The following is a 230,686-nucleotide window of genomic DNA, read 5'->3' as shown; positions in this document are numbered from 1 at the left end:
CTGCCGTGTCGATCCTGCTGCTCAACGTCGCGCCCGACCTGGCCCCGTGGGGCATGGTCGCGGCGGTGCTCGTCGGGTTGGTCGGCACCTGGTTCGCCCTGCGGCCGCTGCTGCCGACCGGCACGTTCCGGGCCGCGGCCGGGCTGCCGTCGGTCGTGCTGCTGCGCGGGCTCGTCGCCGCGTCGTTCTTCGGGACCGAGGCGTACGTGCCGTTCCTGCTGCAGGCCGAACACGGGTTGTCACCGTCCGCTGCGGGGCTGGCCCTGACGGTGGCGGCACTCAGCTGGGCTGCTTCGAGCTGGGCGCACGGTCGTCTGGGGGAACAGCGGCTCACCGCCCGTCGCACCTTCGGGGTCGGGCTGACGCTGGTGCTCGTCAGCCTGGTGACCGCGCTCGCGGTCGCGACGTTCGACCTGTCGTGGTGGGTGCTGGTCGCCGGCTGGTTCGTCGGTGGCGCGGGCATGGGCGCGATCTACCCGCGCGCCTCGATGCTGACCCTGCGGTTCTCCGGCGAGGGCGACGACGGCTTCGCGAGTTCGGCCTTGACGATCGCGGACGCCGCGGGCAGCGTGATCGGTCTCGCGGTGACCGGCCTGCTCTTCACCGCGACCGGTGGTGCCGACGGCACGGTGTCGTTCCCCCTGGTCTTCGCGGCGATGATCGGTTTCGCTGCGCTGGCGATCTCGGCCGTCCGACGGCTCGGCCCCGTGCCGGCGCCGGCGACGACGGCCCCGGTCGGCCCGGGCGGATCCGTCCCGTCGCGGACTCCGTCGTCGCACGGCCCGGCCGCCGGGTAGCGTGGCAGACCGGACCGAAGAGGAGACCCCGTGCTGCGCATCGTCGCCGTGACCGTCGCCCTGGCGGCGGCCCTGACCCTGGCCGGGTGCCAGGGCACGACGTCGGCTGCCCCCACACCGGTGCAGAGCACCGACCTGACGAGCTCCGACGGCGGTTTCGACCAGCAGGCCGTGATCGGTGTCGTCCTGCTCCAGGACGACGCGGCCCTCGCCGACCGGCTCCGCACCGACCTGACCGACGCCGGGTTCCGGCCCGACGTCCGGGTCGCCCCGGCATCGGGCGCTGCGGCGTCACAGCAGACCGCGGTCGCCCAGCTCGTGCGCAAGGGCGCCAAGGCCCTGCTCGTGCACGCGGCCCGACCGTCCGCCCTGACCGGTGTGATCCAGACAGCCCACGACGCCGGGGTCGTGGTGGTGTCCCTCGGCGACCCGCTGCCCGCCGCCGGCACCGGTGGGGACGGGGTCTCCGCCGACTACCGCGTGCCGTCGGAGGGCGACGACGCGGACGTCGCTGCCACCGCGGTCGAGGTCGTGCAGTCCCTGCAGCGCGGCGAGAAGCCGGAGACCGACCCGTCGGACGGCGACACGACCGACGCCGAGTAGGCACGCGCAGCACGCGCAGCACGCACAGCACGAGCAGCACGAGCACGGCAGCAGGCCAGCACCCACGCGCTCACGCGATCACGCGATCACACGACCGAAACGAACGGCCCGCTCAGCTCCACCACGCCGGGAACGACAGCGTGATCGTCTCCACCAGCGCCTTCCGCGACCGACGGGGCCCGGCCAGCCAGGCCTCGATCGCCCCGACGAACCCCTGCGCCACGAACCCCGCGGCGACGTCGTCGAGCAGCTCGGGCCGGCGTGCGGGATCGAGCTCGCGGATGTGCAGGGCACTCGACACCGTGAAGTGCTCGACGAGCAGCCGGTGCAGCGACGCGTCGTTCGGGTCCGGCAGCGCCTTGCCGTAGATGTCGCGGTGCGTCGTCACGTGCTCGACGACGGCGTTGATGCCGCGCCGGGTGATGGCTGCGAGCTCGTCGGCTCCGGCGCCCCGGTCGGCGGCGGCTCGGCGCTCGTCGGCGTCGTCCTGCCGGATGCGGTCGAGTTCCGGCGTCAGGACGTCGGCGAGCAGCGACCCGGGGGAGACGGCGTGCGAGTAGAACGTGGCCCGGTTGATGCCGGCGGCACGCGTGACGTCGGCGACGGTGATCTCCGAGACCGGTCGGTCCGCGGCGAGTCGCAGGATCGCCTCGCGCAGCGCTGCAGTGGTGTGCAGGATCCGGGCATCCACCATGACGCCCACCCCCTTCTGATCCGCTTCACCCGGAAGGCCCCCGAGCAGTCCGACGCTACCGCATGGTCCGCGCGCGGCCGAGGGGCAGCACGAGCCGCTTCACGCGGGCGGCCGGCACCGGCGGCGCCGAGCACGCACCGGCGAGCGTAGGATGGTTCCGCGGACGAATCGATTCGATCGACCCGCGATCACCCCGCCCCCTCATCGTCGAAGGACTCCTGTCTCGTGACCGCGCCCGCCACCACCGGTTCGCTCCGGGTCGTCCTGCACCCGGGAGACTCGCTCTCCCGCGGGCAGCGACTCGTCTACGTCTTCGTCCTGGGCGCCCTCACGGCGCTCGGTCCGTTCACGATCGACCTGTACCTGCCGGCGTTCCCGGCGATCAAGGACCAGTTCAGCGTCACCGACGGTGCGGTCCAGCTGACGCTCACCGCGACGACGCTCGGCTTCGCCATCGGGCAGCTCCTGGTCGGCCCGTGGAGCGACAAGGTGGGTCGCCGACTGCCGCTGATCATCGCGACGACGGTGCACATCGCCGCGTCGATCGGCGCCGCGACCGCGCCGGACATCGAGCTGCTCGCCGTGTTCCGCGTGCTGCAGGGCATGGGCGCCGCAGCCGGTGGTGTCGTCGCGATGGCGACGGTGCGTGACCTGTTCGGCGGCAAGCCGCTGGTGCGGATGCTGTCCCGCCTGGCGATGGTGAACGGCCTCGCGCCGATCCTCGCGCCGCTCATCGGTTCGCAGATGCTGCAGTTCACCAGCTGGCGCGGCATCTTCGTCTTCCTCGCCTGCTACGGCCTGGCGGTGGTGATCGCGTCGATCCTGCTCATCGTCGAGACCCTGCCGCCGGCCCGCCGGCACGAGGCCGGGCACTCCACCATCGGCCAGCGCTACAAGGCGCTGTTCTCCGACCGGATCTTCGTCGGTGTCGCGCTCATCGGCGCCATGGTGTTCAGCGGGCTGTTCTCGTACCTCAGCGCGTCGCCGTTCCTGTTCCAGCAGGTCTACGGGCTCGACGCGCAGCAGTACGGACTGCTCTTCGCCGTCAACTCGGTCGGGGTGGTCCTCGGCGTGCAGATCTCGTCGCGGCTCGCCCAGCGCGTCGGTCCGCAGTGGATCCTGGCGTGCTCGACCGCGACCCTGCTGCTGGCGTCGGTCGCGATCATCGTCCTCGACCAGCTCGGGGCCGGTCTGGTCGGCGTGCTGGTGCCGCTGTGGTTCTTCATCGCCGCGTGCGGGTTCTCGTTCCCGCTCGTCCAGGTCATCGGTCTCGCCGCCCACGGAAAAGAGGCGGGGACCGCCGCCTCGGTGCTCGGTGCCCTGAACTTCGGTGTCGCCGGGCTCATCTCGCCGGTCGTCGGTTGGCTCGGCATCACGACGGCCACCCCGATGGCGATGGTGATGGCGTCGCCCGCCGCCGTCGCGATCCTGATGCTCTGGTTCGTGGTCCGCCCCCGGACGGTCCCCGCGCTCACGCACTGACGACCCGGACCGCCGCGCGCTCCGGTCCCTAGGCTGTGCCCATGAGCGACGCGACGGAGCGGGCACGGGCGGCTGCCGAGGCAGCGAGACAGGCTGCCGACGAGGCACGTCGGCTCGCCGACGAAGCGGCGCGGCGAGCCGAGGAGCTCGCCGCCGCACTGGCGGTGGAGGAGCAGACGGAGCGCACCGCCGACGCGGAACCCGCGGTCGTCGGGTCCCCACCACTCACCGGCCTGGAGGCGCGGCTCACGCCCGACGCGGAGCCCGCCCCTGCGGCCGCACCGGCTCCGACCACCCCTGCCGCGCCGGTCGAGACGACCGCCCCGGATCCGGTGGCGACCTCGGCGACCGGCGCCGCGCCTCCCGTCCGGGGTGGGACCGGACCGCTCGGACCGGACGCGGTCGCGGCGATCCGTGACGGCTACGCCGTCGACGGCGGTGCGATCGAACTCGGTGCCCTGGTCAACGGCGCAGCGGTGCCCGAGGTGCAGGTCCGCATACCGCTCGCGATGCTGAACCGGCACGGGCTGGTGGCCGGGGCGACCGGCACCGGCAAGACCCGCACGCTGCAGGTGCTCGCCGAGCAGATCGCGGCGAACGGGGTGCCGGTGTTCGCCGCCGACATCAAGGGCGACCTGTCGGGTCTGGCCGTCGCGGGGCAGGCGACCGACAAGCTGCTCGACCGCACCGCGGGCATCGGCCAGCAGTGGCAGGGCGTCGCGAGCCAGGCCGAGCTGTTCTCGCTGGGCGGGCAGGGTACGGGCGTGCCGATCCGTGCCACCGTCTCCGGGTTCGGGCCGCTGCTGCTGTCGAAGGTGCTCGGCCTGAACGACACGCAGGAGTCCTCGCTCGGCCTGGTGTTCCACTACGCCACGCAGCAGGGGCTCGCGCTGGTGGACCTCGACGACCTGCGGAGCGTGCTGACGTTCCTGGTGAGCGAGCAGGGCAAGGGGGAGCTCGCCGAGCTCGGGGGCCTGTCGAAGCAGACCGCCGGGGTGATCCTGCGCGAGCTCGTCACCTTCGCCGACCAGGGCGCCGACCGGTTCTTCGGGGCGCCCGAGATCGACACGCAGGTGTTCCTGCGGACGGCGGCGGACGGGCGGGGGATCGTCAACCTGCTCGAGGTGCCCGGTGTGCAGGATCGACCGGAGGTCTTCTCGACGTTCCTGATGTGGCTGCTGGCGGACCTGTTCAACGAGCTGCCCGAGGTCGGCGACCAGGACGAGCCGAAGCTCGTGTTCTTCCTGGACGAGGCGCACCTGCTGTTCAACGGGGCGTCGAAGGACTTCACCGAGCAGATCGTGCGGACCGTGCGGCTCATCCGGTCGAAGGGCGTCGGGGTCTTCTTCGTGACGCAGACCCCGAAGGACGTGCCGAACGACGTGCTGGCGCAGCTCGGGTCGCGCATCCAGCACCAGCTCCGCGCCCACACCCCGGACGACGCGAAGGCGCTCCGGGCGACGGTTTCGACCCACCCGACGAGCGACTACGACCTGGGCGAGGTCCTCACGTCACTCGCGACCGGCGAGGCGATCGTCACGGTGATGAACGAGCGGGGCGCACCGACCCCCGTCGCGTGGACCCGGCTGCGCGCACCCCAGGGGTCGATGGACCCGATGCCGGCCGACGACATGGCCGCGCAGGTGCAGGCCTCACCGCTCCTGTCGACCTACGGCACCCGCGTCGATCCGGACTCGGCGCGCGAGGTGCTCGCGCGCCGGATGGAGGCGGCGGCCGCTGCAGCCGACGCCGCTGCCGCAGCCGACGAGGCCGCCGCCGCCGCGGCGGACGCATCGGCGGATGCCCAGCAGGAGTCCGAGCGGCAGCAGCGGGAGTTCGAGCGGGCCGAGCGAGCGTCGGACGCCCGGCGGTCCGGTCGGTCCGGGGGCTCCGGTCGGTCGGGCGGGACGCAGCGGTCCGGGACGCGGCGGTCCGGGACGCGGCGATCCGCGGGGGACCCGCTTTCGGACCTGCTCGGCTCCGGGCTGGGCGGGACCATCGCGAAGGAAGTGGTGCGCGGGATCTTCTCGACGCTGCGTCGTCGGCGCTGACCGGTGCCGCGCTGACCGGTGCCGTGCTGACCGGTGCCGTGCTGACGGGTGCCGTGCGGTGGCCGCTGGCCGGTCCGCCGGTGGGTCAGGGGGCGTTGAGGCCGGCGAACTCGACGGCGAGCAACCCGCCGACGACCAGCACGACGAGGCCGCCGACGAGCAGGAACGCCGACCGCTGCTCGTACCAGGCGCGGCTCGTCGGGTAGCGCTTCGCGAAGGTGCGGGAGGAGACCGGCCGCGACTCTTCGACGACCTGCACGCCGAGCGCGTCGACCACCCGGTCGAGCCCGTCGTCGCCCCACACGTCGGCGCGGAGCCTGAAGAGGTGGGTGCCGGTCCGGTCGAACGCGACGAGTTCCCGCACGGTCCGGTCCACGGACGAGCCGAAGGTCGTGGCGAGCACCAGGCTGTGCACGCGGTCGCGGGGGATCCGACGGTGCGCCGTGAGGACGCCACGGATCGTCAGACCGTCGTCGTCGATCCCGATGAACGCGGTGTGCAGTCGGACGAACACGATGCCGACGGCCGCGGCCATCGCGACGACGATGCCGGCGAACACAGCCCACGTGCGGAACGGGAACGAGACCCAGACCAGGGCGACGGCGAGCGGCACGGCCGAGAAGGCGATGCTGAGCGCGGTGGAACGGACGAGGGACCGGCGCGGACGGAGGACCGTGTCGAAGACGGCGGGCCGCACGGGCACTGCGGGCACGGTGGTGTCCCCCATGGCGCGTCTCCTCGTCCCCTCGGGTGTTCCGGGCACGCTGACCAGCACGCCCTCCGAGCGACGCCCCTGCCGCTCGATGCACCGCGGTCGGCTCGTCCCGGAGCCGTTCGCTCGGCCAGCATAGGCGACCGACGGGTACCGGGGACAGCCCGTTCCACCCCTGGTCGGCGTTTCCCGGCCAACCGAGGGGGAACAGGGCACGCGCTCGTCCGCAGGGTGGGGGACCGATCGACCGTGGAACGACGAAGGACCCGCACCGATCGGTGCGGGTCCTTCGTCGGTGTTGCGGTCTTGCTCGCTGCGGAGAATGGGGGATTCGAACCCCCGAGGGCTTGCACCCAACACGCTTTCCAAGCGTGCGCCATAGGCCACTAGGCGAATTCTCCTGACACCGTCTCGCGACGGCGACACCCAATGGTACAGGTTCTCCGAGGTGCTCACGACCGCGTGTCGTCGGCGACGGTGCTCCCAGATGTCGTGACATGTGCGGCGACTACCCTGGGCCTCGTGTCGACCCGCATCTACATCACGTCAGCAGAAGGGCACACGGGCAAGAGCACCGTCGCCCTCGGTGTCCTCGAGACCCTCGCCCGGTCCGTCGGCCGCGTCGGCGTGTTCCGGCCCGTCGCCCGCTCGGTCGTCGAACCCGACTACGTGCTCGAACTGCTGCTGCAGCACACGGCCGTCGGCATCTCGTACGACGATGCGGTCGGGGTCACCTACGACGACGTGCACGCCGACCCCGAGGCGGCGCTCGGCACCATCGTCACCCGGTTCGCCCAGGTCGAGCGGCAGTGCGACGCCGTCGTGGTGCTCGGGTCCGACTACACCGACGTGGGCAGCCCCACCGAGCTGTCCTTCAACGCGAAGGTCGCCGCGAACCTCGGCGCTCCGGTGCTCCTCGTGCTCGGTGGCCGCGACGCCGCCGAACGAGCGGCCCGCACGCCCGAGGGCATGGCGCAGGTGGCGGACGTCACGACGAGCGAGCTGCGGGCGGCACACGCACAGCTGTTCGGCGTCGTGGTGAACCGTGCCGACCCGGACGCCCTCGCCGCCATCGTGACGAGCGTCGAGCAGGCCGTGCACGACGACCACCCCGACGTCCCGGTGTGGGCGATCCCCGAGGACCGTGTGCTCGTCGCCCCGACGGTCCGCGCCCTGCTGCAGGCCACCGGCGCCACCCTGGTCCGCGGTGACGACGCCCTGCTCGACCGTGAGGCCCTCGGTACCGTCGTCGCGGGCATGAGCATGGAGAACGTGCTGCCCCGGCTGATCGAGGGCGGCATCGTCGTCGTCCCCGGTGACCGGAGCGACGTCCTCATCGCCACGCTGCTCGCCAACCAGTCCGAGACGTTCCCGAGCCTGGCCGGCGTCATCCTGAACGGCGGGTTCGAGATCGCCCCGCAGGTGTCCCGGCTGCTCGAGGGCCTGTCGAGCTCGCTGCCGATCGCGCAGAACGACCTCGGCACGTACGACACCGCCCTCCGGATCACCCAGACCCGGGGCCGCCTGGCCGCCGACTCGCCCCGGAAGGCCGACCTCGCGCTCGCCCTGTTCGAGCAGCACGTCGACGCCGAGGCCCTGCGCGACCGCCTGCAGCTCGCTCCGTCCGGGGTCGTCACCCCGCTCATGTTCGAGCACGGCCTGCTCGACCGGGCGCGCAGCTACGGCAAGCGCATCGTCCTGCCCGAGGGCGAGGACGACCGCATCCTCCGCGCCGCCTCCACCCTGCTGCAGCGCCAGGTCTGCGAGCTGACGATCCTCGGCGACCCCGCGGCCATCCGCACGCGGGCGACCGAGCTCGGCCTCGACCTCGAGGCCGCGCAGCTCGTCTCGCCGTTCGACCCCGAGCTGCGTGAGCGCTTCGCCGAGGAGTACACCCGGCTCCGCGCCCACAAGGGGATGTCGATCGAGCTCGCCCGCGACACCGTCACCGACGTCTCGTACTTCGGCACGATGATGGTGCAGCTCGGGCTCGCCGACGGCATGGTGTCCGGCGCGAAGCACACCACGGCACACACCATCCGGCCGTCGTTCGAGATCATCAAGACCCGTCCGGACACCTCGATCGTGTCGAGCGTGTTCCTGATGGCGCTCGCCGACCGCGTGCTCGTCTACGGCGACTGCGCGGTGATCCCGGACCCGACGAGCGAGCAGCTCGCCGACATCGCGATCTCGTCCGCCGAGACCGCGACCCAGTTCGGTATCGACCCCCGCGTCGCGATGCTCAGCTACTCCACCGGCGACAGCGGCTCCGGCGCCGACGTCGACAAGGTGCGCGCCGGCACCGCGTTCGTGCGGGAACGCCGGCCCGACCTGCTCGTCGAGGGCCCGATCCAGTACGACGCCGCAGCCGACCCCACGGTCGCGTCGACGAAGATGCCGGACTCCCCGGTCGCCGGCCGCGCGACGGTGTTCATCTTCCCGGACCTCAACACCGGCAACAACACGTACAAGGCCGTGCAGCGCTCGGCCGGCGCCGTGGCGATCGGCCCGGTCCTGCAGGGCCTGCGCAAGCCGATCAACGACCTGTCGCGCGGCGCCCTGGTGGGCGACATCGTGAACACCGTCGCGATCACCGCTATCCAGGCCGGCACCGCGACCGACGCGGCCTGACCGCCCGACCCGCACCGCGCCTCCAGGCCCGACAGAAAGTGACCACCCCGTGACCGCAGCCCTCGTCGTCAACTCCGGCTCGAGTTCGTTCAAGTACCAGCTCATCGAACTCGAGGACGAGCGCACGCTCGCGTCCGGGCTCGTCGAGCGCATCGGCGAGTCCGCCGGGGCCTGGAAGCACACCAACGCGCTGACGGGGGAGTCGTCGTCGAACGACGCCGCGTCGGTGTCCGACCACGCAGCCGGGTTCCAGGCGATGATCGACGCGTTCGCGAAGGTGGGCCCGTCGTTCGACGAGCACCCGCCCGCCGTCGTCGGCCACCGCGTCGTGCACGGCGGCACCACCTTCGACCGCGCGACGGTCGTCACGGACCAGGTCGAGCAGCAGATCGAGGACCTCAACAGCCTCGCGCCGCTGCACAACCCCGCGAACCTCGAGGGGATCCGTGCCGCGAAGCAGGTCTTCTCGGACGTTCCGCACGTCGCCGTGTTCGACACCGCGTTCCACCAGACGATGCCGCCGCACGCGTACACGTACGCGATCCCCGCCGACCTGGCCGCCGAGTACGGGATCCGCCGCTACGGCATGCACGGCACCAGCCACAAGTACGTCTCCGAGCAGGCCGCGGAGTTCCTCGACCGGCCGCTCGCCGAGCTCAAGACGATCGTGCTGCACCTGGGCAACGGTGCCTCGGTCGCGGCGATCGACGGCGGGAAGTCCATCGAGACCTCGATGGGGCTGACCCCGCTCGAGGGGCTCGTCATGGGCACCCGCTCCGGCGACCTCGACCCCGCGGTGCTCATCCACCTGCACCGCGAGGCCGGGATGACCTTCGACGAGCTCGACACCATGCTCAACAAGCGGTCCGGTCTGCTCGGCCTGACCGGCAACGGCGACATGCGGGACGTGCAGGACGCCGCCACCAAGGGCGACGAGCAGGCGGAGGCGGCGCTCGCCGTGTACCGCCACCGCATCCGTCGGTACGTGGGCGCCTACACGGCACAGCTCGGCGGCCTCGACGCGGTCGTGTTCACGGCGGGGGTCGGCGAGAACAACGCGCTGCTGCGGCGGCGCGTGCTCGCGGGGCTCGAGCACCTGGGCATCGAGATCGACCCGGACCGCAACGAGCTGGCGTCGCGCGACGCCCGCCGCATCTCCACCGACGGCTCACGGGTCGCGGTGCTCGTGATCCCGACGAACGAGGAGCTCGAGATCGCCCGGCAGTCGGCTGCGGTCGCGCTCTGACGTGCGGGGCGCGTGTCGCCTCGCGTCGGCGCGCTGGCAGGCTGCGGACGGGAGGCGCGGTGCGGGCCGGCACCGCGCCTCCTGTCCGTCCGTCGGTCGCGTCCACCGCACGGTGCAGACCGCGCGGACCGGTCAGGTCAGGGCGCCCAGCGCCGCCGGGATCGGGGTGTCGCCGCTGGTGACCTCGAACTGCACGCCGACCGCGGCGTCGTCGAGCAGGGCGTGCAGGACGACGGTCGCGACGTCCGCGCGGGGGATCGAGCCGCGCGGCACCGTCCGGCCGACGTGGACCGTGCCCTGCGGCGGCGTGTCGAGCAGACCGCCGGGACGCACGATCGTCCAGCGGAGGCGTCGGGCCCGCAGGTTCGCGTCCGCCTCGGCCTTCGCCCGCAGGTAGACCTGGAACACCGCGGCGTCGTCCTGCGCGGGCACGACGGCGAGCTCGGGGTCGTAGGTGTCGGCCGCCATCGCGGAGATCATCACGTAGCGCTCGATGCCGGCACGCTCGGCGGCGTCGGCGAGCAGGATCGCACCGTCACGATCGACGGTGAGCTTCCGCTCGGCACCGCTGTTCGGCCCGGCACCGGCGGCGAACACCACGGCGTCCACACCGCGCAGGCGGAGCGCGAGGTCGTCGTCGCCGAGCTGCTCCAGGTCGGCGACGATCGCACGCGCCCCCTGTTGCTCGACGTCGGCCACGTGCGCGGGGTTGCGGACGATCGCGACGGCGTCGTGGCCGGCGTCGGTGATCTGGCGGGCGAGGAGCAGGGCGATCTGGCCGTGTCCTCCGGCGATGGCGATCTTCATGTGTTCGAGTCTGCCCGTCGCGTCCGGTAGACTTCTCGGCGGCTCCTCACGTGACGCCATCCAGGCCAACTCCCCCAGGGCGGAAACGCAGCAAGGGTAACCAGGCTCTGGCGGGTGCGTGAGGAGTCTTCTTCGTTCCGGGTCGAGTCAGCTCCCCGGTGTCGCCCCCCGTTCGGGAGGTCTCGCGTCCTTTTTCTTCGATGCTTGCGGACAGCTTCCTGATCATGTGTAAAGATCTGCCTCAGGAATCCCCAACCAGGATTCCGACCCTCCACCGCCTCACCAGCGGAGGAGCCTCCACCGCCTCACCAGCGGTGGATTCCGAGGATCAGGTGGCGGGCGCGCCCGCCAGGAAAAGAGACACGCATGCGCAGGCACGCGTCGCTGCCCGGTACCCCCGTACCCTCCGCAGCGGACGAACGGACACGACGGATCACCCGCGCCGACGGCCGAGCTCGAGGACGAGCGACGGACGGTCGGCGGCTCCTCCTGCGCGGCGGCGTCGTCGCCACGGTGACGGCGCTCATCGCCGCCACCGTGGCGATCCAACCCGCTGCGGCCGCCCAGACCGACGTCGCCGAGGCCGAGGGGCTGCTGCTCAGCGGCTCCGGCATCGTGAACGCCGATGCGGTCGCCCAGCTCGGCGGCGCGTACTCCGCGCGGGGCGCGAGCTCCGGCGGCGGCACCACGAACCAGCCGCTCAACCTGACGGCGCTCAACGCGGTCGGGGTGGACCTCGGCAACGACGTCGACCTGCTCGGCCCGAACGGCATCCTGACCCTCGGCGTCGACGGTCAGTACGCCACGACCTCGGCCACGGGCGCGACCGCGTCGTCGGGACTCCTGACGAACGACGGCGGCATCGGGGTCGGCACCGGGTCTGGCACCGGCGCTGCGACGGTCAACCTCAACCCGCTGTTCTCGCGCGTCGGCGCCGACACCACGGTGCTGTCGAACGCGCAGCTGCGGATCGGGGCCCTGGCGTCCCGGATCCAGGCGACGCGCGGCACCACGGTCGGGACGACGACGGACTACCGGATCGCCGGCGCGGACCTCAACCTGACGAGCCCGGCGGTCGCCGGACTCAGCACGGCGCTCCGGAACGACCTGCGCACCTTCTCGGGCACGGTGAACTCCGCGGTCGGTGCCGACGGGGCGCTGTCCGGCACGACCACGGCGCTGACGAGCGAGCTGCAGCGGCTCCTCCGCACGACGAGCCTCGGACTCGTGAACGTCAACGGCACGACGGTCACCGCGACCGTCGACCTGAACCTCGACGACACCCTGACCCGTGTGCTGCAGCAGCCGCTCACGGACGGTGCGGTGACGATCACCCCGTCGACCGGCGCGATCACGGTCGACCTCGACCGGCTCACCACGCTGAACGGTCAGCCGGCGAACACGTCGGTGCTGACCGAAGCGGCCGTGAGCTCGATCAACCGGAGCATCACGACGATCCTCGGCACGCAGCTGCCGACGGCGCTGCAGACCGCGGTCGTCAACACGATCAACTCGACCGCCGTGCGGGTGAACGTCACCGCGAACGTCAACCTCGCGGGCATCCCGCTCACCGCACTGGCCCTCCGCGCGGACACCACGCTCGGCGCACTCGCCGGCACGTCGCCGGCCGCCGCCACGGTGACGGCGACCGGTGGCCCCCTCGGGCTGAACGTGCTCGGCACCCTGCTCGCCCCGGCGGTCAACACCGTCGTCATCCCGGCACTGCAGACCATCGTGCGTCCCCTGGTCACGGGCACGGCCCTGACGAACCTCGGCACGACGCTCACGGCGACGACCTCGGCCGTCTCCACCCTGCTGAGCCCCGTCGTGCTGCTGCTCCGTCAGGTCGTCGACCTCACCGTGAACGCGCAGGACACCACCGGCTTCCGCGACCCCCGCGGGTACGACACCGGATCGCGGAGCGTGCACGCCCTGCGGCTCTCCGTGCTCCCCGGGGCGAACGTCGCCACCGTGGACCTCGCCACCTCGACCGTGCGCGCCACGGCGTTCGCGGCTCCGACCATCACGGCGCCCGCGGCCGGACAGCAGTTCACCGTGCCGTCGGCGACCTCGACCCGCAGCGTCGTCGTGAGCGGTGCCGGCGAGCCCGGCGGCACCGTCGCCGTCAGCCTCGGCGGGGACCGGACCGGCACCGCGGCCGTCGCTGCCGACGGTGCCTGGACGACGACCATCGCCGACGTCCCCACCGGTTCGTACACCGCGACCGCGACCCAGACGGTCGGCGGCACCGCGGCGGGCACCGCGACGCAGGACTTCTCCGTCGTGGCCCAGCGCGCCCTGACGATCACCACCCCCACGGCCGGTCAGACCTTCACGACGACGGGGGAGACCGCCCCGGTCACCCTGACGGGCACCGCGACGGCGAACGCGCGCATCAGCGTCGACCTGGGCGGCGGCGTGACCGCGACGGGCACGGCGGACGACGCCGGCGCCTGGAGCGTCACCGTCCCCGAGGTCCCGGTGGGCGAGCAGACGGCGAGCGTCACGCAGACCGTCGGCGACACGACCTCGGCACCCGTGACCCGGTCCTTCCGGGTCGTGGCGGCGGCCGGCCTGACCGTCGACACCCCCACGGCGGACCAGGACTTCCCGCTCGCCGGCGACACCCGGTCCGTCCCGTTCTCCGGCAGCGCCCAGGCCGGTGCCCGCGTGGACGTCGACCTCGGTGACGGCCTGACCGCCACCACCCGCGCGAACGCCGACGGCACCTGGTCGACGAGCGTCACGGACGTCCCGGCCGGGGAGTACTCGGCCGAGGTCACCCAGACCGTCGGCGGTACGACGAGTGCCCCGGTCACCCGGGACTTCACCGTGACGGCAGCACCCGCACTCACCATCGACGAGCCGGCCGACGGCAGCACCATCACCGTCGCCGACGAGAGCTCGACCACCCCGGTGACGGTGTCCGGCTCGGCGGCCCCGAACGCTCGGGTCACCGTCGGCATCGGTGGTTCGTTCGCCGCCGCGGTCACCGCCGACGAGGACGGTGCCTGGACGACGACCTTCGCCGACGTCCCGGTCGGGGAGCGCACCGTCACGGCGCGGCAGAGCGTCGACGGCACCACGTCCGGCCCGGTCGAGACCACCTTCACCGTCGAGGCGGGCGACCCGCTCGCGATCACCTCGCCGGAGGACGGCGACGTGGTCACGGTCCTCGACGCCGACACCACCACCGACCTCGACCTCGCCGGCACGGCCGAGGCCGGCGCCGAGGTGCGGGTCTCGCTCGGCGACGGACTGACCGCCACCACGACGGCCGACGACGACGGCACCTGGACGCTGACCGTCACCGACGTCCCGGTCGGTCGCTACACGATCTCGGCGACGCAGACCGTCGGCGGGACCACCTCGCCGGCCGTCCGCCAGGTCGTCACCGTGCAGGCGGGCGCCCCGCTCGCCGTCACCGCTCCGGCGCAGGACGCCACCGTCACGGTCGCGGCCGACGACTCCGTCGTCGACGTCACCGTGCGGGGCACCGCGCAGCCCGGCGCCCGCGTCGAGGTCGTCCTGGACGACGGCGACGCGGTGTCCACCACGGCGAACGCGCAGGGCGCCTGGTCGGTGGTCCTCACCGACGTCGGCACCGGCGACCACACCGCGACGGTCACCCAGACCGTCGACGGCGCGACCTCGGCACCGGTGGACCGTGACTTCGCGGTCGAGGCCGGCGACGAGCTCGTCATCGTGGCACCGGGTGACGCCCAGCAGGTGCCCGCCGGCACCGGCGGCCAGGCCAACGTGGTCGTCCGCGGCACGGCGGACCCCGGCGCGACCGTCGTCGTCACGATCGACGACGGCGACCCCGTCGAGGTCGTCACGGACACGGCCGGCAACTGGGAGCTCCCGACCACGCAGCTCGGCATCGGCGAGCACACCGTCGAGGCCGTGCAGACCGTGAACGGCACCGACGGCCCGGTGGTCACGCGTGACTTCACCGTGGTCCCCGGCAACGCCATCGTCATCGACACCCCGGCGAGCGGCGCACGCTTCGTCGTGGTCGACGCCGACGCCACCGCGACCGCCCGGATCACCGGCACGGCCGAGCCCGGCGCCGCGGTGACCGTCTCGGTCGGCCCCGGCACCCGGTTCACCACCACGGCTGACGACGACGGGCGGTGGGCGGTCGACGCGACCGGTCTCGCCCCGACCGGCGTCTACACGGCGTCGGCCAGCCAGGAGGTCGAGGACGTCGTGACGAGCGCCGTCCCGATCACCTTCGAGGTCGTCACGGCCAACGCGCTGACGATCACCGGTCCCGACACGGACCCGATCACGGTCGCCGGACCCGACGTCGAGCGCGACGTCACGGTCACCGGCACCGGCCAGCCCGGCGCCGCGGTCACGGCGACCCTCGCCGGCTCCGAGGACCAGGAGACGACGGTCGGTGCCGACGGCACGTGGTCGGTCACGTTCCCCGACCTCGGCGTCGACGTGCACCAGGTCTCGGTCACCCAGACCCTGGCCGGCAGCGTCTCCGACCCGCGCACCTCCGACCCGGTCGGGCGCACGATCACGATCGAGGCCGCCGAAGCCGTCACGATCACCGCACCGGGGACCGATGCGGTCCTGCTCGTGCCGGACGCCGACGCGACGCGCGACGTCGTGGTCACGGGTTCGGCGGAGCCGGGTGCGCCGGTGACGGTGCGTCTCGGCGACGACGAGGCGACCACCACCGCGGACGCGGACGGCGACTGGACGGTCACGTTCGGTGGGGTCGGTGTCGGCACCCCGACGCTCACCGCCAGCCAGACGGTCGGCGGGACCACCGCCTCCAGTCCGGACCAGACCGTCACGGTGCGGGCCGGGACCGCGCTCGCCATCGTGACCCCGGAGGACGGCGACGTCCTGACGGTCGCCGACACGTCCGGCACCGCCGACGTCGAGGTGACCGGTCGGGCGCAGCCCGACGCCGAGGTGACGGTCCGGATCTCGACCGGCGAGACCGAGGCGGTGACGGCGGACGAGGACGGCCGGTGGGAGACCACCTTCCAGGACGTCCCGGTGGGCGACCACCGCGTCACCGCGACGCAGGTCGTCGGCGGACAGACCTCGACGCCGGTGACGGCGGCGGTGTCGGTCCGTGCCGGAGCCCCGCTCGTCGTGTCCACGCCGCGGGGTGCCACCACCGTCACGGTGGCGGACGACGACGCCACCACCGGGGTCGACTTCGCCGGCACCGGTGAGCCGGGCGCGACCGTCACGGTCGACCTCGGCGACGGTGGGAGCGCCACGGCGACCGTGGACGAGGACGGCCGCTGGGCGACCACGGTCGAGGACGTGCCGACCGGCTCGTTCACGGCCTCGGTCACGCAGGCCCTGAACGGCACCACGAGTGCGGCGGTCGAACGACCTGTGTCGGTGGTCGCGGCTGCCGACCTGGTCATCCGTGAGCCCGGCGACGACCCGATCACGGTGGCCGACGGTGACGCGACGACGACCGTGACGGTCGCCGGTGACGCCCAGCCCGGCGCCACGGTGACGGTCACCGTCGACGACCGCGACCCCGTCGAGGTCACCGCCGGTGACGACGGCTCGTGGAGCGTCGACGTGCCGGACCTCGGTGTCGGCGAGCACACCGTCGAGGTGACGCAGACCGTGGACGGCTCGACCTCGACCACCCCGGTCGGGACGACGTTCGAGATCGAGGCGGGCGCACCCGTCGTCATCACCGAGCCGACGGCCGACCAGGAGTACACGGTCGCCGACGGGGACGGCACGACGACGGTCGACGTCGCCGGCACCGCCGAGCCGGGCGCGACCATCGTGGTCGACCTGGGCGACGGTCGCACCGAGTCGACCACCGCGGACGACGACGGCGCCTGGAGCGTCTCGGTCCCCGGTGTGCCGGCCGGCACCACGACCGTCAGCGTCACGCAGCGCATCGACGGCACCGAGTCCGCGCCGGTGACGGTGGACGTCCGCGTCCTCGTCGCCGACCCGATCACGATCGCCACCCCGGCGGACCGGTCCACGATCCGGGTCGCCCAGCGCGACTCGGTCGCGACCCTCACCGCCGCGGGGGCCGCCGAGCCCGGTGCCGAGGTCCGTGTCACGATCGACGGCGGCGACGCCCGGACCGTGACCGCGACCGACGCCGGCACCTGGAGCGTCGACCTGCCGGACACCGCCGTCGGCGAGCACACGATCCGTGCGACCCAGACGGTCGACGGCTCGACGTCCGCAGCGGTGCGCAGCACCTTCACCGTCGCACCCGGTGCGGCGCTGACGGTCACCGCCCCGGCTGACGACACCACGTTCACCGTGCCGAGCACCGACCCCACCGCGACCGTCCCGGTCGGCGGCGAGGGCCAGCCCGGCGCGACGGTCCGCGTCGTCCTCGACGATGCCGACCCGGTCGTGGTCCGTGTCGGCACCGACGGACGGTGGGAGACCACGCTGGTCGACGTGCCGGCCGGCGAGCACACGCTCGTCGTCACCCAGGTCGTGAACGGCACGACGTCCGATGCGATCGAGCGCGACGTGACCGTCGTGGTCGCCGCCGCGGACGCGATCGTCGTGACCAGCCCGGCCGACGGCGCCGACCACCGGGTGCTCGGCGGCTCGACCGACGTGCGCGTGACCGGTACCTCCGCACCGAACGCCACGGTCTCGGTCCGCATCGACGACGGCACCGCGGTCACCACGACCGCGGACGACGACGGCGCGTGGTCCGTGACGGTGCCGGACGTCGCCGAAGGGACCCACACGATCGCCGCCAACCAGACGGTCGACGGTGCCACCACCGACGCCCCGCGGGTCGGCTTCACCGTGACGGCCGCGACGCCGGTCGTCATCTCGAGCCCGACCGACGGCCAGGCGTTCCCGACGACGGGGTCGACGACGTCGATCCCGGTGAGCGGCACCGCCGAGCCCGGTGCGACCGTCACGGTCGCCGTCGACGGCCGGACCGCGACGACGACCGCCGGCGACGACGGTTCGTGGACGGTCACGATCGGTGGCGTCCCCCTCGGGGACCACACGGTGTCGGTGACGCAGACGGTCGGCGGTCGGACCTCCGACCCGGTGACCGCCGACGTCACGGTCGTGGCCGCGCAGGAGACGGGCATCGTCATCACGAGCCCCGAGCCCGGGCAGCTGATCCAGGCGGACGGCTTCGGTGACACCGGCTCGTTCACGGTGACCGGTCAGGCCACCCCCGGCGCCGCGGTGACGGTGACCCTGTCCACCGGGCAGGTCCGCACCACCACCGCCGACGACGAGGGCGCGTGGAGCGTCGCGTTCGAGCGCGTCCCCGAGGGGGAGTGGACGATCAGCGCCACGCAGTCGGTGAACGGCACGACCTCGGCGGCGCCGCAGGTGCCGATCGTGGTCGACACCCTGGAGCCGCTCGCGGTCACCTCGCCGACACCGGGTTCGCAGTACACGGCGGACGAGGACGGTGACCACGACCTGATGGTCACGGGTACCGCCGAGCCCGGCGCGACCGTCACCGTGCAGCCGATGGGCCGCGACGCGGTCGCCACGACGGCCGACGAGGACGGCACGTGGTGGGTCATGGTCGGGCTGCCGGTCGGCGGGCACATGCTGCGCGTCACCCAGTCGGTCGGCGGGTTCACCTCGCAGGCGCAGATGCTCCGCGTCATGGTGATGGACGACGCCGTCGACCCGGAGGAGCCGGGCACGCCCGGTACGCCGGGTACGCCCGGTACGCCCGGTACGCCGGGTACGCCCGGTACGCCCGGAACGCCCGGAACGCCCGGTACGCCCGGGCTGCCCGGCACGCCGGGGACCGGCGGGGGCTCCGGGAGCGGCATCGGGACCGGCAACGGCATCGGCGGTGGCTCCGGGAACGGCTCCGGCACCGGGATCGGTGGCTCCGGCAACGGCACCGGTGACCTCGCCTGGACCGGCGCGGACGTCGTCCCGATCGCCGGCACCGCGGCGGGCCTGGTGGCCCTCGGGTTCCTGCTGCTGGGGCTCTCCCGCCTCGCCCGCGGGTTCCGTCGCCGCACCCGCGGCTGAGTCCGCACCAGCGTCACACACCGCGCCTCCCGCCCGTCGACCAGACGGACGGGAGGCGCGGTGCCGTCCGGGCGCTCGGCCCACCGCCTGTGGGTGGTCCGGCCCGGCGGGACGACCTGTGGACGGGCACGCGGGTTGTCGGTCGTGACGGCTACCCTTGTCGCGTGGTCACCGCCCTGTATCGCCGTTACCGGCCCGAGAACTTCGCCGAGCTGATCGGGCAGTCGCAGGTCACCGACCCGCTCCGCACGGCGCTCCGCACGAACCGCGTCAACCACGCCTACCTGTTCAGCGGCCCGCGTGGCTGCGGCAAGACGACGTCGGCCCGCATCCTCGCGCGCTGCCTGAACTGCGCCGAGGGCCCGACCGACACACCCTGCGGTGTCTGCCCGAGCTGCGTGGAACTCGCCCGCGACGGCAGCGGCTCGCTCGACGTCATCGAGATCGACGCCGCGAGCCACAACGGTGTCGACGACGCGCGTGACCTGCGCGACCGTGCCGTCTTCGCCCCGGCCCGCGACCGCTACAAGATCTTCATCCTCGACGAAGCGCACATGGTGACGCCGCAGGGCTTCAACGCGCTGCTGAAGCTGGTCGAGGAACCCCCGGAGCACGTCAAGTTCATCTTCGCGACGACCGAGCCCGAGAAGGTCATCGGCACCATCCGGTCGCGCACCCACCACTACCCGTTCCGGCTCGTCCCGCCCGCGGTGATGCTCGAGTACATCGAGCAGCTCTGCACGCAGGAGTCCGTGTCGGTGGCCCCCGGCGTCCTGCCCCTGGTGGTGCGTGCCGGCGGCGGATCCGTCCGTGACACCCTGTCCCTGCTCGACCAGCTGATGGCCGGCAGCGAAGACGGGGCGATCGCCTACGAGCGTGCCGTGGCCCTGCTCGGCTACACCGACGCCGCCCTGCTCGACGACGTCGTCGACGCCCTGGCCGTCGCCGACCCGGCGTCCGCGTTCGCCGCGATCGACCGTGTCGTGCAGACCGGACAGGACCCCCGCCGCTTCGTCGAGGACCTGCTCGAGCGCCTGCGCGACCTGATCGTCGTCGCGGCGACGAACGAGAGCGCCGCCGCGGTCCTGCGAGGGGTCTCACCGGAAGAGCTCGACACCATGAGCCGCCAGGCCGGGGTCTTCGGCGCGACCGGGCTCTCCCGTTCCGCCGACATCGCGAACCGCGCGCTCACCGAGATGACCGGCGCGACCTCGCCCCGGCTGCACCTCGAACTCATGACAGCCCGGATGCTCGTGCCCGAGGCCGACGACACCCAGCGCGGAGCCCTCGCCCGGGTGGAGCGACTGGAACGTCGTGTCGGGGTGGGCGACGCTGGTGGGCACGACGCCGGTGGACACGACGCCGGGGCCGGCGACCAGTCCGCTCCCGCCGTCGCCGCTGCACCGCGTCGTGAGCAGCAGGCAGCCGCGGCTCCTGCTCCCTCCCTCGCCCCGTCGCCCGCTCCGGCAGCGCCTCGCACGACGCCCGAGCGTCCCGTCGAGCAGCCCGCCGCGCCGCAGGCCGACTCCGGAGCCGTGGCTCGTGACGCTGCAGCGTCGTGGGCAGCGGTCGCTCCGAGCACCCCTGGAGCACCCGCGCAGACCTCGACCGAGCCCGCGAAGTCCTCGGGCGAGCCCGCGAAGTCCGAGCCTTCGAAGCCCGCTGCCGAGCCGGTCAGTCCGTCGTCCACCGGTCAGGGCACGACGATCGGTGACGAGCCCGCCGTCCGGACCGTCGGTGCCGTCGGCTTCCAGCAGATGCGCGACTCCTGGCCGCAGATCGTCGAGCACGTGCAGCACGCCAAGCGTTCGGCGTGGTCGGTGGTCGTCACGGCGCAGGTCACCGCGCTCCGCGACGACGTGCTGACGCTGACGTTCCCGAGCCAGCAGGACGTCGCCTCGTTCAAGGAGATGTCCGACCCCTCGGCCAGCGTCAGCGAACTGCTGCGCGCCGCCATCGTGGACGTCCTCGGGCTCCGCGTGAAGTTCGTCGCCCGCGGGCCCGGACAGCAGCAGCGTCCCCAGCAGCAGCAGCAGCAGCCGGCTCCGGCGCAGCAGGCCGCACCGGCCCAGCGTCCGGCCCCCGCTGCGCAGGCACCCGCCGCCGCGGCCCCGGCTCCGGCTCCGGAGCCCACAGCACCGGAAGCCCCGGCGCCGGCGTCCGCTGCCGCCTCCACGACGACGGCCGCCCCTGCCACGGAGCCGAAGGCCGCGTCGGCAGCGCCCGAGTCGACGGCAGCCCCTGCGCCGACGGCAGCGCCGGCGCCGAAGTCCGCGCCAGCGCCGAAGTCCGCGCCGGAGCCGAAGGCAGCGCCGACCGCGTCCGCGCCGCAGCGCGACCAGGCACCGGCCGAGCCGACCCCCGCTCCCTCCGGTGCACCGGTGACGGACTGGGCGGTCGCGACCATCCCCGCCAGCGACCCCACCGCCGACGCCGTCCCGGAGTCCGTCGAGCCCAGCTGGGCGGCACCCTTCGGCACCGTGCCGGCGTCCGCGCCGGTCGCCCCCGCCGAGACGAGCACGCCCCAGCCGACCGAGCCGGCACCGTCGGCCGCACCCGCGCGACCGGCCGGTGCCACGGCCGGGAAGCCCGACCAGCCGACCACCCCGGGTCCGCAGGCGGCGTCCGGAGCGGGCGCCGTGCCTCCCGGCGGTCCTGTCGTGCCGGGCGTACCGGTCGACGACTACCCGCTCGACGACGAACCGTACGACGACGGCGCACCGTTCCCCGACCCGGGGATCGGACGCGGTGCAGCGCCAGCAGCACCCGCAGCCGCGGCGCCGGCAGCCCCGGCGCAGCAGGCCGCCCCGCAGCGCGCGGCCCAGCCCGCCGCCGCTCCCGCGCGCACCGCACCGCCCGCGCGCCGCGCCCCGGTCGCCGGCCGGTACGGCGAGGCCGTCGTGCGTGAGATCCTCAACGCCCAGTTCATCGAGGAGACCGCTCTCCACCAGGACGGTGCCTGATGTACGACGGGATCGTTCAGGACCTCATCGACGAGTTCGGCCGTCTGCCCGGCATCGGACCGAAGTCGGCGCAGCGCATCGCCTTCCACATCCTGCAGACCGAGTCGTTCGACCCGAGTCGTCTGTCCGAGCTGCTGGCCGACGTCAAGGAGCGGGTCCGCTTCTGCGAGATCTGCGGCAACGTCACCGAGAACGTCCAGTGCAGCATCTGCCGTGACCCGCGCCGCTCCCCGGCCACGATCTGCGTCGTGGAAGAAGCGAAGGACGTCGCGGCGATCGAGCGCACCCGGGAGTTCCGTGGGCTGTACCACGTGCTCGGCGGGGCGATCAGCCCGATCGACGGCATCGGACCGGACGACCTCCGCATCCAGCAGCTCATGACGCGCCTGGCCGACGGCACCGTGGCCGAGGTCATCATCGCGACCGACCCCAACCTCGAGGGCGAGGCGACGGCGACCTACCTCAGCCGGCTGCTCGTCCCGATGGGCATCCGCACCACGCGGCTCGCGTCGGGGCTGCCGGTCGGCGGCGACCTGGAGTACGCCGACGAGGTCACGCTCGGTCGTGCCTTCGAGGGGCGCCGCGTCGTCGGCGGCTGACCCCCCGCGCAGGATCCTTGCGTCGGGGCCCGCTCGCACGCAACATCCCCGAAACACCGACTACCATTGTGAGACCGCGTGACCTCGCGGTGTCGCCGTCTCCGGGAGTACCAGCCAGTGGCCTTGATCGTGCAGAAGTTCGGTGGTTCATCCGTCGCGGACGCCGAGAGCATCAAGCGCGTGGCGAAGCGGATCGTCGAGACGAAGAAGGCCGGCAACGACGTGGTCGTGGCCGTGTCGGCGATGGGCGACACCACCGACGAACTCGTCGACCTGGCGCACTCCGTCACGCCGATCCCCGCCGGCCGTGAGCTCGACATGCTCCTGACCGCGGGGGAGCGCATCTCGATGGCGCTGCTCGCGATGGCGATCAAGAGCCTCGGGGTCGAAGCATCCTCCTACACCGGCAGCCAGGCCGGCATGCTCACCGACGCCCAGCACGGCAAGGCCCGCATCGTCGACGTCACCCCGAAGCGCGTGCGCGAGGCGCTCGACTCCGGCCACGTCGCGATCGTCGCCGGGTTCCAGGGCTTCAACCGCACCACGGGCGAGATCACCACGCTCGGCCGCGGCGGCTCGGACACCACGGCCGTCGCCCTCGCCGCAGCACTCGACGCCGACGTCTGCGAGATCTACACCGACGTCGACGGCATCTTCACCGCTGACCCCCGCGTCGTGCCGAAGGCCCGCAAGGTCGACCGCGTCACCAGCGAGGAGATGCTCGAGCTCGCAGCCTCGGGTGCCAAGGTCCTGTACATCCGCGCCGTCGAGTACGCCCGGCGGCACGGCGTCACCCTGCACGTCCGGTCCTCGTTCAACAACAACGAGGGCACCATCGTCTACAACCCTGCCGAGGGGGAAACCGTGGAAGAACCGATCATCACCGGGATCGCCGGAGACCTCTCCGAGGGCAAGATCACCGTCGTGGGGGTCCCGGACCAGCCGGGGAAGGCCGCCGAGATCTTCACCAACGTCGCGCGCGCCGGGGCGAACATCGACATGATCGTCCAGAACGTGTCGGCGGCGTCGACCGGGCGGACGGACATCTCGTTCACCCTGCCGAAGGACCAGGGCCAGACCGTGCTGACGGCGCTCGAGGTCGCGAAGGCCGACATCGGCTACGAGAGCATCCAGTACGACGACCAGATCGGCAAGCTCGCCCTGGTGGGTGCCGGGATGCGCACGAACGCCGGTGTCTCGGCGCAGCTCTTCCGCGCCCTGCACGACGCGTCGATCAACATCGAGATGATCTCCACGTCCGAGATCCGCATCTCGGTCGTCACCCGCGCCGACACCCTGAACGAGGCGATGCGCGTCGTGCACAGCGCGTTCGGCCTCGACGCCGATGCCGAGGCCGTCGTCTACGCCGGCACCGGCCGCTGACGCCCGCTGACGCCCGCTGACGCCCGCTGACCCGTCGATCCGCTGAACCACCAGGAGCACCGCATGAGCACCCTCACCGTCGCCGTCGTCGGCGCCACCGGCCAGGTCGGCGCCGTGATGCGTCGCCTGCTCGAAGAGCGCGCGTTCCCGGCCGACCGGGTCCGCTTCTTCGCGAGCGCCCGTTCCGCCGGCACGACGCTGCCGTTCCGCGGCGAGCAGATCGTGGTCGAGGACTCCGAGCTCGCCGACCCGTCCGGCATCGACATCGCGCTGTTCTCCGCCGGGGCCACCGCCTCGCGGGCCCTCGCGCCGAAGTTCGCCGCCGCCGGGGCGCTCGTCGTCGACAACTCGAGCGCCTGGCGCATGGACCCCGACGTCCCGCTCGTCGTGAGCGAGGTGAACCCGCACGCCATCGACCAGGCGCCGAAGGGCATCATCGCGAACCCGAACTGCACGACCATGGCGATCATGCCGGTGCTCAAGGTGCTCGACACCGAGTCCGGGCTCCGCCGTCTGGTCGCGACGACCTACCAGGCGGTCTCGGGTTCCGGGCTCGCCGGGGTCGAGGAACTCCTGGGTCAGGCGAAGGCCGCGCTCGAGCAGGACACCGCTGCGCTGACGCACGACGGATCCGCCGTGACGTTCCCCGAGCCCGTCAAGTACGTCCGCCCGATCGCCTTCGACGTCGTGCCGCTCGCCGGCAGCATCGTCGAGGACGGCCTGGGCGAGACCGACGAGGAGAAGAAGCTCCGGAACGAGAGCCGGAAGATCCTCGAGCTGCCCGACCTGCTCGTCGCCGGCACGTGCGTGCGCGTCCCTGTGTTCACCGGGCACTCCATCTCGGTGCACGCCGAGTTCGAGCGTCCGCTGTCGCCCGAGCGTGCGACCGAGATCCTGTCGAGCGCACCCGGAGTCGAACTCTCCGACGTCCCGACCCCGCTGCAGGCCGCCGGCCAGGACCCGGCGTTCGTCGGCCGCATCCGCGCGGACCAGTCCGCGCCCGAGGGTCGCGGCCTCGTCCTGTTCGTCAGCAACGACAACCTGCGGAAGGGAGCCGCGCTCAACGCGGTGCAGATCGCGGAGACGATCGTCGCGCGCCGCTCCGTCGACGCGTAGCGCGCCGAGCGCGACCAGCAGACGGACAGGAGGCCCGTGGCGACACCGCCACGGGCCTCCTGTCCGTCTGTCGGATGCCGCCGGTAGGATCGACGGGTGGCAGAGCAGCAGGTGGAACCCATCGACGTCGTCCTGATCGGCGGAGGCATCATGAGTGCCACGCTCGGGGCCATCATCCACAAGCTCGAGCCCAGCTGGAAGATCCGCGTGTACGAGCGGCTCGGCACGGTTGCGCAGGAGTCCTCGAACCCGTGGAACAACGCCGGTACCGGGCACTCGGCACTGTGCGAGCTGAACTACACGCCGGAACTGCCGGACGGCCGTGTCGACATCGCGAAGGCCGTCACGGTCAACGAGCAGTTCCAGGTCTCGCGGCAGTTCTGGGCGCACCTGGTCGAGACCGGTGTGCTGCCGGAGCCGTCGAACTTCATCAACCCCACGCCGCACATCTCGTTCGTGTGGGGCGAGGCCAACGTCGCCTACATGCGTGCCCGGTACGAGGCCATGCGTGACCACCCGCTCTTCGCGGGCATCGAGTTCTCGGACGACCCGGCGCAGATCCGGAAGTGGGCGCCGGCGCTCATCCCCGGACGCAAGAAGGACCAGCCGATCGCGGCGACCTACTCGGCGGCCGGCTCGGACGTCGACTTCGGGTCGCTCACCCGCCAGCTCTTCGACCAGCTCGAGATCGACGGTGTCGAGTTCGAACCCTCGCACCAGGTCACCAACCTGACCCGCTCGAAGGTGTCCGAGGGCTGGGTGCTCAACGTCCGCAACGAGATCGGCCGGTCGACGCAGCGCATCGCCGCGAAGTTCGTCTTCGTCGGCGCCGGCGGCGGCGCCCTGCACCTGCTGCAGAAGTCCGGCATCCCGGAGATCCGGGGCTACGGAGGCTTCCCGGTGTCGGGCGAGTTCCTGCGCACCGACGACCCCGAGGTGGTGCAGAAGCACTCGGCCAAGGTCTACGGCAAGGCCAGTGTCGGCGCCCCGCCGATGTCGGTGCCGCACCTCGACACCCGCATCGTCGACGGTGGTTCGTCGCTGATGTTCGGGCCGTACGCCGGGTTCAGCCCGAAGTTCCTGAAGCAGGGCTCGGTCCTCGACCTGTTCCGCTCGATCCGGCCGCACAACCTCCGCCCGATGCTGAGCGTCGCGTTCTCGAACTTCGACCTGGTCCGCTACCTGGTCGGCCAGCTCCTCGCGTCGAAGCACACCAAGTTCGAGGCGCTCCGTGACTTCATGCCGAGCGCCGAGCCCGAGCACTGGCACCGCATCACCGCTGGGCAGCGCGTCCAGGTGATCAAGCCCGACAAGGACAAGGGCGGCGTGCTGCAGTTCGGCACCGAGGTCATCACCGCCGCCGACGGCTCGATCGCGGGGCTGCTCGGTGCGTCGCCGGGTGCCTCGACCGCCGTGCCGATCATGCTCACGATGCTGCGCCGGTGCTTCCCGGACCGGTGGGACGCCTGGCAGGACGACGTCCGAGCGATGGTGCCGACCTACGGGCAGGACCTCGGCGACGACCCGGAGCTGGCGGACGCCACGCTCGAGCGCACCGCGAAGGTGCTCGGCCTGCACCACTGAGGCCTGCACCAACCGGCTCCGGCTTGCAGTCTGTTCGAACGTGTGTTCGAATGACGGCATGCGGTGGAGTGGACAGGCGATCGATGCCGAGCAGAGTGACGCGCTGCCCGGGATGGAGTCGAACAGCGGGTTCGTCCGGAGCGTGACGACCCCCGAGTTCGCCGGGGTGACCTTCCACGAGGTCCTGGCGAAGAGCGCTCTGAACCGGGTGCCGAGCGCGGACGGCTCGGGCACGTACGGCTGGACGATCAACCCGTACCGCGGGTGCAGCCACGCCTGCGTGTACTGCTTCGCCCGCCCGACGCACACGTACCTGGAGTTCGACGGCGGCGCCGACTTCGACCAGCAGATCGTGGTGAAGACGAACGTCGCCGAGGTGCTGCGGCGTGAGCTCGGCAAGCCCTCGTGGGACCGCCACCCGGTGGCGCTCGGCACGAACACCGACCCGTACCAGCGGGCCGAGGGGCGGTACCGGCTGATGCCCGGTGTGATCGAGGCGCTGGCGGAGTCGCGCACCCCGTTCAGCATCCTGACGAAGGGCACCCTGCTGCGCCGTGACCTCCCGCTGCTGGCCGAGGCGGCGAGGGTGGTGCCGGTCGACCTTGCGATGTCGATCGCCGTGTACGACGACTCGCTGCAGCAGTCCGTCGAGTCCGGCACCCCGACGACGTCGGCCCGGCTGGCGACCGTGCGGGCCATCCGCGACGCTGGGCTCGACTGCGCGGTGTTCCTGATGCCGGTGCTCCCGTACATCACCGACACCCGCGCTCACCTCGACGACGCCATCGGTCGGGCGACCGCGGCCGGCGCGACGAGCATCATGTACTCGGCGCTGCACCTGCGACCCGGCGTCAAGCCGTGGTGGTTCGAGTGGCTCGGCCGCGAGCGACCCGACCTGGTGCAGCGGTACCGCGCGATGTACCTCGACAACACGTACGCGCCGAAGGACTACCGACGGTGGCTGTCGGAGCGCATCCGGCCGATCCTGGCGGCGCACGGGGTCGGACTGGGGCGGGTGGACCCGGCGACGGGGTCGATGGGCTTCTCCGAACCGCGAACGCTGCAGCCGCGCGTGCCACAGGAGCAGTCGGTGCCGACGGTGTCACCGCTGAAGCGCGCCGACCCCGGGTTCGACCAGCGGCTGCTCCGGCCGGCGGCGGCACAGACGCTGTTCTGAGGGGTGTCCGTCCGGGTCGTGTCCGGTCCACGTTCGGGGGACAGCAAGACCCCGGTCCGGGCCGCTATCATCGTGCGGGTCGCCGCACGGCCCCGGATTCGGGGTACACGGCCGCTGCTCCGGTGGTTGGATCGTGGACGGCGCCCTCGCCACCCGGAAGGATCCACCTCGTGCTCGGCATCCCCACGCACCTCGCACCGCGAGTGAACGCGTGGTCGACCGTGCGAGCATTCCACGCCGGCGCCATCGGGTCCCTGTTGGCCGCGGCCATCACGCTCGTGCTCTACGGCCTGTCCGAGCCCGGGGTGCAGGTCGTCGGCACCGCGCTGGCGGTCGTCCCGATGCTCGCCATGATCGGCGTGCACGTGCAGTTCGGCACCCGGGTCTCGGCGATCGCGTTCCTGGCCGTCGGCGGCGTCTGCGCCTGGTGGTTCGCCGTCGGGGTCCAGCAGCAGGTGCCGACCGGGTGGGTGACCTCGTACCTGATGTCCCTCGTCGTGATCCCGCTCATCCTGGTCGGGGGAGCGGGGGCCGTGCCGAGCCGCGTCGTGCTGTGGTCCTTCGTGGGCTTCCTGACCGGACGACTCGCCACCTGGATCGCCATCGTGCAGGCCGACCAGTCGCCCCGTCCGCTCATCCTGGCGTGGGTCACCCTGGGCTTCGTGGTCGCGCTCGTGCTCTTCACCACCCGCAGCACGGGCCGGAGCGAACGGGTGCAGCCCGAACTCCTGCGCTCGGCGCGCGAAGAACACGTGTCCGCCTACCGCGCCGGGGTCGAGGCCGAGGCGTCCGCGATCCTGCACGACACCGTGCTCAACCACCTGGGTGCCATCGCCCTCGCGCCGGACGGCCCGATGGACCCGCACCTCGCCGAGACGGTCGACGCCGACGTCACGGTGCTCACCGGCAAGGGGTGGCTCGCGCCGACCGCCCGCCCGCGTCCCGGGGCCGCGGCCGAGGCGTTCGGCGCCATGGTCGACGAGCACCGGACGCTCGGGCTCGACGTCACCGTCTCCGGTGACACCTCCGCGCTGGAACGCCTGGACCAGCGTGCACTGTCGGCGGTCGTCCGGGCCGTCGGCCAGTGCCTGGCCAACGTGCGGAAGCACGCTGGGACCGACGCCGCCGAGGTGAGCGTGTTCGACGACAGCGCGTCCTGCACCGTCATGGTCGTCGACGACGGTCGTGGGTTCGACGAGGACGCCACCGGAGCCGACCGGATGGGCCTCCGCGGTTCGGTGCGTGAGCGGATCGGCCGGGTCGGCGGCGACGTCCAGATCTGGTCGTCGCCTGGTTCCGGCACGAGCGTCATGATGACCGTGCCGTACGGACCGGTCACCGGCGCGGTCACCGTGCCGGTGGTCGGCGACGAGCGGGGGACCGAGCGATGACGACGGCACGGCAGCGCGGGTCCCGCCGCACCGCGCAGCAGTACGACCCGCTCGGCGCGATGGGGTCGCGGCCCCTGGCCCTCGTGCTCGGGGCCGGCAGCGTCGTCTGGGCCCTGCTCGTGTCGATCTTCGACCGCGACGTCGTGGGCAGCCCCACGCTCAGCGCCCTCACGGTGCTGCTCGTCGCGGCCTCGGCGGTGGTGGTGCTCGCTGCCTCGAGCCCGTTCCGTGCGCCGTTCCCGCGTTCGGCGTTCGTCGCGCACGTGGGGTTGCTCGGCCTGGCGTCGGTCACGAGCGTCGCGGCGCAGTGGGGGCCGGACCGCAGTGCCCTGAACGACTTCATGTCCCTGATCACCGCGACCGGCATCGTGATGGTCGCGCCGTACCGCCCGTGGACCGACCTGACGATCGGCGGAGTCGTCCTGGCCGCGGTGAACGCCGTGACCTGGGGCGCGGGTGCAGCCGAGTTCCCGCACGAGGTGCCGGTCGCCGTCGCGGCGTTCCTGGCCGCGGCCCCGACGCTCGTGCTGACCGCCGCGTCCGCGGTGTTCGCCTGGACCTTCGCGGGGCTCGCCGAACGGGTGCAGATCCGTGCCGGGTCGTACTCCGTCGCGCGCGCCGAGCGGGACGGCATCGCGGCGAGCGTGCAGCAGGACCGCTCGACGATCCTGTCCCGCGACGTCGCCCCGTTCTTCGCCGAGCTCCGCACGCGCGACGTCATCACCGACGCCGACCGTGCCCGTGCCCGCGCGATCGCCGACGGCATCCGGGCGTCCATGGTCGCCGACGCCGATCGCACCTGGTTCGAGCACGCCGTCCGGGTCGACGGCGGCCAGGCGCCGGTGGTCGACGACCCCGACGGCCTCATCGCGACGCTCGACACCGACCAGCGGGCGGTCGTCCGCACCTTCGTCCGTGCAGCGCTCCGCGCGTCGACCGTCGACCCGGCCGGGTTCCGCGCGACCGTGCGACGAGCCGACACCGTGGCGGGCCCGGCCGCCCAGGCAACCCCGGCACCCCTGGCAACTCCGGCACCCCTTGCAGCGCCGGCGCCCCTTGCAGCGCCGGCGCCCCTTGCCGCCCGGCCCGCGCAGACGCCCGCCCCCGCCCGGGTGTCCGTCGACCTGGAACTCGCCGTCGCGGACTCCGACATCGGCATCCACCGCACCTTCGACCCCTACTTCGCCGTCCTCCGCGTGACGTTCCCCGACCTCGACGTCGCGGTCCGTCCTTCCGCCCTCGCACTAAGGTTCTCCTATGACCAGCACTGACCCGAACAGGCTCTCGGAGGGGTCGCCGTCCCTCCCGAACCCGGGAGCACGACGTGTGCGGCTGGCCATCCTCGACGACCACGAGGTGCTGCTGGACAGCCTGTCGAGCTGGATCGCGGTGAACGCGTTCGACTTCGACCTGGCCCTCACCGCGCACACCTGGCTCGAGATGGTCCACAGCGACAGCTTCCCGACCGACCTGGTGTTCCTCGACTTCCAGCTCAAGGAACCGGTCTCGATCGAGGCCCGCGTCCGCACCTGCCGTGCCGCCGGCGCGAAGGTGATCGTGCTCTCGAGCGTCGACAGCCGTGAGTCCCGTGACCGTGCCCTGGCCGCCGGTGCCGCGGCGTTCCTGTCGAAGTCGCTCCCGATGCGCGAGGTCATGGACGTCGCCCGCGAGATCATGGGCGTCGCCCGCGAGACCCCGCAGCCCCGGGAATGGCGTCCGCTGCCGACGGGCGCCGCCGCCCACCAGCGGCCGAAGCTCAGCGCCGGTGAAGAAGAGGCGCTGCGGCTCTACGTGTCCGGCTACTCGACGAACGAGGTCGCCGCGCAGATGAACGTGCAGTACGAGACCGCCAAGACCTACCTGCGTCGCGTGCGCGAGAAGTACAGCAAGGTGGGCCGCCCCGCCTCGAAGAAGTCCGACCTCATCCGGCGGGCCGCCGAGGACGGGTTCCTCGCGTAGTGGCGAAGCTCTACTTCCGCTACGGCGCGATGAACAGCGGCAAGAGCACGGGCCTGCTGCAGGCCGCGTACAACTACGAGGAGCGCGGGCACCGGGTGCTGCTCGCCAAGCCCGCCGTGGACACCAAGGGCGACCGTGAGATCGTCTCGCGCCTGGGCGTCACCCGGACCGTCGACATCGTCTTCTCCCCGGACGCCGACGTGCGCCAGGCCGTCACCGCCGCCGGCGCCGTCGACCCCGAGTCGGACCGCCTGGACGGCATGGTGCGGCCCGTCAGCTGCGTGCTCGTCGACGAGGCGCAGTTCCTCACCCCGCGGCAGGTCGACGACCTGCTGCGCATCGCGGTGCTCGACGAGATCCCGGTCATCACGTACGGCATCCGCACGGACTTCCGCACCGAGGCGTTCCCCGGCAGCGCCCGCCTGCTCGAGGTCGCGCACTCCCTCGAAGAGCTGAAGACCATCTGCCGCTGCGGCCGCAAGGCGGTCTTCAACGCCCGCACGGTCGACGGTCGGTTCGTCTTCGACGGCTCCCAGGTCGCGATCGACGGCGTGGACGTCGCCTACGAGTCGCTCTGCGCCAACTGCTACCTGACGGAGTCCGGCGGCCGCCTCGACGGCGCCTGACGCTCGGCGCCCGAGACGCCACCGAAGGGCGGCCTGGAGGCGCGGTACGGGCCCCGCCACGGGCCTCCCGTCCGTCGCGTGCACCGGAATGCGCGCGCGCCCGCGCGCGTTGGTGACCACATGACCGACGACACCCTGCACCTGTCCGTCCTCGACCTGGCCACCCGCGAGTACGGCCAGTCCAACACCGAGGCCCTGCAGGGGTCCATCGACATGGCCGTGCACGCCGAGCAGCTCGGGTACGAGCGCTTCTGGGTCGCCGAGCACCACGGGATGCCGGGCATCACGTCCTCGGCCCCGGCGGTGCTGCTGAGCGCCGTGGGTGCGGCCACGTCGACCATCCGCATCGGTTCGGGTGGCGTCATGCTGCCGAACCACGCGCCCCTCGTCGTCGCCGAGCAGTTCGGCACGCTCCGTGCACTGTACGGCGACCGGGTCGACCTCGGGCTCGGGCGCGCTCCCGGCACCGACGGCGCGACGGCGATGGCCCTCCGCCGCACGGACCGACTCGACGTCGACGACTTCCCGGACCGCCTGGCCGACCTGATCGGGTTCTTCACCGGCATGGGCGCGGAGAACCCGCTGGCCGGCATCCGTGCCGTGCCTGGCTACGGCGACGTGCCGGAGTTCTGGCTGCTCGGGTCCTCGGGCTACAGCGCCCAGGTCGCCGGTGCGCTCGGCATCTCCTTCGCGTTCGCCCACCACTTCGCGTCGGACAACACCGAGGCCGCGCTCGCGCTGTACCGCGACTCGTTCCGTCCGTCGCGCTTCCGCCAGACGCCGAACGCGCTGATCGGCGTGCAGGTCATCACCGACGAGGACCCCGCCGTCATCGACGAGCAGAGCGCCCCGGGCATGATCTCGTTCATCCGGATGCGCTCGGGCCGGAAGCCCGAGCCGGTGTCGATGGACGAGGCGCGTGCGTACGAGTTCAACGACCTCGAGCGTCGGTTCATCGCGGCCCGTACGGAACGTCAGGCCTACGGGAACGCCGAGCAGGTCGCGGAGAAGATCAACGCACTCGTGGCGTCGACCGGGGCGAACGGCGTGATCGTGTCGCCCGGTGCTGCGCAGGCGCGGTACCGGCACCAGGCGCTCGACGTCGTGGCCGGGCTGCACGCCGCCGGCAAGCTCGAGCCCGCGGGTGCGGCTGCTGCGTCCGTCTAGTCCGGGTCGCTTCGTGAGCAGGAATGGTCGGGTGTCCACGGGGCACCCGACCATTGCTGCTCACGGAGCTCCGTGGAGCCTCAGGTGAGCAGGCCCAGGCGCGTGGCCGCGGCGACGGCACCGACGCGGGAGCCGACGTCGAGCTTGCGGAACACGTTGTAGACGTGCCGCTTGACGGTGCCGATCGCGAGCTGCAGGTCGGCGGCGATCTCGGCGTTGGTGCGTGCGGCGGCGATGAGTCGCAGGACCTCGAGCTCGCGGTCGCTCAGTGGTGAGCCGGCACGGGCCTCGGTGACCAGGTCGACGGGGAACGTGACCGGAGCCGCGTCGGCATGTGCCGCACGCGCGATCCGGTCGACGAGTTCGCGGCTCGGGGTGTCCTTCGTGACGAAGTCGACCGCGCCGGCGTCGAGCAGGGTGCGGCGGAGGACCGCGTCCCGGTGCATCGTGAGCACCACCACCCGGATGTCCGGGCGGGTGCGGCGGATCGTGGCGATCGTCGTCCGTGCCGGAGGACCGTCCAGCTCGACGTCGAGCAGCAGGACGTCGACCGCGGCGGCCTCGGGGGAGTCGAGCACCTCGGCCGGTCGCTCGCCGTGTGCGACGACGCGGATCGTGGGGACCGCGGCCAGGATGGTGGCGAGCCCTTCACGGAACAGCCGGTGGTCGTCGACGATGGCGACGTGGGTGACGGTCACAGGGTGCCCCTCGGGATCCACAGGCGGACGGTAGTGCCGTGCTGTCGGCTACCGCGGGTGCTCTCGACGTCGAGCCGAGCGCCGATCACCGCGGCACGCTCCCGCATCGTCTGCTGCCCGAGGCGACCGTCGACGTCGCTGTGCACGTCGAAGCCCGGGCCGTCGTCGGTCACCGTCACCATGACGGCAGCGGGGGACCATGCGAAGCGCACCGAGGCCGTCGAACCCGGGGCGTGCTTACCGCGGTTCGTGAGCGCCTCGAGCAGGATCGTCAGCGCTTCCTCCGCCTGCCAGTTCGGCAGTGGACCGGAGGTGCCCGTCGACTCGATGGACAGGCGGACGTCGTCGGGGAACAGGTCGTGCACGTGCCGGCGGAGCGCGTCGTCCAGCAGTGCGTCACCGACGCGGGCGTGCAGGCTCACCGCGAGGTCCTGCACGTCGCCGAGTGCGCTCCGGAGCAACCGTGCCGCGTCGTCGAGCTGTGCGGCGCGCTCGTCCGCGGGCGGGTCCGTCAGCAGGACGAGGTCGAGGCGCTGCAAGCCGGCGAGGATGCCGTGTGCCACGCGGTCGTGCAGGTCTCGCGCGATCTGCGTGCGGGAGTCCAGGTGTGCCGTGGTGACACGCTGACGCAGTGCCTCCGTGTACGCGACCGCCCCGGCCGGGAACCGGCTCCAGATGCCGGCGTGCAGGGCCCTGGTGGCCCACAGGACCTCGGCGGTGGACGCCGCGCCGACCTCGTCGACGAAGACCGGCAGGTAGGCGTCGAAGAGCATCTCCGCCGCGAGCATCGCGCCGGCCGGGTGCTGGGCGTGCTCGGCGTGCAGACTGCCGGTCGCCAGGTGCTCGGGGTCGAGGAACGTGTGGCTCACGACGCTTCCGTCGGTCCCCGCCGCGTAGCGCTCGTGGGCCTCGGCGATCATCGACGTGACGTTCTCCGTCAGGTTCTCCGCGAGCACCGGGTCGTCCGCGATGTCGGGGAACTCCGCAGCGATCGTGGTGAGCACGGCGGCGAGGGGATGGTCGTTCTGCATGGCGTTTGCGAGCGTAGCGGGAGGTGGTGCTCGCAGCGGGGGACGAACGGACCGAGTGGGTCGTGCGACCCATCGGCGGTCGAGCTGCGCCCGTGAAAAGCAGAAGGCCCTGGTTCCGGAGAACCAGGGCCTTCTTCGTACTGTCTCAACACAGTGTCGGGGTGACAGGATTTGAACCTGCGACCTCCTCGTCCCGAACGAGGCGCGCTACCAAGCTGCGCCACACCCCGCGGTGTGATCACTCCGTACCGGAGCAACCCGACAATACTATCCGATGATCCAGGGTGCTCACGACCATCCGGCGAACTCCCGGGCGAGTCGGGTCAGGACGCCCGTGCGGAGAGGGTGACCACGACGGCCTCGGGTCGGCAGGCGAACCGGACGGGCGCGTAGATCGAGGTGCCGAGGCCCGCGGAGACCTCGAGCCACGACCAGTGGTTGCGGTGCTCCCACTTGTGCAGCCCACTGGCGTACCGACGGGGGAGGTCGCTGTTCGTGACGAGCGCGCCGACCCCGGGGACCGCCACCTGACCGCCGTGGGTGTGCCCGGCGAAGATGATGTCGGCGCCCTGGGTCACGAAGGCATCGAGCACCCGACGGTAGGGGGCGTGCGTGACACCGATGGCGACCGGCGCGGGGCCGTCCTCGTCCTCGGACCACGGCACGTCACTGCGCATCTCGTCGACGTTGGTGGGGAGCAGGTCGAGCCGGTCCCAGTCGCGGTGCGCGTCCGAGGTGCCGAACAGCTCGAAGCGGGAGCCGCGGAGTTCGATCGCGTGCGCCTGGTCGTTCAGATCGAGCCAGCCGAGCGACTCGAAGAACGCCGTCTGCCGATCGATGTCGAGCCCGACGGGCTCCGCGGCCTTGTGCATCCGGCTCGGCCCGGAGAAGTACTTGAGCGGGTTGCGCGGGGAGGGCCCGAAGAAGTCGTTCGACCCGTAGGCGAAGACCCCGGGCACCCCGCGGAACGGCTCGAGCGCGTACTCCACGGCGGCGTTCGCGGTCGCGTGGCCGAGGTTGTCCCCGGTGTTCACGATGAAGTCCGGCTCGACCAGGCTCAGGTCGCGCAGCCACTGCTGCTTGTCGGCCTGCCACGGAGCCATGTGGATGTCTGACAGGTGCAGGACGGTGACGTCACGGGAGCCCGGCGGGAGCACCGGGACGGTCTCCCACCGGATCCCGAAGCGGCGACGCTCGACGAGCGAACCCCACGCTGCCGACGCGGCACCGACGGCCGCGCCGGCTGCGAGGACCCCGAGTGCGGTACGACCGCGGGTCACTTGCAGTCCTTGGGCGCCTTGCCGTTCTTGTCGCCGTACAGGGTCAGCGTGACCGTCGAGTCCTTGTTGGCGTCGGTGTGCACGCCGGGCTCGACCGAGGCGACACGGCACTCCTTGTCGCCGCCGCCCTTCGCGTACTGCTCGGCGATGGCGACGTTCGTCAGCCCGACCTGGTTCAGCTGGGCGCGTGCGTCGGAGAGGGGCTTGCCCGTCACCGACGGCACGGTGATCTGCGACCCGTCGGAGGTGTAGACGGTGACGCTCGACCCGGACGACAGCAGCGAACCGGCCGACGGTGAGGTCGAGGTCACGGTTCCGGCCTTGCCGGCGCCCGGCTGCGCGCCGCCGTCGACGTAGGTGAAGCCGGCACCCGAGATCGCGGCGCGGGCCTCGTCGGCCGTCTTGCCGCGGAGGTCCGGCAGCGCCTTGCTGTTGCCGCGGAGAGCGGAGGTGTTCGGGTCGGTGAACGCACCGGCGGGGTAGGCGGCGTTGATCGGGGTCATCGCCTGCTGCCACACGCTCGCTCGGACACCGGCGTACGTGCCGTTGACCCCGTTGCTGTAGTGCCGCAGGTTGTTGAGCTTGCCGTCGGTGTTGCCCTGCCAGTACGCCGTCGCGACCCGCGAGCTCGACCCGACGAGCCAGATCTGGTTCGCGGTGTCGGTGGTACCCGTCTTGGCGAAGAGCTGGGTACCGTCCGGGGTCTGCGCGCCGCGGGCGGTACCGCTGGCGATCGTGCCCTTCATGGCGTAGACAGCGGCGTGGGCGACCTCGGGGTCGAGGACCTGCTTGCAGTCCTTGGTCTGTCCGCCGAGCTGCTTGCCGCTGGGGGAGGTGACCTGCTCGATGGCGATCGGCTTGCAGTAGATGCCGTTGTTCGCGACGGCGGCGTAGGCGGCTGCCATCGTCATCGGTGCGATCTCGTTGACGCCGAGGACGGACGACGGGGTGTACTGCAGTTCGCCGCCGTCGGCGCGGTGCACGCCGAGGGACTCCGCCGTGTCGCGGATGTCGCAGAGGTCGAGCTTCTGCGCCATGTTCAGGAACGCCAGGTTGATGGAGCCGGCGGTCGCGGCGGCCACCGTGTAGTTGCCGCTCTCGCCGGGGCTGTCGTTCTTCGGGTTGTAGTTGCCCGCGGTGATCGGTGACCCGCAGGCGGTCCAGCCGGACGACATGTTCCGTGGTGCGCCGCTGACGACCTCGTTGAGACCGTGACCAGCCTTGAGCCAGGCGAGGAGCGTGAACAGCTTGTACGTCGAGCCGGTCTGGAAGCCGCCGGAGTTGCCGTACTTGTAGTCGACGCTGTAGTTGATCGAGGTCGACGTCGGCGCGGACTTCAGGGACTGGTCGTAGTCCTTGTTCTGCGCCATCGTCAGGATGCGACCGGTGCCCGCCTCGATCGAGTTGAGCGTGGCCCCCAGCGCCAGGCCGGTCTCGGCCTTGTTGTCGTAGGTGTTGACGAGCCGCTTCTGCTCGGCGTTCAGGTCGATGTTCAGCGTCGTCTGGATCTTGTAGCCGCCGTTGCGCCACGCGGTGTCACGGGCCTTCTGCGACGATCCGAGCTGCGACATCTCCTTGACGACCTTGACGGCGTAGTCGCAGAAGAACTGCGATCCGTCGCCGACCGACGCCCGGCACCCCTGCGAGGGCTGGGTCAGGCGGACGTAGTCCTTCGGGTTCGAGGCGACGGCCTGGTCGTACTCGGCCTTCGTCAGGTTCTTCTGGGCGTACATCGACTTCAGGATGACGTCGCGCCGGGCGACGTTCGCCTCGTACTTCTTCGGGTTCGACAGGTTGCGCGCCTCGGGGTACTGCACGATGGCGAGCAGCGACGCCGCCTCGGCCGGGGTCAGGTCGGTCGCGCTCTTGTTGTAGTAGTGCTGCGCGGCGGCCTGCACGCCGTACGTCTGGTCGCCGAAGTAGGCGATGTTCAGGTAGGCGGTGAGGATCTCCTTCTTGGAGTACTTCTTCGCCAGCCCGATCGCGAGCTTCATCTCCTCGAGCTTGCGGGGGATGGTCTGCTCGACTGCCTCGTTGTAGGCCTTGACCTGCTCCTTCTTCGTGGGGAGCTCGAGGGCCTGCTGCATCTTGATGTTGCGGACGAGCTGCATCGTCAGCGTGGAGCCACCGCCGGAGTCGCCGAGACCGCCCGCGAGGCTGCCGACACCGGCGCGGACGAGGGACGTCATGTCGACGCCGCCGTGGTCGTAGAAGCGCTTGTCCTCGCCGTCGATCGCGGCGTTCTTGAGCTGTTCGCTGATCTGGTCGAACTTCAGCTCTTCGCGGTTCTGGTCGTACACGGTCGCGAAGTGCACGGACTTGCCGCCCGAGTACGCGTAGACCTCGTTGCGCTGCGGGAGGTCACCGATCTCGATGTACTCCGGCAGGGACTCGAACACGCCGATGGTGGACGTCGTCGTGACACCGGCGACCGCGATGGCCGGGGTGACACCGATCGTGACGAGCAGGCCGGCGAGGGCACTGAACCCGACGAATCCGATGAAGGCGCCGACTGCTGAGACGGGCTTGGTCCGCGATGCAGACGTCTTCTGGGCAGACATAGGATGCAGCCTAAACGACACCCCCGACTGAAAGGCTGGCAAGGAACCGCATGACTCGCTGGGAGTACTTCACCACGCCGCTGATGATCCACAACACCACCGCGATCCTCAACAACTACGGGGACGAGGGCTGGGAACTGGTCCAGATCGTCACCGGGCCAGAAGGCGGTCTCGTCGCCTACCTGAAGCGCCCCAAGGCCGACGCATGAGCGTCTCCGACCGGCTCGCCGCCCTCGGCCTGACGATCCCGGCGGTCGCCGCGCCCGTCGCCGCGTACGTCCCCGCCGTCGTGACGGGGCAGTACGTCTACACGGCCGGTCAGCTGCCGTTCGTCGACGGTGCCCTGCCCGTGACCGGCAAGGTCGGCACCGACGTCGACGCCGAGACCGCCGCCGCCCAGGCTCGTGTGGCCGCGCTGAACGCCCTGGCCGCCGTGCAGTCGGTCGCCGGCTCGCTCGACCGCGTGGCGCGGGTCGTCAAGGTCACGGTCTTCGTCGCCTCGGACCCGTCGTTCACCGGTCAGCCCGGGGTCGCGAACGGCGCGTCGACCCTGGTCGGCGAGGTCTTCGGGGACGCCGGCGTCCACGCGCGGAGCGCGGTGGGCGTCGCGGTGCTCCCGCTGGACGCACCGGTCGAGGTCGAGCTGGTGGTGGAGCTCACCGCCTGACGGACCGTCAGCCGAACGCAGGACGCGAGCAGGGCCTCCAGTCTGGATCTGACTGGAGGCCCTGCTCGTCGTCACCGGGGCTCCATGAGTTCCGAGATGGTCGCCATGATCGTCGGGTCGGCGAGCGTCGTCGTGTCGCCGATGCGGCGGCCCTCGGCCGCGTCGCGGAGCAGTCGCCGCATGATCTTGCCGGAGCGTGTCTTCGGCAGCTCCGGCACGATGACGACCTGGCGCGGCTTCGCGATGGCGCCGATCCGCTTGCCGACCCAGTTGCGGAGTTCCGCGGAGGCGGCATCACGGTCGACGTCGGCGGCGGCCTCGGCCGTCAGGATGACGAACGCGACGACGGCCTGCCCGGTGGTCTCGTCGGCGGCACCGACCACGGCGGCCTCGGCGACGCCCTCGTGGCCGACCAGCGCGGACTCGATCTCGGCCGTCGACAGACGGTGGCCCGAGACGTTCATGACGTCGTCCACGCGCCCCTGCACCCAGATGTCGCCCTGTCCGTCGAGCCGCGCACCGTCGCCGGCGAAGTAGCGGCCGGGGAACCGCGACCAGTACGTCTCGACGAACCGGTCCGGGTCGTTCCAGATCCCGCGGGCCATCGACGGCCACGGCTCGGTGATCGTCAGGTAGCCGCTCTCACCCGGGTCGGCGCGGTTGCCGTCGTCGTCGACGATCTCGGCGACGATGCCCGGCAGGGGCGTCTGCGCGGCGCCGGGCTTGAGCTTCGTGACGCCGGGCAGCGCGGAGATCATGATCGCGCCGGTCTCGGTCTGCCACCACGTGTCGACGATCGGCGTGCGGTCGTGGCCGATGACCTGCCGGTACCACTGCCACGCCTCGGGGTTGATCGGTTCGCCGACGCTGCCGAGCAGGCGGAGGGTCTCGAGGCTGCGCGCCTCGGGGATCTCGCGGCCGGCCTTCATCGCCGCGCGGACCGCCGTGGGTGCGGTGTAGAGGACTGTGACGCCGTAGGCGTCGACGAGGTCCCACCAGCGCCCGGGCTTCGGTTCGTCGGGGGTGCCCTCGTAGAGCACCTGGGTGACGCCGTTGGCGAGCGGGCCGTAGACGACGTAGGAGTGGCCGGTGATCCAGCCGATGTCGGCGGTGCACCAGTAGACGTCCTTCTCCGGGTGCATGTCGAAGACGTTCTTGTGCGTGTAGGCCGCCTGGGTCAGGTAGCCGCCGGAGGTGTGCACGATGCCCTTCGGCTTCCCGGTCGTGCCCGAGGTGTACAGGATGAACAGCGGCGTCTCGGCGGGGAACGCCGGGGCCTCGTGGGTCGGTGCCGCCTTGGCGAGCTCGTCGTGCCACCAGAGGTCGCGGTCGTTCCACGCGATGTCGTTGCCGCCGCGCTTGACGACCAGGACGTGCTCGACCGTGTCGGTGCCCTCGCCGGTCAGTGCCTCGTCGACGGCGGGCTTGAGCGGTGAGACGGCGCCGCGCCGCCATCCGCCGTCCGCGGTCACGACGAGCTTCGCGCCGGCGTCCTCGATGCGGGCGCGGAGGCTCTCCGCGCTGAACCCGCCGAAGACGACCGAGTGCACGGCACCGATGCGGGCGACGGCGAGCATCGTCACGACGGCCTCGGGGATGAGCGGCAGGTACACGATGACCCGGTCGCCGTGGCCCACGCCCAGGTCGGTGAGCATGTTCGCGGCGCGCTGCACCTCGGCGGTCAGCTCGGCGTAGGTGATGCGGCGCGTGTCGCCGGGAGCGCCCTCGAAGTGGATCGCGACCCGGTCGCCGTTGCCGGCGCGGACGTGTCGGTCGAGGCAGTTCTCGGCGACGTTGAGCGTGCCGTCGGCGAACCACTTCGCGAACGGGGCGCCCGACCAGTCCAGGGTCTGGGTGAACGGGGTGCGCCAGTCGAGCAGGGAGCGGGACTGCTCGGCCCAGAACGCCTCGCGGTCGGCTGCTGCCGCGTGGTGGAGGTCCTCGCCGGCGACCGCGTCGGCCACGAACTCGGGCGGCGGTGCGAAGGTCGTTCCGTCGTCGCCTCGGGGGTCGGTCTGGGTCGGAGTGGACATCGATGTCCTTTCGCGTCGTTGCGGCCTCTGGTGGCATCCGTCGTGGATGCGTGCGCGCATCCGGGGCGGTTGCGTGCGTGCATCCGTCGCCGGTGCCTGCGTGCATCCGTCGCCGGTGCCTGCGTGCATCCGGAGACTACCCCTCGGCCGGGTCGGGGCGCGGCACGCCCGGACGTCGTGTCCGGGGTTGCCCTCGAGGGCCGATCGTGGGGTACAGTAGTTCCCGCTGGACTCGTTTCCGGCGGCATCGAATCGGATTCCCCCCAATCCCTCGATGTCAAGGCGGCACCTGTTCCCCCCAACCGGTGCCGCCTCTTCTGTTTCCCGGGGTCCGACTCGAGCGAGGGTTGCTCGTCGGGCGCCGTCGTGTGCCCCGATCCGCGCAGGGACGCCGGTCGCGTGGACAGACCGGTCCATGCTCGTGCATGCATTCTGCATGTTCTTGCGTAGCAGGTGCTACGCGCAGTCCGGCCGGGGGAAGCGGGGGTGGTGGGTCACCCCGAGCGCGTCGGTGTCGCATCATCGACCGGGGTACGGCTTTCCGTTTCGGGGGACAAACCGGTCCGTTGGTGGGGCATCCCGACGTTGTCCACAGAAGTGGGGACCGTCTCTCCAGGGCGGTGGCGCGCTCCCTACCTTCGGCGGCATGCCCCTGCACCGTGCTCCTCTTCTTCCCCGCGCGTCGGCGCCTGCTGCGTCGACACCGCCTGTGTCCTCGGCACCGGCGCGGCCGTTTGCTCCGTCCGCCCCCTTCCTGCCCGGAACCGCGCAGCCGACTCGTCGCCGGGCCGCCGTGGTCGTCGAGTTCGAGGAACTCGCAGCCCTGGTGACGGATGCCACCGTGACGGACGTCCTGGTGCTCGGTGGCGTCGGGACGTGGGTCGACCGCGGGACCGGCCTCGAAGCCGTCCAGCCGCGACTGACCGAAGCGCGAGCCCGCGAACTCGCGACCCGGCTCGTCGCGCTCGGCGGTCGCCACGTCGACGAGACCACCCCGTGCGCGGACGTCCGGCACGGCGACGGCGTCCGGGTGCACGTCGTCCTTGCTCCGGTGTCCGTCGGGGGCACCGCCGTGTCGATCCGGCTGCCACAGGTCCAGCGACCCTCCCTCGCCGCCCTCGAGCGCGGCGGGACCTTCGCGTTCGTCCCGAGGTCGGTCGTCGAGGACGCCGTCGCCGCGCGCCGGAACGTCCTGGTCACCGGCGCGACCGGCAGCGGCAAGACCACCCTGCTCGCGGCGATGCTCGGGAACGTCCCCGTCGACGAGCGCATCGTGACGGTGGAGGACGTCGCCGAGCTCCGGATCGCCCACCCGCACGTCGTCGCGCTCGAGGCGCGGCAGGCGAACGCCGAGGGGGTCGGCGCGCTCGGCCTCGACCGGCTCGTGCGCGAGGCGCTGCGGATGCGCCCCGACCGGATCGTCGTGGGGGAGTGCCGCGGCGCCGAGGTCCGCGAACTCCTCTCCGCGCTGAACACCGGGCACGACGGAGGAGCCGGCACCGTGCACGCCAACGGCATCGCCGACGTCGCCGCTCGCCTCGAAGCACTCGGCGCACTCGCCGGCCTCGGTGCCGAGGCGCTCGCCCGGCAGGCCGTCAGCGCCTTCGACCTGGTCCTGCACGTGGAACGACGAGCAGGACAGCGGCGGCTCGGCGGCGTGGGCACGTTGTGCGTCGGCCCGGACGGGAGGCTCGAGGTGCGCCCGGTGGACGGGCTGCGGTGAGCCGACCCACACCCGACGGCCCGGCGCGGGTTGCCGGGGTGCTCGACCGGGTGGCGACGCTGGTCGCGGCGGGAGTCCCGCCGCCGCGGGCCTGGCGGCTCGTCGGCGGCCTGCCCGGGGCCGGGGGACCCGCGCAGCAGGACATCGTCGTCGTCCTCCGCGTGGCGGACCGGACGGGAGCGCCCGTCGCGGAGACCCTCCGTGGGCTCGCCGGCGCGCTCCGACGCGCCGCCGCCTCGGACCGCGCGATCCGGGTTGCCCTGGCCGGTCCGCGGACGAGCGCCCGGGTCGTGCTCGCGCTGCCGCTCTTCGGGCTGGGCCTCGGTGCGGCCTGGGGCGCCGGTGCCGTCGAGGTCCTGGTCGGTTCGCCGGCCGGTTGGGCGTGCTCGTGCACCGCGGCGGCCCTCGTCCTGGCCGGTCGGAGGTGGACCGCCCGGCTGGTCCGTTCCGCGACGCCCGACGGCCGCGTCCCCGGGGTGCTCCTCGACGCCTGGGCCGTGGCGGTCGCCGGAGGCGGGTCGTGGACCACCGCCGGGCAGGCCGTCGCCGAGGCGTCCACGGGAGCCGCCGCGCCCGCCGGCGACCTGGACCAGCTTCGGGAGGTCCTCGACCTCGCCCGGCGTGCAGGGGTCCCCGCCGCAGGGTTGCTCCGCCGCGCCGCCGAGGACGTGCGCGACGAGGCCGCTGCCGACGGGCTCGTGGCGGCGGAACGACTTGCCGTCCGACTGGTGCTGCCACTCGGCGTCTGCGTCCTGCCGGCGTTCGTGCTCGTGGGGGTGGTGCCCGTGGTGGTGGGGGTCCTCTCCTCCACGGTGGGCGGTACTGAATGACTTCTCCACAGATGCCACCGTGACCGCCTCGTCGACACCCCGGCCCGGACACGCTGGTCCCACCGAACAGAAAGGACGGACACCATGAGCACCACGTCATCCCCCGGCAACCGCACCCGTCGGACCATCCGCCACCGTCACCCGCGCCCCCTCGTCGCCCGCTGGGGGTCACGACTGCGGGACGACCGGGGATCGGCGACCGCCGAGTACGCGGTCGTCATCCTCGCCGCCGTGGCCTTCGCCGGTGTGCTCGTCGCCGTCATGCGGTCCGGCGAGGTCCAGACCATCCTCACCGACCTCGTCCGTGGCGCGCTCTCGCTGTGAGCGCGGCTCCGTGACCGTCGAGTTCGCGGTGGCGCTCCCCGTGGTGGCGATCGTGCTGACCGCCCTCGTCGCGGCGGTCCTCGTCGTCGACGCGCAGGGCCGTCTGCAACTCGCCGCAGCCACCGCCGCCCGGGCGATCGGGCGCGACGACGAGAGCCAGGGGCGGTCAGCGGCCGACCGGATCGTCCCGGGGGTCTCGGTCGTCGTCCGGTCGGACGGCGACCTGGTCTGCGTCGACGCCACGCGCGGCGCGACCGGTCCCGCCGCGGCGCTCCCACTGACCGCGACGGGGTGCGCCGCGGCCCGAGGGGGTTGACGTGACGAGTCCCGACGGCCAACGCGGCTCGGCGACCGTGCTGCTCGTGGCGGTCCTCGGCGTGGGTGTCCTCGTCGGGTCGTCGGCGCTCGCCGCAGCCGGTCACCGCACGCAGGCCATCCGGGCCCAGGGCGCCGCCGACGCCGCCGCCGTGGGCACCGCGGCGGCCGCCACCGGGCTGGTGCCGGGGGAGCCCTGCGCGGTCGCCACCCGGATCGCCACGGCGAACGGGGCCGCCCTCGACGCCTGCGAACTCGTCGCCACCACGGCCCGGGTCCGCGTGGTCGTGGGCACGGGTCCGTTCGTCGTCGGCGCACTCGCGGTGGCCGGTCCGGCAGGCGACCCGCCCGAACACTATGTGTATGGTGTGCCTGTCGGCCCGCGGTCACCGATGTCCCGGTCGACCCGGACACGCTCGTGGACAGGGCCGATCAGCACCATCGATCAAGGAGACACGTGCCAGGCACGAAGAAGCTCGTGATCGTCGAGAGCCCTGCGAAGGCGAAGACGATCGCGCAATACCTCGGTGACGGATACGAAGTCCAGGCCTCGGTCGGACACATCCGCGACCTCGTCGAGCCGAAGAACCTGCCGGCCGAGCTCAAGAAGGGCTCCCTCGGCAAGTTCTCGGTGGACGTCGACAACGGCTTCGAGCCGTACTACGTCGTGTCCGATGCCAAGAAGAAGACCGTCTCCGAGCTGAAGCGCGCCCTCAAGGACGCCGACGAGCTCTACCTCGCAACAGATGAAGACCGCGAGGGTGAAGCGATCGCGTGGCACCTGCTGCAGGTCCTGAAGCCGAAGGTCCCCGTCAAGCGGATGGTCTTCCACGAGATCACGAAGGAGGCGATCCAGCGCGCGCAGGGAGCCACCCGTGAGCTCGACACCGCCCTCGTCGACGCGCAGGAGACCCGCCGGATCCTCGATCGTCTCTACGGGTACGAGGTCTCCCCGGTCCTGTGGCGCAAGGTCGCCCCCGGTCTGTCCGCCGGCCGCGTGCAGTCCGCCGCCACCCGACTCGTCGTCGACCGTGAGCGCGAGCGCCTGGCCTTCGTCTCCGCCAACTACTGGGACCTCTCCGCCCGGTTCGAGAAGGCCGGCGAGTCCTCCTTCTCCGCGCGTCTCGCCCGGATCCACGGCACCCGTGTCGCCTCCGGTCGTGACTTCGACGACCGCGGCACGCTCAGCGGTGACGTCGTCCGGCTCGACCAGGCCGCTGCCGCGTCGCTGACGACGGTCCTCGAGCGCGCCGGTGACGCCACCGTCCGCAGTGTCGACTCGAAGCCGTACACGCGACGCCCGGCCGCCCCGTTCACCACGTCGACGCTCCAGCAGGAAGCCGCTCGCAAGCTCCGTCTGTCCCCGCGACAGACCGCCCGTGCTGCGCAGACCCTGTACGAGAACGGCTACATCACCTACATCCGTACCGACTCGGTCTCGCTCTCGAAGCAGGCCATCGACGCCGCTCGCAAGCAGGCAGCGGACCTGTACGGTTCGGCCACCGTGCCCGACAAGCCCCGTCTCTACGCGAGCAAGAGCAAGAACGCGCAAGAGGCGCACGAGGCGATCCGTCCCGCCGGGGACTCCTTCCGCACTCCGCAGGACCTGCAGGGCACCCTGACCGGTGTGGAGTGGCGCCTCTACGACCTCATCTGGAAGCGCACCATCGCGTCCCAGATGGCGGACGCCAAGGGTTCGACCGCGTCGATCGTGCTCGGCATCTCCTCCACCGAGTCGGTCGAGGGCATCGCGTCGACCGCGAACGGCACCGACGCCGAGTTCACCGCCTCGGGAACCGTCATCACGTTCCGCGGCTTCCTCAGCGCCTACGAAGAAGGCCGTGACGAGGACCGCCACGAGTCCTCCGAGCGTGCCGGCCAGGACGTCGCCCTGCCGAACGTGGCCCAGGGCGAGCACCTCTCGGTCACCGACGTCGAGGCGAAGGGGCACGACACCACCCCGCCGCCGCGCTTCACCGAGGCGAGCCTCATCAAGACGCTGGAAGAGCTGGGGATCGGGCGTCCGTCGACCTACCCCACGATCAGCCCGACGATCATCGACCGTGGCTACGTCTCGCTCCGCGGCACGCAGCTGGTGCCGAACTGGATCGCGTTCAGCGTGGTGCGGTTGCTCGAGGAGTACTTCGGCGAGCTCGTGGAGTACGACTTCACCGCCGAGATGGAAGAAGACCTCGACCGCATCGCCCGCGGCGACGCCGACCGCGTGGACTGGCTCAAGGGCTTCTACTTCGGTGGCGGCGACGACGACCAGCGCGGCCTGCGGACCGTCATCGACAACCTCGGTGAGATCGACGCCCGCGAGATCAACTCGGTCGAGCTCGCTCCGGGCCTCACGCTCCGGATCGGTCGGTACGGCCCCTACATCGAGGTGCCGAGCGACGACCCCGAGAAGCCGCGGCGTGTCAACGTCCCCGAGGACCTCGCTCCCGACGAACTGACCGTCGAGAAGGCGAAGGAACTCGTCGACGCCCCGGTGATCGGGGACCGCGTCGTCGGGATCAACCCGGAGACCGGGAAAGAGGTCCTGGCGAAGGACGGCCGCTTCGGCCCCTACGTCACGGAGCGCACCCCCGAGCCCGAACCCACCGTGGACCCGAAGACCGGCGAGGTCGTCGAGGCGCCCGCAGCGGCGGAGGCCCCGGCGGCCGAGGCAGCTGCTGCGACCGCGACGAGCGAGACGGCGACGGCGAAGAAGGCCCCCGCCAAGAAGGCGCCCGCGAAGAAGACGACGAAGAAGGCCGCGGCGCCGAAGGAACGCACCGCCTCGCTCTTCAAGTCGATGGACCCGCAGACCGTCGACCTCGAGACCGCGCTGAAGCTCCTCGACCTTCCCCGCGTCGTGGGCCAGGACCCGGAGACGGGCAACGACATCACGGCGCAGAACGGCCGGTACGGGCCGTACCTGAAGAAGGGGACCGACACCCGGACCCTGCCCGGCGAGGACGCGATCTTCGACATCGACCTGCCCGGTGCACTCGAGCTGTTCGCGCAGCCGAAGTACGGCGGCAACCGCACCGCGAGCGCCGCCCTCAAGGAGTTCGACGCCGACCCGGTGTCCGGCAAGCCGATCAAGATGAAGGACGGCCGGTTCGGCCCGTACGTCACCGACGGCGAGACGAACGCGACCATCCCGAAGGGTGAGGACGTCGAGGCCGTCGACCACGCCCGCGCGGTGCAGCTCATCGCCGACAAGCGTGCCAAGGGGCCGGTCAAGAAGAAGACCCCGGCTCGTCGGACGGCGGCCAAGAAGAAGTGACCGGTCGCTTCATCACGCTCGAGGGCGGCGACGGCGCGGGCAAGACGACCCAGGCGGAGCTGCTCTCGGCGTGGCTCGGTGCGCACGGCCGGACCGTGGTGCGCACCCGCGAACCCGGCGGCACGGACCTCGGCGTCCAGATCCGGCAGATGGTCCTGCACGAGCGGGGCCACGTCGCTCCACGGGCCGAGGCGCTGCTGTACGCGGCCGACCGTGCCCAGCACGTCGAGACGGTCGTCCGTCCGGCGATCGCTCGTGGCGAGGTCGTCCTGCAGGACCGCTACATCGACTCGTCCGTCGCCTACCAGGGCGTCGCGCGCGGGCTCGGCGCCGAGCAGGTCCGCTCCGTCTCGGAGTGGGCAGCGGACGGTCTGGCACCGGACCTCACGATCCTGCTCGACCTCGACGTCACCGTCGGACGCGCCCGGGTGGCCGCGGCACGGGGGGACACCTTCGACCGCCTCGAGTCCGAAGCCGCGGCGTTCCACGAGTCCGTCCGTCAGGCCTTTCTCGAGATGGCCGAGACCGAGCCAAAGCGCTTCCTGGTGGTCGACGCCTCGGACCCGACCGACGCCGTGCAGGACGCGGTCCGTCGAGCGGTCGCCCCGCTCGTCGGGATCGACCCGGCATGACGGTGGTCACTGACAGGATGGTCCCGTGAGCGTGTGGGACGGCCTGACCGGGCAGGAAGAAGCGGTCGCGTCGCTGCGCAACGCGGCCGAGTCGACCGACGGCACCGGTGGCATGACGCACTCGTGGCTCATCACCGGCCCGCCCGGGTCGGGTCGGTCGAACGTGGCGACCGCCTTCGCTGCGGCGCTCGTGGGCAACGGCCCCGACGACGACCACACCCTGCGGCAGATCACCGCGAAGACCCACCCGGACGTCTCGGTGCTCACCACCCAACGCGTGATCATCACGATCGACGAGATCCGGCAGCTCGTCACCTCGTCGTACTACTCGCCGTCGGTCGGGCGGTACCGCGTCGTCATCATCGAGGACGCCGACCGCATGACCGAGCGCACTTCGAACCTGCTGCTCAAGGCGCTCGAGGAACCCCCGGAGCGCACGGTCTGGATCCTCTGCGCCCCGAGTGAGGCCGACCTGCTGCCGACGATCCGGTCGCGCGTCCGCTCGGTCCGTCTGCGTGTGCCCGGCATCGAGTCCGTCGCCGACCTGCTCGTCGCCCGGACCGGTGTCGACCGCGCCCTCGCGATGGATGCTGCTCGTCAGGCGCAGAGCCACATCGGCATGGCGCAGCGCCTGGCCACGAGCGAGCCCGCACGTGACCGCCGACGCCGGACCCTGACGACCGTGCTCGGTGTGCGGAGCGTGGGTGACGCCGTCATGGCGGCCGCCGAGCTCCTCGCCGTCGCCGACGAAGACGCCAAGTCCATCACCGAGCAGCGCGACTCCGAAGAGCGCGACGCGGCCCTGCGCTCGCTCGGGGTCGAACCCGGCGGGACGATCCCGCCGGCGCTCCGGTCGCAGCTCCGCGCCCTCGAGGACGATCAGAAACGCCGTGCGACCCGCAGCCTGCGCGACGGCCTCGACCGGATCCTGGTGGACGTCTCCTCGCTGTACCGCGACCTGCTCCTGCTGGGGCTCGGAGCCCCGGCGGAACCGGTCAACCTGGCCATGCGAGACCAGCTCGAGCACGCGCTGCCGACGACACCGCCCGCTGCCGCGCTCGAGGTCCTCGACGCCGTCGCCCTGGCGCGCCAGCGCATCGCGGCCAACGTGGCGGCACTCCTGGCGCTCGAAGCACTGCTCGTCACCATCGCCCGCGCCCGCCGCTGAGGCACGGCGTGCGACAATCACGGCATGCCCGACGCTGAACCCGGCCTGCGCGAACGGAAGCGCCGCGCCACTCGGCGCGCCATCCAGCAGGCTGCGCTCCGGATCGCCCTCGAGGACGGCCTCGGCGCGGTCACGGTGGACGAGATCTCCCGGCGAGCCGACGTCTCACCGCGGACGTTCTTCAACTACTTCCCGAGCAAGGAGCAGGCGATCCTCGGGGACGACCCGCAGCTGCCCGACGACGCGGCGTTGCAGGCGTTCGTCGACGGTGGTCCGAGCGGTGACCTGCTCGCGGACGTCGGCACGCTGCTGGTGCACTCGACACGCGAACTGATCGAGGAGCGCGGGCTCATCGAGGAGCGCCAGCAGGTCCTGCGCGCGAACCCGGAGCTGTTCAGCCGTCGGATGGCGTCCATGAAGGAGTTCCAGGCGGAGCTGCAGGCGGCCGTCGCACGGCGGCTCGAAGACGCCGACGCGGAGCTCGCCGCCGACCCCGACGCGCTCCGTCGCCGCGCCGGTCTCGCGGCCATCGTCGCCCTCGCCGCCCTGCGCCACGCATGGTGGGAGTGGTCGGGTTCCGAAGCCGGGACACACCTGGTCGACGAGCTCGAACGGTCCTTCGCCGAGCTCGGCGTGCTGGTTTCGCGTTCACTCGTCTGAACCTGTATAGTCATTGCTCGTGCCACTCCGGACATGGAGTGTGCGCCGCCTTAGCTCAGTCGGTAGAGCGATTCACTCGTAATGAATAGGTCGTCGGTTCGATTCCGACAGGCGGCTCCGTGAACACCCCGGTCAGGTCCACTCGAAGTGGCTCTGACCGGGGTTTTCGTATTCCGGACGAATCCGTGTCCCTCGCCCGAGGGGCAGACGTCGGGCGTGATCGCGGGCTAACCTTGTCCGCGATACGGGGGACACGATGACCGACCACCAGCCCAGCGCTCCACCGGCGATGACGCAGTGCTGAAGCGTGTCCTGGTCATCGTCGTGGTCGCCGCCACCGCCGGAGCACTCGCGGTGACCGCGGCAGCCGTGCCCGAGTCCGTCGCGACGTCCGCGTCGACCTCGTCGCCGAGCACCGGTTCGTCCGCGACCCCGACGGCGTCCGCGACCGGCCCCGCGTACCTGGCGGACCGCGAGCCGACCTTCTCCGAGGACTTCGACACCCCCGCCGCAGCCGGCGGCCCCTTCGCCGAGACGTACCGGAACTCGTGGCAGCCGTACCCCGACGGCACCGGCGGCAAGTACTACTCGAACGAGGTCGTGAGCGCCCACGACGGCTACCTGGACGTCGCGATGGACGGTGAGCACGGTGCTGCCGGAACATTCGGCACACCCACCGGCGCGTGGTCACACGTCGGCGGCACCTTCAGCATCCGAGCGCGGGCGACCGGCGGAGACGGCAACGGGATCGCGGTCATGCTGTGGCCGACGTCGAACGCCTGGGCCGACGGTGAGTTGAGCTACCCGGAGGGACAGTTCGACGGGTCGCCCCGCGTCTTCCACCACTCGATGCTGCCCGGGCTGGAGCGCCGCTTCGAGCACTACAACACCCGGGTGTCCTGGAACGAGTGGCACACCTACACGACCGAGTGGGTGCCGGGCAAGAGCGTCCGGTACTACCTCGACGGCAAGCTCGTGTTCACGGTGCCGCGCAACGTCCCCACCACTCCGCACCGCTACATGTTCCAGACCGGCAACTGGGGCGACCCGGGGCACGTCCAGATCGACTGGGTCCGCACCTACGACAGGTGAGTGACCAATCCCCCCGGACGGGGGCTCCGAATCAGTCCGGTCGTACGACCCGACACCCGTGTGCTCGCGTCGATGACCCGAACCTCGACGCGGGCGCGCGGACGGGAACGATCCCCGTTCTGGGGCTGCCCGACGGGCTCGGCGCGGTCCACGATGAGTGGGAACCCGTTCCGTCGTCACCGAGAGGTCGTCATGCTGCTGTCCCTGGTCTACATGAGCGCAGCGAACGAGGTGTTCGACCAGGAGCGGCTCGACGCACTGCTCGAGCACGCACGGGTCCGCAACACCGCGTCCGGCCTGTCCGGTCTGCTCGTCTACAAGGACGGCCGGTTCATGCAGCTGCTCGAAGGTCCCGAGGCGGCGGTGCTCGAGACGTACCAGCGCATCATCGACGACCCGCGGCACACCGACGTCGGCCTGCTGGTCGAGGAGCGCATCCACACTCGGCGCTTCGGCGAGTGGAAGATGGCGTTCCACCGCGAACCGGACGCCGACCTGCCCGACGGCTTCGACTCGTTCCTCGCCGAGGGCGACGCGAGCGCCGACACGAGCCGTGCCCGTGAGCTCCTGCGCTGGTTCCGGAACCACCCGATGGCCGCCCCGGACGCGGCGCTCGGCAAACACCGCCGCTGACGCCCCGAGGCGGCCACCGCCGCTGACAGCGCCGCCGCGGCCCACCTCGCGCTGGTAGACAGGACCCATGACGGTTCGCTGGGGAGTCATCGGCACAGGCGGCATCGCACGGTCCTTCGTGGGTGACTGCACCGCGGCCGGCATCGTGTTCACCGCCGTGGGCAGCCGCACCCGCGAACACGCCGAGGCCTTCGCCGCGGAGTTCGGTATCGAGCGGGCCCACGGTTCCTACGATGACCTGGTGGCGGACGAGCGCATCGACGCGGTCTACGTCGCGACCCCGCACGTCCGGCACGCCGAGGACGCCCTGCTCGCGATCCGGGCGGGCAAGCACGTCCTGGTCGAGAAGGCCTTCACGATGACCGCGGAGGAGGCCCGTACGGTCGTCGACGCAGCTCGGCACGCGGGCGTCGCGGTGATGGAGGCGATGTGGACCCGCTTCCTGCCGCAGATGGCGATGATCCGCGAGATCGTCGCCGAGGGTCGGATCGGTCGCCCGGTGGTGGTCGAGGCGACCCACCACCAGGCCCTCCCGACGGACCCGGGTCACCGGCTGCGCGACCCTGCACTCGGTGGGGGAGCGATGCTCGACCTCGGGATCTACCCGGTGTCCTTCGCGGTGGACGTGCTCGGCGTGCCGACCGCGCTCGTCGCAGCGGGCACGCTGAGCGAGCAGGGCGTCGACGAGCAGATGGGCCTGGTGATGACGCACCCGGGCGGCGCGCAGTCGATGATCCACTTCGGGATGGACCTGCGGAGCCCGAACACGGCGTCGATCATCGGCGAGACCGGCCGCATCGACCTCGACTCCACCTGGTACACGCCGACCACCTGGCGGATCCGCGACCGCGACGGCGCCGTGGTCGAGGATTTCGACGGTCGCGAGGAGCTCGCCGGCTACGAGCACGAGGCACGCGCCTTCGAGACGATGATCACGTCGGGCCGCCACGACGGCGGCCCGATGGACCCGGACGAGACCGTCGCGATCATGGCGGTGCTGGACGAGGCACGTCGCCAGGTCGGGGTCCGGTACCCCGCCGACGGTCCCGGCACGGCTCCCTGATCCGGCACCCGTCCTCGACGGATCCCGCCCCCGGCCTGGAGGCTCCTGCCGCAGTTCCGTAGGATCGGTCACGATGTCCGAGCAGCAGCCCACCCCGCGTTCCGTCCCGGAGCGGTTCCGCGCCGCCGTCACCGCAGCGCGCGCCTCCGCCGCACGACGCCCGGTCCCCTGGATCGCGGGTGGTCTCGCGGCGCTGCTCGTGGTCGGCTCCGGTGGGGCCGTCGCCGTCGCAGCGGCCACGACCCCCGACTCCCGCTCTGCCGCGCCGAGCTCGACCCGGACCGCGTCCTCGGCTCCGGACCGGACGACCACCACGAAGCGCCCGACGGCGAAGCCGTCCCCGACGCCGACCGCCGACACCCGCGCGGTGCCGGACGACCTCGCCGGCCCCTCCGCCCTCCGGACCTGCTCGATCGCGACGGCTGCGTCGGCGAGCGGCCTCGGCGACTTCGAGGGGTACGTGATGGACGCCGAGACGGGCAAGGTGCTGTTCTCGAAGCACGGCGAGCGGGCCGCCCAGACGGGCAGCGTCATGAAGACCCTGACGTCGGCGACCGCGCTCTCCGTGCTCGGGGGTGACCACCGCATCCCGACGACCGTCACACGGGAGTCCGCGAACACCGTGGCCCTGGTCGGGCACGGTGACGCGACGCTGTCCGCGGGCGGCGGCACCGTGTACCCGGGCGCCCCGACCCTCGCCCAGCTCGCACAGCAGGTGAAGGCGAAGGTGGGTGCCGCCCCGGTCACCACGATCGTCACCGACGACTCCTACTGGAGCGATGCCGACGCCTGGGACCCCACGTGGCCGGTCTCCGAGCGCACCATCGGGTACCAGCCGGAGGTCACCGCGCTGATGGTCGACGGCGACCGAGCGAACCCCGCAGCGGCGACGTCACCGCGGTCGGAGGACCCGGTCGGGCGGGCGGGTGTCGCCTTCCGCACGGCACTGGCGAACGCAGGAGTCGCGGGCGCCGGTTCCGCGCAGATCGTCAAGCGGGCGACCACGGGCACCGAGACGATCGCCACGGTCTCCTCGCAGCCGGTGTCGACGCTCATCGGGCAGATGATCCCGAACTCGGACAACACCCTGGCCGAGATGCTCGCCCGGGTGTCCTCGAAGGAGTCCGGGTCGAACGGCTCGGCGGCGTCCCTGTCGTCCGTGTACCAGTCGGCGCTGCGCTCCTACGGCCTCGACCCGGCCGGCATCGTGATCAAGGACGGCTCGGGCGAGAGCGCCTCGAACGCCGTGTCGCCGGAGTTCGTCGCCCACCTGATGGTGCAGGTCGCCTCCGGAGCGAAGGGCCTCGGGACGCTCGCGAACGCCCTGCCGGTGTCCGGGCAGTCCGGTACCCTCGCCAGCCGGTTCACCGGCGCGAACGCGGTCGCCCGTGGCAAGGTGCACGCGAAGACGGGCTGGATCGACAGCGCGAACACCCTCGGCGGCTACATCGACGCCGCCGACGGGTCCCGGTTGACCTTCGCCTTCTACGCCATCGGTTCGTCGCGCGCGGCGGCACTGCCGGCACTCGACGCGGTGACCGCCGCGACCTACTCGTGCGGGAGCAAGCTCACCGGCTCCTGAGCCGACGGGTGTTGGATGGACCCATGGCAAGAGCACTGCTCGTCGTGGACGTCCAGAACGACTTCACCGAGGGCGGTGCGCTCGCGGTCACCGGGGGAGCGGCGCTCGCGAAGCGCATCACCGCGTTCCTCGGTCGGCACGGGGACGAGTACGACCTCATCGTGGCGTCCCGCGACTGGCACCACGGGGACGACGACAACGGCGGACACTTCGCCGGACCCGAAGGACCCGACTTCGTCGACACGTGGCCGGTGCACTGCGTCGCCGGGACGCCCGGCGCCGACTACCACCCCGACCTCGACACCGCCCTGATCGACGTCGACGTCCTCAAGGGCCAGGGCACGCCGGACTACTCGGCGTTCCAGGCCGTGACCGAAGCGGGCGTCCCGCTGGCCGACGTGCTCGCCGAGCGCCGCGTGCACACGATCGACGTCGTCGGCATCGCAACCGACCACTGCGTCCGGGCCTCGGCACTCGACGCCCGTGCCGCGGGCCTCGACGTCGCCGTGTACGAGGACCTGGTGGCCGGCGTCGACGCCGAGCGCAGCGCCCGGGCGCTCGACGAGATCCGGGCGGCCGGCGGACACGTCGACCGCAGCGACATGGACGAGGGCCTCGCAAACCCAGGAGGAGCACGACTGTGACCGACACCACCACGAACGAAACCACCACCACCACCGTCGCCGACGAGCACGTCCGCGTCGAGGGCGTCCCCACCGGACTCTTCATCGGCGGCACCTGGCGTGCCTCGTCGAGCGGGTCCACGTTCGCCGTGCACGACCCGTCGACCGGAGCCGTCCTGGCCGATGTCGCGGACGCCACCCCCGAGGATGGCATCGCCGCCCTCGACGCCGCGGCCGCCGCGCAGGAGTCCTGGGCAGCCACGGCCCCGCGCACACGGTCGGACATCCTGCGCCGGGCCTTCGACCTGGTGCACGAGCACGCCGACGACCTCGCGGCCCTGATGTCGCTCGAGATGGGCAAGCCGCTGGCCGAGGCCCGCGGCGAGGTCGTCTACGGCGGCGAGTTCCTGCGGTGGTTCTCGGAGGAAGCGGTCCGCATCACCGGCGATTACCGCACGAACCCCGAGGGCACCGGCCGCGCGATCGTGCTGAAGCGTCCGGTCGGCCCCGTCTACGCGATCACCCCGTGGAACTTCCCGCTCGCGATGGCGACCCGGAAGATCGGACCGGCCCTGGCCGCTGGTTGCACGGTGGTCGCGAAGCCGGCCGACCTCACCCCGCTGACGACCCTGTTCCTGGTCGAGCTGTTCCGCCGTGCCGGGCTGCCGGACGGTGTGCTCAACGTGATCCCGTCGAGTGACGCCAAGGGGCTGTCGGAGCCGATCATCGCCGACCCGCGCCTGCGCAAGCTGACCTTCACCGGTTCGACCCCGGTCGGTTCGGCGCTCCTCAAGCAGGCGGCGGACAACGTGCTCAAGACGAGCATGGAGCTCGGCGGCAACGCTCCGCTGCTCGTGTTCGACGACGCCGACCTCGACGAGGCGGTGGACGCGGCCATGCTCGCGAAGTTCCGCAACACGGGCGAGGCCTGCACCGCTGCGAACCGGTTCTTCGTGCAGGACGGCATCGCCGACGCGTTCGTCGCGGCCCTCACCGCGAAGGTGGACGCCCTGCGCGTCGGCCGGGGGACCGAGGACGGCACGACGCTCGGACCGCTCATCGACGACCGGGCCGTGGACAAGGCCGCCTCGCTCGTCGACGACGCCCTCGGCCGCGGTGCCCGGCTCGTCACCGGCGGCCACCGGATCGACCGCCCCGGCACCTTCTACGAGGCGACGGTGATCGACGACGTGCAGCCCGGCTCGGAGATCATGACGACGGAGATCTTCGGACCGGTCGCCTCGGTCACGCGCTTCAGCACCGAGGACGAGGGGATCCGGCTCGCGAACGACACCGAGTACGGACTCATCGCCTACGCCTTCACGACCGACTTCCGGCGCGGCCAGCGGCTCGCCGAACGCCTGGAGACGGGCATGCTCGGGCTGAACACGGGCGTCGTGTCCAATGCGGCGTTCCCGTTCGGCGGCGTGAAGTCCTCGGGCCTGGGCCGCGAGGGCTCGCACGAGGGCATCGAGGAGTACCTCGAGACCGTCTACGTGCTGACGCCGGACCCGTTCGCCGCCTGAGTCCGAGTCGACGGTACGGCCGCGGTGCTCACGGCCGTCCCCGGACTCACACGAGCAGCTGGTGCTTCGCCAGGTCGCGGTAGAGCGGCGTCGACTCCACGAGCTCGGAGTGCGTGCCGCTGCCGACGACGCGGCCGTGCTCGAGCACGACGATCACGTCGGAGTCGACCACCGTCGACAACCGGTGGGCGATCACGAGCAGGGTGCGGTCCTCGGCGACGGCGTCGATCGCGAGCCGCATCTTCTGCTCGTTGACCCCGTCGAGTGACGACGTCGACTCGTCGAGCAGCAGGATCGGGGGAGCGGCGAGCAGCGCGCGGGCGATGGCCAGGCGCTGCCGTTCCCCACCGGAGAGCATCACGCCGTCCTCGCCGACCTGCGCGTCGAGACCGCGGGGATCGCGGTGCAGGACCTCGCCGAGGTTGACCGCCTCGAGCACCCGGACGCAGTCGTCCTCGGTGGCGTTCGGCGACCCGAGCAGCAGGTTGGCGCGGATCGTGCCGGCGAGCACGGGGGCGTCCTGCTCGACGTAGCCGATCTGGGCACGGAGCTCGTCGCGATCCATGCCGCGCACGTCGATGCCACCCAGGCGGATGACCCCGTCGGTGGGGTCGTAGAACCGCTCGATGAGCGCCAGGGTCGTCGACTTGCCGGCACCGGACGGGCCCACGAGTGCGACGCGCGAGCCGCGGGGCACCCGGAACGACACGTCGTGGAGCACCACGTCGTCGGCCGGGCGCTCGTCGTCGACGTGATCCGGGCCTCCTGGACGGTCCGCGGGGTCGGACGCGACCGCGCCGTCGGCACCCGAGGCGTCCGCCTGGGCGCGGTACCGGAACGAGACGTGCTCGAACGCGATGGCGTCGTCGGTGGCGACCGCTGCGGCCGGTCGGACCGACTCGTCGTCCTGGGACTCGGTCGGCAGGTGCAGGATCTCCTCGATCCGGCCGAGCGCGCCGAGCGCCTGAGCGACGGCCACGGCCGCGCCCATCGCCTGGCCGAGCGGCATGATCATCATGAAGAGCAGCAGGATGAACGTGATGAGCGTCGCGATGGTGATGGTGCCGGCGGCGACCTGTGCCCCGCCGACGCCCAGGACGGCGATGAACGCGACCTGCATGACGATGCTGGCGACGGGCACGACGAAGGCGGACATCTTGGCGATGTCGAGGCCCCGCTTGTAGGCCTCGGTCGCGTGGCCGTCGACCTCGCGCACCTCGCGCTCGGTGGCGCCGGCCGCTCGGATGGTGCGGACCGCGCCGATCCCGCGTTCGACGGCCGCGGTGAGGTCGCCGACCTTCTCCTGCGCACGCTTCGAGGCGACCCGGATGCGACGGCTCAGCCCGCCGACGACGACGATGGCGATCAGGACGATCACGATCACGATACCGAGCAGCAGCGGGTCGATGATCGCCATCGCGACGATGGCGCCGAAGAACGTGAGCGCGCCGCCGATCGACTCGATCAGTCCCTGGGTCAGGACGGCCCGCAGGAGCGTGGTGTCGCTGCCGACGCGGGACACCAGGTCGCCGGTCCGACGGGTGTCGAACTCCGAGATCGGCAGGTTGAGGATGCGGGCGATGAGCTTGCGGCGGGTGGAGAGCACGACGCCCTCGCCCGCGCGCTGCAGCAGGAAGTGCTGCACACCGTTCAGCACCCCCGCGACGATGACGAGCCCGACCAGCAGCCACACGAGCGTGCTGAGGGTGTTGCCCTGCTGCACCGCGGTGATGACCTGGTTGACCAGGAGCGGCTGCGCGAGCGAGGCCCCCGCACCGAGGACGCTCAGCACGATGATCACGACCATCGCGGGCTTGTTCTCGAACAGGTAGGACAGCAGGCGACCGAACGTGGCGCGGGGGCCGTCGGAGGTCTTCGGGCGTGCGAAGGGGAAGCTCATCGTGTTCCTAGTTTCTGCCGTACTTCTTGTGCACTGCCTGTCGGCTGACACCGAGCAGCGTCGCGATCTCCTGCCACGAGGCGCCGGCGGTGCGGGCACGTCGCGCGGCGAGCTCTTCGGTCCGGTCGAGCTCACGGCGCAGTTCCCGCACGTTGGCGAGGGCGGAGAACGGGTCGTCCCCCGATGCTCCGGCCGCGAGGCTCGTGATGGTCGGTCGGTCCATGCCTGTCAACCTACATTGACGCACCGACATCCGTCAACCTGCGTTGACGGCGTCTCGCCGCGCTGCATCGGGTGCGCAAACGCTTGCGTCTTCGTTCGACGCCGCCACGCGCGCGAGACGCCGCCGAATCCGGCGGCGTCTCGGCGGGCAGGCGGCGTCCCGCTGACACGACGGCGTGTTGCGCGGGGGGGGGGGGGCACACGAGGGACGGGAGGCCCGGTGCCAGCGGGCCCCGGGCCGCCCGGCCAACGGATGCCGCGCCGAGCAGGCGGCGGCGAAGGCCTGCGACTTCGTCTCGCGCACGAAGAGCAGCGCGACCAGGGTCACGACCGCGGCGATCGTCAGGTACAGGCCCACCAGGAAGATGTCGCCGTCCGGCTTCCAGAGTGCCAATGCGATGGTCGGGGCGAGTGACGCACCGAGGATCGACGCGACGTTGTACGCGATGGCCGAGCCGGTGTACCGGACGTTCGTCGGGAACAGCTCGGGCAACAGCGCACCCATCGGACCGAAGGTCAGCCCCATCAGCGAGAGCCCGACGATGAGGAACGTCACCACGGTGATCGGCCCACTCGACGCCGCGAACCAGAACTGGAACGTCAGGCCGAACAGCGCGATGCCGATGGTGGTCGGGATGAGGGTCTTGCGGCGGCCGAATTTGTCGGCGAGCAGCCCGGCGATCGGGGTGAAGATGCCGAAGAACACGACGCCGATCATGAGCAGCGTCAGGAACTCGCCACGGGTGTAGCCGAGGCCGACCTTTGGGACGAGCGGGCTGTTCTCGGTGCCGGTGGTGCCGTACTGCAGAGTGAACGTCGTCAGGAAGTAGAAGAGCACGTAGGTGGCGACCATGCCGAACGTGCCGATGATGACGGCCCGCCACGAGGTGCGGAACACCCGGCCGAGCGGGACCTTCGCGACCGTGCCGGACTCCTGCACACCGCGGAACACCGGCGACTCGACGAGCTTGAAGCGCACGTAGAGGCCGATGATGACGAGCACGGCGGAGAGCAGGAACGGGATGCGCCAGCCCCACGCCTGGAAGTCGGCGTTCGGGGTGCCGTCGGCACCGGCGGGCATCGCCGCGTTGATCGCGATGAACAGGCCGTTCGCGAGCAGGAAGCCGATCGGGGCGCCGAGCTGCGGCATCGAGCCGAACACGCCGCGCTTGCCCTTCGGCGCGTTCTCGGTCGCGAGCAGGGCCGCGCCGGACCACTCGCCGCCGAGGCCGACGCCCTGGGCGAAGCGCATCACGGCGAGCAGGACCGGGGCCCAGACCCCGATGGTGTCGAACGTCGGCAGGCAGCCGATCAGGAACGTGGCGGTTCCCATCACGAGCAGCGATGCGACGAGGGTGGTCTTGCGGCCGATCCGGTCGCCGAAGTGCCCGAAGACGATCGACCCGACCGGCCGGGCGAAGAACGCCAGGGCGAACGTGACGAAGGAGGACAGCTGCGAGGCCGTCGGGTCCTCGTTCGGGAAGAACAGCGTCGGGAAGACGAGCACCGCGGCGGTCGCGTAGACGTAGAAGTCGTAGAACTCGATCGACGTGCCGACGAGGCTCGCGATGACGACGCGGGAGCGCGGGTTGCCGGCGGGTGCCGGAGCGGAGGTGGGCGTTGCGGGTGCCGGGGCGGCGGTCATGACAGTGCGGGGTCTTCCGTGCTGCGTGCTCCCGATGGGGAACACGAGGATCCGAAACGGCGGACACCGATCGGTTCGCGCGGGGTGGCGCGGGCACCGATCGGGTGCGTTCGGCTGAGGGGGACCGCTTGTGACGGAAGCCCGATCATACGACAGATGTCGTCTGCCTGCGAATCAGCCCAGAGTCAGCTGGCCGCAGCGTCCGTCACCGGCGCGCGCTCAGGCGCCCGCGCCGGCCCCGGCTTCGAGGTGCTCCGGCAACTGGTGGCCCATCCGGTCGCGCTTGGTGTCCAGGTACCCGGCGTTCTGTGCCGAGATGCCGACGACGAGCGGCACGAGCGAGTCGACGGTGATGCCGTGCTCCTCGAGCTGGCGGCGCTTCTCCGGGTTGTTGGACAGCAGCCGGACGCGGGTGATCCCGAGGTCGGCGAGGATGCCCGCGGCGCCGCCGTAGGCGCGGGAGTCGGCGGGCAGGCCGAGCGCGAGGTTGGCGTCGAGGGTGTCGAGACCGTCCTCTTGCAGGCGGTAGGCCTTGAGCTTGTTGATGAGACCGATGCCGCGGCCCTCCTGCCCGCGCAGGTAGATGACCACACCGCCCTCGGCGGCGATCGTGTCGAGCGCGGCGTCGAGCTGGGGGCCGCACTCGCACTTCAACGACCCGAAGGCTTCACCGGTCAGGCACTCGGAGTGCACCCGGACGAGTGCCCCGTCGGTTGGCATCGAGCCGTCCGGCAGGGTGCCGATGATCGCGACGTGCTCCGCGCTCGTCACGAGGTCGCGGTAAGCGCGCATCTGGAAGGTGCCGTGGGTGGTCGGCACGTTCGTCGACACCTCGAACTTGACCGGGCTCCCCGGCGTGGGGGAGGTCAGCGCATCGGTCATGGGGTGCTCCGGTCGTTCGTGGGCCCGTCGTTCCCGAGCCCGGGTGTCGCGTGCTGCTGTTGCTGGCGGTGCTGGTTCTGGTGCTGCGGACGGTGCGGTCGGGCTCGGACCAGCAGGTCGGGGCCGAGGCTGGTGGTCGATAGTACGTCCAACCGCCGACGCTCGGAGATGCTTCCCGCCCCCAGGTCGTCGAGGGCGACACGGGGTCCGCCGAGCAGCACCGGGGCGAGGTACACCAGGTACTCGTCGACGAGTCCGGCGGCGATGAGCGCCGAGGCGACCGTGGGACCACCCTCGACGAACACCGAGTGCACGCCGTGCCCGCGCAGGGCACCGAGCGAGGTGGCCAGGTCGTGTCCAGGCAGGGTGACGAGCCCGCGCGGGTGCCGACGGACGGCGGCGTCGGCCGGCACCGGGCGGTCACCGAGCACCACGGCGAGCGGCTGGTCGGCGAGGAGTTCGCCGGCGTCCCCGCGGGCGGTCAGGCTCGGGTCGTCGGCCAGGACGGTGCCGGTGCCGACGAGGATCGCATCGTGGGCGGCGCGCTGTTCGTGGACGTGCTGCCGTGCGGCGGCGCCGGTGATCCACTTGCTCGTGCCGTCGGCAGCGGCGGCGCGCCCGTCGAGGCTGGAAGCCCACTTCACGGTGACCCACGGTCGGCCGAGCCGGACCGAGAGCAGCCACCGTTCGAGGAACGCCTCGGCCTGGTCGGCCAGGACGCCGGAGACGACCTGGACCCCGGCGGCGCGGAGTCGGTCGGCGCCGCCGTGCACGTCGGCTCCGGGGTCGTCGATCGCGTAGACGACCCGGGCGATCCCGGCGTCGAGCAGTGCCACGGCGCACGGCCCGGTGCGCCCGACGTGGTTGCAGGGTTCGAGGGTGACGACCGCCGTCGCGCCACGCAGCAGTGCCGGATCGACCTTGGCCATCGCGTCGACCTCGGCGTGCGGGGTGCCGGCGCCCTTGTGCCACCCCTCGGCGAGGACCTCGCCGGCGGGGGAGAGGATCACGGCGCCGACGCGGGCGTGGTCGCCGACGACGGGCCCGAGGGCCGCGAGTTCGAGCCCGCGGCGCATCGCCCGGACCTCGGTGGGTCGTGCCGTGTCGCTCACGGGCCGAGCCTACCGGCGGCGGTTGGGTGACACGTCACCACGGTTGTGAGCGCGTTCAGGCGCTGGGCCACGGGAGCTCGGATGCGGGTGTGCCGTCGGCGCGTCGCAGTGCGGTCCACGCTGTGGTCGGGCCGCCGTCCCGGTCCGGAACCCGGGCTGCGCCGAGGCCGGTGTACGAGAACCCGGCCGCACGTGCGACCGCCGCCGAGGCCGTGTTGTCCTCGTAGCACTCCCAGTAGACGTCCGGCGCGCCCTGCTCGAACGCCCAGTCGACGACGAGCTGGACGGCGTCGTGCATGAGCCCGGCGCCGCGCGCGGACGGTGCGAGCCAGAACCCGAGGTCACGACCGGCGGTGCGGTAGCTGATGATGCCCGCGAGCCAGGTCGAACCGGCCGGTCGGATCGCCCACGTGTACTCGCGGTCCGAGGCCCAACCCGGTCCGACCAGGGCGTCGACGAAGGTCCGGGCATCCTGCTCGCGGTACGGCGTCGGCACCGTCGTCCACCGGACGATCTCCGGGTCCTGGCAGGCCTCGGTGATCGCCGCGGTGTCGGCGCGGGTGGGCAGGTCGAGCCGGACCCGCGCCGACTCGAGCGTGACGGGCAGCACGGTCAGCCGCGCGACCGCGGGACGAACCCGATGCGGTCGTAGACGCGGGCCAGGGTCTCCTGCGCGATCGACTCGGCGCGATCGGCGCCGACGGCGAGCAGCCGGTCGAGCTCCGCCGGGTCGTCGAGGAGTTCGAGCGTGCGGGCGCGGACCGGTTCGAGCTCGGCCACGACGGCGTCGGCGACCTCGCCCTTCAGGTCGCCGTAGCCCTTGCCGGCGAACGATTCCTCGAGCGCGGCGATCGAGGTGCCGGTGAACGCCGACAGGATCGACAGCAGGTTCGTCACACCGGGCTTTGCCTGGCGGTCGGCCCGGATCTCGCGCTCGGCGTCGGTGACGGCCGACTTGATCTTCTTCGCCGTGCGCTTCGGGTCGTCGAGCAGGCGGATGAGGCCGTTGTCCGACGCTGCGGACTTGCTCATCTTGCTGGTCGGGTCCTGCAGGTCGTAGATGCGCGCGGTCTCGGTCAGGATGCGTGCCTCGGGCGTGACGAAGGTGTCACCGAACCGCGAGTTGAAGCGTCCGGCCAGGTCGCGGGTGAGCTCGACGTGCTGGCGCTGGTCGTCGCCGACCGGCACGACCCTGGTGTCGTAGAGCAGGATGTCCGCGGCCATCAGGATCGGGTAGGTGAACAGCCCGACCGACGCGGCCTCGGCGCCCTGGCGTGCCGACTTGTCCTTGAACTGGGTCATCCGGCTCGCCTCGCCGAAGCCGGTCAGGGTGTTCAGCACCCAGGCGAGTTCGGCGTGCGCGGGCACGTGCGACTGCACGAACAGCGTCGCCTTGGACGGGTCGATGCCCGACGCGATGTACTGCGCAGCGGTGGCCCGGGTGTTCGCGCGGAGCTCGGTCGGGTCCTGGGGCGAGGTGATCGCGTGCATGTCGACGACGCAGTAGATGGCGTCGTAGTCGTCGAGCAGGGTCCTCCACTGCATGAGCGCCCCGACGTAGTTGCCGAGGTGCAGTGAGCCGGCGGACGGCTGGATGCCCGAGAAGATGCGGGTCTTGGTCATGGTGGTGCTCCGGTGCGTCAGGTGAAGCGAGAGAAGAGGGGTCAGAGTTCGTAGTCGACGACCACGGGGGCGTGGTCGGACCATCGCTGGTCGTACGCCGCGGCGCGGTCGACCGTGTACTCCGTGACCTTGGCGGCCAGGTCGGGCGTCGCCATCTGGTAGTCGATGCGCCAACCGGTGTCGTTGTCGAACGCCTGCCCGCGCCAGGACCACCACGTGAACGGACCGTCGACGTCGCCGGCCTGGGCGCGGCCCACGTCGACCCATCCGAGCCCGGGACCCGTGGAGCCGTCGGCACCCTCGACCGGTTCGCCGTCGGCGCCGAAGAACCGCGAGAAGTAGGCTCGCTCCCGCGGCAGGAAGCCGGCCCGCTTGACGTTGCCCTTCCAGTTCTTGATGTCGCGCTCGTCGTGCCCCACGTTCAGGTCACCGACGACGACCGCGAGCGGGTTGTGCTCGCGGAGCGCCGGCAGCCGCTCGGTCATCGCGTCGAGGAACTTCCACTTCTCGTCCTGCTTGGGGGTGTCGACCTCGCCCGAGTGCACGTACGTCGAGACCACCGTGACGGTCGTCCCGCCGATCTCGTAGTCGGCCTCGAGCCAGCGGCCGGCGGAGTCGAAGTCGTCGGCGCCCAGTGCGACGCGGTGGATCTGCGCGGAGTGCCGCGAGGCGATCGCCACCCCGGCCCGGCCCTTCGCGGTCGCCGGGTCGTGCACGATGTCCCACTCGTCCCCGAGCAGCGCCGCCAGGTCGTCGCTCGACGCGCGCACCTCCTGCAGGGCCAGCACGTCGACGTCGCGGGTGGCGAGCCAGTCGCCCATGCCCTTGCGGAAGGCGGCGCGGACGCCGTTCACGTTGACGGATGCGAGGCGCAGGCGTGTCATGCAGAACACCTTATCGGCGGGTGCCGACAGCCCTCGGTCGTACGATCTGCCCATGACCGTCGTGATGACCGTCGGCGAGCTGCTCGCCGCGTTCCGACCCGTGGCAGCGCAGATGCTCCGTCCGGACGAGTTCCGCTCCGCCCGCTTCTGGGTGAGCCCGCACGGGGACTGGGAACTCGACCACGAGGAGGACGAATTCATCGACAGCTCGATGAGCGTCGTCTGGGAGATCGGGGGCGAGACCCAGGGTACGAGGGGCCTCGTCGAGGACGTCGACGACCTGCCCGGACTCCTCCACGACCTCGCCGACGACCTGCAGGACTTCATCGCCGAGAGCTCCTTCGCCTGGGGCGAGCTGCGCGCGATCCCGCCCATCGCGCCGTAGCGGCGATCGGACGACGGACGGGAGGCCCGTGGCTGCGTAGCCACGGGCCTCCCGTCCGTCTGGTGGTCGCGTGCAGGACGCGACCTGCGCGATCAGGCCGCGTCGTGGTCCGTCTTGAGGAACTCGACCAGGCTGTCCGCCGTGGTCTCGGCGTCGTCGCCCGACACGGTGAGGATGACCTCGTCGCCGTTCTCGATGCCGAGCCCGAGCAGGGCGAGGATGCTGCCGGCGTTCCCGGACTTGTCGCCCTTGGCGATCGTGACCTGGTGCCCCGACGCCGTCACGGTCTGGACGAAGAGGGATGCGGGGCGAGCGTGCAGGCCGGATGCGCTGGCGACGGTCACGGTGCGGGTGGCTTCGGACATCGATGTACTCCTGTCGATGGGTGGTTGGCTCATGCTAGCGAGCGCTGGGTGGGCGGGAACGGGGCACGGTCAGGGTCGGCCGGGCCAGAAGACCTCGGTGCCGGCGGCCTCGACCTCGCGGACCAGGTCGAGGTTGACGGCGGGGTCGGTGATGATCGTGTCGATCGCGGCGAGCGGGGCGACGCGACCGAACTCCTCGCGGCCGAACTTGGTGTGGTCGGCGAGCAGGATGCTCCGTCGTGCGGACTTGATCATCGCGCTCTTCACGGCGGCCTCGGCCATGTTGTGGGTGGTCAGGCCGCGCTCCGGCGTGATGCCGTTGATGCTGATGAAGGCGACGTCGACGCTGACCATGCCGATGAGCTGGTGCGTCCAGGTGCCGACGCCGGCCAGGGAGTCGCTGCGGATGTTGCCGCCGAGCAGGTGCAGGTCGATGCCCGGGCGGTTCGCGACGGCGGTGGCGACGGGGAGCGAGTGCGTGACGACGGTCAGCCCGCGGTCGGTCGGCAGCAGCTCGGCGAGGCAGATGGTCGAGGTGCCGGCGTCGATCATGATCGAGCCGTTCTCCGGCAGTTCCGCCAGGGCGGCCTCGGCGATGACCATCTTCTCGGTCTGGTTGATCCCGCCGCGGTCACCGACGCCGGGGTGCAGGGTGATCCGCTCGACGGGGATCGCGCCGCCGTGCGCACGACGGACGAGGCCGCGGCGCTCGAGGCTCGTCAGGTCGCGGCGGATGGTCTCGGGCGTGACGGCGAGCAACTCGGCCAGGTCCTTGACGTCCACCCGGCCCTGCGCGCGCGCCTGCTCGACGATGCGCTGGTGGCGTTCTGGTGCGTACATCGGACCTCGTCGTCTCGGGTCGGAACGGAACGGACATGCTCGGGCACGACATCCGCGATGTCGCCCCGTGCGTTCGATCCGCCAGACGCAAACGGGCATCTGTTTCTGTATTTTTATCCCCGGATGTGTTTGTTTGTCAACGCGAAGCGGGGTAGTGTGCTGCTCAGCCGCACGGGCGTGGTCCGTTCCCGTGTCGTGTGCACCGAACGATCCACCCCACCGCAAGCGCGTGTGAGATGAAGGAGTCTCGAATGTCCGAACTGCTCGGCACCGGCGTCGGCCGTGGCGTTGCCCACGGCCCCGTGCTCCGGATGGCTGACCCGCTCGGCGAACCGTCGAAGGACGCCCTGGTGGGCTCGGCCGACGACGCGAAGCAGGCCGTGCACGACGCACTGGCCGCCGTGGCGGACGACCTCAACAAGCGCGGACAGCTCGCCGGCGGCGACGCACAGGCCGTGCTCGAGGCCCAGGCGCTCATGGCGCAGGACCCGACGCTCCTCGACGACGTGCACACCCGCATCGACGGCGGCACCAACGCCGAGCGTGCCGTGTACGAGGCGTTCGCCCAGTTCCGCGACCTGCTCGTCGGCATGGGCGGCTACATGGGGGAGCGCGCGGCCGACCTCGACGACGTCGCCCAGCGCATCATCGCCAAGCTCCGCGGCGTGCACGCCCCCGGCGTCCCCGAGTCGGACACCCCCTTCGTCCTCGTCGCCCGCGACCTCGCCCCGGCAGACACCGCGCTGCTCGACCTCGAGAAGGTCCTGGCGCTCGTCACCCGTGACGGCGGCCCGACCTCGCACACCGCGATCCTCGCCCGTGCCAAGGGCATCACCGCCATCGTCGGTGTGACCGGTGCCGACGACCTGGCCGACGGCGTCCACGTCGTCGTCGACGCCGTGGCCGGCACCGTCTCGACCGACCCGTCCGACGCGCTCGTGGCCGAGGTCGACCAGCGCATCGCCGACCGCCTCGCCGCCGCAGCAGCACCGCTCACCGCGGGTGCGCTCGCCGACGGCCACGTCGTGCCCCTGCTCGCGAACCTCGGCAGCCCCGCCGACGCCGCCGGCGCCGTTGCTCTCGGTGCGGAGGGCGTGGGGCTCTTCCGCACCGAGTTCCTCTTCCTCGACTCGCCCAAGGCCCCCACGGTCGACGAGCAGACCGAGTCGTACCGTCAGCTCCTCGCGGCGTTCCCCGGCAAGAAGGTCGTCGTGCGCGCGCTCGACGCCGGCGCCGACAAGCCCCTGCCGTTCCTCACGGACAAGGACGAGGAGAACCCGGCCCTCGGGCGCCGCGGCCTGCGTGCCCTGCGGAACCACCCCGAGGTCCTGCGTGACCAGCTCACCGCCCTCGCGCAGGCCGACGCCGCGACCGAGGCAGACCTGTGGGTCATGGCCCCGATGGTCGCCGACGCCGAGGAGACCGAGTACTTCGTCACCCTGGCCCGCGAACTCGGCATCCGAACCGCGGGTGTCATGGCCGAGGTGCCGTCGCTCGCGCTGATGGCCGAGCAGGTGTTCCAGAACGCCGACTTCGTGTCAATCGGCACGAACGACCTGACCCAGTACACGATGGCCGCCGACCGCATGCTCGGCACCGTCGCGTCCTACCAGGACCCGTGGCACCCCGCCGTCCTGCGCCTCGTCGCGCAGCTCGGCACCGCGGGCGCCACCGCCGGCAAGGCCGTCGGGATCTGCGGCGAGGCAGCAGCCGACCCGCTGCTCGCCGTCGTCCTGGTCGGTCTCGGCGCCACCACCCTCTCGATGACCCCCGCGGCTCTGGCCGACGTGCGCGCCGAACTCGGTCGCTACACGCTCGAACAGGCCCGCGAGATGGCGACGGCGGCACTCGCCGCGAGCACGGCGGCGGCCGCGAAGTCCGCTGCCGCGGCCGCGACGCACGCCGCCTGAGCCACCACCCCCAGCACCACCCCTCCCATCACCACGCAGCAGCTCCACCACACAGAAAGTCACCGCACATGACAACGTCGTCCGTTGCAGCGCCCGACGCACCCGCGAAGTCGCGGGGCGGCGCACGCGTCGCCGTTCAGAAGTTCGGCACGTTCCTCTCCGGCATGGTCATGCCCAACATCGCGATCTTCATCGCGTGGGGCATCATCACGGCCTTCTTCATCCCGGACGGCTGGACGCCGGTCGCGGCGCTCGGCGGTTCCCGCGACGGGAGCGTCGTCGGCGTCGTCGGCCCGATCCTGACGTACCTCATCCCGCTCGCGATCGCGATCCAGGGTGGCCGGATGGTCTACGAGACCCGCGGTGCCGTCGTCGGGTCGATCTTCTCGATGGGCGTCATCCTCGGGTCCAACTCGACGATGATCCTCGGTGCGATGATCTGCGGGCCGCTCGGTGCGTACATCATCAAGCAGCTGGACCGTCTGTGGGACGGGAAGATCAAGCCGGGCTTCGAGATGCTGGTCAACAACTACGCCGCCGGCATCCTCGGGTTCGGGTTGTTCCTGGCCGGGTTCTTCTGGCTGTCGAAGGTCTTCACCGGGATCGCGACCGCACTCGGTGCAGCTGTCGAGTTCTTGATCAACCACTCCCTGCTCCCGCTCGCGAGCGTGTTCATCGAGCCGGCGAAGGTGTTCTTCCTCAACAACGCGATCAACCACGGCGTGCTCGACCAGCTCGGCGTGGACCAGGTCAAGGAGTCGGGCAAGTCGATCCTGTTCCTGCTCGAGGCGAACCCCGGCCCCGGCCTCGGCCTGCTGCTGGCGTTCACCATCTTCGGTGTCGGCATCGCCCGTTCGACCGCCCCCGGCGCGATCATCATCCAGTTCTTCGGCGGCATCCACGAGATCTACTTCCCGTACGTGCTGCAGAAGCCGGTCATGTTCATCGCGGTCATCCTCGGTGGCGGCACGGGCGTGCTGACGAACGTCATCTTCAACTCCGGCCTGACGGCACCTGCGTCCCCCGGATCGATCTTCGCGGTGTTCCTGAACACGCCGCGGGACAGTTTCCTCGGCGTCACCCTGTCGGTCGTCCTGTCCGCGGCAGTCACGTTCGCGGTCGCGTCGTTCTTCCTCCTCGCCACCCGCAAGCGTGACCGCGAGATGGGCAACGACGGAGACATGAGCGCCGCCATGGCGAAGCTCCAGGCCAACAAGGGCCGCGACGTCAACGCGGCGACCGCCGGCCTGCTCGGCAACAACTCCCCGGCCAACGAGGAAGAGGCCGAGGCCTCCCTCGGCGGCGTCGGCTCGGCGAGCACGGCGACGGCGACGAAGGTCCAGAACCTGGTCTTCGCCTGCGACGCCGGCATGGGCTCGAGCGCGATGGGCGCCAGTGTCCTGCGCAACAAGATCAAGAAGGCGGGCATCGAAGGGGTCACGGTCTCCAACAAGGCGATCGCGAACCTGTCCGGTGACGAGGACCTGATCATCACGCAGGAAGAACTGACGGACCGCGCGAAGCAGAAGAACCCGAACGCGCAGCACGTGTCGGTCGGCAACTTCATGAACGCTCCGCAGTACGACCAGGTCGTCGAGCAGCTGAAGAACCAGTAACGCCACAACCAGTAACGAAGTGCAGTATCGGAGGGGACGGGGCTGACCCGTCCCCTCCATCTCGTCCTCAACACAAGGAGAACCCCCGATGCCCGTCCTGCAGGAGAGCCAGATCCGCATCCACACCGAGGACACCGCGCCGACCAAGTCGGAAGCGATGAAGGAGGCGGCCGAGATCCTCGAGGCTGCGGGCGCGGTCACGGCCGACTACTACCCGGCCATGCTCGAGCGTGAGAAGAGCGTGTCCACCTACATGGGCAACTTCCTCGCCATCCCGCACGGCACCAACGACGCGAAGGACGCCATCAAGTCGTCCGCCCTGTCGTTCATCCGCTACGCCAGCCCGATCGACTGGGACGGCAACCCCGTGCGCTTCGTCGTCGGCATCGCCGGCGTGAACAACGAGCACCTCGACATCCTGTCGAAGATCGCGATCGTGTTCTCCGACGAGGACGAGGTCCAGAAGCTCACCGACGCCGCCGACACCGCCGCGATCCTGTCGATCCTCGGCGAGGTCAACGAGTGAGCACCAGCACCGCCGTCCACTTCGGCGCCGGCAACATCGGCCGCGGCTTCGTCGGGCTCCTGCTCCACGAGGCCGGGTACGAGGTCATCTTCGCCGACGTCGCTGCCCCGCTCATCGACGCCCTGGCCGCGGCCGACTCGTACACCGTGCACGAGGTCGGGGCCGGCGCCCAGGACCACGAGGTCACGAACTTCCGCGCACTGAACAGCGCGCAGGACGAGGACGGCGTGGTCGCCGAGATCGCCACCGCAGCGATCGTCACGTGCGCCGTCGGCCCGAACGTCCTGAGGTTCATCGCCCCGGTCATCGCGCGCGCGCTCGTCGCCCGTGACGCGGACGCCGCACCGATCGCCGTCATGGCGTGCGAGAACGCGCTGAACGCCACGGACCGGCTGCGCGAGTTCATCGTCGCCGCCCTGCCCGAGGACGGCCGCGACGCCGCCCTGGCCAAGGCCGTCTTCGCGAACACCGCCGTCGACCGCATCGTTCCCGCACAGCCCGAGGGTGGCGGACTCGACGTCACCGTCGAGACCTACTTCGAGTGGGCCATCGACCGCACGCCGTTCGGTGGGAACGAGCCGGAGATCCCCGGCGCGCACTACGTCGACGGCCTCGCGGCGTCGATCGAGCGCAAGCTCTTCACGGTGAACACCGGGCACGCCACCGTCGCGTACCACGGCTTCGTCGCCGGGGCCGACAAGATCTCGGACGCCATCGCGATCCCCGCCGTGCGCTCCGAGCTCGAGTCCGTGCTCGCCGAGACGAGCGACCTGCTCATCCGCCGGCACGAGCTCGACCCCGAGGTGCACCGCGCGTACGTGCAGGCGATCATCGGCCGGTTCGAGAATCCGCACCTGCCCGACACGGTGACCCGCGTCGGCCGCCAGCCGCTCCGCAAGCTGTCGCGTGACGAGCGGTTCGTCTCGCCCGCCGCCGCGCTGGCCGAGGACGGCACGGAGCCGACGGCGCTGCTGGACGCGATGGGTGCGGCACTCCGCTTCGACGTCGCGGACGACGAGCAGAGCGTCGAACTGCAGGCGCTGCTGGCGTCGGACGCGTCCGACGCGGACGTCGCCACGCAGATCACCGGTCTCGCTGCGGAGCACCCGCTGCACGCTGCGTTCACCGAGCGGATCCGGTCCGCGCGCGCCTGACGACGTCAGCACCGACGAACGGGAGGCCCGTCACCAGCTGGTGACGGGCCTCCCGTTCGTCCACCGGTCGCGGCTACCAGCCCAGGGCCGTGAGCAGACCGGACACCGTCGTGATCGTGGTGTCGCTGATCGCTCCCACCTGGACCCGACCGGGACGGCCGAGCGCGCGGTCGGCGCGCAGCACGAGGACCGCCGAGACCCCGGTGTCGCTCAGCCGACGGGTGTCCACCGGATTTTGCGCCGCGCCGCGGTCCACGAGCACCACGACCGATCGCCCGATGAGGGTCGGGTCCGGAGCAGCGGCGATGGATTCGAGCGCTGCCCGGACGTCCGCCGCACCGTCGGCGGTGGCCCGCCCGACCACGACGAGGGAGTTCTCCGGCGTCGCCGCGAGGACGGCGGCAGGGCCGACGTGCGCCCCCATGTCGTGCACCGTCACGCGTGAGGTGGCCGGTTGCAGGGTGGGGAGTCGTGCGGCGAGCTCGCCACCGGAGTGGTCCGTCGCCTGGACCACCACGCCGAGACGTCCGCCGACCGCATCGGCGAGGAGTGCCGCGACGGTCGTCGTGCCGGTGCCGCCGGCGACCCCGGCGACGAGCACGGTCCGGGCGCGCTGCGCGGATGCCCGCCGCGAGCCGGGCATGGGCGGCAGCGGAGCCGAGGTCGGGGGTGTGGTGCTCACGCGCCGTCCTCCACGAGGAGCTGGGCGTCGATCGACGCTGCGAAGGCCTGGACGATCGCCACACCGACCTCGCCCGTCGGCCCCCACGGAACCCAGGCCTCGGTCCACCAGACGGGCGCGGCGCGCGTCGCCCACGGGGCGAGTCGTGCGATCTCGGCGGGGTTCTCGACACGCTCGGGCATCTGGACACTCAGGACGGCCCGCCCGCGGTCGTCGACGATCTCGGTGACCACGCGGTCGAGCGTTCGCACCCGCAGATCCGGCGCGATCTGCGCTCCGGCCTCGACCAGTGCGAGCGACGAGGGAGCCGCAGCGGACAGGATGTTCACCTCACGGGGCATCGACGGCTCCCTTCGGGTCGAGCACGGTCGTCTGACCGGCGGGGTCGGCCTGCGCCGGGGCGACGGTCGTCGCCGTGGGGAAGTGGGCGACCTGCACGATGCGCGGGGGCGTCCCGCGTCGGACGAGACGCCCACGGCCGGGCGGGAACTGCTCCGCGTAGACCTTCGGGAACACCTGCCCCTCCGACCGTTCGCCGCTCAGCACGAGCCCGGTCGCACCCGAGTCGCGGATCGACTGGATCACGGTGTCGTACATCGCGCGTGCGGCACCGGCGACGGGCCGCGTGAGCACGACGTGGAGTCCGAGGTCACGCGCCGACGGCAGGTACGGCATGAGGGGCGCGAGCGGGTCGGTGCCGGCCGAGGCGACGATGTCGTAGTCGTCGACGAGCACCACGATGCGGGGCCGTGGTCCGGTGGACGTGCCGGCGGCGCGCTGCTCGAGCTCCGCGGCGATGGCCGCGGCGAGCCCCCGGGCGTCCCGGCCGTTCGCTGCGTGCCCGCCGAGGAAGTCGTCAGGCGTCCCGGCCGCAGCGCTGCCGCGGACGTCCATGAAGGCGAGGACGAGCTCGTCCGGCGTCGAACGTTCCATGAACCCGGCCGCCAGCCCCCGGAGGAGCGCGGTCTTGCCACTGGCCGTGTCACCGAACACCAGCAGGTGCTGGTCGACGGCAGGGGCGAAGGCCACGAAGTCCATCGTGTCCTGGCGGAGCGCGAACGGGACCGTCGTCGGGGTGTCGAGCGGGTCCGGGAGCTCGGCGGGGTCGAACGACTCCGGCAGCAGGCGGATCGGCGCGGCAGCCGGACCGCCCCAGCTGTCGGCGACCCGCTGCGCGAGGGCGCCGAGCTCGTCGCCGACCACACCGTCCTCCACGTCGTCGAGCACCGGCAGGGCCACCTGGCCGAACAACTCGCCGTCGGTGAGGACTCGACCGGGCTCGCCGGACTTCAGGGTCGCCGCGGCGGCGCGGGCGATCGTGGAGTCTGCCGGGTCGTTGAGGCGCAGTTCGAACCGCTGGCCGATCAGTGGCTGGCTCGCGAGCCGGAGTTCGTTCCACCGGGTGAGCCCGAGGACGACGTGGATGCCGAAGCTGCCGCCGCGCTGGAGCAGGTCGGCGAAGGCGTCCTCGAGCTCCTCGAACTCGGTGCGCATCACGCCGAACCCGTCGACGAGGAGCACCACGTCCGCCGATCCCAGTTCGGGGACACGGCCGGCGGCGTGCCGGGTGCGGAGCATCGCGAGTGAGTCGATGCCGTGGTCGCGGAACACCCGTTCGCGCAGGCGGATCATCGCCTGCAGCTCCTCGATCAGCCGGAGCAGGCGGTTCCGGTCGGCACGCGTGGCGACACCGCCGACGTGCGGGAAGCCCTCGATGCGACCGAGGCCGCCGCCGGCGAGGTCCATCCCGTAGACGCTGACCTGGCGGGGCGTCGTCGTCAGCGCGATCGATGCGGCCAGCGTGCGGAGGAACGTGGTCCGGCCGGATCCGGGTGCTCCGATGACGGCGACGTGTCCGCCGCCCCGCGTGAGGTCCAGCATCCACGGCCGCTGTCGCTGCCGCGCGGGGTCGTCGAGCAGGCCGATCGGCACCGTGACCCCGGTCGGGTCGGAGACGGCGTTGGGGTCGAGGACGGCGCCGAGTGCGAGACGCGTCGGCAGCGGCGGCAGCCACACCGGCGTGGTGTCGCGGTCGCCGCGGTCGAGGCGTTCGACGGCCTCGTCGACGACGCTCCGCCCGACGTCGGGTGCCTCGAGCGTGACCTCACCGGGTGCGTCGTCCTCGGCCGCCAGCGTGTTGTAGACGGGCAGCTCGAACGGCTCGGGGGCGGTGTCCGCGGACGACGTGGTGACGGCCGACGCGGGAGCGGCGTCCTCGACCGGGCCGGACACGTAGCCGGATCGGAACCGCGTGTACACGCTCGTGTCCACCTTGAGGTAGCCGTAGCCGGGCACGGCGGGCAGGTGGAACGCGTCGCCCGTGTCGAGCACGACCTGGCTCTCGGCTTCGGAGAACGTGCGCAGGCCGAGCCGGTAGGACAGGTACGTATCGAGGCCGCGGAGCTTGCCGGCCTCGATCCGTTGGCTGGAGAGCAGCAGGTGCACGCCGATCGATCGCCCTATGCGGCCGATCATGAGGAGCAGGTCGACGAACTCGGGTTCCGCGGTGAGCAGCTCGCCGAACTCGTCGATGACGAGCACGAGGTGCGGCATCGGCGGCAGGTCCGGTCGCTGGGTGCGGAGTTCCCGGTAGTGCGTGATGGAGGGCGCCGATCCGGCGTCGCGCAGCATCTCCTGGCGCCGTCGGACCTCGCCGGCGATCGACGCCCGAGCACGCCGGGTGAGCTGCGGGTCGTCGGCGAGGTTGTCGATGAGACCCGCGACGTGCGGGAGGCGGGCGAACGGGGCGAACGCGGCACCGCCCTTGTAGTCGACGAGGATCATCGCGAGGTCCTCCGGCGGGTGCGACACCGCGAGGCCGAGCACGAGGGTGCGGAGCATCTCGCTCTTGCCGGATCCGGTCGCACCGATGCAGATACCGTGCGGCCCCATGCCGAGCTGCGCCGACTCCTTGAGGTCGAGCAGCAGCGGAGCGCCGAAGTCGTCGACACCGATCGGCACGCGCAGGAAGTCCCGCGGGGCTCGGGGGCGCCAGGTGCGGTCCGGGTCGATCGTGGCGACGTCGTCGACCCCGAGCAGGTCCGAGACGCCGATGGCGGCCGACGACTCGGCACGCTGCTCGGTGTCGGCGGACAGTCGGAGGGGTGCGAGCGCTCGCGCGACGGCGGTGACGAGGGGCGGGGCGACGGGGTCGCAGACGGCGAGCTGGACCGGAGCGGGCTCACCTTCCTCGACGTCGCGGGCGTCGATGATCTCGAGGAGCGTCGTGCGTGCACCGGATCCGGCGCCCGTGCCACGGTCGGCACCCGGGGCGTCCGACCTCGCAGTCACCCGTACCCGGACGTCCGACGGTTCATGCAGCCGGTCGGCGACGAGGTGCACGACCGTGATCCGGAGGTCCTCCGGCCGGGTCTCGCCCTCGGGGAGTGCGAGCGGAACGGCGACGGCGCCGTGCTCGTCCGCGAACACCACCAGGCGCGGCAGGTCGCTGCGCTTGGCCGAGTCACCGGATCGCCGGTACATCGCGGCGGTCCGGGCGCGTTCGCCCAGCTCGCCGGCGAGGGTGCGTGCGAGCGCCGGGACGTCCTCGGCGACCCGGCGCGCGCGCAGCGGCCCGTCGAAGGTGCGGTCCATCCGTGCGTGCGGGAGCAGGTCGAACCAGTCCCAGTCATCGGCGCGCGCCGCCGGGAACGCCGCGGCGAGGTGCAGGTCGTCCGGGGCGTGCAACGCTGCGAGCTGCACGACGAGTGCCCGTGCGACCTCGAGCACGGCGTCGCGGTCGCCGACGACCGAGACGTCCCCGGCGCCGTCGAGTCGGACTGCGATGGGCATGGCGTGCACGGTGCCGTAGTGTTCGGCGACCTGCTCGAGCTCGGCGAGCATGAGCGGGTCGAGCGGCTGCACCGGGTTCTGGTCCGGCGGCACGGTGAGGTCGAGCCACCCCACGTCACCTGATCCGACGCGGACCCGCAGGAAGTCGCCGTGCGTGCGCCGCCGTTCCCAGAGGCGTGCCGGGTCACCGACGAGACGGGGGAGGGTGTCGGGCGAGGGGTCGACGTGCTCGGCGCGCTCGCGGGCGGCGGTCGTGCGCGTCCGCAGGTCGCCGCGCAGCTCCTCGAGGTAGTCGAGGTACCGCTCGCGCTGCGTCCGCCGGTTCCGGACGGCGTTGCCCCGCTGGGTGAAGGCCATGCCGAGGCCGCCGACGAGGGCGACCACGAAGACCAGGGCGGCGACGACCATGAGCACCGGGTTGTTGCCCCGGAGCACGACCATCATCACGACCGACGAGATCGCACCGACGACCGGCAGCAGCGACTGCAGCGGGAGGCCGCCACTCGGCCCCTCCGGGAGCTGCGGTGGCGGGGCGAGTTGCTCGGCCTCGGGACGGACGAGCGGGGTGGAGACCCGGGCGGGCCGGTGCACGACGCGGTTCACCGGGCGACCTCCGGGGTCGTGCGGCTGGTGCGACGGTCGACCGCGGCGTCGACGAGCGCGGCCGTCAGGTGGATGAGCGCGATCCGGGAGGCCGTGGGGCGTTCGCCGCCCCCGGCGACGCTCGGGTCGCCCGGGATCGGGTGGACGGCGTGCCCGGGCCACCGGACGGCGGTGCGCGCGGCCCGGAGGCCAGCCCCCGTGGTGTCGACCGGGACGACCAGGACGCGCGTGTCCGGTGCGTGCCGCCGGACGGCGTCGGCGTGGGCGACGCCCTCCTCGATGGCGGGGCGGTCCGGGCCGGTGACGAGGGCGACGACGTGGGCATCGGCAGCCACGGCGCCGAGGTCGACGAACGGGCTCCTGGACCCCCAGTCCCCGACGACGACGTCGAAGAACCGCGCGATCGGTTCGACGGCGTCGGTCCACTCGGCGGGTGCGGCCTGTCGGCTCGGGAGGCGCGGGTCGCCGATCCGCAGCACGTGCAGTCCGGACGGGGTCACCGCCAGACCGTCGGTCGCGTCCCAGGACGTCCGGGCCGCGTCACGGCGCTCGGACCGCGGCGTCGGGTCCGTCCGGTCGGCGCCGGCGTGGGTGGCGAACGAGCGCAGCCCGGCGGCACCGTCCACGCCGAGCACCCGTCCGGAGCGACGACGGGCGAGCACGGTCGCCACGGCTGCCGCGGTCACGGAGCAGCCGGTGCCGCCCCGGAGCGAGGCGAACGCGATGCGCCGACTGGTGGGAACGGCCTGCCGGATGGCCCGGTGCGCATCGTCGAGCTCGCGTGCACCACCGGCCACGCTGCCGAAGAACGCCCGCCCGAGCGCGGGGACGACGTCGTCGAGGAGCCGCATGGTCAGAACGTCTCCAGGAGTGCGGCGAAGAGGCCGAAGGTGCCGAGCAGCAGCGGCAGTGCCACGACGACCGAGATCGTCTCGAGGACGTTGCCGAGCGACCGCAGGCGCGCTCGCTGGTGTGCGGCCGGCCGGACCCCGGCGAGCAAGGCTCCGAGCATCCCGAGGCCTGCGAGCGCGCCGAGCACCTGGAACGGTGCGGTGGTGGCGTGACCGAGGAGCCCGACCACCGCGGCGACCACGACGGCGCTCCAGAGCAGCACGCCCTGCAGCGTCAGCGGGAAGGCGCGCGTGCGGAGTGCGGCGACGACGACCACCGCGGCGCCGAGCCCGACGGCCCAGGGGTCGCGGTCGGAGACGAGTGCGGCGCCGGCGAGGGCGATGGGGGCGGCCACCGCGGCGGTCGTCCAGTCGAGTGCTCGGTACGCGTCCTCGAGCGCCGTGACGACGCGGCCGCGAGCGACGGGCTCGCCGCCGCTCACACGGTCGTCGAGGCCGGTCAGTCCGGCGGAGGACATCGCGACCGAGGGCAGGAGCCCGCAGACGGCGACGGCTGCGATCCCGACCACGCCCCAGCCGGCGGCCTGCGGGGCCGGAGTGAGCCAGGTGAGCATGCCGAGCAGCGGGAGCACGACGCCGACGACGGCCGCGACGCCGATCGTCCGCGTGCGCTGTCCGACGCCGAGTCCGAGGCCGAGCGCGATCCACGCCCAGACGAGCACCAGGGCGGCGACCATCGCGGGTTGGTCGCCGTCCCGCCCGACGACCGGTCCGACGGCCAGCCCGATCGGCAGCGCGAGCCCGGTGGCCGCGGCGGTGAGGGCGATGCCGGTCCAGCGGGCCCCGGCACGACCCGCGACGAGCGCCGCGATCGCCAGGACCACGCCGCTGCCGACGAGCACGGACGGCAACAGTGCGGGGGAGACGGTCCCGCCGTCGAACGCGGCTCGGACCGAGGCGACGGTGAACGCGGCGACCACGAGGGTGCCCGCGACCGAGGCGGTGGCCCCGACGGCGGCGGCGGCGACGGACCAGCGTGCGGCGGTGCCCCAGCCGTCGCGACGACGGCCGAGCGAGTCCGCGACGGCGTCGGTGACGTCCGAGACCTCGGGCGGCGGTGGTGCGTCGGCGCGACGGACGAGGTGCAGGACCTCGCCGTCGGCGATCTCCTGCGTGGCGGCGTCCGCGGCCAGGGACACCTCTTCACCGGTGACGCGCACGAGGGCGACGGGTTGCGCGCTGTCCGCGATCGGTTCGTCGAGGATGTCGACCAGCCGCGGCAGCAGTCCGGCGAACGGCTCGTCGGAGGCGACGACGACGTCTGCACGGCGGCCGACACCGACGACGGTCACGCGGGTGAAGTCGCTCAATTGGTCTCCTGCTGGGGTTGCGTGGTCGGCACCGGTCGCGGTGTCTGCTGCGCCTGTTGCTGGGCGGCCTGCTGCGCCAGCGCGTTCGTGACGAAGGAGTACCCGAGGCACCCGACCCCCACGACCGCGGCGAGCACCACGCTGCCGATGAACCGCTTGACGTTGTCGTTCACCAACCGGCGGTCGGCGAGGCGCCCGAGCACGAACGCCTGCCGGAGTCGTCGGCGGTGCGTGGAGACGCTCTCGAGCAGGATCGAGTCACTGTTGCGCGGCACGCTGCACCTGCTCCCTCGTCCGGTCGTCCATCCCGACGGCGTCGGCGACGCGGTCGGGCCCGATGTGGTCGATGACGTCGGCCAGCTCGTCGACCGGGTTGCGGTCCTGCCGCCGCCCGAAGGGCAGCACGAGCGCCGGGATCCGAGGGCGTCCGGCGATGACGGCGCCGAAGCGGTCGCGCATCGCCTCGACGTCGAGGTCGAGCTGCCGGACGGCCGGCGCACCGAGGAGCATCGCGACCGGCAGCGGGGGCGGGGACAGCCGCGGCGCCTGCGCGAGGTCCGCGCGGCCCGGGCGCCGGAGCACCAGGGCGAAGAGCGGCAGCTGCGTCGTGGCGAGCCGCCCGAGCACCTGCGGGACGGCGGCGACCCGCATCTCGGAGACGGTGTCCCCGAGTGCGCCGACCGCGAGAAGCCCGGTGGTGAGCTCCTCGACGCCGTGCTCGGTGCGCTGCGCGGCGATCGTCACCGCGAGGGGCGCGTCGGGCGAACCGACGGCGAGGAACCGCGTGGAGTCGGGCATCCGCGAGCGAGCGGCCTCGGTGAGCGTGTGCCGGTCCCACGCGTGACCCGCGGGTTCGTGCGTCCCCCAACCGGTCGGTGCCGCCCCGGCGAGCTCCGTCGCGAGGAGTTCGGTGGTGGCCCCGAGGACGGTCTCGTCCGCGGCCCGGTGCCGGACGGACACCGAGACGACGAGGTGTTCCGCCGTCGGCGTCCAGGGGCGCAGGTACCCGACGGCGACGTCCTGCACCGAGGTCGGCGGGCCGGTCCGGAGCGCGTCCGTGAAGTCGTCGAGTCGTCCGCCGTCGAGTCCGTTCCGCAGGCCGTCGTCGCCGCGGACGACCCACGCCCCGCCGCAGTCGAGCAACGCCTGGCGGAAGGCCTCGGTCACGACGGACAGGCCGTCGGTCACCAGGATCGGGCGGGCGCCCCCGCCTGCCGCGGTGGCGAGCAGGTCCGCCTGGGCACGTCCGAGCCGCACGATCGCCGCGCGGGTCTCGTAGCGGATGCTGCCGTCGCCCGCCGAGTCGACGAGCGGGTGCGTCGCGCCCGGACGGTCGTCCTCGGCGGTGTCGTGTCGGAGCGGGCTCACGTCGTGGCCCCGATCCGGTCGACCACGAAGGCGTGGTCGCCGATCCGGACCGTCGAACCGGCGGGCACGGGCAGGTCCACGCCGGGGAGGAGGTCCTCGAACGAGGCGTCCGGACGGACCACCGAGGTGCCGTTGGTCGAACCGAGGTCACGGATCAGGACGACTCCGCCGGCCTGCACGAGGGCGACGTGCGTCTTCGAGAGCGTGCGCGACAGGTCCGGCACCGCGACCGTCGCGATACCGGGCTCCGCCTCGGGGTTCCGGCCGATCACGCAGGTTCCGGCGAACCAGTGCACGGCGCCGGAGTCGAACCCCAGGACGACCGCGTCGGGCGGTACCGAGTCGTCGGCCACCGGTGCGGTCGGCGCGGGCACCGCCGCGAACCCGGCCGCGGGGGTGGGACCGAACCCCGCGCGACGGGTGGCGTCGAGACCAGCCTGCACCGCGCCTCCAGGCAGCGGCGCCGACCCCGGACGGACACCCGCCGACGCGGCGGCACCGAAGGCGGTGCCGAGCGCGGGCACGGCGGGGTCGAGCGGCTCGCGTCCGCGTTTCAGTGACGCGGTCAGCGTGCCCGTCGCCGCGGCCCAGGGGCCGGCTCCGGGCGTACGTCGGTGCCGACCGCCACCGAGCCGGGTGAGCTGTCGGACGGGCCCGGCGGGCAGCGCGTCGTCGACGTCGACGACGCGGGTACGGAGGAGCAGCCCGCCCGGCCCGCGGCCCGTCCTGGAGGCACGCATCACCACGATCGCGGTCGTCACGACGAGCCCGGCGACCGCTCCGGCGACGGCGGTACCCACGGGGTCGGAGGAGGGGACCGCGGTGTGGGCGAGGAAGAGGAGGGCGGCGCCGGCGGCACCGCCGAGCAGGCAGACGACGACGTCCACCAGCCGGGCGAGGACGACAGCACCGGCCGGGGCCGTGGCGACGCCCTGCACGGCGTCGTACTCGGCGGAGCCGACCGTGCGCCCGAGGAGGGCACCGCAGTCGGTGCAGAAGCGCTGGCCCTGGCTCGTCGCGACCCCGCAGCGACCACAGGTCAGCACGGGCACCACGGACTCGACCACCATCGACGACATGCCCCACCTCCCCTCGGCAGGAACGATCATGTCAGAACCGGAGGGTGACGCGCGCGGCGGACGTGGTCTACGCTGCGTGTATTCGCTGTCACCCGTTCGGGGTGGGGGAACGACGGAGAGGATGCGCGATGAAGTTCGCGATGGGGGCTCAGGTCCTGACCAACCTGACCAAGCAGACGTCCGGTGCTTCCGGTGACCTGGGGACGCTCGTACGCAAGCTGGCCGACTCGGCCGAGCCGCTGCAGGGTCGCTTCAACGGTGCCGGTCGACAGGCCTTCGACCGTTTCAAGGCCGAGACCGACACCATCGCCAACGAGCTGAACGGTGCGCTCGCGAGCGTGCTGCAGGGCATCTCGGGCATGGACCGTTCGTTCCAGGAAGGCGACCAGGACATGGCGCAGTCCACGAGCTCGCTCGAGGGCAGCTCGAACTTCGACGCGGCCCGCTTCAGCGGCCGCGCCTGACGGATCTTCGGGGAGAGGGAGAGAACACCATGAGCGGTGGCAACCAGGCAGATCGTCGCGACTACGACGTCGCGGCTTCGCAGAACGCACAGGACAACTTCAACGCCGTCGCGGCGCAGCTCGAGTCGCTCATCGCGCAGCGTGACTCGGACGTGAAGGCAGCCATGGCCGACTACCAGGCCGACGGCGTCTCGGACGAGTACCACGCCAAGGAACAGCGGTGGAACACCGTCGCCGGCGAGGTCAAGCAGATCATCGCGACGCTGCGCGCATCGCTGCAGTCGAACGACGAGTCGGCGCAGTCGGCCATCAGCAAGGCGAAGTCGGCCGTCGGCAACATCGGCTGACGTGGTCGACGGATGGCGGGTCGACCCCGCCGGGGTCGAGGCCGTCCTGACGGACGTCTCGACCAAGACCACGACGATGAACAACGCTCTGGGCGGATCCGCGGACGGATCGATCCAGGGTGTCGGAGAAGTCGTGCAGGACGCCGCGACGGCAGCACAGTCACCGGTGATCGGTGAGGCGCTCGCCGGGTTCTTCGAGCACCGGCAGGCCACACTGACGGGGATCCAGAACCGGATCCAGGCGTCGCTCTACGGCGCTGCCGGCGCGACACGTGCCATCGTCGACGGCGATGACGAGATGGGTGCTGCCACGGCACAGGCGAACGCCGTCACGGCGTCCACCAACGGCGACTTCCGCGCGTTCGACGGGATGTTCGACCGGTGACCGGCGTCGTCAAGACGGGAGCCATCCCGTACACGGACGTCCAGCTCGAGGCGATCACGAGCGGCGCCGCTTCGCTGCGGACCGTCGCGTCAGCCGTCCGCGACGGCACGGCCGACATCGTCACCGCCTGGAGCGGCATCTCCGGTTCCTACGAGGGCCCGAGCGATCAGGAACTCTTCGCGGTCATGACGCCCATCGGGCCCCAGGGCACGACGTTCGGCGACGACCTGGACGCCGCGGCGAAGGCGCTCGACACGTTCGTCACCGAGGTCACACCGATCGTCGCTGCGCTCAAGGCGTACGTCACGCGTGCCGAGCAGCTGCACCGCGACGTCGACGCGTTCACCCCGAAGACCGCGACGACCGAGTACGGCAACAACGCGACCGTCGAGTCCTGGGACCAGGACGAGACCCTGACCGACGAGAACAACGCGATCATCAACGGCGTCGCCGCCCAGGTGGTGGCGTACCAGGCTGCCGAGCGCACCTGCGCGAACACCATCCGCGGGCTGTCCGGCCTGCAACCGCTACACGCGATGAGCGGCAGTGGCGCGGACGACGCCCTCGCCTACGGGTACGACAAACTGCCCGCCGGCACGAAGCTGCCGTGGGGGACCGCATCGGAGCGGAAGGAATCGTGCTCCGAGAAGACCGTCGACTTCCTGCCGAACATGCTCACGGGCGTGGCCGTCGACGGCATCTGGGGCACCGTAAAGGGACTCGGCACCCTCGTCGGTCTGGACGGCACGGGCTTCCACCTGGAGACCGCGGCGACGTCGTGGAGCGGAGTCCTCGCCCTCACCGGCTTCAACACGAAGACCATGCAGAAGGACCCCGACCTCCAGCGCGAGGCGTGGACCCAGCTGGGGAAGGCCACCGTCGGTTGGGACGAATGGGGCAGGGACCCCGGTCGCGCCGCCGGACAGGCGCTGTGGGGGATCGGCTCGATCGTCGTCCCGATCGTCGGGCAGGCGGGCAAGCTCGGCGCCGTCGGCAAGGTCGGCGAAGTCGCGGGGGCCGTCGGCAAGGCGGGGAAGTACCTCGATCTCGTCGATGCCGGCGCGTGGGTCTCGAAGGGCCTGACCAAGGTGCTGCCGAGGCTCGATGAGCTCAAGACGATCATGACCAAGGGTGTCGGTGACGACGCCGTCGGGTCGACCGGGCGCCTCGCCGACTTCAAGACCGGGCTCGGTGACTACCTGCACGGACGGCACGGCGACACCGACGTCGAGGTGCCGCCGGCTCGGACCGAGGCGGACACGGACGTGCGGGCGGGGAGCGACGCGAACGCACATGCGGACGCCGGCGACGCGACGGTGCACGCGCCGGAGCGGGAGCCGGCGCTCGTCGGGGCCGGTGGGCGCGGGGAGCATGGCGAGACGGCGACAGGCGACGGCGGTTCGACGTCGGGGTCGCACGGCGGGGCAGGGCACGGGGGCGACTCAGTCGGGCACGGTGGGGACTCGGCCGGGCACGACGGTTCCGGGCACGGCACGGGCGCCGACAACGGCACCGGCGGCACTTCCCCGGACGGCTCGCACGATCAGGGCACGGTTTCGGAGGCCTACTCGCACGTCGCGCTCGATTCCGAGGGCAAGAACGTCGGTCCTTTGGTGGCCGAGAGTAGACTGTCGCCCGAGCAGTTGCACGACTACCTCGAATCTCAGTGGCCGCGCGACGGCGCACTGGCACGAGAGTTCGAGTCGTCCGGTGTGTGGCCGCACGACGTCCAAATCCCGAAGGGCCCGGAAGTCCTCACCCCAGACGGCAAGATCAACTGGGACGGCGTCGACAACGACGGTTTCGCCTCGAGGGGCGACGGGACGGTCGACCGTGCTCCTTACGATCCGCCCGTCGGATCTGTGCTCGACCGATACGGACCTCCGGACGGACGCTTCACGTCGCCAGTCCCCGACGGGGGCCCGTACCCGTACGATGAACGCGGTCTGCCCTACTTGGAGGACGCCAACCAGTACCACCAGTACGAGGTCGTCCACGACGTCGGCGATCTACGGGGCGCGTACGACGCTTTGGACGGGGACCACAAGGAACTCGTTAACGCACTGCTCCAGCAGCGCAACAAGACGGCGGACGACCTCGGATCCCTCGGTGCGTATCGTGGTGAGATCGCAGCAGTCGGTCGCTTCGGCTCTCCGGGCGGCGGAGTGCAGGTACAACTGCCGCTGCCGGTCGAGATCCTCCAGGTCCTCGGCGTACTCCGCGAAATTCCTCTGCACTGAGAACAGGACGAACTCATGGATGACATCGACGTGATGCGCGAACTCGCCGTCGCCGAGGCCGCGGGCGTTCCCTTTTGCTGGATGCGGCGGCCCTCCAACGATGTGAACACCCCGTGCATCTACGAGACAGCAGACGGATGGCGGGTCTCCACCACGAATGAACGGAGCACCGAGGAATCTGTCGACGACTATTCGGACCGCTCCGCGGCCGTCGACGATTTCGTGAGCCGCGTACAAGGGTCCGTACGGTACAAGGAGCTCCGCAAGAAGCTCCTCGGGCACTAGCGCAGGTCTGATGCCCGTTCTGACTGGGCCTGGTCGAGGACCCTTCTGACAGCCGGACGGTCGTCTGCAGATTGAGATCGTTTCCGTCACCGACCTCAAGAGATTGAGAATCCTGAGTTGACCGACAGTGAACCAGGCGAGTTCGCCGACCTCCAGTACCTCGAGGACGTCCTGCTGCGTGCCGGAAACGACCTCGTCACGTGTGAACCGCGAAGGGTGCAGTTCGGCGATCACGAGACACTGCAGCGGTACTCGGTGTCAGGCACGTCGGTCGAGGAGTGGCGTGGAGACCGGGGGCGTGGCGCCCTGACCGGCACACGGTTCGGGTCGGCCACGGACGCGGAATTGTTGATCGTCGCGGACGCGAGTGGGTACATTCGCGAAGCTCGTGGCCTGCCGATCGCACATTGGCTTCCCGACCAAGAGCACGAACTCCCCGAAGGGTTCACTATGGAGCAAAACGGCGCCGGTGTTCTCCTCACCTGGAGCGCATCGGGAACGGAACACCGAGTCCGTTTCGGCGGCGCTCTCCCGGAGGCCCATGCGGTGCAGTTCTCGGCCGTGGCACGGGTGCCGCTGAACCAGATCGAAGAGTGCGCGCTCCAGCTCGACGCCCGCTCGGCGTTCGCGGCCGCGGCGTCCGCTGCTTCGCGCTGAACGACTCCGTCGTGCCGCTGATCCATCGGACTACGCCGCAATACCGTGCCTCGAGGTGCTCGTGGTCCTCTTGCGCAGTGCTGGGCATGAGCGGGTCGTCACCGAGCCGACGCTCGTGGAGTTCGGCGATCACGAGACGTTGGAGCGTTACGTCGTGCAGGACTCGGAAGTCCTGGGATGGCGAGGCGACCGAGGCTCGGGAGACTGGACAGATGTCGTGTTCAGAGACGGAGACGGTGACGATGCTGCGCGTCGAATCGCGTCCTCTGCCGCTGGTGTCACCCGAGATCGAGCTGACCTCGAACGCGCCCACTGGCTGCATCGATCACCCCCAGGAGCTCGGAGCACCGAGGAATCTGTCGACGACTATTCGGACCGCTCCGCGGCCGTCGACGATTTCGTGAGCCGCGTACAAGGGTCCGTACGGTACAAGGAGCTCCGCAAGAAGCTCCTCGGGCACTAGCGCAGGTCTGATGCCCGTTCTGACTGGGCCTGGTCGAGGACCCTTCTGACTGCCGGACGGTCGTCTGCAGGAGGTGCAGATCATCGCTCCCGCCGGTGCGGCGGCCGACGCTGCGCAGTTCCTCGAAGGAGACCCGAGAGCCGGTCTGGCCCCATGATCACAAGAAAGGCGTTCGTCAGGTGAGGACCAGAGCACACGGCCGAGCGATCGGTGCGGCGATCGGGAATCGGGAGCGGATCCCGCCTCTGAAGAACAACCTGGCGATCACAACGAGCGTGAAGGTGGATCCGGCATCCAGCCCCGCCCGGGTGACCTGGGCTGAACGGAAGGTCCGCACTTGGTCGTGAATGTTGCTCTCAGCCAAGCAGTAGTGCAACTGACCGGGAAGGGGCGCAGTGCGACACCCGGTGCGTTCTGGATGGCAGTGGAGTCGTTTCCCGACACGGTTCACCGTGATCTCGAGGAGGTCATGCGCGACTATGAGACGCTGTCACAGATCGGCTGGGCCTCCGTCGACAACGACTTGATCCGCGGAATGGACCTGTTCAAGGAGAACTTCTCGCGACTTCATCCAGAGGTGGCCCCGTCCGCGCTCGACGCGCTCGAGTGGAAGTTCTCCTGGGATTGGCGCTGAACCGACGACGTGCGGCTGTCGCTGGGGTCAGTGCCTCCTGCGAGCCCATTCGTGCCCGCCCTTCGCGAGGTCCATGTACCAGTTGTACAAGTTGTTCTGTTCCTCGAGCAGCTCCGCGTAGAGCGCCCGAGCTCCAGGATCAGTCGACAGCGCGAGGTACTCCTCGTTGTCGAGGATCGCACCGATGCCGGTACGGACGTCGTGGTAGGCGCCATACTGGTCGCTGACGTCGACGTACGAACGCATCTCCTCGAGGTACCCCTCGAGGATCGGGAGGTACTTCCCTCCGGCAAGACGCTTCTCGGCACGCTGCTGTTCGTTACGGAAGACACGAAGGGCCCCGCGCGCGACACCGTCGATGAACAACTGCGATGCCCGCGACGTCGGATCGGTGGCCCCCGTCGCCAGGGTCTTCGCGAAGCCGCTCGAGGCGGAATCGGTGCCGAACGCGAGCTTCCTCGCCGCAGCGCTCGGCTGCTCCGTGATCAACATCCGCAACGCACGATCCGACCCGAACTCCTGCCAGGCGGGGAACGTCGAGCGGCGCTCGGTCGACGTGGGCGTCGTCGCGATCCACCAGCGCAGCACGGCTCGGATCCGGTCTTCGTCGTCCACGAGGGTGAGGGCGCTGTCGAAGGCGTCGTACCAGCCGTGCAGGAGCTCGAGGAGGAGTGCGCCGTCGTGCCGGAAGGTCAGCGCGAGGCCCGTCGGTCGTTCGTGGCTCGTCACGCCAGCAGGCTACCGGCGTACCGTCGCCCGCATGACGAAGCACTGGGTGGCCCCGCGGTTCGGCGGCAGCGAAGTCCTGGAGTACGTCGACACCGAGGTGCCGGCGCCCGGGCCCGGCGAGGTCACGATCGCCGTCCGCGCCGCCGGCATGAACCCGGCCGACACGAAGCACACCCGCCAGGGCGACCCCGCGGACCTGCCCATCGCCGTCGGGTACGAGGTCGCCGGCGTCCTGTCCGCCGTCGGCCCCGACACGCAGATCGCGTCCGGCGGGGGATCGGTCGGCGACGAGGTCCTCGCGTTCCGCATCAGCGGCGGCTGGGCGGAGTCGGTCACGGTGCCCGCGGCCGACGTCTTCGCGAAGCCCGCGTCGCTCGGCTTCCCGGAGGCCGCCAACCTGCTCCTCGCCGGCTCGACCGCCGCCGACATGCTCCGCGTCACCCGCGCCGAGGGGCGCGACACCGTCCTGGTGCACGGCGCCTCGGGCGCGGTCGGCGTCAGCCTGCTCCAGCAGCTGCGGCTGCTCGGCACCCGCGTCATCGGCACCGCGTCGGAACGTGGTGCGGACGTCGTGCGACGCTTCGGTGGCGAGTGGGTCCAGTACGGCGACGGCCTGGAGGCGCGTGTCCGTGACCTCGCACCCTCCGGTATCGACGTGGCACTGGACTGCGTCGGCACCGACGAGGCCGTCGACGTCTCGCTCGCGTTGGTCGCGGACCGGTCACGGATCGTGACGATCGCTGCGCAGGCGCGCGCTGCATCGGACGGCATCGCCGCGGTGGGCGGGGCGCAGCCGGCCAGCAAGGCGTTCCGTGACTCGGTGCGGCAGCGGCTCATCGACCTCGCCGGCGCCGGACAGCTCGAGGTCCCGGTGGCGCGGACCTTCCCGCTTGCCGAGGCGAAGGCGGCGGCGGAGCTGCTGGAGTCCGGGCACCCCGGGGGCAAGCTCGCGCTCCTGCCCTGACCGCACGGTCGGGTCAGGTGCACGGTCGGGGCCAGAGTCGTTCGCACGGATGACGCTCGCCGGCTCGGGGGAGTGCCACACTCTGTGTGGACCGACAGCCCCGCCGGAAGGAACCCCACGATGAGTGACCAGTACCCGCCCCGGGACCCGTACGGCCAGTCCGCGCAGCCCGGTCCGGGGCGGCCGAGTGGCGGCAGGTCCGAGCCGCCGCTCTGGGCGCCCTGGTACGGCATCCCGTTCCCCCAGGCGTTCCTGCGCTTCTGGAAGAAGTACGTGCGGTTCGACGGCCGGGCCAGCCAGTCGGAGTACTGGTTCTGGGCGCTCTGGTACCTCATCGGCTCGGCGGCCGCGGGCATCATCGGCAACGGGTTCAACGTGCTGCCGTTCATCGACGACGGTTCCGACGGCCTCGGCAGCCTCTGGAGCCTGGCCTGCGCGCTCGGCTTCATCGCGTTGACGGTGCGACGGCTCCACGACGTGAACCTCAGCGGCCTGCTCGCCCTGTTGTTCGTCATCCCGCCGATCGGCATCCTGTTCTCGTTGATCGTCGGCCTGATGTCGTCGAACCCGCAGGGGCAGCAGTACGACCGCCCACAGCAGGGGTAACGCGCCGCGTCGGTCCTGACGGCCCCTCAGGAGTTCTGGTTGACTCGACCGTGAACATCAGCCAACACTCGAGGGGGACCACGTGAGCGACCAGTACCCGCAGGATCCGAACAACCAGCCGAGCGCCCAGTTCGGCGGCACACCCCAGTACGGCGGCGCACCGCAGTACGGCCAGCAGCCGCCGACCGGACCGAACGGCGAACCGCCGCTCTGGGCACCGTGGTACGGGATCTCGTTCGGCAAGGCCGTCGGCCGCTTCTTCAAGAAGTACGCGACGTTCAGCGGTCGGGCCAGCCGGAGCGAGTTCTGGTGGTGGTACCTGGCGAACGGGATCGTCACCACCGTCCTCAGCATCCTGTACGGCATCGGTGTCGCCACCTCGGAGCGCTCCACCGTGTCGATGTCGACCGCGACGTCCACCAGCGTCCAGTCGACCGTCACCGAGCCGTCGGCACTGTTCGTCATCTCGGGCATCCTGTTCGTGCTCTGGGGCCTCGCGATCATCGTCCCGACGCTCGCCCTCGGCTGGCGCCGCCTGCACGACGCGAACCTGACGGGCGCGCTGTGGATCATCGCGATCTTCGTCGGCATCGTCGGCATCGTCTTCGGCCTGCTGCCCTCGAACCCGCAGGGTGCGCGCTTCGACCGTCCGCAGGGCGCCCGATGACCGAGAGCACGCAGCAGTGGGCGCCCGAGCAGCAGCCCGGTCAGCAGACCGACGCCGCGGGGACGCCGCCGCGATGGGCCCCGTGGTACGGGATCTCGTTCCCGAAGGCGGTCGCGCGCTTCTTCGCGAAGTACGCCACGTTCAGCGGTCGTGCGAGCCGGAGTGAGTTCTGGTGGTGGTTCCTGGCGAACACGATCGTCACCGGGGCACTCACGGCCATCGGCACCGTCATCCGCCTCACCACGCTCAACAGCCGGACCGTCGACTACTACGGCAACGAGATCACCGTGGTCGACCCGGTCCCGCCGGTCTTCTGGGTCGTGCTCGTCCTGCTGGCACTCTGGGGCCTCGCGACCCTGGTGCCGTCGCTCGCCCTCGGCTGGCGACGCCTGCACGATGCGAACCTCTCCGGGGCGCTCTGGATCATCGCGCTGTTCATCGGCGTCGCCGGCATCGTCTTCGGGCTACTGCCGTCGAACCCGCAGGGCGCACGGTACGACCGGCCCGGGACGAACCGATGAGCAACGGCGGGACGCCCCAGTGGGGCCAGCCGGACGGCGACCAGTCGCAGGGGCAGCCCGGCTACGGGCAGCAGCCCGGCTACGGCGAGCAGCCTCAGTACGGGCAGCAGCCTGGGTACGGGCAACAGCCTGGTTACGGGCAGCAGCCGTACCAGCAGCCGTACGCCGACCCGTACCCGTACCCGCAGTTCGCGCAGCCGATCCCGCTCGGTCCCGACGGGGCCCCGCCGCTCTGGGCACCGTGGTACGGCATCGGGTTCCTCGACGCGTTCACCCGGTTCTTCAAGAAGTACGCCCGGTTCGACGGCCGCGCCAGCCGGAGTGAGTTCTGGTACGCGGTGCTCGCCAACGCCATCGTGACCATCGTGCTGTTCGGCGGGTTCTACGCCGTCCTCTTCGCGACGGTCGGGACGAGTGGCGCCGTCGACGAGTACGGCAACCCCACGGGGAGCAGCGCGCCGTCGCCGTTCGCCTTCGTGCTGCTCGGGCTCTACTTCCTCTGGTGGCTCGCCACGATCGTGCCGGGCATCGCCCTGGGCTGGCGTCGCGTGCACGATGCGAACCTGGCAGGCCCGTTCTGGCTCATCGCGCTCTTCGTCAGCGCCGCCGCGATCGTGTTCGGCTGCCTGCCGTCGAGCCCGGCCGGCGCGCAGTACGACCGCCCCGACCTGCGGTAGTTCCACGCACCAGAACAGCCCGCCCCACGCGTCGAGCGTGGGGCGGGCTGTTCGTGTGTCGGAGGGCTCAGACCACCCGGAGACGGACGAGCGCACCGTCGACGACCAGGTCACGCACGGTGGCCGACGGGTCGGCGATCTGGAAGCGCAGGGCTCCGCCAGGCTGCTCGAACCACGGCTGGACGAAGCGGACGTTCACCAGGAACGGCCGGTCGACGACGTACCGGTGGGTCTCCGGCGACGAGGTCACGTGCGGGGGCAGCGACCGGCTGGGCAGCGGGGTGTCGAGCGGGTGCAGCAGGTAGCCGTCCGGGCCACCGATGCGGTCGACGGGGACACCGGCCGGGATCTGGATGGTCAGCCCCTGCTCGCCGGCCTGTGCGACCTGCTGCGCGAGCTGCGGGTAGGTCGACGCCGCGCGGTCGCGGAGCCCCTCGAGCTCGTGGCGGGGGATGTCGCGCGGCTCCGGGAACGGACGGTTCAGGAACCGGCGCAGCATCTCGACCGCGTCGTCCTCGCCCGTGGCCTGCGCGAGACGACGAGCCGTGCCGTAGTCGACGACCTCGAGCGCGTAGCCGGAGGCGTCGGTCTGGACGATGCGGAGCGCCCCCTCGACCGGCGGTTCGTGCAGGGTCTCGCCGGGGAGCTGCACGTACCGGGTCGTGTAGCCGAGCTGGTCGAGGATGGGGCGGGTGTCCGCGAACGTCATGGTCGGGAGCCTATCGGTCGGCGTGGTGCTGGGCCTTGGACGGAGCCGGGACTACGCCCGGCCGCGCATGATCGCTTGCTTGACCTCGGAGATCGCCTTCGTCACCTGGATGCCACGGGGGCACGCGTCGGTGCAGTTGAAGGTCGTGCGGCAGCGCCAGACGCCTTCCTTGTCGTTGAGGATGTCGAGGCGGACGTTCGCGGCGTCGTCGCGGGAGTCGAAGATGAACCGGTGTGCGTTCACGATCGCGGCGGGGCCGAAGTACTGCCCGTCGGTCCAGAACACCGGGCAGGACGACGTGCACGCGGCGCAGAGGATGCACTTCGTGGTGTCGTCGAAGCGGGCACGGTCGGCGACGGACTGCACGCGCTCCTTGCCGGGCGTCGGGGCCGACGAGGACTGCAGGAACGGCTGCACCTCGCGGTAGCTCTGGAAGAAGGGCTCCATGTCGACGACGAGGTCCTTCTCGAGCGGCAGGCCCTTGATCGCCTCGACGTAGATCGGCTTCGAGACGTCGAGGTCCTTGATGAGGGTCTTGCACGCCAGGCGGTTGCGGCCGTTGATGCGCATGGCGTCGGACCCGCAGACGCCGTGTGCGCACGAGCGGCGGAAGGTCAGGGACCCGTCCTGCTCCCACTTGATCTTGTGCAGGGCGTCGAGGATGCGGTCGGTCGGCAGCATCATGACGTCGAAGTCCTGCCAGCGCGGCTCGTCGTCGACGTCGGGATCGAAGCGACGGACGATGACCGTGACGGAGAAGGATCCGGGAGGAGCGTCCTGCACGGTGTCGGTGCGGGGTGCGTCGGAGACCAGGGTGTCGGTCATCTCAGTACTTCCTCTCCATCGGCTGGTACCGCGTGATGACGACGGGCTTCCAGTCGAGCGTGATGTGGTCGTCGGCGAGTGACGAGTGCGGGTCGCCCGTCAGGTACGCCATGGTGTGCTGCATGTAGTTCTCGTCGTCGCGCTTCGGGTAGTCGTCGCGCATGTGGCCGCCACGGCTCTCCTTGCGGTTGCGCGCGGAGTAGACGACGACCTCGGCCAGGTCGAGCAGGAACCCGAGCTCGACGGCCTCGAGCAGGTCGGTGTTGAACCGTTTGCCCTTGTCCTGCACGGAGACCTGCATGAAGCGGTTGCGGAGCGTGTGCAGGGTCTCGGTGACGCGGGCGAGCGACTCGTCCGTGCGGAACACCTGGGCGTTCTTGTCCATCTCCTCCTGCAGTTCCTTGCGGAGCGCGGAGACGCGCTCGGTACCGGTCGAGGCACGGAGCTGGTCGAGCATGCCGCGGACGCCGGCCGCCGGGTCTTCCGGCAGGGGGAGGAACTCAGCGGTCTGGACCCACTCGGCGGCGTTGTTGCCCGAGCGCTTGCCGAAGACGTTGATGTCGAGCAGCGAGTTGGTGCCGAGGCGGTTGGAACCGTGCACGGAGACGCAGGCGCACTCGCCGGCGGCGTACAGGCCCGGGACGACGGTGGTGTTGTCGTACAGGACCTCGGCCTTGACGTTCGTCGGGATCCCGCCCATCGCGTAGTGCGCGGTCGGCATCACGGGCACCGGCTCGACGACGGGGTCGACGCCGAGGTACGTGCGGGCGAACTCGGTGATGTCCGGCAGCTTCGTCTCGAGGACCTCGGCGCCCAGGTGCGTGCAGTCGAGCAGCACGTAGTCCTTGTTCGGTCCGGCACCCCGGCCCTCGGCGACTTCCTGCACCATGCAGCGCGCGACGATGTCACGCGGTGCGAGGTCCTTGATGGTGGGGGCGTACCGCTCCATGAAGCGCTCACCCGAGGCGTTCCGGAGGATCGCGCCCTCGCCGCGGGCGCCCTCGGTCAGCAGGATGCCGAGCCCGGCGAGCCCGGTCGGGTGGAACTGGAAGAACTCCATGTCCTCGAGCGGCAGGCCCTTGCGCCACACGATGCCGACGCCGTCGCCGGTCAGGGTGTGCGCGTTCGAGGTGGTCTTGTACATCTTGCCGAAGCCGCCGGTCGCGAAGATCATCGCCTTGGCGTGGAAGACGTGCAGCTCCCCGGTCGCGAGCTCGAACGCGACGACGCCGGCCGGCTGCTGGCGGGTGACACCGTCGTCACCGACGACGTCGACCATGATGAGGTCGAGCGCGTAGAACTCGTTGTAGAACTCGACGCCGAGCTTCACGCAGTTCTGGAACAGCGTCTGCAGGATCATGTGCCCGGTGCGGTCTGCGGCGTAGCAGGCCCGGCGGACCGGGGACTTGCCGTGGTCGCGGGTGTGGCCACCGAAACGGCGCTGGTCGATCTTGCCCTCGGGCGTGCGGTTGAACGGCAGGCCCATGTTCTCGAGGTCGATGACGGCGTCGATCGCCTCTTTTGCCAGGATCTCGGCGGCGTCCTGGTCGACCAGGTAGTCGCCGCCCTTGATCGTGTCGAACGTGTGCCACTCCCACGAGTCCTCTTCGACGTTCGCGAGGGCCGCGGCCATCCCGCCCTGTGCCGCACCGGTGTGCGACCGGGTGGGGTAGAGCTTCGAGATGACGGCCGTCTTCGCCTTCGGGCCGGCTTCGATCGCGGCTCGCATGCCCGCGCCTCCGGCGCCGATGATGACGATGTCGAACTGGTGGTGGTGGACGGTGGTCTCGGTCACAGGGGTCTTTCCGTAGACGGTGGGAACGCGGGCAGCAACGGTGGTGGTGCTACTGCGCGGGGCAGAAGGACGGCAGGTCGGCGGCAGCGGCGCCGGCGGGGCACGGGTCGAAGGTCCAGCAGACGAGGAGCCCGAGCACGATCAGCACGACGCAGGCGGCCAGGATCGCGACGAGGAGGGTCTTGCGGATGCCGGGCTTCGACACGTAGTCGTTGACGATCGTGCGCATGCCGTTCGAGCCGTGGATGAGGGCGAGGACCAGCATGAGCGAGTCCCAGACCTTCCAGAAGGGGTTGGCCCACTTGCCGGCGACGAAGGCGAAGTCGATCTGCTTGACGCCCTCGCCCGCCACCATGTTGACGAAGAGGTGGCCGAAGATCAGCACGACGAGCAGCACGCCCGAGGCGCGCATGTAGATCCAGCCCCACTTCTCCCAGTTGGTGGTGCTGCGGGCGGCTGCGGCCGAGCGGGGAGGTTCGACGATCTGCGTGGTCATGTTCGTGCCCCTCAGTTGAAGTCCGCGACGAGGTTCATGAGCTGGCGGGGAAGGAAGCCCGCGATCGCCACCGCCCACAGGACCATGACGATCCAGAACATGGCCCGCTGGTACTTCGGGCCCTTCGACCAGAAGTCGATCAGGATGATCCGCAGGCCGTTGAAGGCGTGGAACACGATGGCCATGACGAGCGCGATCTCGCCGAGGTTCATGATCGGGGTCTTGTACGTGCCGATGACCGCGTTGTACGCCTCGGGTGAGAGCCGCACGAGCGCCGTGTCGAGGATGTGCACGAGCAGGAAGAAGTAGATCGCGACGCCGGTGATGCGGTGGAGAACCCACGACCACATCCCGATCGAACCGCGGTAGAGCGTGCCCTGTGGCGTCCGCGAAGCCCGCGGGGCTTCGATCGAGACGTCGGGCACCGCGGTCGCCGTACCCCCGCCGGTGTGCTCAGCCATGAGCTCGTCCTTCCATAGGACGGGCTCGCCCGATCGGCGAGCCCTTGCCGTTCGTGTTCGTGTGGAACACGACCCATCCTATGCGCGGGCGCTGACCTTCTCGTCCCGACCGGCCCGGAGGCCCCGTCCGACGGGCGGCGCGCCGATGGTGCGGGCCGTGTCGTGGTGGTCGAGGAGCTGGTCGCCGACGGCCTCCCAGGTGGTTCCCTCGACCCGGAGTCGACCGGCGGAACCCATCCGCTCCGCCAGCGCGCGGTCGTGGTGCAGCCGCAGGACCGCGTGTCGCAGGGCCTGCGGGGCATCGGCGTCGTAGAGCTCGCCGTCGAGTCCCGGGGCCACCAGGTCGAGCGGGCCGCCGGACGCCGGCGCGATCACGGGCAGGCCGGAGGCGTGGGCCTCCTGCAGGGTCTGCCCGAAGGTCTCGGCCGGACCGGTGTGCACGAACAGGTCGAGCGCCGCGTACGCGTCAGCGAGGGCGTCGCCGCGCAGGGGGCCGGTGAAGGTGACGTCGAGGTGCCGGAGCCGACGTTCGAGCATCGCCCGCGACGGACCCCCTCCGGCCACGACGACCCGGATGCCGGGGACACCGCCGAGCTCGGCGAGCCGCTCGACCTCCTTCTCCGGGGCGAGGCGTCCGACGTAGCCGACGATGGTCTCACCGTTGGGGGCCAGGCGGCGGCGGAGTGCCCGCACGTGCCCGGTCGACCGGCGCGCGGGGTGGAACAGCTCGGTGTCGACCCCGCGACCCCAGCGGGCGACGCGGGGCACGCCCTCCTCGGCGAGCATCGCGGCGGTCGCGCTCGACGGGGCGAGCGTCAGCGAGGCCCCGGCGTGGATGCGTCCGAGGATCTTCCGCACCAACGGGACGGTCGCGGTCAGGCCGTTGCGGCGGGCGAACCCGGCCACGTCGGTCTGGAAGACGGCGACGGAGGGGATGCCGAGCCTCCCGGCTGCCGTGATCGCGCGCCCACCCAACAGGAACGGACTCGCGGCGTGGAGCACGTCGGCGCCGGAGGCGGCGAGGATCGTGTCGAGCACCGGGTGGGGGAGCGCCACCGGGAACTGCCGGTAGGCGACGGCGGGGATGCGGTGGACGTCGAAGGAGCGGTAGCGCTCGACGGCGCTGCGAGACCGGAACTGCGCGAGGCCGGGGGTGTCCGGGGCGATCACGACCGCGCGGTGACCCCGTCGTTCCAGGTGGTCGAGGACCGCCAGGACACTGGTGGTCACGCCGTTGAGGGTGGGCAGGAAGCTCTCGGTCACGACGGCGACGGTCCGGGGGGACGTGCCGCGCTCCACGCTGCGTGCGCTCATGGTGCTGCCCATGCTCCGGGCGTGACGTGACCCGGCGGGGCCGACGACGTGAACGGGACGCGCGCGCCGGGTGAACAACGCTGCGGGAGCCCGCATGCGGGAATCGTGCGGAGACCACCCAGGATCCGCCCGGTGGGACCGGTACGGTGAGCGCGTGGCTGACGCTCTCGAAGACTTCTACGCGATCATCCCCGCAGGGGGCATCGGATCGCGCCTGTGGCCGTTGTCGCGCGCGGACGCACCCAAGTTCCTGCACGACCTGACGGGTTCCGGCACCTCGCTGCTGCGGCAGACCTGGGACCGCCTGGCGCCGCTCGCCGGCGACCAGCGGATCATGGTCGTCACCGGCCGTGCGCACCGGGTCGCGGTGGAGTCGCAGCTGCCCGGCGTCGAGGACCACAACGTGGTGCTCGAGAGCGAGCCGAAGGACTCCACGGCCGCCATCGGCCTGGCCGCGGCGATCCTGGTGCGCCGCGAGCCCGACGTCGTCATCGGCTCGTTCGCCGCCGACCACGTCATCGGGGACGCCCGCGGCTTCCGTCGTTCGGTGCGCGAGGCCGTCGCCGTCGCCCGCGCCGGCTACGTCACGACCATCGGCATCACCCCGACGGAACCCGCGATCGGCTTCGGGTACATCAACGCCGACACCGCCGCGCTCGACATCGAGGGTGCCCCGACCGCACACGCGGTGAAGTCGTTCGTCGAGAAGCCCGACCTCGACACCGCCCGCTCGTACGTCGAGCAGGGCAACTACCTCTGGAACGCCGGCATGTTCATCGCCCGCGCCGACGTGCTGCTCGCCGAGATCGGCCGGACGAAGCCCGAGCTGCTGGCCGGCATCAACGAGCTCGCCGACGCCTGGGACACCTCGGCCCGCGGCGCCGTCGTCGACGCCGTCTGGCCGATGCTCGAGAAGATCGCCATCGACTACACCGTCGCCGAGCCGGCCGCAGCCGCCGGACGCATGGCGGTCGTCCCCGGCGACTTCGACTGGGACGACGTGGGCGACTTCGCCTCGCTCGCCAAGCTGCAGTCCGGCGGTCGGCCGAACAACCTCGCCGTGCTCGGGGACGGTGCCCGCATCCTGGCGGACTCGTCGAGCGGCATCGTGATCTCGCACAGCCAGCGACTCATCTCGCTCATCGGCGTCGAGGACATCGTCGTCGTGGACACCCCGGACGCCCTGCTCGTCACCACCAGCGCGAACGCTCAGCGGGTGAAGGGTGTGGTGGATGCCCTGAAGATCAGCGGCCGGGGCGACGTCCTGTAGCGCTCCACCGACAAACCCCTCGAACTGGGGGTCTGCGTAGGACCCTGCGTTACGGGCGCGTTTCGGCGGGGTCGCGATCCCGTAACCGATCCGCAGGACCCCCGCAACGGGTCCTGTACCGGCCCGACGGTCGTGTACTGTCGCCACGATCGCCCGGAACGCACGTGGTCCGGGCACGCTCCCCGGAGGAACCAACCCGTGACATCTCGTACCCGACAGGTCGTCCTCAGCGGCCTCGCGCTCGCCGGCACCGTCGCCGTCCTGGCCGGCTGCGCCTCGGCGCCGTCCACCACCGACTCGGCGAAGAAGACCGACTTCCGCCCCTGCATGGTCTCCGACGCCGGTGGGTTCGACGACAAGTCGTTCAACCAGCTCGGCTACGAGGGCATGAAGGACGCCGCCAAGGACCTCGGTGCCACCTACAAGGAAGCCGAGTCGAAGGACGCCACCGTCTACGACTCGAACATCGAGCAGCTCATCGGCCAGAACTGCAACCTCGTCGTGACCGTCGGCTTCAACCTGGCCGACGCCACGAAGAAGCAGGCCGCTGCGAACCCCGACACCGACTTCGCGATCATCGACGACAACTCGATCGACGCGAAGAACGTCAAGCCGATCACGTTCGACACCTCGCAGGCGGCGTTCCTCGCCGGCTACGCGGCGGCGTCCTACTCGAAGACCGGCGTCGTCGGCACCTTCGGTGGCATGCAGATCCCGACCGTCACCATCTTCATGGACGGCTTCGCGGACGGCGTGAAGTACTACAACGAGCAGAAGGACAAGGACGTCAAGGTCGTCGGCTGGAACGTCGACAGCGGCAAGGGCTCCTTCACCGGTGGCTTCGAGGCCGGCACGCAGGCCAAGTCCGTCGCGCAGACGCTCCTCGACCAGGACGCCGACGTGATCCTGCCCGTCGGTGGCCCGATCTACCAGTCCGCCGCCGAGGCCATCAAGGACGCCGACAACGGTTCCGTCCTGATCGGTGCGGACAGCGACCTCTACGAGGCCGACCCCCGCTACAAGGACATCGCCTTCACCTCGGTCGAGAAGGGCATGCGCCCGGCCGTGAAGGACGTCGTCGAGCAGGCGGCTGACGACAAGTTCTCGAAGGACCCGTACGTGGGCACCCTCGAGAACGACGGCGTCGGCATCGCGCCGTTCCACGACTTCGAGTCCAAGGTCGACAAGGGCCTGCAGGGCGAGCTCGACGACGTGAAGGCCGGCATCATCGACGGCTCGATCAAGGTCAAGACCCAGTCCTGACCCGGTGAACGCGGGCGGGGGATCATCCCTCGCCCGCGTTCTCGTGCGCCCGGGTGGCGCACACCACATCGTGCATCCGCGGGGTGCACGCGACACCGTGCGCCCGCGTGGCGCGCGCGAGACAGAAATAGACTCCCGAACATGAAGCTCGAACTCCGCGGCATCACCAAGCGGTTCGGCGCCCTGGTCGCCAACGACCACATCTCGCTCACCGTCGAGCCGGGTGAGGTCCACTGCCTCCTGGGTGAGAACGGCGCCGGCAAGTCCACCCTGATGAACGTCCTGTACGGCCTGTACGACGCCGACGAGGGCGAGATCCTGCTCGACGACGTGGTGCAGGACTTCGACGGCCCCGGTGACGCCATGCGCGCCGGCATCGGCATGGTGCACCAGCACTTCATGCTCGTGCCCGTGTTCACCGTCGCCGAGAACGTCATGCTGGGCCAGGAACAGACCACCTTCGGCGGGCGGCTCGACCTGGCCGGTGCCCGCAAGCGCGTGCAGGAGATCTCCGACCGCTTCGGGTTCGACGTCGATCCCGACGCCAAGGTCGAGGACCTGCCCGTCGGCGTGCAGCAGCGCGTCGAGATCATCAAGGCGCTGTCCCGCGACGCCTCCGTGCTGGTGTTCGACGAGCCGACGGCCGTCCTCACCCCGCAGGAGACCGACGAGCTGATGGGCATCATGCGCCAGCTCCGCGAAGCCGGCACCGCGATCGTCTTCATCACCCACAAGCTCCGCGAGGTGCGCGAGGTCGCCGACCGCATCACGGTCATCCGTCTCGGCAAGGTCGTCGGCGAAGCCTCGCCGACCGCCACGAACAACGAGCTGGCCGCGCTGATGGTCGGCCGTGCCGTCTCGCTCGTGGTCGACAAGGGACCCTCGACCGGTGGCGACGACGCCCTGGTCGTCGAGCACCTCACCGTCACCGACCCGTCCGGCATCGTGCTCGTCGACGACGTCTCCTTCACGGTGCGTCGCGGCGAGGTCCTGGCGATCGCCGGGGTGCAGGGCAACGGGCAGACCGAGCTCACCGAGGCGATCATGGGCCTCGAGCCCGCCCACGCCGGCCGGGTCACCCTGGACGGCAAGGAGCTCACCGGCCGGAGCGTCAAGCAGGTGCTCGACGCGGGCGTCGGCTTCGTCCCCGAGGACCGCAAGGAGGACGGCCTGGTCGGCGAGTTCACCATCGCCGAGAACCTGATGCTCGACCGGGCCGACCACGCCGAGTTCGTCCGCGCCGGCACGATCCGGTCGGCGGAACGCGACGCCTTCGCCGACGAGAAGATCGCCGAGTTCGACATCCGCACCCCCGGCCGCACCACCGCGGCCGGTCGGCTGTCCGGCGGGAACCAGCAGAAGATCGTCCTGGCGCGCGAACTGAGCCGTGAACTGCGGCTGTTCGTCGCCGCGCAGCCCACCCGCGGCATCGACGTCGGCTCGATCGAGTTCGTCCACAAGCGCATCGTCGCCACCCGCGACACCGGGGTGCCGGTCATCGTCGTCTCCACCGAGCTCGACGAGGTCGTCGCCCTGGCGGACCGCATCGCCGTGATGTACCGCGGCGGCATCGTCGGCATCGTCCCCGCGACCACCCCCCGCGACGTCCTCGGCCTCATGATGGCCGGGGAGATCCCCGAAGGAACGGAGCTGGCCGCATGACCGGTTCGGCCGGCGAGATCCACGCCACACCCACGACCGGAACGGAGCTGGCAGCGTGACCACCCCACCGCCAGACAACACGCAGCAGCCGACCCCGGCTGCGCACGGCACCGCGGACGCCCCGCTCACCGACGACCGTCTGCAGGAGGTCGAGTCGACCCCGCACCTGATGACGGACTCGGCAGAGGACACCGAGCGCCGCAACGGCGCCGGTGGTGACCGCTGGCAGGCCGCCCTGCAGGGGATCCTGAACGGGTCCGTGCTCGTCACGGTGCTCGCCGTCGTCCTCGCGCTGGTCGCCTGCGGCATCCTCATCGCGGTGACGGACGAGAACGTCCGTGCCACCGCCGGGTACTTCTTCGCCCGCCCGACGGACATGCTCCAGGCGGTCGGCACCGCGGTCGGCGGCGCGTACGCCTCGCTGTTCCAGGGCTCGGTGTTCAACTTCGGCGCGGACTCGTTCCAGCAGGCGATCGGGCCGCTCACGCGCTCCGTCGACTACTCGGTGCCGCTCATCGCCGCCGGGCTCGGGATCGCGCTGTCGTTCCGCGCCGGGCTGTTCAACATCGGCGGCCAGGGGCAGATCCTGATGGGCGCCGCTGCCGCCGGGTGGGTCGGGTTCTCGTTCGACGGGCCCGCCGCGATCCACATCCCGCTCACGATCCTCGCCGGCATCGTCGGCGGCGCGGTCTGGGGTGGCATCGTCGGGGTGCTCAAGGCCCGGACGGGTGCGAACGAGGTGGTCGTCACGATCATGCTCAACTACGTCGCGCTCTACCTGGTCAGCTACCTGCTCCGCACCCCGGGCCTGCTGCAGGCCCCGGGCAGCAGCAACCCGATCTCGCCCGCCACGAAGGAGAGCGCCCTGCTGCCGCAGCTCTTCGGCGTGCGGTACGGCGTGGACCTCGGGTTCATCGTCGCGATCATCGCGGTCGTCGTCGTCTGGTGGCTCGTCAACAAGTCGTCGCTCGGCTTCCGGTTCCGCACCATCGGTGAGAACCCCCGTGCCGCCCGCGTGGCCGGCATGAGCGTCCCGTCGCTGACCATCTGGGTGATGCTGATCTCCGGTGCCCTGGTCGGCATCGCCGGCGCCTACCAGGTGCAGGGCGCCGTCACCTCGGGCTTCACCTCGGGCATCGACGCCGGCATCGGCTTCGACGCCATCACCGTGGCCCTGCTCGGCCGCTCCAAGCCCTGGGGCGTCTTCTGGGCGGCCATCCTGTTCGGCGTGCTGAAGAACGGTGGCTACGCCATGCAGGCCGCCAACGGCATCCCGATCGACATCGTCGGGGTCATCCAGGCCCTCATCGTCCTCTTCATCGCGGCGCCGCCGCTCGTCCGCGCGATCTTCCGGATCCCGCAGCCGGGTGCACGCAAGCGCACGAAGACGAGCAAGACCAGCAAGAAGGCGGTCGCCGCATGAGCACCATCAGCCCCACCGCGGCCCCCGCATCGCCGCTCGCGGACCGTCCGGTCGAGACCACCAGGAGCTGGAAGCTCCCGATCGGGTACGGCGTGTTCACGCTCATCGCGATCGTGCTGTTCGGCCTGCTGCCGCGTTCCGGTACCACCACGTTCCGCCTCGCGAACGCCGGTGACTTCTTCGCGCTGCCGAACGTCCCGCTGCCCGCGCTCGGGACGGGCATCGTCGTCATCGTCCTGCTCGCGATCCTGACCGTGTACGCGTTCATCGAGACGCGGGCACTCCGCCGGGTCCCGCTGTGGGTCACGTCGGTGTTCGCGGTCGTCTTCGTCATCGGGTTCCTGACGTGGGCCGCGGCCGGTTCGTCCCTGCCGATCCCCGGCCTGCTGCTCGGCGCGCTGAGCCTGAGCGTCCCGCTCGTGTTCGGTGCCCTCGGCGGCGTCATCTCCGAGCGGGTCGGCGTGGTGAACATCGCGATCGAGGGTCAGTTCCTCGCCGGTGCGTTCAGCTCCGCGATGGTCGCGTCGATCACCGGGTCGCCCTGGGTCGGCCTCGTCGCCGCGCTCGTCGCCGGCATGCTCGTGTCGTTCGTCCTCGCGGCGTTCAGCATCAAGTACCTGGTCGACCAGGTCATCGTCGGTGTCGTCATCAACGCGTTCATCTCCGGCCTGACCGGCTTCCTGTACTCGCAGGTGCTCTCCCCGAACGAGGAGACCCTGAACATCGGCATCCGGTTCCCGAAGGTCGAGATCCCGCTGCTGCACCAGATCCCGGTCATCGGTCCGGTGTTCTTCGAGCAGACGGTCGTCGTCTACCTGGCCTACATCGCCGTGGCGGTCGTCACCTTCGGCCTGTTCAAGACCCGCTGGGGCCTGCGCCTCCGCGCGGTCGGCGAGCACCCGCAGGCCGCCGACACGGTGGGCATCAACGTCACGAGCACCCGGTTCTGGAACGTCTCCCTCGCCGGTGCGATCGCCGGTCTCGGTGGGGCGTACTTCACCCTCGACGCGGTCGGGCCGTTCACGAAGGACATGACCGCGGGCGCCGGCTACATCGCGCTGGCCGCCGTCATCTTCGGCCGGTGGGACCCCATCAAGGCGACGCTCGCGGCGCTGCTGTTCGGCTTCGCGTCGAACCTGCAGAACACGCTCGGAGCGATCGACTCACCCGTGCCCAGCGAGTTCCTGCTGATGCTGCCGTACGTGGTGACGATCTTCGCCGTGGCCGGCCTGGTCGGGCAGTCGCGCGGCCCCGCCGCGTCCGGCAAGCCCTACATCAAGAGCTGACGGCCTGGAGGCACGACACATGACCGACACGCAGCAACCAGGTGACCAGGCGGTCACCGCCACCGACCCGACGGACGCCGCCACGGGCCTCCCGGTCGACGACGTGGACTGGGGCGTCCTGCGGGACGCCGCCACGGCCGCGATGCGGCGCGCCTACGCGCCGTACTCGTCATTCCCGGTGGGCGCCGCGGCGCTGACCGACGACGGCCGGATCGTCTCCGGCTGCAACATCGAGAACGCGAGCTACGGGGTGACGCTCTGCGCGGAGTGCTCCCTCGTGTCGCAGCTGCACATGACCGGCGGCGGCAAGCTCGTCGCGTTCACGTGCGTCGACGGCGACGGGGCGACCCTGATGCCGTGCGGCCGCTGCCGCCAGCTGCTGTTCGAGCACTCGACCGAGGGCATGCTCCTCGAGACGCTCTCCGGCATCCGCACCATCGACGAGGTCCTGCCGGACGCCTTCGGGCCGCGCACCCTCGCCACGTACCAGCAGGAGCACTGACATGGCCGTCGAACCGTTCGACACCGTCGACCTCATCCGCACGAAGCGCTCCGGCGGCGCCCTGAGCACCGCCGAGGTCGACTGGCTCGTCGACGCGTACACCCGCAGCTACGTCGAGGACCCGCAGATGGCCGCGATGGCGATGGCGATCTTCCTGAACGGGATGGAGCGGCGCGAGATCAAGGACCTCACGCTCGCGATGATCGCGTCGGGGGAGCGGATGTCGTTCTCGTCGCTCGGCAAGACGACGGTCGACAAGCACTCCACCGGCGGGGTCGGCGACAAGATCACCCTGCCGCTGGCACCCCTGGTGGCGTCGTTCGGCGTCGCCGTGCCGCAGCTGTCCGGCCGCGGGCTCGGCCACACCGGCGGCACGCTCGACAAGCTCGAGTCGATCCCCGGGTGGCAGGCGTCCATCTCGAACGACCGCATGATGCAGGTGCTGCAGGACGTCGGCGCGGTCATCTGCGCCGCCGGGTCCGGCCTGGCCCCCGCGGACAAGAAGCTCTACGCGCTCCGCGACATCACCGGCACGGTCGAGTGCATCCCGCTCATCGCGTCGAGCATCATGTCGAAGAAGATCGCCGAGGGCACCGGTGCGCTCGTGCTCGACGTCAAGTTCGGGTCCGGCGCGTTCATGCCGACCTACGAGGCGTCCAGGGAGCTCGCGCAGACCATGGTCGACCTCGGCAACGACGCCGGGGTCGCGACCTCGGCGCTGCTGACCGACATGGAGGTCCCGCTCGGGCTGACGATCGGCAACGCGCTCGAGGTGCGGGAGTCGGTCGAGGTGCTCGCCGGCGGCGGCCCCGCCGACGTCGTCGAGCTGACCGTGGCGCTCGCGACCGAGATGCTCACGCTGGCCGGACTGCCCGACGCCGACCCCGCAGCGGCGCTCGCGGACGGCCGCGCCATGGACACCTGGCGTCGGATGATCGAGGCGCAGGGCGGGGACCCGTCCGCCGCGTTGCCCGTGGCCCGCGAACAGCACGTCGTCACCGCTCCGACGGCGGGGGTCCTCACGCAGCAGGACGCACTGCCGTTCGGGGTCTCGGCCTGGCGGCTCGGGGCCGGTCGTGCCCGCGCGCAGGACCCGGTGCAGGCCGGTGCGGGCATCGAGCTCCACGTCAAGCCGGGGGACACCGTGACCGAGGGCCAGCCGCTCTGGACGCTCCACTCCGACGACGCGTCGCGGATCCCGCGCGCACTCGAGTCGCTCGAGGGTGCGTGGACCATCGGCCCGGCGGGCTCCGCTGCCGCGGCACGTGGGCCGATCGTGCGCGAGCGCATCGGGTCCTGAACCCGGCCACCCGATCGATCGGAGGCTCCCTGCACAGCTGTGGGGAGCCTCCAGTGTCTTCCGTTGTGGGTTGTGCACAGGTGCCTGCGCGGCGGCGGTGACCACCGATAGCCTGGGGGCATGAGCGCCGACGCCCCGACCTACCGCCTGCCCGACGCCGGGGCGGTCATCAACGACCTGCCGAAGGTCTCGCTGCACGACCACCTCGACGGCGGCCTGCGTCCCGCGACCATCATCGAGCTCGCAGCGCCGGCGGGTGTCACGCTCCCCACCACCGACCCGGCCGAGCTCGGGCAGTGGTTCGCCGACCAGTCGAACTCCGGCTCCCTGGTCGAGTACCTGAAGACGTTCGACGTCACCACGTCGGTGATGCAGACCGCGCCGCAGCTCACCCGGATCGCCCGCGAGTTCGTCGAGGACCTGGTCGCCGACGGCGTCGTCTACGGCGAGGTCCGCTGGGCGCCGGAGCAGCACCTGCAGGGCGGACTGACCCTCGACCAGACGGTCGAGGCGGTACAGGCCGGCATCGAGGAAGCCGTCGACGCCGCCGGTGGGCGCATCCGCGTCGGCCAGCTCGTCACCGCGATGCGGCACGCCGACCGGTCGCTCGAGATCGCCGAGCTCGCCGTCCGGCACCGTGACGCCGGGGTCGTCGGCTTCGACATCGCCGGTGCCGAAGCCGGGTTCCCCGCCTCGAACCACCGCGCCGCCTTCGACTACCTGGCGTCCGAACTGTTCCCCGTCACCGTGCACGCGGGCGAGGCCGACGGGCTCGCGTCCATCCGGTCCGCGCTCGTCGACGGCCGGGCGCTCCGCCTCGGGCACGGCGTCCGCATCTTCGAGGACGTCGCCCTGTCCGACGCCGGGGACGGCTCGACGCTGGCCTCCCTGGGCGAGGTCGCCTCGTGGGTCCGTGACCGCGAGATCCCGCTCGAGGTCTCGCCGTCGTCGAACCTGCAGACCGGTGCGATCGCCGCGTGGGGCGACGACCTCGCCGACCACCCGTTCGACGTGCTCTACCAGCTCGGCTTCCGCGTCACGGTGAACACCGACAACCGCCTGATGAGCGGGACCTCGCTCTCGAAGGAGCTCGCGCTGCTCGCGGGCACGTTCGGCTACGACCTCGACGACCTGGCCGCGTTCCAGATCAACGCCGCGCTCGGGTCGTTCCTGCCGCTCGAGGACCGCGAGGAGATCATCGCCACCATCACGGCCGGGTACCAGGAGGCCTGACGCATGGGACTGCCACCGCTGCCGGACACCGCCGTCCTCCTCGGTGCGGACGCGCCCGCGTGGCGTGACGCGATGCGCCTGGTCGGCGGTGCGCTCGTCGCCTCGGGCGCCACCACCGACGAGTACACCGACGCCATGATCGGCATGGTCGAGGAGCACGGGCCGTACATCGTCATCTCGCCGGGGCTCGCCTTCGCGCACGCCCGGCCGGGTGGTGCCGTCCTGCGGGACGGACTCGCCATCGTGACGCTGGCTGCTCCGGTGGCGTTCGGCCACCCGCACAACGACCCCGTCCGTGTGGTGCTCGGGCTCGCGGTGGCCGAGGTCGGCACCCACCTGGAGTCGATCGGCGAGATCGCGAACCTGTTCAACGACGCCACCGTGACCGGGCGGATCGCGGCGGCGACCACCGCGGACGAGGTCCGCACGATCATGGGGGTCTCCGCGTGAAGATCGTGACCATCTGCGGCGCCGGCATCGGGTCGAGCGGCATCCTCAAGGTGAACGCCGAGAAGGCGCTCGACGCCCTCGGGCTCTCCGCGTCCGTCGTCGCGGCGGACGTCGCGTCCGTGCGGGACGTCTCCGACGACGCCAACGTGATCCTGACGAGTCAGGAGTTCGTCGAGGCGATCGGCGACACCTACGCCGAGGTCATCGTCATCGCGAACCACTTCGACCAGGGCGAGATCACGGCGGCGGTGGACCGGGCGCTCGGCGAGCACTGAGCGCGCAGTCCGCCCTTTAGAGTTGGGGCATGAGCACCGAGAACCCGCTGAACGACCCCGCTGCCGACCCGTTCGAGGTCGCGCGGGACGCCGCAGCCGCCATCGCCGAGCAGTCCGGCATCGAGCGGCACGACATCGCCCTGACCCTCGGCTCGGGCTGGGGCAAGGCCGCCGACATCATCGGTGAGACCGTGTCCGAGATCCCGGCCGAGCAGGTCCCCGGGTTCAGCGCCTCGGCCGTCCCCGGACACTCCGGCACGATCCGGTCGATCCGCCTCGACGACGGCCGCCACGCGCTCGTCATCGGTGCCCGCACCCATTACTACGAGGGCCACGGGGTCCGTCGGGTCGTGCACAGCGTCCGCACGGCCGCGGCGACCGGTGCCTCGATCATGGTGCTGACCAACGGTGCCGGCGGCATCAAGGAGCACTGGACCCCGGGCACGCCGGTGCTCATCAGCGACCACATCAACCTGACCGCGGACAGCCCGCTCGAGGGCGCGACGTTCATCGACCTCACCGACCTGTACTCGGCGCGGCTGCGCGAGCTGGCCCGGACGGTCGACCCGTCGCTCGACGAGGGTGTCTACACGCAGTTCCGCGGCCCGCACTACGAGACCCCGGCCGAGGTCCAGATGGCGAAGACCATCGGCGGGCACATCGTCGGCATGTCCACGGCGCTCGAGGCCATCGCCGCCCGTCAGGCCGGCATGGAGGTCCTCGGGTTCTCGCTCATCACGAACCTCGCCGCGGGCATCCAGAAGACCCCGTTGTCGCACACCGAGGTGCTCGAGGCCGGCAAGCAGGCCGAGCCGGTGATCGCCGACCTGCTCGCACGCGTGGTCGCCGCACTCGGGCAGCCGGCATCGTGAAGCTCGACCTCGACCAGGTGCTCGGCACCGCGCGGGCGTGGCTGGCGCAGGACCCCGACCCGGAGACCCGCGACGAGCTGGCCGCGGCGATCGACGCGGCGGCCGATGGCGACGGTCCCGCTGTCCGGGCGCTCGCCGAGCGGTTCGACGGCCGGCTGCAGTTCGGCACCGCCGGACTCCGCGCGGAGCTCGGCTGGGGCCCGCTGCGCATGAACCGGGTCGTCGTGACCCAGGCTGCTGCGGGGCTCGCACGGTTCCTCATCGACACCGGGCGCTCGCGCAGCGTCGTGATCGGGTACGACGGCCGGGTGAACTCGGACGTCTTCGCACGTGATTCGGCCGAGGTCATGCGCGGCCTCGGGCTCGAGGTCACCCTGCTGCCCTCGGCCCTGCCGACGCCGGTGCTCGCGTTCGCCGTCCGGCACCTCGACGTCGGGGCCGGCGTCATGGTCACGGCGAGCCACAACCCGCCGCGGGACAACGGGTACAAGGTCTACCTCGGTCAGGAAGACGACGGCTCGCAGATCGTCCCGCCCGTCGACGGCGAGATCGCGGACGCCATCGACGCCGTCGCCGCAGGGGCCGTCACGGACCTGCCGCGCGGTACGGACTACACCGTGGCGACGTCGGCCCTGGTCGACGCCTACGTGGCCGCCACGGCAGCGATCGTGCCCGTTCCCGCACTCGCGGGCGATGCGCAGCCGAAGGTCGTCTACACGGCCATGCACGGCGTCGGGTGGGAGACCGCTCGTGCGGTGTTCGCGGCGGCCGGGTTCGCCGAGCCGGCGGTCGTGCCGGAGCAGATCGAGCCGGACGGGGCGTTCCCGACGGTGTCGTTCCCGAACCCCGAGGAGCCCGGCGCGATGGACCTCGCGATCGCCCGCGGCCTCGCCGTCGGCGCCGACCTGGTGATCGCGAACGACCCCGACGCCGACCGGCTCGCACTCGCGATCCCGGACGGATCCGGTTCCTACCGCCGACTGTCGGGCAACGAGGTCGGCTGGCTGCTCGGGTGGCGGGCCGCCGCACGGGCGTCGGAGTCCGGCGCGACCGGCACCCTCGCCGCGTCGATCGTCTCGTCGCCGGCGTTGGCCCGGGTTGCCGCGCGCCACGGGCTGGAGTACCGCGACACCCTGACCGGCTTCAAGTGGGTGTCGCGGGTGCCCGAGCTGCTGTTCGGGTACGAAGAGGCCCTGGGCTACCTGGTCGACCCGTCGGTCGTGCGGGACAAGGACGGCATCTCGGCTGCGCTGGAGCTGCTGTCCCTCGCCGACGAGCTCGCCGCGTCGGGCTCGACCATCGCCGACCACCTCGAGGCGTTCGCCGCCGAGTTCGGCGCGTTTGCCTCGGGGCAGGTCGCGACCCGCGTCGACGACCTGTCGCGCATCGGCGAGATCATGGCGTCGCTCCGGGCCACGCCGCCGACGGAGCTCGGCGGACTGTCCGTGCAGACGGTGACGGACTACGCCGACGGGGTGGCGGGCTTCCCGCCCTCGGACATCCTGCGCTACGACCTGTCCGGCGACGCCCGGGTGATCGTCCGCCCGAGCGGCACCGAGCCCAAGGTGAAGGTCTACATCGACACGGTCGCGGACACCCCCGCCGAGGCCCAGCGCCTGGTCGACGCCCTCGCCGCCGCGGTGCGCCCCCTGGTGTCGTAGGGCGTCGGTCCGCAAAACACCGGTGTTCGCGCTCTGAACACCCGCACAACGCGGTGCAGAGCGCGAACACCGGTGTTTTGCTGTTCCTCCACAGGGGTGGGGGAGCGGGGGCTCCTCACAAGGAGAGGGTCGCCGTCGTGTGGGCCGTGCGGGAGCCGTGACGGTGGGGCCATGGCTCACATCACGGTGTTCGGCGCGGCTCCGGGCGATCCCGATCCGAGAGCGCACAGACGGCTCGCGGATGCCGCTCGCCGAGGAACCCTCATCCGCCTCACAGCCGGCCGGTACGTCGACCGAGACGCGTTCGAAGCAGCGAGTGCAGCGGAGCGCCATCGTGCACGGGTCGAAGCGGTCGCGCCGAACATCCACCCCGCCCTCGTGATCTCCCACGAGTCGGCTGTGGCGATGCTCGGACTCCCGTGGCTCGGGGAGTTCCCCGAGCACGTCGTCGCCACCGATCCGCGTCGAGCCACCGGTCAACGTCGCGCGCATCTGCAGAAGGTCGGAGGGGCGGGTCGTCCCATCGCTTGTGCGAGCGTCGGCGGCCTGCCCGTCACGACCCTCGTGGTCACCGGGGTCGACGTCGCGCTCCGAGCGTCGTTCCGCACTGCGGTGGTCGTGTTGGACGCGGTGCTGGCCCGGGGAGTGTCGCAGGAAGCGCTGCTCGCCGAACTGCGCAGCCGGGAGCCTCGTCCGCGGGCGTCCACCCGCGCGCGACGGGCGATCGAGTTCGCGGACGCGGCTGCTGACTCGCCGGGTGAGTCAGTGGCGCGGCTGTGTTGGGCAGAAGCGGGGTTCCCGGCGCCGGTGCTGCAGCAGGAGTTCCGCGATGCGGGCGGCCTGATCGGCCGGGTGGACTTCTGGTTCGAGGACGCCGGCGTGGTCGTGGAGTTCGACGGGCTGGTCAAGTACCGCGACCGGACGATGCGCGCTGGTCGGACCCCTGAGCGCGTCGTCATCGACGAGAAGCTCCGAGAGGACCGGCTCCGTGCGCACCGCTCCGTCCGAAGGGTCGTCCGCGTGACGTGGCCGGATGTTGAGCCGGGCGGCAACGGCCCCGTGGCACTCGAGGCAGCCGGAGTGCATCGTGTTCGATGAAGCAAAACACCGGTGTTCACGAGTCGAACCGCGGTGTGCGCGTGTTCAACCGGCGAACACCGGTGTTTTGCGAGAAGAAGCGCCCGGGCTACGCGAGCTCGAGCAGCACGTGACCGGACGAGACCGTCTGGCCGACCGGGGCGTTCAGGCCGGTGACGACGCCGTCCTTGTGGGCCTGCACGGGCTGCTCCATCTTCATGGCCTCGAGCACGACGAGCAGGTCGCCCTTCACCACGGTGTCACCCTCGGCGACCGCGAGCTTCACCACGGTGGCCTGCATCGGCGACGCGACGGACGACCCGGACTTCGCCAGGCCCCCGCGGACGGCCGACGAGCGGCGCTTCGGGGGAGCGGTGGGGCCGGCGGGACGACGACCGGCGAGACCGGCACCGGCAGCACCGCCACCGACGATCGACGGCATGGTGACCTCGATGCGCTTGCCCTGCACCTCGACGACGACGCTCTCGCGCGCAGCCGGGGCCGGAAGTTCCTCGGGGGAGCCGCTCCACGCCGGGATGTCGTTGACGAAGTCGGTCTCGATCCACTGCGTGTAGATGCTGAAGGGCTCGTCGTCGGCCGTCGCGAACGCCGGGTCCGACACCACGGCACGGTGGAAGGGGAGCACGGTCGGCAGGCCCGTGACCTCGAACTCGGCGAGTGCACGACGCGAACGCTCCAGCGCCTCGGCACGGGTGGCGCCGGTGACGATCAGCTTCGCGAGCATCGAGTCGAACGAGCCGGACACGACGTCACCGGAGACGACGCCCGAGTCGACACGCACGCCGGGGCCGGACGGTGCGTTGAAGGCGTGCACGGGGCCGGGCGCGGGGAAGAAGTTGCGACCCGGGTCCTCGCCGTTGATGCGGAACTCGAACGAGTGTCCCCGCGGCGTGGGGTCCGAGTAGTCGAGCACGCCGCCCTCGGCGATGCGGAACTGCTCGCGCACCAGGTCGATGCCGGTGACCTCTTCGGAGACGCAGTGCTCGACCTGCAGGCGGGTGTTCACCTCGAGGAACGACACGGTGCCGTCGGCGCCGATGAGGAACTCGCAGGTGCCGGCACCGACGTAGCCGACCTCGCGCAGGATCGCCTTCGACGACTCGTACAGCGCGGTCTGCTGCTCGGGCGTCAGGTAGGGCGCCGGGGCTTCCTCGACGAGCTTCTGGTGACGACGCTGCAGGGAGCAGTCGCGGGTGGAGACCACGACGACGTTGCCGTGCTCGTCCGCCAGGCACTGGGTCTCGACGTGGCGCGGCTTGTCCAGGTACTTCTCGACGAAGCACTCGCCCCGACCGAACGCGGCGATCGCCTCTCGCGTGGCGGACTCGAAGAGCTCCTCGACGGAGGCACGGTCGCGGACGACCTTCAGACCACGACCGCCACCGCCGAACGCCGCCTTGATCGCGACGGGCAGACCGACCTGGTCGACGAAGTCGAAGACCTCGGAGACGTCCTGCACGGGCTCGATGGTGCCGGGGGCGAGCGGCGCGCCGACCTTCTCGGCGACGTGGCGCGCGGAGACCTTGTCACCGAGGCGCTCGATCGATTCCGGCGACGGGCCGATCCAGACGAGCCCGGCATCGATGACGGCGCGGGCGAAGTCGGCGTTCTCGGCGAGGAACCCGTAGCCCGGGTGCACGGCGTCCGCGCCGGAGCGGCGGGCGACCGAGATGATCTTGTCGATGACGAGGTACGTGTCGGCGCTCGTGGTGCCGTTCAGCGCGTAGGCCTCGTCGGCGAGGCGGGCGTGCAGGGCATCGCGGTCCTGGTCGGCGTAGACCGCGACCGATGCCTTGCCCGCGTCGCGGGCCGCGCGGATGATGCGGACGGCGATCTCGCCGCGGTTCGCGATGAGGACCTTGCTGATACGGGGCATGACACATCAGCGTATTCGTGCGGCGGGAGTGCGTTTTGACTGGCACCCACAAAGAACCACCCGGAACAGGTGCGGATGTCTACAGTGCCCACAGGTCGTGCCAGGCGATGCCGAAGCCCCGGAGGAGCATCGATCGCAGCACCGGCAGTGACATCCCGATCACGGCGGACGGTGCGCCGTCGATCCGCGTGATGTACGCGGCGGCCCGGCCGTCGATGGTGAAGGCACCCGCGACCTCGAGCGGCTCGCCCGTCGCGACGTACGCGTCGATCTCGTCGACGGACACGTCGTCGGCGAAGGTCAGCACCGCGCTGTCGACCGCGACCACGCGGTCGCCACCGGCGGCCAGCGCCGACCCGCCGGGCGCGACGGGACCCAGCTGCGGGACGCCGGCGGTGGACGTGACCAGGGGCCGGACGGGAGGCACGGTGCGGGCCGGTGCCGCGCCTCCAGGCCGTCCCGTGGCCGGTTCCGGGTCCCGGTGCCGGTCATCGCGTCGTCGATCGATCACGCAGTGTCCGCTCCACAGCGTCCCGCCGCCGGCGGCGAGCATCTGCCGCCAGCGCTCCCGGGCGACCGCGGGGTCGTGCGGCTTGCCGTACAGCTGTCCGTCGACCTCGAACGCGGAGTCCCCGCCGAACACGACCCCGTCGACCGGGGACCCGGCGACCGCGGAGTCGGCGACTGCGGACGCCTTGGCGACGGCGAGCAGCGAGACGAGCTCCGGTCCGGTCAGAGCGCGGCCGAGCGATGCCGCGGCGGCGGCGCCGACGGCGTCCTCGTCGACGCCGGGGGACACGAGCACGGGTTCGATCCCGGACTGGGCGAGGAGTGCTCGGCGGGCGGGGGATGTACTCGCGAGGTACAGACGCATGGGACCATCTCACCATGGGTGAATCCGTCGGCACGCTGCTCGAACTCGACGTCACCGGGATCGCCCACGGCGGCATCTCGGTGGCACGACACGAAGGACGGGTGGTCTTCGTCTCGGACGCGATCCCCGGGGAGCGCGTCGTCGCCCGGGTGACCGAGGACCGCAAGAAGTCGTTCTGGCGCGCCGACACGGTCAGCGTCATCACGCCGAGCGAGCACCGCGTCGACCACGTCTGGCCCGAGGCCGCGCTCGAGCGTGACCCCGAGACGCGCCCGGGCGGTGCCGAGTTCGGCCACATCGCCCTCGCACACCAGCGCACGCTCAAGCACGACGTCCTCGTCGACTCGTTCGCGCGGTTCGCACGGATGGACCTCGCCGAGGTGCTCGGCCACGACGTCGTCGTCGAGGCCGCGCCCGGCGACGACGCGGCGAACGGCCTCGGCTGGCGCACCCGCGTCCGGCTGCACGTCGACGAGCAGGGCACCGCCGGCCCGTTCGCGGCCCGCTCCCACTCCGTCATCCCGGTGACCGGCCTGCCGCTCGCGACCGCCGTCGTGCAGCAGAGCGCCCCGCTCGGCCGCGGTGCGCTGCCGGGCTCCTCGGTCATCGACGTCCTCGCGCCGAGTGGCTCCGAGGGTGCGCGACTCGTCATCGACGACCAGAAGCCCACCGTGGTGACCGAGGTCGTCGGGGAGCGCACGTTCCAGGTCGACGACAACGGGTTCTGGCAGGTGCACCGCGCCGCGGCGACCGTGCTCACCGAGGCCGTGCAGGACCTGGTCGACCGCGACCGCCTGGACCCCGAGGGCACCCACCTGGACCTGTACGGCGGCGTCGGCCTGCTCGCCGCCGCCCTCGGCGACCTGGTCGGCCCGAAGGCGCGCATCACGAGCGTCGAGAGCGCCGCCCGTGCCACCGAGCACGCGCAGGAGAACCTGTCCGAGTGGCTCGGGGCCCGCGCCGAGACCGGCCGCGTGGACCGCTGGCTGACGAACACGGTGGCGAACGCCTCGCGCGCCGAGAAGGACCGCTTCCGCGCCGGCACGATCGTGCTCGACCCGCCCCGCGCCGGTGCCGGTCGTGACGTGGTCGTGCAGATCGCGGCGCTCCAGCCGGAGCAGGTCGTCTACGTGGCGTGCGACCCGGTGGCGCTGGCCCGCGACGTCGCGACGTTCGCCGACCTCGGCTACCGGCTCGAAGCACTGCGGGCCTTCGACCTGTTCCCGCACACCCACCACCTGGAAGCCGTCGCACGCCTGGTCCCCGCACGCTGAGGTCCGGTGGTCGCGCGAGGCCGGGTCCTTGCGTGTCGGGGTGTCCACCAATCGGCGGACCGGCCAGCGTGGCGCAGCCCAGAAGCCCCGCACCTGAGTCCGGGCTGGGTATCCTGGGTCGTTGATGGCACTCCGGTTTCAGGGGCCGGCGTCGCGCATCGGAACGAGAGGCCACTGTGGCAGCAGGAACGACAACCACCAGCACCGAGACGTCAGGGGCGGCCACCAGGCCGGTCCGGGTCGCGATCGTCGACGACCACGAGTCCGTCCGACTCGGGATCCAGGCGGCGTGCCAGAACGAGGGGTTCGAGGTGGTGCTCACCGCCGCCAGCGTCCCCGAGTACGTCCAGAACCTCGACGGGCGAGAGGTCGACGTCGTCGTCCTCGACCTGTCCCTCGGTGACGGCTCGACCGTGACCGAGAACGTCAAGGGCGTGCAGGGGACGGGATCGGCGGTGCTCGTGCACTCCATCGCGGACCGTGTCGCCAACGTGCGTGAGGCGCTCGCAGCAGGGGCTGCAGGCGTCATCCCGAAGTCCTCGGCCACCAAGACCGTGATGGCCGCGGTCGCCACCGTCGCACGCGGTGACGTGCTCAACAACCTCGAGTGGGCGAGCGCCATCGACGCCGACCGCGACTTCGCGAAGGCGCAGCTCGGCCGCCGCGAGCGCGAGATCCTGCACCTCTACGCCTCGGGTCTCCCGCTCAAGCTCGCCGCCCAGCAGCTCGGCATCGGCTACTCGACGGCTCGTGAGTACCTCGACCGGATCCGTGTGAAGTACGTCGAGGTCGGTCGCCCGGCTCCGACGAAGGTCGACCTGCTGCGTCGAGCCGTCGAGGACGGGATCCTCCCCGGACTCGACTCGGGCATCGACCCCGACGGCGACGGTCGCTGACACGGATGGCGACCGCGGCTGAGTCGGCGCGGACGGTCGTCGAACCGGCGCCGTTCGGCGCCGATCCGGCGCGCAGCGTCCGCGCCTCGATCACGCAGGCGTCGGTCGAGCGCGCGTTCGCGATCCTCCTCGCGATGGCGGCGATCGGCCTCGGCATCGTCGACGCGCCCGCGGTCCTGCAGCAGCTGCCGTACCTCGACCCGTTCTGGGGGCCGACGCTGATGCTCGCCCTCGCGGCGTCGTTCGTGTTCATCGGGGTCTCGGCCTTCGTGCAGCGGGTCGCGCAGCTGGCGCAGATCGTCTGCGCGCTGCTGTTCCTCGTCGTGCTCGTGACGTGGACGGCGACCGTGCAGGAGCCCATCCCGTCGGCGCAGCAGCCGTGGCCGTGGTGGTTCTGCACGGTCGGCTGCACGGCGGCGGCGATGGGCTTCGCCACGTGGCGTGCAACGGTCTACACCGCGCTCGTGCCGGCGGTGTACGTCGTCATCCGGCTCAGCCCGCTCGGCGGTGACGTCGGGGTCCTCGCCGTCCTGCTCGACGGCGTCTACACGGCGCTGCTCAGCGGTGCGGTGCTCGTCATCGCCGTGGTGCTGCGGCGTGCGGCCACGTCGGTCGACACGGCGCAGTCCACGGCAGTGCGGCGGTACTCGCTCGCCATCCGGGAACACGCCACCGAGGTCGAGCGGGTCCAGGTGGACGCCATCGTGCACGACAGCGTGCTCACGACGCTACTCTCCGCCGCCCGTGCCGACACGCTCGAGGCCAAGACCCTCGCCGCGCGGATGGCCCGGAACGCGATCGACCACCTCGAGGCCGCGGCTACCGATGGTCCCGGCGACGTCGCGCCGGTCGCCCTCGGGGAACTCCGGGCGCGCATCCGCGAGGGGGTGGGTGCGTTGCCCGCCCCGGTCCGCCTCGTCCCGACGCCGACCGGGTCGGTCCGCCTGCCCGCGTCGGTCGCCGACGCGCTGGCCTCGGCGGCGCTGCAGGCCGCGGTGAACAGCGTGCAGCACGCCGGCGACGCTGACGTCTCCCGCTGGGTCCGCATCGAGCAGCAGGGCCAGGGGGTGCTCGTCGAGGTCGGTGACGACGGCCGCGGGTTCGACGTCGCGGCCATCCCCGCCGAACGGCTCGGTGTCCGTCGCTCCATCGTGGAGCGGGTCGCGACCGTCGACGGTCGCGCCGAGGTGCACACCGCACCGGGCGCGGGCACCCGCATCGTGCTGACGTGGTCGCCGGCCGCGAGGACGACCGCATGAAGGTCTCCCTGCCGGCGAGCATCGCCCTCGGCCTGGCGTCGCTGTTCTCCGTCTACCACCTGGTCCTCGCCGCGGCCACGCTGCCGCGCGTCGACCAGGTCGCCCCGATCATCGCCTGCATGGTCCTGTACGCCGCGGCCACCGGCCTGGCACTCTTCGTTCCCGGCAGGGTCCTGCCGGTCTGGACGGCCTGCTTCTCGCTCGCCACCGCGATCGTGATGCCGGTGATCGCCGCCCCCGTCCTCGTCGAGGGTCGCGGTCCGGGGTCCGCCACCTGGTGGATCGCGGCCATCGGCACACTCATGGTGGTGCTCGTCGTGCGCGGCCGCGGACCCTTCGCATGGGCCGGCGTGCTGTTCCTGACCGTGTACACCGTCGCCTGGGCCGGTCTCGGCTCGCTCGGTGGGCTCGGCGTGGTCGGCAGCGTCGCCTGGGTCGCGATCGCCACGGTCTTCGCCGCCGCGATGAGCCGCGCCATCCGGAACACCCGTGAGCTCGTCCTCGCCGAGCAGGAGACCGCGGACTGGCAGGCCGCGCAGGACGCCCACGTGTTCGAGCGGCAGTTCCGGCTGAGCCAGACCACTCGTATGGCCCTGCCGATGCTGCAGCGCATCATCGACTCCTGCGGCGACCTCGACGACGCCGACCGTGCCGAGTGCCTGCACCTCGAGCAGGCCATCCGCGACGAGATCCGGGGCCGGTCCCTGTTGTCCGACGACGTCCGCGACGAAGTGATGCGCCTGCGTCGCCGCGGCGCGACCGTGCAGTTGCACGACGACGGCGGGCTCGACGACCTGGACGCCCCGGACATCCGCCGCATCCACGCCCGCGTCGCCGAGGCGCTCCGGCAGGCCCGCGACGCCGACAACGTCATCGTGCGGACGGTCGGCGAGGGGTCCGACTCCGCGGTGACCGTCGTCGGACTCCGCCTCGACGGCGCGGCCAGCGAGTCCGCGGCGCTCGGAGCGGGGCTGGACGACGACGACGGTGACGAGGACGATTCCGTCGCGCTCTGGCTGGAGATCCCGCGGCACGAGCCGGCGTAGCGCGCGCTGAGCGCGGCACGCGCGCGCGTTCCGCGACGATGCACCACGTGGTCGACAGGTGGTTCGTCGCGAACGTGGTGCGGACGGCGTTGCGGACGCGCGTGGTGCGCCGGACGTGCAGGCGGCGGTGGACGCGATGGGGGACAGCCGGGAGGCCCGTGGCGGCCCCGGCACGGGCCTCCCGGCCGTCACGTGGTGCGCCGGGCTGGCGCGCGCACGGGGGGGCGACCATGTCGTTGTCGTACGACGTCGACGGTGTCGCTCTGACGCGCGCGCAACTGTTGCGAACGCGCGGAAGCGACCGTGTCGTTGTCGTACGACGTCGACGGTGTCGTTCCGCGTCAGCATCGGTGTCGCCCCCCGCAGCCGCTGCAGCACCCGCCCGCAGCCCCCGCACGCCCCGGAAACGGGGAACGGGCCGGTCGGATACCGACCGGCCCGTTCACGACCCGAGGCTGAGCGACAACCCGAATGTCGCCCTGCCTCGCAGCGGGCGGTGGCTTCGTACCCTAGTCGGCCACCGTCCTGCGATGTCTTTCGTTGAAGGACACCGAACACCAACTACTATGCCCACGCACGAGCTGCGTGTCAGTCGTCATTATGGGGGACAATTCCGGCAGTTCCGGTCCGTATCCGCTGAACGTGTCCCCCGAGTGAGGGGATACCGACCGGGAAGTGCGCCCGGCAACCCTTCCGGTCGCGCGCGCACCAGGGGTACATCAGCGGAGCGATCGGCCCCAGGCGCCCGGTCCGTGGTCGAGCGGGCGGCGCAGTCCGCGGGCCGCGGCGTCCCACCCCGTGCGGGGCTCGACGACCACGGCGGCGCGTCCGGCTGCTGCGGCTTCGTCGGCCTGGCGCTGCAGGACGGCCACCACGGCGGCGAGCTCCTCGGGGGTGGGTTCGCCGGAGACCACCCGGACGTCCGCCACCGAGGCGGGCTCGTCCGAGGGCACGGCTGCTGCGTGTCGGCCCATCAGAGGGGGATGTTCCCGTGCTTCTTCGGGGGCAGCGTGGCGCGCTTGCCCCGGAGTGACCGGAGGGCCTTGATGACCGACACCCGGGTGGCGTGCGGCTGGATGATGCCGTCGAGCTCACCGCGCTCGGCCGCCAGGTAGGGCGACGCGACGTTGTAGGTGTACTCGTTCGCGAGCTTCGTGCGGACCGCGGCGACGTCCTCGCCGGACTCCTCGGCGCGCTTGATCTCGGCGCGGTACAGGATGTTGACGGCGCCCTGGCCGCCCATGACGGCGATCTCGGCGGTCGGCCACGCCAGGTTGATGTCGGCACCGAGCTGCTTCGAGCCCATCACGATGTACGCGCCGCCGTAGGCCTTGCGGGTGATGACGGTGACGAGCGGGACGGTGGCCTCGGCGTAGGCGTACAGCAGCTTCGCGCCGCGGCGGATGACGCCGGTCCACTCCTGGTCGGTGCCGGGCAGGTAGCCGGGCACGTCCACCAGGGTCAGGATCGGGATGCCGAACGCGTCGCAGAACCGCACGAAGCGGGCGGCCTTCTCGCCGGCGTCGATGTTCAGCGTGCCGGCCATCGCCTGCGGCTGGTTCGCGATGATTCCGACCGTGCGGCCCTCGACCCGGCCGAAGCCGATCAGGATGTTCGGCGCGAAGAGCGGCTGGACCTCGAGGAACTCACCGTCGTCGACGATGTGCTCGATGATCGTGGTGACGTCGTACGGCTGGTTCGTCGAGTCCGGGATCACGAGGTCGAGCTCGTGGTCGGCGTCGGTGGTCTCGAGCTCCGGGGCGACGTCGTAGGCCGGCGGGTCGGACAGGTTGTTGTCCGGCAGGAACCCGATGAGCGAGCGCGCGTAGTCGAGCGCGTCGGTCTCGTCCTCGGCCAGGTAGTGGGCCACGCCGGAGACCGCGTTGTGGGTCTGGGCGCCACCGAGCTCCTCGAAGCCGACGTCCTCGCCCGTGACGGTCTTGATGACGTCCGGACCGGTGACGAACATGTGGCTGGTCTTGTCGACCATGATGACGAAGTCGGTGAGGGCGGGGGAGTACACCGCACCGCCGGCCGCCGGGCCCATCACGATGGAGAGCTGCGGGATGACGCCGGAGGCCTGGGTGTTCAGGCGGAAGATCTCGCCGTACTTGCCGAGCGCGACGACGCCTTCCTGGATGCGGGCGCCGCCGGAGTCGAGGATGCCGATGATCGGCACGCCCGTCTTCAGCGCGTGCTGCATGACCTTGATGATCTTCTCGCCGGCGACCTCGCCGAGGGACCCGCCGAAGACCGTGAAGTCCTGGGCGTAGACCGCGACGTTGCGGCCGTGGACCGTGCCGACGCCGGTGACGACCGCGTCACCGTAGGGGCGCTTGGCGTCCATGCCGAACGACGTGGTGCGGTGGCGCACGAACTCGTCGAACTCCACGAAGGAGTTCGGATCGAGCAGCTGCTCGATGCGTTCGCGCGCGGTGCCCTTGCCCTTCGCGTGCTGCTTGGCGATGGCGGATTCGCCCGCGGCGGTCACGGCCTCGTGGTACCGGTCGCGGAGGTCGGCCAGCCGGCCGGCCGTCGTCGACAGATCGGGGGTGTCTCCTGAAGTCACCCGCTCACCCTACCGGCGGGTGGGACGCTGCCGGTTGGAGGACCCCCACGGTTCCTGCCCGTACATTTGCGTGCATGTCCACATCCCCGTCGCCGTCGTTCCCCGCCACCAGCGAGGCGGTCCGGTCGGCGGGCGCGACGATCACCACCCCCGCCGAGACCGGGTCCACCAACGCGGACCTGCTCGCCGCCGCTCCGGAGCAGCAGCACGGCAGCGTCCTCGCGACCCTGCACCAGACCGCGGGCCGGGGTCGGCTCGACCGCACCTGGACCGCTCCGGCCGGTGAGACGCTGGCCGCCAGCGTGCTCGTCCGGGCGGACCTGGACGACCACGACCGCGGCTGGCTGCCGTTGGTGGCCGGCGCGGCCATGCGCGACGCGATCGCGTCGGTCCTGCCCGCCGGCGCGGACGTCGTGGTGAAGTGGCCGAACGACGTGCAGGTCGCCGGGGACAAGGTGTGCGGGATCCTCTGCCAGGTCGCCGCCGACGGCAGCGTCGTGGTCGGGGCCGGCGTGAACCTGACGATCCCGGCTGATCGGCTGCCCACCCCGACGTCCACCTCGCTCCTGCTCGCCGGCGCGGTCGACGACGCACCCGCCCTGGCCGACGCGGTCCTGTCCGCCTTCCTGCGGTCCGTCCTGGAGGCGGTGGCCGGCCTGGTCACGGGTGGTCCCGCCGCCGAGACGGTCCGGTCCCACGTCCGCGCCGCGTGCGGCACCATCGGTCGCCGCATCCGCCTCGAGCTGCCGGACGGCACCGTCGAGGAGGCCGACGCGACCGGCATCGACGACGCCGGTCGCATCACGATCCGGGACCAGGCGGGGCGCACCAGGGGCGTCGCGGTGGGAGACGTCACCCACCTGCGGTATGCATGACGGCATGACCGCCGAGCCCCCGCCCGAACGTGTCGTCGCGCGCCTGCGACCGCACGCTCGTCGGCTGGTGCGCCCGGCGGTGTTCGTCGTGCTCGTCACCGCGGCCGGGGGGTTCGGCTTCGGCGTGTTCCAGGCGCAGCTGGCGTGGCTGAACGCCGTCGTCGCGCTCGTCGTCGTGGTGCTCGTCGTGTTCGGCGGCGCCGTCCCGCTGTTCCGCTGGATGTCGGAGCGGTACGTCGTCACCACCCGTCGCCTGGTCGTGGTCAACGGACTCGGCACGCGGACGCGGCGGGAGCTCCTGCACTCCCGCGGCTACGACGTCACCGTGCGGCGCCGCGGGCTGCAGGGGCTGTTCCGCTCCGGCGACGTGCTCGTGTTCCCCGGGGACGACCCGGCGGTGGTCCTCGCCGACGTGCCGCACGCCGACCTCGTCGTCGCCGTCCTGCACGACCTGGTGGAGGCGTACGAGGCCAGGCGCCGGCACCGTGAGCCGGACTGGGACGAGATCGTCGGCGGTCCGGACCGTCCGCCGTGGGGTGACGTGCGGGCCTGACCCCGGCCGGTGCGGGCGTCGCCGCAGGCGTCGCTGCGTCGCCGTGATGAGAGTTCGGCGAGAAACCGGTACCGTCTTCGACGTGCGTATCTCAGTGATCGGCTGCGGCTACCTCGGTGCCGTGCACGCCGCCTCCATGGCCAAACTCGGACACGAGGTCGTCGCCGTGGACGTCGACCCCACCAAGATCGAGCGGCTCGCTGCGGGCGAGGCCCCCTTCTTCGAGCCGGGCCTGCCCGAGATCCTGACCGAGGCCCTCGAGTCCGGTCGGATCCGCTTCACCACCGACATGGCCGAGGTCGCCGGCGCCCGCGTGCACTTCCTCGCCGTCGGCACCCCGCAGGGTCCGACCGGTGCCGCAGACCTGACCTACGTGGACGCCGCAGTCGCCGCGCTCACCCCGCACCTGTCCGCGGGCGAGTTCGTCGTCGGCAAGTCGACCGTGCCCGTCGGCACCGCCGCACGCCTGGCCGCCGAGGTCAGCGAAGCCGTCCCCGGTGCCACCCTCGTCTGGAACCCCGAGTTCCTGCGTGAGGGCTTCGCCGTGCAGGACACCATCGCGCCGGACCGCTTCGTCTACGGCGTGCCCGACGGCGAGGCCGGCGAACAGGCCGTCGCCGCCCTCGACGAGGTCTACGCCGAGGCACTGTCCACCGGCACGCCCCGACTCGTCGTCAACCTGCCCACCGCCGAGCTCGTGAAGATCAGCGCCAACGCGTTCCTCGCCACGAAGATCTCGTTCATCAACTCGATGGCCGAGATCGCCGAGGTCGCCGGTGCCGACGTCACGGCGCTCGCCGACGCGATCGGCCACGACGCCCGCATCGGTCGGAAGTTCCTGAACGCCGGCCTCGGCTTCGGTGGCGGCTGCCTGCCGAAGGACATCCGTGCGTTCCAGGCGCGGGCGAACGAGCTGGGCGTCGGGGAGTCCCTGGCGTTCCTGGCCGACGTCGACGCCACGAACCTGCGCCGTCGCGCCCACGTCGTGGAGCTGGCCCAGGAGCTGCTCGGCGGGGTCGTCAGCGGCAAGCGCGTCGCGGTGCTCGGCCTGGCCTTCAAGCCGAACTCCGACGACGTCCGCGACTCGCCGGCCCTCGACATCGCGGCCCGCCTGCACGAACTCGGCGCCGTCGTCTCGGCGTACGACCCCGAGGCCGTCGTCACCGCGCGCCGCGTGCACCCCGAGCTCGACTACGTCGAGAGCGCGGCCGAGGCACTGGGGGGAGCGGAGCTGGTGCTCGTGCTCACCGAGTGGACCGAGTTCCGCGAGCTCGACGCGACCGCCGCCGCCGCGCTCGTGGCGTCACCCGTCGTCATCGACGGCCGCAACTGCCTCGATCGCGACGCCTGGACCGCGGCGGGCTTCACGTACCGCGGCATGGGGCGCTGAGCATCATCCCGGGGGGCGGCAGCACGGGCATCGCGGACACAGACACGGGGACGACCGTGCCGCCACGTGCTGTCGCGCACGCGGCCGGGCCACGGACGCGGGAGCGGCAGCGTCACCGTCGTCGGTTCGGCGCGTTCCACGAGGGGCGGCACCCGTCGCGTTCCTCGATCCTGGCCAACGCTGCGCTGCTGCTCGTCGCCGCGGTCCTGGTCGGCGTCGTGGCCTACCGCACGCGGCTCGAGGTGACCAACATCGACGGCATCTCGTACATGTCGATCGCCGAGCAGTACGCCGGCGGGCACTGGGCCGAGGCGGTCAACGGCTACTGGTCCCCGATGGTCTCCTGGCTGATGGCGCCGTTCATGGTGATGGGGTTCGGACCGAGCACGGCGTTCGCGATCGTGAACCTGGCGGCGAGCACCGCCGTGATGGGCGTCGGCGCGTGGCTGCTGCTGCGGACGACCGGCAACGGCTGGACCGCCGCGTGGTCGATCGTGGCGACCGCCCCGCTGATGCTGGCGAACGTCGCCCTGCAGACGCCGGACACCCTCGTGCTGCTGTGGGGCCTGCTCTTCGTGTGGTCGTTGCTCGCGGCGGACCGCGCCTGGCACGGCTCGGTCCGGCGCATCGTCGTGGCCGCGGCGGTCGTCGGACTGGTGTGCGCCATCGGGTACTGCACGAAGGCGTTCCTGGTCCCCGTGTTCCTCGTGGTGGTGCCGTCGTGGGCGCTCGTCCGGTGGTTCCAGGACCGGCGGGACGCACGAGAACCGCGGTCGCTGCTGCTGCCGGTGGTCGCGCTCCTGACGGCGGTGCTGTTCTCCGCGCCCTGGGTGGGGGCGCTGTCGGCCAAGTTCGGTGGCATCGAGCTCGGATCGTCACTGACGGTCAACGTCTCGAAGAAGTTCTCCGACTCGTCCGGCAAGGACTACCAGGAGGTCCGGATCCCCTCGCCGCCGAACGGGCTGGCGGTGTCGCCGAACGAGGACCGCACCCCGTCGCTGTACGAGGCCGGCGTGTACACCGCCGAGCGCGAGCTGCCGGTCCGGCTGCCTGCCGGCACACCGGTCGCGGCCGAGCCCGACGAGAGCAGCACGACGACGCTCGTCGGCAAGGTCCGGTACTACGTCGAGCAGCGCCTCGAAGCGCTGCCCTTCTACTTCACCCGCATCGGCTCGTTCGCGCCCTTCGCCCTGGCCATCGGGGTGGTGTTCGTCGGTGCGGCCGTCGCCGGGGTGGTGCACTACCGGCGGTTCGTCTTCACGAGCATCGTCGGGCTGTTCTCCGGCGTGTACCTGCTCGGGTACGCGGGCATCGCGACGGTGGAGTCGTTGGGCGGCAACGCGCGGTACTACCTGCCGCTCTTCACGGGTTCGGTGCTCGTCGCCGGAGCCCTGCTGCCCACTTTCTGGCGCACGGTGCGGCGCGGTCGACGCATCCGCAAGGTCGTCGCCGTCCTCGGCTGTGTGCTGGTCGTGGTCGCTTCGTACAGTCAGAACGTGAACGGTGTCCGCGCCCCGTTCTCGACGTACGAGGTCCGCCCGTCGGGCATCCCGGCCGGACAGGTCCTCGGCGAGGTCATCCACCCCGACGAGCCGCTGGTCGACGCGCTCCTGGCGTCCGACGTCATCCCCGCCGGCAGCAGGATCCTCGGCACGAACACCCGCAACACGGTGCTCGTGGCGTTCCGGCTCGGTGCCCAGATGTACGGCGAGGACGGGCAGGCGTACGACTACCAGGACCCGGCCTTCGTCGGCCTGCTCCGCGAAGCGGACGTGCAGTACTTCCTGAACTACACGAACCCGCGCGACCCGCAGGTCCGCGACTACTCCGCCATCGGACCGGTGGTCGGCACGTTCCCGGTCTACCAGGTCTGCTCGGACGCCAAGGGCGCCCCGCAGCAGTCCTGCTCGGTGGACGTCATCCAGGTCGCCGAGCGCTGACCGAGACGGGCCACGGCCGCCACACCCCGCCCACGCCGACCGTGATCCCGGCAGCGACGAGGACCGCGACCAGGAGCACCACGGCGAACGGCACCGGACCGGTGGCCCCGTACCGCGCGACGCTCGTCGCCGACAGGGGGCCGTCGGCGGCGTTCCAGAACCAGGCGCTGACGACGGAGAGCCCCCAGAGCCCCACCGCCGGCAGCGCGACGGCGAGCGACCGGGTGAGCACGGTCCGTCCGGCGCCCGGCCCCGTGAGCCGCCGCCACGCGAGGGCGCTGAGCGCGACGAGGCACACGAGTGCGGGGAACAGGTAGCGGCCCTGGGTGCCGGCCACCTCGGTCGTGTCCAGGTACGCCCGGGCGCTGCTCGCCGTCTGCAGGAGCAGCAGGAGTCCGGGGAACACCGCGAGGCACACCGCCGGCAGCAGGGTGGGTCCGCGCCGGAACGCCCAGCCGACGAGCACGACGAGCGCGACGGCGGTCAGGACGGCGGTCAGGGTGTCACCGATGCTCACCTGCGCCCGCTGCCCGGGGGACCCCCAGAACGTCCGCGCGAGCGTTCCCCAGCTGACGTCGAGGAAGTGCCCGGGTGACGGGTGCTCACCCGCCGGGAACGGACGGTCCGGCCGGATCGCGGCGTAGCCGTCGGGTTGCAGGGTGTGGAACACGAGGAGGTTGCGCACCCACCACCACCCACCGATCGCCCCCGCCACGACGAGTGCGGCGGCCGTCCGGAGGGATCGTGCACCACCGGTCAGCGTGCCCACGCCCGCGACGAGCACCACGAGCGCCACGAAGGGGATCGCCGGCAACCCCGTGCCCTTCGTCGCGACGAGGAGTCCGAGCGCCACGGCGAGGGCGAGCAGGGTCCGGCGGCGGAGGTCGCCCGTGAGCAGCCGGGTCGCGAGCCACACCACCGTGCCACCGAGCAGGAGCACCGGGGCGTCGTTCGTCACCGACGCCCCGACGGACGCCAGCTGCGGCAGGGCGAACAGGGCGAGGGCGCCGAACAGTGCCGCGCGCCGCGAGCGCGTCAGGCGGCGGACCGCTGCCCACGTCAGCAGCGCGAGCGGGGTCACGAGCGCGGCGTCGACGAGCCGGAGGGCGACGAGCGCGTGGTCCCAGCGCAGCGAGCCGTGGTGCAGGACCCGGAGCACGGCGGCGTCCGCCAGGTACGCCGTCGGGGGGTGCTGGGTCATCTGGTTCACCGTCCCGGAGTCCCCGGGGTGTTCCTGCAGCAGCGCGCTGACGGTCGACCAGGACGACGCATCCGCGGAGGCCTGCTCCTGCTGCGCGGCCCCGACGGCGTTCGACACGTGCAGGGTGCCCGGGTCGGGCCACCCGGAGCCGGTCGCGACGTGCAGGGCGGCGTCGAAGTGGGCCGGCTCGTCCGGTGCCTGGAAGGCCGGGACGACGAGCGCCCAGAGGACGAGCCAGAGGCCGAACGCGGCGGTCAGCACCGCGGTCCGCAGGGCCTCCGCCCGGGTGACGAGGGGGTGCGGTGCGTGCTGCATCGCTCCGAGACTACTGGCCGGACGCCTCGGACCGGGACGTCGCGGCGACGGTCGCGTCCTCGACGGTGTCGGCTCCGGCGCGCTCGTCCGGTCCGGTGCGTCCGACGCGCTCCGGGTGGTAGACCCACACCTTGTAGAGCCAGAAGCGGAACACGGTGCCGAGCAGCAGCCCGATGACGTTGCCGGAGACGTTGTCGGCCAGCGCCGACGTGAAGCCGAGGACGTAGTGGGAGACGGCGAGGCAGCCGAGCGAGATGACCATGCCGCCGAGGGACACGACGACGAACTCGACCCCCTCGCGGGTGGCCACGGCCCGTCGCTGCTCGCGGAACGTCCAGTACCGGTTGCCCATCCAGTTGACGAAGATGGCGACCGTCGTGGAGACCACCTTCGCCCAGAACGGTCCCGAGTGCACGTCCTCCGGGTTCAGCAGGGTCGACCGCAGCACGTTGAACACCGTGGTGTCCACGACGAAGCCGACGGCACCGACGACGCCGAAGCGTGCCAGCTGGGCGATGAGGCGCCGCACGAGCCCTCCAGGATCCGTAGAGTTGTGACCGGTCGTGCAGAGCGCGACCCGAACAGCGATTGTAGACAACGCGTTCACACCATGCGGTGGGAACGCCGGAAGGATCACACAGCATGGCGTTGCGCGTCGGGGTCATCGGTGGGGGACAGCTGGCACGGATGATGGTGCCGGCCGCGGTCGAACTGGGGATCGACATCCGGGTACTCGCCGAGGGGCCGGGCATGTCCGCAGGCATCGCCGCCACCGCCGAGGGCGACTACCACGACGCCGCCACGGTGCTCGAGTTCGCCCGGCAGGTCGACGTCGTGACCTTCGACCACGAGCACGTGCCGCAGGACGTCCTGCGCAGCCTGGTCGACGCGGGCGTGGCGGTCCACCCCGGTCCGGACGCGCTGGCCGTCGCCCAGGACAAGATCACCATGCGCCGCCGGCTGAGCGACCTCGGGTTGCCGGTGCCCGACTGGGCCGCCGTGCACGGTCCCGACGAACTCCGTGCCTTCCTCGCCGAGCACGGTGGCCGAGCCGTCGTCAAGACGCCGCGGGGCGGCTACGACGGCAAGGGCGTCCGGGTCGTCTCGGACGCGTCCGACGTCGACGACTGGTTCATCGCCGTGGCCGAGGCCGGCGGCGACCAGGCCCTCCTGGTCGAGGAACTCGTCCCCTTCACCCGCGAGCTCGCGCAGTCCGTGGCACGCCGCCCCTCCGGGCAGGTCGTCGCCTGGCCGCTCGTCGAGACCGTGCAGCGCGACGGGGTCTGCGCCGAGGTCATCGCGCCCGCTCCGGACAGCGCCGGCCGGATCGCCGACCTGACCGAGTCGATCGCCGTCAGCATCGCCGAAGAACTCGGGGTGACCGGCGTGCTGGCCGTCGAGCTGTTCCAGACCGACGACGAACGCATCCTGATCAACGAGCTCGCGATGCGTCCGCACAACACCGGGCACTGGACCATCGACGGCGCCACCACGAGCCAGTTCGAGCAGCACCTGCGAGCGGTCCTCGACCTGCCGCTCGGAGCCACCGGCTCGTTCGCCCCGGCGTCCGTCATGGTGAACGTGCTCGGCGGACCCGCGGACGGCGACCTCGCCGCCCGGTACCCCGCAGCGCTCGAGGCCTTCCCCGAGGCGAAGTACCACTTCTACGGCAAGGCGCCCCGGCCCGGCCGGAAGATCGGGCACGTCACGGTGCTCGGTGACGACGTCGACGACGTCGTGTACCGCGCCCGCGCGGCCGCAGCGCACTTCGACGACTGAGGTCGCGTCACCGACGTGACCGGATGACGTCACTGGAGGCCCGTGGCGACGCCGCCACGGGCCTCCAGTGGCGTCACGGGTGCGGGACGCACTGGTCGGCCGCTCTGCGGACACCCCCTCGGGTGGCACCCGGTCGGGAGGCTGGCGGGGGTCGGGACCGCGTGTTCCCCTGGAACGGTCCGTGCCCACCGTCCAGGGAGTCCCCATGCGCCGCCGTCCGCGCCGTGCCGCCGTCTGCGGCGCCGCCGTCGCCCTCGTCGCAGCCGTCGCCGGCCTGCTGCCGACCGCGTCCGCGTCCGCAGCGACCTCGGCCTCGACCATCCGCTCGGCCACGTCCGCGTCGCTCTACGGCGCCGGGCCGTACCGGTCGCCGACGAGCGAGGCCGCGAAGGCGCAGGCCGCCCTCGCCGCCACCGACCCGGCCGGAGCCGCTGCGGCGGGGACCATCGCCGGCCACCCCGTCGCCACCTGGCTCGGCGACTGGAGCCAGGGGACGCAGCTGACCAAGACGATCAGCACCGCCCTCACCGGGGCCGAGCAGTCCGGCACCACCCCCGTGTTCGTGCTCTACGCGATCCCGGACCGCGACTGCGGCGGGTACTCCGCCGGGGGCTTCGACGAGCGGTCCTACGACGCCTGGGTCGACCAGGTCACCGCGGCGCTCGCCGGGCACCGTGCAGCCGTCATCGTCGAACCGGACTCGCTCGCGATGCTCAGCAACGCCAAGTGCAGCACCGCGCTCGACGAGCAGCGCTACCGCATCCTGTCCCGCACCGTCGCCGGGCTGACCGCCGCCGGGGTCCCCGCCTACCTGGACGCCGGCAACTCGAACTGGGTGCAGCCGGCGCTGATGGCGTCGCGGCTGAACAGTGCGGGCGTGCAGCAGGCCCGCGGGTTCTTCACGAACGTCGCGAACTACTACCCGACCGCGCAGGAGCAGGCGTACGCGCAGAAGGTGTCCGCCGCGACCGGGGGCTCGCACTACGTGATCGACACCTCGCGCAACGGGCAGGGCTGGCGCGGAACCTGGTGCAACGGGCCAGGTGCCGGTCTCGGCACCTCGCCCCGGGTGGTGTCCGACGGCACGGCGCTCGACGCCCTGCTGTGGGTGAAGACCCCCGGCGCGAGCGACGGCACCTGCAACGGTGCCCCGGCTGCAGGCAAGTGGTTCTCTTCCTACGCGCAGGCGCTGGTCGCGAACGCCCGGCTCGGGGTGCCCACCGCCGACCTGGCCCCGCGCGGTGTGCTCGAGGCCGTCGTCGGTGCCGGCGGCGGAGTCCGTGTGCGCGGCTGGGCCTTCGACGAGGACGACCCGACGCAGCCGGTCCGGGTCCGGGCGACGGTGGACGGTGTCGCCGCAGGCGTGCTGAGCGCGGACCGCACCCGCCCGGACGTCGACGCGGCGTACGGCGTCGGGGAGCCCCACGGCTTCGACACCGCGGTGCCGGCCGCCGAGGGCCTCCGCCGGGTCTGCGTCACCGCGGTGAACATCGGAGCGGGGTCCGACGCCGAGCTCGGGTGCGTGCAGGTGCGTGCCCTCCGGCACGACCCGTACGTCGGCCTCGAGTCGGTGACCGTCGCGGTCGGTGGCGTCGCCGTGACGGGCTGGGCGTTCGACGGGGACGCTCCGGACACGGCCAGCACGGTCGCGTTCACGGTCGACGGACGGGTCGTCGCGTCCCGGGCCGCTGGTCGGGCCCGGCCCGACGTCGACCGGACCTGGGGCGCCGGTCCCGCGCACGGGTTCGCCGAGATCGTGGCCTCGGGGGCGGGGAAGCACACCGTGTGCGCGATCGCCCGGAACATCGACGGCGGCGCGGACCGGACGGCGAGCCCGTGCCGGAGCGTCACGGTGCCCGTCGCGGCCCCGGTCGGTCGGAGCGAATCAGCGTCGCCGGGATCGGCTGGCCGCGTCAGCGTCCGGGGGTGGGCGTTCGACCGGGACGCCGTGCAGCGTCCGGTCACGGTCCGGGTGAGCGTCGGCGGCCGGGTCGTCGGCAGTCTCGTCGCCGACCGGCAGCGCAGCGACGTCGACCGTGTCCACGGCGGCGGCGAGCACCACGGGTTCACCGGGTCGGTGTCGGTCGCGTCCGGGAAGCGATCGGTGTGCCTCACCGCGGTCGGGATCGGGAAGGGCGGCGACACGTCGCTGGGCTGCGCGACGGTGCAGGTGCGCTGACCGCGACCGCGACCGCGACCGCGAGGGCGAGCGGAGCGGTCGCCTGGGCGGGTGCGGCTGCGACCGTCCGGCGGGTGCGCAAGAATGGCGCCATGCCGCGTGATCTCGTCCGCCGGGCCGTCCGTCGGCTCCGCCGCGCCGTCCTCGGTGCGCCGCGTCCAGATGCCGAGCACGAGCGTCAGCCCGAGCAGCAGCAGGCGACGGCCACTCCGGCCGTGCCGCTGCCGGTCCTCGGGTACGTCGTCGCGGGCGGGGGCGGTGCTCACCCCGCGTCCGCCCACGTGCGCGTCGTGCGCCGGGTGGAGCACCTGTCGGCCGCCGGTGCCGCCGAGGTCCGACAGGTCGATCCCGTGGCCTTCGTCGCGGGCGCCGACACCACCGCGTACACCGCGGTCCTCGTGCAGCGCGACGTCCTGCCGCGCACCGTCGTGCAGCCCTTCCTCGAGACCGCGGCGCGGCGGGGGATCCGGGTGGTGGCCGAGGTCGACGACGACTTCTTCACGGTGTCCGGCCGTGCACGACTGGCCCGTGCCGAGTACGACCCGGACCGCCTGGCCTCCATCGACGCCCTGGTGCGCGGCGCCGACACCGTGATCGTGAGCACGCCGGAGCTCGCCGAGGTGGTGCGTCCGGTCGCCCGGCACGTCGTGGTCGTGCCGAACGCCCTCGACCCGGGGTTGTGGACCTCCGGTGCGACCGAGGACGACGATGAACGGCCGGCCGGCGAGCACCGCGTGCTGTACATGGGAACGCTCACCCACGCCGCCGACCTCGAACTGCTCCGGGACGTCTTCGCCGACCTGGCCACCGCCGACGGCACCCCGATCCGGCTCGAGGTCATCGGCGTCACCGAGGACGGCGACGCCGGCTGGTTCCGCCGGCTCGAGGTGCCCGACGGGCACTACCCGGCGTTCTCCCGCTGGCTCGTCGCCCACCGCGCGCGCTGGCGTGCGGGGGTCGCGCCGCTGCGCGACGAGGAGTTCAATCGCGCGAAGAGCGACCTGAAGTTCCTGGAGTACACGGCACTCGGGCTGCCGGCCGTGGTCTCCGACCGGCCGTCGTACGCCGTGGCCGAGCGGTACGGAGCGGTCGGGGTCCCCGACGACGTCGACGCCTGGCGGGTAGCCGTCCGCGGCGCGGTCGAGCGTGGGGCGCCCGACGAACGGGCCGAGCGGTGGGTCCGCGACGAGCGAACGATCGGCCGTGACGGTGACACCTGGCGGCGGGTGCTGCTCGGCTAGGCTCGGCGTGTGACCGACTCCGCAGCCCCAGCACAGCCGCTCGTCTCGATCATCATGGGGTCGGACTCCGACTGGCCGACCATGCGGGCCGCGGCCGACATCCTCGCCGAGCTCGGCATCCCGTTCGAGGCGGACGTGGTGTCCGCGCACCGCACGCCCGACAAGATGACCCGCTTCGCCAGGGGTGCCGCCCAGCGGGGCATCCGGGTCGTGATCGCCGGTGCCGGTGGGGCTGCCCACCTGCCCGGCATGGTGGCCTCGATGACGACGCTGCCCGTGATCGGCGTGCCCGTCCAGCTGGCACGGCTCGACGGACTCGACTCGCTCCTGTCGATCGTCCAGATGCCGGCCGGCATCCCGGTCGCGACGATGGCGATCAACGGCGCGGCGAACGCCGGACTGCTCGCCGCGCGGATCATCGGGTCCTCCGAGCCCGGTGTCGCGGCGCGGCTCACGGAGTACGCCGAAGGACTCGAGCGCCTGGTCGAGGAGAAGGCCGCGCGCCTCCGCGACTCCCTCTGACGTCCGCTGCGCTCCCCGTACCGTTCGGCACCCCTCGTACTGGGGACGCCCTGGCGAAGTCAACCCCCCGCGCAGGATGGACAACGCAACTACCGTGGACCCCGGACGGCCGAGGGCCGGCCGTCCGGCACCCACGGGAACGGGTGCGAATCGTCATGTCAGGGAGTGACAGCTCATGCAGAATCGCGCGATCACGAGAGCCGCACTCTCCGTCGTGCTCCTGGGAGTCGTGCTGGTCGCCGGGCCGTTCGGTCAGGTGAGCGCCGCCTCAGCAGCGAACACATCCGCGCCGGTCGGGAACATCGGCAAGTTCAAGCAGACGTTCCGCGAGGACTTCCGGACGACCGCGGCGGCCAAGGGGAAGTTCGCCGCGTCCTACGCGAAGTCGTGGCAGCCCTACCCCGACGGGACGGGCGGGATGTACTACTCGGGGACGCAGATCAGTGCGATCAACGGGAACATGGACGTCCGTCTCGACGGCAAGCGCGGATCAGCCGGCACGTTCGGCTCGCCCACGGGCGCATGGGGACACAAGGGCGGGAAGTTCACGGTGCGCGCCATGGCCGCCGGCGGCAACGGGAACGGTGCCGCCTTCATGCTGTGGCCGACGTCGGACAAGTGGTCGGACGGGGAGATCGACTACCCGGAGGCCAACTTCGAGTCCGCACCGATGCTGCACCACCACTCGATGACGCCCGGACGTGAAGCGACGGCGACCAGCCTGAGCACCGGGACGACGTGGCGCTCGTGGCACACCTACTCGATCGAGTGGATCCCCGGGAAGTCCGTGTCGTACTCGCTCGACGGGAAGGTCATCAAGACGGTCACCACGGACGTCCCGACCACCGCGCACCGCTACATGTTCCAGGTGGGCAACTGGGGCGGGGTCGGCCACCTGTACATCGACTGGGTCACGACCTACTCGTACACGGGCTGACCGCCGGACGGGCAGCTGCACGCCGTCAGAGGTCGGCGTGCAGCTGCCAGGTCTCGGCGGCGGAGTCGCTCCAGTCGTACATGCGTGCGCGATCGGGGCCGGCGACGGCCAGCTGCCCGGCGAGCAGGGGGTCGTTGACCACCTGGTAGACGGCCTGCGCGAGCCGCTCCGGGTAGGACTCCTTCGGACCGATGGCCACGGTGACACCGGCGTCGGAGGCGACCTCGGACACGGCGGGGTCGTCCGAGTGCACGACCGGGGTGCCGAAGCTCATCGCCTCGATGACGGGCAGCCCGAACCCCTCGGCCAGGCTCGGGAACACGAACACGGTGGCCCGGTCGTAGACCACGGCGAGGTCGGCGTCGTCGATCCGCCCGAGCACCTTCACCCGGTCACGCGAGAGACCGGCTCGTTCCGCCGTGCCGTACACGTCGACGTCGCCCCAACCGTCCGGGCCGGAGATGACGAGCGGGATGTCCGTCGGCGCGTCGGGGTGCGCCATCGCCTCGATCAGGGATCCCAGCGCCTTCCGTGGCTCGAGCGTGCCGACGGCCAGCACGTACCGCTCCGGCAGCCCGAGCCGCTCGGCGCGGAGATCGGCGTCGACGGGCAGCCGGAGCCGCCCGCTCGGCGCTCCGCCGATGACCCGGAGCCGGTCGTCGAACCGGTGGATCTCGTTGAGCGCACTCGCCACCGCGTGGGTCGGCACCACCACGGCGTCGGCGTGCTTCCACGCACGCTTGACCATCGCCTTGTGGAAGTGGACGCCGCGCGGCGTCAGGGTCTCGGGGTTGGTCCACGGGACCGTGTCGTGCACGGTGACGACGGTCTGCCGGCCCGGGTCCTGGAAACGGTCGTGCCGGACCAACGGGGCGAGCACGCTCGGGGCGTGCACCATGCCCTTCGCCAGGCTGCCGACGATCCCGCCCTGCCAGGCGAGGGAGAGCTCGCGGCGCGGGAGCGGCAGCCGGTCGAGGTCGGCGAGCCCGGGCAGCAGGGTCCGGATGTGGGTGAGTTCGTCGCGGCCCACCGCCGAGACGACGCCGGACACCTCGCAGCCGGCGGGGGCGTGCTCGATGAGGTGGCGGGTGAGCTCTTCGGCGTACCGACCGATGCCTCCGGGGACCGGGGCGACGACCTGGTCCACGATGACGTGGAGCGTTGTCATGTGGTGCGCCTCCTCGTGGTGCTGCCGTGCGCGCGGCGCGGCCGAACGCCGACCCTATCAGTCGGCACGGGGCGCTCCCGGAGCGCCACCGCCCAGCGCGGCGGCGGCCGTCTTCCGGCGGTGGCGCGCCGCGAGCAGTGCGCCGACCCCGGCCAGCACGACGTCCCCGATGGTCATGAAGACCCGGCTGATGACGGCGAGGGCGAACGGCGCCGATCCACCGGCCACGCTGCCGAGGAGCAGGACCAGGATGCCCTCGCGCGGCCCGATGCCCGCCGGGGCGATGACGACCACGAACCCCACGAGCCAGGCGACGGCGTACGCGCCGACGGCCACCGGCAAGAGCGTGGGCGAGTCGGCTCCGAAGACCCGCAGCACGAGGGTCGCCTGGACTCCGTACGCCAGCCACATGACGAGCGACCAGACGAGCGACATGACGGTGCCCGTCCACGTGAGGGTGGTGTCCTGGGCGGGGCGACGCAGGATCCGGAACGCGACGGCGATGAGGCGGCCGAGCACCGGCGGGGTCAGGCAGACGAGCCCCACCACGATCAGCGGGATGAGCCACCAGAACGTCGCGAACCCGGTGGAGGAGGCCAGCAGGACCGCGACGATCCCGACGACGGCCGCGGTGACCATGCTCACGAGCATCGACGCCAGTGCCGCGACGGCGCTGCCGGTGCGTTGCAGGCCGTGTGCGCGACCGAGTTCGGCCTGAGCGGCGATGGACCAGACGCCGCCGGGGATGTACTTGCCGAGCTGCCCGACGAAGAAGATCGAGGACGCCGCGGCGAGGCGCACCCGGAACCCGCTCGCCGACATCATGGCCCGCCAGGAGAGCATGTTCGCCACGAGGGCGACGATCGTCGCGGCGACCCCGAGGACGATCGTGCCGGCGTCGAGCCGCACGAAGTCGCGACTGATGGCGTCCCACTGCCGCGCGATGCTCCAGACCAGGAACGCGAGGGCCACGACGGCCGCCACCCACTTGACGACGGTGAGCACACGGGCCCGCCGTCCGGTCGTGGGGACGGCGCCGATCGCGGCGTCGGCGGAGGTGTCGAGCGGGTCCGGGGACCCCGCGGCCGACCCCGTAGGCTGTTGTGCGTCCATCGACCGACAACTCTAAGGGAGCGCGCTGGATGCGACCCGATCCGGAACTCCGCCCGACCCTGCTCGTCGCTGCGTCGACCTTCCCCGCCGAGGCCGGCGACGGCACGCCCGGCTTCGTGCTCGACCTCGCGACGGCCCTGTCGGACGAGTACCGCGTGGTGGTGGTCGCCCCGATGACGAAGGGTGCCCGCGCGCACCAGCGGATCGGGGACGTCGAGGTCCGTCGGTTCGGTTACTTCCCGTCGCGCTGGCGTGACCTGGCGGACGGCGCGATCGTCGACAACCTGCGGGCGAAGAAGTCCCGTTGGCTGCAGGTCCCGTTCTTCTTCGTGTCCATGGCCGCCGCGCTGGGCCGAGAGCGCCGCCGCTCGCAGCCCGACGTCGCGCTGCTGCACTGGATCATCCCGCAGGGAGCCGTCGGCCGCGTCGTGCTCGGCGACCTGCCCCGCGTCGTGACCACGCTGGGCGGCGACCTGTACGCGCTGCGCCACCCGGTCCTCCAGGCCGTCAAGCGGTCCGTCATCCGCAGCGCCGCATCGGTGACCTGCATGAGCACCGACATGGCGCGCGAACTCCGGAAGCTCGGCGCCCGTGACAACCAGGTGCACGTCGTCCCGATGGGTGTCGACCTCGACCCGATCACGCGCGCCGTCGAGCGCGAGACCCGGGTGCCCGGCCGGGTGCTCTTCGTCGGCCGTCTGGTCGAGAAGAAGGGCGCGACCGTCCTCCTCGACGCCCTCGACCGCATGGCCGAGCAGCCCACCGAGGTGGCCGTGGTCGGGGACGGTCCGCTGCGCGCCCAGCTGCAGGCCCGTGCCGGTTCGGCCGTGACGTTCCTCGGCGCGCAGGGGAAGGAAGCGCTCGCGTCCGAGTACGCGAAGGCGGCGATCGCGCTCTACCCGTCGGTGCCGGCCGCCAACGGCGACCGCGACGGCCTGCCGGTGGCGCTCCTCGAAGCCATGTCGGCCGGCTGCGCCATCGTCGCCTCGGCGGTCCCCGGCATCGTCGACGTCGTCGAGGACGGCGTGAACGGACTGCTCGTCGAACCCGGCGACGCCCGCGCGCTCGCGGCGGCGATCGACCGCCTGCTCGCCGATCCCGCGCTGGCCGAGCGGCTCGGCCATGCCGCGGCCGACACCGCCGCGGCACACACCGTCGGCGCCGTCGGCGACCGGTACCGCACCCTGCTCACCGCCGCACGCGCCCGGTAGCCGGGAGCGTCCCCTCGACGAGGTGACGCGACCACAGGGCGGCCTGGAGGCGCGTGGCGGCGCCGTCACGCGCCTCCAGGCCCGCAGACTCGTTGTGTCCCGGTCCCGCGCAGCCTGACGTCCGTCAGGCTGCGCGGCGGTCGTCGTCCGGGAGCCGTGCGTCGTCGGCGCGGGCGGGCGGGCCGCCGACGCGTCCGCGTCGCGCGGTGATCGTCCGTGCGACCCGTTTGGCCAGCCGGTGCGCCGGCAGCTCGACGAGCCGGGCGAAGAGCCCGGCGACCACGACGGCGACCGGGATGGCCACGAGCATCGTGAGCCACGGCACCGAGGTGGGCAGCAGGTAGGCGACCGACACCGTGATCGGCTCGTGCACCAGGTACAGGCTGAAGGAGAGCCGTCCGAGCGCCCGGGGGACCGGTCCGAGCATCACGCGTTCCGCCGGCAGCCACTTCCCGCACAGCAGGACGATGAGCCCGGCCGAGGCGAGGACCACCATCGGGACGTGGATGCCGACCAGGGAGCGGGGGAGCCACCACTCGAACGTGATGCCGAGCACCGCCAGGACGGCGAGGACCCAGCCCGGGCCACGCCGGATCTCGGGGATCCGCTCCCACCCAGCGGCCAGGGCGGACCCGAGCAGGAACATCGGCAGGTACATCAGCCAGTCCTCGCGGTACTGCCGGCCGAGTGCCGAGAGCAGGAGCGCGGCGATCGCGGTGAGCCACCACACCCGGTGCGTGGCCTTCGCGATGAGCACGAAGAGCGGCAGCAGGAGGGAGAACGCGACCTCCCACGTCAACGACCACAGCGGACTGTTGAGTCGGGTCGGCGCGACCAGGGTGAGGTCGCCCAGCAGGCCGCCGGCGGTGAGCGGTTCGACGTGCCGGAGCAGCCAGCCCGAGGCCCCGGCTTCGGGGGTCCGGGGGACGAGCAGGAACAGGGCCAGCGCCAGGCCGACCGAGGCGATCACGGGGATGTAGAGCCGGAGCAGGCGGCTCGGGTAGTAGGCGATCCAGTCCTGTGCGCGGCGGAGTGCGGGGAGCGTCAGCACGAAACCACTCAGGACGAAGAAGACGAAGACCGCTTCGCCGCCGGCCCAGAACACGTGCAGGGGCGTGTCGACGAGCCAGGCGCGGTTCGCCGGGATCGGCTGGCCGTTGTTGCCGTCGGAGAGCGTCGGCACCACGAGGAGTCCGTGGTGGATCAGGACGACGGCGGCGGCGACGCCACGGAGTCCGTCCAACGACCCGATGCGGCCCGCGGGGCGATCACGCATGCGGCGATCCTACTGCTCGGCGGGTTCGGCCCCGATGGGTGCGCGACGGGCGCGGATGGCTTCGACGGTCGTCGCGACCCCCTGGGGGAACGGGACGAAGGTGCGGTCGCCGACCTGCGGCAGCACCTCGGACCGCATGCGGAGGTCGAGCCCCTGGAACGTGGCCGAGGGGTCGGCGCCCTCGCGGATGTCCAGGCGGCTGCCGATCGCCTGCTCGACCGCGTCGATGACGTCGGCGATCGTCGCCGGCTGCCCGGAGGCCAGGATCTTCGTGACCGCGGCCGCAGGGGGACCCTGCTCGACGAGGTCGATGGTCCGGAGCACCATGTCGACGGCGTCGTCGATGTACAGGTAGTCGCGGGTGGTCGACATCGGCACGTAGATCGACGACGGCCGGCCCTCGAGGTGGGCGAGGGTGAGCTGCGAGACGAGCCCCTGTGGCTTGCCGAGGTTCGCGCCCGGGCCGTAGAGGTTCGAGATCCGCCCCACCACCAGGCGCGTGCCGGTCTCGGCGGCCCACGTCCGGAACTGGGCCTCGGCGGCGAGCTTCGCGTGGCCGTAGGGAGCCAGCGGGAGCGGTTCGGTCCCCTCGTCGAAGGGCGGTTCGGCGCTGCCGGCGTAGACCGCTCCGGCCGACGACGCGAAGAAGAGCGTGCCGTCTCCGGACGGGTCGTCCCGGGTCGCGTCGAGGACCCGGGCGATCAGGCGCTGCTCCTCGTCGAAGACGTCGGCTCCGGTGGCGACGACCCCGGTGCCCGCGCACCACAGCACGCGCCAGCGGCCGGGCTGCGACCGCACCGAGCGGAAGGCGTCGACGAGTGCCTCGACGGCGGCGTCCTGGTCGTCCCACGGCACGCGGGCGGCGATGGTCGCTGCCCCCGAACCGACGAGTGACCGGTGCACGGCACCGCCGAGGAACCCGCCGGCGCCGACCACCAGGGTGGACGGCTGGGTCATGCGCGGAAGATCCCGGCCTCGGTCGCCGCGTGCAACGCCTCGCGCCAGTCGCGCATCGGGGCGAGGCCCGCGCGCGACCAGGCGTCGTGGCCGAGCACGCTGTACGCCGGGCGGGGTGCCGGACGGACGAAGGCACCGCTGTCGGTCGGCAGGACGCGCTCCGGGTCGAGACCGTTCTCGGAGAAGATCGCCCGGGTGAAGTCGTACCACGAGCCCTGACCGCTGTTCGTGCCGTGGTAGATGCCGGCGGGGGCCTCGGCGTCGAGGAGCTCGACGATGCGTGCGGCCAGGTCTCCGGTCCAGGTGGGCTGCCCGACCTGGTCGGTGACCACGCTCACGGTGTCGTGGGACGCCGCGAGCCGGAGCATGGTCGCGGCGAAGTTGGGTCCGTGTGCGCCGTAGATCCACGCCGTCCGGACGACGTACGAGGAGTCCGGCGCGATCGCGCGGACGCGGGCTTCACCGACGGCCTTGGACCGGCCGTAGGCGTTCAGGGGGTCCGTGGGGGCGTCCTCCGCGTAGGGAGCGGTGCCGTTGCCGTCGAAGACGTAGTCCGTCGAGATGGTCACGAGCTTGGCCCCGTGCCGCACCGCGGCCTCGGCGAGCAACGCCGGCCCGTCCGCGTTCACCGCGGTCGCGGTGTCCTCGTGGGTCTCCGCGTCGTCCACCTTCGTGTAGGCGGCCGAGTTGATCACGACGTCGTGCCCGGCGACCGCGGCGTCGACGGCCTCGGGATCGGTGATGTCCAGCTCGGCACGGGAACGGGCGGTGACGTCGCGGCCGGCCAGGGCGTGCTGCAGGTCGTGGCCGAGCATGCCGGCGGCGCCGGTGATGAGGTACCGGGTCATGGTGTCGCTTCCGTGTCGGGGGTGGCGGTCGGGCAGGGGTCGGCCCAGGAGCACGCCGTTGTGCTCCTGGGCCGCGGCGGCTCAGGAGAGGGCGGCGCGTTCCTTGAGCGGCTCCCACCAACTGCGGTTGTCGCGGTACCACTGCACGACGTCGGCGAGGCCCTGCTCGAACGGCACCTGCGGCTCGTAGCCGAGCTCGCTGCTGATCTTCGAGATGTCGACCGAGTAGCGCAGGTCGTGGCCGAGTCGGTCGGCGACGCGGTCGACGTACGACCAGTCCTTGCCGGTCGCGTCCAGGAGCAGCTGCGTCAGCTCCTTGTTGGTCAGCTCGGTGCCGCCGCCGATGTTGTAGATCTCGCCGGCGCGACCACGGGTCAGGACCATCGCGATGCCGCGGGTGTGGTCGTCGACGTGCAGCCAGTCACGGATGTTGTTGCCCTCGCCGTAGAGCGGGACGTGCAGGTCGTCGATGAGGTTCGTGACGAAGAGCGGGATGACCTTCTCGGGGAAGTGGTAGGGCCCGTAGTTGTTCGAGCAGCGGGTGATCGAGAGGTTCAGCCCGTGCGTGCGGTGGTAGCTGCGGGCGAGCAGGTCGCTGCCGGCCTTCGACGCCGAGTACGGCGAGTTCGGCTCGAGCGGGCGCTCCTCGTCCCACGACCCCTCGCTGATGGAGCCGTAGACCTCGTCCGTGGACACGTGGACGAAGCGCTCGGTGCCGTGACGGAGCGCCGCGTCGAGCAGGCGCTGGGTGCCGACGACGTTCGTCTCGACGAAGATGCCGGAGTCGCGGACCGACCGGTCGACGTGGGACTCGGCGGCGAAGTGCACGATCGCGTCGATGCCGGGGATCACCTCGTCGAGCTTCGCGGCGTCGCGGATGTCGCCCTGCACGAACGTGTACCGGGGGGAGTCCGAGACCGGGGCGAGGTTCTCGAGGTTGCCCGAGTAGGTCAGTGCGTCGTAGACGACGACCTCGGCGCCTTCGAGTCCGGGGTACGCGTCCTGCAGGGTGCGTCGGACGAAGTTCGAGCCGATGAAGCCGGCTCCGCCGGTGACGAGGATCTTCACGAGGTCTGGTTCCTTTTCGGAGTCGGTGTGGTTCTGGGATCGGTGTGCTCCGGTCGGCGGTGGCCGTCCGGTGGTGCGTCGGTCGTCGGCGTCCCGTTCAGGATCGCCGGCCGACCGTGGATCGGTTGACGATACCAGCCGGTCACAGCCCTGCCGCGTCGTCGCCACGCCTGCGGCGGCGCCGGACGAGCAGGGTGACGACGGTGCAGGCGAGGACGGCGAGGACGATGCTGCCGCCGGTCAGCAGGTACCCGGTCCGGGCGCCCGGCACCGCGTACCGCAGCTCCACCGTGTGCTCGCCGCCGGGGACCCAAACGGCGGCGCCGGCGTCGTCGGCTGCGACGAGGTCGGTCGGTTCGCCGTCGACGGTCGCCGTCCAGCCGGCACGCTGGAGCGAGTCGGAGACGACCACCCAGCCGCTCCCGGTGGCGTCGACCTCGGCGACCGTGCTGTTCACGTCGCTGTCGCGCAGGGTGATCTCGGCGCTCGAGTCCGGGTCGGCCGTGTGCTCGGACGGTGCGCTCAGGACGACGGTCGAGTCCGGCAGCGACTGGTCGGCGAGTGCCCGGACGCGCGCCGGTCCGGTGCGTTCCACCACCTGGCCGGAGGCCCAGCGCACGCGGTCCAGGGCGTTGCCGCGCTCGTAGATCGTCGCATCGCCGGTGTGTACCACGCGGACGCCGTCGCCGGAGACCGGACGGGTGATGCTCATCACGGCGTCGCCGGCGTCGTCGGTGCCGATCGGCACGAGCTTGTCCTGCCCGGTCACGGTGATCCGGACGTGCCACGAGGTCGACGTCGGGATGGTGGAGCCCTGGAGCGCCACGTTCCGCGGGCCGCCGAGGCCCGGCACGTGGGTCGACGTCGAGGTGATCGTCTTGCCGGAGTCGTCGGCGACGATCGCCACGTCGAGGGTCATGCCCCCGGGCGTCAGGGTCGGGGCCGGCGGACCGGTGAAGGTGATGCCGTTCACCGGGCCGGTGTTGCTGGCCGAGTCCACCGAGGGGTTGTCCGCGGTCAGGTCGGACCACTTCGTCTGCGCTGCACCCGGCTCGGCGGTGCCGGCGAGCGGCCCCGACGGATCGGCGACGAGGTACTTCGTGCTGAGCCGGTCGAGGATCCCCGACCGGGCGAGCGACGGCATGAGGTTCGGTTCGAACGTCAGGTAGGTGGCCGTCGGGTACGTGTCCGGGTCGACCGCCCGCATGAGGTCCTTCCACTCGCCGGTCTGGAACGCGTGTCCGGTGGTCTCGCGGATCCGGTAGTAGGAGGACGACCCCGGGAGCATGGCGCTGCCGGTGGCGGCGTAGCGGTCCTGCGCGGAGACGTGTTCCTGCAGGTAGTCGATGGCGGGGGTGGTCGGGTAGAACGTCGACGTGGGCGCGATCGGCCACCAGGGCTTCGTGGCCGTCACCGCGGGGACGACGACGAGCGCGACGACCCCGATGGCGGCGACGGTCGCCAGCACCCGCGACCGGAACACCCAGACGAGCACGACGAGCACGACGGTGACCGCGCCGAGGATGCCGACCGCCAGGATCTCGAGCTTGGTGCGGTGCACGTACTCTTCCGCGATCGGCGGGATCGCGAGCAGGGTCTGCATCCCCACGCCGACGGCGGTGAACAGCACGACGGCGACGGCCGCGATCCGACCGGTGCGCCGGAGGGGTCCGGCGGCGCGGAAGCGTGCCAGCTCGTCGCGGAGGTTCTCCGGCTGCACGAGGCGGCCGAAGCCCACCCCGGCCATGGCCGCGGCGAGGAACATCACGACGACGCGAGCGCGACCGATCGGGTTCGTGTCGAACACCGGCAGCTCGCGGACGGCGGACAGGACGGGGCCGCCGAGGTAGACGATGACCACCGCGAGCGCCAGCATCGAGGCGACGATCGCGACGACGCCGCGGGTGCGACGTCGGGCCAGGTCGTGCCGTGCGCGGACGGCCGGCGTGGCGTCGTCGGGAAGGGCCGCGACGGTGTGCGTCGCCGGGCGGATGAGGACCGCCACGGCGACGAGCACCACGGCCGCGATCCCCAGGTAGGAGTACTCCTCCACCGGGTTGCGGATGCCCCAGGCGGGGCCGGTGCTCTGCACGAACGAGATGTCGGGCACCCACGCGCTGACGAGCGGCGGGGTGCCGAGACCGTTCGGGCCGCTCTGCCCACGGCCGCTGAAGTCGACCAGGCTCGTGGCGTTGATGGCGAAGGGGACGAGCTGCCACGCGGACAGCAGCAGGCCGAACAGGATGCCGCCCACCGCGATCGCCCCGCTCACCACCACGGGGACCCACCGTCGGTGCGCGACGATCGTGCGGACGAGGAAGTACAGCCCACCGATGAAGAGGGCGTAGCCGACGATGGCCGGGAACCCGCCGAGCAGCATCGACGCGAGCGGCACGCCCACGGCGATGACGTCACGCGCGCGGAGCTCCACCGCGGCGCGGTCGATCGCCCAGAAGAGCAGGGGGATGCAGGCCGCGACCCGTGTCTGCGGCCAGTTCGACCACGCGACCATGAAGCCGGACGACGAGTAGACGAGGGCGGCGATCGCCCAGCCCGCGCGGGGGACGCCCCAGCGGCGCAGCAGCAGGGACATGCCGACCGTGACGACGACGACCTCGAGGAGCTTCACCCAGCCCGGCGCGGCCGCCAGGGGGAGGATCCACCAGGGCAGCGCGAGCGGGGACCACGCGCCCGAGTCGGGCACGCCGCCGAGTTCCGCGCCGCCGGCGACGTAGGGGTTCCACGCGCCGAAGACGCCCTCGTGGGCGAGGCGGGTCAGGAGCGAGGTCTGCGGCGCGACGGTGTCGATCGTGTCGCTGTTCAGGATGTTGGTCGACGTCGTCGTCGACTGGAACACCTCACCCCACGGGGTGTACCGACCGAGCAGGCCGGTGTTCAGGAAGGTGCCGTGTCCGATCAGTGCCGGCCCGATGGTCCAGACGACGAACGCTGCGAGCGCAGCCCAGGCCGCGATCTCCACCCAGCTGCCGGGTCGACGGACCCAGAGCGCGAAGCGTGTCCGCCGGTCGAGCACGGACGCTCCGCGCTCAGTCCCCATACCGCTGCAGCTTCTGCAGGTCGAGCTGTTCCTCGGCCAGGGTCCGGTTCAGGCGGGTCAGGTCCGCCACCACACCGATCACGATGCTCAGCACCGCCGTGATCAACAGGACGACGCCGAGGATGATCGACTGCAGGTGGTTGCCGCCGGTGTGCATCGCCAGCAGCACCAGGTACCGGACGAGCGGCCAGGCCCCGAGCGCCCCGAGGATCGCCGCCACCCAGAGGAACAGCGCCATCGGCCGGTACATCAGGTAGACGCGGGCGATCGCCGAACCCGACTGGAACATGTGCTGCCAGATGTTCTTGAACAGCCGCGACTCGCGGGTCTTCGGGTTCGTGGTGATCGGCACCGAGGCGATGGCCAGGCGCTTGTAGCCGGCCTGCACGATGGTCTCCATGCAGTAGCTGAAGCGCGTGACGATGTTCAGGCGGATGAGCGAGTACTTCGAGTACGCGCGGAACCCGCTCGCGGCGTCGGGCAGGTCGAGCCCGGCGGCGCGGCTCGCGACCCACGAGCCGAAGCGCTGCATGAGCTTCTTGAAGCCGGAGAAGTGCTCGATGGTCCGCGTCTGCCGGTCGCCGATGACGATCTCGGCCTCTTTCCGGAGGATCGGCTGCACCAGTTCGGCGATCTGCGACTGCGGGTACTGGTTGTCACCGTCGGTGTTGACGACGATGTCCGCGCCGTGGAGCAGTGCGTAGTCGACGCCGTCCCGGAAGGAGCGGGCCAGCCCCATGTTCGTGGTGTGGTGCACGAAGTGCTTGACACCGTGCTCCTTGGCGACCTCGACGGTGCGGTCGGTGCTGCCGTCGTTGATCACCAGGATCTCGATCTCATCGATGCCGTCGATCTCCCGCGGGATGGAGTCGATGACGCTGGCGAGGGTGTTCTCCTCGTTGAGGCAGGGGATCTGGATGAAGAGCTTCACGGGTTCGCAGTGTCTCGTTTCATGGGGTCCGGCAGGTGCGCGAGGCCATGACAGCCTATGCGAACCCACGGACCGGCGCAGGTACGGCCTGCCGACGCGTCCCGGGGCGGGCGGCTTGGTAGGGTGCAGCCGTGCAGATCCGCGAACTGAAGATCCCCGGCGCGTGGGAGTTCACGCCCGTCCAGCACGGCGACGCACGAGGAGCATTCCTCGAGGCGTACCGCGCCGACGTCCTCGAAGAGACGGTCGGTCACCCGCTGGACCTCCGACAGGTGAACATGTCGATCTCCTCGGCCGGTGTGGCCAGGGGCATCCACTACGCCCTCGTCGCGCCGAGCCAGGCCAAGTACGTGACCGCGGTGCGCGGCGCCTTCATCGACTACATCGTCGACATCCGGGTCGGCTCGCCGACGTTCGGCCAGTGGGACTCCGTGCGCATCGACGACGTCGACCGTCGGGCCGTCTACCTGTCCGAGGGCCTCGGGCACGCCATCGTCGCGCTCGAGGACCAGTCCACGGTGAACTACCTCGTCAGCGCCCACTACGACCCGGAGCGCGAGAAGGGGATCACCATCCTCGACCCGACGGTCGGCCTCGAGCTGCCCGACGGCCTCGGCGAGCCGGTCCTGTCCGAGAAGGACACCAGCGCGCCGACGCTCGAGGAAGCCGCCGCCGCGGGTCTGCTGCCCACCTACGAGGAGTGCGTGGCGTACACCGAGTCGCTCCGCACGACCAAGTAACGAACGAAGGAATCACAGCGCGATGAAGGGCATCATCCTGGCCGGGGGTTCCGGCACCCGTCTCTGGCCGATCACCAAGGGCATCAGCAAGCAGCTCATGCCGATCTACGACAAGCCGATGGTCTACTACCCGCTGTCGACCCTCATGATGGCCGGCATCCGCGAGGTCCTCGTCATCACGACGCCGGAGTACAACGACCAGTTCCGTGCCCTGCTCGGCGACGGTTCGTCCCTCGGCATGGACATCCAGTACGCGGTCCAGCCGAGCCCGGACGGCCTCGCGCAGGCCTTCGTCATCGGCGAGGACTTCATCGGCGACGACAGCGTCGCGCTCGTCCTCGGCGACAACATCTTCCACGGCACGGGCCTCGGCACGAACCTGCGGAAGAACACCGAGGTCGACGGCGCCACCATCTTCGCGTACCACGTGGCCGACCCGAAGGCGTACGGCGTCGTGGAGTTCGACGACGACTTCACCGCGGTCTCCATCGAGGAGAAGCCGGCGGAGCCGAAGTCGAACTACGCCGTCCCCGGCCTGTACTTCTACGACAACAAGGTCATCGAGATCGCGAAGACGATCGAGCCGAGCGCCCGCGGGGAGCTCGAGATCTCGACCGTCAACGAGCGCTACCTCGAGGCGGGCGAGCTCGGCGTCCAGGTCCTCGACCGCGGGACGGCCTGGCTCGACACCGGCACGTTCGAGTCGATGATGCAGGCGTCCGAGTACGTCAAGGTCATCGAGGACCGTCAGGGCTTCAAGATCGGCTGCATCGAGGAGATCGCCTGGCGCAACGGCTGGATCGACGACGCGCAGCTCGCCGACCTGGCAGCACCGCTCGTCAAGGGCGGCTACGGCGTCTACCTGCAGCGACTGCTCGCCGTCTGACGTCGGCGCGGCCGGTCCTCGCATGGCACTCTTCCGTCGCCGCCGGCCGGATGCGGCGGTCTCCGGCCCGGAGGCCCGTCCCGCGTCGGTGACGCCGGCCCACCCCGAGCGGGTGGTCGGCTGGGACGGTGCCCTGCCGGCACTCGAGGTGTCGGTGACGGTGCTGCTGGTGAGCCGGTCCGACCGGTACGACGCGCTGCCGTCGATGGTCACCGCGGCTCGTCTGGCGTTCGGCCCCTCGGCGGACGTCCGCGCGGTCGGCTACGCCGCCGATGCGTCGCCGGTCGGCGAGCAGGCGCGGGGGATCCCCTGGGTCCGCTCGGCGCCGGTCGACGGCATCGGTTCGGCGATCAACGCCGGGGTCGCCGCCGGGGTCGGGCGTGTGCTCCTGGTGGTCGACTCGACGGTCCGGGTGACCGACCAGGACCTGCGGGTCCTCGCACAGGCCGGCGGCGACGGCGTGGCCCAGGCCCGCATCCGGATGCCCGACGGTTCGCAGCGGGACGGCGTGCGGCTGCTGCGCCCGGGAGCGCTTCCCTGGTCCGACGACGGGTCGACGAGTCCGGCCCGCAGCCAGGCGGACGACCGCCAGGACTCCCCGCTCGCCGCGGTGCCGGTCTTCGCAGCGGACCAGCCGGCCGTCTCGGTGCCGGGCGCTTCCCTGGGGCCGGCACCGTGCCTCCCGGACGAGCGGATGACCCTGACCAGCTGGACCCGCGCGGTCGCCGACCGCGACGGCCGACCCGTGCGTGCGGTGTGGTCGCTGACCCGCTCGGCTGATTCCGGACGGACGGTCGACGCGGCGACGGTGGATGCGTTCTCGGTCTGGCGCGACCGGGCGCCGGACGGCGACGGAGCGGTCGCAGCCGGCCCCCCGCTGCCCCCGTGGGGTGCGCGACCCGTCACCCCGGCGCCCCGATCGCGCTCCGACGACGACCGGTTGTCCTGGTCCGTCAAGATCGCCGCCCCGGCCGGGCCCGAGGGCGACGGGTGGGGCGACGTGCACTTCGCCACCGAGCTCGCGGGCGCGCTCGAGGGCCTCGGCCAGCGGGTCCGCGTCGACCGGCGTGACGCGCACGTCCGGGACGACGACGCCGCGGACGACGTCACGCTCGTCATCCGCGGGCTGGACCGTGTACCGCCGAACCCGGCGTCGGTGAACCTGCTCTGGGTGATCAGCCACCCCGACGACGTCTCGGACACCGAGCTCCGGTCGTTCGACGCGGCGTTCGCGGCGGGTCCGGTGTGGGCCGCCGAAGCCGCCGCACGTGCCGGCGTGCCGGTCGGGGCACTGCTGCAGGCGACCGACCCGGCGGTGTTCCACCCGGCCGCCCGGTCGGACGCAGGCCAGGACGCGGGACACGTGGTGTTCGTCGGGTCGACCCGTGGCGCCGCCCGGCCGGTGGTCGCCGACGCGGTCGCACTCGGCACCGACCTGCGTGTGCACGGCCCGGGGTGGGACGGCGTCGTGCCCTCCGCGATGCTCGGGGCCGTCGCGCTGTCACGGACCGAGGTCGCGACGGCGTACGCGTCCGCGCGCGTGGTCCTCAACGACCACTGGCCGGACATGGCGGCGGGCGGTTTCGTGTCGAACCGGGTCTTCGACGTGCTGGCGTCCGGCGGGGTCGTCGTCACGGACCAGGTCGCCGGCCTCGGGGACGTGCTCGACGTCCCGACGCTCGCCGTCGCCCGTTCGCGGGACGACGTGGCCGCCCTGCTCGACCCGACGCACGGGTGGCCGGCGGCTGCCGAACGTGCTGCGGTCGCCGATCGGATCGCGGCGGAGCACTCCTTCGACGCGCGGGCCGCGGTGCTGCTCGCAGCCGCTCGCGCCGCACACAGGCGTCTGCACCCCGGCCCCTGACGTCCGCCGCCGGCTCGCGCTACTTGCGCGTGACCCAGCGGGCTCGGAGCGACAGACCGGCGTGCAGCACCACACGGAGGGGCAACAGCCACCACGCCCGGTACTTCCGCGACAGGAACCGGTACGCGCTGCGGTGGTGCTCGATCTCCATCCGGCGACGGTTCGACGACGTCGAGTGCGCCCCGGTGTGGGTGACCACGGCGGTCGGCACGTACACGTTCGTGCGACCGGAGCGACCCACGCGCTGGCCCAGGTCGACGTCCTCGAAGTACATGAAGTACGACTCGTCGAACCCGTCGAGCTGCCGGAACAGGTCGGTGCGGATGAGGAAGCACGCGCCGGACAGCCAGCCGGCCTCACGCTCGACGACCTGCGTCGTGGACCAGTACCGCTGGCTCCAGGGGTTTGCGGGCCAGAACCGCGAGAACGCCGCGTGGCCGAGTCCGGTCCGGAGCGACGGCAGCTGGCGCGCGGACGGGTACGTCTCGCCCTGCTCGTCCAGGATCCGCGGCCCGAACGACCCGCCCGTCGGCAGCCGGTCGGCGGCGCGCACGAGCTCGTCGATCGATCCCGGTGCGAGGACGACGTCGGGGTTCGTGACGAGCAGGAACTCGGGGCGGACGTCGGGCAGGACGTCGTCGAGGGCCGTCAGCGCGGCGTCGATGCCCCCGCCGTAACCGCGGTTGCCCCCGGAGGAGACCACGACGGCACCGTAGGACTCGCCGATCGCCCGCAGTGCGTCGATGTCGGTCGAGCCGTTGTCCGCGATCACGACGGCGACCGGCTCGGACGACGCCGCTGCGACGCTCGCCAGGAACGGCCGGATGGTCTCACCGGTGTTGTAGGTGACCGTCAGCACCGCGACCCGGATCACCGTGCACCCCCGGCGACGGCGGAGTACGCATCGACGTGCACGCCCGCGGTGGCCTGCCAGGTGAACACGTCGGCACGCGCCAGCGCGGCCGCCCGGTGTGACGCCACGAGTGCGGGATCGTCGAGCAGCGCGGCCATCGCCTCGGCCAGTGCGTCAGCGGACGGCTCGGTGTACACCGCTGCGTCGCCGCCGACCTCGGGCAGCGACAACCGCCGGGTGGTCAGGACGCAGGCGCCTGCGGCCATCGCCTCGACCACCGGCAGGCCGAAGCCCTCGCCGAGCGACGGGTAGACGACGAACTCCGCCCCACCGAGGTAGCCGGACAGGTCCTCGAGGGGCAGGTAGCCGGCCTCGATCACGTGGTCGTCGGGCTGCAGGGCGTCGAGCCGTGCGATCGCGGACTCGTCCCATCCGCGTGCCCCGGAGAGCACCAGCCACGGGGTGTCCGAACCGGCGGCCGCTCGCGACGCCCGCACGGTGGCGTAGGCGTCGAGCAGGGCCGTGATGTTCTTGCGGGGCTCGATCGTGCCGAGGAACGCGATCCAGGGTGCGCCCTCGGGCAGTGTCGCCGCGATCCGGGCGTCCTCGACCTCGGCGATCGACGGCTCGTGGAACACGGCACGGTCGACGCCGAGCGGTGCGACCCGGACGTCGGCGCGGATCCCGCTGACGACCCGTGCGGCCTCGGTCGCGGTGGCCGCACTCGGCACGATGACGACCGGGCGGCTGCGCAGCGACCGACGGCTCCACCAGGTGAAGAACGTGCGCTTCAGGCGGGAGTGCCACTCGGGGTTCGAGAAGAACGTGGCGTCGTGCAGGGTGACGACGGAGCCACCGCGCCAGCCGAACGGGAACGTGTAGTGCGGGGAGTGCAGCACCTGCGCGCCGATCCTGCGGCCGAGTGCCGGCAGGCCGGTCTGCTCCCACAGGAACCGCAGCGGGACGGAGTCGGTCCACGCCGGCGCGGTGTGCACGGTGGCGTCCGGCGCCACGGCGCGGAAGTGCTCGGCGTGCACGGGCCGGACGACCAGGTGGACGTCGAGCGCCGGGTCGGTCAGGTGTGACACGACGCCCTCGACGTACCGGCCCACACCGCCGAGTTCGCGCGGTACCGCGGTCCCGTCGACGAGGACGGTGAGCTGCGGCACGCGTGGGTCCTTCCGAACGGGGGCGCCACGGTCGGGTCCGTCGGCGGGGGAGTGACCAGGATAGCCCTCCGCGCTCATGCGCCCGGGTCCACGCTGCGACGAGGGACGGACGCGCGACGCGACTCGCGGAGCCGCCGCGCGAGGTGCGACGGGAGCGCCCCGGCGACGTCCGTGAACGCTGCCAGGACGAGCCGGGCCTCCCGACGGGTGGATGCGGTCCGCAGTCCGCGCAGGCCGCGGAAGAGGGTCCGGGCGCTCGCGCGGAGGACGGTCGGCCACGGTGCGTGCCAGAGCGCGACGACCATCCGGTTCCGCGCGTTGCGGAAGAGGAACAGGTCGCTCTGCACGCCGGACGACGCCGAGTGGTCGTGTTCCACGACCGCGCCGGCGGCGTGCTCGACGCGCCACCCGCGTCGGCGGAGCCGCCAGGCGAGCTCGGTGTCCTCGTAGTACATGAACAGGGACTCGTCGAGCAGGCCGACGTCGTCCAGCGCGCTCCGCCGCAGGGCCGACGCGCCGCCGGAGAACCCGAAGACGTCGACGTCCGCGGCCCGGTCGACGGGCGCGAACCAGTCGCGGTCCATGCCGTTCCCGTCGCGGTCGACGCGCACGCCGGTCGAGTTGAGCCGCACCTCGCCGTCCGCCGACGGCGTCCAGGGACGGCCGTCGTGGTCGCGGAGGACGCGCGCGTCGGGGGCGGGTTCCGCACCGGCCGGGAGGCCCGTCCAGCGTCCGGCGAGCACGATGCGGCCCGTCACCGCCGCGACCTCCGGCCCCGCCTGCGCCAGGTGGTCGCGGAGCGCCGCGACGAAGCCGGGCGCGGGCACCGCGTCGTTGTTCAGGAGCACGACGACGTCGGCGTCGGTGTGCCGGATGCCGGTGTTCGCGCCGGCTGCGAACCCACCGTTGTCGTCCCGCGCGATCACGACGGCGTCCGGAAGGTCGCGCCGGAGCACGGCGACGGAGTCGTCGGTCGATCCGTTGTCGACGACGATCACGTCGTCGGCGGTGCCCTCCGCGAGCACGGCGCGGACGGCCGCGGTGGTCAGGTCGGCGCGGTTCCAGTTGACGACGACGACCGCGGTGCTGGTCACGCCGTCGGGGATCGTCAGCCCAGCTCCTCGATGGAGGGCTTCGCGTAGACGCTGCCGACGGCGTCGCCGAACGACGGCACCTCGAACGAGTCGCACTCGGGCAGGTCGTGCAGGTGCCGACCAGCGGAGTCCATCATCGACACGTTGATGAAGTACTTGCCGGTGCCGAAGTTCGTGTCAGCGATCCGGAGGCGGAGCTTCTTGCGGCCGTGCAGCGGGTCGAGGTGGATGCCCATGATGCCGGTGGTGGTGCCGTACACCACCTGTCCGGCCGTGTTGTTGATCTGGACAGCGGCCTCCCAGTCCTCGACGCCGTCCAGGTGCTCGAACTCCATGTCGACCAGCAGGTCGTCGCCCGGCGTGACGCCGTCGCGCTGGCCCTTGCCGTCGGCGTGCACCGAGGCCCCGACGACCGTGCCGCGGCCGACCGCCACGTCGGCGCTGAGCTCACCGGCACGGCGCTCCTCGAGGACGTCGCGGAACAGGCTGACCGCACCGATCGGGTCCCCGTCGTGCAGGACCTTGCCCTTGTTCAGGAGCACGACCCGGTCGCACATCTCCTGCACCTGGCTGAGCGAGTGCGTGACGATGATGATCGTCTTGCCCTGCTCCTGGAACGAGCGGATGCGGTCGAGGCACTTGCGCTGGAACGCCTCGTCACCGACGGCCAGCACCTCGTCGACCAGCAGGACGTCGGGATCGGTGTGCACGGCGACCGCGAAGGCGAGTCGCACGTACATGCCGGATGAGTAGAACTTCACCTGGGTGTCGATGAAGTCACCGATGCCGGAGAACGCGAGGATGTCGTCGAAGCGCTCCTCGGTCTCCTTGCGCGTCAGGCCGAGCAGGCTCGCGTTGAGGAAGACGTTCTCGCGGCCGGACAGGTCCGGGTGGAACCCGGCGCCGAGCTCGAGCAGCGCAGCCAGACGACCGCGGCGCGCGACCGTGCCGGACGTCGGCTGGATGATCCCGCCGATGGCCTTCAGCAGGGTCGACTTGCCGGAACCGTTCTGCCCGATGAGCCCGACGGTGGTGCCGGCCTGGATCGAGACGGTGACGTCGTCGAGCGCCCAGAAGTCCTGCCGGTGCTTCCGTCCGGCGCGGCCCAGGGTGACGATCCGCTCGCGGATGGTGTTGTCCTTGCGGACGACGAACCGCTTGCGGACGTGGTCGATGACGATGACGTCCGGGCGGTCGGTGTGGGCGCCGGAGGCCGCCGGGGCGACGGGGGTGCTGATGGCCATGGTCTAGAGCTCCTGCGCGAAGTTGCCCTGCAGCCGGGAGAACACCCGCTGCGCCCCGAGCAGGCAGAACAGCCCGATCACGAGGGCGATGCCGAGGCGCATCATCAGGTGCGGCGGGTAGTCGACGGGGGTCGGGTGGATCCAGATCGCGTTCTGCAGACCCAGCACCGACAGGGTGAGCGGGTTGTTCGTGTAGACCGCCAGCAGCCACTGCACCTTCAGCTCGGCGACGACCATCGAGTACGAGTAGACGATCGGCGACGCCCAGAGCAGCACCATCAGGCCGACGTCGATCACGAACTGCACGTCGCGCAGGTACACGTTGAGCGCGGACAGTACGAGGCCGATGGCCGCGCCGTAGACCAGGATCACCAGGAGCGACGGGATGAGGTAGATCAACCCCTCGTGCCAGGGGAAGACCCCGAGCACGACGGTCGCGGCGATGAGGATCGCGAACTGGATCAGGAAGTTGACCAGGGCCGCGCCCACGCTGGCGAGGGGGAAGACCTCGCGCGGCACGTAGACCTTCTTGATCAGACCGCTGTTGCCGACGATCGACCCGGTCGAGCCGGCGACGATCTCGCTGAAGAGCGTGTAGGCGGTCAGGCCCGTGAACACGTAGATCGCGAAGTTGTCGATCGCCCGTGACGAGCCGAGGATCTTGCCCATCACGAAGTAGTAGATCATCAGCTGGGTCAGCGGACGCACCAGCGTCCACACGAACCCGAGTGCCGAGTCCTTGTAGCGCGCCTTCAGGTCGCGGCGGATGAGCATCCCGAGCATCTCGCGCTGACGGAAGACGTCGCGCAGTTCTCTCCAGGTGCCCTTGAAGGCGCTCGTCGGAGCGCCGATCACGACGAGGGGCTCGTTCGCGAGCGCCGTCATGCGGGCTTGGTCGACCATACGTCTCTTCGTTCGTGGGGGCAGGACCGGAACAGCATACTCATTGCACCGCGGGGGAACGCCGCGCGCCCCGTGCGCGGAATCCCTGGCGACTCCGCCCCCGAGCGGGGGGCAAAGTGCGCGAGAACAACTCTCAACCTTCACTTTGGGGTTACCGTTGACGCAACCCGGACCCTTGTCAACAACCACAGGACGGCCCGAAAGCATGCAGCTTGCTCCACGGTCGATCGCTGCGCTCGCGGTGGTCGGTGCTCTCAGTCTCTTCGCGGCGGGGTGTTCCTCCGGCGACGACCCCCGACCCTCGCCCAGCGCGACGCGGACGGCCAGCGCGACCCCGACGACGTCGACGAGTGCGACCCCCTCGACCCCCTCGACGCCCGAGTCGACCCAGCCGACCGCGGAGCCGTCCGACGACGACGTCCCGACGGCCTTCCCGGGCAGCGGCGAGACCCCGCAGCCCGACGTCGACCCCGGTGACTTCCCGGCGACGGCGGTCGTCACGTTCTCCGGATGGGACGCGGGTAGCAAGACGCTCCAGGCGGGCGGTCTGGTGTCCGGCACCACCGACGCCTCGGGGACCTGCACCTTCCAGGCGAAGAAGGGCGGCGTCACCCGCAGCGCGACGAGCACGGCGCAGGCCAGCGCCTCGTCCGTGAACTGCGCGCAGGCGTCGTTCCCCGCGAGCCAGGTGTCGACCGGCACGTGGTCCATCACCCTGAAGTACTCGGTCGGGTCGAAGTCGACCACGTCCGAGCCGATGACGGCGGAGGTGCCGTGATGCGTTCCATCCTCGACCGTGGCGGTCGCCGTCGACCCCTGCGTGCGGTGCTCGGCATGACCGCCGCCCTGGCGATCGCGGTGAGCGGCCTGACCATCGGCACGATCGTGTCCGAGCAGACGACGACCGAACCGGCCTCGGCCGCGGTCCCCGCGAACTTCGACCCGGGCAACATCATCAGCGACGCCAACTTCTACGACGGCGACGCGATGAGCGGATCGGCCGTCCAGTCGTTCCTCAACAGCGTCGCACCGAACTGCAAGCGCGCCTCGGGCGGCCCGGCCTGCCTGAAGGACTTCACGCAGAACATGAGCGCCATCGGGGTCGTCCCGAACCGGTGCTCGGCGATCCCCGGCGGCAACAAGTCCGCCGCCACGGTCATCGCCCAGGTGGGTGCCGCGTGCGGGATCAGCCAGAAGGTGCTGCTGGTCCTGCTGCAGAAGGAGCAGGGCATCGTCGCGACGAACTCGCCGACGAGCTACATGTACCTGCACGCCACCGGCTTCGCGTGCCCGGACACCGCCCCGTGCGACCCGGCGTACTACGGCTTCGGCCAGCAGGTCTACGCCGCGGCACTGCAGTTCAAGCGCTACCAGGCGTCGCCGACGTCGTGGGCGTACCAGGCGGGTCGCAACAACTCGATCCTCTACAACCCGAACGCGGCGTGCGGGCGCAAGACGGTCTACATCAAGAACCAGGCGACCGCGGGCCTGTACATCTACACCCCGTACACGCCGAACACGGCGGCGATGTCGAACCTCTACGGCACCGGTGACTCCTGCTCGGCCTACGGCAACCGCAACTTCTGGCGGATGTACACCGACTGGTTCGGGTCGCCCACGGGCGGTTCCTCGCCGATCGGGCACGTCGACTCGCAGTCCGGCAACGTGGGCGGCACCATCGCCGTGCGCGGCTGGACGGCCGATCCGGACACCACCGCCTCGATCAAGGCGCAGTTCTACGTCGACGGCGTCGGCAAGGCGTCGGTGGTGGCCGACGCGAACCGCACCGACCTGGCCTCGCGCCTCGGCTCGGGCAACACCGCACACGGCTTCCAGACGACGCTCACGGGCATCACGCCGGGCAAGCACACCGTCTGCGTCTTCGGCATCAACGTCGGCGCGGGCGCGAACACGCTGCTCAACTGCGGTGACGTCACCGTCCCGGCCGCGGCCCCGGTGGGCAGCCTCGAGACCGTCACCGGCGGCACCGGCACGATCGCGGTGAGCGGGTGGGCGCTCGACCGGGACTCGTCCGCCGCGACCGCCTACAAGGTGCAGGTCGACGGTGTCGGCGCGATCTCGGCGACCGCCGACGTCCAGCGGACCGACATCGCCGCGAAGTACCCGGGTGCCAGCAGCACGGTCGGTTTCTCCAGGACGATCCAGAACGTCGCGGCGGGATCGCGGACGGTGTCGCTCTGGACCCAGGACAAGCCGGGCGCGACCTGGGTGCGCGTGGCGCAGAAGGCCGTCACCGTCACGGCGTCGACGGGGACCTCCGGCGCCGTGAAGGGCTCGTTCGAGTCGGCCACCGGCGGCATCGGTTCGGTCGCGTTGAAGGGCTGGGCGATCGACCCGGACACGTACGCGCCGGTGCGGTACAAGATCCACGTCGACGGTGCCGGAGCGGCGGCCGGGAGCGCGAGCGCTGCCCGCAGCGACGTCGCGAAGTCCTACCCGAAGTGGGGATCGTCGCACGGCCTGGCGACCACGCTCACCGGCCTCACCCCCGGCAAGCACACGGTCACCCTCTGGTGGCAGGACCTGCCGAGCGGCACCTACGGCAGCGCCGGGACGAAGACCGTCACGGTCGCGGCCCCGCCGTCGACCGGCACCACGGGCAAGACCGGCGCCGTCACCGGCTCGTTCGAGCAGGCCACCGCCGGTCCGAACACCGTGGCCCTGAAGGGCTGGGCGATCGACCCGGACCGCTACGACCCGGTCAAGTACAAGATCCACCTCGACGGCGTCGGTGCCGCCGCGGGCAGCGCGAACGCGGTCCGCGCGGACATCGCCGCCGCCAAGCCCGGGTGGGGTGACGACCTCGGGCTCGCGGTCACCCTCACCGGCGTCAAGGCGGGCACCCACACGGTGACGGTCTGGTACCAGGACCTGCCCGGCGGGAACTACGTCAGCTTCGGCACGAAGTCCGTGACCGTGCAGGACGCCGTCCCCGCACCCACCGGCAAGACCGGAGCCGTGTACGGCGCCTACGACGCCGCGACGGGCGGTCGGGGGACCGTCGCCGTCAAGGGCTGGGCGATCGACCCGGACACGTTCGCCCCGGTGAGGTACAAGATCCACCTCGACGGCGTCGGCGCGGCCTCCGGCACGGCGAACGCGGTCCGGACCGACGTGGAGCGGGCACACCCGGGATGGGGTTCCGACGTCGGTCTGGCGACGACGCTCAGCGGCGTCAAGCCGGGCAAGCACACCGTGCGCATCTGGTACCAGGAGCTGCCGGGCGGGGCCTACAAGGACTTCGGCACCAAGACGGTGACGGTCTCGTAGCGGGGCCGGGACGACGGAACGCAAGGCTCCCCACCGGGCACGGCCGGTCCGCCGCTGGCACGTCGGCCCGGAACCGGCCGGCGTGGGCCCAGCTGCCAGCTGGCACCGCGCCTCCCGTTCCGTCGCCGTCCCGTCCGGGGCGCACGCAGCCTCGCGGCAGCGGGGTCAGCCGCGGCGCCGGAGGGCTCGTGCCACGCCGCCGAGCCGGTCGAGGGCACGGAACTCGGCGGAGTGGGTGAGGGCGTCGTACCGGGTGGCGATCGCGTCACGCTCGGCCTCGGCGTGCCGTCGCGCGGCCTCGGCGTCCTGTCGGGCCCGGTCCAGGACCGCGACCGCCTCCTCGGACACGATGAGCCGGCGGTTGATGTCGTCGACCCCGGCGCGGTGCACGTCGCGCTCCTGCTCGGTCGCGCGCAGGACCTCGCGCTGCAGTGCCGCCCACCGCAGCAGCGGGTGCCGCGCGCCCGAGCGGGTCGCTGCCCGCTCCAGCGCCGCGTCGAGCGACGGCGCGACCTGTTCGGCTCGTCGGGCGTACGAGTGGCGTTCCACGACCACGTTCCGGAGCCGTTCGGCGCGTTCGTCGCGCTCGTCGGCAGGCATCGCGATCGCGCGCTCGAGCGAGGCGGCATCGGTGAAGACCGGGACGTCGGCCAGGCCGAGCTCGTCGAGACCGAGCGCGCAGTTCGTCACCGGCAGCGCGCCGCACGCGAGCGACTCGTACAGCCGTGAGTTGAGGGTGCCGAACTCGGCGGCCGGCGCGATGACGTCGTCGACGACGAACGCGGCGGCCCGGTAGACCTCGGGCAGGGCGAAGTACGACACCGCCGGCCGGAGCTCGACGCCCGGGGCGGCATCGACGTGCTCCACGTTGGCGGCGAACCAGACGACGGGCTCGGCCGGCGCCACCTGCTGCAGCACGTCCTGCACGCCGCGCCGGGCACCCCAGAAGTTGACGGTGGTGACGGTGCGTCCGGTCCGCGGGCCGGGCGTCCCGTCCACGTCGGGCCGGAACAGGTCGAGGTCGACGCCGATCGGGACCACCTCGACGGGGACGTCGACCACCTCGGACAGGGCGTCGCGGGCGATCGAGGACGACGCCCACACGGCGTCGAACTCGGCGAGGGAGGGCGACGATGCCCACTGTGCCGTCCAGTTGCGCACCCACGCCACCGTGGCGGTCCGGGACGGCACGAGTCCGGGGATGAACGACTCGATCATGCTGACGAGCACGGTGGTGTCGTCGGGGACGTCCTCGGCCCAGCGGCGGATCGGCCACAGGTCCACGCCCCAGCCGTGCGCACGCAGCGCCCGGGCGAGCCCGAGCGCGACGAACAGGTCGCCCTTGCCCTCGGTGGTGTCGTCCGTCGACACCGCGAAGCGGATCGTCCCCCTGCTGCCCGTCGCGTGGTCGCCACGAGCGATCGCGTCGTACTCGGCGGCGAGCGGGGACGGGGCGGGGGCCGTGGGGATCGAGTGGTGCGTCACGGTGCCCATTGTGCCCGACCCGGGCACGACCTCCGCGGAGCGCCGTGCTGCGCCTTGTAGGGTGTTGTCGGCCGTCGGGCATCCTCGACGGCCGGATCACCGACCCATGCCGCGCCCGCGGCTGCAGCTGGAGGAACTCGCCGTGACAGAGCGCAAGCCAGGAGTCGTGTCCGTCGTTCTCGTGAACTACAAGGGCACGGACGACACACTGACGAGCATCGCCGAGCTCCGCAAGCAGGACTGGCCGCAGGACCGGCTCGAGGTCATCGTCGTGGACAACGGCTCCGGCCCCGAGCACGTCGGACGGCTCAAGGCCTCCGACCTCGACTTCACGTTCGTCGACTCCGGTGCCAACCTCGGGTTCACGGGCGGCTGCAACCTCGGCGTCGAGCACTCCTCCGGCGAGATCGTGGCGTTCCTGAACAACGATGCCCGTCCGGACACCGGCTGGGTGCGCGAGGCGATGGCGACTTTCGCCGCCGGCGCGGACATCGGTGCCGTGGCATCGAAGGTCCTCGACTGGGAAGGCGTCAACGTCGACTTCACCGAGGCCGCGATGACTTGGTACGGCATGGGCTACAAGCCCTTCGCCGGGTCGCCGGACACCGGCCGCTGGGAATCCGAGACCGACGTGCTGTTCGGCACGGGTGCGGCGATGTTCATCCGTGCGGAGCTGTTCGAGCAGCTCGGCGGGTTCGACGACCGCTACTTCATGTTCTACGAGGACGTCGACCTGGGATGGCGCCTCAACCTGCTCGGGTGGCGCTTCCGCTACCAGCCGAAGTCGGTCGCGTTCCACAAGCACCACGCGTCGATGAACAAGTTCGGCGACTTCCGCGAGACGTACCTGCTCGAGCGGAACGCGCTCTTCACCCTGTACAAGAACCTCGGTGACGAGCAGCTCGCGGCGGCACTGCCGGGATCGCTCGCGCTGGCTGTCCGTCGGGCCGTCGGCCGCGGTGAACTCGACTCCACCGAGCTCGACCTCCGCAACCCGGGCGACGACAGCGTCCCGACCATCCCGGTGCCGAAGACGAGCATGGCGGGCATCTACGGCGTCGACCAGTTCGTCGAGCAGCTGCCCTCGATGACCGAGTCGCGCCGCGCGATCCAGGCGAGCCGTGTCCGCAGTGACCGCGAGCTCCTGCGCCTGTTCGGCAACCGTGACGAGCCCGCGTACCCGATCGAGAACTACCTGGCCGGCTACGACAAGATCGTGCACTCGCTCGGCGTGCTCGAGGTGGGGACCCGTCGTCGCGTCCTCATCATCACCGGCGACTCGATCGGCGAGAAGATGGCCGGCCCGGCGATCCGCGCCACCCAGATGGCGAAGCAGCTCGCGAACGAGCACGACGTGCGTGTGATCAGCCTCACGCGCTCGTCGCAGATCGACCCGACGTACGACGTCGTCACCGTGCCGCACCGTCACCCGCGGCAGATGGTCGAGCACGAGGCGTGGGCGGACGTCATCATCGTCCAGGGCCACGCGCTCCGGCTGTTCCCGGTGCTCGAGTCCACGCGCAAGATCCTCGTCGTCGACGTCTACGACCCGTTGCACCTCGAGCAGCTCGAGCAGGGCCGCAGCGACGACGTCGACCAGTGGAACCGTCAGATCCTCGACGCCTCGGACACGCTGAACCACCAGCTCGAGCTCGGCGACTACTTCATCTGCGCCTCGGAACGGCAGCGGATGTTCTGGCTCGGCCAGCTCGCCGGGTCCGGGCGGGTGAACGCGCGGACGTACTCGCGCGATCCCGACCTGCGCTCGCTCATCGGCGTCGTGCCGTTCGGCCTCTCCTCGACGCCGCCCGTGCACGACCAGCAGCGGGTCAAGGGCGTGGTGCCGGGCATCGGCAAGACCGACAAGCTCGTCGTGTGGGGTGGCGGGATCTACGACTGGTTCGACCCGATCACGCTCGTGCGCTCGATCGGCCGGCTCGCCGAGCGGAAGCCGAACGTCAAGCTGTTCTTCATGGGCGTGCAGCACCCGAACCCGGACGTGCCCGAGATGGACATCGTCGCCAAGGTGCGTGCCGAGGCCGACGCCCTCGGACTCACGGGCACGAACGTCTTCTTCAACGACGCCTGGATCCCGTACGAGGAGCGCGGTGCGTACCTGCTCGAGGCCGACGCCGGTGTCTCGACGCACTACGAGCACCTCGAGACGACGTTCTCGTTCCGCACCCGGATCCTCGACTACCTGTGGGCCCGTCTGCCGATCGTGACGACCGCCGGTGACTCCTTCGGTGACCTGGTCGCTGCCGAGAAGCTCGGGATCGCCGTGCACGAGCAGGACATCGACGGCCTCGCCGACGCGCTGGAGACCGCGCTCTTCGACAAGAAGGCCCGCGCCGAGTTCATCGGCAACGTCGACCGCATCCGCGAGCAGTTCACGTGGGAGAACGTCCTCGCGCCGCTCGTCGAGTTCTGCCGGAACCCCGTCCGTGCGGCCGACAAGTCGGTGCGCGACACCGTCTCGGCCGTCGAACCGCACCAGATGCGCGTGCGCGTGCCCGAGCGCAAGCCGCTGTCGGGCGTCCGCTACGACGTCGGCCGTGCTGTGCACTACTTCCGCACCGAGGGTCCGCGCAGCGTCGCGGGCAAGATCAAGCGGCGCCTGACGAACCGGTGACGCCGGCACCGGCCTCGGCCCTCGTCGTCGTCCCGACGTACGACGAGGCCGAGAACGTCCGTGCGGTCACGGCCGCCGTGCTCCGGGCGGTGCCGACGGCGCACGTCCTGGTGGTCGACGACGGCAGCCCCGACGGCACGGCAGGGGTGGTCCGCGACATCGCTTCGACGGACCCGCGGGTGCACCTGGTCGAGCGCAGCGGCAAGCTCGGCCTGGGCACCGCCTACGTCGCCGGGTTCCGGTGGGGACTCGAGCGCGAGTACCCGCTGCTCGTCGAGATGGACGCCGACGGCTCGCACCCCTCCGACCGGCTGCCGGCGTTGCTCGACGCCGTCCGCGACGACGAGTCGGTCGCCCTCGCGATCGGGTCGCGCTGGGTCCCGGGCGGGTCGGTGGTGGACTGGCCGCTGTCGCGGCAGGCGCTGAGCCGGAGCGCGAACACCTACGCCCGGATCCTGCTCGGCGTCGCCGTGCGGGACGTCACGGCGGGCTTCCGCGCCTACCGGGCCGAGTCGCTCGCGCGCATCGACCTCGACACGGTGGACTCGAAGGGTTACTGCTTCCAGATCGACATGACCCTGCGGGTCGACGACCTGGGCGGACGGATCGTCGAGGTGCCGATCCGGTTCCGCGATCGTGTGCACGGGGTCTCGAAGATGAGCCGTTCGGTCGTCGTCGAGGCCATGGTCCGCGTCACCCGGTGGGGACTCCAGCGCCGCTTCCGGCGCCGGCCGCGCGCCTGACGGCACGGCTGATCCGCCCGCCCCGCGACGGCGGTGTCCCGGCACGTCGCCGGGCAGGAGGCGCGGTGCGGGCGGGCACCGCGCCTCCGGTCCGGCGCTCGTCGCGGCTCAGACGCAGGTGACGTCGCGGTCCTGGTCGTCGACCACGTACTGCACCATCCGGACCTGGCTGCCGGCGGTCAGCCCGGCACCGGAGCACGCCTTCTGCGCGGCCGCCACCCCGTCCTCGCCGACGGCGAGCCAGCTCGGCAGTCCGCGCAGGGGCGACGACGTCGGCACGGTGCCGACGATCTGCGAGAACTGGTACCCGGTGGAGTAGATACCGACGGTGGACACCCCGGCGGCCCGCAGGGCGGCGACCATGCCCTCGATGTCCGCGCGGTTCTGCGTCTGGTGGTCCTTCGCATCGGCGGCCGTCAGCCAGGACAGCCCCGTCTCGACGTCGATCCACCAGCGGTGGGAGGACGGGTTCGGGACCCCACGGGTGTGGGTGTCCTCGTACGCTCGGGTGTAGCCGTACATGAAGGAACACGCCTGGTCGTAGCCGCCGGTGCAGGTACCGTACGGGTTCGTGACCGTCGTGCCACCCGGGTCGCGGTTCGTCCGCGGCCAGACCGACGCGGCCTTTCCGGGGTTCGCGGCGAGCACGTAGAGCTGCGTCGCCGGCTGCGACGTCCCGCCCGTGGACCCGGCTGCCCACGCGAGCTGCGGGGCGAGCGAGGGGTTGTCCTGGTTCGGCAGCGAACCGTTCACACCGACGATCCCGAACGCCTGGCCGACGGGGTAGTCCGACGGCGAACCGCCCTGCGGCCACGAGACGTCGGCGCCGAAGCCGGTCCCGCTCGAGCCGTCCAGGAAGTACCCGGCGACGTCGAGGTGGAGCTGCGCCGAGCCGCGCGAGACCTTGGCCTGCACCCGGCGGTCGACGCTCGACCCGGTGACCTTGGCCATCACGAGGTTCGCGACGGGCCGCCCGGCGTCGAACAGCTGCGTCGCCACCTGGGGGTCCTGTCCGGCCGGCGTGAGGCGCAGGTACCCGGCCGTCGTGGGCTTCGTGACCTCGGCGTTGGCGACGACGGCGGTCGCGGTGCCCGGGACCCCGGCCACGCCGGAGAGCCGGACGGTGCCCGCGGTCGTCGACACGGCTCCGGCGAAGGGGCGCGTGGTGTCGATCGGCACGAACACCGAACCGGTCGACGCGTTCGAGTAGTACCCGGCGACGTCCATGAAGACGGTCCCCGATCCCTTCGAGAGCTTCACCTGCGCCGCACCGCCGACGAGCTTCACGATGGCGAGGTTCGACAGCGACTGCCCGGCCGAGTACAGCTGCGTGACGACCTGCGGGTCCTGCCCGGCGGGCGTCACCCGGACGTAGCCCGCCGTCGTCGGCCCACTGACCTCGACGTTGACGGCGACGGCCGTGGCGTCGGCGGGGATCCCGCCGCGGCCGGCGAGCGGCACGGGGACGGGGGTGGTGCCGACCGGGCCGCTGAACACGCGCGCGGCGTCCAGCGGGGTGTACGTCGCGCCGGCGCCGTCGGCGTAGTAGCCGGCGACGTCGAAGTACCCGCTCGCGGTGCCCGCTGAGAGCTTCGCCTGGATCGACCCGTTCACCAGGCGGACGGTCACGAGGTTCGCGATCGTCTGGCCGGCCGCGAAGTCCTGGGTGGCCACGGTGGCGTCCTTGCCGGCCGGCGTCACCCGCACGTAGCCGGCGGCCGTCGGCTTCGCGACCTCGACGTTGACGACGACGGCGGTCGCGTTCGTCGGCACCCCGGCCGAACCGGCGATCTTCACGGCCTTCGGCGTCGTGCCGAGCGCGCCCGACCACACGCGCGTCGTGTCGATCGGCGTGTAGCGACCGGTCGCCGGAGCTGCGGCGTCGGCCGCGGTCGCGGGTGCGACGACGGCGACGCCGGTGGCGACGAGCGCGGTGGTCAGGACGAGAGCGAGGCGGCGGTGCAGGCGCATGTGGTGCTTCCTTGACGACGAGGACCGTCCCCCTGACGGTCCCGGGCAGTCTAGGGGCACCCGGTGACGGGAGCGCGTTCGACGGCGCGGTGGTGTGTCCGTCGGCACACGGCCCGGCGATCAGGTGCGTGGCAGGTGCCGACGCCACGACCGACGTCGTGCCGCGATGACGAGGACGGCCACGAAGACCATCAGGCCCGCGCCGTGCAGCAGGTAGCTCTCCGCCGTGCTGGTGACCGCGAGGAGCACCAGGACGGCGGCCGGCCACACGTAGGCGACGCCGGGGAACGTCGTCGCCGTCACCCACGCGCGTGCGAACGCGAGCACGGCCGTCAGCCCGAGGATGATCGTGCCGGCGAGACCGATCTGCAGCCACGCGTCGATGAACGCGTTCAGCCCGGACGTGAACCGGTGCCCGGCGGGGTCGATGAAGGTGACGTACGGGACGACTGCCTCCCGGGGCCAGGTCCCCACCCAGCCCCAGCCCTGGATCGGGTACTGGCCGATGAACACTCTGATCTGCGACCACAGGTCGAGCCGTGTCGCGGTACCGCCCGCTGCGCCGATCTCGGCGAGGACCCGGTGGCGGGCGAGCACGGCGACGGCGACCATGAGCAGCACCGTCCCGCCCAGGACCCCGTTGACCACGGGCCGTGTCGTCGGGCGGGCGTGCCGCAGCGACCACAGTGCGAGGGCGGTGACCGCGAGGGCGATCATCGCCAGACCGGTGATGGGGGACTGCACCAGCATCAGCGCGATCACGGCGAGGGCGACGGACCCGATCGCCCGCCAGGTGGTCACCGAGCGGGTGAGGAACTCGACGACGAAGGTGACGAGGGCCATCGCCGCGATGAACCCCATGAAGTTGCGGGTGCCGCCGATGCCCTGGATCGGGCCGCCGTAGGCGATGGTGCCCTGGATCCCGAACGCGGGGATCGGCAGGTCGAGGACGAGCCCGGACAGGACCTCGAGGCCGAGCGCGGCGACGAGCAGGATGCGGAAGGCGTCGCCGGACGCCCGGATGAGCTGCACCAGGTCGCGGCCGAGCGCCAGGTACAGGCCGAGGCCGATGAAGCAGACGGTGCTGACGAGCCCCCGCAGGGCGACCCACGAGTACTCGCTCCAGAGCACGCTCAGGGCGCAGTAGCCGACGAGGGCCAGGAGCGACAGCGGGAGGACCCCGTGCCACTCGATCCGGTAGCGCTGGCCGAGCAGGCTGAGCCCGGCGAGGACGACGAGGGCGACGAGCACGGCCCAGACCCCGGCACGGCCGACGAGCGCCTCGACCGTCGGCTGGCCGAAGGCGAACAGGACGATGACCGTCGCGAGCGCCTGGCTGAACCGTCCACCGGCGGAGAACCCGACCCACGCGGAGAGGTAGCGGCGCGCGAGCACACGCTTCGTCAACCGTCCGTCCGTCACCCGACCATCTTGGCGCACGCACCTCGGAGCCGGGCATCGCGGAGCGTCGATATCGCTGATCCGTGATGAACCGGCTAGCGTCGTCCGACGATGCAGCGCCCCGCGAGCACGATCCCCCGCCCGTTCCACGCCCTCGGCGCGGTCGGCGCGGTCGGCGCCGCACTCGTGGTCGGCGTGGTCGTGGCCGCGCTCACGTGGTGGCGCCTCGGTCCGGCGACCCGGGGGACCGTGTGGGCGGAGGACGGCGGTGTGTTCCTCCGGGAACGCCTCGCCCTCGGCCCGGTCGACTCCCTCCTGCACCCGTACGCCGGGTACCTGCACCTCGTGCCGCGGGTGCTCGTCGACGTCGCCTGGTCGGTGCCCGTCGAGGAGTACGCCCGGGCGCTGTCGGTCGGCGCCTGCCTGGTCGTCGGGGCTGTGGCGGCGACCGTGTTCGTGCTGTCCCGCGAGGTCGTGCCGCAGTGGCCGCTCCGTGCGCTGCTCGCCGCGGTGCCCGCCCTGCTGCCCCTCGCCCCGTTCGAGATCGCCGGGAACGCCGCGAACCTCCACTGGTTCCTGCTGTTCGCGGTGCCGTGGCTGCTCGCGTACCGGGCACGGACCTGGTGGGGCTCCGCCGTCGTCGCCGTCCTGACCGGCCTCGTCGTCCTCTCCGAGCTGCAGGCGGTGCTGTTCCTCCCGCTCCTCGGGCTCGCGTGGTGGCCGCCACGGGATCCGTCCGGAGCCCGGGCGTGGCCCCGCGCCGTCCCGGTCACGGTGGTCGCCCTGACCGGAGGCGTCGCACAGATCGTGACGGCGGCCACCGACCACCGTTCGCGCATCGCGGGCTCGCCGACGATCGCCGACGTGATCGCCGGCTGGGTGCTGCAGCCGGTCGCTGGGATCTGGAACCCCGACGTCGGAGCCGCCGTCCGCTCCGTGGTGACGCACGGCTGGGGCGTCGTGGTCGTCCCCGTCCTGCTCCTGACCGCCGTGCTCGTCGCCGCCGTCGTGGTCGCGCAGTGGCGAGCCCGGTGGGTGATCGTGGCGCTCGCCGTGGCGTCCGGCGGCCTGTGGTGGGCGGCGCTGTACGCCAACGGCGGCGAGGCGCAGCCCTGGGCGGCGCCGACCGCGGCCCTCGCGGCCGTCCCGCCGCTGCGCTACGCCGCTGCGTCCGGCCTGCTGCTGCTCGCCGGCGCAGTCGTCGCGGCGAGCGTCCTGCTGGGGGAGCAGCCGAGGCGGAAGGCCTCGGGCTCGGCGCCGACCCGGTTCGTCCGTCTCCTGACCGGCTGGTGCGTCGTCGCGGTGGTGGTCGTCGCCACGCTGGGCAACGTCGGGCCGGGCCCGACCCGCCGGAGCGATGGTCCGGTGTGGGCGACACAGATCCCGGCGGCGGTCGCGGCGTGCGACGGGGACCCGACGGGTGCGGTCGCCGTCCGGAAAGCACCGTGGCTTGCACGGGTGCCGTGCGCGCGACTGCTCGAGCGCTGACGGCCCCGGTGTGCTCGATCCGTGTCCGGTGAGGCGCTCAGCGCCCGGTCGGCAGCCGGAACTCGCGTCGTGCGGCCGGTGTGCGTGGACCGTCGCCCGTGGAGTGGGGTTCCTCGCCGACCAGGACGATGCGCGTCTTGATCGCGATGAGGGCGAACAGCACCCAGTTGCCCTGGTAGAGCAACCGGGACTCGGCGACGGACTGCACGAGCAGTGCGACGACGACGAGCAGCGGCAGCAGGGACACCGGGTCGAACGGCCGTGGGACCTGCGTCGCCCCGTACCCGATGCGGGTCGCCGACGACCACGAGCGGTTCAGGGTGGTCAGGACGTACATGGCGAACAGGACCAGCCCGATCAACCCCGTCTGCATCCACACGTCCAGGTACGCGTCGTGGGCCTGCAGGTAGGTCACACCCTTCCGGTGCGCCAGGTCGGCCAGCGTCGGGATGCTCGGCCACCAGTACCCGATCCAGCCCCACCCGAGCACCGGGTGCTGATCGACCAGGCCGAGGACGCGGTCCCAGATCTGCCCGCGGCCCGTCGCGTCGGCACCCTTGCCGAGCAGCTCCGAGACGGCTCCGCTCGCCGCTGACGAGACCACGGCGACCACCGCGGCCCCGAGCAGGACGACCAGGTACCTGGGGGTCCGCCGCTCGGTCGGGACGCTCCGGATCCACAGCGCGACGACGAGGACGACCACGACGACGAGCGCCGCGACGAGCACGGTGGACGACCGCGTGAGGGCGAGCACCAGGGCGGCCAGGACCAGCCAGCCGACGGCACGGTTCCGCCGGATGCGCCCCTCGGCGAACTGCACGGCGACGGCGATGGCGACGAGCAGGGCCACCATGGCGAGCAGGTTCGCGTTGCCGGGCAGACCCTGGATGCGTCCGCCGGTCAGGAGCTCGGCCCGCGAGAAGTAGAACGCGTCCGGGATGTCCCGGTCGCCGTAGTCGGTCCAGACCGGCACGATCGGGTGGCGCACGACCACGGCCACGAACGCCTCGAACAACAGCGAGACCAGCAGCACCCAGCGCATGGCGAGGCTCAGCGCGTCCAGGATCCGGCGCCAGGTGAGGGTGGACGCGACGGCGAAGGCCACCGCGACGCAGATCACCTGCGCGGTGATGCTGGCGAGCGTCGCGAGACGCCAGTGCGACCACGCCACCGACACCAGGCACCAGCCCAGGAAGAACCAGAGCGCCCAGGGCGTCCGGACGATCGGCGGACGCGCCCGGACCAGGATCGAGACACCCCACGCGGCGACGAGCGCCCAGAGGACCGCCCCGCCCACCCACGTGAGCGTGTTGGGGACGGCGTCCCCGGCGAAGAGCACGAACAGCAGGGTTGCCCCGAAGGAGAACGCCTCGCGCTCGGGGACGGTCCCGCGGGACAGCGGCCAGGTGTTCGTCACGACGTCAGGGTACGTGCTCATCGACGACCGTCGCCGCCGAACGTGTCGAGTGCGCCGGCGATCTCGTCGCCGAGGTACGGGGCCAGGGTCACCGCGAAGGTGTTCGTCAGGTGGGTCCGGTCACGGTGCACGAGCACGCCGCCGATGACCGCCGGGCAGATCGTGTCGGTGCAGTAGTAGCGCGACAGGTCGATCAGGCGCGCCTTGTCCGGCATCCGGGCGACCGCCTGCTCGGAGCCGTCGAACAGGGTGAACCCGACCGAACGGCTGGAGTCGCACTCGTCGGTGGTCGGTCCGGACATCTGCCCCACGCAGGCCACGATGTCCGGTCGCGCGCCCGGGTTGTCGCGCAGCGCCACGATCGGGATCCCGACGTCGGCCGCGGCCTGCCACGCCTGCACCAGGCCGCCGACGACGGCGTCCTCCTCGGACTCGCCGGCCGCCGGCTCGACCGGCCCGTTGCCGGTCGAGTGCGTCACGATCACACCGTCGAGGTCCCGGTGGGAGCGGAGGTACGCCATCGCGTTCTGCTTCCAGGCGTTGCAGTCGTCGACCTGCTTCTGCGAGCCAGCGCTCTGCACCGCCGTGGTGAGGTAGCAGCTCTGGTGCCCGGCGACGTCGATGCGCCAGTTGCGCGCCTCGGCGATCTTCTCGTACGTGTCCACGAAGACGTTGTTGTGCGAGTCGCCGATCGCGATGAGGTGCTTCGTGTATCCGGACTTCGGGCCGAGCGCGCAGACGTTGAACGCACTCGAGTCGTTCGACCAGCACGCCGGCCGGTTCGAGTCGTCCTCCAGGGCGTTCGCGGGAGCGGGGACGCGGACCGCCGCGAGCGCCGGGTTGACGCAGGGATCGGACGACGAGATCAGTGCCGCCGCTCCGAAGCACCGGACGTCACCGGTGCTCAGGCGCTCCTGGAACTCGGCCGCCTGGACCTGCTGCACGTGCAGGGCGGTGAGCGACGCGGCACCGAGCGCCACGACGAGGGCGGTGCTGACGACGCCGTACAGCGCGACCCGCCGCGGGCGGAGCGACCGCATCCGCGCGGAGAACCGCAGGGGTTCCTCGATGCCGAGCGTCGTCACGGCGGCGACCACGACCGAGCCGACCAGGATCGCGAGCCGGTCCTTCGTCGTGAGGTCGTGGCGGAGCACGATCGGCAGCAGGACGACCGCGGGCCAGTGCCAGAGGTAGACCGCGTAGGAGATCCGGCCGAGGAACGCGACCGGGGTGGACCGGCCGACGCGCTGCAGGCCGGAGTGCCCACCGAACAGCACGACGAGCGTGGCCGACACGACGGGCAGGGCCGCGGCGATGCCCGGGAACGGCGTCGACGCGGTGATGGCGAACAACGACACCACCAGCCCGGCTGCGCCGAGCCACGCGCCGACGATGCGCACCGACCGCGCCGGCGTCGTCCGCGGTGCCGTCAGGGGGAGGGTCGCGGCGAGGCCGCCGAGCGCGAACTCCCACGCCCTGGTCGCCGTCGAGAAGTACGCGACACCCGGGGCCGTCTGCGTCTGGATGATGCTCCACGCGAGCGACAGCACGACCACGGTCCCCAGGAGCACCCGGGTGACGGTGACCGGGTCGGCACCCGATCGGCGCATGCGGCGAGCAGCCCACAGTGCGGCGAGCAGGAGGAGCGGGAGCGCGATGTAGAACTGCTCCTCGACCGACAGCGACCAGAAGTGCTGGAACGGCGACGGTCGGTTGCCCTGCGCCAGGTAGTCGACCGAGTCGGCTGCCAGCTGCCAGTTCTGCACGTACACCGTCGACGCGATGAGCTCGCGTCCGTACTGCCCCCAGAGCGCGCTCGGCACCCACAGCAGGACGGCGGAACCGGTCGCGACGATGGTGATGAACGCCCCGGGCAGCAGCCGTTTCGCGCGGCGCGCCCAGAACCCGGCGAGCCCGATCCGGCCGGTGGCGGTGAGCTCGCGGAGCAGGTGTCCGGTGATGAGGAAACCCGAGATGACGAAGAACACGTCGACGCCGACGAACCCGCCGGGCAGACGTGCCGGCCAGAGGTGGTAGAGCACGACCGCCAGGACCGCGAACGCGCGGAGCCCCTGGATGTCCCACCGGGTCGGGTCGGTCGACCGGGGCGAAGAGGTGCGGAGGGTTCCTCGGGTCGGCGGTTCCACCGTGCTTGCAGACATCGCGGAGATTCTAGTGTCGCGCGCCGCGCCGGTAGGCTCTGGCCCATGTTCCTCGGCATCACGAACACCCCCCGCGACTACGCCTGGGGCTCGGTCACCGCGATCCCGGAGCTCCTCGGCCGCACCGTCACGGGCGCCCCGCAGGCGGAGCTCTGGCTCGGCGCCCACGCCGGCAGCCCCAGTGTCGTCGTCAACCCGGCCATGGTCGGCGGGGCCGATACGCTCCGTGACTGGATCGCCGACGAGCCGGAGACCGCACTGGGTCCGGACCGCACCGACCTGCCCTTCCTCCTCAAGGTGCTCGCGGCGGCGGCACCGCTCTCGCTGCAGGCGCACCCGACCCCGGAGCAGGCGGAGGAAGGGTTCGCCCGCGAGGAGCGCGAGGGGATCCCGCTGGACGACTCGTCCCGCAACTACAAGGACCCGTTCCCGAAGCCCGAGCTCGTCGTCGCGCTGAGCGAGCGGTTCGAGGCGCTGAGCGGCTTCCGCCCCGTCGAGGAGACCCTGGCCGAGGTGCGCGTGCTCGACGCCGGCACCGGACGGCTCGGTCCGCTCGAGGTGCACCTGCTGCACGGGCTCGAGGACACCGTCCGCTGGCTCGAGACCGCCGACGAGTCGGCGCTCGCCGTGGTGCAGGCCGCGAGCGACCTGGCCGTCTCGCTCGACGACGACCTGCTCACCCCGAACACCGCGACCGTCCGCGACCTGGCGACCAGCTGGCCCGGTGACCCCGGCATCGTCGTCTCCCTGCTCATGCACCGGGTGACGCTCGCCGCTGGGCAGGCCATGTACCTGCCCGCCGGCAACATCCACGCCTACCTCGACGGGCTCGGTATCGAGCTGATGGCGCCGTCGGACAACGTGCTGCGCGGCGGGCTCACGCCGAAGCACGTCGACGTACCGGAGCTCCTGCGGGTGCTCGACTTCACCGCGTACCCGGCCCCGGTCCTCGAGCCGGAGCGCATCGCCCCGGGCGTCGACCGGTTCGCGCCGGACGGCGTCGGGTTCGCGCTGCTGCGGGTGGACGGCGACGGTCGCCCCGCGGGACTGAGCACCGGCGGCGTCGCCCCGCTGGTCGGCCCGTCGATCGCCGTCTGCACCGAGGGCGTCGTCACGCTCGTCGGTGCGAAGTCCGCCACCCTGCTCCGCAAGGGCGAGTCGTGCTTCGTCACGCCGGACGAGGGCGACGTGACGGTCGAGGCGGACTCGTCGGACGGCATCACGTCCACCGTGTTCATCGCCACCGGCGCCTAGGGCGCGACACCGGCGCCGCGACCGGGGCGTCGCCGACGTCCGCTAGCGTGGCGAGCATGAGTTGGCTGGTCACCGGCGGTGCCGGGTACATCGGGTCCCACGTCGTCCGAGCACTGCGCTCGGCCGGCATCGACACGGTCGCGTTCGACGACCTCTCGAGCGGCTTCCGCGCGTTCGTCCCGGACGACGTGCCGTTCGTCGAGGGCACGATCCTCGACGGCGAGCTCGTCGCACGCACCCTGCGCGAGCACGAGGTCACGGGCGTGGTCCACGTCGCGGGGTTCAAGTACGCCGGCGTCTCGGTCGAGCGTCCGCTGCACACCTACGAGCAGAACGTCACCGGCATGGCCACCCTGCTGCGTGCGATGGCCGAGACCGGCGTCACCAAGGCGGTGTTCTCGTCGAGCGCAGCGGTCTACGGCACCCCGGACGTCGAGACCGTGGTCGAGTCCACCCCGAAGAACCCGGAGTCGCCCTACGGCGAGTCGAAGCTCATCGGCGAGTGGCTGCTGCGCGACATGGAGGTCGCCGCGGGCTTCACCACCACGTCGCTGCGGTACTTCAACGTCGTCGGTTCGGGGGAGCCCGACCTGTACGACGCCAGCCCGCACAACCTGTTCCCGCTGGTCTTCGACGCGCTGCTCGCCGGCCGGACCCCGCGGATCAACGGCGACGACTACGCCACCCCGGACGGCACCTGCGTGCGTGACTACGTGCACGTGGCCGACCTGGCGCACTCGCACGCGGTGGCCGCGCAGAAGCTCGAGGCGGGGGAGCCGCTCGAGCGTGCCTACAACCTCGGCAGCGGCGACGGCGTCAGCGTCCGGCAGATCATGGACGCCATGGCGGCGGGCACCGGGATCGCCTTCGACCCCGAGATCGCACCGCGGCGCCCCGGCGACCCGGCCCGCATCGTCGCGACCGGCGAGGCCGCCGCCCGTGACCTCGAGTGGGCCATGCGGCACTCCCTGGACGAGATGGTGTCGAGCGCGTGGGAGGCACGTCGCAGCGCCTCCTGAGCGCCTGAGGACGCGTCAGTTGTCCCCCGGAAGGCCCACCTGTGCGGTGCGACACGCCCAAACGGGGGACATGACACGCTGGAGCGGTCAGTGCCTTCTATGATCCGCGACTTGACTCAGGCGAATGACACCGCTGTAATTACAGGCAACGGCCGCAAGAGTTGGGGTTCGTTGTCGAGGCGGCAGGGGTGATCAGGGTGAACGGTTCCGAGTTCCACGCCGGAGTTCCGGAGGACTGGCACGTCGATCCCGTGGCGCTCGGCGTCCCGGGTGTCCGACGTCCGGAGACCGACGACGAGGAGAACCCGCTCGCCTGGCAGGTCGACTCGCTCTGCGCGCAGACCGACCCCGAGGCGTTCTTCCCCGAGAAGGGCGGCTCCACGCGCGAGGCGAAGAAGATCTGCACCTCGTGCGAGGTCCGGGCGCAGTGCCTCGAGTACGCGCTCGAGAACGACGAACGCTTCGGCATCTGGGGCGGCCTCTCCGAGCGCGAACGCCGCAAGCTGCGGAAGCGCGCCTGAGCGGTCACGGCGCGCCAGCGCCGTGCGAGGGCGCGCCGACGAGCCTGCGACGAGGACGCCGGGACCAGCCGTTTTCCGCCCGTCCCGCACCGTGCAGTGAGCGCGCCCACAGGTTCACGGCGCGCCGCCGTGCGCAGCCGACACCGCGCCTCCAGACCGTAGAGTGACGCCCGTCATGCAGCCCAGAGTCACCGCGATCCTCGTCGCCGCCAACGGGGCGGCCCACCTCGACCGGACCCTGGACGCGCTCGCCGCCCAGACCCGCCACCCCGAGAACCTGGTGGTCGTCGACGTCGGCACGACCGACGGATCGACCGCCGAACTGTCCTTCGGTGGGTCCGCGCAGCTCGTCCGTCTCCCCGCGGGCAGGGCGTTCGGCGACGCCGTCCGACAGGGCGAGCGCAGCGCGCCGCCCGCAGCGACCGACGAGCCGGTCGACGAGTGGCTGTGGATCCTCGGCCACGACAACGCGCCGGCACCGACCGCGCTCGCCGAGCTGCTGTCCGCCGTCGAGATCGCACCGTCCGTCGTCGTCGCCGGTCCGAAGCTCGTCGCCGACGACGACCCCTCGCTCATCCGTGCCTTCGGCGAGAGCATGACCCGTTTCGGCCGGTCGATCGTGCTGGTGCAGGACGAGCTCGACCAGGGCCAGCACGACCGCAACACCGACGTGCTCGCCGTCGCCGCTGGCGGCATGCTGGTGCGCCGCTCGGTCTGGAACGAACTCGGCGGCTTCGACCCGGCGCTGCCGGACGTCGACGCGGCCCTCGACTTCTCGGTGCGGGTCCGTCTCGCCGGACACCGCGTCGCCCTCGTGCCGGAGGCCAAGGTCACCAGCGCCGGACCGATCGAGGAGTTCGGTCGCAAGCGTGTGTCCGAGGCGCGGCGCGTCCGGATGCACCGGCAGGCGCAGCTGCACCGCCGGATGACCTACGCGCCGGCCGCGCTGGTCTGGCTGCACTGGCTCACGCTCGTGCCATTCGCGATCGGCCGCGCGCTCGGACACCTCGTCGCGAAGCACCCCGCCGCCGTGGTCCCCGAGCTCTCCGCCGCGTTCGCCGTCGCGTTCGGCGGTGGCACCGGGCGCGCGCGCAAGAACCTGGCCCGCACCAAGAAGCTCGGCTGGGCGGCCGTCGAGCCGCTCCGCGTGAGCTGGCGGCGGGTGCACGAACACCGCACCACCTCGCGCGACGTCGAACTCGCCCGGGTCGAGGACGCCCCGATCGCGCGGGCATCGTTCCTGAGCGACGGCGGCATCTGGGTGGTCCTGGCCGCCGCGGTGCTCAGCGTCGTGACGCTCTACCCGCTGCTCGGGTCGCCGGCCCTGACCGGCGGGGGACTCCTGCCGCTCTCCGCGACCCCGGGGCAGCTCTGGCAGAACGTCGGCTACGGCTTCCACTCGCTCGGCACGGGCTTCACCGGCCCGTCCGACCCCTTCGCCGCGGTGCTCGCCGTGCTCGGCTCGATCGTCTTCTGGTCGCCGTCCACCGCGGTCGTGCTCGTCATGCTCGTCGCGTTCCCGCTGTCCGCCCTGGGTGCCTGGTTCGCGGTCCGCAAGGTCACGACCCGCACCTGGGTCCCGGTCATCGGTGCGTCGCTCTACGCGATCGCCCCGTCGCTCGTCGGCGCGGTGACCACCGGGCACCTCGGCGCCGTGATCGCGCACCTGGTCCTGCCGTGGCTGTTCGTCGCCGTGCTCGAGGCGCACCGTTCGTGGGCGTGGGCCTCCGGCGCGTCGCTCCTGTTCGCCGTCGTCGCCGCCTCGGCGCCGTCGCTGCTGCCGGTCCTGCTGATCGGCTGGCTCGTGGCGCTCCTGGTCGGCTGGCGCCGGGCACACCGTCGTGTGTTCATCCCGGTGCCGACCGCGGTGCTGTTCCTGCCGCTGATCCTGGCGCAGGCGGCACGGGGCAACCTGCTCGCCGTGTTCGCCGACCCCGGTGTGCCGTCCGCGACCCGGGCGCCGTCCGCGCTCCAGCTGGCCATCGGGCAGCCCCTGCCGGACTGGAGCGGCTGGCTCCCGGCCACCTCCGGGCTCGGACTGGTCGCCGCGGCCCTGCCGATCGTGATGGCCGTCCTCGCGCTCCCCGTGGCCGTCGCCGCGATCGGGGCGATGCTCGGACACCGCTGGGCGGTCGCCGGCTCGGCGCTCGTCATCGCGCTCCTCGGCTTCGCGACGGCCTTCGCCGCCACCCACGTCACCGTCACCGGTGTCGGCTCGACCACCACCATCGTCTGGCCCGGCAGCGGTCTGTCCGTGTACTGGCTCGCCCTCGTGGTCGCGGCTTGCATCGGCATCGACGTGCTGCCCAAGGCCGCCCCGGTCACCGGGCTCGTCGCGACCGTGCTCGCCGGGGTCGCCGTGGCGCCGGCCTTCGCAGCGTTCTACCTCGGCACGGCCACGATCGAGCCGACCACGGGCCGGGTGCTCAGCGCCTACGTGAACGCCGAGGCCCAGGCGAACCCGGACGTCGGCACGCTCGTGGTCGTCCCGCAGGACGACGGATCGCTCGCGGTCACGCTCGAGCGCGGGCAGGGTTCCACCCTCGACGACCAGTCGACGCTCGACGCCACCGCACTCCGGCTGAGCGAGTCCGGCGCACGCCTCACCACGCTCGCCGGCAACCTGGCGAGCCGCAGCGGGTACGACCCGCGGCCGGCGCTCCGCGAGCTCGGCGTGAGCTTCGTGCTCATCGACGACGCCGACGACGACCCCGAGGCGCAGACGGTGCACGACCGGGCCGCGGGCGCCATCGGGCAGAACGCGCTCTTCACGAGCATCGGCGAGACCACCAACGGGCAGCTGTTCCACTACGACGGCGAGGTCGACCGCACCCGCTCCGGCTCCGCCGCGACCCAGGCCACCCACGTGCTGTACCTCGTCGTGCTCGGCGTGGTCTTCGGCGCCGCAGCCCTGCTCGCGGTCCCGACGGCACCGCGCCGCCGCCGTGCCACCTCGAACGTCATCGAGGCCGAGCAACCCGCCACCACCTTCGACGAGGAGCGAGACGAATGAGCCGCACCCCCGCCTCCGTCCGCCGGTGGGTCGTCCGCGGCACCGCCACGGCGGTCGCCGTCGTCGTCGCCGCCGGCGCCGTCACCGCGGCGCACGCCTACGGCACCGACTCCGAGCCCGGGCGTCCGGCCGGGCGCACGGTCACACCGATCCCGGCCGCTGCCGAGCGCGTCTGCGCCGGCAGCGCCCTGCGCCTGTCCGACGACGCCGGCAACGACGCGACCCAGGCGAGCACGGTCGGCACCGCCACCGTCGCCACCGCGACCACGGGCTCGACGGTCGACCGGTCCGAGCTCGACGCCTCGACCACCGGCGGCAGCGACCCCAGGCTGCTGACGGCCCCGGCGGGGGAGACCACGCCGCAGGTCGCGGGCAGCAGCTTCCAGAGCGTCTCGAACGGCGACCTCGTCGGCGCCGGTGCCGCCTCGTGCGACGACCCGAGCCAGTCCACCTGGCTTGTCGGCGGTTCGACGGAGACCGGGCGCACCAGCCTCGTCACGCTGTCGAACCCGACCGACGTGAACGCCACCGTCGACCTGGCGATCTTCGACAGCAACGGCACCGTCAGCGCGCCGGGCACCACCGGGATCGTCGTGGCGCCGAACACGCAGAAGGTCGTCCCGCTCTCGGGCTTCGTCTCCGACGCGGCCTCGACCGTCGTGCACGTCACCTCGTCCGGCGGCCAGATCGTGGCACACATGCAGGAGACCGTCGTCCGGACGCTCACGCCGGGCGGCTACGACATCGTCTCCGGCGGCGCCGCGCCCACGCGCTCGCAGGTGATCCCCGCGGTCGCCCTCGCGAACGCCAAGGCGGCCCAGCGCGGCAGCGACACCGCGGACGCCGCACCGGTCGTCCGGCTGTTCGTCCCCGGCGAGCGGTCCGCACGCGTCACCCTCGGCATCACGACGGCGGACGGTGGCGGCACGACCGTCAACGCCACCGCCGAACCCGGCGTCGTCACCGACGTCCCGCTCGACGACTTCCCGGACGGCCGGTACTCGTTCACCATCACCTCGACCGTCCCGATCGTCGCCGGGGCCCGCACGACGACCCCGACCGACGGCGACGGCACCGACCTCGGCTGGTTCGCGTCGGCGGAGCCGCTCGGCGAGCGGGCGATCACCTCGATCGCCCCGGGCGACGGCGCACGGCTGAACCTCGTCAACCCGACCCGATCGGACCGCACCGTGACGATCCGCTCGGGCGACGAGCAGCGTCGGGTCGAGGTGCCGTCGGGAGCGACCGAGACCCTGTCGGTCCAGACCGCGAAGCAGCTCACGATCACCGGTGCCGACGGAGTCGTCGCCGGCGTCAGCTACCTCGGGGACGACGGGATCGCCGGGTTCCCGATCCGTCCGGCCACCGCGGTGTCGACCCCGGTCCGCGTCTACCCCTGACGCCCGGCGGAGGCGTGTCGACGGACGTCGTCGGCGGCCCGCCGTGGCTCACCAGTGGCGGTAGCGGTCCGGTGCCAGGTCCCAGGGGTCCTTGCCGATCAGCTCGCCGACGGCGCGGAACACCGCGGTCTCGATGATGATGCGGCGGTCCGAGTCGTCCTTCTCGGGGCTCCGGTTCACCCGTTCGACGGGGATCCGGAAGACGGTCACGCGGCGGGTGTCGCGGTCGATGCGCCAGCGCGGCATCTCGTCCGGCAGCGTCGTGTCGCTCGGCATGTCCGCCACCTGGAACACCACGCCGGACAGCTCCTCGGGCCAGAGACCGAGCAGGTAGTGCGCGCTGTCACCGACGATCCGGTCGAACGCCTCGGCGCGGGTGATGATCGGGGCGAGCTCCGGTCCGGTGACGCTCGAACGCCCGCCACGGCCGTGCCGGGAGCGCCCCCGACCGCGGTCGACCGGGGTGACGAGGCGAGGCTTCCGACGCATCCCCACATCGTACGCGGGGACCGGTGCGCGCCGGACGCTCCGCTAGGCTCCCTGACGAGATGGACGTGCGGATCTGCAGCAAGGTGGCGTGTGCCAACAGCGCTTCGTCGACCCTGACGTACGACTACGGCGACTCCATGGTGGTCGTCGGCCCGCTGTCGACCCGGGTCGAACCGCACGGCTACGACCTCTGCGCCCGCCACGCGGCCACCCTGCGCGTCCCGCGGGGCTGGCAGGTGGTGCGGCGCGAGCCGCTGCCGCGCGACGCCGACTGACGGCTCGCGTCCGCGACGTGCCGCGGTGGTCGGACGGGAGGCCCGTGGGACGTGACCGGGATCGGCTGGTGATCCGCGCCTCCCGGCATGGAAGACTGTGGGCATGCCCACCGAAACCCGCACCGCTGCTGCGTTCCGCGTCGCCGACCTGTCCCTCGCCGAGGCGGGCCGGCACCAGATCCGCCTCGCCGAGAACGAGATGCCGGGCCTGATGTCCCTGCGTGACGAGTTCGCGGCGTCGCAGCCGCTCGCCGGCGCGCGCATCGCCGGTTCCCTGCACATGACGGTGCAGACCGCGGTGCTCATCGAGACGCTCGTCGCCCTCGGCGCGCAGGTGCGCTGGGCCAGTTGCAACATCTTCTCCACCCAGGACGAGGCCGCTGCCGCCGTCGCCGTCGGACCCACCGGCACCCCGGACGCCCCGTCCGGCGTCCCGGTGTTCGCGTGGAAGGGCGAGACGCTCGAGGAGTACTGGTGGTGCACCAGCCGCATCTTCGACTGGAGCGACGAGGCCACCGCGGCCGGCGCCGACTGGACCGGGCCGAACCTGATCCTGGACGACGGCGGCGACGCCACGATGCTCGTGCACACCGGTGCCGACGCCGAGGCGGCCGGCGCCGCTCCGGTCGTCGAGCCGGACGCGAGCACCGAGTGGAAGATCGTGCTCGACACCGTCGCGCGGTCGCTCGAGACGTCGTCGGACCGCTGGACCCGCATCGCGGCCGACATCCAGGGCGTCACCGAGGAGACCACCACGGGCGTGCACCGCCTGTACGAGCTGTTCCGGAACGGCGAGCTGAAGTTCCCGGCGATCAACGTCAACGACTCCGTGACGAAGTCGAAGTTCGACAACAAGTACGGCATCCGGCACTCGCTGCCCGACGGCCTGAACCGCGCCACCGACGTGCTCATCGGCGGCAAGGTCGCCTTCGTCGTCGGCTACGGCGACGTCGGCAAGGGTGCGGCCGAGGCGCTCCGCGGGCAGGGTGCTCGTGTCATCGTCAGCGAGGTCGACCCGATCTGCGCGCTGCAGGCGGCGATGGACGGCTACCAGGTCGCGCGCCTGGCGGACGTCGTCGACACCGTCGACATGGTCATCACGTGCACCGGCAACCTGGGCGTCGTCGGGGTCGACGAGATGCTCGGGCTGAAGCACCTGGCGATCGTGGCGAACGTGGGGCACTTCGACAACGAGATCGACATGGCCGGGCTCGAGGCGCTGCCCGGCGTCTCGAAGGTCGAGATCAAGCCGCAGGTGCACGAGTGGCGGCTGCCGACCGGGCGGTCGATCCTGGTGCTGTCCGAGGGCCGGCTCATGAACCTCGGCAACGCGACCGGGCACCCGTCGTTCGTGATGAGCAACTCGTTCACGAACCAGGTGCTCGCGCAGATCGAGCTGCACACCCGGCGCGAGGAGTACCCGACGGGCGTGTACGTACTGCCGAAGCACCTGGACGAGAAGGTCGCGCGGCTGCACCTCGACGCCCTCGGGGTGCAGCTGACGTCGCTGCGTCCGGAGCAGGCGGCGTACATCGGTGTCCCCGTCGAGGGTCCCTTCAAGCCGGACCACTACCGCTACTGAGCGCGGCGGGGCGGCCCGCACAACCAAAGTCACCCGGAACCGCGCTATTGCGTGGTGCCGGGTGACTTTGGTTGTGCGAACCCTCCCCGCGCCGCGCCGCGCGCAGCGCGCCGCCGCGCGTCAGCGCGGGAAGCCCGGCGGGGGCGCCGCCGCCGTCGCACCCGCGGCGGTGAGCAGTTCGGCGCGGGCACCCAGCGCCCGGACGTCTCGTCGGCGCCGCAGCACGACGACCCCGGCCAGGAAGACCTCGGGCGGGACGGGCGGCACGGGATGCGCGAACGCGGACACCTCGGCCGCCAGGGTCTGCGCCGCGGCCTCGCGCAGTCCGGGGCGCATCAGAGCAGCCCCGCGGAAGAACGCCCCCAGGCGGTTCTCCAACCGCTGCGGCAGCGCCGAGACGTCCGCGACGCCGGCCCACGCCGTCAGCTCCGGGGGCAGCAGCACCTCGGGGTCCCGCTGCTTCGGCAGGCGCTCGTGCTGCACGATCGTGCCCGCGAGCAGGTCGCCGAGGCGCCGGGGCCGACTGCCGAACAGCGCGACGAGCAGAGCGACCGAGCCGAACGTCATCCAGAGCTCGAACAGGCCGACGAGCGCCCGCGTGAAGGCGTGCCGGAAGCCGATCGCGCCACCGTCGAGCCGGACGACCCGGGTGCCGGTGGCGAACCGTCCGACGCTCCGTCCCTTCGTCACCGTCTCGACCGCCGCGGGGACCAGCACCAGCACGACGACGAGCAGCACGATGCCGAGCGCTGCGCCCCAGGCCGGGTCGATGCCGCTGGGCCAGAGCCGCGAGACACCGAACAGCGCGAGCACGAACAGGACGAGGACGCACAGGCCGTCGAGCAGCGCGGCCGCGAGCCGCAGCACGAGTCCGGCGGGTTGGACGTCGAGCGCGACGCCCTCGCCCACCACCAGCTCGTCGGCGGTCTCGTCGAGGTCGCGCGAGAACCGGGCGTCGGCGAGGTCACGCGGCGTGCGGGGCTTCGGCATGGGATCATTCTGTCGGAGATCGCGCGACCTGAGGGGGAACACGTGGACCTGGATGCCTACACCGAGGTGCACCGTGACCGGTGGCAGGAGCTCGACCGTCTGGCACGTGCCCGGCACCGGTCCGGTGCGGACGTCGACCGGCTCGTCGCCGGCTACCAGGAGGCCGCGACCGACCTCGCCCGCATCCGGGGCGCCGCACCGCGCACCGTGGCCGGCGACCGGCTCTCGCTGACGCTGTTCCGCGCCCGCCTGCGGTTCACGGGGACCCCCGTCGACCCGCTGACCGCCGTCGCCCTGTTCTTCACGCGGCAGCTGCCCGCGGCGCTCTACCGGATCCGCTGGGTGACCATCTGGGTCGCGCTCGCGACGGTGGCGATCGCGGCGATCGTCGCCGTCTGGATCACCACCACCCCCGGTGCGACGGCGACGTTCGGCAGCGACGAGGCCCTGCGCCGGTACGCCACGCAGGACTTCGTCGACTACTACTCCGACCGTGGCCTCGGGGCCTTCACCGCGCAGGTCTGGACGAACAACGCCTACATCGCCGCGACGATGGTGGCGTTCGGCATCACCGGTGTCTTCGTGCCGTTCTCGATCATGCAGAACGCCGTCAGCCTCGGGGTCTCCGCGGCGATCATGCACTCCCAGGGGCGCCTGGCCGACTTCTTCCTCTACATCTCCCCGCACGGGCAGCTCGAGCTCTACTCGGTGTTCCTCGCCGGCGGCGCGGGGCTGATGATCTTCTGGTCGTGGGTGGCACCGGGGTCCGGACGCACCCGCGCCCAGGCCCTCGCCGAGGACGGCCGTGCGCTCATCACCATCGCGATCGGCCTGACCCTGACCCTGCTGCTGTCCGGCATCGTCGAGGGCGTGGTGACGCGGCAGGACTGGCCGTGGCCGATCAAGATCGGCATCGGTACCCTCGCCCTGGTCGCGGTGCTCGCCTACCAGTGGGTGCTCGGCGGCCGCGCGTACCGAGCGGGGGAGCGCGGCGACCTCGAGGAGTTCGAGCGCGGCTCCACCGCCCTGGTGGCCGGCTAGCGCCCGTCCCGGTTCAGAGCCGGCCGGTGGCCTTCGCCCGGATGTACGCGTCCGCGACGAGCGGCGGGACGTCCGCCGGTGCGCCGCGCACGACCTCGGCGCCGGAGCGCCGTGCGACGTCGGCCGCGCCGTCCGCGTCGAGCAGGGTGCGTTCGGCGGCGGCGCGTCGGTAGACGTCGCGCTCCGCGCCGGTCGGGAGGCCCGGGACCCGTCCGCCCCGCGCGGTCCGGATCGCCGTGGTCGGGTCCACCCCGCCGCGTGCCATCCGCTGGACGGCCGGGTCCTCGATGCTCGTCACGACGACCGCGTGCCGTCGGGACAGCCGGGGGAGCACGGCGAGCAGGTCGCCCGAGGCACCGACGGAGTCGAGGCTCGAGGCGAGCACGACCAGGGCGCGCGAGGTCGTGATCGAGTCGACGAGCGCGGGCACGGATGCCCAGTCGGTCGCGGCGAGCCCGGGTTCGGCCATCGCGAGCGCCTCGCCGAAGCGCTGCACGACGTCGGTGCGGGTGGCGCCGTGCACCCGGTCGTGTGCCGTGTCGTCCAGCACCACCAGGTCGACGCGGTCACCGGCGGCTGCCGCGAGGGCGCCGAGGAGCAGTGCCGACTCGATGAACGTGTCGAGTCGGGGTTCGTCGGCGACCCGGCCGGCACCCGCCCGGCCGGCGTCGACCACGACGACGACGCGCCGGTCGCGTTCCGGCCGCCAGGTGCGGACGACGAGGTCCTGCCGCCGCGCGGTGGCGCGCCAGTCGATCGAACGCACGTCGTCGCCGCGCACGTAGTCGCGCAGGGAGTCGAACTCGGTGCCGTGCCCGCGGAGCTGCAGCGTGGTCTCGCCGTCGAGCTCGCGGAGCCGTGCCAACCGTGACGGCAGGTGCCGCCGGGAGCGGAACGGCGGCGTCACGACGAGTTCGCCCGGTGCCGCGACGACCCGCTGCCGTGCGGCGAGGCCCAGGGGACCGAAGGACCGCACGGCGACCCCGGTGGTGCGGCGTCGACCACGACGGAACGGTGTGAAGCGCATCCGGGCCGTCCGTCGTTCCCCGGCGGGGACCGTCATCCGGATCCGACGGGGACGGTGGCCGGCCGACGGCTCCCACATGTCGCGGACCACACCGCGGACCGTCCGGGAGCCGTCGTTGGCGAGCACGAGGGTGCCGTCCGCGGTGCTGTCGCGTCGGGCGAGCCGGGGCATCCGCCGCTCCACCCGGACCCGTCGCAGGTCGGCGGCGAGCACGACGTCGAGGGCCGCGGCGAGCAGCACCACCCCGACCCACGCCAGACCGGCCCACCCGCTGCCGAGCAGCACGGTGGGCACGAGGGCGACGGCGAGGAGCGCGACGAACCGGCCGGAGACCGCCACTAGATCGGCACCCGCACCTGCTCGAGCACCTGCTGGAGCACGCCGTCGGCGCCGACGCCCTCGAGCTCGGCGTCGGCGGCGACCCGCAGGCGGTGCCGCCAGACCGGCAGGGTCATGGCCTGCACGTGGTCCGGGGTGATCGCGTCGTAGCCGGTGAGCCAGGCCCAGGCCTTGGCGGCCGCGAGCAGTGCCGTCGCACCGCGGGGGCTGACACCGACACGGACGGACGGTGCCTGCCGGGTGGCCCGGGCGAGGTCGACGATGTACGCGAGCACGTCGTCGCGGGCACCGACGGCGCGGACGGCACGCTGCGCACGGACCACCTCGTCGACGCCGACCACCGGGGTGATGCCGGCCGACCGGACGTCGCGCGGCACGAACCCGTCGGCGTGGCGCCGGAGCACCTGCCACTCGACGTCGCGCGGCGGGATGTCGAGCGTCAGCTTCATCAGGAACCGGTCGAGTTGCGCCTCGGGCAGCGTGTACGTGCCCTCGAACTCGATCGGGTTCATCGTCGCGGCGACGAAGAAGGGGTCCGGCAGCGCCCGGGCGTCACCGTCGACGCTCACCTGGCGTTCCTCCATCGCCTCGAGCAGCGCCGACTGGGTCTTCGGCGGCGTGCGGTTGACCTCGTCGGCGAGCAGGACGTTCGTGAAGACGGGGCCCTCGCGGAACGGGAACGTGCCGGTCGAGGCGTCGTAGACGAGTGATCCGGTGACGTCGCCGGGCATCAGGTCCGGTGTGAACTGGATGCGCTTCGTGTCGAGCGTCATCGCGGCGGCGAGGCTGCGGACGAGCAGGGTCTTCGCGACACCGGGGACGCCCTCGAGCAGCACGTGCCCCTGCGCGAGGAGTCCGACGATCATGCCGGAGACCGCGCCCTCCTGGCCGACGACGGCCTTCGCGACCTCGGTGCGGACCCGACCGAACGCGTCGCGCAGGTCGGAGACGGCCGCGGTCGTGGGGTCGTGCTCCGGCGCGGTGTGCTCGGTGGTGGCAGGGGGCAGGTCGGTCACGGTCGTGCTCCTGGTCGGTCGGGGTCAGAGGTCGGTCGGTCGCCGGAGGTCGCCCGGCGCACGGCGCGTTCGAGGTCGTCGAGCGCCGCGGTGCCGTCGACGAGTGCACGGTCGTCGGCGGTGGTCCCACCGACGAGCACGGCACCGACACGGGTGTGCGGGATGCCGGTGGCCTGGGCCGCGGCCCGGACGACCTCGTCGACGTGCGCCGATCGGGGGAGTCCGAGCATCCGGCCGATGCGGCGGACGGCGGCGACGCGCAGGGTGTCGAGGGCGTGGGTGCGGTCACGGGTGCGGGCGTACATCCGGGCACGCCCCTCGGTGGTCTCGGCGGCACGGACGACGACGGGCAACCGCTCGACGACGAGCGGGCCGAGCCGTCGGCCCCGCCAGACACCGGCTGCGACGGCGACGAGGGCGAGCAGTGCGAGGGCACTCGGGACCCACGGCGGGGCGAGCTCGCCGAGGGTCGGGGCGGCGTCGGGGGTGCCGACCGCCGGGGTGTACCAGACGAGTCGCTCGTCGGCGCCGAGCAGCCCGAGGGCGAGCGCGGCGTTCCCGGCGGTGGCGATCGTGTCGTTCCGGAACGCCGAGGTCGTGCCGAGCAGGGTGACGTCGCCGCCCGGCGTCGCGGTGCGCACGAGTCCCCAGACGCGCGAGCCGCCGTCGCCCGTCGGCGCGCACCGTTCTGCGGCGTCGTCGTCGTCCACGGTGTACCCGGAGCCGGCGGTGGTGACCCGGGCAGCCGAGGCCGCCGCCGGGATCCCGCACGAGGCCGTCGAGACGGTGGCGTCCCCGTCGACCTGGACGGCCGGGTCGACCGGGAACCCGAGCAGTGCCTCGAGCCCGGCGCCGCTCGTGCCGACGACCACGACGTGCCGCGCCGTGCGGGCGATCCGTGCCGCGACGTCGGGGTCGAGCGCCCCGTCGGCGTCGTCGATGAACACCGTGCCGCCGTCGATCCCACCGACGCCGTCGACGGTGTCGGTGACGGAGACCGCGGTGCCCCGCTGCTCGAGCACCCGGACCAGGGCGGCCGAACCACTGGCCGTCGTCGAGGTCGGGTCGAGCGCACGCGGTGCGTCCGGGTCGGTGCCCTGCACGAGGGCGGTCAGGGCGGCGAGCAGGACGCCGACCAGGACGATGGCGACCCAGAACCCGACGCGGAACCGGCGTCCCTCGGCCGGAACCGGAGCCGGAGCCGGAGTCGGCCCGGTGCTCGTCCGCGTGGCGGTGTCGGTCGTCATGCCGGTACCACCGGTCCCTCGGCGCGGGCGGGGCGGGCCTGCCGGACGGAGCGCTCGGTGTCGAGCACGCGGAGGGCCGCGGCCTCGTCGGCCTCGCCACCGAGGTACCGGACCGCGTCGAACGCGGTCGCTGCCGCGTCGAGTGCACCGGCCGACGCGGGGAACGGAACGGCGCCCCGTGCGGCGATCGTCCGCGCGGTGGCTCCGGGCACGTCGGGCACCAGGTCGCGCTCGCCGAGGCCCCTGGCGATCGCGCGGAACCCGTCGAGCACCGCTGCTGACCAGTCGGCGCGACGGACCGCGGCCTGTGCCGCTTCGAGGAGTTCCCGGGCGGAGCGCAGGTCGTCGGCGTCGAACACCCCGCCGGTGTCACCGTCACCGGCCCGGGCGCGCCGGCGGGGGAGTCCGCGGGCGACGACGACGAGCACGACGACCGCGACGAGGACCACGATCGCGATCACCAGCGCCGTGCGGGCCGCAGCGGGGGAGTCGATGCCGTCGGCGTGGAGCGACCCGAGCCAGTCGAGGAAGGAGCGCGAGGCACGGTCCCACCACGTCGGCCGGGCACCGTCGTAGGCGGACCGGTCGAGTTCGCGCTCGAGCAGGCGCCGCGCCTCGTCCGGGTCGACCGCCGTCACGCGGAGCCGTTCGGTGGGGCCTGGCCCGGACCCGGCTGCCACGGCTGCTGCTGTTGCTGCGGGCCCGGCTGCCACGGCTGCTGCTGACCGGGCTGCCACGGCTGCTGCTGCGCGGGCTGCCAGGGCTGCTGCTGCCCCGGCCACTGCTGCGCCTGCCACTGCTGGCCACCCCACTGCTGCTGCGGCGGCCACGGTGGGCGTGCGACGGGCTCGGACGGCGCGAACGGGTCGGTCGGCTGCCCCGAGTCGAGGTGCGACGCGATCCGCTGGTCGAGCGCCTCGGTGCGGATCCGCCGGTCGATGGCGAGGAACGTGGTGATCGACGCGCTCAGCACGTCGGTGATGCACTGCACCGCGATCGCGAGCAGGCTCCCGACGACGATGGCGATGACCGCACCGGTACCGGCACCCGACGTGCCGCCCGTCTGCCCGAGGGGGTCGAAGGTGCCTGCGATGAGCACGGCACCGATGGTGAGCGGGATCGACGCGATGGACGCGGCGAACCCGAACATGAGCTGCACGAGCAGCAGGATGCCGAAGGTCCGCCAGAAGGCCCCGCGGGTCAGGCGCCACGACTGGGCGGCAGCGGCGAAGACCGGCCGGCCCTCGAGCGCGATGGTCGGGACGGTGAGCACGAAGCGCGTGGCGAGCCACACGACGACGACACCGATCCCGAGCACGAACAGCACGAGCGCCAGCACGAACCACCCGGTGCCGGAGTCCGCGGCCCCCATGGCCGCGAACACCCCGAAGAACACGAGCCCGGCCAGGATCGCGAGGACCACGCCGGCCCCGATCTGCACGAGCATCCACGCGACGACGGACCACCGGCGGCCGGCGAGCAGCGCCCACAGCCCCCGGAACGTGGCTCGACGGCCGAGCACCCGCTGCCCGGTGTCCGCGGCGACCGGCGCCACCAGGAACCCGCGACCGAGGTAGGCGAGGAACGGCAGCACGACCGAGAGCAGTGCCGTGAGCGTCAGCGTGCCCGCGACCACCGAATCGGCACCGCTGCCGCCGTCGAGGGCCGAGAACATCCGCGACTGCAGCGCCTGCTGCCCGAAGGTGCTGGCCAGCGTCGAGAGCAGGCCCAGCACACCGCTCAGCAGCACGCTCCAGAGCAGCAGCACGCGGGCGTTCCGGCGGAAGACCGTGAACGCGCCGGCCAGGACGTCACCGAGGCCGAGCGGGCGCAGCGGGATCACCGGACGCGAGCCGCCGGACGGGCCGCCCGGTCGCCCCGGAGCCGGCCCCGGGGCGGGCTGCGGCGGCAAGGAGAAGCGGGGCGGGCCTCCAGACAGGGGTCCGGGTCCGGACGCCGGCGGCGTCGGCGCACCCTGCGGCCCACCGCCCGGTGTGTACCAATCGGACATGACTCCAGCCCCCTCGTCGTGTCGGACCGAGCCAGCGATGCACGGTCCACCTCCATCCTGGCGGAAAACCCGGCGCGGCGGGGCCTCGGCTATCGTGTGGGGACACGTGCCGACCACGGCACCCGCACGCCACCCGGAGTCCAGATCACATGACACCGCGCATCCTCGTCGTCGACGACGACCAGGCCCTCTCCGAGATGATCGGCATCGTGCTCCGCTCCGAGGGGTACGAACCCGAGTTCAGCGCCGACGGCAACGACGCCGTCGACGCGTTCCACGCCACCAAGCCGGACCTCGTCCTGCTCGACGTCATGCTGCCCGGCATCGACGGCATCGAGGTGTGCAAGCGCATCCGTGCCGAGAGCGGCACGCCGATCATCATGCTCACCGCGAAGAGCGACACCGCCGACGTCGTCCTCGGGCTCGAGAACGGTGCCGACGACTACGTCGTGAAGCCCTTCAACCCGAAGGAGCTCGTCGCCCGCATCCGGACCCGCCTGCGGCCGAGCGCGTCCGACGCCACCGTGCTGCACGTCGGCGACGTCACGGTCGACGTCGCCGGGCACGAGGTGCGCCGCGGCGACACCGTGATCGCGCTCACGCCGCTCGAGTTCGACCTGCTCCGGGCGCTCGCCGAGAAGCCGAACCAGGTGTTCACCCGCGAGATGCTGCTCGAGCAGGTCTGGGGCTACCACTACAAGGCGGACACCCGCCTGGTGAACGTACACGTGCAGCGGCTCCGCGCGAAGATCGAGCACGACCCGGACAACCCGAAGACCGTCACCACGGTCCGCGGCGTCGGGTACCGCGCCGGAGGAGCCTGAGCACCGTGCCGCCCTCGACGCGCCCGTCGGGCTCGGCACGCCGCTCGGGCCGCGCCGGCGGGGCCGGCGGCGCCACCGTCTCGATCGGCGTCGTCGACCGCAGCCGTCGCCGGATGCGGCGCTGGCTCCGACGCGCCTGGCGTCCGATCGCGTACCTGTGGCGGCGCTCGCTCATGTTCCGCTCGGTCGCCATCACCGTGATGACGACGGGACTCGCGGTGGGGATCATCGGCACCGCGGTCATGGTGAGCATCTCGACGAACGTCTACTCGCAGCGCCGCGACCAGATCGAGTCCGAGTCGGCACGGGCCACCATCGTCGCCCAGGGGATCTTCGACGCGGCGACCGCGGGCGAGGACAACAACCAGTCCGAGCTCGAGACGCTGCAGAACGAGGCGCGGCAGGCGATCCTGTCGAACACGACGAGTCCGGGCGGCACGAGCATCGCGATCGAGCGGAGCCCGGACCAGTCCACCGCGCAGACGCTGCAGACCATCGCCAGCCAGGGCTTCCCGGACGCCGTGATCACCGATGCCCTGCGCAAGGAGGTCGCGCAGAACACCGGGCGGCTGAGCCTGCAGCCCGTCGAACTCGAGGACGACGGGCGCCGGGTGCCGGGCCTCGCCGTCGGGTCCACGCTGCAGATCCCGAGCGCCGGCCAGTACGAGCTCTACCTGGTCTACGACCTCTCCGACGCGCAGCAGACCCTGGACTTCGTCTCCCAGACGCTCTCGATCGGCGGTGTGGCGCTCATGGTGCTCATCGCCCTGGTCACGTCGCTCGTGGTCCGGCTCGTCGTCGTGCCGATCCGCGGTGCCGCCGAGACGAGCCGGAAGATCGCCGCGGGGCGCCTCGACGAACGCATCCCGGTGCGCGGGCAGGACGACCTGGCGACCCTGGCGCGGAGCTTCAACGGGATGGCCGAGGCGGTCAGCCGCCAGATCACCCAGCTCGCCGAGCTCTCCCGCGTGCAGCAGCGGTTCGTGTCCGACGTGTCGCACGAGCTCCGCACCCCGCTCACCACGATCCGGCTCGCCGGCGACATGCTCTACGACTCCCGGCACGCGTTCGAACCGTCGGTCGGCCGGTCCGCCGAGCTCCTGCACACCCAGGTGGAGCGCTTCGAGATGCTCCTCGCCGACCTGCTCGAGATCTCGCGGTACGACGCCCAGGCGGTGCAGCTCGACACCGCACCCGTCGTGCCGGCGTCCCTCGCCGCGGACATCGTCGACGAGTTCCGTCCGCTCGCCGAACGCGCCGGCGTCGAGCTGCAGCTCGCGACCCCCGGCGGCCACACCACGATGCGGCTCGACGCCAAGCGGGTCCGCCGGATCCTGCGCAACCTCGTCGGCAACGCCATCGAGCACGGTGACGCGAAGCCCGTGCAGGTCGTCGTCGACAGCGACGCACGCACCGTCGCCATCGCCGTCCGCGACCAGGGCGTCGGCATGCCACCGGAGGACGCCGCTCGGGTGTTCGACCGCTTCTGGCGGGCCGACCCGAGCCGGAAGCGCACCATCGGCGGCACCGGGCTCGGCCTGGCGATCAGCCTCGGCGACGCCAAGCTCCACGGCGGGCGCATCGACGTGTGGTCCCGACCGGGCGAGGGCTCGACCTTCGTGCTCACCCTGCCGCGCAACGAGCAGGGCACCACCGCCACCTCGGCGATCCCGCTGCCCGAGCTCGACGAGTCGTACGACGGCCCCCGTGCCGTGCGAGAGGAGTCCTGATGCGCCACCGGATCCGCCACGTCCTCGCCGTCGCGCTCGCCGCGGTCAGCCTGCTCGCGGTCACCGCCTGCGCGGCCATCCCGACCGACGGCGCCGTGCGCACCGGGCAGACGATCAAGGACGAGTCGCTCTCGGGCGTCGACTTCCGGCCGGACAAGCCGATCACCGGGTCCGACCAGACGGCGATCCTCCGCGGGTTCATCGCCGCCGCGACCGGTGCCCAGGACAACTACGCGATCGCCCGGCAGTTCCTGGCCGCCGACTTCGCCCAGCAGTGGAACCCGCGGCAGGGCGTCACGATCCGCGACGGCAGCGGCACCGTCGAGCGCGCCGACGACAGCGAACTCACCTACACGATGACGGCCAGTGCCACGGTCGACTCCGAGGGGGAGTACACCCAGGCCGTCCGCCCGACCTCGTCGACGCTGACGTTCCAGTTCGTCCGCGAGGACGGCGAGTGGCGCATCGCCTACGCCCCGGACGGCATCATCCTGTCGCCGGTCAGCTTCGAGTCGGTGTTCCAGCCGCACGCGTTGTACTTCTACGACCCGACCTACCGCTTCCTCGTGCCCGACCAGCGCTGGTTCCTCGCCCGGTCCTCCACGAGCACCCGCATCGCCAGCGCCCTGCTCGCGGGGCCCGCCGACTGGCTGAAGGGCGCCGTCGTCTCGTCGTTCCCGGAGGGCACCCAGCTGTCGCTCAACGCGGTGACGATCGACAGCGGCACCGCCCTGGTCGACCTGTCGAGCGACGCCCTGCGCGCGAGCACCGTCGACAAGGTCCGGATGCGGGAACAGCTCAGCAAGTCCCTCGCCTCGGTCGCCACCATCTCGTCGGTCTCGATGACGATCGAGGGCGCGACGCTGTCGGTGCCGGACTCCGGGGGAGCGGACGCCCAGCAGAACCCCGATGTCGACCCCCGACCCCTGGTCGACGAGGACGGCGTCGTCGGCTACGCCGCCTCGGGCACCGGCAAGGTCTCCGAGCTCGGCAGCGGCGTCGGGGCCGCGATCGCCGGCCTCGACCCGACCTCGATCGCCCTGTCGGCGTCCGGCACCACGGCCGCCGTCGGCAACCGGGACGGCGTCGTCGTCGTGCGCGGCAAAGACCGCCTGCGCGTCGATGCCCGCGACGACCTCATCGCCCCCGCCGTCGACGACCTCGGCTTCGTCTGGGCGGGGCAGCAGTCCGACACCCGCCACATCACCGCGTACGGCCTCGGCGGCGACCCCCACCAGGTGCGCACCACCCTGCCGCGCGGCGACCTCGTGTCGTTCCAGGTGTCCCGCGACTCGACCAGGGCGCTCGCGCTCATCCAGACCTCGGACGGCCCCGGCCTGTACGTGATGGCGATCATCCGCGGTTCCGACCGGTCACCGACCTCGTTCGGCGCCCCGGTCCGGGTGCAGGCCGCCAGCGGCACCGCGGTCGACGCCGCGTGGGTGAGCGACACCGACGTCGCCTCGGTCGGGCAGACCCCCACCGGTCCGAACATCGTCCGCACCACCATCGGCGGCAAGTCGAGCACCCTGCCGAAGCCCGACGGGCGCGCCACCGCGATCAGCGGCGGCAGCGGTGGCGCGCTGCTGCTCCGGATGTCGAGCGGCAACGTCCTGCAGTCCACCGGGGGTGGCTGGGACACGACGGGCGTCACCGCCGACGTGCTCGGCGTCCAGCGCTGACGCGACGGTCCTCCACACCCCACCCGGCCTGGAGGCCCGTCCACCGTCCGGCGCACCGGCCCACCGCCGTCGTCCGGTCACCACCACAGTCGTGGGCATGCCCCCTGATGACACCCCCACCCCGTGGTGCGACGCCCTGCTCGCCGTGCTCGGGCTCGTCCTGCCCGTCACCTGCCTGGGCTGTGGCCGCCCGGACCGCGCGCTCTGCCCACCGTGCGGCGCGGCGCTCGCAGCACGGCCCCGACGGGTCCGGCTGGTCGCCGGCGTCCGGCTCGACGCGGCCTTCGAGTACGAGGGGCTGGTCCGCACCCTGGTCCTCGAACTCAAGCTCCGGGGCCGGGTCGACGTCGCCCGACCGCTCGGCGTCCGCTTCGGTGCACTCGTCCGTGCGGCGCTCGCCGCGGCCCCGGACGGCACCGTGGTGCTCCGGGTGCCGCCGTCCCGGGCGGGCGCCCGACGGCGTGGGTTCGACCCGGTGGTGCTGCTGCTCGCCCGTGGTGGTGTTCGGCACACGGGGCGCCTCGTCCGCACCCCTGCCGGACGACGGCGATCCGGACCGGGGCAGAAGGAACGGTCGGCGGTGGAACGCGTCGCCGCGACCGTCGGGACCCTGCGCGCGTCCGGCGTCGACGGCCGCGACGTCGTGCTCGTCGACGACGTCGTCACCACGGGCGTGACGATGGCCGAGGGCGTCCGTGCCGTGCGCGCTGCGGGCGGGCGGGTGGTGCGCTGCGTCGCCGTGGCGAGCGTCGACGACTGACGCTCGGTGAACACCCGGTGGCCGCTGTGTGTCCGGTGAGTGTCCGACGGACTCGCCGCCTCCCCGTGACGCCGAGGGTGCGCCGGGTCTAGCCTCGCGACAAGGCGTTCGGGTCGCCGGACGGAGGCGACGCGCCGACACTGGATGGGAGCCGCCACATGGACGTGACGATCACGGGCCGGAACGTCGGGGTCACCGACCGTTTCCGCACCTACGTCGAACAGAAGTCCGAGAAGATCGACGTGCTCGCCGACCGCGCCCTCGCCTTCGAGGTGCGCATCAGCCGCCACCACGAGAAGTCGAGCGGCAGCCAGGGCGAGGACCGCGTGGAGCTCACGCTGATCGGACCGGGGCCGCTCGTACGGGCTGAGTCCGCGGCGTCGGACAAGTACGCAGCCTTCGACCTCGCCTTCGCGCGGATCATGGAACGCCTCCGTCGGGCGCGTGACCGCCGCAAGGTGCACCACGGCCGGCACCGCCCCACCTCGGTCGCCGAGGCCGCCGGCAGCGGCTTCGACGGCATGGGTGTCGTCCCGGCCGACGGCAAGCTCATCGAGGACGTCGCGACCGGTGCCGTCCCGGTCGTCGACCAGGAGACCGCCGAGGACGAGAACGAGGTCTACAGCCCGGTCGTCATCCGGCACAAGGTCTTCGAGGCCGCCCCGATGACGGTCGACGACGCCCTGTACCACATGGAGCTCGTCGGGCACGACTTCTACCTGTTCCTCGACGCCGAGACCCGCCGTCCGAGTGTCGTGTACCGACGCAAGGGCTGGGACTACGGCGTGATCGGCATCGACGAGGTGCCGGCCGGCCAGGCGCCGGCCGCGGTTGACGCGGACGCCGACGCGGAGCGCGCAGCCGCGATCGCCTGATCCCACTCGGGACCACCGGTCCCGCACCGTGTGCGCGGTCCGTTCGCGGGCCGCGCACACCCGTGTCCGCGGGCAGCCGCGCCGCTCACAGCGCCGTGCGTTCGCGGGTTGCTAGCATGACTGGTCGATCGGGCGTGCAGGTCGCGCGCGACGACCTCGTAAGGAGTTCACGTGGCAAACGTGCTGGAGAAGGTCCTCCGCATCGGCGAAGGACGAACCCTCCGTCGGCTGAAGGCGTACGCCTCGGCCATCAACGACCTCGAGGACGACTTCTCGAGCCTCACCGACGAGGAACTCCACGACGAGACCAAGGAGCTGCGCGAGCGGTACGCCAACGGCGAGACCCTCGACGACCTCCTGCCCGAGGCGTTCGCCGCCGTGCGTGAAGCCGCGAAGCGGACCCTGGGCATGCGGCACTTCGACGTGCAGCTCATGGGTGGCGCGGCACTGCACCTCGGCAACATCGCCGAGATGAAGACCGGTGAGGGCAAGACCCTCGTCGCGACGACCGCCGCGTACCTCAACGCGATCCCGTCGCGCGGCGTGCACGTCATCACGGTCAACGACTACCTGGCGTCGTACCAGTCCGAGATCATGGGCCGCGTCTTCCGCGCGCTCGGCATGACCACCGGCTGCATCATCGCGAACCAGAGCCCGGCCGAGCGCCGCGAGCAGTACGCCGCCGACATCACGTACGGCACGAACAACGAGTTCGGCTTCGACTACCTGCGCGACAACATGGCGTGGCAGGCCTCCGACATGGTGCAGCGCGGCCACTTCTTCGCCGTGGTGGACGAGGTCGACTCGATCCTCATCGACGAGGCCCGCACGCCGCTCATCATCTCCGGTCCGTCCTCGGGCGAGGCCAACCGCTGGTTCACCGAGTTCGCCTCGATCGCCAAGCGCCTCACCCCGGGCGAGGACTACGAGGTCGACGAGAAGAAGCGCACCGTCGGTGTCCTCGAGCCCGGCATCGAGAAGGTCGAGGACTACCTCGGCATCGAGAACCTGTACGAGTCGGCGAACACCCCGCTCATCTCGTTCCTGAACAACTCCATCAAGGCCGTCGCCCTGTTCAAGAAGGACAAGGACTACGTCGTGATGAACGGCGAGGTGCTCATCGTCGACGAGCACACCGGCCGCATCCTGATGGGCCGCCGTTACAACGAGGGCATCCACCAGGCGATCGAGGCGAAGGAAGGCGTCGAGGTCAAGGCCGAGAACCAGACCCTCGCCACCGTCACGCTGCAGAACTACTTCCGCCTCTACCAGAAGCTCTCCGGCATGACCGGTACCGCCGAGACCGAGGCGGCCGAGTTCATGTCGACCTACAAGCTCGGCGTCGTCCCCATCCCGACGAACAAGCCGATGCAGCGCATCGACCAGACGGACCTCGTCTACAAGAACGAGAAGGCGAAGTTCGAGCAGGTCGCCGAGGACATCGCGGAGCGCCACGAGAAGGGCCAGCCCGTCCTCGTCGGCACCACGAGCGTCGAGAAGTCCGAGTACCTGTCGAAGCTCCTCGCCAAGCAGGGCGTCAAGCACGAGGTCCTCAACGCCAAGAACCACGCCCGTGAAGCCGCGATCGTCGCCCAGGCCGGTCGCTTCGGCGCCGTGACCGTCGCGACGAACATGGCCGGTCGTGGTACCGACATCATGCTCGGTGGCAACGCGGAGTTCCTCGCCGTGCAGGAGATGCACGTCAAGGGCCTGTCGCCGACCGAGACCCCGGACGAGTACGAGGCCGAGTGGGACGACGTGTTCGCCCGCGTCAAGGCCGAGGTCGAGGAAGAGGGCGACAAGGTCCGCGCCGTCGGCGGCCTGTACGTGCTCGGCACCGAGCGCCACGAGTCGCGCCGCATCGACAACCAGCTGCGTGGTCGTTCCGGCCGTCAGGGTGACCCGGGCGAGAGCCGCTTCTACCTGTCGCTGACCGACGACCTGATGCGCCTGTTCAACTCCGGTGCCGCCGAGAGCCTGATGGGCCGCTCGAACGTGCCGGACGACCTGGCGATCGAGAACAAGCTCGTCGGCCGTGCGATCCGGTCCGCCCAGGCGCAGGTCGAGGGCCGCAACGCCGAGATCCGCAAGAACGTCCTGAAGTACGACGACGTCCTGAACCGCCAGCGCGAGGCGATCTACAGCGACCGCCGCCACATCCTCGAGGGCGACGACCTGCACGACCGTGCGCAGTCGTTCCTCAAGGCCGTCATCGACGACGTGATCGACAGTCACACCGGCGAAGGCTCCCCGGACGACTGGGACCTCGACGCCATGTGGACCGAGCTCGGCACGCTCTACCCGATCTCGATCTCCATCGACGAGGTCATCACCGAGGCCGGCTCGAAGGGCAAGGCGTCGCGTGACTTCCTCGCCCGCGAGATCCTCTCGGACGCCAAGCTGGCCTACCAGCAGCGTGAGGAGCTCCTCGGCGACGAGGCGATGCGTGAGCTCGAGCGTCGCGTGGTGCTCTCGGTGATCGACCGCCGCTGGCGCGACCACCTGTACGAGATGGACTACCTCAAGGACGGCATCGGCCTCCGCGCGATGGCGCAGCGCGACCCGCTGGTCGAGTACCAGCGCGAGGGCTACGCCCTGTTCCAGACGATGATGGGGCAGATCCGCGAAGAGTCCGTCGGCTACCTGTTCAACCTCGAGGTCCAGGTGCAGTCCGACGGCGAGAACGCGGTGATCGAGGCCAAGGGTCTCGGCGAGGACGAGGTCTCCGGCCTCGAGTACTCGGCGCCGTCGATCGACGGCGAGGTCGAGGTCCGCGACGAGAAGGGTCGCCTCGAGCAGGCCGCGACCGCTCGTGCGCAGCGCGCCCAGGCCGAGGCCGAAGCGGCCGCCGAGCCGGAGCAGGGCTCCGCGTTCGGCAACGCGGCCACGGCCTCCGGTCAGGCCGCGGCGAGCAACCGCGCCGAGCGTCGCCAGGCGGCCAAGAAGAACTAGCGTCCGCGCGCGAGCGCATCGTGAGCAGGAATGGTCGGGTCCCACGTCGGGACCCGACCATTCGTGCTCACCAAGCGTGACCGCCGACGGACGGGAGGCCCGTGGCGGCGCCGCCACGGGCCTCCCGTCTGGCCGCCACCCGGCTACAGGACCCCGATCGCGGTCGCCTGCCAGCGTCCGTGTCGCTCTTCGAGTCGCATGGCGACCGCTCGCGCGTGACTGCGCGTGTGCACGACCACCGTCGCCTCGGCGACGCCCGCCGCGGGGCGGCACACCAGGACGCTGCCGACCCGGAGCACCGGGCGCCCGCGTGCCCGCCGACCGGAGCCCCGGGCGTGCGCTGCCACCGCGGCCCGCTGCTGCAGGTGCCGCTGCACATCGTCGCTGATCCACCGGGCGATGCTGTCCACCTCCCGCGCGCCGGTGAGCACCTCGGCGACGCAGAGCCCGAGCGCTCGTGCCGTCGTTGCCGGGTCCGGGGGACCGGTCGCCGTGGTGGGTTCGGGCGGCGGTTCGACGATCCGCAACGGCGGTGGGTGCGCCGTCGTCGTCTCGTGATCGATGCGGCGTGCCTGCTCTGCCACCCCTGCCCCTTCCGTCGTTGGAGCGAGCGTATGGGGCGTGCAACATGCAAAATACAAACCGTTCCACCCTGTGGAGAGGGCGACGTTCTCCACAAGGCGTCGGACCTAGACTGGCTGGGTGTCGACCCTCAGTGACCTCGTCCTCGCGCAAGGCCGTTCCTCGGAAGCAGACGTGGAGTGGCTCCACCTGCTCGTGGGGGACTGGCAGCTCCTCGCCGACCTGTCGTTCGCCGACATGGTGCTCTGGGTCCCGACGGCCGAGGACGGCTCGTTCGTGGCCGTCGCACACGCCCGGCCGAGCTCTGCGGCGACGCTGTTCTACCGCGACATCGTCGGACAGGAGATCCGCGAGGAGTGGCGCGGCCAGGTGACCGAGAGCTTCGCCGGGTCACGGGTCGTCGACTCCGCCGAGCCGGACTGGTACGAGGACACCCCGACCCGCGTCCGCGCGATCCCGGTGCTCCGCCGCCTGAGCGCGAAGAGCGCCGAGACCACCGAGCGGCCGATCGCCGTCGTCACCCGACACTCCAACCAGGACGAGATGCGGACCCCGAGCCGCCAGGAGCTCAACTTCACCGCGAGCGCGAACGACCTGTTCGGCATGATCGCCACCGGTGACTTCCCCGACCTCGGTGCGCCGGCGGGCCCCCGTCGTGGTGCGCCCCGTGCCAGCGACGGCCTGCTGCGGCTCGACACCGCCGGCATCGTCACGTTCGCGAGCCCGAACGGCCTGAGCGCGTTCAACCGCATGGGCTTCGAGGGGGAACTCGAGCGGAAGTCCCTCGCCGAGGTCACCACCGAGCTCATCGGTGCCCAGCTCGACGTCGACGAGTCCCTGCCGCTCGTCGTCACCGGCCGCGCACCGTGGCGGGCGGACATCGAGTCGAAGGGCGTCACGGTGTCGCTCCGCTCGATCCCGCTCCGCGACCACGGTGAGCGCATCGGTGCCATCGTGCTCTGCCGCGACGTGTCCGAGCTGCGGCACCAGGAGCGCGAGCTCATCACCAAGGACGCCACGATCCGCGAGATCCACCACCGCGTGAAGAACAACCTGCAGACGGTGGCGTCCCTGCTGCGGATCCAGGCGCGTCGCACGCACTCGGACGAAGCGCGGACCTCGCTGCAGAACGCCATGCGCCGCGTCGCCGCCATCGCCGTCGTGCACGACACCCTGTCGAGCGGCCTCAGCCAGACGGTGGACTTCGACGAGGTGTTCGACTCGGTGCTCAAGCTCGTCACCGAGGTCGCGGCGTCGCACAACACGACCGTGCACCCGAAGAAGACCGGCGAGTTCGGGGTGCTGCCGTCCGAGGCTGCGACGCCCCTCGCCCTCGGCCTCACCGAGCTCGTGACGAACGCCGTCGAGCACGGGCTGGACGGCCGTGACGGCGAGGTCGAGATCGTCGCCCGCCGCTTCGACGACCACCTGGAGATCGAGGTCCGCGACAACGGCGTGGGGCTGCCCGAGGGCAAGGTCGGCTCGGGCCTCGGCACGCAGATCGTCCGCACGCTCATCCAGGGCGAGCTCGGCGGCACCATCGACTGGCACACCCTGACGGGCAGCGGCACCGAGGTCACGATCACCATCCCGTTCCGCTGGTTGACCGCCCCCGCCTGACGCCGCCCGGCGGTTCGAGTCCGCAAAACACCGGTGTTCGCCGGTCGAACACCCGCATTCCGGTGTTCGATGCGTGAACACCGGTGTTTTGCAGAAGCCGCCCGCGCGCACGACGACGCCCGCCGCCCCCGAGGGGACGACGGGCGTCGTGGTGTCAGACGACCGGGGTCAGGACGCGCGGCGAGCGCGGGCGGCGCGGCGCTTCAGGGCACGACGCTCGTCCTCGCTGAGACCACCCCACACACCCGAGTCCTGGTTGTTCTCGAGTGCGTACTGCAGGCACATCTCGGTGACCGTGCAACGCGCACAGACCGACTTGGCCTTCTCGATCTGGTCGACGGCGGGCCCGGTGTTCCCGACGGGGAAGAAGAGCTCGGGGTCTGCGGTGAGGCAGGCAGCCTTGTCACGCCAGTCCATGTGTGGTGCTCCTTGATGTCGATGCTCGAACGGCAGGCCGGGGCCGTGGTTCGGGGGATCGGAACGCTGACCATGCATGCGGCATGGAGGGGACAACTGTGGGGAGGAGTCCGCAGGAAGCGTGTCTGACGCCCGCGAGACGCTCGGGGGAGGAGCGATGAACCACGGGAGACGCACACCACATCGTGCCGTCCAAACGACCTCCAATATCGTTCCATACTGGTAGGGCCAAATCAAGGGTTCCGATGCTGGAGGATCACTGTGCACGACGACACCCCGAACGACACCGATCCCTCCGCACCCGTCGCGCGCCGGTCGCCGGCGATGCTGGGGTTGCTCGCCGTGGTCGGCCTCGAGTTCCTCGCCCTGGTGGTGGTGACGGTCGTCCTGGTGGTCGAACTGCTCGTCGCCCCGGCCACGAGCATCGCCTCCGGCATCGCCCTCACGGTCCTCGTCGCCATCGCTGTGCTCTGGCTCGGTGCGCTGCTGAACGGCCTGTGGCAGGGCCGGGCCTGGGTGCGCTCCGGCATCATCGTCTGGCAGGTGCTGCAGGGCGCCATCGCCATCGGAGCGTTCCAGGGCGTCTTCCGGGTCGCCGCGGTCGGCTGGTTGCTGCTCGTCCCGGCCCTGCTCGGCATCACGCTGGTGCTGTCGCGGTCGGTGACGGCCGCGCTCGCGCGTCCGTCCGAGTAGACGGTCTGGTCCGCCACACACTGGAGGCCCGGTGCCGGTTCCGAGAACCGGCACGGGCCTCCGGTGCGTGGCCGGTCCTCAGACCAGGCCGAGCTTCTTCCGCAGGCTCGCCACGTGACCGGTCGCCTTGACGTTGTAGAGCGGCAGCTGCACGGTGCCGTCCTCGTCGACCACGATCGTGGACCGGATCGTGCCGGTGACGATCTTGCCGTAGTTGTTCTTCTCGCCCCAGGCCGCGTAGGCCTTGTGCGCGGCGAGGTCGGGGTCGCTCAGCAGCGGGAAGGTCAGCGCCTGCTCGTGCTGGAACGTCTTGAGCTTCGCCTGCTCGTCCTTCGAGACGCCGAGGACCTCGTAACCGGCGGCCTGCAGCGAGGACATGTTGTCGCGGAAGTCGCAGGCCTCGGTGGTGCAGCCCGGGGTGGAGGCCGCCGGGTAGAAGTACACGATGACCTTCTTGCCACGAAGGGCAGCGAGGGAGTGCTCCACACCGTCCTGGTCGGGCAGCGTGAAGTCGGGGGCGGTGTCGCCGGGGACGAGACGGTCGGTCATGGTGCTCCTGTTCGCGTCGTACGCCCGCGAGTGGTCGTGGGCGCGCGAAACCCATGCTATTGTTGATTCCCGTTGCGGCACGGAAGCCGGAACATGCACCTCTAGCTCAATTGGCAGAGCAACTGACTCTTAATCAGTGGGTTCTCGGTTCAAGTCCGAGGGGGTGCACCGCAGGACGAACGCCCCGGCTCATCGAGTCGGGGCGTTCGTGCGTTCCGGGCAGGTTTCCACGCCGAAGCGGAGACACGCCCGAGGTGTGCAGGAACCGCGGATTCAGTCGGCGGGGACGTCGACGATCCGCTCCTCGCCGATGACGGGTTCGAGCGAACCGGCCGACGCGGCGGCGAGGTCGGCCGTCAGGGCGCCGAGCGCCTCGTGGGGGACCCACACCTCGAAGGTCGCCGCCTGCCCGTACTCGGTCGGACCGAGCGTCGCGTGGTGGTGCCGGACCCAGTCGCGCAGCACGTTGTCGAGCCGCCCGGCGTCGGCGTGGTCGACGTCGAAGCGCACCTGCGTCAGGGCCTCACGGCGGACGAGGACCGCCGTGTCGAGCGCCTCGGACACCGAGGTCGAGTAGGCCCGGACCAGTCCGCCGGCGCCGAGCTTCACCCCGCCGAAGTACCGCGTGACGACCGCGACGACGTCGGTCAGTTCGCGGCGCCGCAGGACCTCGAGCATCGGGACGCCCGCGGTGCCGGAGGGCTCGCCGTCGTCCGAGGAACGGGCCTGGTCCCCGAGCACGCCGGTGACCATCGCCGTGCAGTTGTGCCGGGCGTCCCAGTACCGCCGGCGGACCTCGGCGATCACGCGGTCGGCGTCCTCGACGCCGGAGACCGGCGCGACGGTGGTGATGAAGCGCGACTTCGTGATGACGATCTCGTGCTCGACCGGTGCCGCGACGGTGGCGGGGAAGCGGCGGGGCATGCCCACGAGGCTAGCGGCGCGCGTGCCGGGCGCCCGCGCTAGCATGGCGTCCACGCGCCGGACCCACACCTCGCGCGGACACGGCTGGGGAGGAGTCCGACATGGACACGGGTGATCTGAAGGGCGGGGCGCTCGACGCCGCCGAGCTCGCGCGCCGCCTCAACCTGCTCCTCGACTTCGAGGAGTCCCAGCGTGGCGCCCCGGTGCCGTTCTCCTCGATCGAGGAGTACGTCGCGGCCCACGGCGGGTCGCTGTCGCGGGCGAAGTGGACCTACATGCTCTCCGGCGACGGTCGCCGCAACCGCGACACCGAGCTCCTGCGCCTGCTGGCCGGGTACTTCGAGGTCGACGAACGCTTCCTGCTCGAGGACAGCGAGGTACCGGAACGGATCGGTGCCCAGCTCGCACTCGTCCGGTCCCTGCGCTCCGCCCGCGTGAGCGGCTTCGCGGCCCGGACCTTCCCCGGTGAACTCTCACCCGACGCGCTGCGGCGCATCGCCGAGGTGCTCGAGGAGGAATCGCAGCGGGGGAGCGTCGCATGACTGATGCCCTCGTCGAGGCGTTCTGGACTCGTGGTGCCGCCGAGGGGTGGTCGGACGTCGACCAGGCCGTCGCCGCCGCCGCTGACGTCGTCGGCAAGCCGATCGTCGTGCGCGAGGAGTCGTTCCTGGCCGCCGAGCCCGTGTGCGGCTTCGTGGCGACGCTCGAGCACGCGCACCTCGTGATGATCTCGCCGACGGCCTCGCCGACGTTCCGGTCGTTCGTCATCGGCCACGAGCTCGGGCACGTCCTGCACCGGCACCAGGAGCACGCCCCGCAGAGCGCGTACATCCGCGACGTCATCCCCGACCTGCCCGAGTACAAGGTCGAGCGTGCGCTGGCCCGGGGCATGTTCTCGAACACCTACGAGCACGAGGCCGAGGTCTTCGCCGACCGCCTGGCCACCGTGATCCGCCAGCACCGCGGCCGCCCGAGCGCCTTCCGAGGGGTCTTCGGGTGATCATCGCCGTCGTCCAGGCGGTGCTGCTCATCGTCGGGACGATCGTGCTGCTGGTGCTGCAACGGGGGCAGGACCGCACGCTGGCGTTCACGTTCCTGCTCTTCGCCGCCACCATCGTGACGAACGTCGACCCGCTGTACCGGTGGCTCGACCCGCTGCTCGGCGGGTACAACGTCGTGACCGTCGTCAGCGACTGCCTCATGGTGGCCGGCACGAGCACGCTGCTGTGGGGCGTGGCGAAGGCGGTCGGTGCTGCGCGGCCCTGGCTCCGGAACGCGGTCGTGGTGTCCTTCGCCGTGGTCGTCGTGGTGGTCGTCGTCGCGTTCACCGTGCTCGACAAACCCGCGACCACGACGACCTTCATGCTCGACGCCGGCTCCCACCCGGCGGCCACCGTCTACTCGATCGCGCAGACCGTCTACCTCGGAGTCGCCCTCGGCGCGACCGGGCTCATCTGCGTGCTCCGGCTCCGCGAAGCCCGGACGACCACCGACCTGGTGGGGCTGTGGGTCCTGGTCCTCGGTGGGGTGCTCGGGGTCGTCCGCATGGTCGTGGTCGTCGTGATGGACGTCGCCCACGTCGCCGGTGACCTCGACGTCACGCACGCGCTCTCGCTGCCCTACGACGTCACCACGCCGGGAGCCGTGCTGTGCGTGGCGTCCGGCATGCTGCTGCTCGTCGTCGGCCACCGGGTCTCCCGCCGACGTCGGGCCCGTCGCGTGGACGATGCGCTGCGCCGCCTGGCGCCGCTGCACGAACGGATCGGGGTGGACAACGCCTACCCGCCGACCGACGACCCCGCGACCCGGCTCAGCCGCCGCATCGTCGAGATCAACGACGGCGTCCGGGGCGCACGGGCGTCACTGTCCGACGCCGAGCGTGCCGCCCTCGCCGACGCCGAGGCCGCGCTCGAGACCGCGTAGTCCCTCGACGCTGCCGGACAGGCCGTGTACAGTCTGTAGCAGGTGCTACAGATCCTGTGGCCTGCCGGGTCGGGACTCGGCCGCGTTGGGGGCGGCCGAGCACCACCCGCCCGGCATCGCCGGACCAGCACCACCCGCCCGGCGTTCAGTAGGATCGTCCCGTGCTCGTCTTCGCCGCAGTCGTCCTGTTCATCGGCGCCGTCTTCAACGTCGTCACCTGGCCGCGCTTCTTCCAGCGCGTCGCGAAGGACTCTCGTGCCCGCGACGCCGCCGGCAAGCCGACGACCTTCTACACGGTGCACCTCGTGCTCCTGCTCATCGCGCTCGCGATCGCCGTCGCGTCCGTCATCGCAGGGATCCTGCTGCTGGTCTGAGCCGGTCGCTTCAGCCCTGCTTCAGCGGGGCACGACAGGATCGACCCCATGCGGGTGCTGGTGGTCGACGACGAGGTCCGGCTCGCCGACGGCGTGCGCCGCGGTCTCGAGGCCGAGGGGTGGGCGGTCGACGTCGCGAACGACGGCGTGGACGGTCTGTGGCACGCGCGTGAGTTCCGCTACGACGCGATCGTGCTCGACCTGATGATGCCCGGCCTGAGCGGCTGGGCGGTGTGTGCGCAGCTCCGCTCCGACGGCGACTGGACCCCCGTACTCATGCTGACCGCCAAGGACGGCGAGTGGGACCAGGTCGAGGCGCTCGACGCGGGGGCCGACGACTACGTCACCAAGCCGTTCTCGCACCCGGTGCTCGTCGCACGGCTCCGGGCGCTCGTCCGACGGGGTGCCCGCGAGCGCCCCACCGTGCTGACCCTCGGCGACCTGGTCGTCGACCCCGCGGCACGCACCGTGGCCCGGGGCGAGACCCCCGTCGAGCTGACCAGCCGCGAGTTCGCCGTGCTCGAGTACCTCGCACGGCACCCGGGGCAGGTCCGGTCGAAGCGCGACGTCATCGAGAACGTCTGGGACGTCGACTTCGAGGGCGACCCGAACATCGTCGAGGTGTACGTCGGACACCTCCGCCGGAAGCTCGACCGGCCGTTCGGGCGTGCCGCGATCGAGACGGTCCGTGGCGCCGGGTACCGCTTGGCGGCCGACGGTGGCTGAACGGCCGGACGCCCCCCGTGCGAGCGGGCCCGCACGAAGCAGGCCACGGCGCCCCCGGTCGGTCCGTGCCCGCACCACCCTCGGCGCCGGGGCCGTCGTCCTCGCGGCCCTGGTCATCGGCGCCGTCGCGTTCGTCGTCGTGCTGCGGCTCGTGCTGCTCGACGGCGTGCGGAACTCGGCCGAGGCTGGTCTCGAGCAGGTGTCCTCGCGGGTCGAGGCGGACGGTGCGGCCGCGGTGACCGGCTACGAGGACGTCCTGGTGCAGGTGATCGGTGACGGCGGGGCGGTCCTGGCGCACGGAGAGGACGCCGACGGCGCCGCACTGCCCACCGCCGACGAGTCCCGGTGGACCCACGACGGCGAACGCTGGCTGCTCGTGGCGGACGACGTGGACCTGCCCGGCGGCGGTGAGGCGACGCTCGTCTACGGCACCACGCTCGACCAGGCCGACACCGCGGTCCGCACCGCCGTCGTGCTCCTCGCCGTCGGGGTGCCCGTGCTGGTGCTCGTGCTGGTCGCGGTCACCTGGGCCGTCACCGGGCGCTCGCTGCGGCCCGTGGAGCAGATGCGCACCGAGGTCGAGACGATCCGGGCGGCCCGTCCCGACGCCCGGGTCGAGGTGCCGGACACCGGCGACGAGGTCGCCCGGCTCGCGAGCACCATGAACGCCATGCTCGACCGCCTCGAACTCTCCGCCGAGAGCCAGCGGCGCTTCGTGTCCGACGCCTCCCACGAACTCCGGTCGCCGATCGCGTCGATCCGGCAGCACGCCGAGGTCGCCGTCGCGCACCCGGAGCGGGCCGAGGTGGCCGACCTCGCCGACGTCGTCCGGTCCGAGGCGGTGCGCCTGCAGGACCTGGTCACCGGGCTGCTCGAGCTCTCCCGCCTCGACGAGGGCGGGATCCGCACGCGGCGCCCCGTCGACCTGGACGACCTGGCGTTGGACGCGGTGGTCCGCGCGCGAGCACGGTCGACGGCCGGTGACGCGCCCGCGCGGGACGGCGACGCCCCGGCGGTCCGGGTGGACGGCTCGGCGATCTCGGCAGCGCGGGTCCTCGGCGACGAGCGCGTGCTGGCAGGGGTGGTCCGGAACCTCGTCGACAACGCCGTCCGGCACGCGAGCACACGCGTCGCCGTGTCGCTCACCGAGCACGACGGGTCCGCGGTGCTCACGGTCGACGACGACGGCACCGGCGTCCCCGAGGACGAGCGCGAGCGCGTCTTCGAGCGGTTCGTCCGTCTCGACGAGGCCCGCAGCCGGGACGCCGGTGGCGCGGGGCTCGGCCTCGCCATCGTCCGTGACGCCGTGCGGGCGCACGGCGGCGACACGACCGTGGTCACGTCCCCGCTCGGCGGCGCGCGGTTCGTCGTCCGCATCGCACTCGGCGGCTGAACAGGTGGCTTCAGGGCTGCTTCAGCACCCCGACGCGATGCTCGTCCACATGAACTTCCGCACCCAGCACCAGAAGCCCTCCGCCCGCCGCATCGCCGCGTTCGCCGCCCTGCCGATCGTCGCGGCGCTCGCATTCACCGGTTGCGCCAGCGACGACTCCGACGACGACACCGGCTCGGCCGGCTCCGGCTCGGTCGGCTCGTCGGCGACGGACTCGTCGGGCTCCGGTTCGTCGTCCGGTGCGTCCGGCGTCGCGTCCACCGGCTCGAACAAGGCCCTGCTCGCAGCGGTCGCCACCGCACGCGGCGAGGTCGGCTCGGGCACCGTCATCTCGGTCGAGCAGGAGCAGGGTGCCTCCGCCTACGAGGTCCTGGTCGTGACGAAGGACGGCACCGAGCACGAGGTGCACACGAACGCCGACGGCACCTCGGTCGCCGGCACCCCGCAGACCGAGGCCGCCGACGCGGACGACAAGGCCGAGCACGAGCGCTTCGTCGCCGCCGCCGACCTGAGCGTCAAGCAGGCCGTCGACGCCTTCCAGGACCTGCACGCGGGGACCGTGACCGAACTCGGACTCGACGACCACGTCGGCACGGTGGTCTGGGAGGGCGACGTGCTCGACTCGTCCGGCACCAAGCACAGCGTGCGCATCGACGCCGGCTCCGGTGACGTCATCACCGACCGCGTCGACAGCGACGACTGACCCGGCCCCCGGCCCCCGGCCCCCGGGCAACCGCGCAACCGCGCCGCGGCCTCCCGCGGCCCGGCACCGGCGTCCTCAGGACTCCAGCGGCGGGCCGAGCACCTTCCGGATCGCCAGCGCAGCGAGCTGCTCGTCCGGGGTGTCGAGCAGCACCCGGTAGGTGTCCTGCCCGGCGAGGAACTCGACGCAGACGGCGTCCTCGTCGCACGGCCCGAGGCGCCACCCCTGCACCGCGTCCATCGGCACCGTCGTCCGCGTCTCGCGCTGGTAGTCGGTCTCGGCCTCGAGACGATCCGCGAACACCCGGAGGCGTCCGTAGGCACCTCGCCAGCTGAGCTGCAGGTCGAGGGTGGGAGAAACAGAGCGGTCCGGCACCCGCTGATGGTAGCGACGGGTGCCGGACCGCTCGTGTTCGGCCCGGGGACCTTGCGTTCCGGGGACAAGCGGAGCGCTAGCTCCCGTCGTGGTCGCGTCGCGCCGAGGCGGCGGGGTTGCGGACGCCGATCGGGTAGGGACCCGTGACGCCCTCGCGCAGGGCTGCGATGCGCAGGATGCGGTCACGCTGCAGGAACCACCCGACGACGAGCAGCGGGATGATGATGACGAGCGACGCGATCGTGTACGTGCCGACGGGGTAGTCGATCGCCATCAGCACGATGACCGAGGCGAGGAACGCCAGGGTCAGCCAGGCGGTGACCGGTGCCCCGGGGAGCTTGAACGAGGGTTCCTTCGCGAGCCCCTGCTTGGCCCACTGGCGCAGCCGCATCTGGCACAGGATGATCGTGCCCCACGCGGTGATGATGCCGAGGCTGGCGATGTTCAGGGCGATCTCGAACGCCTGGCTCGGCACGAAGTAGTTCAGCACGACGCCCGCGACGGTGAACGCCGCGGTGAGCAGGATGCCGGCGTAGGGGACACCGCCCTTCGACATCTTCGTGGTCCACTTCGGCGCCGAACCGTTCATCCCCATCGAGTGGAGCGCACGTCCGGTGGAGTACAGGCCGGCGTTCAGGGACGACAGGGCCGCGGTGAGCACGACGAAGTTCATGATGCCGCCGACGATCGCGCCGACGTGCGGGTTGCCGAGCGACGAGAAGAACGTCACGAAGGGGCTCTCGCCCTCCTTGTAGGCCCTGTACGGCAGCAGCAGGGAGAGCAGGACGATCGACCCGACGTAGAAGACCGCGATGCGGAAGACCACGGAGTTGATCGCGCGCGGGATGACCTTCTCGGCGTTCTGCGTCTCACCCGACGCGGTGCCGACGAGTTCGATCGCGGCGTAGGCGAAGACGACACCCTGGATCACGATGACCGCGGGGAGCAGCCCGTTCGGCAACAGCCCGCCGTTGTCACCCCAGATCGAGAAGCCGGTCCGGACGGCCTCGCCACCGGCCTCGACCGGGAACGCGAAGACGAGCCAGATGATCGCGACGACGAGGAACGTCACCAGTGCGGCGACCTTGATCAGGGCGAACCAGAACTCGAGCTCACCGAACACCTTCACGGCGACCATGTTCGCCGCGAGGACGACGACCAGGGCGATCAGCGCCAGCAGCCACTGCGGTGCGGCGGTGAAGGCCGACCAGTACTGCAGGTAGATCGCGACCGCGGTGGTGTCGACGATCGAGGTCATCGCCCAGTTCAGGAAGTACATCCAGCCCGCGGCGTACGCGAACTTCTCGCCGTAGAACTCGCGGGCGTACGAGATGAACGACCCCGAGGACGGGCGGTGCAGCACCAGCTCGCCCAGGGCCCGCAGGATGAAGAAGGCGAAGATCCCGGCGACCAGGTAGGTCAGCGCGAGCGCGGGGCCCGCGGTGTGCAGGCGTCCACCGGCACCGAGGAAGAGGCCGGTGCCGATCGCGCCGCCGATCGCGATCATCTGCAGTTGCCGGGGCTTCAGACCGTGCTGGTAGCCCTCCTGCTCGTGCGAGAAGTCGTTCGCCGGCGCTCGGTTGCCACCCGTGTCGTTCTGCGCTGTCATGCGAGAGAACCTACATGCGCACCGGACCGGGCCGTCACGCAAACCCCGGTTCGGTCGAACCGCAGCTGCTGAACGTCCACACAGCCGACGGTGGCCCGATCCTGAACGACGACCGTCGTCCGTTGCTTGCATGGAGGGATGGACATCCTCCTCCGACTCCTCGTCGCGATCGGGTTCGCCCTGCTCGTCACCGCCGTCGTCGCCCTCGTCCTGCACCTGGTCCTCCGGGCGATCGCGCGCCGGGAACGCTGGGCCGGCGTGCTCTCGCGACGGACGAAGCACCCGTTCCGCACCGTGCTGCTGGTGGTCCTGCTCTGGATCGCCTTCACGTCGAGCATCCCGCGGAACGCCGACGCCTACCCGTGGCGCGACGAGGTCGCGCACGCCTTCCTCGTCGTCACGATCGCGACCGGGTGCTGGCTGGCGTGCCAGGTCGCGATCTTCCTCGAGGACCTGGGGCTGCACCGCTTCCGCATCGACGTGCCCGACAACCGGCAGGCGCGTCGCATCCGCACCCAGGTGCTCATCATCCGGCGGCTCACCGTCGCCGTGCTCGTCATCATCGCGGTCGGCGCGATCCTGCTGACCTTCGACGGGGTCGAGGCGGCGGGTGCGAGCGTGCTCGCCAGCGCCGGCCTCATCTCCGTGGTCGCGGGCCTCGCCGCGCAGTCCACGCTCGGCAACGTGTTCGCCGGCATGCAGCTGGCGTTCTCCGGGTCGATCCGGGTGGACGACGTCGTCGTGGTCGAGCAGCAGTGGGGCCGGATCGAGGAGATCACCCTGACCTACGTCGTCGTGCACCTGTGGGACGACCGTCGGTTCGTGCTGCCGTCGACGTACTTCACGAGCACGCCGTTCGAGAACTGGACGCGGACCGGCAGTGAACTGCTCGGCGCCGTGGAGTTCGACCTCGACTGGCGGGTGAGCCCGGCCGACATGCGGGCGGAGCTCGACCGGATCCTCGACACCTCGACGATCTGGGACCGCCGGGTCAAGGTGCTCCAGGTCACGGACGCCGTCGGGGGACTCGTCCGGGTCCGCATCCTCGTGACGGCACCCGACGCCGGTGGCCTGTTCGACCTCCGCTGCTACGTCCGCGAGGAGATGGTCGAGTGGATCCAGCGCACCCACCCGGACGCCCTGCCGGTGCAGCGGGTGCAGCTCACCGAGCCGAGCGCGACGGCGCCGCGCCGACGCGGACGCCCGGCAGAGGGGGACTCGCAGCTGTTCGGCGACGACGAGCGCGGTGCGCTCTTCACCGGACCGATCCAGACCTCCGGCATCCCGGAGTCCGAGCGCTGACCCGGTGACGGGATCGGCGTGCCCTGGACGGCCAGGACGACGGACGGGAGGCACGGTGCCAGCTGGCACCGTGCCTCCCGTCCGTCCGTCAGTCCGGTCGCGTCTGCGACCGCCTGCCGCGTCTGGTCCTACTGGCGCGCCTTGACCGCGCGGTCGTCCTCGACGACCGTGCCGATCGCCACGATCGTCGTGGCGAGCCACGCGACCCAGGTCAGCGCGAGCCGCCAGTCGCGCGGTCCCTGGCGGGTGGTCTGCAGCACGCTGTAGCCGCTGATGAGCGAACTCCACACCGCACCGTTGAACATGAACTTGCGCACAGAGGCCTCCTGTCGTCGTGCTGACAACGCTACCGGCCCGTACATTGGAGCGCCGCCGGTCACCCTGCCGCGGTGTCTGCCAGAGGAGTGTTCGTGCGTCAAGCGGTCATCGGAGCGGCGCTGCTCGTGGTCGGCGCGGTCTGCGTCGTGTTCGGGCTGCTGCCCCTCGACGATCTCGCCGTCCTCGCCGACCGGGTCCTGCCGGTCCTCGGGTTCGTGCTCGGACTGACCATCGTCGCCGAGCTGGCCGCGGACGCCGGGGTGTTCGACCGCCTCGCCGACGTCGCCGCCCGGGTCGGCGGCGGACGCACCATCGGACTCTGGGGTGCGGTCGTCGTGCTCGCCGTGCTCTGCACCGTCTTCCTGTCGATCGACACCACCGCGGTGCTCCTCACCCCCATCGTCATCTCGCTCGCACGGCGTGTGGGACTGCCCCCGATGCCGTTCGCCCTCACCACGGTCTGGCTCGCGAACACCGCCTCGCTGCTGCTGCCGGTGTCGAACCTGACGAACCTGCTCGCCGTCGACCGGATGGGGCTCGGCGGCCCGCTGCCGTTCGCCGGGCTGATGGCCTGGCCCGCGATCGCCGGGGTGGTCGTGCCGTGCGTCGTCCTGCTCGTGGTGTTCCGGGGCAAGCTGTTCGGCCGCTACTCGCCGGTGTCCGTCCGCACGCCGAGCGACCCCGTGTTCTTCTGGGCCGCCTCCGCCGTGCTCGTCGCGCTCGTCGTCGCCCTGACGGCCGGGGTGACCGTGTGGATCGCTGCGGTCCTGGCCGCAGTGGTGCTCGTCGTGGTCGCGGCGTTCCGTTCCCCGTCCGAACTGCGGGTGTCCCGCGTGCCGTGGTCGACCCTGCTGTTCGCCGCCGGGCTCTTCGTGGTGGTCGAGGCGCTGCACACGACGGGCATCACCGACCCGATCGTGCACGCGCTGCAGGGCGGCACCGGGACCGGCCCGCTGCTGCTGCTCGGCGGTGCGGGCGCGGTGGCGGCGAACGGCATCGACAACCTGCCGGCGTACCTGGTGCTCGAACCGGCCGCCGGGCACGAGGCCGTGCGGTACGCGGCCCTGCTCATCGGCGTGAACGCCGGCTGTCTCATCACCCCGTGGGCCTCGCTCGCGACGCTCCTGTGGCATGCGCGGCTGTCGGCCGAGGGCGTCCACCTGTCGTGGGGCCGGTACATGGCGCTCGGGTGCGTCGTCGCGCCGCTCACGGTCGTCGCCGGGGTCCTGGCGCTCGCGCTCTGACGTCGGCGGGGCCTCGGACCGTTCGGGTGCCGGAACCCTGCGCGGTCAGAGCCAGTCGCGGGTCTTGAAGACGCGGTAGAGCACGAGCGACGACGCGGTGATGATCGCGAGCGACGCCCAGAGCCCGCTCCAGGCTCCCTCGCCCGGGAACTCGACGTTCTGCCCGAAGAAGCTCGTCACCCCCGTCGGGATCGCGATGATCGCCGCCCAGCTGGTGACCTTCTTCATGACGGTGTTCTGCCGGTTCGACGCCAGGTTCAGGGTCGTGTCGAGCACGCTCGACACCGCGTCGCGGAGCTGTTCGACCGAGTCGGCGATCGAGACCAGGTGGTCCTCGACGTCGCGGAAGTACGGCCGGATGCCGTTCGAGATCGTCTCCGCGTCACCGTGCAGCAACGAGGCGACGCTGTCCCGCGTCGGGACGACCAGCCGCCGGAGCACCCCGAGGGTCTTGCGGAGCCGGAACGACCGCCGCTGGATCTGCTGCTCACGGGGGTCGCCCGGCTCGAACAGGTCGTCCTCGAGCGCGTCGATCTGCCGCTCCAGGTCCTCGACGGTGTCGGTGGCCCGATCGACGACGGCGTCGAGCAGCGCCCAGACGAGCCAGGGCACGCCGTGTTCGGCGATGTCGGAGTTCGCGGTGAGCCGGTGTTCCATCGGGGTGGTGTCGACGTCGGACCCGTGGATCGTGACGAGCGCCCGTTCGGTGACGAAGGCCTTGACCTCGTGCGTGATCAGGTCGCCCTCGTCATCCGTGCCGCCCACGTCGTAGACGACCAGGAACAGACTGTCCCGGTACCGGTCGAGCTTCGGCCGCTGTCCGTGCTCGACGGCGTCCTCGACCGCGAGCGCGTGGATGCCGAGCTCCTCCTCGATCTGTTCGAGGTCGGCCGACGTCGGGTCGGTGTAGTCGATCCAGACGAAGGTGTCCGGATCGGCGACGAGGTCGGAGATCCGGTCGACGGGGAAGTCCCGCTCGACCGTGTCGCCCTTGCACCACGCCCGTGTCCTGACCATGCTCGTCAGCCTACTGAGACGGCCGACCCGGGAGATCCCGGGTCGGCCGTCGTGGTGCTGCGGAGCCGCTCAGCCGGCTCCTGCTCAGCCGGCTCCTGCTCAGTAGGCGGAGACGAGCTTGCCGTCCTCCACCTTCAGGTACTGGTTCACATCGAACGAGTCCTCGCCGCGCTTCTTGTCACCGAGGTACGAGGTGTAGCTGTACGAGACGCTCCCGTCCTTCGTGCTCGTCACCATCACGGTGCCGGCGCGGGACGCCTCGACCTCCAGCTCGGGCATCGACGTGACGTCGTACTGCACGCCGTCGGCGGCGTCGTAGGGGCCGTACCAGGGGCAACCGCTCAGGGCCCGGAGCTCGGTCTTCTCGGCGCAGTCGTCGATCAGGTCGGTCACGTACTGCTCGGCGTCCTGCTCGAGTGCCTTGGTCGCCTTCGGTGCGAAGTCGACGTAGCCGGACGTGGCCGCGCCCACGGAGACCTTCTCGGTGCCGCCGGTGAAGTACTTCGTCCCGCCGACCGAGACCTGGTAGGTGCCGGGGTAGGCGAGGGACGTGAACTTGCCCTCGCTGATCTTCCCGATCTCCTTGCCGCCGACGGTCACGGGTGCACCTTCGAGCACGTCGGAGGCCGTCAGGGTGACCTGCTGGGCGAGGGGCTGCGTGACACGCCACTCGTCCTTCACCAGGAACGAGGTGCCCGTGCGCCGCAACGACACCTGGCCGGAGCGGTTCTTGCCGTCCTGCGTGTAGCTCAGGGTGGCGATCGCGGTGTCACCGGTCCGGGCCACCCGGCCGACGCGGATGTCCGACGGGCGGTCCTTCGCGCTCCGGAGCACCTTCGAGTCGAGCATCGCGGCGTCGTCGGGGACCTCGCTCAGGTCGGCGGCGGTGTCGGCGTCACCGCTGGCGATGGCCTGCACGTAGGACTTGACGGTCGGTGCCGGACCCCACACGTTGGCGCGGAGGACGCTCGTCGTGACCGCGCCGGCGATGACGACGACGATCACGGCGCCGCCGGCGATGAGCGAACGGACCAGGATCTTCTTGGACCGCGGGGACATCGGTGCCGGAGCGGGGGCACCACCGCCGATGAACGGCTGCGACCCGTAGGCGGGTGGTGCGCCGTACGGGGGCTGCGTGCCGTAGGGCGGCTGCGACCCGTACGACGGCTGCGCGCCGGAGATCGACTGCTGGCCGTCCGCGGGCTCCTGGCCGGACCCGGCCGGCGGGTACGGGGCCTGCTGGCCGGCGGCCGGGGGAGTGTTCCACGCGGCGGCGGCCGGAGCGTCGGCGGCGACAGGCGCGCCGGGCGCAGCGGGAGCACCGGGAGCGGCCGGGTCGGCGGAGGCGGTGGGTGCCACGGGGGCGCCCGGACCGGCGACGGGCCCGGCCGGGAACGCCTGCGGCACGACGGGGCGGGGGTCCGCCCCGACCAGTCGCGACGTCCGGAGCACCGCGGCACCACCGAGGCGGGGCAGGAGCACCGGAGCGAGGTACCGGGCGACGACCTCGATCACGCCGCCCCACAGGGCGAAGACGATCGGCGTCCACGGCGCGACGCCGATCGACCCCGATGCGTCCACGGAGCTCGTGCTGCTCACCTGGTACGAGGCGACGCCGGTGCCGAGGACGAAGAACAGCAGACCGAGTGCGAACCACACCAGCGGCGTGACGACCCAGTCGAGGGTGGTGCGGATCCGGTCATTGCGGCGGACGGCGAGTGCGAGCCCGGCCGCGACCGAGGTGACGACGACGAACAGCACGACCAGCCAGGTCCAGCCGCCGGCCCCGCCGAACACCGAGGCGGTGTCGCTGGCGGACCCGAAGCCGGAGGTCCCCACACCACCGAAGAACCCGAGCGCGGTCAGCCCGACCGCGACGTTGCCGAGCAGCAGCGGCAACGCGGAGCCGAAGGACGGCTGGGCGACGACGGCGACGACGAGGACGACGAGGGCGACCAGCACGACGAGGACCGTGAGCTGCGACGCGGCGACACGCAGTGTGCCGAGCAGGCGGGCGGCGAAGACGTTGCCACCAGCGAGGACGGAGGGCCGGGCGAGGAGCGCGGCCAGGGCACCGATGACGAACGCGCCGAGGATGCTGCCGACACCGACGGCGTGCACCGGCTCGATGACCGCGCCGGACACCGACGGGAACCGGATCGCGAACAGGGCGGCCGCGACGTTCGTGAGCACGGTGGTCACGAGGCCGGAGACCACCGCGGTGACGAGCACCTGCATGCGACCGAGGCCTCGCGTGCGGATCCGGCGGGTGAGCACGACGGCCAGGACGACCTGCGCGGTGAGCACCAGTGCGGGCACCACGGCGAGCGAGCCCGAACCGGACCCGAGGAACCCGATGGACCCGGACAGGTGCAGACGGCCGAGGTCGGCGAGGGCCACGAGCTGCGCCGGCGCACCGAGCAGGACACTCACGCCGGAGAGCAGGGACTCCACGTCGGGGGCCGAGCCCGCGCCGAGGTCGGTGCCGGACCCGGTGGACGGAGCGGCCGAACCGCTGCCGCCGGATGCGAGCAGGCCCACGGTGATGAGCAGTGAGAGTCCGGCGACGACGTACGCCGCGACCCAGCCGCCGACGGCGGCGAGCACGGCCGCCAGCCAGTCGCGACCGGACACGGAGCGCAGGAAGCGACCGAACGCATCGGACGGCTGCGCGGCGGGGGCGGGCTGACCCGACCACTGCTGCGGGCCTCCAGGCTGCTGCTGCCAGGCGGGCTGGCCGTTCCCGGCGGGCTGGCCAGGACCGGACTGGCCGGGACCGGGCTGCGACGGCGGGACGGGCTGGTTGGGCGGGTTCTCGCTCACGGCTGGGGGTCCTCTCCGACCGGGAGGCCGGCGCCGCACTCCAGCACCCGTGTCCCCCCGACACGTGCCTGCAGCGTAGCGGAACCGCCGATCCGCCGTGAATGCGCTGTCCCCACGCTGGTAACTTCGGCAGCGCGCCCGGCGCACCACGCCGGCCGTCGCACCCGACGCACGACGCACCGACGCACCCGGCCCCGGCCGGGCGGAACGGAGATCACACCACCCCATGCCTGCAGACCGCACCGAACAGACCCGCTACTCGTTCGTCGTCGCCTCCAACCGACTCCCGGTGGACCGCGTCGTCGACCAGGACGGCAACGAGGGCTGGCGGCACTCGCCGGGCGGCCTCGTCACCGCCCTCGAACCCGTGATGCGCGCGAACGACGGAGCCTGGGTCGGCTGGGTGGGGCAGGCCGAGGTCGAGGTCGCACCGTTCGACAACGAGGGCATCCACATCGTCCCCGTCCCGCTCTCCGACGACGACGTCGAGGAGTACTACGAGGGCTTCAGCAACGACACGCTCTGGCCGCTGTACCACGACGTCATCGAGCACCCGAGCTACCACCGCGACTGGTGGAACGCGTACAAGCGGGTGAACGAGCGCTTCGCCACGCAGATCGCCGAGATCGTCGAGCAGGACGGCATCGTCTGGGTGCAGGACTACCAGCTGCAGCTCGTGCCGGCCCTGCTCCGTGCGAAGCGTCCCGACCTGACGATCGGCTTCTTCAACCACATCCCGTTCCCGCCGGTCGGCATCTACGCGCAGCTGCCGTGGCGTGCGCAGATCCTCGACGGGCTGCTCGGCGCCGACGTCATCGGCTTCCAGCGCCACGACGACGCCAGCGACTTCCTGCGCGCGGTGCGGCACATCAAGGGCTACACGACCAAGGGCACCACGATCGATGTCCCGGTGGACGACCCGGCAGCCCCGCGCAGCCGCAAGGGCATCACGGTCCGGCACGTCGAGGCCAGGCACTTCCCGATCTCCATCGACGCCGAGAGCTTCGAGGCGATCGCCCGCAAGCCCGAGGTGCAGGAGCGTGCACGCGAGATCCGCGAGAGCCTCGGCAACCCGAAGACGGTGCTGCTCGGTGTCGACCGGCTCGACTACACCAAGGGCATCCGCCACCGCATCAAGGCCTTCGGCGAGCTGGTGGAGGACGGCCGCATCGCGGTCGAGGACGCCACCCTCATCCAGGTCGCGAGCCCGAGTCGCGAGCGTGTCGACTCCTACGCGGCGCTCCGCGACGAGATCGAGCTGAGCGTCGGCCGCATCAACGGCGACCTCGGCGTCATCGGCCACCAGCCGATCTCGTACCTGCACCACGGCTACCCGCGCGAGGAGATGGTGGCGCTGTACCTGGCCGCCGACATCATGCTCGTCACCGCACTGCGCGACGGCATGAACCTGGTCGCGAAGGAGTACGTCGCCGCCCGCTTCGACAACGACGGGGTGCTCATCCTGTCCGAGTTCGCCGGTGCCGCCGACGAGCTCAAGCAGGCCGTGATCGTGAACCCGCACGACATCGGGGCGCTCAAGGACTCGATCGAGCGCGCCATCCAGATGCCGCGGCGCGAGCGGTCGACGCGCATGCGCGCGCTCCGCAAGCGCGTCCGCGACAACGACGTGGCGCGCTGGTCGCGCTCGTTCCTCGAGGCGCTCGACCGGCACGCGCCGCGGAACGCCCAGATCGACCCGTCCGCCGCCGACCCGCGCGAGCAGCACCGTGAGGCGCAGACCGACAACATGTCGATCTTCGACCAGGACGCCCAGTCCGCCAGGGCTGCCGAGGACACCCGGGAGGCACGTGATGACTGAGACCACCACCGACCAGACCGCCATCGACGCTGCCCTCGAAACGCTCGCGGCTGCGCCGCGACTGATCGTCGCCCTCGACTTCGACGGCACGCTGGCCCCCTTCGCCGACGACCCCTCGCAGGTCGGCGCGCTGCCCGGCTCGTGGGCCGCGGTCCTGACCCTGCACCGTGCGAAGGACACCGAGGTGGTGCTCGTGTCCGGGCGTCCGCTCGGCAGCCTGGCCGCGGTGACCCATGCACCCGAGGACATGGCGCTCGTCGGCTCGCACGGTGTCGAGTGGCGCGTGGACGGCCACGACGAGGCCGCGCTGTCCGATGACGAGGTCGGTCGTGTGGCTCGGATCGGCGCCGCGCTCGACGCGGTCGGCGAACGGTTCCCGGGCGTCGTCATCGAGCACAAGCCCGCGGGGCACGGGGTGCACACGCGCCGCGTCTCCGCCGAGGTCGCTGCCGAGGCGAACGCGGCGGCGAGCCGTGCCGCGCACGAGGCCGACCCCGAGGTGCTCGAGCGCGGTGGCAAGGACATCGTCGAGTTCGCGGTGCGACACGTCACGAAGGGCGACGCGATCGCCCGGCTCCGCGAGTTGCACGGCGCCGACGCGGTGTTCTTCGCCGGCGACGACGTCACTGACGAGGACGCCTTCCGCGTGCTCGGCGACGGCGACGTCGGCGTGAAGGTCGGGCCGGGCCAGACCCGGGCCGGGTACCGCATCGCCGACCCCGCGGCCCTGACCGGGGTCCTGAAGCAGCTGGCGAGGCTCCGCGCCACCCGCTGATCGCGGGCCCGGAGCATGAGAATGCACGGGGGTGCACGGCTGGTATCCCAAAGCGTCCTAGACTCATCCCATGCCTGATATCGACGTCAAGCCGCGCAGCCGGGTCGTCACCGACGGGATCGAAGCAACCACCTCGCGTGGCATGCTGCGGGCCGTCGGTATGGGAGACGAGGACTGGAGCAAGCCGCAGATCGGCATCGCGTCCTCGTGGAACGAGATCACGCCGTGCAACCTCTCGCTCGACCGCCTCGCGCAGGGTGCGAAGGAGGGCGTGCACTCCGGTGGCGGCTACCCGCTCCAGTTCGGCACCATCTCCGTCTCGGACGGCATCTCGATGGGCCACGAGGGCATGCACTTCTCCCTCGTCTCGCGTGAGGTCATCGCGGACAGCGTCGAGACCGTCGTCAACGCCGAGCGCCTCGACGGCACCGTCCTGCTCGCCGGCTGTGACAAGTCGCTGCCCGGCATGCTGATGGCCGCCGCGCGCCTCGACCTGGCGAGCGTGTTCCTCTACGCGGGTTCGGTCATGCCGGGCTACGTGAAGCAGGCCGACGGCACGATGAAGGAGGTCACCATCATCGACTCCTTCGAGGGCGTCGGTGCCTGCAAGGCCGGCACCATGAGCGAGGAAGAGCTCAAGAAGATCGAGTGCGCCATCGTCCCGGGTGAAGGTGCCTGCGGTGGCATGTACACCGCCAACACGATGGCGAGCGTGGCTGAGGCCCTCGGCATGTCGCTGCCGGGGTCCGCCGCCCCGCCGAGCGCCGACCGTCGCCGCGACTACTACGCGCACCGCTCCGGCGAGGCCGTGGTGAACATGCTCGAGCACGGCATCACCGCCCGCCAGATCCTCACCAAGGAAGCCTTCGAGAACGCGATCGCCGTCGCGATGGCCCTCGGCGGCTCCACCAACGTCATCCTGCACCTGCTCGCGATCGCCTACGAGGCCGAGGTCGAGCTGTCGCTGGACGACTTCAACCGCATCGGTTCCAAGGTCCCGCACCTGGCCGACATGAAGCCCTTCGGCAAGTACGTCATGGTCGACGTCGACCGCAACGGCGGCATCCCGGTGATCATGAAGGCGCTGCTCGACGCGGGCCTGCTGCACGGCGAGTGCATGACCGTGACGGGCAAGACCGTCGCCGAGAACCTGGCCGAGATCGACCCGCCGGCACTCGACGGCGAGGTCTTCCGCACGCTCGACAACCCGATCCACGAGACCGGTGGCCTGACCGTCCTGCAGGGCTCCTTCGCCCCCGAGGGCGCCGTGGTGAAGACCGCGGGCTTCGACGCCTCCGTCTTCGAGGGCCCCGCCCGCGTGTTCGACCGCGAACGTGCGGCGATGGACGCCCTGACCGAGGGCAAGATCGAGAAGGGCGACGTCGTCGTCATCCGCTACGAGGGCCCCAAGGGCGGCCCGGGCATGCGCGAGATGCTCGCCATCACCGCGGCCATCAAGGGCGCGGGCCTCGGCAAGGATGTACTACTCTTGACCGACGGTCGATTCTCAGGCGGCACAACCGGCCTGTGCATCGGCCACATCGCACCGGAAGCAGTGGACGCAGGTCCAGTCGCTTTCGTTCGTGATGGCGACCGCATCCGTGTCGACATCGCGGCTCGCTCGCTCGACCTACTGGTCGACCCGGCCGAGCTGGAGGCCCGCCGTGACGGCTGGGCCCCGCTGCCCCCGCGCTACACCCGCGGAGTCCTCGCGAAGTACGCCAAGCTCGTCAAGTCCGCCGCCCAGGGCGCGGTCACGGGCTAGCGTCCGACACCCGCACCACCGCCACCACTCAGGCAAGGACCACTCATGCCCACGGAAGCAACTCCGTTGTCCGCGGCCGCCGGTGCACGCCGGTCGCCGGAGATCCTGACCGGCTCGGGAGCCGTCCTCCGGACGCTCGAGCACCTCGGGATCACCGACGTCTTCGGCCTGCCGGGCGGCGCGATCATCCCGTTCTACGACGAGCTGATGGCGTCGACCACGATCCGCCACATCCTCGTCCGTCACGAGCAGGGCGCCGGCCACGCCGCCGAGGGCTACGCCTCGTCGTCCGGCAAGGTCGGGGTCGCCATCGCGACGTCCGGCCCCGGTGCGACGAACCTCGTCACGGCCATCGCCGACGCCTACATGGACTCGGTGCCGTTCATCGCGATCACCGGTCAGGTGTTCTCGACGCTGATGGGCACCGACGCGTTCCAGGAAGCCGACATCGTCGGCATCACGATGCCCATCACGAAGCACTCGTTCCTGGTGACCGACCCGGCCGACGTGCCGGCGACCCTCGCCGCGGCGCACCTCATCGCGACGACCGGTCGGCCCGGTCCCGTGCTGGTGGACATCACGAAGGACGCCCAGCAGAAGTCGGCGCCGTACGTGTGGCCGCCCAAGATCGACCTGCCCGGTTACCGCCCGGTGACCAAGGCGCACGGCAAGCAGATCACCGCGGCCGCGCAGCTGCTGTCCGAATCGAAGCGCCCGGTGCTCTACGTCGGCGGCGGGGTCATCCGCTCCCGTGCGACCGCCGAGCTGCTCCGCTTCGCCGAAGCGACCGGTGCGCCGGTCGTCACGACCCTGATGGCGCGCGGCGCGTTCCCGGACTCGCACCCGCAGCACCTCGGCATGCCCGGCATGCACGGCACGGTGCCCGCGGTGCTCGGCCTGCAGGACAGCGACCTCATCGTCGCCCTCGGTGCCCGCTTCGACGACCGCGTGACCGGCAAGGCCGACGAGTTCGCCCCGGACGCCAAGGTCGTGCACGTCGACATCGACCCGGCCGAGATCTCGAAGATCCGCTTCGCCGACGTCCCGATCGTCGGTGACGCCCGCGAGGTCCTGGTCGACCTGCTCGACGCCTGGGGCGGCATCGCCGTCGATGACCGCGCGTCGACCGACGAGTGGTGGGCAAAGCTCCACCAGCTCAAGACCGACTTCCCGCTCGGGTACGCCGAGCCGACCGACGGACTCCTCGCGCCGCAGGGCATCATCAAGCGCATCGGTGAGCTCTCCGGTCCCGAGGCCGTCTACGCCTCCGGTGTCGGCCAGCACCAGATGTGGTCCGCGCAGTTCATCAAGTACGAGCGGCCCAACGCCTGGCTCAACTCCGGTGGCGCCGGCACGATGGGCTACTCGGTCCCCGCGGCGATGGGTGCGAAGGTCGCACAGCCGGACCGCGTGGTCTGGGCGATCGACGGCGACGGCTGCTTCCAGATGACGAACCAGGAACTCGCGACCTGCGTCATCAACGACATCCCGATCAAGGTCGCGATCATCAACAACTCGTCGCTCGGCATGGTCCGGCAGTGGCAGACGCTGTTCTACGACGGCCGGCACTCCTTCACCGACCTCGAGACGGGGCACGCCTCGCGCCGCGTCCCGGACTTCGTGAAGCTGGCCGACGCCTACGGTGCCCTCGGCATCCGCGTCGAGAAGGCCGACGAGGTCGACGCCGCGATCGAGCTCGCCCTGGCGACCAACGACCGCCCGGTGGTGATCGACTTCGTCGTGAGCCGTGACTCGATGGTCTGGCCGATGGTCCCGCAGGGCGTCAGCAACTCGTCCATCGAGTACGCCCAGGCACTCGCGCCCACCTGGGACGACGAGGACGCCGACATGACGGGAGAAACCGCATGAGCCACGTCCTCTCCCTCCTCGTGGAGGACAAGCCCGGTCTGCTGACCCGTGTCGCCGGACTCTTCGCCCGGCGCGGGTTCAACATCGAGTCGCTCGCCGTCGGCAACACCGAGGTGGACGGCCTCAGCCGGATCACGGTCGTCGTCGACGTCGAGGACCTCCCGCTGGAACAGGTGACGAAGCAGCTCAACAAGCTGGTGAACGTCATCAAGATCGTCGAACTGGACTTCTCGCAGTCGGTCCAGCGCGAGCACATGCTCGTGAAGGTGCGCGTCGACAACCAGACGCGCTCGGCGGTGCTCGAAGCAGTGAACCTGTTCCGTGCCCAGGTCGTCGACGTGGCGACCGACTCCCTGATCGTCGAGGTGACCGGCGACCCCGGCAAGATCCAGGCGATCCTCCGCGTGCTCGAGCCCTACGGCGTCAAGGAGCTCGCCCGCGCGGGCCTCCTCGGCATGGGCCGCGGACCGAAGAGCATCACCGACCGGGTGCGCTGAGCGCCCGTCACACCCTTCCCGGGCGCCGATGGTGCCCGGCACAGACCACAGAACCAAGGAGACACACCCTCGTGACTGACATCGTGTACGACGCCGACGCCGACCTGACGCTCATCCAGGGCAAGAAGGTCGCCGTCATCGGCTACGGCTCGCAGGGCCACGCCCACGCCCTCAACCTCCGTGACTCGGGTGTCGAGGTGAAGATCGGCCTGCAGGAGGGCTCGAAGAGCCGGCAGAAGGCCGAAGAGGCGGGCTTCGAGGTCCACACCCCGGGCGACGCCACCGCCTGGGCCGACGTCGTCGTCATCCTCGCGCCGGACCAGGTCCAGCGCATCGTCTACGCCGAGGACATCCGCCCGAACCTCAAGCCGGGCGCGACGCTCGTCTTCGGCCACGGCTTCAACATCCGCTTCGGCTACATCGAGGCGCCCGAGGGCGTCGACGTGTCGCTCGTCGCGCCGAAGGGCCCGGGGCACACCGTCCGCCGCGAGTACGAGGCCGGCCGTGGCGTCCCCGTGATCGTCGCCGTCGAGGTCGACGCGTCCGGTTCCGCCTGGGACCTCGCGTGGTCGTACTCCAAGGCCATCGGTGGCCTCCGCTCCGGCGGCATCAAGACGACCTTCACCGAGGAGACCGAGACCGACCTGTTCGGCGAGCAGGCCGTCCTCTGCGGTGGCACCTCGCAGCTCATCCAGTACGGCTTCGAGACCCTGGTCGAGGCGGGCTACCAGCCGCAGATCGCCTACTTCGAGGTCCTGCACGAGCTCAAGCTCATCGTCGACCTCATCTGGGAGGGCGGCCTCACCAAGCAGCGCTGGTCGATCTCCGACACCGCCGAGTTCGGTGACTACGTCTCCGGCCCGCGCGTGATCTCGCCGGACGTCAAGGAGAACATGAAGGCGGTGCTCGCGGACATCCAGAACGGTGCCTTCGCGAAGCGCTTCATCGAGGACCAGGACGCCGGCGCTCCGGAGTTCAAGGCGCTCCGTGCCAAGGGCGAGGGCCACCCGATCGAGGCCACCGGCCGTGAGCTCCGCGCGCTCTTCGCATGGAAGCAGAACGACGGCGACTACGTGGACGGCTCGGCCGCGCGGTAGTCTTCCGAGAACCACTCGATGACGAGGCGGCGGTGCACCTGCACCGCCGCCTCGCGATGTGACCCGAACGTTATGCAGCAGCTCTTCTCCAGCCCCGACGCCGCGGACCGGCGTCCCTCCGCCGTGCGCGCGGACGATTCCCGACACCCGTCGGCCGTGCTGCGCACCCGCGGTCAGGACCGCCCCGACCAGCATGGGATGATCGTTCGATGGCGGTGACGAAGCGAGCGGTCCACATCGGCGCCGGCAAGATCGGGCGTGGGTTCGTGGGCCAGTTCCTCGTGGCGAGCGGCTACGAGCTCACCTTCGTCGACGTCGACGAACGCGTGGTCTCGGCCCTGAACGAAGCCGGCCGGTTCGTGGTGCACGAGGTCGGCGAGATGCCGGTCGAGCACCTCGTCTACGGGTTCCGTGCGCTCAGCAGCAAGACCGACCGCGAGCGTGTGGTGCAGGCCATCGCCGAGGCCGACGTGGTGACCACCGCCGTGGGCGCACGCACGCTCCCGCTCGTCGCGCCGCTCATCGCCGAAGGGCTCGCGGCACGTCCGCTCGAGCGCGGTGACGTCACGATCGTGGCCTGCGAGAACGCGTTCAACGCGACCGACTCCCTGCACGCCAGCATCCGCCGCGCCCCCATCCTCGAAGACCGCGACATCGCCGCCGTCTTCGCGAACTGCGCGATCGACCGCATCGTCCCGGACCAGTCCGGTGTGCTCGGGCAGTCCGGCGGCCTCGACGTCGTGCTCGAACCGTTCTACGAGTGGGTCATCGAGCGCACCCCGTTCCTCGGCTCCGACGCCGAACCGCCGACGATCGAGGGCGTCACCTGGGTCGACGACCTGCAGCCGTTCGTCGAGCGCAAGCTCTACACGGTCAACACGGCGCACGCCACCGCCGCCTACCACGGCTACGTGCGGGGCATCCGGCTCATCCGCGAAGCACTCGAGGACGACGCCGTCCGCGCCGAGGTCGACGGGGTGCTCGCCGAGACCACCGCACTGCTGATCGCGAAGCACGGCTTCGACCCCGAGGACCACGCGCGCTACGTCGCCGCAAACCTCTCCCGTATCGCGAACCCGCACCTGCCGGACTCCACGGCACGCGTCGGCCGCAACCCGCTCCGCAAGCTCGGCCGTCGTGAACGCTTCGTCGGCCCGGCGTCGCAGCTCGCCGAGCGCGGCCTGCCCGTCGAACACCTGCTCGGTGCGGTCCGCGCGGCGCTCGCGTTCGACGACGAGAACGACCCGGAGTCGATCGAGCTGCACGCACTCCTGCGCTCCGGGGCGACCGCGCACGCGCTCACCGAGATCCTCACGGGCCTGATGGAGAGCCACCCGCTCTTCCCAGCCGTCCGCGACGTGGTCGCCGAGGTCCTCGCGACGCAGCCGGCCGACGTCTGACGTCGGCCTCCCGGCCGCCGCTGGTCTCCCCGGTGTCGTGTCCCTCGTAGAATCGGGGCATGACCACGGCAGCATCCCCACCAGACGGGTCGATCGACCCGGACGTGCCGAACGCCGTCGACACCGACGACGCAGCCCTCAGCTGGGGTGACGCGGACGACGCCACCCACGTCGACGCGGCGCACAACCCGGTGGCGGTGCGCGACCGCGGAGACCGTGACCCCGAAGCACCCGAGACCTCCGGCGCCCTCGTCGGGTTCGGCGTCTTCGGTGGCCTCTACCTGCTCTACACGGTGGCCTGGCTCCTCACCGCGTCGACCGCGTACGTCTCCGGCGTCGACACCGTCCTCACGCTCTTCGTCGAGGTGCTCCGCTTCCTCGCGATCCTCGCGCCGGCACTCTGGTTCACGGTGGTGCTCTGGGCAGCGCGCAGCAGCCGCACCCGGACCCGCCTGCTCTGGATGCTCCTCGGCGCCGTCGTGCTCTTCCCCTGGCCGTTCCTCCTGACGCGGAGCTTCGGGTGACCGGGGCAGTGCCGGCGACGACCCGCCGGAACAGTGCCCCCGTGGTCGCGAAGATCGTGGTCTGGGTCGTGTTCGCGGCGCTGTTCGCCTACATGACGGTGCAGGCCGTCGGCAACCTGACGCAGATCAACCAGCGGGTGGACGCCTTCAACGCGTTCCTCCAGACGACCTCGGGTGGCGACTCGCTGCAGACCAGCACCCCGTGGCTGTGGCTCGTGCTCGACATCCTCATCGCGCCGGTCGCGTTCGTCGCGGCGATCGTCATCACCCGGCGCGCGAGCCTGCCCGTCACGATCGCGGTGTTCGTGGTCGCGTTCGCGGGTGCCGGCGCCCTCTGGCTCGACCTCCAGCTGTTCGTCCCGACGCTGCTGGACTTCTGACGTGACCCGCCCACGGCCAGGAGGCACGGTGCGGCCCCGCCCCGCGCCTCCCGGCCGTCGTGTGGTTCTCCACAGGACCGCTCCCGCGGTCGTAACCACCGGCCCGCGTCGATAGCATGGTGGGATACCAACCGTCTCGAGTGAGGAAACAGCTGCTGTGTCGAAGCCGGTCGTCCTGATCGCCGAAGAACTCTCGCCCGCAACGGTCGACGCCCTCGGGCCCGACTTCGAGATCCGGAACGTGGACGGCACCGACCGTCCGGCGCTCCTGGCGGCGCTGTCCGACGCGCACGCCGTCCTCGTGCGGTCCGCCACCAAGATCGACGCCGAGGCGATCGCCGCGGCACCGAGCCTGAAGGTCGTCGCCCGTGCCGGCGTCGGCCTCGACAACGTCGACATCAAGGCCGCGACGACCGCCGGCGTGATGGTGGTGAACGCCCCGACCTCGAACATCATCTCGGCGGCGGAGCTCACGGTCGGGCACATCCTGTCGCTCGCGCGGCACATCCCGGCCGCCCACGCCTCGCTGGCCGCCGGTGCGTGGAAGCGCTCGTCGTACACCGGTGTGGAGCTCTACGAGAAGACCGTCGGCATCATCGGCCTCGGCCGCATCGGCGCGCTCATCACCCAGCGGCTGCAGGCCTTCGGCGTGACGGTCATCGCGTACGACCCGTACGTCACCACGGCACGTGCGCAGCAGCTCGGGGTCGAGCTCGTCTCCCTCGACGACCTGCTGCGCCGAGCGGACTTCACCACGATCCACATGCCGAGGACGCCGGAGACCCTCGGCATGATCTCGGACGCCCAGTTCGCCCTGATGAAGCCGACCGCGTTCGTCGTGAACGTGGCCCGCGGCGGCCTGATCGACGAGGACGCCCTGCACCGTGCACTCACGGCGAACACCATCGCCGGCGCCGGCCTCGACGTCTTCGTCGCCGAGCCCCCGAAGGACTCGCCGCTCCTGGCACTCCCGAACGTCGTCGTGACGCCGCACCTCGGTGCCTCCACCGACGAAGCGCAGGAGAAAGCAGGCGTCTCGGTCGCCAAGTCGGTCCGTCTCGCCCTCGGCGGCGAGCTCGTGCCCGACGCGGTGAACGTGGCCGGCGGGGTCATCGACCCGTACGTGCGCCCCGGCATCCCGCTCGTCGAGAAGCTCGGCCAGGTCTTCACCGCCCTGGCGACCTCGCCGGTCACGAGCATCGACGTCGAGGTGCACGGCGAGCTCGCCGAGTACGACGTCAGCGTGCTGAAGCTCGCGGCGCTCAAGGGCGTCTTCACCGACGTCGTGAGCGACCAGGTCTCGTACGTCAACGCCCCGCTCATCGCCGAGCAGCGCGGGGTCACCGTCCGCCTCATCACCGAGACCGACAGCCCCGAGTACCGCAACGTGCTGACGATCCGCGGTGCCCAGTCCGACGGCCCGGCGATCAGCGTGTCCGGCACGCTCACCGGCCCGAAGCAGGTCGAGAAGCTCGTCGAGATCAACGGGCACGACGTCGAGGTGCCGCTCGACCGGCACCACGTCGTCATGGAGTACACCGACCGACCGGGCATCGTCGCGGTCTACGGCAAGGAGTTCGGCCAGGCCGGCATCAACATCGCCGCGATGCAGATCTCGCGCGAAGCCGCCGGTGGCCAGGCGCTGAGCGTCCTGACGGTCGACTCGCCCGTGCCGGCCGAGATCCTCGAGCACGTCCGCTCGGCGATCGACGCGTCCTCGCTCCGCGAGATCGACATCACGCTCTAGGGGAGTGGCGGACATGAGCAGCGCGCAGACGATCCGACTCGCGGTCATCCGTGGTGACGGCATCGGCCCCGAGGTCGTCGACGAGGCCCTGAAGGTCCTGAACGCGGTCCTGCCGGATGACCTCGTGGTGCAGGAGACCCCGTTCTCCCTCGGCGCCGCACGGTACCTGGAGACCGGCGACATCCTGACCGACGACGACATGGCAGCGATCGCGCAGCACGACGCGATCCTGCTCGGAGCGGTCGGCGGTGACCCGCGTGATCCGCGGCTCGCCGGGGGCATCATCGAGCGCGGGCTGCTCCTCAAGCTCCGCTTCGCGTTCGACCACTACGTGAACCTCCGGCCGACGACGGTGCACCCGGCCGTCCCGACGCCGCTCGCCGACCCCGGCGAGGTCGACTTCGTGGTCGTGCGCGAAGGGACCGAGGGGCCCTACGTCGGCAACGGCGGTGCCATCCGGACCGGTACCCCGCACGAGATCGCGACCGAGGTCTCGTTGAACACCGCCTTCGGTGTCGAGCGGGTCGTGCGGTACGCCTTCGCGCTGGCTGACCGACGCCCGCGTCGCCACCTGACCCTCGTGCACAAGAGCAACGTCCTGGTGCACGCCGGAGCCCTCTGGCAGCGCACCGTCGCGGCCGTCGGCGCCGAGTACCCGGACGTCACGGTCGACTACCAGCACGTGGACGCGGTCACCATCCACATGGTGCGCGACCCCGCACGGTTCGACGTCATCGTCACCGACAACCTGTTCGGCGACATCATCACCGACCTGGCCGGCGCGATCAGCGGCGGCATCGGTCTGGCGGCCTCGGGCAACATCAACCCGGACGGCACCTTCCCCAGCATGTTCGAACCGGTCCACGGTTCCGCGCCGGACATCGCAGGTCAGCAGCTGGCCGACCCCACCGCCGCGATCCGTTCCGTCGCCCTGTTGCTCGACCACATCGGTCGCGGTGACCTGGCGGCCGCGGTGACGGCTGCGGTGGAGTCCGACCTCGCCGACCGGGGCACCACGCCGCGTCGCACGGCCGAGATCGGCGACGCGATCGCCGCCGCGGCCACGGCACGCACCACCACCGCCTGAGAAGGAGTCCTCCCCATGAGCACCGACACCGCCTTCGGACTCGAGTTCGCCAGCACCCCGTCCGCCGACCGTCGCGCGGCCGCCGAGCGCGAGCAGATCCTCGCCGACCCGGGCTTCGGCAAGCACTTCACCGACCACATGGCGACGGTCGAGTGGACGCTCGACGACGGCTGGCACAGCGCGTCGATCCACCCGTACGGGCCGCTGTCCCTCGACCCGAGCGCGAGTGTCCTGCATTACGCCCAGGAGATCTTCGAAGGGCTCAAGGCCTACCGGCACGCGGACGGTTCGGTCTGGTCGTTCCGACCGGACGCCAACGCCCGGCGATTCCAGCGGTCCGCGCGACGGCTCGCTCTGCCGGAGCTCCCGGTCGAGGCGTTCGTCGAGTCGATCCGGCAGTTGGTGCAGACCGACGTCGACTGGGTGCCCTCGGCGCCCGAGACCAGCCTGTACCTGCGGCCGTTCATGATCGCGACGGAGTCGTTCCTCGGTGTCCGGGCGGCACAGGCCGTCGCGTACCACTGCATCGCGAGCCCGGCCGGTGCGTACTTCACCTCGGGCCCGAAGCCGGTGTCGATCTGGCTGTCGACGCAGTACGCCCGTGCCGGCAAGGGCGGGACCGGTGCGGCGAAGACCGGCGGCAACTACGCCTCGTCGCTGCTGCCCCAGCAAGAGGCCTACGAGCACGGCTGCCAGCAGGTGATGTTCCTCGACTCGGTGGAGGGCAAATACCTCGAAGAGCTCGGCGGCATGAACGTCGTCCTGGTCAAGTCCGAAGGCACCCTCGTCACGCCCGACTCCGACTCGATCCTCGAAGGGATCACGCGTGACTCGATCCTGCAGCTGGCTGAGGACCGCGGCCTGACCGTCGAGAAGCGCCGGGTGACCCTCGACGAGTGGCGTGACGGTGTCGCCGACGGCTCGATCACCGAGGCCTTCGCGTGCGGCACTGCCGCCGTGGTGACCCCTATCGCCGAACTCCGGGGCGACGGCTTCACGATCGGTTCGCCGACCGTCGGGGCGGGCGAGCTCACGATGTCCCTGCGCGACGAGCTCACCGACATCCAGTACGGCCGTCGTCCCGACCCGCACGGTTGGATGACCAAGCTGACCGACGCGTCCTGATCGACCGGCGGGCGTGGGTAGGGTCGAACGGTGAAGATCGCACGGTTCAGCAGCAAGGGTGAAGACCCCCGGTACGGCATCCTCGACGAGCGCGCTCTGGTGGTGCTCGCGGGAGACCCGATGTACCAGGGGTTCGAGACCACGGGGGAGCGCGTGGCACTCGCCGACGCCAAGCTCCTCGCCCCCGTCATCCCGCGCTCGAAGGTCATCGGCGTGGGGCTCAACTACTCGGAGCACGCCTCGGAGATGGACGAGCGCGCCGGCGACGACCCGGTGGTGTTCCTCAAGCCGAACACCTCGGTGATCGGTCCGGACGAACCCATCCGCCTCCCCGCCGACATCGGACGCGTCGACCACGAGGGCGAACTCGCCATCGTGATCGGCTCGCTCGCGAAGAACGTCCGGCGTGAGGACTTCGCGAGCGTCATCCTCGGCTACACGATCGCCAACGACGTGACCGCCCGTGACCTGCAGGCGCGCGACGGGCAGTGGACCCGGGCGAAGGGGTTCGACACCTTCTGCCCGCTCGGCCCCGTGATCGAGACCGAGATCGACCCGTCGGACATCCGCATCGAGACCCGCGTCGACGGTGACCTCCGGCAGGCGGCCTCGACGAACGAGATGGTGCACGACATCCCGTCGCTCGTCGAGTTCGTGTCCTCGATCTGGACCCTGCTGCCCGGTGACGTCATCCTGACCGGGACCCCGGCCGGTGTCGGACAGATCCGCGACGGCGAGATCGTCGAGGTCACCATCTCCGGCATCGGTTCGCTCAAGAACCCTGTCATCGCCCGGCACTGACAGCGCTGCCGAACGGCCCGTTCCCCCAGATGGGGAGCGGGCCGTTCGTCGTTATCGGTGCAGTGCCCAGCCGCGGCGCAGATGGCGACACGCCCGGGATGTGGCCCGGCTTGGCGCTGCCGTTCACCTCTGCGTAAAGTAATCACTCGTTGCCGCTGAGGCGGAGAACGGAACGGCCGAGACGATCACCGGGTTGAACACCTGGAGATGCAGTCCGGACGGGGTCCCGCTCAGGCAACCAACTCCTCGGAACCACGACCTCTGGTTGTGCGCCCAGGATGTTGTACAAGACGAATGCCTCTCTGGCGGAACCTTTTGTGGGTCGAGCGGGGAGTGCGTCTGGTCCTTGAGAACTCAACAGCGTGCACATTGTCAATGCCAATTTATTGATTGACCTCGTGCCTGGTCG

197 protein-coding genes, 4 tRNA genes, 1 other RNA gene and 1 pseudogene (1 of these 203 cut by a window edge) are annotated in these 230,686 nt (G+C 71.6%); 128 read left to right on the top strand and 75 right to left on the bottom strand.

Annotation, left to right across the window (positions count from 1 at the left end; translation table 11 throughout):
* On the top strand, nucleotides 1-797 hold the 3' portion of the coding sequence (locus HQQ79_RS12180) for an MFS transporter (protein WP_173034625.1). It extends 646 nt beyond the left edge of the window; 797 of the gene's 1,443 nt are visible here — the last part of the coding sequence; the start codon falls outside the window, past its left edge; it ends in the stop codon at nucleotides 795-797.
* A 30-nt stretch (nucleotides 798-827) separates the two neighbouring features.
* On the top strand, nucleotides 828-1,400 hold the full coding sequence (locus tag HQQ79_RS12175) for a substrate-binding domain-containing protein (protein WP_173034623.1): 573 nt from the start codon (nucleotides 828-830) through the stop codon (nucleotides 1,398-1,400).
* Nucleotides 1,401-1,512: 112 nt separating this feature from the next.
* Here HQQ79_RS12175 and HQQ79_RS12170 read toward each other — a convergent pair whose 3' ends face one another.
* Nucleotides 1,513-2,094, bottom strand: a complete 582-nt coding sequence (locus tag HQQ79_RS12170) for a TetR/AcrR family transcriptional regulator (RefSeq protein ID WP_139179218.1) — start codon at nucleotides 2,092-2,094, stop codon at nucleotides 1,513-1,515.
* Nucleotides 2,095-2,319: 225 nt separating this feature from the next.
* On the opposite strand from HQQ79_RS12170, the gene HQQ79_RS12165 reads away from it, so the two are divergent.
* Both HQQ79_RS12165 and HQQ79_RS12160 read left to right on the top strand, forming a co-directional pair.
* Nucleotides 2,320-3,576, top strand: coding sequence for a multidrug effflux MFS transporter (locus HQQ79_RS12165; protein ID WP_173034621.1), 1,257 nt, complete (start codon nucleotides 2,320-2,322; stop codon nucleotides 3,574-3,576).
* 41 nt (nucleotides 3,577-3,617) lie between these two features.
* Entirely contained in the window at nucleotides 3,618-5,627 is a 2,010-nt protein-coding gene (locus HQQ79_RS12160; RefSeq protein ID WP_173034619.1) for a helicase HerA-like domain-containing protein, read from the top strand.
* Between the two features lie 85 nt (nucleotides 5,628-5,712).
* Here HQQ79_RS12160 and HQQ79_RS12155 read toward each other — a convergent pair whose 3' ends face one another.
* The gene (locus tag HQQ79_RS12155) at nucleotides 5,713-6,354 is read right to left on the bottom strand and encodes a hypothetical protein (RefSeq protein ID WP_027466388.1); all 642 of its coding nucleotides are present in this window, start codon (nucleotides 6,352-6,354) and stop codon (nucleotides 5,713-5,715) included.
* 301 nt (nucleotides 6,355-6,655) lie between these two features.
* Nucleotides 6,656-6,740, bottom strand: a tRNA-Ser gene (locus HQQ79_RS12150).
* Nucleotides 6,741-6,861: 121 nt separating this feature from the next.
* On the opposite strand from HQQ79_RS12150, the gene pta reads away from it, so the two are divergent.
* The gene (gene pta / locus HQQ79_RS12145) at nucleotides 6,862-8,970 is read left to right on the top strand and encodes a phosphate acetyltransferase (protein WP_071405020.1); all 2,109 of its coding nucleotides are present in this window, start codon (nucleotides 6,862-6,864) and stop codon (nucleotides 8,968-8,970) included.
* Between the two features lie 49 nt (nucleotides 8,971-9,019).
* Nucleotides 9,020-10,216, top strand: a complete 1,197-nt coding sequence (locus tag HQQ79_RS12140) for an acetate kinase (protein ID WP_173034617.1) — start codon at nucleotides 9,020-9,022, stop codon at nucleotides 10,214-10,216.
* Nucleotides 10,217-10,348: 132 nt separating this feature from the next.
* Here the strand turns inward: HQQ79_RS12140 and HQQ79_RS12135 are convergent, their stop codons facing one another.
* Nucleotides 10,349-11,023 carry an SDR family oxidoreductase gene (locus HQQ79_RS12135; RefSeq protein ID WP_027466391.1) on the bottom strand — a complete coding sequence of 225 codons (675 nt, stop codon included), beginning with the start codon at nucleotides 11,021-11,023 and terminating at the stop codon, nucleotides 10,349-10,351.
* A gap of 37 nt (nucleotides 11,024-11,060) precedes the next feature.
* On the opposite strand from HQQ79_RS12135, the gene ffs reads away from it, so the two are divergent.
* From ffs to HQQ79_RS12070, 13 genes are all read left to right on the top strand, one after another.
* Nucleotides 11,061-11,157: signal recognition particle sRNA small type (gene ffs / locus HQQ79_RS12130), an RNA gene on the top strand.
* A gap of 232 nt (nucleotides 11,158-11,389) precedes the next feature.
* Nucleotides 11,390-19,027 (top strand): choice-of-anchor G family protein, encoded by a 7,638-nt coding sequence (locus HQQ79_RS12125; protein ID WP_173034615.1) that lies wholly within the window; start codon nucleotides 11,390-11,392, stop codon nucleotides 19,025-19,027.
* A 164-nt stretch (nucleotides 19,028-19,191) separates the two neighbouring features.
* Nucleotides 19,192-21,990 (top strand): DNA polymerase III subunit gamma and tau, encoded by a 2,799-nt coding sequence (locus HQQ79_RS12120; RefSeq protein WP_173034613.1) that lies wholly within the window; start codon nucleotides 19,192-19,194, stop codon nucleotides 21,988-21,990.
* On the top strand, nucleotides 21,990-22,589 hold the full coding sequence (gene recR / locus HQQ79_RS12115) for a recombination mediator RecR (protein WP_017888680.1): 600 nt from the start codon (nucleotides 21,990-21,992) through the stop codon (nucleotides 22,587-22,589). The genes HQQ79_RS12120 and recR overlap by 1 nt, the downstream gene beginning before the upstream one ends.
* Nucleotides 22,590-22,706: 117 nt before the next feature.
* A complete protein-coding gene (locus tag HQQ79_RS12110; protein ID WP_017888681.1) occupies nucleotides 22,707-23,972 on the top strand; it encodes an aspartate kinase in 1,266 nt (421 codons plus the stop codon).
* A 63-nt stretch (nucleotides 23,973-24,035) separates the two neighbouring features.
* On the top strand, nucleotides 24,036-25,088 hold the full coding sequence (locus HQQ79_RS12105) for an aspartate-semialdehyde dehydrogenase (protein WP_071405015.1): 1,053 nt from the start codon (nucleotides 24,036-24,038) through the stop codon (nucleotides 25,086-25,088).
* A gap of 96 nt (nucleotides 25,089-25,184) precedes the next feature.
* The gene (locus tag HQQ79_RS12100; protein ID WP_173034611.1) at nucleotides 25,185-26,672 is read left to right on the top strand and encodes a malate:quinone oxidoreductase; all 1,488 of its coding nucleotides are present in this window, start codon (nucleotides 25,185-25,187) and stop codon (nucleotides 26,670-26,672) included.
* 58 nt (nucleotides 26,673-26,730) lie between these two features.
* A complete protein-coding gene (locus tag HQQ79_RS12095) occupies nucleotides 26,731-27,849 on the top strand; it encodes an Rv2578c family radical SAM protein (protein WP_173034609.1) in 1,119 nt (372 codons plus the stop codon).
* Between the two features lie 170 nt (nucleotides 27,850-28,019).
* Nucleotides 28,020-29,240, top strand: coding sequence for a sensor histidine kinase (locus HQQ79_RS12090; protein ID WP_173034607.1), 1,221 nt, complete (start codon nucleotides 28,020-28,022; stop codon nucleotides 29,238-29,240).
* Entirely contained in the window at nucleotides 29,237-30,511 is a 1,275-nt protein-coding gene (locus HQQ79_RS18415; RefSeq protein WP_216852496.1) for a hypothetical protein, read from the top strand. Before HQQ79_RS12090 ends, HQQ79_RS18415 begins: the two co-directional genes overlap by 4 nt.
* On the top strand, nucleotides 30,498-31,199 hold the full coding sequence (locus HQQ79_RS12080; protein ID WP_035808846.1) for a response regulator transcription factor: 702 nt from the start codon (nucleotides 30,498-30,500) through the stop codon (nucleotides 31,197-31,199). Before HQQ79_RS18415 ends, HQQ79_RS12080 begins: the two co-directional genes overlap by 14 nt.
* A complete protein-coding gene (locus HQQ79_RS12075) occupies nucleotides 31,199-31,825 on the top strand; it encodes a thymidine kinase (protein WP_071247330.1) in 627 nt (208 codons plus the stop codon). Before HQQ79_RS12080 ends, HQQ79_RS12075 begins: the two co-directional genes overlap by 1 nt.
* 120 nt (nucleotides 31,826-31,945) lie before the next feature.
* Nucleotides 31,946-32,992 carry an LLM class flavin-dependent oxidoreductase gene (locus tag HQQ79_RS12070; RefSeq protein WP_173034605.1) on the top strand — a complete coding sequence of 349 codons (1,047 nt, stop codon included), beginning with the start codon at nucleotides 31,946-31,948 and terminating at the stop codon, nucleotides 32,990-32,992.
* An 80-nt stretch (nucleotides 32,993-33,072) separates the two neighbouring features.
* Here HQQ79_RS12070 and HQQ79_RS19185 read toward each other — a convergent pair whose 3' ends face one another.
* The 5 genes from HQQ79_RS19185 to HQQ79_RS12045 all read right to left on the bottom strand — a co-directional run bounded on the left by HQQ79_RS19185 (nucleotide 33,073) and on the right by HQQ79_RS12045 (nucleotide 38,562).
* A complete protein-coding gene (locus tag HQQ79_RS19185; protein ID WP_111056152.1) occupies nucleotides 33,073-33,690 on the bottom strand; it encodes a response regulator in 618 nt (205 codons plus the stop codon).
* Entirely contained in the window at nucleotides 33,687-34,721 is a 1,035-nt protein-coding gene (locus HQQ79_RS12060) for a sensor histidine kinase (RefSeq protein WP_173034603.1), read from the bottom strand. The genes HQQ79_RS19185 and HQQ79_RS12060 overlap by 4 nt, the downstream gene beginning before the upstream one ends.
* A gap of 156 nt (nucleotides 34,722-34,877) precedes the next feature.
* Nucleotides 34,878-34,951 (bottom strand) — tRNA-Pro (locus tag HQQ79_RS12055).
* A 93-nt stretch (nucleotides 34,952-35,044) separates the two neighbouring features.
* Nucleotides 35,045-36,001 carry a metallophosphoesterase gene (locus tag HQQ79_RS12050; protein ID WP_027466402.1) on the bottom strand — a complete coding sequence of 319 codons (957 nt, stop codon included), beginning with the start codon at nucleotides 35,999-36,001 and terminating at the stop codon, nucleotides 35,045-35,047.
* Nucleotides 35,998-38,562, bottom strand: a complete 2,565-nt coding sequence (locus HQQ79_RS12045; RefSeq protein ID WP_071247319.1) for a transglycosylase domain-containing protein — start codon at nucleotides 38,560-38,562, stop codon at nucleotides 35,998-36,000. Before HQQ79_RS12045 ends, HQQ79_RS12050 begins: the two co-directional genes overlap by 4 nt.
* 50 nt (nucleotides 38,563-38,612) lie before the next feature.
* On the opposite strand from HQQ79_RS12045, the gene HQQ79_RS12040 reads away from it, so the two are divergent.
* Both HQQ79_RS12040 and HQQ79_RS12035 read left to right on the top strand, forming a co-directional pair.
* Nucleotides 38,613-38,771, top strand: a complete 159-nt coding sequence (locus tag HQQ79_RS12040) for a DUF4177 domain-containing protein (RefSeq protein ID WP_017888699.1) — start codon at nucleotides 38,613-38,615, stop codon at nucleotides 38,769-38,771.
* The gene (locus HQQ79_RS12035) at nucleotides 38,768-39,229 is read left to right on the top strand and encodes a RidA family protein (protein ID WP_027466403.1); all 462 of its coding nucleotides are present in this window, start codon (nucleotides 38,768-38,770) and stop codon (nucleotides 39,227-39,229) included. Before HQQ79_RS12040 ends, HQQ79_RS12035 begins: the two co-directional genes overlap by 4 nt.
* Nucleotides 39,230-39,300: 71 nt before the next feature.
* On the opposite strand, the gene acs is transcribed toward HQQ79_RS12035, so the two are convergent.
* On the bottom strand, nucleotides 39,301-41,262 hold the full coding sequence (acs, locus tag HQQ79_RS12030; RefSeq protein WP_173034601.1) for an acetate--CoA ligase: 1,962 nt from the start codon (nucleotides 41,260-41,262) through the stop codon (nucleotides 39,301-39,303).
* 793 nt (nucleotides 41,263-42,055) lie between these two features.
* On the opposite strand from acs, the gene HQQ79_RS12025 reads away from it, so the two are divergent.
* The 16 genes from HQQ79_RS12025 to HQQ79_RS11950 all read left to right on the top strand — a co-directional run bounded on the left by HQQ79_RS12025 (nucleotide 42,056) and on the right by HQQ79_RS11950 (nucleotide 56,710).
* Nucleotides 42,056-42,985, top strand: a complete 930-nt coding sequence (locus tag HQQ79_RS12025; RefSeq protein ID WP_173034599.1) for an ATPase, T2SS/T4P/T4SS family — start codon at nucleotides 42,056-42,058, stop codon at nucleotides 42,983-42,985.
* On the top strand, nucleotides 42,982-43,815 hold the full coding sequence (locus tag HQQ79_RS12020) for a type II secretion system F family protein (protein WP_173034581.1): 834 nt from the start codon (nucleotides 42,982-42,984) through the stop codon (nucleotides 43,813-43,815). Before HQQ79_RS12025 ends, HQQ79_RS12020 begins: the two co-directional genes overlap by 4 nt.
* 84 nt (nucleotides 43,816-43,899) lie before the next feature.
* The gene (locus HQQ79_RS12015; RefSeq protein ID WP_027466407.1) at nucleotides 43,900-44,139 is read left to right on the top strand and encodes a DUF4244 domain-containing protein; all 240 of its coding nucleotides are present in this window, start codon (nucleotides 43,900-43,902) and stop codon (nucleotides 44,137-44,139) included.
* Nucleotides 44,140-44,149: 10 nt separating this feature from the next.
* The gene (locus tag HQQ79_RS12010; protein ID WP_173034573.1) at nucleotides 44,150-44,455 is read left to right on the top strand and encodes a TadE family type IV pilus minor pilin; all 306 of its coding nucleotides are present in this window, start codon (nucleotides 44,150-44,152) and stop codon (nucleotides 44,453-44,455) included.
* A 1-nt stretch (nucleotide 44,456) separates the two neighbouring features.
* On the top strand, nucleotides 44,457-44,936 hold the full coding sequence (locus HQQ79_RS12005; protein ID WP_173034571.1) for a hypothetical protein: 480 nt from the start codon (nucleotides 44,457-44,459) through the stop codon (nucleotides 44,934-44,936).
* Entirely contained in the window at nucleotides 44,912-47,731 is a 2,820-nt protein-coding gene (topA, locus tag HQQ79_RS12000) for a type I DNA topoisomerase (RefSeq protein ID WP_173034569.1), read from the top strand. Before HQQ79_RS12005 ends, topA begins: the two co-directional genes overlap by 25 nt.
* A complete protein-coding gene (gene tmk / locus HQQ79_RS11995) occupies nucleotides 47,728-48,363 on the top strand; it encodes a dTMP kinase (RefSeq protein WP_173034567.1) in 636 nt (211 codons plus the stop codon). The genes topA and tmk overlap by 4 nt, the downstream gene beginning before the upstream one ends.
* 25 nt (nucleotides 48,364-48,388) lie before the next feature.
* Nucleotides 48,389-49,531, top strand: coding sequence for a DNA polymerase III subunit delta' (locus HQQ79_RS11990; RefSeq protein WP_027466411.1), 1,143 nt, complete (start codon nucleotides 48,389-48,391; stop codon nucleotides 49,529-49,531).
* A 24-nt stretch (nucleotides 49,532-49,555) separates the two neighbouring features.
* A complete protein-coding gene (locus tag HQQ79_RS18410; RefSeq protein ID WP_216852495.1) occupies nucleotides 49,556-50,191 on the top strand; it encodes a TetR/AcrR family transcriptional regulator in 636 nt (211 codons plus the stop codon).
* A gap of 44 nt (nucleotides 50,192-50,235) precedes the next feature.
* Nucleotides 50,236-50,308: transfer RNA gene (locus tag HQQ79_RS11980), tRNA-Thr, on the top strand.
* Nucleotides 50,309-50,488: 180 nt separating this feature from the next.
* Nucleotides 50,489-51,283 (top strand): glycoside hydrolase family 16 protein, encoded by a 795-nt coding sequence (locus HQQ79_RS11975; RefSeq protein ID WP_027466412.1) that lies wholly within the window; start codon nucleotides 50,489-50,491, stop codon nucleotides 51,281-51,283.
* Between the two features lie 192 nt (nucleotides 51,284-51,475).
* The gene (locus HQQ79_RS11970; protein ID WP_051596899.1) at nucleotides 51,476-51,916 is read left to right on the top strand and encodes a BLUF domain-containing protein; all 441 of its coding nucleotides are present in this window, start codon (nucleotides 51,476-51,478) and stop codon (nucleotides 51,914-51,916) included.
* A gap of 67 nt (nucleotides 51,917-51,983) precedes the next feature.
* Nucleotides 51,984-52,979, top strand: a complete 996-nt coding sequence (locus HQQ79_RS11965) for a Gfo/Idh/MocA family protein (protein WP_173034565.1) — start codon at nucleotides 51,984-51,986, stop codon at nucleotides 52,977-52,979.
* Nucleotides 52,980-53,052: 73 nt separating this feature from the next.
* Nucleotides 53,053-54,561, top strand: coding sequence for a D-alanyl-D-alanine carboxypeptidase/D-alanyl-D-alanine-endopeptidase (gene dacB / locus HQQ79_RS11960; RefSeq protein ID WP_173034563.1), 1,509 nt, complete (start codon nucleotides 53,053-53,055; stop codon nucleotides 54,559-54,561).
* 23 nt (nucleotides 54,562-54,584) lie between these two features.
* On the top strand, nucleotides 54,585-55,205 hold the full coding sequence (locus HQQ79_RS11955; RefSeq protein ID WP_173034561.1) for an isochorismatase family protein: 621 nt from the start codon (nucleotides 54,585-54,587) through the stop codon (nucleotides 55,203-55,205).
* Nucleotides 55,202-56,710, top strand: a complete 1,509-nt coding sequence (locus HQQ79_RS11950) for an NAD-dependent succinate-semialdehyde dehydrogenase (protein WP_173034559.1) — start codon at nucleotides 55,202-55,204, stop codon at nucleotides 56,708-56,710. Before HQQ79_RS11955 ends, HQQ79_RS11950 begins: the two co-directional genes overlap by 4 nt.
* Before the next feature lie 46 nt (nucleotides 56,711-56,756).
* Here HQQ79_RS11950 and HQQ79_RS11945 read toward each other — a convergent pair whose 3' ends face one another.
* The 8 genes and pseudogenes from HQQ79_RS11945 to HQQ79_RS11910 all read right to left on the bottom strand — a co-directional run bounded on the left by HQQ79_RS11945 (nucleotide 56,757) and on the right by HQQ79_RS11910 (nucleotide 64,978).
* Nucleotides 56,757-58,610: an ABC transporter ATP-binding protein gene (locus tag HQQ79_RS11945; RefSeq protein WP_173034557.1), complete on the bottom strand. Its 1,854-nt coding sequence runs from the start codon at nucleotides 58,608-58,610 to the stop codon at nucleotides 56,757-56,759.
* Between the two features lie 7 nt (nucleotides 58,611-58,617).
* Nucleotides 58,618-58,833, bottom strand: coding sequence for a hypothetical protein (locus HQQ79_RS11940; protein WP_027466417.1), 216 nt, complete (start codon nucleotides 58,831-58,833; stop codon nucleotides 58,618-58,620).
* 33 nt (nucleotides 58,834-58,866) lie between these two features.
* Nucleotides 58,867-60,477 carry an MFS transporter gene (locus HQQ79_RS11935; RefSeq protein WP_367948095.1) on the bottom strand — a complete coding sequence of 537 codons (1,611 nt, stop codon included), beginning with the start codon at nucleotides 60,475-60,477 and terminating at the stop codon, nucleotides 58,867-58,869.
* A 219-nt stretch (nucleotides 60,478-60,696) separates the two neighbouring features.
* A pseudogene (gene ribA / locus HQQ79_RS11930) lies at nucleotides 60,697-61,326 on the bottom strand (GTP cyclohydrolase II); the annotation flags it as partial.
* 29 nt (nucleotides 61,327-61,355) lie between these two features.
* Nucleotides 61,356-62,435: a bifunctional diaminohydroxyphosphoribosylaminopyrimidine deaminase/5-amino-6-(5-phosphoribosylamino)uracil reductase RibD gene (gene ribD / locus HQQ79_RS11925; protein WP_216852546.1), complete on the bottom strand. Its 1,080-nt coding sequence runs from the start codon at nucleotides 62,433-62,435 to the stop codon at nucleotides 61,356-61,358.
* 91 nt (nucleotides 62,436-62,526) lie between these two features.
* Entirely contained in the window at nucleotides 62,527-63,081 is a 555-nt protein-coding gene (locus HQQ79_RS11920) for a GNAT family N-acetyltransferase (protein WP_173034553.1), read from the bottom strand.
* A 2-nt stretch (nucleotides 63,082-63,083) separates the two neighbouring features.
* Complete coding sequence (gene trpS / locus HQQ79_RS11915) at nucleotides 63,084-64,094, bottom strand: tryptophan--tRNA ligase (protein ID WP_173034551.1); 1,011 nt, start codon at nucleotides 64,092-64,094, stop codon at nucleotides 63,084-63,086.
* Between the two features lie 41 nt (nucleotides 64,095-64,135).
* The gene (locus tag HQQ79_RS11910; protein ID WP_173034549.1) at nucleotides 64,136-64,978 is read right to left on the bottom strand and encodes an exodeoxyribonuclease III; all 843 of its coding nucleotides are present in this window, start codon (nucleotides 64,976-64,978) and stop codon (nucleotides 64,136-64,138) included.
* 52 nt (nucleotides 64,979-65,030) lie between these two features.
* On the opposite strand from HQQ79_RS11910, the gene HQQ79_RS11905 reads away from it, so the two are divergent.
* Nucleotides 65,031-65,363 (top strand): hypothetical protein, encoded by a 333-nt coding sequence (locus HQQ79_RS11905; protein ID WP_173034547.1) that lies wholly within the window; start codon nucleotides 65,031-65,033, stop codon nucleotides 65,361-65,363.
* A gap of 92 nt (nucleotides 65,364-65,455) precedes the next feature.
* On the opposite strand, the gene HQQ79_RS11900 is transcribed toward HQQ79_RS11905, so the two are convergent.
* Nucleotides 65,456-65,728, bottom strand: a complete 273-nt coding sequence (locus tag HQQ79_RS11900; RefSeq protein WP_173034545.1) for an HPr family phosphocarrier protein — start codon at nucleotides 65,726-65,728, stop codon at nucleotides 65,456-65,458.
* 69 nt (nucleotides 65,729-65,797) lie between these two features.
* A complete protein-coding gene (locus HQQ79_RS11895) occupies nucleotides 65,798-66,568 on the bottom strand; it encodes a DeoR/GlpR family DNA-binding transcription regulator (protein ID WP_027466423.1) in 771 nt (256 codons plus the stop codon).
* Nucleotides 66,569-66,819: 251 nt separating this feature from the next.
* Between HQQ79_RS11895 and ptsP the strand changes: the two genes are divergently transcribed.
* From ptsP to HQQ79_RS11875, 4 genes are all read left to right on the top strand, one after another.
* Nucleotides 66,820-68,478, top strand: a complete 1,659-nt coding sequence (gene ptsP, locus HQQ79_RS11890) for a phosphoenolpyruvate--protein phosphotransferase (RefSeq protein ID WP_027466424.1) — start codon at nucleotides 66,820-66,822, stop codon at nucleotides 68,476-68,478.
* 68 nt (nucleotides 68,479-68,546) lie between these two features.
* Nucleotides 68,547-70,094: a PTS mannitol transporter subunit IICB gene (locus HQQ79_RS11885; protein ID WP_173034543.1), complete on the top strand. Its 1,548-nt coding sequence runs from the start codon at nucleotides 68,547-68,549 to the stop codon at nucleotides 70,092-70,094.
* 88 nt (nucleotides 70,095-70,182) lie between these two features.
* Nucleotides 70,183-70,620, top strand: a complete 438-nt coding sequence (locus HQQ79_RS11880; RefSeq protein WP_071244331.1) for a PTS sugar transporter subunit IIA — start codon at nucleotides 70,183-70,185, stop codon at nucleotides 70,618-70,620.
* Nucleotides 70,617-71,774 (top strand): mannitol-1-phosphate 5-dehydrogenase, encoded by a 1,158-nt coding sequence (locus tag HQQ79_RS11875; RefSeq protein WP_173034541.1) that lies wholly within the window; start codon nucleotides 70,617-70,619, stop codon nucleotides 71,772-71,774. The genes HQQ79_RS11880 and HQQ79_RS11875 overlap by 4 nt, the downstream gene beginning before the upstream one ends.
* Nucleotides 71,775-71,847: 73 nt before the next feature.
* On the opposite strand, the gene HQQ79_RS11870 is transcribed toward HQQ79_RS11875, so the two are convergent.
* Genes HQQ79_RS11870 through HQQ79_RS11835 form a run of 8 tightly spaced genes read right to left on the bottom strand, consistent with a single transcriptional unit; the run spans nucleotide 71,848 to nucleotide 81,549 of the window.
* Nucleotides 71,848-72,456, bottom strand: a complete 609-nt coding sequence (locus tag HQQ79_RS11870) for a hypothetical protein (RefSeq protein ID WP_173034539.1) — start codon at nucleotides 72,454-72,456, stop codon at nucleotides 71,848-71,850.
* The gene (locus HQQ79_RS11865; RefSeq protein WP_071244323.1) at nucleotides 72,453-72,797 is read right to left on the bottom strand and encodes a hypothetical protein; all 345 of its coding nucleotides are present in this window, start codon (nucleotides 72,795-72,797) and stop codon (nucleotides 72,453-72,455) included. The genes HQQ79_RS11870 and HQQ79_RS11865 overlap by 4 nt, the downstream gene beginning before the upstream one ends.
* Nucleotides 72,787-76,851: a type VII secretion protein EccCa gene (gene eccCa / locus HQQ79_RS19180; RefSeq protein WP_173034537.1), complete on the bottom strand. Its 4,065-nt coding sequence runs from the start codon at nucleotides 76,849-76,851 to the stop codon at nucleotides 72,787-72,789. Before eccCa ends, HQQ79_RS11865 begins: the two co-directional genes overlap by 11 nt.
* On the bottom strand, nucleotides 76,848-77,702 hold the full coding sequence (locus HQQ79_RS18700) for a hypothetical protein (protein WP_027466430.1): 855 nt from the start codon (nucleotides 77,700-77,702) through the stop codon (nucleotides 76,848-76,850). Before HQQ79_RS18700 ends, eccCa begins: the two co-directional genes overlap by 4 nt.
* A gap of 2 nt (nucleotides 77,703-77,704) precedes the next feature.
* On the bottom strand, nucleotides 77,705-79,072 hold the full coding sequence (locus HQQ79_RS11850; RefSeq protein WP_173034535.1) for an EsaB/YukD family protein: 1,368 nt from the start codon (nucleotides 79,070-79,072) through the stop codon (nucleotides 77,705-77,707).
* Nucleotides 79,069-79,347, bottom strand: a complete 279-nt coding sequence (locus tag HQQ79_RS11845; protein WP_051596901.1) for a hypothetical protein — start codon at nucleotides 79,345-79,347, stop codon at nucleotides 79,069-79,071. Before HQQ79_RS11845 ends, HQQ79_RS11850 begins: the two co-directional genes overlap by 4 nt.
* Nucleotides 79,331-80,440, bottom strand: coding sequence for a DUF6177 family protein (locus HQQ79_RS11840; protein WP_173034533.1), 1,110 nt, complete (start codon nucleotides 80,438-80,440; stop codon nucleotides 79,331-79,333). The genes HQQ79_RS11845 and HQQ79_RS11840 overlap by 17 nt, the downstream gene beginning before the upstream one ends.
* A complete protein-coding gene (locus HQQ79_RS11835) occupies nucleotides 80,437-81,549 on the bottom strand; it encodes an FHA domain-containing protein (RefSeq protein ID WP_173034531.1) in 1,113 nt (370 codons plus the stop codon). Before HQQ79_RS11835 ends, HQQ79_RS11840 begins: the two co-directional genes overlap by 4 nt.
* Nucleotides 81,550-81,647: 98 nt before the next feature.
* On the opposite strand from HQQ79_RS11835, the gene HQQ79_RS11830 reads away from it, so the two are divergent.
* The 7 genes from HQQ79_RS11830 to HQQ79_RS11800 all read left to right on the top strand — a co-directional run bounded on the left by HQQ79_RS11830 (nucleotide 81,648) and on the right by HQQ79_RS11800 (nucleotide 86,994).
* Entirely contained in the window at nucleotides 81,648-81,983 is a 336-nt protein-coding gene (locus HQQ79_RS11830; RefSeq protein WP_027466433.1) for a WXG100 family type VII secretion target, read from the top strand.
* 29 nt (nucleotides 81,984-82,012) lie between these two features.
* Nucleotides 82,013-82,330, top strand: a complete 318-nt coding sequence (locus tag HQQ79_RS11825) for a pore-forming ESAT-6 family protein (RefSeq protein WP_027466434.1) — start codon at nucleotides 82,013-82,015, stop codon at nucleotides 82,328-82,330.
* 1 nt (nucleotide 82,331) lies between these two features.
* Nucleotides 82,332-82,715, top strand: a complete 384-nt coding sequence (locus HQQ79_RS11820) for a DUF6507 family protein (RefSeq protein ID WP_051596903.1) — start codon at nucleotides 82,332-82,334, stop codon at nucleotides 82,713-82,715.
* Entirely contained in the window at nucleotides 82,712-84,955 is a 2,244-nt protein-coding gene (locus tag HQQ79_RS19175) for a TNT domain-containing protein (protein WP_173034529.1), read from the top strand. Before HQQ79_RS11820 ends, HQQ79_RS19175 begins: the two co-directional genes overlap by 4 nt.
* A gap of 15 nt (nucleotides 84,956-84,970) precedes the next feature.
* Complete coding sequence (locus tag HQQ79_RS11810) at nucleotides 84,971-85,240, top strand: hypothetical protein (protein ID WP_027466436.1); 270 nt, start codon at nucleotides 84,971-84,973, stop codon at nucleotides 85,238-85,240.
* A gap of 117 nt (nucleotides 85,241-85,357) precedes the next feature.
* Nucleotides 85,358-85,897, top strand: coding sequence for a hypothetical protein (locus HQQ79_RS11805; protein WP_173034527.1), 540 nt, complete (start codon nucleotides 85,358-85,360; stop codon nucleotides 85,895-85,897).
* An 833-nt stretch (nucleotides 85,898-86,730) separates the two neighbouring features.
* Nucleotides 86,731-86,994: a hypothetical protein gene (locus tag HQQ79_RS11800; protein ID WP_173034525.1), complete on the top strand. Its 264-nt coding sequence runs from the start codon at nucleotides 86,731-86,733 to the stop codon at nucleotides 86,992-86,994.
* 27 nt (nucleotides 86,995-87,021) lie between these two features.
* Here the strand turns inward: HQQ79_RS11800 and HQQ79_RS11795 are convergent, their stop codons facing one another.
* Nucleotides 87,022-87,723 carry a hypothetical protein gene (locus tag HQQ79_RS11795; RefSeq protein WP_173034522.1) on the bottom strand — a complete coding sequence of 234 codons (702 nt, stop codon included), beginning with the start codon at nucleotides 87,721-87,723 and terminating at the stop codon, nucleotides 87,022-87,024.
* A 31-nt stretch (nucleotides 87,724-87,754) separates the two neighbouring features.
* On the opposite strand from HQQ79_RS11795, the gene HQQ79_RS11790 reads away from it, so the two are divergent.
* The 5 genes from HQQ79_RS11790 (at nucleotide 87,755) to HQQ79_RS11770 (ending at nucleotide 91,158) form a co-directional block, all read left to right on the top strand.
* Nucleotides 87,755-88,687: an NADP-dependent oxidoreductase gene (locus tag HQQ79_RS11790; RefSeq protein WP_173034520.1), complete on the top strand. Its 933-nt coding sequence runs from the start codon at nucleotides 87,755-87,757 to the stop codon at nucleotides 88,685-88,687.
* Between the two features lie 120 nt (nucleotides 88,688-88,807).
* Nucleotides 88,808-89,293, top strand: coding sequence for a DUF805 domain-containing protein (locus HQQ79_RS11785; protein ID WP_111056117.1), 486 nt, complete (start codon nucleotides 88,808-88,810; stop codon nucleotides 89,291-89,293).
* Between the two features lie 82 nt (nucleotides 89,294-89,375).
* On the top strand, nucleotides 89,376-89,960 hold the full coding sequence (locus tag HQQ79_RS11780; RefSeq protein ID WP_173034518.1) for a DUF805 domain-containing protein: 585 nt from the start codon (nucleotides 89,376-89,378) through the stop codon (nucleotides 89,958-89,960).
* Entirely contained in the window at nucleotides 89,957-90,481 is a 525-nt protein-coding gene (locus HQQ79_RS11775) for a DUF805 domain-containing protein (RefSeq protein ID WP_173034516.1), read from the top strand. The genes HQQ79_RS11780 and HQQ79_RS11775 overlap by 4 nt, the downstream gene beginning before the upstream one ends.
* Entirely contained in the window at nucleotides 90,478-91,158 is a 681-nt protein-coding gene (locus HQQ79_RS11770; protein ID WP_216852494.1) for a DUF805 domain-containing protein, read from the top strand. The genes HQQ79_RS11775 and HQQ79_RS11770 overlap by 4 nt, the downstream gene beginning before the upstream one ends.
* A gap of 67 nt (nucleotides 91,159-91,225) precedes the next feature.
* Here HQQ79_RS11770 and HQQ79_RS11765 read toward each other — a convergent pair whose 3' ends face one another.
* The 6 genes from HQQ79_RS11765 to HQQ79_RS11740 form a co-directional block, all read right to left on the bottom strand.
* Entirely contained in the window at nucleotides 91,226-91,867 is a 642-nt protein-coding gene (locus HQQ79_RS11765) for a TNT domain-containing protein (protein WP_071244287.1), read from the bottom strand.
* Nucleotides 91,868-91,918: 51 nt separating this feature from the next.
* On the bottom strand, nucleotides 91,919-92,692 hold the full coding sequence (locus tag HQQ79_RS11760; protein ID WP_071244286.1) for a succinate dehydrogenase iron-sulfur subunit: 774 nt from the start codon (nucleotides 92,690-92,692) through the stop codon (nucleotides 91,919-91,921).
* Between the two features lies 1 nt (nucleotide 92,693).
* Nucleotides 92,694-94,487: a succinate dehydrogenase flavoprotein subunit gene (gene sdhA / locus HQQ79_RS11755; protein WP_027466445.1), complete on the bottom strand. Its 1,794-nt coding sequence runs from the start codon at nucleotides 94,485-94,487 to the stop codon at nucleotides 92,694-92,696.
* Between the two features lie 49 nt (nucleotides 94,488-94,536).
* Nucleotides 94,537-94,983: a succinate dehydrogenase, hydrophobic membrane anchor protein gene (sdhD, locus tag HQQ79_RS11750; RefSeq protein ID WP_071406401.1), complete on the bottom strand. Its 447-nt coding sequence runs from the start codon at nucleotides 94,981-94,983 to the stop codon at nucleotides 94,537-94,539.
* A gap of 11 nt (nucleotides 94,984-94,994) precedes the next feature.
* Nucleotides 94,995-95,444, bottom strand: a complete 450-nt coding sequence (gene sdhC, locus HQQ79_RS11745; protein ID WP_017888739.1) for a succinate dehydrogenase, cytochrome b556 subunit — start codon at nucleotides 95,442-95,444, stop codon at nucleotides 94,995-94,997.
* A 78-nt stretch (nucleotides 95,445-95,522) separates the two neighbouring features.
* Entirely contained in the window at nucleotides 95,523-96,758 is a 1,236-nt protein-coding gene (locus HQQ79_RS11740; RefSeq protein WP_231495703.1) for a glycosyltransferase family 1 protein, read from the bottom strand.
* Between the two features lie 154 nt (nucleotides 96,759-96,912).
* Between HQQ79_RS11740 and HQQ79_RS11735 the strand changes: the two genes are divergently transcribed.
* From HQQ79_RS11735 to HQQ79_RS11675, 13 genes are all read left to right on the top strand, one after another.
* A complete protein-coding gene (locus HQQ79_RS11735; RefSeq protein ID WP_071244281.1) occupies nucleotides 96,913-98,028 on the top strand; it encodes a mannose-1-phosphate guanylyltransferase in 1,116 nt (371 codons plus the stop codon).
* Nucleotides 98,029-98,226: 198 nt separating this feature from the next.
* The gene (locus HQQ79_RS11730) at nucleotides 98,227-99,291 is read left to right on the top strand and encodes a BMP family ABC transporter substrate-binding protein (protein WP_173034514.1); all 1,065 of its coding nucleotides are present in this window, start codon (nucleotides 98,227-98,229) and stop codon (nucleotides 99,289-99,291) included.
* 141 nt (nucleotides 99,292-99,432) lie between these two features.
* A complete protein-coding gene (locus HQQ79_RS11725) occupies nucleotides 99,433-100,953 on the top strand; it encodes an ABC transporter ATP-binding protein (protein WP_173034512.1) in 1,521 nt (506 codons plus the stop codon).
* Nucleotides 100,954-101,008: 55 nt separating this feature from the next.
* Entirely contained in the window at nucleotides 101,009-102,376 is a 1,368-nt protein-coding gene (locus tag HQQ79_RS11720; protein ID WP_173034510.1) for an ABC transporter permease, read from the top strand.
* Nucleotides 102,373-103,662 carry an ABC transporter permease gene (locus tag HQQ79_RS11715; protein WP_111056109.1) on the top strand — a complete coding sequence of 430 codons (1,290 nt, stop codon included), beginning with the start codon at nucleotides 102,373-102,375 and terminating at the stop codon, nucleotides 103,660-103,662. The genes HQQ79_RS11720 and HQQ79_RS11715 overlap by 4 nt, the downstream gene beginning before the upstream one ends.
* Before the next feature lie 19 nt (nucleotides 103,663-103,681).
* Entirely contained in the window at nucleotides 103,682-104,164 is a 483-nt protein-coding gene (locus HQQ79_RS11710; protein WP_071244268.1) for a cytidine deaminase, read from the top strand.
* A gap of 1 nt (nucleotide 104,165) precedes the next feature.
* Nucleotides 104,166-105,464 carry a thymidine phosphorylase gene (locus HQQ79_RS11705; RefSeq protein WP_173034508.1) on the top strand — a complete coding sequence of 433 codons (1,299 nt, stop codon included), beginning with the start codon at nucleotides 104,166-104,168 and terminating at the stop codon, nucleotides 105,462-105,464.
* Between the two features lie 120 nt (nucleotides 105,465-105,584).
* A complete protein-coding gene (locus HQQ79_RS11700; protein ID WP_173034506.1) occupies nucleotides 105,585-106,697 on the top strand; it encodes an adenosine deaminase in 1,113 nt (370 codons plus the stop codon).
* A 3-nt stretch (nucleotides 106,698-106,700) separates the two neighbouring features.
* Nucleotides 106,701-107,147: a PTS sugar transporter subunit IIA gene (locus HQQ79_RS11695; RefSeq protein WP_173034504.1), complete on the top strand. Its 447-nt coding sequence runs from the start codon at nucleotides 106,701-106,703 to the stop codon at nucleotides 107,145-107,147.
* On the top strand, nucleotides 107,144-107,422 hold the full coding sequence (locus HQQ79_RS11690) for a PTS sugar transporter subunit IIB (protein ID WP_027466460.1): 279 nt from the start codon (nucleotides 107,144-107,146) through the stop codon (nucleotides 107,420-107,422). Before HQQ79_RS11695 ends, HQQ79_RS11690 begins: the two co-directional genes overlap by 4 nt.
* Before the next feature lie 29 nt (nucleotides 107,423-107,451).
* Nucleotides 107,452-108,294 (top strand): purine-nucleoside phosphorylase, encoded by an 843-nt coding sequence (locus HQQ79_RS11685; protein ID WP_111056107.1) that lies wholly within the window; start codon nucleotides 107,452-107,454, stop codon nucleotides 108,292-108,294.
* Complete coding sequence (locus tag HQQ79_RS11680) at nucleotides 108,291-109,955, top strand: phospho-sugar mutase (RefSeq protein WP_173034502.1); 1,665 nt, start codon at nucleotides 108,291-108,293, stop codon at nucleotides 109,953-109,955. Before HQQ79_RS11685 ends, HQQ79_RS11680 begins: the two co-directional genes overlap by 4 nt.
* 405 nt (nucleotides 109,956-110,360) lie before the next feature.
* Nucleotides 110,361-111,053, top strand: a complete 693-nt coding sequence (locus HQQ79_RS11675) for a hypothetical protein (protein WP_173034500.1) — start codon at nucleotides 110,361-110,363, stop codon at nucleotides 111,051-111,053.
* A gap of 88 nt (nucleotides 111,054-111,141) precedes the next feature.
* Here the strand turns inward: HQQ79_RS11675 and HQQ79_RS11670 are convergent, their stop codons facing one another.
* Both HQQ79_RS11670 and HQQ79_RS11665 read right to left on the bottom strand, forming a co-directional pair.
* On the bottom strand, nucleotides 111,142-112,929 hold the full coding sequence (locus HQQ79_RS11670; protein ID WP_173034498.1) for a biotin carboxylase N-terminal domain-containing protein: 1,788 nt from the start codon (nucleotides 112,927-112,929) through the stop codon (nucleotides 111,142-111,144).
* A 79-nt stretch (nucleotides 112,930-113,008) separates the two neighbouring features.
* Nucleotides 113,009-113,803 (bottom strand): nucleoside triphosphate pyrophosphatase, encoded by a 795-nt coding sequence (locus HQQ79_RS11665; protein WP_173034496.1) that lies wholly within the window; start codon nucleotides 113,801-113,803, stop codon nucleotides 113,009-113,011.
* Between the two features lie 14 nt (nucleotides 113,804-113,817).
* Between HQQ79_RS11665 and HQQ79_RS11660 the strand changes: the two genes are divergently transcribed.
* The 4 genes from HQQ79_RS11660 to HQQ79_RS11645 all read left to right on the top strand — a co-directional run bounded on the left by HQQ79_RS11660 (nucleotide 113,818) and on the right by HQQ79_RS11645 (nucleotide 118,278).
* Nucleotides 113,818-115,077, top strand: coding sequence for a class I SAM-dependent RNA methyltransferase (locus HQQ79_RS11660; RefSeq protein WP_027466465.1), 1,260 nt, complete (start codon nucleotides 113,818-113,820; stop codon nucleotides 115,075-115,077).
* Between the two features lie 176 nt (nucleotides 115,078-115,253).
* Entirely contained in the window at nucleotides 115,254-115,973 is a 720-nt protein-coding gene (locus HQQ79_RS11655) for a response regulator transcription factor (RefSeq protein ID WP_017888757.1), read from the top strand.
* A 5-nt stretch (nucleotides 115,974-115,978) separates the two neighbouring features.
* Entirely contained in the window at nucleotides 115,979-117,232 is a 1,254-nt protein-coding gene (locus tag HQQ79_RS11650) for a sensor histidine kinase (RefSeq protein ID WP_173034494.1), read from the top strand.
* Nucleotides 117,229-118,278: a hypothetical protein gene (locus HQQ79_RS11645; protein ID WP_027466467.1), complete on the top strand. Its 1,050-nt coding sequence runs from the start codon at nucleotides 117,229-117,231 to the stop codon at nucleotides 118,276-118,278. The genes HQQ79_RS11650 and HQQ79_RS11645 overlap by 4 nt, the downstream gene beginning before the upstream one ends.
* Before the next feature lie 719 nt (nucleotides 118,279-118,997).
* Here the strand turns inward: HQQ79_RS11645 and HQQ79_RS11640 are convergent.
* Nucleotides 118,998-119,252 carry an acyl-CoA carboxylase subunit epsilon gene (locus HQQ79_RS11640; protein ID WP_173034493.1) on the bottom strand — a complete coding sequence of 85 codons (255 nt, stop codon included), beginning with the start codon at nucleotides 119,250-119,252 and terminating at the stop codon, nucleotides 118,998-119,000.
* Entirely contained in the window at nucleotides 119,252-120,847 is a 1,596-nt protein-coding gene (locus tag HQQ79_RS11635) for an acyl-CoA carboxylase subunit beta (protein WP_173034491.1), read from the bottom strand. The genes HQQ79_RS11640 and HQQ79_RS11635 overlap by 1 nt, the downstream gene beginning before the upstream one ends.
* Before the next feature lie 74 nt (nucleotides 120,848-120,921).
* On the opposite strand from HQQ79_RS11635, the gene HQQ79_RS11630 reads away from it, so the two are divergent.
* The 4 genes from HQQ79_RS11630 to HQQ79_RS11615 all read left to right on the top strand — a co-directional run bounded on the left by HQQ79_RS11630 (nucleotide 120,922) and on the right by HQQ79_RS11615 (nucleotide 125,605).
* The gene (locus HQQ79_RS11630) at nucleotides 120,922-121,722 is read left to right on the top strand and encodes a biotin--[acetyl-CoA-carboxylase] ligase (RefSeq protein ID WP_173034489.1); all 801 of its coding nucleotides are present in this window, start codon (nucleotides 120,922-120,924) and stop codon (nucleotides 121,720-121,722) included.
* A gap of 4 nt (nucleotides 121,723-121,726) precedes the next feature.
* On the top strand, nucleotides 121,727-122,275 hold the full coding sequence (locus HQQ79_RS11625) for a PH domain-containing protein (protein WP_071244247.1): 549 nt from the start codon (nucleotides 121,727-121,729) through the stop codon (nucleotides 122,273-122,275).
* 82 nt (nucleotides 122,276-122,357) lie between these two features.
* Nucleotides 122,358-123,665, top strand: coding sequence for a UDP-glucose/GDP-mannose dehydrogenase family protein (locus HQQ79_RS11620; protein WP_173034487.1), 1,308 nt, complete (start codon nucleotides 122,358-122,360; stop codon nucleotides 123,663-123,665).
* Nucleotides 123,666-123,721: 56 nt separating this feature from the next.
* Nucleotides 123,722-125,605: a hypothetical protein gene (locus tag HQQ79_RS11615; RefSeq protein ID WP_173034485.1), complete on the top strand. Its 1,884-nt coding sequence runs from the start codon at nucleotides 123,722-123,724 to the stop codon at nucleotides 125,603-125,605.
* On the opposite strand, the gene HQQ79_RS11610 is transcribed toward HQQ79_RS11615, so the two are convergent.
* Nucleotides 125,583-127,121 (bottom strand): DUF2142 domain-containing protein, encoded by a 1,539-nt coding sequence (locus HQQ79_RS11610; protein WP_173034483.1) that lies wholly within the window; start codon nucleotides 127,119-127,121, stop codon nucleotides 125,583-125,585. The genes HQQ79_RS11615 and HQQ79_RS11610 overlap by 23 nt on opposite strands.
* 10 nt (nucleotides 127,122-127,131) lie before the next feature.
* Nucleotides 127,132-127,650, bottom strand: a complete 519-nt coding sequence (locus HQQ79_RS11605; protein WP_111056096.1) for a GtrA family protein — start codon at nucleotides 127,648-127,650, stop codon at nucleotides 127,132-127,134.
* Nucleotides 127,651-127,763: 113 nt separating this feature from the next.
* On the opposite strand from HQQ79_RS11605, the gene HQQ79_RS11600 reads away from it, so the two are divergent.
* The 5 genes from HQQ79_RS11600 (at nucleotide 127,764) to HQQ79_RS11580 (ending at nucleotide 133,779) form a co-directional block, all read left to right on the top strand.
* Nucleotides 127,764-128,900: a 5-(carboxyamino)imidazole ribonucleotide synthase gene (locus HQQ79_RS11600; protein WP_173034481.1), complete on the top strand. Its 1,137-nt coding sequence runs from the start codon at nucleotides 127,764-127,766 to the stop codon at nucleotides 128,898-128,900.
* A gap of 205 nt (nucleotides 128,901-129,105) precedes the next feature.
* Nucleotides 129,106-131,079 carry a glycoside hydrolase family 6 protein gene (locus HQQ79_RS11595; RefSeq protein ID WP_173034479.1) on the top strand — a complete coding sequence of 658 codons (1,974 nt, stop codon included), beginning with the start codon at nucleotides 129,106-129,108 and terminating at the stop codon, nucleotides 131,077-131,079.
* A 92-nt stretch (nucleotides 131,080-131,171) separates the two neighbouring features.
* Nucleotides 131,172-132,320: a hypothetical protein gene (locus HQQ79_RS11590; protein ID WP_173034477.1), complete on the top strand. Its 1,149-nt coding sequence runs from the start codon at nucleotides 131,172-131,174 to the stop codon at nucleotides 132,318-132,320.
* A 54-nt stretch (nucleotides 132,321-132,374) separates the two neighbouring features.
* A complete protein-coding gene (purE, locus tag HQQ79_RS11585; RefSeq protein ID WP_071244222.1) occupies nucleotides 132,375-132,842 on the top strand; it encodes a 5-(carboxyamino)imidazole ribonucleotide mutase in 468 nt (155 codons plus the stop codon).
* A gap of 175 nt (nucleotides 132,843-133,017) precedes the next feature.
* Nucleotides 133,018-133,779, top strand: a complete 762-nt coding sequence (locus HQQ79_RS11580; protein ID WP_173034475.1) for a family 16 glycosylhydrolase — start codon at nucleotides 133,018-133,020, stop codon at nucleotides 133,777-133,779.
* A gap of 25 nt (nucleotides 133,780-133,804) precedes the next feature.
* On the opposite strand, the gene HQQ79_RS11575 is transcribed toward HQQ79_RS11580, so the two are convergent.
* Both HQQ79_RS11575 and HQQ79_RS11570 read right to left on the bottom strand, forming a co-directional pair.
* Nucleotides 133,805-134,947 carry a glycosyltransferase family 1 protein gene (locus tag HQQ79_RS11575; RefSeq protein ID WP_071244218.1) on the bottom strand — a complete coding sequence of 381 codons (1,143 nt, stop codon included), beginning with the start codon at nucleotides 134,945-134,947 and terminating at the stop codon, nucleotides 133,805-133,807.
* A gap of 57 nt (nucleotides 134,948-135,004) precedes the next feature.
* Nucleotides 135,005-136,060 carry a YbhN family protein gene (locus tag HQQ79_RS11570; RefSeq protein WP_173034473.1) on the bottom strand — a complete coding sequence of 352 codons (1,056 nt, stop codon included), beginning with the start codon at nucleotides 136,058-136,060 and terminating at the stop codon, nucleotides 135,005-135,007.
* A 29-nt stretch (nucleotides 136,061-136,089) separates the two neighbouring features.
* On the opposite strand from HQQ79_RS11570, the gene HQQ79_RS11565 reads away from it, so the two are divergent.
* Complete coding sequence (locus tag HQQ79_RS11565) at nucleotides 136,090-137,271, top strand: glycosyltransferase family 4 protein (protein ID WP_173034471.1); 1,182 nt, start codon at nucleotides 136,090-136,092, stop codon at nucleotides 137,269-137,271.
* A 124-nt stretch (nucleotides 137,272-137,395) separates the two neighbouring features.
* Here HQQ79_RS11565 and HQQ79_RS11560 read toward each other — a convergent pair whose 3' ends face one another.
* The 6 genes from HQQ79_RS11560 to HQQ79_RS11535 form a co-directional block, all read right to left on the bottom strand.
* Nucleotides 137,396-138,547, bottom strand: coding sequence for an acyltransferase (locus HQQ79_RS11560; RefSeq protein WP_173034469.1), 1,152 nt, complete (start codon nucleotides 138,545-138,547; stop codon nucleotides 137,396-137,398).
* Between the two features lie 9 nt (nucleotides 138,548-138,556).
* Nucleotides 138,557-139,504: an NAD(P)-dependent oxidoreductase gene (locus HQQ79_RS11555; protein ID WP_173034468.1), complete on the bottom strand. Its 948-nt coding sequence runs from the start codon at nucleotides 139,502-139,504 to the stop codon at nucleotides 138,557-138,559.
* Complete coding sequence (rfbD, locus tag HQQ79_RS11550; protein WP_173034466.1) at nucleotides 139,501-140,352, bottom strand: dTDP-4-dehydrorhamnose reductase; 852 nt, start codon at nucleotides 140,350-140,352, stop codon at nucleotides 139,501-139,503. Before rfbD ends, HQQ79_RS11555 begins: the two co-directional genes overlap by 4 nt.
* Before the next feature lie 81 nt (nucleotides 140,353-140,433).
* Entirely contained in the window at nucleotides 140,434-141,420 is a 987-nt protein-coding gene (gene rfbB, locus HQQ79_RS11545) for a dTDP-glucose 4,6-dehydratase (RefSeq protein ID WP_027466479.1), read from the bottom strand.
* A 142-nt stretch (nucleotides 141,421-141,562) separates the two neighbouring features.
* On the bottom strand, nucleotides 141,563-144,478 hold the full coding sequence (locus HQQ79_RS11540; protein WP_173034464.1) for a hypothetical protein: 2,916 nt from the start codon (nucleotides 144,476-144,478) through the stop codon (nucleotides 141,563-141,565).
* Nucleotides 144,468-145,409 (bottom strand): glycosyltransferase family 2 protein, encoded by a 942-nt coding sequence (locus tag HQQ79_RS11535; RefSeq protein ID WP_027466481.1) that lies wholly within the window; start codon nucleotides 145,407-145,409, stop codon nucleotides 144,468-144,470. Before HQQ79_RS11535 ends, HQQ79_RS11540 begins: the two co-directional genes overlap by 11 nt.
* A 131-nt stretch (nucleotides 145,410-145,540) precedes the next feature.
* On the opposite strand from HQQ79_RS11535, the gene HQQ79_RS11530 reads away from it, so the two are divergent.
* From HQQ79_RS11530 to HQQ79_RS11520, 3 genes are read left to right on the top strand one after another with little or no spacing between them, the layout of a single operon-like run.
* Nucleotides 145,541-146,149 (top strand): dTDP-4-dehydrorhamnose 3,5-epimerase family protein, encoded by a 609-nt coding sequence (locus HQQ79_RS11530; protein WP_027466482.1) that lies wholly within the window; start codon nucleotides 145,541-145,543, stop codon nucleotides 146,147-146,149.
* A gap of 22 nt (nucleotides 146,150-146,171) precedes the next feature.
* A complete protein-coding gene (rfbA, locus tag HQQ79_RS11525; protein WP_173034462.1) occupies nucleotides 146,172-147,035 on the top strand; it encodes a glucose-1-phosphate thymidylyltransferase RfbA in 864 nt (287 codons plus the stop codon).
* Nucleotides 147,036-147,057: 22 nt separating this feature from the next.
* Nucleotides 147,058-148,899: a glycosyltransferase gene (locus HQQ79_RS11520; protein ID WP_173034460.1), complete on the top strand. Its 1,842-nt coding sequence runs from the start codon at nucleotides 147,058-147,060 to the stop codon at nucleotides 148,897-148,899.
* A 19-nt stretch (nucleotides 148,900-148,918) separates the two neighbouring features.
* Here the strand turns inward: HQQ79_RS11520 and HQQ79_RS11515 are convergent, their stop codons facing one another.
* The 5 genes from HQQ79_RS11515 to HQQ79_RS11495 form a co-directional block, all read right to left on the bottom strand.
* Nucleotides 148,919-149,773 carry a glycosyltransferase family 2 protein gene (locus HQQ79_RS11515; RefSeq protein ID WP_173034458.1) on the bottom strand — a complete coding sequence of 285 codons (855 nt, stop codon included), beginning with the start codon at nucleotides 149,771-149,773 and terminating at the stop codon, nucleotides 148,919-148,921.
* Nucleotides 149,770-150,921 carry a glycosyltransferase family 1 protein gene (locus HQQ79_RS11510; protein WP_216852490.1) on the bottom strand — a complete coding sequence of 384 codons (1,152 nt, stop codon included), beginning with the start codon at nucleotides 150,919-150,921 and terminating at the stop codon, nucleotides 149,770-149,772. Before HQQ79_RS11510 ends, HQQ79_RS11515 begins: the two co-directional genes overlap by 4 nt.
* 74 nt (nucleotides 150,922-150,995) lie before the next feature.
* Complete coding sequence (locus HQQ79_RS11505; RefSeq protein ID WP_173034454.1) at nucleotides 150,996-152,015, bottom strand: glycosyltransferase family 2 protein; 1,020 nt, start codon at nucleotides 152,013-152,015, stop codon at nucleotides 150,996-150,998.
* 14 nt (nucleotides 152,016-152,029) lie between these two features.
* Nucleotides 152,030-153,259 carry an ABC transporter ATP-binding protein gene (locus tag HQQ79_RS11500; protein WP_173034452.1) on the bottom strand — a complete coding sequence of 410 codons (1,230 nt, stop codon included), beginning with the start codon at nucleotides 153,257-153,259 and terminating at the stop codon, nucleotides 152,030-152,032.
* A 3-nt stretch (nucleotides 153,260-153,262) separates the two neighbouring features.
* Nucleotides 153,263-154,162 carry an ABC transporter permease gene (locus HQQ79_RS11495; protein WP_027466489.1) on the bottom strand — a complete coding sequence of 300 codons (900 nt, stop codon included), beginning with the start codon at nucleotides 154,160-154,162 and terminating at the stop codon, nucleotides 153,263-153,265.
* Between the two features lie 205 nt (nucleotides 154,163-154,367).
* Between HQQ79_RS11495 and HQQ79_RS11490 the strand changes: the two genes are divergently transcribed.
* Together HQQ79_RS11490 and HQQ79_RS11485 are read left to right on the top strand one after the other, a co-directional pair.
* Entirely contained in the window at nucleotides 154,368-154,940 is a 573-nt protein-coding gene (locus HQQ79_RS11490; RefSeq protein WP_173034450.1) for a hypothetical protein, read from the top strand.
* Nucleotides 154,940-157,453: a hypothetical protein gene (locus HQQ79_RS11485; RefSeq protein ID WP_173034442.1), complete on the top strand. Its 2,514-nt coding sequence runs from the start codon at nucleotides 154,940-154,942 to the stop codon at nucleotides 157,451-157,453. Before HQQ79_RS11490 ends, HQQ79_RS11485 begins: the two co-directional genes overlap by 1 nt.
* Before the next feature lie 165 nt (nucleotides 157,454-157,618).
* Here HQQ79_RS11485 and HQQ79_RS11480 read toward each other — a convergent pair whose 3' ends face one another.
* Complete coding sequence (locus tag HQQ79_RS11480; protein ID WP_173034440.1) at nucleotides 157,619-158,938, bottom strand: glycosyltransferase; 1,320 nt, start codon at nucleotides 158,936-158,938, stop codon at nucleotides 157,619-157,621.
* A 142-nt stretch (nucleotides 158,939-159,080) separates the two neighbouring features.
* Between HQQ79_RS11480 and HQQ79_RS11475 the strand changes: the two genes are divergently transcribed.
* Nucleotides 159,081-161,570, top strand: coding sequence for a glycosyltransferase (locus HQQ79_RS11475; RefSeq protein ID WP_071244354.1), 2,490 nt, complete (start codon nucleotides 159,081-159,083; stop codon nucleotides 161,568-161,570).
* The gene (locus HQQ79_RS11470) at nucleotides 161,567-162,313 is read left to right on the top strand and encodes a polyprenol monophosphomannose synthase (RefSeq protein WP_173034438.1); all 747 of its coding nucleotides are present in this window, start codon (nucleotides 161,567-161,569) and stop codon (nucleotides 162,311-162,313) included. Before HQQ79_RS11475 ends, HQQ79_RS11470 begins: the two co-directional genes overlap by 4 nt.
* Nucleotides 162,314-162,421: 108 nt before the next feature.
* Here HQQ79_RS11470 and HQQ79_RS11465 read toward each other — a convergent pair whose 3' ends face one another.
* Complete coding sequence (locus tag HQQ79_RS11465; RefSeq protein ID WP_173034436.1) at nucleotides 162,422-164,284, bottom strand: hypothetical protein; 1,863 nt, start codon at nucleotides 164,282-164,284, stop codon at nucleotides 162,422-162,424.
* Between the two features lie 120 nt (nucleotides 164,285-164,404).
* The gene (locus tag HQQ79_RS11460) at nucleotides 164,405-165,706 is read right to left on the bottom strand and encodes an O-antigen ligase (protein ID WP_081827387.1); all 1,302 of its coding nucleotides are present in this window, start codon (nucleotides 165,704-165,706) and stop codon (nucleotides 164,405-164,407) included.
* Nucleotides 165,707-165,796: 90 nt separating this feature from the next.
* Between HQQ79_RS11460 and HQQ79_RS11455 the strand changes: the two genes are divergently transcribed.
* A complete protein-coding gene (locus HQQ79_RS11455; protein ID WP_173034434.1) occupies nucleotides 165,797-167,173 on the top strand; it encodes a hypothetical protein in 1,377 nt (458 codons plus the stop codon).
* A 37-nt stretch (nucleotides 167,174-167,210) separates the two neighbouring features.
* On the opposite strand, the gene HQQ79_RS11450 is transcribed toward HQQ79_RS11455, so the two are convergent.
* Together HQQ79_RS11450 and HQQ79_RS11445 are read right to left on the bottom strand one after the other, a co-directional pair.
* A complete protein-coding gene (locus tag HQQ79_RS11450; protein WP_173034431.1) occupies nucleotides 167,211-168,611 on the bottom strand; it encodes an O-antigen ligase in 1,401 nt (466 codons plus the stop codon).
* Nucleotides 168,608-170,752: an acyltransferase family protein gene (locus HQQ79_RS11445; RefSeq protein WP_173034429.1), complete on the bottom strand. Its 2,145-nt coding sequence runs from the start codon at nucleotides 170,750-170,752 to the stop codon at nucleotides 168,608-168,610. The genes HQQ79_RS11450 and HQQ79_RS11445 overlap by 4 nt, the downstream gene beginning before the upstream one ends.
* Nucleotides 170,753-170,797: 45 nt before the next feature.
* On the opposite strand from HQQ79_RS11445, the gene manA reads away from it, so the two are divergent.
* From manA to HQQ79_RS11420, 5 genes are all read left to right on the top strand, one after another.
* Nucleotides 170,798-172,006, top strand: coding sequence for a mannose-6-phosphate isomerase, class I (gene manA / locus HQQ79_RS11440; protein ID WP_173034427.1), 1,209 nt, complete (start codon nucleotides 170,798-170,800; stop codon nucleotides 172,004-172,006).
* Between the two features lie 56 nt (nucleotides 172,007-172,062).
* Entirely contained in the window at nucleotides 172,063-173,025 is a 963-nt protein-coding gene (galE, locus tag HQQ79_RS11435; protein ID WP_027466495.1) for a UDP-glucose 4-epimerase GalE, read from the top strand.
* A 197-nt stretch (nucleotides 173,026-173,222) separates the two neighbouring features.
* A complete protein-coding gene (locus HQQ79_RS18925) occupies nucleotides 173,223-173,546 on the top strand; it encodes a WhiB family transcriptional regulator (protein ID WP_110865400.1) in 324 nt (107 codons plus the stop codon).
* 175 nt (nucleotides 173,547-173,721) lie between these two features.
* Nucleotides 173,722-176,559: a glycosyltransferase family 2 protein gene (locus HQQ79_RS11425; RefSeq protein WP_173034425.1), complete on the top strand. Its 2,838-nt coding sequence runs from the start codon at nucleotides 173,722-173,724 to the stop codon at nucleotides 176,557-176,559.
* Nucleotides 176,556-177,959, top strand: a complete 1,404-nt coding sequence (locus HQQ79_RS11420; RefSeq protein WP_027466497.1) for a DUF5719 family protein — start codon at nucleotides 176,556-176,558, stop codon at nucleotides 177,957-177,959. The genes HQQ79_RS11425 and HQQ79_RS11420 overlap by 4 nt, the downstream gene beginning before the upstream one ends.
* A gap of 48 nt (nucleotides 177,960-178,007) precedes the next feature.
* On the opposite strand, the gene HQQ79_RS11415 is transcribed toward HQQ79_RS11420, so the two are convergent.
* On the bottom strand, nucleotides 178,008-178,448 hold the full coding sequence (locus HQQ79_RS11415; RefSeq protein ID WP_071405768.1) for a metallopeptidase family protein: 441 nt from the start codon (nucleotides 178,446-178,448) through the stop codon (nucleotides 178,008-178,010).
* 59 nt (nucleotides 178,449-178,507) lie between these two features.
* On the opposite strand from HQQ79_RS11415, the gene HQQ79_RS11410 reads away from it, so the two are divergent.
* Both HQQ79_RS11410 and ahcY read left to right on the top strand, forming a co-directional pair.
* On the top strand, nucleotides 178,508-178,723 hold the full coding sequence (locus tag HQQ79_RS11410) for a DUF3499 family protein (RefSeq protein WP_027466499.1): 216 nt from the start codon (nucleotides 178,508-178,510) through the stop codon (nucleotides 178,721-178,723).
* A gap of 103 nt (nucleotides 178,724-178,826) precedes the next feature.
* The gene (gene ahcY / locus HQQ79_RS11405) at nucleotides 178,827-180,305 is read left to right on the top strand and encodes an adenosylhomocysteinase (protein ID WP_173034423.1); all 1,479 of its coding nucleotides are present in this window, start codon (nucleotides 178,827-178,829) and stop codon (nucleotides 180,303-180,305) included.
* Nucleotides 180,306-180,425: 120 nt separating this feature from the next.
* Here the strand turns inward: ahcY and HQQ79_RS11400 are convergent, their stop codons facing one another.
* Complete coding sequence (locus tag HQQ79_RS11400; protein ID WP_173034421.1) at nucleotides 180,426-181,295, bottom strand: RDD family protein; 870 nt, start codon at nucleotides 181,293-181,295, stop codon at nucleotides 180,426-180,428.
* A gap of 42 nt (nucleotides 181,296-181,337) precedes the next feature.
* Between HQQ79_RS11400 and HQQ79_RS11395 the strand changes: the two genes are divergently transcribed.
* The gene (locus tag HQQ79_RS11395) at nucleotides 181,338-182,336 is read left to right on the top strand and encodes a stage II sporulation protein M (protein WP_111056074.1); all 999 of its coding nucleotides are present in this window, start codon (nucleotides 181,338-181,340) and stop codon (nucleotides 182,334-182,336) included.
* A 13-nt stretch (nucleotides 182,337-182,349) separates the two neighbouring features.
* Here HQQ79_RS11395 and HQQ79_RS11390 read toward each other — a convergent pair whose 3' ends face one another.
* The 5 genes from HQQ79_RS11390 to HQQ79_RS11370 all read right to left on the bottom strand — a co-directional run bounded on the left by HQQ79_RS11390 (nucleotide 182,350) and on the right by HQQ79_RS11370 (nucleotide 187,808).
* Nucleotides 182,350-183,702: a DUF58 domain-containing protein gene (locus tag HQQ79_RS11390; protein ID WP_173034419.1), complete on the bottom strand. Its 1,353-nt coding sequence runs from the start codon at nucleotides 183,700-183,702 to the stop codon at nucleotides 182,350-182,352.
* Nucleotides 183,702-184,643: a MoxR family ATPase gene (locus HQQ79_RS11385; RefSeq protein WP_027466503.1), complete on the bottom strand. Its 942-nt coding sequence runs from the start codon at nucleotides 184,641-184,643 to the stop codon at nucleotides 183,702-183,704. Before HQQ79_RS11385 ends, HQQ79_RS11390 begins: the two co-directional genes overlap by 1 nt.
* Before the next feature lie 71 nt (nucleotides 184,644-184,714).
* The gene (locus HQQ79_RS11380) at nucleotides 184,715-185,965 is read right to left on the bottom strand and encodes a DUF4350 domain-containing protein (protein WP_173034417.1); all 1,251 of its coding nucleotides are present in this window, start codon (nucleotides 185,963-185,965) and stop codon (nucleotides 184,715-184,717) included.
* Entirely contained in the window at nucleotides 185,962-186,603 is a 642-nt protein-coding gene (locus tag HQQ79_RS11375; RefSeq protein WP_173034415.1) for a DUF4129 domain-containing protein, read from the bottom strand. The genes HQQ79_RS11380 and HQQ79_RS11375 overlap by 4 nt, the downstream gene beginning before the upstream one ends.
* Nucleotides 186,600-187,808, bottom strand: coding sequence for a glycerophosphoryl diester phosphodiesterase membrane domain-containing protein (locus HQQ79_RS11370; RefSeq protein ID WP_173034413.1), 1,209 nt, complete (start codon nucleotides 187,806-187,808; stop codon nucleotides 186,600-186,602). The genes HQQ79_RS11375 and HQQ79_RS11370 overlap by 4 nt, the downstream gene beginning before the upstream one ends.
* Before the next feature lie 317 nt (nucleotides 187,809-188,125).
* Between HQQ79_RS11370 and mtrA the strand changes: the two genes are divergently transcribed.
* The 6 genes from mtrA (at nucleotide 188,126) to secA (ending at nucleotide 196,799) form a co-directional block, all read left to right on the top strand.
* The gene (gene mtrA, locus HQQ79_RS11365) at nucleotides 188,126-188,800 is read left to right on the top strand and encodes an MtrAB system response regulator MtrA (RefSeq protein WP_017888813.1); all 675 of its coding nucleotides are present in this window, start codon (nucleotides 188,126-188,128) and stop codon (nucleotides 188,798-188,800) included.
* Nucleotides 188,801-188,805: 5 nt separating this feature from the next.
* A complete protein-coding gene (gene mtrB, locus HQQ79_RS11360) occupies nucleotides 188,806-190,530 on the top strand; it encodes an MtrAB system histidine kinase MtrB (protein WP_173034411.1) in 1,725 nt (574 codons plus the stop codon).
* The gene (locus HQQ79_RS11355; protein ID WP_051596926.1) at nucleotides 190,530-192,212 is read left to right on the top strand and encodes a GerMN domain-containing protein; all 1,683 of its coding nucleotides are present in this window, start codon (nucleotides 190,530-190,532) and stop codon (nucleotides 192,210-192,212) included. Before mtrB ends, HQQ79_RS11355 begins: the two co-directional genes overlap by 1 nt.
* 97 nt (nucleotides 192,213-192,309) lie before the next feature.
* Nucleotides 192,310-192,972, top strand: a complete 663-nt coding sequence (locus tag HQQ79_RS11350; protein WP_173034409.1) for a ComF family protein — start codon at nucleotides 192,310-192,312, stop codon at nucleotides 192,970-192,972.
* Between the two features lie 158 nt (nucleotides 192,973-193,130).
* Nucleotides 193,131-193,847 carry a ribosome-associated translation inhibitor RaiA gene (raiA, locus tag HQQ79_RS11345; RefSeq protein ID WP_173034408.1) on the top strand — a complete coding sequence of 239 codons (717 nt, stop codon included), beginning with the start codon at nucleotides 193,131-193,133 and terminating at the stop codon, nucleotides 193,845-193,847.
* A gap of 171 nt (nucleotides 193,848-194,018) precedes the next feature.
* Entirely contained in the window at nucleotides 194,019-196,799 is a 2,781-nt protein-coding gene (gene secA / locus HQQ79_RS11340) for a preprotein translocase subunit SecA (protein ID WP_111056066.1), read from the top strand.
* A gap of 143 nt (nucleotides 196,800-196,942) precedes the next feature.
* Here secA and HQQ79_RS11335 read toward each other — a convergent pair whose 3' ends face one another.
* Nucleotides 196,943-197,383, bottom strand: coding sequence for an Rv3235 family protein (locus tag HQQ79_RS11335; protein ID WP_173034406.1), 441 nt, complete (start codon nucleotides 197,381-197,383; stop codon nucleotides 196,943-196,945).
* A 118-nt stretch (nucleotides 197,384-197,501) separates the two neighbouring features.
* On the opposite strand from HQQ79_RS11335, the gene HQQ79_RS11330 reads away from it, so the two are divergent.
* Nucleotides 197,502-199,001: a sensor histidine kinase gene (locus tag HQQ79_RS11330; RefSeq protein WP_027466510.1), complete on the top strand. Its 1,500-nt coding sequence runs from the start codon at nucleotides 197,502-197,504 to the stop codon at nucleotides 198,999-199,001.
* Nucleotides 199,002-199,169: 168 nt separating this feature from the next.
* Here HQQ79_RS11330 and HQQ79_RS11325 read toward each other — a convergent pair whose 3' ends face one another.
* Complete coding sequence (locus HQQ79_RS11325; protein ID WP_017888820.1) at nucleotides 199,170-199,418, bottom strand: WhiB family transcriptional regulator; 249 nt, start codon at nucleotides 199,416-199,418, stop codon at nucleotides 199,170-199,172.
* A 261-nt stretch (nucleotides 199,419-199,679) separates the two neighbouring features.
* On the opposite strand from HQQ79_RS11325, the gene HQQ79_RS11320 reads away from it, so the two are divergent.
* A complete protein-coding gene (locus HQQ79_RS11320; protein WP_173034404.1) occupies nucleotides 199,680-200,111 on the top strand; it encodes a hypothetical protein in 432 nt (143 codons plus the stop codon).
* A 78-nt stretch (nucleotides 200,112-200,189) separates the two neighbouring features.
* Here the strand turns inward: HQQ79_RS11320 and bcp are convergent, their stop codons facing one another.
* A complete protein-coding gene (bcp, locus tag HQQ79_RS11315) occupies nucleotides 200,190-200,660 on the bottom strand; it encodes a thioredoxin-dependent thiol peroxidase (protein WP_173034402.1) in 471 nt (156 codons plus the stop codon).
* A gap of 95 nt (nucleotides 200,661-200,755) precedes the next feature.
* On the opposite strand from bcp, the gene HQQ79_RS11310 reads away from it, so the two are divergent.
* Nucleotides 200,756-200,828 (top strand) — tRNA-Lys (locus HQQ79_RS11310).
* A 105-nt stretch (nucleotides 200,829-200,933) separates the two neighbouring features.
* On the opposite strand, the gene HQQ79_RS11305 is transcribed toward HQQ79_RS11310, so the two are convergent.
* The gene (locus tag HQQ79_RS11305) at nucleotides 200,934-201,590 is read right to left on the bottom strand and encodes a YigZ family protein (protein WP_173034399.1); all 657 of its coding nucleotides are present in this window, start codon (nucleotides 201,588-201,590) and stop codon (nucleotides 200,934-200,936) included.
* A 95-nt stretch (nucleotides 201,591-201,685) separates the two neighbouring features.
* Here HQQ79_RS11305 and HQQ79_RS11300 point away from each other — a divergent pair, with 95 nt between their 5' ends.
* From HQQ79_RS11300 to HQQ79_RS11270, 7 genes are all read left to right on the top strand, one after another.
* Nucleotides 201,686-202,126, top strand: a complete 441-nt coding sequence (locus HQQ79_RS11300) for a hypothetical protein (protein ID WP_051596928.1) — start codon at nucleotides 201,686-201,688, stop codon at nucleotides 202,124-202,126.
* On the top strand, nucleotides 202,123-202,584 hold the full coding sequence (locus HQQ79_RS11295; protein ID WP_173034397.1) for an ImmA/IrrE family metallo-endopeptidase: 462 nt from the start codon (nucleotides 202,123-202,125) through the stop codon (nucleotides 202,582-202,584). The genes HQQ79_RS11300 and HQQ79_RS11295 overlap by 4 nt, the downstream gene beginning before the upstream one ends.
* Nucleotides 202,581-203,507, top strand: a complete 927-nt coding sequence (locus tag HQQ79_RS11290) for a hypothetical protein (protein ID WP_173034390.1) — start codon at nucleotides 202,581-202,583, stop codon at nucleotides 203,505-203,507. The genes HQQ79_RS11295 and HQQ79_RS11290 overlap by 4 nt, the downstream gene beginning before the upstream one ends.
* Before the next feature lie 161 nt (nucleotides 203,508-203,668).
* On the top strand, nucleotides 203,669-203,881 hold the full coding sequence (locus HQQ79_RS11285; RefSeq protein ID WP_027466517.1) for an SCO4848 family membrane protein: 213 nt from the start codon (nucleotides 203,669-203,671) through the stop codon (nucleotides 203,879-203,881).
* A 48-nt stretch (nucleotides 203,882-203,929) separates the two neighbouring features.
* Nucleotides 203,930-204,607: a response regulator transcription factor gene (locus HQQ79_RS11280; RefSeq protein WP_173034388.1), complete on the top strand. Its 678-nt coding sequence runs from the start codon at nucleotides 203,930-203,932 to the stop codon at nucleotides 204,605-204,607.
* Entirely contained in the window at nucleotides 204,600-206,000 is a 1,401-nt protein-coding gene (locus tag HQQ79_RS11275; protein WP_173034386.1) for a HAMP domain-containing sensor histidine kinase, read from the top strand. The genes HQQ79_RS11280 and HQQ79_RS11275 overlap by 8 nt, the downstream gene beginning before the upstream one ends.
* A gap of 49 nt (nucleotides 206,001-206,049) precedes the next feature.
* Nucleotides 206,050-206,703, top strand: a complete 654-nt coding sequence (locus HQQ79_RS11270; RefSeq protein WP_173034385.1) for a PepSY domain-containing protein — start codon at nucleotides 206,050-206,052, stop codon at nucleotides 206,701-206,703.
* 75 nt (nucleotides 206,704-206,778) lie between these two features.
* On the opposite strand, the gene HQQ79_RS11265 is transcribed toward HQQ79_RS11270, so the two are convergent.
* Both HQQ79_RS11265 and HQQ79_RS11260 read right to left on the bottom strand, forming a co-directional pair.
* Entirely contained in the window at nucleotides 206,779-207,078 is a 300-nt protein-coding gene (locus HQQ79_RS11265; RefSeq protein ID WP_146247836.1) for a hypothetical protein, read from the bottom strand.
* Nucleotides 207,079-207,154: 76 nt separating this feature from the next.
* The gene (locus HQQ79_RS11260; protein WP_173034383.1) at nucleotides 207,155-208,687 is read right to left on the bottom strand and encodes an amino acid permease; all 1,533 of its coding nucleotides are present in this window, start codon (nucleotides 208,685-208,687) and stop codon (nucleotides 207,155-207,157) included.
* Between the two features lie 138 nt (nucleotides 208,688-208,825).
* Here HQQ79_RS11260 and HQQ79_RS11255 point away from each other — a divergent pair, with 138 nt between their 5' ends.
* The gene (locus tag HQQ79_RS11255; protein ID WP_173034381.1) at nucleotides 208,826-209,989 is read left to right on the top strand and encodes a mechanosensitive ion channel family protein; all 1,164 of its coding nucleotides are present in this window, start codon (nucleotides 208,826-208,828) and stop codon (nucleotides 209,987-209,989) included.
* A gap of 128 nt (nucleotides 209,990-210,117) precedes the next feature.
* Here the strand turns inward: HQQ79_RS11255 and HQQ79_RS11250 are convergent, their stop codons facing one another.
* Nucleotides 210,118-210,306, bottom strand: coding sequence for a hypothetical protein (locus HQQ79_RS11250; RefSeq protein ID WP_027466522.1), 189 nt, complete (start codon nucleotides 210,304-210,306; stop codon nucleotides 210,118-210,120).
* Between the two features lie 93 nt (nucleotides 210,307-210,399).
* Between HQQ79_RS11250 and HQQ79_RS11245 the strand changes: the two genes are divergently transcribed.
* A complete protein-coding gene (locus HQQ79_RS11245; RefSeq protein WP_173035288.1) occupies nucleotides 210,400-211,551 on the top strand; it encodes an SLC13 family permease in 1,152 nt (383 codons plus the stop codon).
* Nucleotides 211,552-211,596: 45 nt separating this feature from the next.
* Here HQQ79_RS11245 and HQQ79_RS11240 read toward each other — a convergent pair whose 3' ends face one another.
* Both HQQ79_RS11240 and HQQ79_RS11235 read right to left on the bottom strand, forming a co-directional pair.
* The gene (locus tag HQQ79_RS11240; RefSeq protein ID WP_071246402.1) at nucleotides 211,597-212,568 is read right to left on the bottom strand and encodes a magnesium transporter CorA family protein; all 972 of its coding nucleotides are present in this window, start codon (nucleotides 212,566-212,568) and stop codon (nucleotides 211,597-211,599) included.
* A gap of 99 nt (nucleotides 212,569-212,667) precedes the next feature.
* Entirely contained in the window at nucleotides 212,668-215,391 is a 2,724-nt protein-coding gene (locus HQQ79_RS11235) for a hypothetical protein (protein ID WP_173034369.1), read from the bottom strand.
* A gap of 226 nt (nucleotides 215,392-215,617) precedes the next feature.
* Between HQQ79_RS11235 and otsA the strand changes: the two genes are divergently transcribed.
* The 13 genes from otsA to HQQ79_RS11170 all read left to right on the top strand — a co-directional run bounded on the left by otsA (nucleotide 215,618) and on the right by HQQ79_RS11170 (nucleotide 230,277).
* Entirely contained in the window at nucleotides 215,618-217,210 is a 1,593-nt protein-coding gene (otsA, locus tag HQQ79_RS11230; RefSeq protein ID WP_071246399.1) for an alpha,alpha-trehalose-phosphate synthase (UDP-forming), read from the top strand.
* Entirely contained in the window at nucleotides 217,203-217,985 is a 783-nt protein-coding gene (otsB, locus tag HQQ79_RS11225) for a trehalose-phosphatase (protein ID WP_027466527.1), read from the top strand. Before otsA ends, otsB begins: the two co-directional genes overlap by 8 nt.
* Before the next feature lie 70 nt (nucleotides 217,986-218,055).
* On the top strand, nucleotides 218,056-219,750 hold the full coding sequence (gene ilvD, locus HQQ79_RS11220) for a dihydroxy-acid dehydratase (protein ID WP_071246395.1): 1,695 nt from the start codon (nucleotides 218,056-218,058) through the stop codon (nucleotides 219,748-219,750).
* A 45-nt stretch (nucleotides 219,751-219,795) separates the two neighbouring features.
* Nucleotides 219,796-221,619 carry an acetolactate synthase large subunit gene (locus HQQ79_RS11215; RefSeq protein ID WP_173034379.1) on the top strand — a complete coding sequence of 608 codons (1,824 nt, stop codon included), beginning with the start codon at nucleotides 219,796-219,798 and terminating at the stop codon, nucleotides 221,617-221,619.
* Nucleotides 221,616-222,116 (top strand): acetolactate synthase small subunit, encoded by a 501-nt coding sequence (gene ilvN, locus HQQ79_RS11210; RefSeq protein WP_017888842.1) that lies wholly within the window; start codon nucleotides 221,616-221,618, stop codon nucleotides 222,114-222,116. The genes HQQ79_RS11215 and ilvN overlap by 4 nt, the downstream gene beginning before the upstream one ends.
* A 71-nt stretch (nucleotides 222,117-222,187) precedes the next feature.
* Nucleotides 222,188-223,213 (top strand): ketol-acid reductoisomerase, encoded by a 1,026-nt coding sequence (gene ilvC, locus HQQ79_RS11205; protein WP_027466530.1) that lies wholly within the window; start codon nucleotides 222,188-222,190, stop codon nucleotides 223,211-223,213.
* Nucleotides 223,214-223,422: 209 nt separating this feature from the next.
* A complete protein-coding gene (locus tag HQQ79_RS11200) occupies nucleotides 223,423-224,613 on the top strand; it encodes a mannitol-1-phosphate 5-dehydrogenase (RefSeq protein WP_111056057.1) in 1,191 nt (396 codons plus the stop codon).
* Nucleotides 224,614-224,672: 59 nt separating this feature from the next.
* On the top strand, nucleotides 224,673-225,137 hold the full coding sequence (locus HQQ79_RS11195; protein ID WP_173034377.1) for a hypothetical protein: 465 nt from the start codon (nucleotides 224,673-224,675) through the stop codon (nucleotides 225,135-225,137).
* Nucleotides 225,138-225,178: 41 nt separating this feature from the next.
* Complete coding sequence (locus HQQ79_RS11190) at nucleotides 225,179-225,517, top strand: hypothetical protein (protein ID WP_027466534.1); 339 nt, start codon at nucleotides 225,179-225,181, stop codon at nucleotides 225,515-225,517.
* A gap of 157 nt (nucleotides 225,518-225,674) precedes the next feature.
* Complete coding sequence (serA, locus tag HQQ79_RS11185) at nucleotides 225,675-227,264, top strand: phosphoglycerate dehydrogenase (RefSeq protein ID WP_027466535.1); 1,590 nt, start codon at nucleotides 225,675-225,677, stop codon at nucleotides 227,262-227,264.
* Between the two features lie 13 nt (nucleotides 227,265-227,277).
* Nucleotides 227,278-228,351 carry a 3-isopropylmalate dehydrogenase gene (locus HQQ79_RS11180; protein WP_173034375.1) on the top strand — a complete coding sequence of 358 codons (1,074 nt, stop codon included), beginning with the start codon at nucleotides 227,278-227,280 and terminating at the stop codon, nucleotides 228,349-228,351.
* A gap of 15 nt (nucleotides 228,352-228,366) precedes the next feature.
* Nucleotides 228,367-229,476 (top strand): branched-chain amino acid aminotransferase, encoded by a 1,110-nt coding sequence (locus tag HQQ79_RS11175; protein ID WP_173034373.1) that lies wholly within the window; start codon nucleotides 228,367-228,369, stop codon nucleotides 229,474-229,476.
* Nucleotides 229,477-229,506: 30 nt separating this feature from the next.
* Complete coding sequence (locus tag HQQ79_RS11170; RefSeq protein ID WP_027466538.1) at nucleotides 229,507-230,277, top strand: fumarylacetoacetate hydrolase family protein; 771 nt, start codon at nucleotides 229,507-229,509, stop codon at nucleotides 230,275-230,277.
* Nucleotides 230,278-230,686 lie beyond the last annotated feature (409 nt).

The organism is Curtobacterium sp. VKM Ac-2852 (assembly GCF_013205045.1).
GTDB classification, from domain to species: domain Bacteria; phylum Actinomycetota; class Actinomycetes; order Actinomycetales; family Microbacteriaceae; genus Curtobacterium; species Curtobacterium flaccumfaciens.
This window is presented reverse-complemented; position numbering and strand designations above follow the sequence as displayed.

What these genes read in the sequence shown, in the direction of transcription:
- HQQ79_RS12170 (WP_139179218.1), bottom strand. Translation starts at nt 2,094, where the DNA reads ATGGTGGATGCCCGGATCCTGCACACCACTGCAGCGCTGCGCGAGGCG.
- HQQ79_RS12160 (WP_173034619.1), top strand. Translation starts at nt 3,618, where the DNA reads ATGAGCGACGCGACGGAGCGGGCACGGGCGGCTGCCGAGGCAGCGAGA.
- HQQ79_RS12155 (WP_027466388.1), bottom strand. Translation starts at nt 6,354, where the DNA reads ATGGGGGACACCACCGTGCCCGCAGTGCCCGTGCGGCCCGCCGTCTTC.
- HQQ79_RS12135 (WP_027466391.1), bottom strand. Translation starts at nt 11,023, where the DNA reads ATGAAGATCGCCATCGCCGGAGGACACGGCCAGATCGCCCTGCTCCTC.
- HQQ79_RS12125 (WP_173034615.1), top strand. Translation starts at nt 11,390, where the DNA reads ATGCGCAGGCACGCGTCGCTGCCCGGTACCCCCGTACCCTCCGCAGCG.
- recR (WP_017888680.1), top strand. Translation starts at nt 21,990, where the DNA reads ATGTACGACGGGATCGTTCAGGACCTCATCGACGAGTTCGGCCGTCTG.
- HQQ79_RS12105 (WP_071405015.1), top strand. Translation starts at nt 24,036, where the DNA reads ATGAGCACCCTCACCGTCGCCGTCGTCGGCGCCACCGGCCAGGTCGGC.
- HQQ79_RS12095 (WP_173034609.1), top strand. Translation starts at nt 26,731, where the DNA reads ATGCGGTGGAGTGGACAGGCGATCGATGCCGAGCAGAGTGACGCGCTG.
- HQQ79_RS18415 (WP_216852496.1), top strand. Translation starts at nt 29,237, where the DNA reads ATGACGACGGCACGGCAGCGCGGGTCCCGCCGCACCGCGCAGCAGTAC.
- HQQ79_RS12080 (WP_035808846.1), top strand. Translation starts at nt 30,498, where the DNA reads ATGACCAGCACTGACCCGAACAGGCTCTCGGAGGGGTCGCCGTCCCTC.
- HQQ79_RS12070 (WP_173034605.1), top strand. Translation starts at nt 31,946, where the DNA reads ATGACCGACGACACCCTGCACCTGTCCGTCCTCGACCTGGCCACCCGC.
- HQQ79_RS12060 (WP_173034603.1), bottom strand. Translation starts at nt 34,721, where the DNA reads ATGCAGAACGACCATCCCCTCGCCGCCGTGCTCACCACGATCGCTGCG.
- HQQ79_RS12045 (WP_071247319.1), bottom strand. Translation starts at nt 38,562, where the DNA reads ATGTCTGCCCAGAAGACGTCTGCATCGCGGACCAAGCCCGTCTCAGCA.
- HQQ79_RS12040 (WP_017888699.1), top strand. Translation starts at nt 38,613, where the DNA reads ATGACTCGCTGGGAGTACTTCACCACGCCGCTGATGATCCACAACACC.
- HQQ79_RS12035 (WP_027466403.1), top strand. Translation starts at nt 38,768, where the DNA reads ATGAGCGTCTCCGACCGGCTCGCCGCCCTCGGCCTGACGATCCCGGCG.
- acs (WP_173034601.1), bottom strand. Translation starts at nt 41,262, where the DNA reads ATGTCCACTCCGACCCAGACCGACCCCCGAGGCGACGACGGAACGACC.
- HQQ79_RS12015 (WP_027466407.1), top strand. Translation starts at nt 43,900, where the DNA reads ATGAGCACCACGTCATCCCCCGGCAACCGCACCCGTCGGACCATCCGC.
- HQQ79_RS18410 (WP_216852495.1), top strand. Translation starts at nt 49,556, where the DNA reads ATGCCCGACGCTGAACCCGGCCTGCGCGAACGGAAGCGCCGCGCCACT.
- HQQ79_RS11970 (WP_051596899.1), top strand. Translation starts at nt 51,476, where the DNA reads ATGCTGCTGTCCCTGGTCTACATGAGCGCAGCGAACGAGGTGTTCGAC.
- HQQ79_RS11965 (WP_173034565.1), top strand. Translation starts at nt 51,984, where the DNA reads ATGACGGTTCGCTGGGGAGTCATCGGCACAGGCGGCATCGCACGGTCC.
- dacB (WP_173034563.1), top strand. Translation starts at nt 53,053, where the DNA reads ATGTCCGAGCAGCAGCCCACCCCGCGTTCCGTCCCGGAGCGGTTCCGC.
- HQQ79_RS11955 (WP_173034561.1), top strand. Translation starts at nt 54,585, where the DNA reads ATGGCAAGAGCACTGCTCGTCGTGGACGTCCAGAACGACTTCACCGAG.
- HQQ79_RS11945 (WP_173034557.1), bottom strand. Translation starts at nt 58,610, where the DNA reads ATGAGCTTCCCCTTCGCACGCCCGAAGACCTCCGACGGCCCCCGCGCC.
- HQQ79_RS11940 (WP_027466417.1), bottom strand. Translation starts at nt 58,833, where the DNA reads ATGGACCGACCGACCATCACGAGCCTCGCGGCCGGAGCATCGGGGGAC.
- HQQ79_RS11935 (WP_367948095.1), bottom strand. Translation starts at nt 60,477, where the DNA reads ATGACCGCCGCCCCGGCACCCGCAACGCCCACCTCCGCTCCGGCACCC.
- ribD (WP_216852546.1), bottom strand. Translation starts at nt 62,435, where the DNA reads ATGCGCCGCGGGCTCGAACTCGCGGCCCTCGGGCCCGTCGTCGGCGAC.
- trpS (WP_173034551.1), bottom strand. Translation starts at nt 64,094, where the DNA reads ATGACCAAGACCCGCATCTTCTCGGGCATCCAGCCGTCCGCCGGCTCA.
- HQQ79_RS11910 (WP_173034549.1), bottom strand. Translation starts at nt 64,978, where the DNA reads ATGACACGCCTGCGCCTCGCATCCGTCAACGTGAACGGCGTCCGCGCC.
- HQQ79_RS11905 (WP_173034547.1), top strand. Translation starts at nt 65,031, where the DNA reads ATGACCGTCGTGATGACCGTCGGCGAGCTGCTCGCCGCGTTCCGACCC.
- HQQ79_RS11900 (WP_173034545.1), bottom strand. Translation starts at nt 65,728, where the DNA reads ATGTCCGAAGCCACCCGCACCGTGACCGTCGCCAGCGCATCCGGCCTG.
- HQQ79_RS11895 (WP_027466423.1), bottom strand. Translation starts at nt 66,568, where the DNA reads ATGTACGCACCAGAACGCCACCAGCGCATCGTCGAGCAGGCGCGCGCG.
- ptsP (WP_027466424.1), top strand. Translation starts at nt 66,820, where the DNA reads ATGTCCGAACTGCTCGGCACCGGCGTCGGCCGTGGCGTTGCCCACGGC.
- HQQ79_RS11885 (WP_173034543.1), top strand. Translation starts at nt 68,547, where the DNA reads ATGACAACGTCGTCCGTTGCAGCGCCCGACGCACCCGCGAAGTCGCGG.
- HQQ79_RS11880 (WP_071244331.1), top strand. Translation starts at nt 70,183, where the DNA reads ATGCCCGTCCTGCAGGAGAGCCAGATCCGCATCCACACCGAGGACACC.
- HQQ79_RS11865 (WP_071244323.1), bottom strand. Translation starts at nt 72,797, where the DNA reads ATGCCCCGTGAGGTGAACATCCTGTCCGCTGCGGCTCCCTCGTCGCTC.
- HQQ79_RS18700 (WP_027466430.1), bottom strand. Translation starts at nt 77,702, where the DNA reads ATGCGGCTCCTCGACGACGTCGTCCCCGCGCTCGGGCGGGCGTTCTTC.
- HQQ79_RS11835 (WP_173034531.1), bottom strand. Translation starts at nt 81,549, where the DNA reads ATGATCGTTCCTGCCGAGGGGAGGTGGGGCATGTCGTCGATGGTGGTC.
- HQQ79_RS11830 (WP_027466433.1), top strand. Translation starts at nt 81,648, where the DNA reads ATGAAGTTCGCGATGGGGGCTCAGGTCCTGACCAACCTGACCAAGCAG.
- HQQ79_RS11825 (WP_027466434.1), top strand. Translation starts at nt 82,013, where the DNA reads ATGAGCGGTGGCAACCAGGCAGATCGTCGCGACTACGACGTCGCGGCT.
- HQQ79_RS11810 (WP_027466436.1), top strand. Translation starts at nt 84,971, where the DNA reads ATGGATGACATCGACGTGATGCGCGAACTCGCCGTCGCCGAGGCCGCG.
- HQQ79_RS11790 (WP_173034520.1), top strand. Translation starts at nt 87,755, where the DNA reads ATGACGAAGCACTGGGTGGCCCCGCGGTTCGGCGGCAGCGAAGTCCTG.
- HQQ79_RS11785 (WP_111056117.1), top strand. Translation starts at nt 88,808, where the DNA reads ATGAGTGACCAGTACCCGCCCCGGGACCCGTACGGCCAGTCCGCGCAG.
- HQQ79_RS11775 (WP_173034516.1), top strand. Translation starts at nt 89,957, where the DNA reads ATGACCGAGAGCACGCAGCAGTGGGCGCCCGAGCAGCAGCCCGGTCAG.
- HQQ79_RS11770 (WP_216852494.1), top strand. Translation starts at nt 90,478, where the DNA reads ATGAGCAACGGCGGGACGCCCCAGTGGGGCCAGCCGGACGGCGACCAG.
- HQQ79_RS11765 (WP_071244287.1), bottom strand. Translation starts at nt 91,867, where the DNA reads ATGACGTTCGCGGACACCCGCCCCATCCTCGACCAGCTCGGCTACACG.
- HQQ79_RS11760 (WP_071244286.1), bottom strand. Translation starts at nt 92,692, where the DNA reads ATGACCGACACCCTGGTCTCCGACGCACCCCGCACCGACACCGTGCAG.
- sdhD (WP_071406401.1), bottom strand. Translation starts at nt 94,983, where the DNA reads ATGACCACGCAGATCGTCGAACCTCCCCGCTCGGCCGCAGCCGCCCGC.
- sdhC (WP_017888739.1), bottom strand. Translation starts at nt 95,444, where the DNA reads ATGGCTGAGCACACCGGCGGGGGTACGGCGACCGCGGTGCCCGACGTC.
- HQQ79_RS11740 (WP_231495703.1), bottom strand. Translation starts at nt 96,758, where the DNA reads ATGAGCGCACGCAGCGTGGAGCGCGGCACGTCCCCCCGGACCGTCGCC.
- HQQ79_RS11725 (WP_173034512.1), top strand. Translation starts at nt 99,433, where the DNA reads ATGAAGCTCGAACTCCGCGGCATCACCAAGCGGTTCGGCGCCCTGGTC.
- HQQ79_RS11715 (WP_111056109.1), top strand. Translation starts at nt 102,373, where the DNA reads ATGAGCACCATCAGCCCCACCGCGGCCCCCGCATCGCCGCTCGCGGAC.
- HQQ79_RS11710 (WP_071244268.1), top strand. Translation starts at nt 103,682, where the DNA reads ATGACCGACACGCAGCAACCAGGTGACCAGGCGGTCACCGCCACCGAC.
- HQQ79_RS11705 (WP_173034508.1), top strand. Translation starts at nt 104,166, where the DNA reads ATGGCCGTCGAACCGTTCGACACCGTCGACCTCATCCGCACGAAGCGC.
- HQQ79_RS11700 (WP_173034506.1), top strand. Translation starts at nt 105,585, where the DNA reads ATGAGCGCCGACGCCCCGACCTACCGCCTGCCCGACGCCGGGGCGGTC.
- HQQ79_RS11695 (WP_173034504.1), top strand. Translation starts at nt 106,701, where the DNA reads ATGGGACTGCCACCGCTGCCGGACACCGCCGTCCTCCTCGGTGCGGAC.
- HQQ79_RS11685 (WP_111056107.1), top strand. Translation starts at nt 107,452, where the DNA reads ATGAGCACCGAGAACCCGCTGAACGACCCCGCTGCCGACCCGTTCGAG.
- HQQ79_RS11675 (WP_173034500.1), top strand. Translation starts at nt 110,361, where the DNA reads ATGCTCGGACTCCCGTGGCTCGGGGAGTTCCCCGAGCACGTCGTCGCC.
- HQQ79_RS11670 (WP_173034498.1), bottom strand. Translation starts at nt 112,929, where the DNA reads ATGCCCCGTATCAGCAAGGTCCTCATCGCGAACCGCGGCGAGATCGCC.
- HQQ79_RS11665 (WP_173034496.1), bottom strand. Translation starts at nt 113,803, where the DNA reads ATGCGTCTGTACCTCGCGAGTACATCCCCCGCCCGCCGAGCACTCCTC.
- HQQ79_RS11660 (WP_027466465.1), top strand. Translation starts at nt 113,818, where the DNA reads ATGGGTGAATCCGTCGGCACGCTGCTCGAACTCGACGTCACCGGGATC.
- HQQ79_RS11650 (WP_173034494.1), top strand. Translation starts at nt 115,979, where the DNA reads ATGGCGACCGCGGCTGAGTCGGCGCGGACGGTCGTCGAACCGGCGCCG.
- HQQ79_RS11645 (WP_027466467.1), top strand. Translation starts at nt 117,229, where the DNA reads ATGAAGGTCTCCCTGCCGGCGAGCATCGCCCTCGGCCTGGCGTCGCTG.
- HQQ79_RS11640 (WP_173034493.1), bottom strand. Translation starts at nt 119,252, where the DNA reads ATGGGCCGACACGCAGCAGCCGTGCCCTCGGACGAGCCCGCCTCGGTG.
- HQQ79_RS11630 (WP_173034489.1), top strand. Translation starts at nt 120,922, where the DNA reads ATGTCCACATCCCCGTCGCCGTCGTTCCCCGCCACCAGCGAGGCGGTC.
- HQQ79_RS11625 (WP_071244247.1), top strand. Translation starts at nt 121,727, where the DNA reads ATGACCGCCGAGCCCCCGCCCGAACGTGTCGTCGCGCGCCTGCGACCG.
- HQQ79_RS11610 (WP_173034483.1), bottom strand. Translation starts at nt 127,121, where the DNA reads ATGCAGCACGCACCGCACCCCCTCGTCACCCGGGCGGAGGCCCTGCGG.
- HQQ79_RS11600 (WP_173034481.1), top strand. Translation starts at nt 127,764, where the DNA reads ATGGCGTTGCGCGTCGGGGTCATCGGTGGGGGACAGCTGGCACGGATG.
- HQQ79_RS11595 (WP_173034479.1), top strand. Translation starts at nt 129,106, where the DNA reads ATGCGCCGCCGTCCGCGCCGTGCCGCCGTCTGCGGCGCCGCCGTCGCC.
- HQQ79_RS11590 (WP_173034477.1), top strand. Translation starts at nt 131,172, where the DNA reads ATGCCGCGTGATCTCGTCCGCCGGGCCGTCCGTCGGCTCCGCCGCGCC.
- purE (WP_071244222.1), top strand. Translation starts at nt 132,375, where the DNA reads ATGGGGTCGGACTCCGACTGGCCGACCATGCGGGCCGCGGCCGACATC.
- HQQ79_RS11580 (WP_173034475.1), top strand. Translation starts at nt 133,018, where the DNA reads ATGCAGAATCGCGCGATCACGAGAGCCGCACTCTCCGTCGTGCTCCTG.
- HQQ79_RS11575 (WP_071244218.1), bottom strand. Translation starts at nt 134,947, where the DNA reads ATGACAACGCTCCACGTCATCGTGGACCAGGTCGTCGCCCCGGTCCCC.
- HQQ79_RS11570 (WP_173034473.1), bottom strand. Translation starts at nt 136,060, where the DNA reads ATGGACGCACAACAGCCTACGGGGTCGGCCGCGGGGTCCCCGGACCCG.
- HQQ79_RS11565 (WP_173034471.1), top strand. Translation starts at nt 136,090, where the DNA reads ATGCGACCCGATCCGGAACTCCGCCCGACCCTGCTCGTCGCTGCGTCG.
- HQQ79_RS11560 (WP_173034469.1), bottom strand. Translation starts at nt 138,547, where the DNA reads ATGCGTGATCGCCCCGCGGGCCGCATCGGGTCGTTGGACGGACTCCGT.
- HQQ79_RS11555 (WP_173034468.1), bottom strand. Translation starts at nt 139,504, where the DNA reads ATGACCCAGCCGTCCACCCTGGTGGTCGGCGCCGGCGGGTTCCTCGGC.
- rfbD (WP_173034466.1), bottom strand. Translation starts at nt 140,352, where the DNA reads ATGACCCGGTACCTCATCACCGGCGCCGCCGGCATGCTCGGCCACGAC.
- HQQ79_RS11540 (WP_173034464.1), bottom strand. Translation starts at nt 144,478, where the DNA reads ATGGGGACTGAGCGCGGAGCGTCCGTGCTCGACCGGCGGACACGCTTC.
- rfbA (WP_173034462.1), top strand. Translation starts at nt 146,172, where the DNA reads ATGAAGGGCATCATCCTGGCCGGGGGTTCCGGCACCCGTCTCTGGCCG.
- HQQ79_RS11520 (WP_173034460.1), top strand. Translation starts at nt 147,058, where the DNA reads ATGGCACTCTTCCGTCGCCGCCGGCCGGATGCGGCGGTCTCCGGCCCG.
- HQQ79_RS11500 (WP_173034452.1), bottom strand. Translation starts at nt 153,259, where the DNA reads ATGGCCATCAGCACCCCCGTCGCCCCGGCGGCCTCCGGCGCCCACACC.
- HQQ79_RS11495 (WP_027466489.1), bottom strand. Translation starts at nt 154,162, where the DNA reads ATGGTCGACCAAGCCCGCATGACGGCGCTCGCGAACGAGCCCCTCGTC.
- HQQ79_RS11490 (WP_173034450.1), top strand. Translation starts at nt 154,368, where the DNA reads ATGCAGCTTGCTCCACGGTCGATCGCTGCGCTCGCGGTGGTCGGTGCT.
- HQQ79_RS11485 (WP_173034442.1), top strand. Translation starts at nt 154,940, where the DNA reads ATGCGTTCCATCCTCGACCGTGGCGGTCGCCGTCGACCCCTGCGTGCG.
- HQQ79_RS11465 (WP_173034436.1), bottom strand. Translation starts at nt 164,284, where the DNA reads ATGCGCCTGCACCGCCGCCTCGCTCTCGTCCTGACCACCGCGCTCGTC.
- HQQ79_RS11455 (WP_173034434.1), top strand. Translation starts at nt 165,797, where the DNA reads ATGCAGCGCCCCGCGAGCACGATCCCCCGCCCGTTCCACGCCCTCGGC.
- HQQ79_RS11450 (WP_173034431.1), bottom strand. Translation starts at nt 168,611, where the DNA reads ATGAGCACGTACCCTGACGTCGTGACGAACACCTGGCCGCTGTCCCGC.
- HQQ79_RS11445 (WP_173034429.1), bottom strand. Translation starts at nt 170,752, where the DNA reads ATGTCTGCAAGCACGGTGGAACCGCCGACCCGAGGAACCCTCCGCACC.
- manA (WP_173034427.1), top strand. Translation starts at nt 170,798, where the DNA reads ATGTTCCTCGGCATCACGAACACCCCCCGCGACTACGCCTGGGGCTCG.
- galE (WP_027466495.1), top strand. Translation starts at nt 172,063, where the DNA reads ATGAGTTGGCTGGTCACCGGCGGTGCCGGGTACATCGGGTCCCACGTC.
- HQQ79_RS11425 (WP_173034425.1), top strand. Translation starts at nt 173,722, where the DNA reads ATGCAGCCCAGAGTCACCGCGATCCTCGTCGCCGCCAACGGGGCGGCC.
- HQQ79_RS11420 (WP_027466497.1), top strand. Translation starts at nt 176,556, where the DNA reads ATGAGCCGCACCCCCGCCTCCGTCCGCCGGTGGGTCGTCCGCGGCACC.
- HQQ79_RS11415 (WP_071405768.1), bottom strand. Translation starts at nt 178,448, where the DNA reads ATGCGTCGGAAGCCTCGCCTCGTCACCCCGGTCGACCGCGGTCGGGGG.
- HQQ79_RS11410 (WP_027466499.1), top strand. Translation starts at nt 178,508, where the DNA reads ATGGACGTGCGGATCTGCAGCAAGGTGGCGTGTGCCAACAGCGCTTCG.
- ahcY (WP_173034423.1), top strand. Translation starts at nt 178,827, where the DNA reads ATGCCCACCGAAACCCGCACCGCTGCTGCGTTCCGCGTCGCCGACCTG.
- HQQ79_RS11400 (WP_173034421.1), bottom strand. Translation starts at nt 181,295, where the DNA reads ATGCCGAAGCCCCGCACGCCGCGTGACCTCGCCGACGCCCGGTTCTCG.
- HQQ79_RS11380 (WP_173034417.1), bottom strand. Translation starts at nt 185,965, where the DNA reads ATGACGACCGACACCGCCACGCGGACGAGCACCGGGCCGACTCCGGCT.
- mtrA (WP_017888813.1), top strand. Translation starts at nt 188,126, where the DNA reads ATGACACCGCGCATCCTCGTCGTCGACGACGACCAGGCCCTCTCCGAG.
- HQQ79_RS11355 (WP_051596926.1), top strand. Translation starts at nt 190,530, where the DNA reads ATGCGCCACCGGATCCGCCACGTCCTCGCCGTCGCGCTCGCCGCGGTC.
- HQQ79_RS11350 (WP_173034409.1), top strand. Translation starts at nt 192,310, where the DNA reads ATGCCCCCTGATGACACCCCCACCCCGTGGTGCGACGCCCTGCTCGCC.
- raiA (WP_173034408.1), top strand. Translation starts at nt 193,131, where the DNA reads ATGGACGTGACGATCACGGGCCGGAACGTCGGGGTCACCGACCGTTTC.
- HQQ79_RS11325 (WP_017888820.1), bottom strand. Translation starts at nt 199,418, where the DNA reads ATGGACTGGCGTGACAAGGCTGCCTGCCTCACCGCAGACCCCGAGCTC.
- bcp (WP_173034402.1), bottom strand. Translation starts at nt 200,660, where the DNA reads ATGACCGACCGTCTCGTCCCCGGCGACACCGCCCCCGACTTCACGCTG.
- HQQ79_RS11300 (WP_051596928.1), top strand. Translation starts at nt 201,686, where the DNA reads ATGGACACGGGTGATCTGAAGGGCGGGGCGCTCGACGCCGCCGAGCTC.
- HQQ79_RS11295 (WP_173034397.1), top strand. Translation starts at nt 202,123, where the DNA reads ATGACTGATGCCCTCGTCGAGGCGTTCTGGACTCGTGGTGCCGCCGAG.
- HQQ79_RS11280 (WP_173034388.1), top strand. Translation starts at nt 203,930, where the DNA reads ATGCGGGTGCTGGTGGTCGACGACGAGGTCCGGCTCGCCGACGGCGTG.
- HQQ79_RS11270 (WP_173034385.1), top strand. Translation starts at nt 206,050, where the DNA reads ATGAACTTCCGCACCCAGCACCAGAAGCCCTCCGCCCGCCGCATCGCC.
- HQQ79_RS11260 (WP_173034383.1), bottom strand. Translation starts at nt 208,687, where the DNA reads ATGACAGCGCAGAACGACACGGGTGGCAACCGAGCGCCGGCGAACGAC.
- HQQ79_RS11255 (WP_173034381.1), top strand. Translation starts at nt 208,826, where the DNA reads ATGGACATCCTCCTCCGACTCCTCGTCGCGATCGGGTTCGCCCTGCTC.
- HQQ79_RS11240 (WP_071246402.1), bottom strand. Translation starts at nt 212,568, where the DNA reads ATGGTCAGGACACGGGCGTGGTGCAAGGGCGACACGGTCGAGCGGGAC.
- otsA (WP_071246399.1), top strand. Translation starts at nt 215,618, where the DNA reads ATGCCTGCAGACCGCACCGAACAGACCCGCTACTCGTTCGTCGTCGCC.
- otsB (WP_027466527.1), top strand. Translation starts at nt 217,203, where the DNA reads ATGACTGAGACCACCACCGACCAGACCGCCATCGACGCTGCCCTCGAA.
- ilvD (WP_071246395.1), top strand. Translation starts at nt 218,056, where the DNA reads ATGCCTGATATCGACGTCAAGCCGCGCAGCCGGGTCGTCACCGACGGG.
- HQQ79_RS11215 (WP_173034379.1), top strand. Translation starts at nt 219,796, where the DNA reads ATGCCCACGGAAGCAACTCCGTTGTCCGCGGCCGCCGGTGCACGCCGG.
- ilvN (WP_017888842.1), top strand. Translation starts at nt 221,616, where the DNA reads ATGAGCCACGTCCTCTCCCTCCTCGTGGAGGACAAGCCCGGTCTGCTG.
- HQQ79_RS11200 (WP_111056057.1), top strand. Translation starts at nt 223,423, where the DNA reads ATGGCGGTGACGAAGCGAGCGGTCCACATCGGCGCCGGCAAGATCGGG.
- HQQ79_RS11195 (WP_173034377.1), top strand. Translation starts at nt 224,673, where the DNA reads ATGACCACGGCAGCATCCCCACCAGACGGGTCGATCGACCCGGACGTG.
- HQQ79_RS11180 (WP_173034375.1), top strand. Translation starts at nt 227,278, where the DNA reads ATGAGCAGCGCGCAGACGATCCGACTCGCGGTCATCCGTGGTGACGGC.
- HQQ79_RS11175 (WP_173034373.1), top strand. Translation starts at nt 228,367, where the DNA reads ATGAGCACCGACACCGCCTTCGGACTCGAGTTCGCCAGCACCCCGTCC.